The organism is Aequorivita sp. CIP111184 (assembly GCF_900489465.1).
Lineage (GTDB): Bacteria > Bacteroidota > Bacteroidia > Flavobacteriales > Flavobacteriaceae > Aequorivita.
Genome location: NZ_UEFQ01000013.1, coordinates 230,687 through 461,372, shown reverse-complemented (window position 1 = coordinate 461,372; position 230,686 = coordinate 230,687). Strand labels below are relative to the sequence as shown.

The following is a 230,686-nucleotide window of genomic DNA, read 5'->3' as shown; positions in this document are numbered from 1 at the left end:
ACATCTTTTGTTTCAAAAGCCAAGCGGGCTGTTTTGATTATTTTCTGCTCCTCTTGCAATTGTGGTTCTGAAAACTGCTCTATTTTCAAAGGATCTTCAGGAACAGATATACTTGCCATTGAAGAATCTGCTTCGTAATTTTTAGTGGAACTGCCGTTTGAACATCCCAAAACGAACAATAAAAGTAAAGCGCTAACTATTTTCATCCCCTAATTTTTTAAGCAGCTTTACCATTGCTTTTTCCAGTTCGGCGTACTGCGGTTTAACTTTTCCTAAAAAAAGAAAGAGCATCACAAATTTCTTGCCGTGAATTTCATCAAGAATTTGTTTGTTAAGCCTGTATGCTTCGCGAAGTTGTCTTTTTACACGGTTTCGGTCAACAGCCGATTTAAAATTGCGCTTTGGCACTGCAAATGCCACGAGATTGGATTCTATATTTTCCTTCGGAAGAAAGAAAATTTTAATGGGAAATTTAGAAAGGGTCTTTCCTTCCAAAAACAAATTTTCTATTGTTTTGGAGCTTTTTAATTTTTCTTTTTTTGGGAAATTTTGGTTCACATTGTAAATATATAAAAAGACCCCGCAGTATTAAGTACTTGCGAGGTCTCTTTGAAAAAAGGAAAGTAAAGATTATTTTATTCCGTAAGCATTGTTTTCAAGATTTATGTCGGCCATGCGTTGCGTGGCGTCAATCATCATATTTTTTACTTTTTTGCCATTCTTTATTTCGAAAGTATACGTGGGATAAGCCCAAGCCCAGTCTTCCAAAACGGTTCGTTTTAACTCTGTAAATGGGTTTGGTTTTTCACCCCACATCATTCGCAAAGGAATGTAAAAAAGTTCCTGTGAACCGTCTTCATAAGTAACATAAAGGTCTATAGGCATTGGCATTAAACCAATTCTTTCTAAAGTTACTTTAGTATTATTGCCTTCGTTTTCAACGGTTTTTATTCCGTAATCGATTGTATTTGTGGTCTGCGTCCAATCTGTCAAATACCAATCTAGCTCAAAACCTGAAACCTTTTCCGCAGTGCGGATAAAATCATTTGGTGTTGGATGTTTGAATTTGAAATCTGAATAATACCGTTTTAATGTTTTTGAAAGATTTTCTGGACCAACAACATACCCCAATTGCGATAAAAACACTGAACCTTTACTGTATGCGTTTACTCCGTATGCACGGTTGGTTGCATAACGGTCCGCGTGCGTGGTTTGCGGTTGCTCTTGTCCGCTGGTGGCCATCAATATATAACCGCGATAAGAACCTATATGCGGATTGGGTTTTTTCTGATCCATTATAAGATTCATCCCTTCGCTAGAAATATATGAAGTGAAACCTTCGTCCATCCATTCGTGTTTGCTTTCGTTGGTAGCTAAAACAAACTGAAACCATGAATGCGCTAGCTCGTGGGCAGTTACGCCTACAAGGCTTCCAAATTCACGTTCGCCTGTAATCATTGTACACATTGCATATTCCATTCCACCGTCTCCACCTTGGATTACAGAGTATTGTTCGTATGGATATTGTCCAACAGTTTCGTTGTAAAACTGCATCAGTTCTGCAGTTTTGGGTTGCAGGTTTTTCCAGTTTTCAGCAATTTCAGGATCGTTTTTATAGAAAAAATGAAGCATCACACCGTTAGGTCCGGGATAGGTATCGTGAACATAATTATCATCTGCCGCCCAAGCAAAATCGTGAACATCGGGCGCTAAAAAGTGCCAAGTATATTTTCCTTTTACGGAATGCATTGGTTTTTGACCAGGAACTGTATAACCGTGACCTACTTCTGCAGGGTTTTGAAGATAGCCAGTACCGCCGATTGTGTAATTCTCGTCAATTGTAATGGTAACATCAAAATCGCCCCATACACCGTGAAATTCTCGCCCAATATATGGATCGGCGTGCCAACCTTCAAAATCGTATTCAGCAAGTTTTGGGTACCATTGTGTCATTGTAAGTGCAACGCCATCGGCATTATTCCTTCCCGAACGGCGGATTTGTAACGGTACCTGTGCATCCCAATTCATATTAAAAACTGTGCTTTCACCAGGAAGGATTGGTTTGTTCAGCATTACTTCCATTACAGTGCCTTTAATTACATAGGTTGCCGCAACGTTATCTTGTGTGAAAAGAGTTGGCTTTATATAACCAATTTCAGAAGGGGAAAGTTTAGAAATTCTATCCGTAACACGACTATCGGGATCGGCGATGGTTCGTGAACGCACATCCATTTCACTTCCAGGTTGGAAGGCATTGAAATAAAGATGATAAAAAACCTTGTTTAAAGTATCGGGAGAATTATTGGTGTATTTCAATTCCTGCGTTCCTTTATACTGAAAGGTTTTCACGTCCATTTGAACGTTCATTTTATAATCAACTTCTTGTTGCCAATAGCTATTATTGTTTTGTGCAAAAGCCGAAAAAAATACTGCTGTTAAAAAGAATCCGTTTAAGAGGTGCTTCATAGTTTAGACATTTTATCAGCCATAATAAGGGCATTATACAAATTAACCATTTTTCCAGATTTTGAAATGTTTGCAAAAGATTCTGTGTTTGAAGCTTCGCCTCCTAAAACAACTTGCGTATTTGTTGTAACTCCACTATCCATAATAATTTGTTTTACTTGTTTTGCAGAAAGTGTAGGATAATACGAACGTATCATTGCCGCAACACCAGCAACTTCTGGTGATGCCATTGAGGTTCCTTGTAAGTATTCATAGGTGCTCAATGGGGTTGTTGACCAAATTTTTACACCTGGTGCAAAAACGTCAACATTTGTTTTTCCGTAGTTAGAAAAATCAGCTACTAATTCACTTCCGTATTTGTAGTTAAGTGCTCCCACGGTTAAAAAGGAATCTGATATTTCTGAGCCGTTGTCAATTTGATCATTTGGATAAATATTTACAGTATCTAGATCAAAACCATCATTTCCAGAAGCATTTACAATTAAAACATCTTTGGAGGCTGCATATTTAATGGCTTCATAAACCCAATCTGCATGTGGCGAGTAATATTTTCCGAAGCTAGTGTTTAAAACTTTTGCTCCGTTGTCCACTGCATAACGAATGGCCAATGCAATGTCTTTATCATATTCATCACCATCTGGTACTGCACGAACAACTAAAATTTTTACGTTGTTTGCTACACCGTCCATTCCAATTTTGTTGTTGCGTTGTGCTGCAATTATTCCGGAAACATGCGTACCATGTTTTACGTTTTCTCTAGTTGGATCTGGCCCCGCAACATTATTATCTCCATATATATTGTCCGTAATATCTTCAGGGTTATCGCCTAAAACGCCACGGAAATCTTTAGTCATGTTGAAGTTGTTCTCCAATCTTCCGTTAAAATATTCTATACCTCCTTCTAAATCTTCAACAACTGCTGGTACTGAATCTGCAAAATTGAGCATTTGGTTGAGCATTGCAATTTGTTGTTGCTCTTGTACTGAAGGGTTTTTTATTGCTGCAAGATCTTCTTTGGAGTAATTTGTTTTTCCAAGTTTTTTTGCCATCGCCTCATGGATTGGCTTTAATTGCGAAAGAATTTGTTCGTAACGAACCTTATTAGCAGTAATTTCTGAAGTTTCCTTTTGGTATTCTGCCTGCGCTTTTTGGTATAAAGCGTATTCTTCTCTATCTGCTGCGCTAATTGAAGATTCACTTTTTCCTTCATATTTCGACTTTAATTTTCTAATGATGCGAACATATTCCATGTTTTCGCCTTCTATGTTACCAAGAAAATTCCATCCGTGTATATCGTCTATAAATCCATTTTTATCATCATCTATTCCATTTCCAGCTATTTCGCCTGGATTGGTCCAAATAACATTTTTAAGATCTTCATGGTCAATATCTACGCCGCTATCAATAACACCCACAATTACCGTTTCACCTTTGCGGTTTTTGATAATTTCGTTGTAAGCTCTATCCACGCTCATTCCGGGAACGGTATCTTTTACCAAGTCCATGGCCGGCCAGTGCTTGAGTTGTGCATCAACAAGTGGTGCATTTTTTAAAGGGTTTGCATCGATATTCTGAATTGGGGTGGCAACAATTGCAGCACCGCTGCCGCAACTTACCAAAACAGTTGACATTGCAACTGCAAAAAGGGTGATCTTAAAAAGTTTCATCTGTATATAATATTTGTTTTATTGGAAGAAGAATGCCCAAATATTCATCTTCGTTTTGTTATGAAATGTAGGAATGGGCATTTCATTTTGGAAAAAAAGTATTAATTAAAAAATTCATTTAGTGAAAAGGTTTCGTTCAGTCGGACGCCTTTATCAGTATTTTTAACCGTTATTATTGGGTTATGTGCGTCGTGCTCTAAGAAAAGATAAAAGTTATTTTCTGCGGCTTTCTTTAGGAATTTTTCCTTTTCGGGAAGCGTTAACAATGGGCGTGTGTCATAACCCATCACAAAAGGAAGTGGCAAATGTCCCGCAGTTGGTAGTAAATCTGCCATAAAAACTAGTGTTTTTCCTTTGTAATTTATATGTGGAATCATTTGTTTATCGGTATGTCCATTCACATAAAGGATTCCGAAGTCAAGTTCTTTTGCTTCAGAAAAATCTGAATTGGTTTTTGACACAAACTTCAGTTGCCCGCTCTCCTGCATAGGCAGAATATTTTCTTTTAAAAAAGAGGCTTGTTCTCTTCGGTTGGGTTCCGTGGCCCATTGCCAGTGGTCTTTGTTGCTCCAAAAAGTTGCATTTTTGAAGGCAGGTTCATATCCTGTTCTGTCTTTATTCCACTGCACGCCTCCACCGCAATGATCAAAGTGGAGGTGTGTCATAAAAACATCAGTGATATCATCTCTGTGAAAACCATGTTTTTTTAAAGAATCATCAATATTATAATCACCCCACCGATAGTAATAGCCAAAAAATTTTTCACTTTGTTTATTACCCATTCCGGTATCTATCAGCGTAAGCCGGTTACCATTTTGAATGAGAAGACAACGCGCGGCAATGTCTATCATATTATTTTCATCGGCGGGGTTAGTTTTGGTCCAAAGAGTTTTTGGCACAACGCCAAACATAGCACCGCCATCAAGTTTAAAATTGCCAGCTTCAATAGGGAATAATTGCATATTATGAGGAATTGAGTCGCAAATTAATAAAAGCGTTGCACTCCAATGGGCGCTGAGTAAATTAATTATGCTATTTTTAACAAAATGTTAATGTTTTAGGGGAATCAAATATGTTTAATTTAGCCGAAAACCTAACCAGATGGTAGAACTTGCAGGAATTATAATTTTAGGAATCTTGGCGCAATGGGTTGCGTGGAAGTTTAAAATTCCAGCAATTCTCCCTTTAATATTGATTGGCCTTTTGGTTGGCCCACTTTCCACTTTTATGTCTGAAGACGGAACCCAATGGTTACAACCTATTTGGAATGGAGAAAAAGGACTTTTCCCGGGTCAAAATTTGTTCTATTTTGTATCGTTGGCCGTGGGAATTATTCTTTTTGAAGGTGGACTCACCTTAAAGCGCGGTGAAATTTCAAAAGTTGGCCCCGTAATTGGGAAGCTAATCAGCATCGGTGCTGCCATTACATTTATTGGTGCAGGTATTGCGGCTTATTACGTTTTCGGCCTCAGTTGGCGTATATCTTTTCTTTTTTCTGCTTTAATAATTGTAACGGGACCTACTGTAATTACACCAATCTTAAGAAATATTCCGCTTAAAAAAGACGTAGCTGCTGTGCTTCGATGGGAGGGTATTCTCATTGACCCCATAGGCGCATTGATTGCTGTACTTGTGTATGAATTTATAAGCGTTGAGGGCGATTCTGGTTATACAAAACAGGCATTATTAGATTTTGGAAAAATTGTTTTAATAGGCATGGCTTTCGGGATTTCGGCAGGATATGCCCTTTACTTTTCAATCAAAAAGAAACTTGTGCCACATTATCTGTCAAATGTAGTTTCACTTTCCCTCGTAATGGCGGTTTTTGTAATAAGTGATTTGTTTGCGCATGAATCGGGACTTTTAGCTGTAGTAGTTATGGGAATGTTTCTTGGAAATAGTGATTTGCCGAGCCTTAAAGAGCTTCTTTATTTTAAGGAATCGCTCAGCGTATTGCTGGTTTCTATACTGTTTATTCTGCTTGCGGCAAATATAAGCGTCGAAGATCTTTTGTTGGTTTATAATTGGAAAACCGCAATTTTATTGGCTATTGTTATTTTTGTACTCCGGCCATTAACGGTCTTTGCTAGTACCATTGGCTCGTCGCTTAAAACAAATGAAAAATTCTTTATTAGTTGGGTCGGACCCCGCGGAATTGTTGCAGCAGGTATTTCTTCCCTTTTTGGCACACAATTAGTTTCAAAGGGTGTTGTTGGAGCAGAATATATTACTCCCTTGGTTTTTGCCGTGGTTTTGATAACTGTAATTATAAACGCCACAACAGCACGAGTTATGGCTAGTTGGTTAGGAGTATTTTTGAAAAAATCTGAAGGAATACTTATGGTTGGTGCATCAAAAGCATCTCGATTAATTGCTACTTATTTGCACAAAAACAATCGTCATGTTGTGCTGATAGATTCCAACCAATTAAATATAAACAGGGCAAAAGAGCTAGGCTTGGAAGCGTTTACCGCAAATATTTATGCGGATGATTTAACAGATAACATAGAACTAAACGATGTGGGTTACTTGCTAGCAATGACTGGTAGTGACGAGATTAATAAACAGGCAATAAATCGCTTCGGAAAATATTTTGGGGAAAATGGAACCTTCAGGTTAATGACTTCCGAAGAAATGAGGCAACGTCAAAACCTTTCTGCAAAGGAATTGTTTTCATACACACATGACTATAGCCGTTTTACGGAAGTAGCACAGGATTTTCCATCGATACAAGAAATTCCAGTGGAAAGCCATAATCAATTTTTACGCGTTTTAAATATTATTGGTGAAAATGAAAACGCAATTCCATTATTTATGAAGCGACCCAATGGGTTTTTAGATTTAATTATCGCCCCAGCGGAACTGGAAGTAGAGGAAGGTAGTAGCCTGGTCTATCTTGGAAAACCTATGGACTTTGAAGATGTTGTAAATGCAACGAGAACAGAAAACGAAGGGAAATCTCAAAATTAATTCAGCCACATAATCGTTCTTTTAAAAAATTTTAATGAATAAAATCTCTATCCTTATAGCAATAGCTTGTATCCTTTTAATTATTTCTTGTAAAAAAGATGATGGCGTTTCTTGCACTACATGTTCATCGCCTGAAACAGTCAGTTTTCAAGTGTGTGAGGAGAGCGATGGCAATGCTTCCGTTAACGGACAAAACACAGGAACTTCCTATAAAACCTATCTCTCTGACTTGCAAGAGTCTGGAGTTGTGTGCGGCAATTAGTCTTAATATTTTGTTAATTTTTTTTACAAACGTTACGATGTTTTTTCATATTTGTTACTCAACGTAAAAAATTTAAAAAGATGAAAAAACTTTTATTTAGTGCATTAATTCTAGGATTGGTATTAACAACATCTTGAAACAAAAATGACGATGGTGGCGGCAAAAGCTGTGAAGAAAGGATTGAAGATATTAATGCTGCTGCTTCGGTTTATATTGAAAACCCAACAACCAGTAATTGTGAAGACTACCGAAGCTTAATTCAAAGCTACATTGATTCTGATTGCGGAGGAGGCAGTAGTTATGAAATTATTTTAAGTGGCTTGAATTGTTCTTAACAATTCAACTCTACAAAAAAAAGCCCCAAATTATTGGGGCTTTTTCAATATTAATCGTTCAATTTAAGCACAGCCATAAATGCTTCCTGCGGAATTTCAACATTCCCCACTTGGCGCATACGTTTCTTTCCTTTTTTCTGCTTTTCCAATAGCTTACGTTTTCTCGAAATATCACCACCGTAACATTTTGCGGTAACGTCTTTCCGAAGTGCTTTTACGGTTTCACGTGAAATGATTTTAGCACCGATGGCCGCTTGAATTGGAATATCAAACTGTTGCCTTGGTATAAGCTCACGTAGTTTTTCACAAATTCTCTTCCCAATATCATAAGCATTATCTCTGTGAAGCAGTGCCGAAAGCGCATCAACAATGTTTCCGTTGAGTAAAACATCTACTTTAACAAGATGGGACATCCGCATTCCAATAGGAGAATAATCAAAGGATGCATATCCTTTTGAAACTGTTTTTAGCCTATCATAAAAGTCAAAGACAATTTCTGCCAAAGGCATATCAAAAGTAAGTTCAACCCTTTCGGTGGTTAAATATGTTTGGTTGGTGATTTCGCCTCTTTTTTCAATACAAAGTGACATAACGGAACCAACGTAATCTGATTTTGTGATGATTGTAGCCTTAATATAAGGTTCCTCCACACGATTAATTTTTGAAGGATCTGGTAAATCTGAAGGATTGTTTACCAAAATAGGTGTTTCTGGATCTTTGTTAGAAAAGGCGTGATAAGAAACGTTTGGAACAGTAGTAATTACTGTCATATCAAACTCTCTTTCCAATCTTTCTTGAATAATTTCTAAGTGAAGCATCCCCAAAAATCCACAACGGAAACCAAAACCAAGTGCCGCAGAGCTTTCTGGAATGAAAACCAGGGAAGCATCGTTTAATTGCAATTTTTCCATCGAGCTTCGCAACTCTTCATAATCTTCGGTATCAACAGGGTAGATTCCAGCAAAAACCATTGGTTTTACGTCTTCAAAACCTGCAATCATATTTACAGTTGGGCTTTTAGAATCTGTAATAGTATCACCAACTTTTACTTCTTTGGCTTCTTTAATTCCAGTAATTAAGTAACCTACATCGCCAGTTTTAATTACATCTCTTGGAAATTGTTTCAGTCTCAAAGTTCCCACTTCATCGGCGTAATAGCTTTTTCCCGTGGCCATAAATTTAATGTGCTGTCCTTTTCGTATTTCGCCATTAAGAACTCTAAAATAAGTTTCAACACCGCGGAAAGGATTGTAAACAGAATCAAAAATAAGTGCTTGTAAAGATTCTTCAGGATTTCCTTTTGGCGGAGGAATGCGCTCAATAATAGCGCTCAATATTTCGTCAATACCAATGCCGGTTTTGGCACTTGCGGGAATTACTTCCTCAGGTTTGCAGCCTAAAAGATCTACAATATCATCGGTTACTTCCTCTATATTTGCAGACGGAAGATCAACTTTGTTCAAAACTGGAATTATTTCTAAATCGTTTTCCAAAGCCAAGTAAAGGTTTGAAATGGTCTGTGCTTGAATACTCTGCGCAGCGTCAACTATTAAAAGGGCGCCTTCGCAAGCGGCAATGGAACGGGATACTTCATATGAAAAATCAACGTGGCCGGGAGTATCGATTAAGTTAAGAATATAATTTTCGCCTTTATAAACATATTCCATCTGTATGGCGTGGCTCTTAATAGTGATTCCGCGCTCACGTTCCAAATCCATACTGTCTAGCAGTTGATTTTGTTTTTCGCGATCGGTCACTGTACCAGTGGCATCTAAAAGACGATCTGCCAAGGTACTTTTACCGTGGTCAATATGGGCAATAATGCAAAAATTTCGGATGTTCTTCATAAAAATTCCTTCTCGTGCTACAATTTGCAAATATAGATTAAAAGAGTGATTAAATGGTTTATGATTATTTGGAGCAAAATATTTACATAAAGAGTTTCTTAATTTAATATTTTTTTAACATATTTGTATAGTATTACTGTATTTCAACTATGTTAATTTGTTTTCTCCCCAGATAAAAAATATAGTAACTGGTGCCTCCCCAGATATCTACTTATGTTATGAAAAGACTTTTTACTCTATTCTGCTGCCTTTGCGGCGGTATTATGATAGCGCAGAACCTCAATATTTCTGGGAGGGTTACTGATGCGTCACAATTACCATTATCTTTTGTAAATGTTTTGGTCTATAAAGCCGATGCTGAAACTCCTTCTCAAGGAACAACTACTGATGAAGATGGTTCTTTCATATTTAAAGGTTTGGTGGCCGGGACCTATAAACTCAACTTTAGTTATATAGGTTTTGAGAACACTGAACAAACCATTGAACTTTCTTCAAATAAAAATTTGGGTAATATTGTTTTAAAGGAAAGTTCTGAGACGCTGGGTGAAACAGTAGTAACCGCAAAACTCCCAACTATCAAAAAAACTACCGGAAAACTGGTTTTCAATGTTGAAAACACTTCACTTTCCGTTGGGAGCACAATGGATCTTTTAAAAAAAACACCGGGAGTTGTTGTAATTGGAGAAAATATACAAATAAAATTTTCTTCTCCAGTAACCTATATCAATGGAAAGCGCGTTTATCTTTCTGCCGCGGAAGTTACATCCCTTTTGGAAAATACTGATGCCGCCAATATTAAATCGATTGAGGTTATTACAAACCCAACCGCCAAGTATGATGCCGACGCTGCAACCGTATTAAACATTATTACTTCTAAACCAATTTCAATAGGCTATAAAGGTTCTTTAAACACTACATACACCCAAGGAATTTATCCAAAATACAGTTTTGGGACATCGCATTTTTACAAAAACAACTGGCTGAACCTGTATGCCAGCTATAATTACAATACCAATAAACAGTATAAGGAAGACGAAAGCTATATTCGATATTTTAAACCTGATGAGGTTTCCACAAAATCAATTTGGGAAACATATTTTAATCGCACCACTAACTCAGAAAATCACACTGGAAATCTAGTTTTGGATTTTACCCTAGATGATAAAAATTCACTTAGCCTGACATCAAACATTTCTATGGCTCCTGACAATACATATCACAATAATGGGCATGCTTATATCTATAACCCCCAGAAACAATTAGACTCCATAAACACTACACTGAGCGAGGTGAATTACAAGAAAGATAATTTGGCTTTTGCCTTGGACTATCAAAGAAAATTAAACGATAATGGCGCGACTCTCTCTGCGGCCGCCAATTATATTTATTACAATCATAGACAAGACCAAAGCGTTAGTTCCGATTACTTTTTGCCAGACAACGACTTTTTGAGGAATAATAGTTTTTTCACCAACTCAGCACAGAATAGCAATATTTTTACTGGGCAAACAGATGTTTCCGCAAATTTATGGGAAGGTACATTTACCGCGGGTTTTAAATTCAGCAATATCGATACTGAAAGCAAAATTAACTTCTTTGATACCGAAAACAATATTGATACTTTCAACGATGCACTATCAGATAACTTTAATTACAAAGAAAACATTTATGCAGAGTATATAAATTATGAAAAAGAGTGGGAAAAGTGGAGCATTACCGCAGGAATTAGAGGAGAATATACAGATATTAATGGCATTTCACGCACTGTGGGCGAAGTGAATACCCAAACATATTTTGAAATTTTTCCTTCCGCATCTGTAAATTATAATATTAATGATAACAACAGTATTGGCATTGGCTACAACCGTAGCATCCACAGACCGCGATATGAAAGTTTAAATCCTTTTAAATATTTCATTACCGAAAATAACTTTATCGCTGGAAATCCACACTTAGTTCCGTCTATAAAGGATAAAATCACATTAAGTTACTCCCATAAAAACAAATGGTTCTTTGATTTATATTATGAAAATATAAAAAACGGATTGGGTAGTTTATCTTTTCAGAATAATGAGAATAGCACTTTACGAAGTGTGTATGATAATTTAGTCAATGAATATCAGTACAGTTTTGATATCGGTTTCTATAGTTCCCTTACTTCGTGGTGGTATTTTCACCTATCTACTTCTTCTTACTATTTATCAAATAAATTTAACGCTTTGGAAAGTTCTCAGGATGCTTATACCAACGATACTTTTGGGCAATACCTTCAAACCTATAATAACTTTACTCTTTCAAAAGATCGGTCATTTACCGCTGATATTACCGCCCTTTATATATCAAATTTTGTCTTCGGAAACAGATATTTTAAAAATCAGAGTTTTGTAAATATTTCCTTTAGAAAAGAATTTTGGGATAAACGGGCAAGTTTAACGGTAGGTGTGGATGATATTTTTAATACGCTCAACAATGTTGCTTCTACAACAAAATATTACAATCAAGACAATCAGTTTTTGGTAAATCAGGAGAATAGACTTTTCCGTATCGGATTCAAATACAATCTTGGAAATGCCAGACTTCGGGACAACAAAAAGAATATAAATATCGACGAAGGTGATAGATTGGGAGATGAATAATTTTTTTTTATTTCACCAAGATTTAAGTATCCATCTTAATTTTATTGATATTCACTACTTTTGCATTTCCAAAATAAAAGAATTGCCAAAAATAGGAAACATACAACTGCCCGATTTTCCATTGCTGCTTGCACCTATGGAAGACGTTAGCGACCCACCGTTTCGCGCGCTTTGCAAAGAGCAGGGTGCCGATGTGGTATTTACTGAATTTATCTCTTCCGAAGGGCTTATTCGCGATGCCGCCAAAAGTGTGATGAAGCTAGATATTTACGAAAAGGAACGTCCCGTGGGAATCCAAATTTTTGGCGCTGTTTTAGAATCTATGCTTCGCAGTGTAGAAATTGTTGAAGCCAGCGGCCCAGATATGATTGATATTAACTTTGGCTGTCCTGTAAAAAAAGTAGTTAGTAAAGGTGCGGGCGCAGGAATTTTGAAAGATATCGATTTAATGGTTAGCCTAACCGAAGCTATGGTAAAGCACACAAAATTGCCAGTAACCGTAAAAACCCGATTGGGTTGGGATCACGATTCTATTAAAATTATAGAAGTTGCCGAACGTTTGCAAGATGTAGGCTGTCAAGCACTTTCTATTCACGGCCGTACACGTGCCCAAATGTATAAAGGCGATGCAGATTGGAAGCCCATTGCAGATGTAAAAAATAATCCGCGAATGCACATTCCAATCTTTGGAAATGGCGATGTGGATACTCCCGAAAAAGCGATGGAAATGCGCGACAAATACGGTTTGGACGGTGCAATGATAGGTCGTGCCAGCATTGGTTATCCGTGGTTTTTTAAGGAAGTGAAACACTATTTTAAAACTGGTGAGCATTTACCGCCACCAACAATGCAAGAACGCGTAGAAGCCGCCAAACGCCACTTGCAAATGGCGATAGATTGGAAAGGTGAAACGCTGGGCGTTTTTGAAACCCGCCGCCATTACACCAACTATTTTAAAGGAATTCCAAACTTTAAGGAATACCGGATGAAAATGGTAACAAGCGATGATTCCGCCTCTGTTTTTGAAGCCTTTGATGAGGTTTTGGAGATTTTTGGAGATTATGAGTTTGCTCAGTAAGATTTTAAAACAGTAAAGTTAAGATTGTTTACTATTATAAAATTACGATTCTCCCCTTCGTGTTTATTCAGTTTCTGAATAATTGGGTAATAAGAGTCTTTTCCTATAGGTGGTATTATAAAAAATCCTGTCTACCTTTATACCTAAAATAAACGCGATGCAGCGGCTCAAAATTCTCAACACTTATTTCATTACTCATAACGTTAAGCGCTTTGTATTAGAAAAGCCACCGGAGTTTACTTATACTCCGGGACAATCAGCACATATATCCATCAATTTGCCGAACTGGAAGGACCAGATCCGTCCGTTTACGTTTACTTCGCTACAGCATTGGGACCACTTAGAATTTATAGTCAAAATTTATGAAGACCACAAAGGCGTTACCTCACAAATGGGCAGACTCAGTACAGGTGATGAGCTGTTACTTCACGATGTATACGGTACGATTAAATATAAAGGGCCTGGTATATTTATAGCTGGGGGTACAGGTATCACACCGTTTATTGCAATATTTAGAGCACTTTTTGAGAGTGGAAATTTGAGAAATCTCGCGTTATTGTATTCTAATAAAACCAAGGAGGACATAATTTTAGACGATGAATTGACAAATATGTTGGGACCGGCCTACAGAAATGTGTTCACCCAAGAAGGAGTAATTGGTTTTAGAGAACGCAGAATTGACCGTAAATTTCTTATAGAAACTATTGGGGATTTTAACTCGCGCTTTTATGTTTGCGGCCCTAAAAAATTTACGGAAGAGATTTGTGAAGCATTGGTGAGTTTGGGAGCAAATCCCGAATTTCTTATTGTTTAAAATAGCGCGCGGAAATTAAAATCATGCTTCTTTTTCAGTTTAAAACAACAGTTTTTCCCGGACTCTACTTGATGCAATTTTTGAGGCAATAAGTCCTAAAACACTTATTGTTACAAAAACAACCACAACGTTTATAAGTTTCAGTTTAACGGGATATGGCAGCGTGCTGGTGATAGCTACAAATTCAAATTTTAGTTGCGCCAACACTGCAAGAATTCCTAAGAATATCCCCAAAAGTCCGCCCAACACAGTCATTAGCGTTCCCTGCAAGAAAAAGATACGGCGTATTTCAGGAAGCGAAGCACCCATATTGTAAAGTGTTTTTATGTTTTTTCGCTTGTCCAAAACCATCATAATTATAGAACCGATAACGTTGAAAAGCGCAATAATTAAAACCAAAGTGAATATTAAATAAACCGCGATGTTTTCGGTATTCAGCATTTTGTAAAGGGCATCGTTTTGCTGGATACGGTTTTTAATAAGAATTCCCGTTGGAAAGATTTTTTCAATTTCGTTGCGCACATTTTCTTCGGAAGAATTTGGCAACAATTTTATTTCCACAGAGGAAATTTTTGAACTATCCAATGACAAAAGGTTTCGTGCAAATTCCAAATCGGAAAAAACGTATTTCGAATCCAAATCCTCGTTTACTTGATACACTCCCGAAACCACTACATTTTCTTTGCTGAAAGCATCGGTGGGATCTAATGCATTAAGTTGCCCCGTTCCAGGTTTTGGAACGTAAATTTCCAGCAAATTTGAATAATCATTCACGCCCATCGATAGTTTTGCAATTGTGGAAAGCCCAACAACCACTTGATGTTCGCCGGGAACGAACCATTTTCCAAAATACATTATACTGTCTAGTTGGTTCACTTTTCCATAAAGTGAATCCACGCCTTTAATATATGCAATGTGGTTTTTTCCTTTGTAATGAAGAAAAACACGCTCCTCAATTATTTCTGAAAAATTTCCTATCCCTTCAACATTTTTCAGTTGTTTTCTTTGTGCTTCTGAAAAAACAAGTGTCTTTCCGCTTTCTGGAAGTATTTTTAAATCGCTATCAAATTCGTTTGTAAACTGAAGACTGAAATCCTTCAACCCCGAAAAACCCGAAAGTACTATAAATAATGACATAGCCCCTACCACTACGCCAATTGCCGCAATACCTGTAATAATATTGATGGCATTATTGCTGCTTTTTGAAAACAAATAGCGTTTGGCGATGTAGAGCGAAAAGTTCAAGTTATGATTTTTTTCTTTTCGGAAGTAAATCTGGATTTTTTAAAGGGTTATCTTCACCTTTTACAGCCTTGTCTATTTTTTCAATGTACTCCAAAGAGTCATCGTTATAAAAGGAGAGATCTGGCATTTTACGAAGTTGATTCTTGGTAAGTTGCGCAATTTGATGTTTTATATTGGGCTTTAATTTGTTTAGCTCAATCACTATTGCATCAGCTTTGTCTGCTGGAAACACGCTCACATATACTTTCGAAATAGAAAGATCTGTAGTTACAGTTACTTTGCTTACTGATATTATAATATTTAATTGTCCCGCTTCGCGAAGCATGTTTTGAAGCACGTTGGCGAGGTCGTTTTGCAGAACACTCGCAATTTTCTTTTGTCTATTACTTTCTTCCATACTGCAAAAATAGAACATAAAACCGTACGGAATGTTAATGAAGCGGCAAGCTTATTGAAATTCAATAGAATTAAGTTTGTATTTTTGAATCATTCAAGAATTATTTATGGAAAAAATTGAACATATAGGCATTGCAGTAAAGAACATTTCGGAAGCCAATAAAATTTATGAAGCTTTATTGGGAAGCGCACCTTACAAAAGCGAGAAAGTAGAAAGTGAAGGAGTTGAAACTTCCTTTTTCCGCTGTGGTGAAAGTAAAATTGAGTTATTGGAAGCTTCCCGCCCAGACAGTCCTATTGCTAAGTTTATTGAAAAAAAGGGCGAGGGAATTCACCACATTGCTTTTGCGGTAAAGGACATTAAAAAAGAAATGGAGCGACTGAGTAATGAGGGCTTTGTATTGTTGAATGAAATTCCAAAAAAAGGGGCAGATAATAAACTTGTGGCATTTCTTCATCCCAAATCCTCAAATGGGGTTTTAGTAGAGCTTTGTCAAGAAATTGAGAATAAGTAAAAATAGTTTTGCTGTATTTGTAAAGTGTTTTACATTTGCAATCCTGTTATTTGTTCGAATACCGGTTATCTATAGAAAGATGAGGTACTCGGAAAATTTAAACAGAAACGGTCCCATAGCTCAGCTGGTTAGAGCATCTGACTCATAATCAGAGGGTCCATGGTTCGAGCCCATGTGGGACCACTTTTTTTGAATGGCTAAGAATAAGTCAACGCAAAACTAATTTAAAATACAATTTTCACGTTAAAAATGAGTTATTAATCATTCAATAACTCATTTTTTTATTTGAGGATAAAAAAAAATTATTACTTTAGGCGGACTAATACGATCCCAAATCGTTAATGAACAACCATGTCATCACTTATTTATAATGTAATTTTGCTTGTTTTTCAAGCTACCTCTGGTAGTCAAGGACCTCCCCCGCCATCTCAAAATCGGGCGCCGGGATTACCAATAGATAACGATTTGTGGATTCTGCTAGCTGCAGGTATTTTATTTGGAATCTATATAATTTATAAAAGAACTCGAGTTATAAATAAGGCTGCATAAGGTTTTTTACATACTTCCCTATAATATCAAACTCCAAGTTTACTGCGCTTCCCTTTTCAATTGTTTTAAAATTTGTGTTTTCAAAAGTGTAAGGAATAATAGCAACACTAAACTCTCCCTTTTTGGAATTAACTACCGTTAGGCTAACTCCATTTACTGTAATAGAGCCTTTTTCAACAGTGCTGAAATCCGCGCTTTTATATTCGAATGTAAAAATCCAACTACCGTTTGCATCTTGAATGTTATTGCAAATGGCAGTCCCGTCTACGTGACCCTGCACCATATGTCCGTCCAGCCTGTCGCCAAGTTTCATGGCTCTTTCTAAATTTATCAAGCAACCTTTTTTAAGCTTTTTCAGGTTAGTCTTATCCAAAGTCTCTTTAATGGCAGTAACCACATAAGACGCTTCTTTTACTTTAACAACAGTTAAACACACACCATTGTGCGATACACTTTGGTCTATTTTTAGTTCTTGAGCAAGCGGGCTGTTTATTTCTATTTGAAGATTCTCACCTTCTTGTATAAGTTGGTTTATTTCACCAACGGTTTCAATAATTCCTGTAAACATTGTAGTATTTGGTTACATTTGTATTGCAAAAGTAACAATTAAAAAAGCCAAACATAATGAGCAGAGAGGATAAAATAGTGGTCGGTATTTCCATTGGCGATATTAATGGGATTGGAAGCGAAATAATTCTGAAAACATTTGAAGATTCGCGCATGCTCGAATTCTGTACCCCCGTTATTTTTGCTTCGGTTAAGTTGATGTCTTTCTTCAAAAAACATTTTGAGGCAGATATTAATTTCCACGGAATTGATAAAATAGAAGATCTTATACCAAAAAAAATTAACGTACTTAATGTTTGGAAAGAACACGTTGATGTAACTTTTGGTGAAGAAACTCCAACTGGCGGCGAATATGCCATAAAATCTTTAAAAGCGGCTGTTGCAGCTTTAAAAGACAAAAAGATTGACGCTTTAGTTACTGCACCCATAAACAAATCCAACATCCAATCTGAAAGTTTCAATTTTCCGGGCCATACAGATTATTTGGCCCAAGAACTAGAAGGTGAAAGTTTGATGCTTTTAATTTCTGAAAATCTTCGCGTTGGTCTTTTAACGGACCACGTTGCAGTAAAAGATGTTGTAAAAAATATTACACGAGAACGTATAGACAAAAAAATAAATACAATTTATCATACTTTAATTCAAGATTTTGGAATTCAAAATCCCAAAATTGCAGTTTTGGGTATCAATCCTCACACGGGAGATAATGGTGTTATCGGCGATGAAGATGACACACTTTTGCGTCCCGCGTTAGATAATATCCGCAAAAATGGAAAAATGGTTTTTGGTCCTTATGCTGCTGACAGCTTTTTTGGATCCGGAAATTATAAAAATTTTGACGCCATTATCGCTTCTTACCACGATCAAGGTTTAGTGCCATTTAAAACCCTTGCATTTGGAAAAGGTGTAAACTTCACGGCTGGTCTAAACCGCATTCGTACCTCGCCCGATCACGGTACCGCGTTTGATTTGGCTGGAAAAAACAAAGCAAACTTTGAATCTTTCCGTGAGGCAGTTTTTAGTGCTGTTTCTATTTTTGAAACTCGAGAGGAATATGATGAAATTTCAAAAAATCCACTCCAAACTTCCCGCAAAAGAGGCTTCTCAAAAAAGAAATAAAAAAACCAATTGCTATTCAAATAATTTTTTATCTTTGCACCCGCCTTATCCGTAAGGTTAAGGTCTTAAATAGGTGTGGAAATGAAGGATTTGAAAGAGTTTACAATCCCTTTTGTAGGGTTGAAATTAGGCAAACACCAGTTTAACTTTGAATTAAAAAAAGCGTTCTTTGAGCATTTTGAGTATGACGAATTTAATGACGCTGCCATTAATCTCGATGTATTGCTGGAAAAAATGAGCACATTGCTTGAGGTTACGTTAACATTTGATGGAACCGTAAACGTTGCGTGTGATATTACAAATGAACCCTTTAATCAAGTGATTGCAGGAACGTATAAATTTGTAGTTAAATTCGGTGAGGAGTATAATGATGAAAATGAAGATTTACTCATTCTGCCCCACGGAAGTTATGAAGTGAACATTCAGCAATATATATATGAATCCATTGTATTGGCTATGCCTTCACGAAGAATTCATCCCGGAGTAAAAGACGGCACATTAAAAAGTGATATACTCGACAAACTTGAAGAGTTAAGTCCGAAGGCGATAGACGAAGAAGCGCCCGAAGACGATAAAACAGATCCCCGATGGGATTCATTAAAAAAACTATTAACGGATAAATAATAAATAGCAATGGCACATCCAAAGAGAAAAATCTCGAAAACAAGAAGAGATAAGAGAAGAACGCATTACAAAGCTACTGCCCCTACAATCGCAATAGATCCAACAACGGGTGAGTCGCATCTTTTCCACAGAGCACACTGGCACGAAGGTAAAATGTACTACCGTGGTCAAGTTGTGATTGATGCTACTGAACAAGTAGAAGCATAATCGTATATATTTTAATGCAAAACTCTCACCGCAACGTGAGGGTTTTTTTGTTTTTAACTTTGAAAAAAGTCAAAAACAACTTATTTAGTGCCGAATTTCAAGTAAAATTTAGTAATTTTCACTCTTTTTAAAAGATTTTTGGTCTTTTTTGTGAATTTTAATTCAGCTTTATGAATACTATCACGGCAGCTATTACCGCTGTAGGGAGTTACGTTCCAGATTACGTTCTCTCGAACAAAGTTCTGGAAACAATGGTAGATACCAACGATGAGTGGATTACCACAAGAACCGGAATTAAAGAAAGGAGAATACTAAAAGATAAAGACAAAGGCACCTCCTATCTTGCTATTCAAGCAGCCAAAGATCTTCTTCAAAAAAGCAACACAGACCCTGCTGAAATTGATATGGTAATTATGGCCACAGCAACGCCAGATATGCCAGTTGCAGCAACTGGAGTTTATGTTGCTACACAAATAGGAGCCGTAAATGCATTTTCATATGATTTAGTTGCAGCCTGTTCCAGTTTTCTTTTCGGAATGTCCACTGCAGCTCGGTATATTGAATCCGGAAAATATAAAAAAGTACTTCTTATTGGCGCAGATAAAATGTCGTCCATAATTGACTATACAGACAGAACTACCTGCATTATTTTTGGTGACGGGGGCGGTGCTGTTTTATTTGAACCAAATACCGAAGGCTTAGGTGTAAAAGATGAATATTTACGCACTGACGGTATTGGAAGACCTTTCTTAAAAATTGATGCAGGCGGATCTTTACTTCCCGCATCAATTGAAACAGTTACAAATAAACAACACTACGTTTTTCAGGAAGGGAAAACGGTTTTCAAATTCGCAGTTTCCAATATGGCTGATGTGTGCGAAAAAGTGATGAAGAGAAACCAATTAACAAGTGAAGATGTAAATTGGCTTGTACCGCATCAAGCAAATAAACGTATTATAGATGCGGCAGCCTCTCGAATGAAACTTCCCGAGGAAAAAGTAATGATGAACATACACAAATACGGCAATACTACTTCTGCAACATTACCGCTGTGTTTGGCTGATTATGAAAAACAACTTAAAAAAGGAGATAACTTGATATTTGCTTCCTTCGGTGGAGGCTTTACTTGGGGCGCCATTTATTTGAAATGGGCCTACGATTCAAAATAATTTTTTAACCAACTCAAAAGATTAATACGTGTAATATGGACTTAAAAGACATTCAAAACTTGATCAAGTTTGTGGCAAAAAGTGGTGCCAGTGAAGTAAAACTTGAAACAGACGACATAAAAATCACCATCAGAACAGGTTCTGAAGATGGTAGAGGAGAAACAACATACATTCAGCAAATACCTGCAATGTCACAACCGCAGATGCAAATGCAACCACAAACTGGTGCTCCTCAGCAATCCGCTCCCTCAGCTGAAGCTGCTTCTGATGCAGCAGATTCTAAATTGATAACAATAAAGTCACCAATTATCGGTACCTTTTACAGAAAACCTTCCCCAGATAAACCTATCTTTGTTGAAGTTGGAGACCATATAAATACAGGCGATGTACTTTGTGTGATTGAGGCAATGAAACTTTTCAACGAAATTGAAAGTGAAATTTCTGGAAAAATTGTTAAAGTTTTGGTTGACGACTCTTCTCCTGTAGAATTTGACCAACCGTTATTCTTAGTAGATCCATCTTAATATAAACCCCAAATAACAAATTTAAGAATCCAAAATATTTGGATTTTGAAATTTGCTTTTTGATATTTCAGAAAAGTTATGTTTAAAAAGATATTGATTGCAAATAGGGGCGAAATAGCACTGCGAATTATTCGCACCTGCAAAGAAATGGGCATTAAAACCGTAGCTGTATATTCAAAAGCCGATGAAGAAAGTCTTCACGTTCGTTTTGCAGATGAAGCCGTTTGTATTGGACCACCGCCAAGTAACTTGAGTTACCTAAAAATGTCAAACATTATTGCCGCTGCAGAAATTACTAATGCAGACGCAATTCACCCTGGCTACGGATTTCTTTCAGAAAACGCCAAATTCTCAAAAATTTGTCAAGAGCACGGCATTAAATTTATAGGCGCTTCTCCTGAAATGATTGAGCGCATGGGCGATAAAGCTTCTGCAAAAGCCACAATGAGAGCCGCTGGAGTGCCAACCGTTCCCGGAAGCGAGGGCATTATAGAATCCTTCGAAAAATGCGAGAAATTGGCTGAAGAAGTTGGCTATCCTGTAATGTTGAAAGCAACCGCAGGTGGTGGAGGAAAAGGAATGCGCGCTGTTTGGAAAAAAGATGAACTTAAAAAAGCCTGGGATAGCGCCCGTCAAGAAGCTTCTGCAGCCTTCGGAAATGATGGAATGTATATGGAAAAACTCATTGAAGAGCCACGCCATATTGAAATCCAAATTGTGGGCGATAGCACTGGAAGAGCTTGCCATTTAAGTGAACGCGATTGTTCCATTCAGCGTCGTCACCAAAAGCTTACTGAAGAAACTCCAAGCCCTTTTATGACGAAAAAACTTCGGAACGATATGGGGTTAGCTGCTGTAAAAGCTGCTGAATTTATTAAATACGAAGGTGCTGGAACAATTGAATTTTTGGTGGACAAACACCGGAATTTTTATTTTATGGAAATGAATACTCGTATTCAAGTTGAACATCCAATTACTGAACAGGTAATTGATTACGATCTTATACGTGAGCAAATTTTAGTTGCGGCTGGTGTTCCAATTTCAGGAAAGAACTACACACCACAACTACACGCAATAGAATGCAGAATAAACGCAGAAGATCCGTATAACGACTTTCGCCCTTCGCCAGGTAAAATTACCGTGCTACACGCGCCGGGAGGACATGGAGTTCGTTTGGACACCCACGTTTATGCAGGATACACTATTCCGCCGAATTATGATTCTATGATTGCGAAACTAATTACAACCGCACAAACCCGCGAAGAAGCCATTAGCAAAATGAAGCGTGCTTTGGACGAGTTCGTTATTGAAGGTATAAAAACAACAATTCCTTTTCACCGTCAGTTGATGGACGAGCCGGATTATGTAGCTGGAAATTACACCACAGCGTTTATGAACACCTTTAAAATGAACGAACCTGAGGAAGAATAGTTCATCTAAATATTAAATTAAAAGCACCAATTTCCAAAGAATAATTTTTTGGAACTTGGTGCTTTTTTGGTTTTGTAATTTATATATTGACCTATAATTTCTTTTAAAATGAATTTAAGTTTTTGGGAACATAAAACTTGGCTCTCAAACATCGATTTCGCTGTAATAGGCAGCGGAATTGTTGGTTTGAACTGTGCCCTTTCACTTCGGAAAAAACATCCAAAAAGTAAAATTGTGGTTTTTGAGCGCGGCATGCTTCCCAGTGGAGCAAGTACCAAAAATGCGGGATTTGCGTGTTTTGGAAGTATTTCTGAAATATTGGATGATCTAAAAAACCATTCCGAAGAAGAAGTTATCCAACTTGTAAAAAACAGAGTTGAAGGTTTAAAATTACTCCGAAATACTTTGGGAGATCAACAGCTTGATTACAAAGAATACGGTGGTTACGAACTTTTTACTAAAGAAGATGCAGCGCTTTTTGAAACCTGCAAGTCAAAAATCAGTTTTATAAATGAATTGTTGAAACCTATTTTCAAAGCTGAAGTATTTTCAGAAAAAGAGAATCATTTCGGGTTTAAAAACATTCAACAAAAATTAATTTATAGCAGGTTTGAAGGTCAAATTGACACTGGAAAAATGATGCTCGGTCTTATCCAAAAAACTTCGAAAGAAAACATTTTAATAATGAATTCATCAGAAATCACAAATATCTCTGATGATGGTAATTCTGTTTTGCTTCAACTAAATTCATCGGAAACACTTCGACAAGCTCAGTGTGACATATCTGTGAAAAAAGTTTTTATCGCCACAAATGGTTTTGCAAAACAATTTTTAGATGAAGACGTGAAACCAGCTAGAGCACAAGTTTTAGTAACCAAACCTATTGAAAATCTTCAAATAAGAGGAACGTTTCATCTTGACAAAGGATATTATTATTTCAGAAATATTGAAAACAGAATTCTATTTGGCGGTGGCCGCAACCTCAATTTTAAAACTGAAGAAACCACCGAAATGGAACTAACACAATTAGTTCAAAACAAGTTGGAGGAATTACTTAAAACCGTAATTTTACCAAACCAATCTTTTGAAATCGACCAACGCTGGAGCGGCATAATGGGAATGGGAAATCAAAAAAAACCAATTCTGAAAACGGTGTCAAAAAATATTTTTTGTGGCGTCAGATTAGGTGGGATGGGCGTTGCCATTGGCAGTTCAATCGGGAAACAATTAGCGGCTTTATATGATTAAAAAACTATTCAAATTTCTTTTAAAACTATTTCTTTGGTTTATTGGTCTCACAGTGCTTTGGGTGCTTATTTACAAATTTGTTCCCGTTCCTTATACGCCCTTGATGGCCATCCGTTCTATTGAGGGAGATGAAAAATACGAAACACGACACGATTGGGTGCCTATTGAAGAAATTTCTCCGTACTTACAGTTGGCGGTTATCTGTGCCGAAGATCAAACTTTTTTAAGCCATAGCGGGTTTGATCGCGAAGCCATTGAAAAGGCTTTGGAAAACAACGAAAAAGGAAAAAAACTCCGGGGTGGAAGCACCATTTCACAACAAACAGCTAAAAATGCTTTTTTATGGCCGGGAAGAACGTGGTTTCGAAAGGGAATGGAGGCGTATTTCACTCTTTTAATTGAAACACTTTGGAGCAAAGAACGTATTTTGGAAGTATATTTAAATAGTATAGAAATGGGTAATGGCGTTTTTGGTGCCGAAGCCGCTTCACAATATTGGTTTAAAAAATCTGCAAAAAATTTACGGGCAGAAAATGCTGCAGCAATAGCGGCCATTTTACCGAGTCCGCAGCGCTATAAAGCCAATCCGCCGGGATCTTATGTAGCAAGAAGAACACAATGGATAGTTCGCCAAATGCGTTATTATGGGCCCTTTACATTGGAAAAACAAGAGCCAAAAGAAGTTAAAAAGAAAAAGAAAAAATGACCGCAGTAGAACTTAAAACTGAATTGCTGCAACACTGTCAAAAACAGGTTGACAACCGTTATTCCAAAATTAAACAGACCATTACTGGTATTGAGGAATCTTTGCTTGAAGAGTCTAAAAGTAGTAGTGGTGACAAGCACGAAACTGGCCGTGCTATGCTTCAGATAGACCGCGAAAATGCTGGAAAGCAATTGCAAGAGATTGAAAAAATAGTACCTCTTCTCAAAAAAATTGATGTGAAAGCAACTTCAGATTATGCACGTTTGGGCAGTTTGGTTTATACAGATAGGTTTACTTATTTTATCAGTCTTTCCATTGGTACGGTTTCCATCGGAAAAACTGATTATCTATGCGTTGCTTTAAATTCACCAGTAGGTCTGCTTATTTCTGGAAAGAAAAAGGGTGATGAGTTCAATCTAAATGGAAATGTCTATAAAATTACGAGTGTGAAGTAATATTTATCCACTCTTTTTCTTGTTTTGTTGCATCCAGAATGTCAAGTTCCAAAACAGTTGCAATATGTTTAGCAACATTAAAGGCATCGTCAATTTCATCACTAATATAAGCTTCAATATGTCGGTTTTTTCCGTAGAACAGGTTTAATTTAAAAACTTCAAAACCTAAGTTTGCTTCAGCGGTAATTACGCGTGCCCTGCTATTTTTAATTGTCTTAAATACAGAAATGTATTCTAACTCAGGTAATTTCTTCCAGATGCCAAAGTTTATCGCGAAAATTGAATAAACGCTTCGATACTTTTTTTCTTCCAAATTAAGTTCAAAACCTTCCCGAAGTGATAATTTAAGCGCCGCTCCAAGCAAGATGACACCAAACATAGTTCCTGCAAAAAACAGATATACTGAAAATAAGGTGAGAATTATAGCAAAAACTATTTTTATAGTTGCTACAGGCTGAAGATGGCGAATGTTTTTGTGCATTGAAAAACAGTTTGGGTAAATATAATTATAAAGCGATATAAGTTTAAAAATTTGTTTCTCTTGAAATCTTCTTTATTTTTTTGCTCATCGCCAGTAACCATTTCAATTGTTCTCGTACCAAATGTGCTTCTTCAATTTTTAAATGAAAACCTTCTTCTTTAGTTTTTATTTGAATTTCATCATAGATAGCAATATTTTTTCCAAAAGTAGCTTCAAAGATATCTTCGGAATCTGCGTCATTTTGCTCAGCTTCTGAAGAAATTCCTTGCTTTAATACATTTTCAGCATCTAAAAGATTTTGAATAATTTTAGACGAAACCTTATTGAAGTTTTCTGATGCGGGAGTCGTTGGGTTATTCAAAATATAAGTGCTAAGTGACGCCAGTGAGGATAGAAAAGTGTGATTCAACATTGCAAATTCATAAAACTTATCTAAGTTTTTCTGTTTGGATTTTGGCTCTTGGGTCATTCTCTGAAAAGCTGCGCTGAGGTCAGACATTTCTAAAAATGCTTTCTTTCGTGCCACTTTATATTGAGAAGGTATGTTTCCTTTTTTGTTATAGAAACCAATAATTTCTTCCAAATAAATCCTATTTGCATGAATTGTTCCCAGCAACGTTTTTTGCATTCCTTGAATTTCCCAAGCAGGCCAAAGCAATAAATTACCCAAAGTTGCCAGTCCTGCACCAATGAGCGTATCTGTTACTCGATATTGGATGACGTTGAAGATATCGGGTCGCAAAAGCGCATAGATGAAAACCACACTCAGTGTGATGAAAGTGGCTGCAGCTTTGTAATTTCGCTGTACCATAGAAAACGCGATTACAAGCGAAACGATTGCCAAAATACCATAAACTGTAGTGTTTTGTGTAATTAAAACTATACCCACCGCCAACGCACCGCCAATTAATGTTCCAATAGTTCTTTCTTTTGAACGTGTTTTTGTGAGGCCGAAAGTTGGACGCATTATTACAATTAACGTGAGTAAAATCCAATATGGATTTTGTACAGAAAACAACATACCCACGCCATAGCCAATCATTGTCATCACTCCCAGCCGCAGCGAATGTTTGAAAATAGGGGAGCGCATGGTGAAGTTTTCAACCAGAACTTCAAAATCATAATTCTGTTTGGTTAAAAATCTTCGCGAATCTTCTTTTTTCAGCAATGAAATTTCACGCTGTGCTGGATTTTTCAAAAGCCATTCAATTTTTTCAATCTTTTTTATTTGCTCCTTTTGATATTTGAAAAGATTTCTTAACATCAGCAAATTTTCATCAAAACCTTTGTCGTTTTTAGAAGTATATTCAGTAATTTCTCGTTTAATTCTTTCCTGAAATTCTTCAATTTTAGTGCTATTTCGAAGTCTTTTGGGGGTAGAGAGATTTGCCGAAATTGCAATCAGCCGGCTGCTCATCGCAAAAAGAAGACCCTGAAAATCTTTCAGTTGTGCAGTTTGTTCTGCAAAAAGCTCGTCAGTTTTCGAATAGTTTACCGGGTTTGCCATTGCCAGTTCCAGCATATCAACCAATTGAACAAATATCAACATGCGCTTTCCTTCATATTCAGATTTTCCAGAGCCAGTTCGGCTAGAAATCAAAATATCACGTAGGGTTTCGTGCGTTGCAGTAAGTTCAGTTTGCGTATTTAGCATTTTTTTTAAAAGCTCCGTTCTGTCAGTGGTTTCGGCAACCAATTCACCTCTGGTTCTTAAATAATCTGATGTAAGCTTTAATGTTTTGGACAGGTAATATTCAGTGGGGGCTTTCGGAAAAATAAAATGCCTAAGTATGGAAAGTCCCGCATACCAAAGTCCGCCAATGCCAATAAGAAGCATTCTTTCGTAGGGCTCCATTCCACCGGAAACATTTGAAAAACTGAGTACTAATGCCAAAAGCCCAGAAAAGCTAATTAGTGACGCACGAAACCCATAAATGGCGAGATAGGAAATACTAAACATTAAAATACCCAAAATTGGAAATAATAGCCAAAGGGAAAAATGCAAATAACCACCAATCAAACTCACCATCATAGCCAATGAAGTAGCAAACAGAATACCCGTGATTTTATGCCTAATACTTCCGCTAACGTCACTTGGCGAGGCAAGCATAGCGCCAACGGTAATTGTGATGCCTATGGTAAGCATATCTAATTTAACACCAAAGATTATGGGAACTGTAAGTGCAATCCCCAAAAGAATTGCTTTTGAAAAATCAGTACTTTTAAAGTACTCCGAAAGGTCATTAAAGGTTGTAGCTACTATGTTTTTTGAAGATTTCAAAAGCATTTGTTTTCAGAAGCTGTAAAGATATAGTGCACAAAAGCTAAGTTCGTTAATCTTTTCAGAAATGTAACTCTGTTATACTTTTATTAAATAAAGATATGATTTGGGCGGTTGCGCTTTTATGTTCTAATTTTATAAATATTAAATTAATAAAAATACTTATGAACAAAGTAATTCTACTGAAAAATCGTCCCAAAGGTAAACCTTCACTCAAAGATTTTGACTTTACTGAAGAAGAAAAGCCGCAAGCTAAAGAAGGGGAAATTTTGCTGAAAACAAAATATGTTTCCGTAGATCCTTATTTGCGGGGACGTATGCGCGATGAAAAATCATATATAGCACCTTTTGAAGTTGGGAAGCCACTGGAATCTGGCATTATTGCTGAAGTAGTGGAATCTAAAAACAAGAATTTCAAAAAAGGTGATTTTGTAAATGGAATGCTTCAGTGGAAGCAGTACCAAGCATCAAACGGGACTGGATTGAATAAAGTTGATAGTGAAAAAGCACCACTTAAAGCCTATTTGGGTGTTTTGGGATTGACGGGAATTACGGCTTATTTAGGCCTAAAGAACATAGGTAAACTTGAAAAAGACGAGACACTTTTAGTTTCAGGTGCTGCTGGTGCTGTGGGAAGCGTGGTTGGACAAATAGGAAAAATTAAAGGCTGTAGAGTTGTGGGAATTGCAGGAAGTGAAGAAAAAATTGATCGTATTCAAGAAAAGTTTGGTTTTGATGCAGCCATAAACTATAAAACCACGGACAATATGAAAAAGGCCATAGCTGAAGCCTGTCCAAATGGTGTTGATGTCTATTTTGATAATGTGGGCGGTGAAATTCTTGATGCAGCGCTGGCAAATATGAATAAATATGGAAGGGTAATAAATTGTGGTGCTATTTCACTTTATAACGAAACAGAAACACCAACCGGACCACGAGTTGAAAGTACACTTATAAAAAAAAGTATTTTGATGCAGGGATTTACGGTACGTGATTTTGTTAAGGATTTTGGTCCAGCCCAAAAACAACTGGCGCAGTGGATGGAAGAAGATAAACTTACTTATTTGGAAACAGTAGTGGAGGGTTTTGAAAATATTCCCCAAGCATTTATTGACTTGTTTGATGGTAAAAATAAAGGGAAGATGATCGTTGTAATTTAATTTTTTTTTGAAATTTTAAGCCAATAAGTTTCATCCTTTTTCAACGAATGGGAATTGTTGAAAAATAAAATTTTACCATTAAAATCTGCTTCAACTAAAAAATGTGTTCCTTTAAAGTAGCATTTTTTTATGGTTACCTTAAGTTGAGTTTTTTCTTTAGAAATTTTCAGCTGATGTGGAAAAATGATGGTTTCTTCGGAAGTTTCCTCGGTGGAAATGATATTCTTCGGAAGCAGATTCGCTTCGCCAAAAAAACCAGCCTGATAGTTTGTTGAAACATTTTTATAAATGAATTCTGGGGTGCCAAACATTTCCTTAGTTCCATTTTTCAACATTAAAATTTGATCTGAAAATGCTAAAGCTTCATCGCTGTCGTGGGTTGCGGTGATACAGCTGATATTTTTTTCTTTTAGGTAATTAAAAATTCTGCGTTGTAATTTATTTTTCCGGAACGTGTCAATATTGCTGAAAGGCTCATCCAGTAGAAATATTTCGGGCTCATTTGCTAATGCTTTTGCCAGAGCTACACGCTGTTTTTGACCCCCACTAAGGGTTTTTACCAATGTGCTTTTAAAATTTTCCATTTCAACTACTTTTAGTAGTTCATCAATTCTTTTATTATCTTTTTCCTCGTCCAATCGAGATAGATGTGACCCCAAGTTTTCAGCAACTGTTGTAAAAGGCATAATGTTGAACTCCTGCGCTACCAGTTTCATAAACGGTTCGCCGGGAATTAAAGTTTTGGTCGGGCCTAGAAGTTTCTTTTCGTTATAAAAAATACTTCCGTTCTCTAAATGAAGCAATCCATAAATGAGGTGTAAAAGCGTAGATTTTCCACAGCCACTTTCGCCGAGAATGCTGAGATGTTCTCCAGGTTTCAGCGTGAAATGAATATCCTTTAAAATGGTTTTTTCAGAATAGGAAAAGGAATCGATTTCAACTTTTAACATGATAGAATTTTACTTAGCTAAAACCCCTTCACTTTCTAAAGTGGGAATTTTTACTATATTTTCTTCAGAAATACTGTTTGGATCAAAAACAAACTTTCGTTCAAGGAGTTTATTTTTGGAAAAAAAAGTAAGTAAATATTCATTGGTAAAACCTAAAACTTCAATTGGAATAAATTCAACTTTTGCAGCGGTTTTTGGTTGAATATTTCCTAAATTATGGCGAAGGGTTGAGGTTTTTTTGTCCTCACTTTTTCCGCGCGATAATACTAAAACAGTGCTAATCTCCTCTTCGCGATTATTCACCAAATAAATATTCCATTGATGGACGGAAAAATCCTCGTCCCATTCATAAACCGCAACAATATGTACGTTTTCGGCTTTAGGAATTTCAATGTCCTTCCGCATAATCAGTCTTCAATTTTCCACATAATCCAAACCGCTAAAAGTGCAATGGCTGCAACGCCAAGTAAAATTGCTCCAATTACCATTTTTATTGCCGCAATAACAAAAGTGATGTAAGCAATGGCCAAGCCTACAATCACGAGTAGGGCGATAACGAGGTATTTTTTCATAGTAAAGAGTTTAATGGTTTTTTGCTTAAAGATACAAACTTATAGCGCACTTTTAAACTGTCCTAAAAAGCGGACGTCATTTTCACTGAACATTCTAATATCTGGAATTTGGTGCAATAACATTGCGATACGATCAACGCCTACGCCAAATGCAAACCCGGAATATTCCTCGGCATCAATGCCACAGTTTTTAAGTACGTTGGGATCAACCATCCCGCAGCCACCAATTTCCAGCCAACCAGTTCCTTTAGTGATTCTGTAATCTGCTTCGGTTTCCAGTCCCCAATAAACATCAACTTCAGCACTTGGTTCGGTGAACGGAAAATAGGACGGTCGAAGCCTAATTTTTGATTTTCCGAACATTTCGGTAGTGAAATATTGAAGCGTTTGTTTTAAATCTGCAAAGCTTACGTTTTTGTCAACATACAATCCTTCCACTTGATGAAAAAAGCAGTGTGAACGTGCTGAAATAGCTTCGTTTCTGTAAACGCGACCGGGGGAAATGGTTCTGATGGGCGGTTTATTATTCTCCATATATCGAACCTGAACCGAAGATGTATGCGTACGCAATAAAACGTCTGGATTGGTTTGAATGAAAAAGGTATCCTGCATATCACGGGCTGGGTGATATTCTGGTAGGTTTAGTGCCGTAAAGTTATGCCAATCATCTTCAATTTCGGGGCCTTCGGAAACGTTGAAGCCGATGCGCAAAAAGATATCGATAATTTTATTTTTCACGATGGAAATAGGATGGCGAGAGCCTAGCGGGATCACTTCGCCCGGGCGGGAAAGATCTCCATAAACGCCTCTAGTTTCGGAGCTACTTTCAATTGCTTCCTTAAGTGAATCTACTTTTTCCTGAGCAGTATTTTTAAGTGTATTTATAACCTGTCCAAATTCTTTTTTTTGTTCGTTTGGCACGTTTTTAAACTCTGCGAAAAAGTTGTTCAATAATCCCTTTTTGCCTAAATATTTTATGCGGAAGTTTTCTATTTCTTCTTTGTTAGTTGAAGAAAAGGCTTGAACTTCGGCTATTTGTTTTTTTATTGTTTCTATCATCACTAAATTTTCTGCGGAAAAAATATTTTAGTTAATCACTTCCTTTTCTATAAAATATTGTACAATCGCCTCCTTCATCAAAACGCTCTGCTCGCCCGCTTTTAATGGAGGCAATTGTTCTAAAACGTGATAATGTGGCCAGCCTTCTTCATCAACATAATCAAACTCATAATACCCATACGGTTCCAAAAGACGGCAGATGGCAATGTGCATCAGGTTAAGCTTTTCGTCTTTTTTAAATTTCCTGTGTAATTGACCCAGCTCTTGAACGCCTATTAAATAAATAATTGCATCAAGATCTAAAATTTGGTTATCGGCAAAACGGGCGCCCAGCATTTTTACTACTGCTTCCCATCGTTCCTTTAATTGTTCGTCGCGCGCCATTTTTCAAAATTAATTAGTTTGCAAAGATACATTTTACAATTCTGAATTATGAATTCGGAATTCAGAATTTGGAAAATGGTATATTTATGAAAAATTTCAAGATATGAACACTATTGACATAGTTATAGGCATCATTTTAATCATCGCTTTTTTTGTGAGGTTTAGCAAAGGTTTGCTGCGTTCCCTCGCTTCATTGATAGGAATTGTTGTAGGCGTTTATTGCGCTATGTTTTTTTCGGGCTATGTGGGCGAATACCTTATTCGTTGGTTTGATTGGAGCACAGATACTAATACCATTATGGCCTTCGTCATAACTTTTTTATTGATAATGATTTTGTTTAGTATTTTGGGAAGGCTTTTAACGAAAGTTGCCGATTTTGCTATGCTGGGAATATTCAATAAACTTTTTGGCGGTGTTTTCAACGTACTAAAATTCGCCTTTTTGATTAGTGTGGTTTTTATGTTTGTGAACGCTTCAGAAAATTATAAAATTCTCACTGAAGAGCAACGTGATTCTTCCATACTTTATGGACCGGTAGCAAGTATTGCTCCAACGGTGCTACCCACAATAATGAAGGAAGTTGATAACTTAAATATTGATGGAACTGAAATTACTCCCGAAGGAAGCCCCGCTGAAACGGAACCCCCTACAGAGTAATATAACTTTTATACCACGTTTTTTATATTATCACGGGCATATTTCATTGCTTCTTTAAAATCACTGAAAATAAGTTCTTTGGCAACTAAATCTGGAATAATATCTATTTTTTCCATCATTACACGTGGTTGTGGCTGAAGGTCTTCAAACATAGTGATTATCCCTTTTTTTGAAATATTCATTAGCACTTCCTCCATAGCATAAAGTCCAGATTGGTCAATGTATGGAGATTTCCCCATTCGTATAATAACGTGGGTTGCTGTGTCTGGAATTTCCAGTGCCAACTTTTGAAAGTCTGAAGTATAACCAAAGAACAACGGACCTTCCAAACGTTTTATAAATACTTCTTCTTTAAGTCTTTCTGGAAAATTCAGCTCGTCGCTCCAAGACAGTGTAAGTTCGTCAGCATTTTTAAGTGGAACCACTTTGGATTGTCCTGCTGTTAAATCGCCAATTTTTTTCATAAATATAATTGAAGCCAAAACCAACCCTATTCCTACTGCATAAACCAAATTCCAGAATACTGAAAGTAGCAATACAACCATCATAATTGTAACTTCAGCTTTTTGCATTTTAGGAATTGCCTTCAAACCTCTGTAGTCCATTACACCAATACCTACAGTTATTAAAATTCCTGCAAGTACAGCAGCTGGAATTTGTGATGCCACGGGTCCCAATGCCAATAATATAACTAGCAAGAGTAATGCTGCAATCATGCCGGAAAGTTTGGTTGTACCTCCAGAATTGATATTTACAACCGTACGGATAGTTGCACCAGCTCCTGGGATTCCACCAAAAATTGCTGCTACACTGTTTCCTATTCCTTGCCCCATCAATTCTTTGTTTGGATTGTGTTTTGTCTTCGTCATATTATCTGCTACAACCGAGGTGAGTAGCGAATCAATTGCTCCTAAAAATGCCAAAGTCAATGCAGTAAAAATATAAGGTGAAATCTGTCCGAATTCAAACGCTGTAAACATGCCTAAATTTGGTATAGGGAAACCGCCAGGAATTTGATCTATGGGTCGGTAATCCAGCTTTAGAAAATAGGCGCCGCCTGAAACAACCAACAATGCCACCAAAGTACTTGGAATTTTAGTTGTAATTTTTTTGAAACCATAAATAATTAATATTGTGAGGGAAGCCAAAATAAACTCCAACCAACTTATGTTCATAATAGCTCTCGGTAAGGCTTTTATGGCACCATAAACTCCAGAAGTTTCAGCTTTAGCTAGTGTTGTTGCTTCTTTTGAAATTTCTGTTTCCGTAATATTTCCGGCTCTGTTTACGGTTTCTTTAAAGTCCTCTAATACCAAAATGCCCTCACCAGCTTCATCTTTTAGTATTTTATCTAAAAGCACTTCTTCAGCTTGTGGTGTAAAAGTGCTTATATAATCATTGTCATCCTGTGTATAATATCCCAAAACGGGTAGAATCTGTGTTACAAGAATAATTACGCCAATTGCAGTCATAAAGCCCGAAACAACTGGATAGGGAATATATTTTATATATTTTCCCACACCAGTAATACCCAGTAAAATTTGCATAAGCCCAGCTAATAAAAAAACTAGTAAAATGTAAGGCAAAGCTTCTTCAACACTACCGTTGTGTCCAGCAATAATACCTGCTATAACAACCATCGAAACTGCGGTCATTGGTGCAGTGGGTCCAGAAATTTGCGTATTGGTACCTCCAAAAAGCGAAGCGAAAAATCCAATAAAAATAGCTCCGTAGAGTCCCGCATCTGGGCCAAGTCCTGATTGCACACCAAAAGCGAGTGCCAGAGGTAAGGCAACAATCCCAGCGGTTATACCACCAAAAAGATTACCTCTAAAATTTGAAAATATATTTTTACTCATATGTTTTTGTTTAAGAAAGTTAAGTGAATTTAAATTTCAATTTAGTATTAGAAATTCAGTTGATACACTTTGTCCAGTTCATTATCATTGCTGACATTTACCCCTAAATCTTTGATGAGTCCTGACTCCAAGCCATACACCCAACCGTGCAAATACAATTCTTGATTGTTATGCCAAGCATTTTGTACAATGGAGGTTTTCGCCAGATCAAAAACTTGTTCTTTTACATTTACTTCTACAAAACGATTAAACCTTTCCTTTTCATCATTAATCCCATCAAGTTCATCTTTATGAAGCCTGTAAACATCTTTAATGTGCCTAAGCCAGTTGTCAATTAATCCAATGGATTCGTTTTGCATCGCAGCTTTTACTCCACCACAACCATAGTGGCCACAAACAATAACGTGCTTTACTTTTAAAGCATTTACAGCATAATCCAGCACGCTAAGCATATTCATATCTGTATGCACAACCATATTGGCAATATTTCGCTGTACAAATACCTCACCCGGTTGGGCGCCTATAATTTCATTTGCAGGAACACGGCTATCAGCACAGCCAATCCATAATACTGGAGGACTTTGTCCTTTTGCAAGATTTGAAAAATAATTGGGGTCCAAACTTAATTTTTGTGCGACCCAGTTTTTATTATTTTCTATAAGTTTATCGTATAGTTTCATTTAAATTTTTTTAAGGAATTAATTTGAATTGTTTCCAAAGCCAATAAAATGGACATAATTTCCAGTAGCCAATGCAATGGAAATTTAATGGAAAAGTATATAAAGTGTATTTTTGAAGAAAATGTTACGCTACGCGTGGAGGCGGCGAAACTACGTCTATAAAGACTTTAGAATAATTGTCAATTTGAAAACTATCTTTGTCTTTCTGTTTTTTCAGAAATTCTAAGCTTTCATAATTAGACTGAATTTTTTCAATGACGAAAACAAAATTAGGTTTGGGCATTTTGTTTGAATTTTCTTCCTCGTTCATCGAAAAAAAAGTAGAAACATCAGATTGGTTACCAGAAATAGTAATAATAGCAGGTGTTACAAGAAAACTTGTAAATAATAGTAATAATAAAATACTGGTTAATCTCAATCGTTTTTTTTCAGAAATTCAAAAATAAAGGATTGAACTTAATTTCCTGTTAACTAAATATTAAAACTAAAGCTGTTTTAAATCTGTTGAAGGAATCCACCCGTCTTTTCCATCTGCCAAAGTAATGCGATACCAATTTCCGTCCTGCGCCAAAATCTGCACTTTGGTGCCTTCGTGAAGGGTGAAAGCAACGTTGCTTCCCAATGACGGTTCTGTTTTTACTTCAATCTCATTTGCAAAGATAACCGCGGGTTGGTTTTTTGAATAATCGCTATAGGTAAAAAATGCCATTGTTAATGAAGCAATCAAGATTATGCCCACAAACATAGAGCTCACGAAAAGCAATCGTTTTCTTCTTTCAGTAAAAGCAAAAAAGTAAAACAGAAACAGTGCAACAAAAAAGATTGAAAGCGCAACAGCAAAAATGGCCCAGCCTTCAAAACTAAAAATACTGGAAATGCTGTGATACCATTTTGAAAAAACTGTTTTTGGCAATGGTTCTATGGAATCAATCCGCGCGTTTTCAGCAAACGCTAAATTGTTTTTAATATCAGCATCGTTTGGAGAAAGCTGAAGCGCTTTTTCATAATAATATACACTTGGACCAATATGATTCAACTTGTATTGTGCATTTCCTAAATTAAAATACAGCTCTGCAGAATGTTCGCCTTTGTCCAAAATCTGCATCCAAGAAGTAATGGCTTGTTGGTATTTTCCGTTTTTGTAAAGTTCCTTTCCTTGTTCGAAAAGACTTTCATTTTGTCCAATGCTGGAGAAAGAAATAAGTAAAATAAGTAGGTACAGTAGTTTTTTCATTTTCTTCAATTTACTGTATTTGTTTATCTATAGTTGAAATAACTTCTGCTGCTCTGCTGTAATCCTGTTGTACCGAAGTGGTTGAAGAGGAGGCATAACGCGCATATTCACAACTTTTTAGCAAAGTGATGAAATTTTCCACAACCGGTGCTTCTACATTTCTTTCCAGCAATAATTTCGAAATATGGCTCTTTTCCATTTCCGAAGTTTCAATATTCAACTTCGCTTTCAGATAATTATGAAGTGCCCGTTCCAAAGATTCGTAAAATGCAACTGGATTTTGGATATTCCGTTTAGCTTCAGAAAGGTATTTTTTAGCGAGTTTGTTTGCACGGCGAAGTTTGTTTCCTTCTAAGTCATTTAAACGTTGTTTACGTTTTTTTCCAGCAAGGATAAATAACGGAATCAATAAAAAGGGTCCACCCAAAAGTGACCAAAACAGTACCGATTTAAAGAAGGTTTCTTGTGCTATAGGCACTAAATTAGCATTTAATTTTATATACTTAAAATTATCTTTTGAAAGAACCACTTGCTTTTTTGCATCATTGGAATTGGTATTTGCAGTTACCGAACTAATAGGTCCGTTTTCAACTTCAATGGTAAACTCTTTTGAAGTAATGGTTTTATATTTTTCAGTTTTGGGGTCGAAAAACGAAAAAGTAATTGGATTTACAGGATAGGTTCCCTTAAATTGTGGTACCACGGTATAGGAATCTGTAATGGAACCCTGCATTCCAGAAACTGTTGTGTTTACACTTTCGTTGTGCTCGGGTTCGTAAACTTCAAGTGTATTTGGAAGTTTTACTGATGGTGCTGTAAACAATTTCAAGTTTCCTTTCCCAGCAATTTTTACATCCAGCTGCAATGATTCATTGGCATCAAGATTGGTTTTATTGGTAATAATATCAAAAGAAAAATCGCCAACCGCCCCGTTGAAGCCATCCGGTTTTCCTTCCAATGGAAGCGATTTAACATCAATCGTACGGTTTCCGGCAGAAATGGTTTTATTTACGCGCTCCATCAATCTTCGCCCAAAAATATCGCGACGGTTACCCTGCACATCAATAGGAATATCGAGCGTTAATGGTTCAATATCAAGTTTTCCAGTTTTCTGCGGATACAGTACGGTGGTTCTCAAAACCACATAGCGATAATCTTCACCGTTGTATTTTCCTTCATAAACCTTAAAGTTGTTTTTATTGTCAATATTCTGGCTCCAGAAATCTGCGTATTTTGGAGTGTCAATTTCACGCCATTGGCTGGTAATACTCACGTCGTGAGAAACATATAATTTATAAGTAACAGTAAGTGCTTCGTTTAAATACGGATTTGCGTTTGAAACTTCCGCTACCAAATGCACATTTTCGCTGGCCACATAATCGGCATTATTACCGTCTTTGGGAACAGCTACTGCGGTGGTAACCTCAATTTCCAATGGTAGTGTTTTATAGGTTTCCCCGTTTATTTCAATGGTTGCCTGGCCAATAGTTACTCGTCCTCGACTTTGCGGGGCTAAAAAATAGGAATATGTTTTTGAAAAACTTCGTTTTCCATTTATCCATGAATTGCTGATAGATTGATTTGGCCCGCCAACCACTTTAAAATTCTCGAAATTAGGCGGTCTAAAATTGTCGCCATCTTGGTTCATTTCAAAATCAATTCGTAAACGCTCGTTTATTCCAAGCGTTTTTTTGCTCACCTTGGCATCAAACTGAACCTGTGCCGTTGCAGCGATGCTGCACAGCACGAGGGTTAAAAGGAATAAAAAATTCTTCATCTTCATAATCTACCAATCTTTATCAGATTTCACTTTTGCGCCTTTCTGCTTTTCCGCATTTATCTTATCCTGTGTCTTTTTTTCTTCGTTATTCATTGCTTCCAAAAGACTTTTTACCTGCTGGGGAGATAATTGTCCAGGTACTTGTTGTTGTTGCTGAGGTTTATCACCTTCTTCTTTAGGCTTATCCGGCTTTCCTTGGTCTTTATCTTTATCGCCTTCTTTTTTATCTTCCTTTTGGTCGCCCTTATCTTTATTTTCTTTCTCGTCGCCTTTATCGCCCTCTTTGTTTTTATCGTCTTGGTTTTGCTGATCTTTTTTGTCTTGGTCTTTGTTATCCTTATTCTGATCTTTGTTTTTATCGTCTTTATCCTGTGGGGGCGGTGGGTTTTTCTCCAACATATCTTTTGCCAATGCTAAATTGTAGCGCGTTTCATCGTCATTAGGGTTGTTGCGCAGTGCATTTTTATAGGCTTCCACAGCTTCGGTATATTTCTTTTCGTTCATATACGTATTTCCCAAATTGTGAAATGCTTTATGTTTTTCAGTTTTTTCTGTTGCAGTTTGCGCAGCTTGTTTGAAGCGAAGCATGGCTTCAGCATTTTTTTCTTTTCCGTAGTAAGCGGTCCCCAAGTTATATTTCGCGGTTTCGCTTTTTGGATTAAGGGAAATTGCTTGACGGTAATCAGCTTCCGCGGAAGAAAATTCTTCTTTTTGAAGCGAATGTTGTGCTTCACTTAAAAAATTCTGCGAATCTCTAAGTTCATTTTTCTGTTCTTTAGATTGTGGTTGTGCAAATGAATTCAACGAAACCAGAACAGCACAAAGAACAAAAGAAATGTTGCGTGTCGATTTTTTCTGAAGAAATATTTTAGCTACCAACCTCATTTTATGCTTTTTCCTTTTCATTAAACAAATTCAACTTTTTCAACCAAGCTGTTTTTCGTTCCAAGAGGAACACATCTAACACCAGCAAAAACAATGCCCCAGCCAAAAACCATTGAAATTGATCTTTAAAATCTGTGAATTGTTTTGCTTCAAACTCTTTTTTGTCCATTCCGCCTAATATTGCTCTTACCCTGTCTACTACGGCTTTTGTATTGGAGCCGTCAATATACTCACCATTAGTAGTTTTAGCAATTTCTTTTAGGGTTTCTTCACCTAAACGGGTAATAACTTGTTCGTTGTTTTGATCGCGCTTGTAATATTGAAGCGTGCCATTTTCTTTAATAGGAATTGGCCCGCCTTCTACGGTACCTACTCCAATTGTAAAAATACGAATTCCTTTTTCTGCAGCTTCTTCGGCAATTTCTGAAAAATTGCCCTCGTGATCTTCTCCGTCAGAAATTATAAAAAGCACCCTGTTTGTCTGCTCTTCATCGTCATAAAATGTTTGTGCCATTTTAATCGCCTGGGTAATGGCTGTTCCCTGTGATGAAACCATATCGGTATTCATTCCACTCAAAAAAAGTTTTGCGGAAGAGAAATCGCTGGTTATTGGCACCTGTGGAAAGGCGCTGCCTGCATAACCTATAATTCCTATTCTATCACCTGCAAGACTGTTTATTATTTGTGTAATAAGCTGTTTTGCCTTTTCCAAACGGTTTGGTGCAATATCTTCCGCCAACATACTTTTTGATACATCTAATGCAAAAACAATATCCACACCTTCACGTTTTACGGTTTCAAGCTTTGTTCCAATCTTTGGGTTTACAAGAGCAAAGCTTAAACATGCAATGGCCAAACAGATTACTAACACTTTTAAAATAGATTTAAAAAGAGAACGGTTTGGGCTTAATTTTTTGAGCAATTCCTTATCAACAAAGCGTTTTTGAACTGTTTTTTTCCAAACTAAAACCAATAGAAATAATACCACAATCACCGGTATGGCGAAGAGAATATAGAAATATATGGGCTGTTCTAATTGGTACATTTTTATAAAAATCCTTTAAATATAGTGGTTCGCAACAAAAATTCAAAAGCAATCAAAATCAAGGCGAAAATTGCCCAAGGGCGAAACATTTCGTTATAGTTTGTGTATTTGAATTCTTCAATGTCGGTTTTTTCCAATTTGTTTATTTCTTCGTAAATCTCCTGTAATTTGGTATTACTCGTTGCACGGAAATATTGTCCGCCGGTTTTGGCTGCAATTTCTTTCAGAAGTGCTTCATCAATTTCAACTTGCACGTTTCCGTATTGAAAACCTCCATCCGGCCGAATACCAATAGGTGACATTGCCATTCCATTGCTTCCTAAGCCGATGGTGTAAACTTTTATTCCAAACTCGACTGCAAGTTCGCTCGCAATTTTTGGATCGATGAAACCTGTGTTATTCACACCATCTGTAAGTAAAATAATCACTTTGCTCTTGGCGCGACTTTCTTTTAAACGGTTTACGGCTGTTGCAAGTCCAGAACCTATTGCGGTTCCGCCTTCAATGGTGGTGTTGTATTCCATGTTTTTTAGCGATGAAAGCACAATACTTTTGTCACTCGTTAGAGGTGTACGCGTGTAGCTTTCTCCCGCATATTCTACCAAGCCGATACGATCATTCGGGCGGCTGTTTATAAATCTGGCGGCGACCGTTTTCAAAGCTTCTAAACGATTAGGCTTTAAATCGCGTGCCAACATACTTGCCGAAAGGTCCATTGCCATAACAATGTCTATTCCTCGGGTAGTTTTTGTCTTTGTAGATTCGTCAACAGTTCTTGGGCGCGCCATGGCAATAATCAATGCCGAAAGTGCCAAAAGCCGAAGTGCAAAAAGCAAAGGTTTTAATCGCGCCAACCAGTTTTTGCCAGATTTAAAACCGCTGATGCTTGAAATTTTAAGGGAAGCTGTTTGCTGTTTTCGCTTCCATATATACCATAGAACGAGCACTGGAAGTATAAGGAACAACCAGAAAAATTGCGGATTTACAAATTCGAAATTACTGCCCATCTTTCTCTGAGATTTCAAGCTCTATGGAAGCTTCAATTCGTTTTAATATTTCTTCGGCATATTTGCCATCGTTTTGATAGACTATCAATACTTCCTGCAGACCGTTTTGTTGGGCAAAAAGCAACAACTCATACGTGCTTTTTTGCTTCAAAACTTTAGTGTCTGAAACCTGTACATTGAAATCTCCATATGCTTTCAACCCTTTAATGCCCTTTTCGGTTTCAAAATCGTCCCGTTTTACGATCATATTTTTGGCGCCACTTTGTTCCAAATCGTCTAAAACTGCATCTAGTGCCGTTTCTAAAGCAATGTCCTGCTTTTGACTGAACTGTGTTGTTGAAACCATAATATAAAGTGGAGCATTCATTTCACCATAGGTGAAAAAGTCTTTAGCACTCACAGTACTTTTATTGGCATTTGTTTGGGGGGCTTCCGCTCTTACGAGCACTTCTGGAGTTTCCAAAATAACTGCTGGGTTTCCGTATTCACTCTTTATCCAACGCCCTTCAGATAGTTCGCGGAGGTCATTACCTATAACTTTATCTTTTAAATTGTCAAAACCAGAAACGCTACCGTAAATTATTCCTGCTAGGATGATTGCTGCAACCACGCCCGAAATTCCCAAAATCCATTTTCTTCGTTTGCGTCTTTTTCGCAATTTTTCAAGGTATTCTTGATTTTCCAAAAGTTCTTCTTCCGTGGGTTCTGGAACTGCTTCGTGGGTTTCATTAATAATTTCCTCGATTGTTTTTCGGTCCACTTCCGCTTGTCCGGATAGTTGATTCATTTTGGCGAATTTCACCAAATCTGCACGTTTGAAAATTTGATCCAGTTTACGGATGGTTTCTAAATCGAAATCGAAATTACCAGCATCTTTGTGCATCATTAAACGCGTTATAAGCTCGTCGCTGGTACTTTCCAAAGCCGCTTCGTCCACTTCGCGGTCTAGATATCGCTTTACAATTTCAGTAAGATTACTATAATATTCTTTGCTTTTGTTTTCTTTAATCAGTTGGCTATTATCCAGAGTTTTCAGCGCAACGATTGCTTCTTCATAAGGAGGTAATTGCTTTACGGCAGCATTTTTTCTCTTTTTTCTTCGGAATAAATAAATGGCAATACCAATAATCAAAAGGATGGGCAAGAGCCAATACAGAAGCAATAACCAATCAAATAGTAGGCTTTTAACTTCCACCGCAGGTTTTATGTCGAACATTTTCTGCTTGGTTGTATCTACAGGAACATCATTAACCTCAACTTTCAAGGAATCTGTAAAAAATGGTTTGTTGTTGATGAAAATTCGCTGGGGTGGAATAGTGAAATGACCACTGTCAAATTGCGTCAATCCGTATTTTTTAATGAGGCGATATTTTGCACCTTCATAGGTAGTATCTGTTTTATAGGATTCTATCATTTCCAAAGGAGCGAAAGTCTGCTCCTCGGGGAAAACCACAACATCTGTAGAGTCTGCCTGTACGTTTATGGTATAAAGAATTTCTTCTCCAATTTTGATTTTTGTAGAATCAATGGAGGAAGTAACTTGGGCATATGAGAAAAAAGTGAAGAGAAAAAAGAGAAGAGAAAAAAGAAAATGGAGGTTTCTTTGAAAATTCAACAGGGTTGAAATCATATTTCTTTTTATCGCTATTTGTTTAAAATCTAACATTTCACCTTTAAAATCTAACGTCTCTTAAAATAACCTAATAATTTCTTCACGTAACTTTCGTCAACCCTACAACTTAAAGCACCTGCGCCACTTTTCGTAAAAGATTCGGTAAAGTAATCCACACGTTCGCGGTGGTAACTGTAATATTCGTTTCGAACACTTTTTGAACCCGTGTTTACTAAAAGCAACTCACCAGTTTCTTGATCTTCCATTTGTATCATACCCAAATTTGGGATGTTTTCTTCGGCTTTATCATAAATTCGTATTCCTGTAACATCGTGTTTTCTGGCAGCAATCTTCAATGTATCTCTGTAATTATCTGCAATAAAATCTGAAAGCACGAAAACAATGGCTTTCTTTTTCATGACGTTGCTTAAAAATTTAAGTGCGTTCGCCAAATCTGTTTTATTGCTTTTTGGTTCGAATTCAATCAACTCTCTAATAATTCGAAGCACGTGTGATTTTCCTTTTTTTGGTGGAATGTAAAGTTCTATTTCATCTGAAAAAAGAATCAAACCCGTTTTGTCATTGTTCTGCATCGCTGAAAATGCAAGGGTTGCGGCTATTTCGGTAACGATTTCATTTTTGAATTGTTCCTGCGTTCCGAAAAATTCAGAACCGCTTATATCTGCCATCAGCATTAAAGTTAGCTCGCGCTCTTCTTCAAAAACTTTTACAAATGGCTCATTGTAACGGGCGGTAACATTCCAATCTATACTCCGTACGTCGTCACCAAATTGGTATTGACGCACTTCGCTAAAAGTCATCCCGCGACCTTTGAAAGTACTGTGATACTCGCCACCAAACACGTGATCGCTCAACCGGCGTGTTTTAATCTCGATTTTCCGTACTTTTTTAAGAAGTTCTTTAGTATCCATTTTTTAGAAATCAGTAATCAGAGGCAGTATTAAAAAATTAATTTAAAACTTCACGCCAAGCACCATTTACGGTACTTCAATTACATTTACAATCTTGTTGATGATTTCTTCGGAAGTAATGTTTTCTGCTTCCGCCTCATACGTGATGCCAATTCTGTGGCGAAGTACATCGTGTACTACGGCGCGAACATCTTCTGGCACTACATAACCACGGCGACGAATAAATGCATAACATTTTGCGGCAATGGCAAGGTTGATACTTCCACGTGGGGAAGCGCCAAAATTGATAAGCGGTTTTAAATCTGTAAGACCAAAATTCTCGGGAGCCCTTGTTGCGAAAATAATATCGAGAATATATTTCTCAATCTTTTCATCCATATAAACTTCACGAACAGCAGCCTGTGCTCTTAAAATTTGTTCAATGGTTGCCACCGGATTTATTTGTTCATATTCGCCTTTTAAGTTTTGGCGGATGATGAGTTGTTCCTCGGCCATCTTTGGATATTTTATTACCGTTTTCAGCATAAAACGGTCAACCTGTGCTTCAGGTAAAGGATACGTTCCTTCCTGTTCAATTGGGTTTTGTGTTGCCATTACTAAAAATGGCTTGTCTAATTTAAAAGTAGTTTCACCAATGGTGACTTGCCTTTCCTGCATCGCCTCCAAAAGTGCGGATTGTACTTTGGCTGGAGCACGGTTAATCTCATCTGCAAGAACGAAGTTAGCGAAGATGGGACCTTTTTTTATACTGAAATCGTTCACCTTCATATTATAGATCATCGTTCCCACAACATCTGCGGGAAGTAAATCTGGGGTAAATTGTATTCGGCTAAAAGAACCGTGTACCGCTTTTGCAAGCGTGTTGATTGCCAGTGTTTTTGCAAGTCCCGGTACACCTTCCAAAAGAATGTGTCCTTGGCCCAAAAGACCAATCATAAGCCGTTCCACCATGTGTTTTTGGCCTACAATTACTTTGTTCATTTCCATTGAAAGGACGTCCACAAAGGCACTTTCCCTTTCAATTTTTTCGTTTAATGCCCCAATGTCAAAGGTCGAATTTGTATTTTCCATACTATATTTAGATTCAATGTAGTTTGTCTTTTTAAAAAGACGGTGCAAATTGAAAATTTATTGACTAAAAGCCTGTTAACAATTGGTTAAAATAAAAAAGAGGAAAACTTAAAGTTTACCTCTTTTTAAAATTCTATTATTTTGAAATTTTAGTGTTACAAATTAAATTCGCCCATACTTGTTACTTCTCCTTGAACTACTGTAACATTATTAACAACCAATGGGGGGATTCCCAAATTTAAATCTGCTTGAATCGTTACGGTATAAACTCCGTTTGGTACTCCGCTAAGCAGGAAATTACCTTGAAGATTTGTATACGTGGAAATTTCAAGAGGTCCATTAATAGCTGTAACCATCGTCAACATACCGGCAGGAAGCACTTTTCCAGAAATTGCACCACTTTCAGCAACAGTGGTTGCTCTAATTACTGGCTTTAAGCTATACCCTCCGTTTCCTTGTGAAACAATAGATTTGTCAACATCAAAATCGAGCATGAATTCATATAAAATTCCAGCATCAAGATTTTCGTTTACCTGAATTTTTAAACCTGATTGTTGCGCACTTGGTGTTGCAAGCGGTAAGGTTTGTCCATCTACTACTATGGTGTTTTCTTCACCTAAAACTAAACGAATTTGGCTAATATTTCCAGCAGGAACTTCATCATTAAATAATAGCACATTTACACCTGCGGTTAATTCCAAAAGGTCGTAAACACCAGAATTAATACTCAGAACAACATCGTCTTGACCGTTATTATATTTTACTACCACTTCTTTAACATCAATGAAGACAGCATCATAATCGCCAGGAGCGTCTGTCAATCTTATTGCCAGTTTTGCATTACCTTCATTATTATTAGAATCATCATTACTACTGCAGGATACAAATCCTATAAATAATAATGCAATTAAACTTAATTTTAATAGAGATTTCATACTTGGGGTTTTAGAATTAGTTTTGCAAACATATTGTCTGATATTTAGAGTTTTAGAGATGTTATGAAGTATTAACTTTTGATTTAACTGAATTTAACTTTCTTAAAACCCTTATAGATGTAATTTTAGAAAAATTTTAAATATGAAAAACAAAATAGCATTTATAACAGGAGCAACCTCCGGAATAGGAATGGCAACAGCAAAACTTTTCGCTAAAAACGGAGTGAGATTAATTCTCTGCGGAAGAAGGGAAGAGCGTTTAAAAAATATTTCGGAAGAACTTTCGGAATTCACAGAAGTATGCACATTGAATTTTGACATTCGTAACAAAGAAGCAGTTTTTTCTGCTGTGAAATCGCTTCCTCATAACTTTTCAGAAATAGATATTTTAATAAACAACGCCGGTAACGCCCACGGAATGGACACTATTGACGAAGGAAATACCGATGATTGGGACGCGATGTTGGACATAAATGTGAAAGGTTTGCTCTATGTTTCAAAAGCTATTATTCCAGGAATGGTTAACAGGAAAAGCGGCCACATCATAAATATTGGTAGCACTGCTGGAAAAGAAGTTTATCCAAAAGGAAACGTTTATTGTGCAAGCAAACATGCCGTGGACGCTATAAATCAAGGTATGCGGATTGACTTGAATGGTAAGGGAATAAAAGTTGGAGCAATAAATCCCGGAATGGTTGAAACTGAATTCAGCGAAGTGCGTTTTAAAGGAGATAGCGATAGAGCCGAAAAAGTATATCAAGGATTTACACCTTTAAAACCTGAGGATATTGCAGATATTATTTGGTTTTCCGTTACACGTCCGCCGCACGTTAATATTGCAGATTTGACCGTTATGTCTTTGGATCAGGCGAGTAGTACGATTGTGAATAAAAATTGATTTTAAACTATCTCCTCGAGCGCAGTCGAGGGATTTCTTTATATTACAAATTTTACATTTTAACAGAGGTCTCGACTTTAGTTTATACTGAGCGAAGTCGAAGTACTCGACCTGACATTGAAATAAAATGATTAATAAAAGGCTTCTTATCAAAAACCTGCTCGCCCATAACGACGAGAGTAGTTTTTATGATAAAAAGCGAAAGATTGACCTAGGCACCAAAGAAGGAAAAGCAAAGTTTCTGAAACACATTTGTGCACTCAGTAATAGCAATCCAGCAAATAATTCATTTATAGTAATAGGTGTAGAGGATGAAACCAATGAAATAAGAGGAGTCGATTTTTTTGACGATAGTAAAATTCAAAATCTTGTAAATGCCTATCTAACAAACGCTCCTTTGATTATTTATGAAAATGTGGCATTCCCCAATTTGCCTTCAGACAAAGTGGTGGGTTTGGTAACTATTCGTCCCAATGGTTTGATTACATCATTGCGTAAAAATATTTGGAAATATTGGGGTGGCTCCATTTTTCTTCGGGATGGGAGTATTTCGATGCCAAAGGATTTTGACATTGAAATAAAAGACGTGAATTCCGAAATAGTAAAATCCATTGAAAACGCTGCCAAAAATAATATTGAACTTACACTGGATGGTGTTATGGATTTTACCAATAACCGCCACAAAGATCTGGAAAGTCATTACAAAGTTTTCAAAGAACAATTTGTGGTTTGTTGGGCGGGAAACCCAAAAAGGGTTCGGGAAAATTTGTACTATTCGCGTGTAGACATTGAGTTAATCAATGAGCAGGTTCGTCTTTTTTATTCGGCTTTGGATGAAATCAGCATCACATTTACGGGAGATTATTTCAAAACTGTGGAATATGTGCATTTAGGTTTGAATGAACAGTTTAAATATTATCCGTTGGAAGAGGTGACTATTCATTTTCAAGAAAACGGTTCGTACCAAATGGACTCAAAACTTATTTTTGAAGCGCCAAAATTCAATAAAAAAACACTTTTTCACATTTATAATTCAAACAATGCGGTTTTGGAAAAGTTGAAAAAGAACATTCCGTTAAACACTTCCGAAGAAAAAGATTTGCGAAATCTTCCATCCACATATCTTATTTGTTATTTGAACGATTTTGAAGATGCAAAGGAAAAATTGCAGGAAGCTAAAGAATTTTTGAGGGATTATGATGCTGAGGCGTATCAACTTTCAAAGGAATCGCTGCGCATTTTGAGGAAGGTGAGTTATAATTAATTTTTGTAATTTTAAAAGTACCAAATTTGTTAATTATGAAAATTTTTATCTTCAGTATTTTCGTATTTTTTATTGGATTTCAGTCTTATTCACAATGCAGCATAAACCCGTTTATTCAAGATAATTATGAATTGGACGCAAAAATTTTAGCGTTGCGAGAGATTTTAAATGACCCACTTGATCCGGATTACGACAACCCTTTTTTGCCAGAAGAACGCTATACGCCCTATCTTGAAAGATTGACTGCCTTATACGAGAACCCGAATAACAGTCCAATGATAGATTCTTTATTTAATGAATTTAATATTCATGTGAATTTAGAATATACATTTCCAACGCCTATATCTGGAATCATGTTTTCTGTTGATAGTAACACATCTTGGGTGGAAGACTTTAAAAATACTGGAATCTCTGGAGTAGCAATTTTGGATGATTTAATGGCCGAATATCTATTTTCAATAGATTCTTTTATAGTTCTTCCAAGCAGTGGAATTACAATTTTTACGATAATTACATCACATGATTTTTTAAATGTTACAGCTTTAATAGATGATTTTGAGGGAATTTCCGATATATTCAATTGTTATGCTGCAGGACTTGAAACAAGATTTAATTATACGGGGATTCAATATTATATTCATACGGAACCAGTTGAAGTTTGCGATATTATTATTAGTGGAAATCAATTTGAGTTTGTGCTTTATGCGGGGGATTGTCTTGCAGGCTGTTCATATTACGAAAGTAGATATACTTATGTTACAGAAGATTGTGAAGTGCTTTCAACATTGGAGAATGATTTATCAAAAATCACACTTTATCCTAACCCGGTTTCAGATAAATTATATTTTAGCGGGAATTCTTCGGAAATAGTATCGCTTCAAATTATTTCCATTCAAGGAAAATTGATTCAAAAGTTGAATAACATTTCCACAGAAATTGACGTTTCGCAATTAAAAGCTGGAATGTATTTTATTGAGATTAAAACTTCTGAAGGGATTAATAACATTCAAAAATTCATTAAAAATTAAATAACTAATAACCTTAAATAATATGGGCATTTTCGACACAATAAAAGAAAAACTAAGTAATGAATTTATTGACATCATTGAATGGCTGGATTATACGGATGATACTATCTGCCACCGTTTTGAGCGCTACCAAAACGAAATAAAAAACAACGCAAAACTCATAGTTCGCGAAGGGCAGACCGCTGTTTTGATAAACGAAGGCCAATTGGCGGACGTTTTTAAACCAGGTACTTATACTTTGAATACCCAGAACATGCCAATTCTAACCACTTTAAAAGGTTGGAAATACGGCTTCAACAGTCCGTTTAAAGCTGAGGTATATTTTGTAAACACACATCTTTTTACAGATGAAAAGTGGGGAACAAAAAACCCAATAACGTTGAGCGATGACCGTTTCGGTTTGGTTGAAATTCGCGCCTTTGGGACCTATGCTTACAGAATAAATGATGCAGGAAAATTTATTATTGATATTGTTGGGACGGACAATAATTTCACCAATTTTGAAATCAATGAACACTTAAAAAGTCTGATTGCTACACGTTTTACCGACACTGTAGGTGAAGCAAAATTACCGATAGAATTGTACGCTGCAAATACCACAGAACTTTCGGAAACCTGCAAAGAGGTTATGCAGCCAGAATTTAACAGTGTTGGAATTTCTTTGGAAAAATTCTTCATTGAAAACGTTTCCATGCCCGAAGAGCTTAAAAAGGAAATTTTCGAATATAGCCGGATCGATAAGTTGGATCTCGATAAACTCACTAAATTCAAAACCGCAAAAGCCATTGAAGCTGCTGCTGCCAACGAAGGAGGAACGGCTGGCGCCGGTATGGGAATGGGAATGGGCTTTGTACTTGCCCAACAAATGGGCGGCATGATGAATCCACAAATGGGCCAACAGCAAGGTCAGCAACAACAGCAACAGGGTGGAATGATGCCACCCCCAATGCCTTCAGCAGTACAATATTTTTATGCTGCCAATGGCACACAAGCTGGCCCTGTGAGTTTGCAACAATTACAGGGCTTGTTTGCCAATAGAACTGTAAACAAAGATACGCTCGTTTGGAAAGCTGGTTTGGCAGAGTGGACTGCGCTTCAGCAAGTAGAGGAATTAAAATCTTTCTTGGGTGGAAATACACCGCCACCACTTCCGCCGCAATAATTGATTCTGAAATATTAATTCCTTCGGAAGAAAAAGCTTCATGGTAGAAACTTCATCTAAAAAATCTGAGCTCAAAAAGTCCTGTGTCAATTGTGGCGCAGAACTTACCTATGCTCCTGGAACAACCGAGTTGAAATGTGATTACTGCGGATACACTGAAACTATTGTACCTTCCAAAGACGGTTTTGAAGAACTTGAGCTAAAACCTTATTTAGAAAAAATGGGCTCGCAAAGCCACAGTGAGGAAATTACAATATTGCATTGCAAAAACTGTGGCGCGAACCAACATATTGAGGAAAATTACAAATCTCTTTCATGTATTTATTGCGGCTCACCATTAATAATTGAAGATGCTTATAAAGAGGAATGGATTCTTCCAGGTGCGGTTCTTCCTTTTCAAATTGATCAAAAGAAAGCATTTCAGATTTTTAAAAAATGGGTTGATGAACTTTGGTTCGCACCCAATAATCTTAAGAAAGCTGCGATAGATCCCGAAAAAACAAGAGGGCTTTATGCGCCCTATTGGACTTTTGATGCCCAACTTTATGCAGACTATACGGGTAAACGCGGAGAGTATTATTACGTTTCAAAAACCGTGGGAAGTGGTAAAAATAGAAAGACAATTAGGGAGAGAAGAACGCGTTGGTATCCTGCCTCGGGAAGTGTTTCGGGATTTGTGGATGATACTTTAATTAAAGCTTCCAATCAAAAAACGGGTGTTATTCCACAGAAATTAGCACGTTGGAATCTTCAAATGCTGAAACCTTTTGACAGCGGATTTTTGTCAGGTTTCGTTACAGAAAAATATACAATTCCTCTTTTGGAAGGTCATACCGAAAGCAATAAAGTTGCGGAAAGTATCGCAGATAATTGGGCACGGCGGGATATTGGAGGCGATACACAACAGGTTTCTTCAATAAATATGAAATTGAGCGAAGAAACATTTAAGCATATTTTATTGCCGGTTTATATAAGCACCTATCAATTTAAAGGAAAGCGCTACAACTTTTTTGTTAACGGGCAGAGTGGTATAATTTCTGGACAAAGGCCGTATTCCTTTTGGAAAATATTCTTTTTTGTGCTAGCAATTCTTTGTGTAATTGGAGTAATTTATTTATTTTCTAACTAATGGGAAAAGTTGTAATTGGTGATATTCACGGAGGTTTTAAGGCTTTGAAACAATTGCTTGAAAGCGCAAATTTTCCTAAAAATACTCAGTATATTTTTGTGGGAGATTATGTAGATGGCTGGAGCCAATCTGCTGAGGTGGTTTCGTATTTGATTGAATTTTCGGAAGAAAACAATTGTATTTTCCTTCGGGGAAACCACGACGAACTTCTTTATAAATATTTAAAGTTTGGTGAAAGCAATCCAATGTGGCTAAGTCAGGGCGGGGAAAGCAGTATAAAAAGTTATGCGAAGCTTTCTGAAGAAAAAAAAGAAAAACACCTTCAGTTTTTTGAAAGTCTTGAAAATTATTACATAGATTCTGAAAACCGACTTTTTATGCATGCGGGCTTTACAAACCAATATGGGCCACAACACGAATATTATCCAAACTTGATTTATTGGGACCGAACCCTTTGGGAAATGGTCTGCGCAATGGATTCAACTATTTCCGAAGACGATGACAAATATCCAAAACGACTTAAACTCTTTAAAGAAATTTATATCGGTCACACACCCGTAACCCGTGTAGGTTTTGATAAACCCTCAAATTTCGCCAACGTTTGGAATGTGGATACAGGTGCCGCTTTTAAAGGAAAAATATCGATGTTAGATGTTGATTCCAAAGAAATTTGGCAAAGTGAAGCGGTCTATTTGCTTTATCCTGACGAAAAAGGCAGGAATTAATACTTCCTTATTACAAATTCCACCTTTCCTTACTATCTTTGTAATTCCCTCAAAAAAAATACCATGGCTCTTAAAAATATCCGACTAGAAGTAATGCAGACTGTTGAAAAAGAAATAGACAGTTATATTGACCAATATCTTATCCCAGTTGATGAAATTTGGCAACCCACTGATCTATTGCCTAATTTTCAAAAGGAAAATTATATGGATGAGGTTTTTCAACTTCGCGAAGAAGCCAAGGAATTGGGCTATGATTTTTGGATTGTTTTGGTGGGAGATATGGTTACAGAAGAAGCACTGCCAACTTATGAAAGTTGGTTAATGGATATGGAAGGCGTAGACCAGCACGGCCGCAATGGCTGGAGCAAATGGATCCGTCATTGGACCGGAGAGGAAAACCGCCACGGAGATGCGCTCAACAAATATCTCTATTTATCTGGAAGGGTAAATATGAAAGAGGTCGAAAAAACTACACAACATTTAATCAACGATGGTTTTGAAGTGGGAACTGGACGCGATCCCTATCGAAATTTTATTTATACTAGTTTTCAGGAACTAGCAACCAATGTTTCCCATAATAGAGTAGGGAAAATTGCTAAAAAGAAAGGAAGCAAATCTCTTGCAAAAATGTGCAATATTATTGCTGGCGATGAGATGCGCCATCATTTAGCATATCGCCAGTTTGTAAAAACCATTTTTGAATACGATGCAAGTGAAATGATGATTGCCTTTCAGGATATGATGCAGAAAAAAATTATTATGCCTGCACAAAATCTTCGTCAGAGCGGTGGAAAAATGGCTTCTGCCTTTGATGATTTCAGTAATGCAGCACAGCGTTTGGGTGTTTACACAACATACGATTATATTGATATTCTAGAAAAATTGAATGCCCATTGGGAAATTTCAAAAATTAGTGGCTTAACCGATGAAGCTGAAAAAGCACGTGATTATCTTTTGAAATTACCATCAAGAATGCTTCGTATTGCCGAAAGGATTAAAATTCCGCAAGATGCCAACCGTTTTAAATGGGTTGAGCCGAATGGAATTGTTTAAAACAAAAAAGCCGCTTCAATTGAAGCGGCTTTTTTATTCTTATAAATTAATTTCTACAAATCAAATTTGATTCCTTGCGCTAAAGGCAATTCATCGCTGTAATTAACGGTATTTGTTTGTCTTCTCATATACACCTTCCAAGCATCAGACCCAGACTCGCGCCCTCCGCCTGTTTCTTTTTCGCCACCAAAGGCACCACCAATTTCTGCTCCTGAAGTACCAATATTTACATTGGCAATACCACAATCTGATCCTGCAAATGATAAGAATTTTTCAGCCTCTTTTAATTCATTTGTCATTATTGCAGATGATAGACCTTGTGCAACGCCGTTTTGCATATCGATTGCATTTTCTACATCGCCACTATATTTCATTAAGTATAAAATAGGAGCAAATGTTTCGTGCTGTACTATTTTAAAACTGTTTTCAGCTTCGATTATTGCTGGTTTTACGTAGCAACCACTTTCATAGCCTTCACCTTCTAAAACGCCACCTTCAACGAGCACTTTCCCGCCTTCAGCTTTAGCTTTTTCAATTGCTTTTAAATAAGTTTCAACAGATTCTTTATCGATTAATGGACCAACGTGATTGCTTTCATCAAGTGGATTTCCAATAACTATTTGCTTATAAGCACCAACAATTGCATCTCTTACCTTATCATAAACACTTTCGTGAATTATCAATCTTCTGGTTGAAGTACAACGTTGGCCACAAGTTCCAACGGCACCAAATACTGCGCCTGGCACAACTACTTTTAAATCTGCTGTTGGTGTAATAATAATAGCGTTGTTTCCGCCTAATTCTAATAGGGATTTTCCAAAACGCTCTGCTACCTTTCCTCCAACTATACGTCCCATTCTTGTAGAACCTGTTGCAGAAATTAAAGGAATTCTTGCATCGGTAGTCATCATTTCGCCTACATTGTAATCTCCATTGATGATAGAAGAAATTCCTTCTGGCAGGTTATTTTCTTTTAGAACACCTGCAATAATATTTTGACATGCTACGGAGCACAGAGGTGCTTTTTCGCTTGCTTTCCAAACACAAACATCTCCACAAACCCAAGCTAATGCTGTATTCCAAGCCCAAACGGCAACTGGAAAGTTAAATGCTGAAATAATTCCAACAATCCCAATAGAGTGCCATTGCTCGCGCATTACATGCCCCGGACGCTCAGAAGGTATTGTTTGACCGTTTAACTGTCTGGATAAGCCAACTGCAAAATCACAGATATCAATCATCTCTTGAACTTCGCCATAGCCTTCTTGTAAGGATTTACCCATCTCATAAGAAACCAGTTTTCCCAATGGTTTTTTCATTTCGCGAAGTTTATTGCCAAATTGGCGAACAATTTCTCCACGTTGTGGCGCTGGCATCGCTCTAAAAGATAAAAAAGCTTTTTGTGCAGAAGTTATTACTTGCTCGTATTCTTCCTTTGTAGTCGCGGTAACTTTACCAATTAACGCACCATCAACTGGAGAGTAAGAAGCAATTTCTTCGCCCCCAGGAAACCATTTGTTTCCGGTAGAAGTTCCGTGATTTAAATCTTTAATTCCTAATTGTTCCAATGCTTCTTCTATACCGAAGCTAGTGGTTGTTGCTTGCATATATTTATTTTTTTATTCCCGCGAAGGCGGGAATCTTATTGATATAGTATCTCCGCCCTTCGATTAGCACTTGAGATAAGTTAGGCGGAAATATTTTGATTAATTATTTAAATTCTCTAAAGATTCCCGCCTTCGCGGGAATTCGGCAAAGGTACACAATGCGCTGAAGAAAGTAAAACGAAACAGTATCTGTTTGGAAAATACAGTGTTAATCTTGTGTAAAACGCGGATCAACTTCCATCACGGTGCCACATTCATCACAAGTACGCAGGTCTTTACTTCCGTAGAAATGTTTAAAATGTTTTAGAAAATCTGTTTCAATATCGCTCAAAGGGAAGTAAACATCGTATAACTTATGGTTGCAATTATCACAAAACCAGAGCAAACCATCCTTTCCCTCCAAATCTGTTCGCTTTCTTTCAATAACCAAACCTATGGAACCGGCGCTTCTGCCAGGAGAATGTGGTACTTTTCCGGGATGCAGATACATATCGCCAGGGCCGAGCTCCATAACTTTTTTTTCTCCGTTTTCTTGAATGGCAACCTGAATATTTCCTTCCAATTGATAGAAAAGTTCTTCTGTTTCATTATAGTGATAATCTTTTCGGGCGTTGGGACCGGCAACTATCATAACGATATAATCGTCGGATTCAACATATAAATTTTTATTACCTACTGGTGGTTTTAGCAGGTCGCGGTTTTCTTCTATCCATTTATTTAAGTTGAAAGGTTTCTTAATAGCCATTGCCGTATTTTTAACTGTTACGTAAAAATACGGCAAAATGGTCTAATAGAAAAAGGAAGTGAGGTTACTTTCTATAAAAGAGTTCGGTGTAGTAGCTGCGGCCTTTGTCGCATTTCATCACTCCAAAACCAGTATGTGTGAAATTGCCTTCAATAATAGCTTTATGTCCTGGACTTTTAAGCCAAGCGTTCATAACCTGTTCGGCGGTATCATAGCCGTAAGCTACATTTTCGCCTACTACTTGTGCGCCATCATGGTATTTTATTCCTTCTGAGCGATATCCAAAATTATCGTGGTTTATCTGCTCTTTATCTATCATATATTGTGTGTGATCAACAGCGAAAGCAGAGGCATATTGATTATCCATTTTAAGTGTGGAAAGACCAAGGGAATCACGATGGATGTTTACCAGTTCTAAAATTCGAGCGGATATATCGCTGTCATTTTTTTGAGCCAAAGCTAAATCTATTTCATATTTAGCTGCTTCATTTTCAACTGAATCCTCTTTTGAACAAGAAGTGATCACTAGGCATAACAATGCCATTACAAGTAGGTTGCTTTTTAGTAGGTACATAATGTGGGTAACATCAAATTTGGGGCATGATGTTGAGTCAAATATATGAAAAATATTGAATGAAAATGCTTTTAATCGAAATAACATTACACTTTGTCGGATAAATGATTAAAAATGATATCCCAAAAACTTTAGAAAATTTGCCCTATCTACTGTAAACATTATATTTTTCACTTATATTAGTGATGAATTAACACAGGAATCATGATTAAAACTTTAACATATTTTATTGCGATATTCTTTATTATTGGGTGTAAAAACGAAGAAAAATCTTCATCCGAAATTAATAATGCCTCCAAAAATCCACAAAAGACAGAAAAAAACTTTGGAATTGTCATTCATGGTGGTGCTGGAACTATACTGAAAGAAAATATGAGTGATTCGCTTGAGTCTGCTTATAGAGAGAAATTGAAAGAAGCCATTTCCGCAGGATATAAAATTCTGGAGAATGGGGGCACTTCTTTAGATGCTGTAACCCATACCATTAATATAATGGAAGATTCCCCACTATTCAATTCTGGGAAAGGAGCAGTCTTTACTCACGAAGGCAGAAATGAACTTGATGCTTCAATTATGGATGGAAAGACAATGAACGCAGGCGCAATTGCTGGTGTAAGACATATCAAAAACCCAATAGACTTAGCTAGGGATGTAATGCAAAATAGTGAACACGTAATGCTTTACGGAGAGGGTGCAGAAGAGTTTGCAAAAGGCTTGGGTTATAAAATGATGGACACCTCTTATTTCTACACCAAAAACAGGTACGAGTCTTTACAAAAAGTTTTAGCGAAAGAGAAAGTCCAAAATGAAAAGAAGGTTTCTTTTGAAGATCCATTTATCAAGAACTCAAAATTTGGCACAGTGGGTTGTGCTGCTTTGGATAAACACGGAAACCTCGCTGCGGGAACCTCCACAGGCGGAATGACCAACAAGCGCTGGAACAGAATTGGCGATGCGCCAATTATTGGAGCCGGAACGTATGCGAATAACGCAACTTGTGCGGTTTCTTCAACAGGTTGGGGGGAATATTTTATTCGTGCAGTGGTGGCTTATGATATTTCCGCATTGATGGAATATAAAGGAATGACTTTGCAGGAAGCCGCTTCAGAAGTCATTCAGAAAAAAGTTCCAGCACTTGGTGGCGATGGCGGCATCGTTGCAATTGATAAAGACGGAAATGTGGCGATGGAATTCAATACTTCGGGAATGTATCGTGCAACAATGAATTCAAAAGGCGAATTGACTATCGGGATTTATAAAGAAGTTGATTAACTCTATCTTATATTTGGAACGCCAATTGCAGACCCTGCATTTTTACAGTATATTTAAGTCTTCTTAACCTAAATCAATTATGAAAATTTTCCGTGGTCTATTCGTCCTTTTTATTGTATTGTTTGTCTTTTCCTGCAATGACAAAGACAAATATTCCGAAACCGACAATCTCTTTAAATTCAAGGAATACATTTCGTACAATACCTACGGCAATCTCTCAACCACAACAGATATTCGCGTTGAACTTGCAAAACCTTTGGATCAATTTGAGCTGACACAAGAACTTTCAGCCGATGAATATTTAAAAATTTCTCCTTCCACAAAAGGAAAATTGGTTGTAGAAAATGGCAAAACTCTAATCTTCCAACCTGCCGAATATTTAATACCAGATACAGAATATACTGTTACTGTAAATTTAGATAAGTTATATGAAGACATTTCAAAAGAATTTAAAACCTACACTTTCAGTTTTCACACAATTACGCCAAATTTTAAAGTAGATATTGGCAAACTTCAAAGCTACAGCAAGCAGTGGCAATATGTGGAAGCGCTTATTGAAGCCTCCGATGTTATTTCTTTGGAAAAAGCGAAGCAATTGGTTTCTGCTTCCCAAGATGGCAAAAACCTAAAATTAAAATGGCCTTCGGAAGCAACTGAAGCGCGCTACTTCAACTTTACCATTGACAGCATAAGCCGAAAAAAGGAAGATTCCGAAATTCTGATTAAATGGGATGGAAAGGAAATTGGCGCTGAAAATAAAGGCGAAAACACCTTCGCAATTCCTGGACAAAATAATTTTACAATTGTTGACATTAGTAGCACATTGGCGCCCGCGGCACTTTTGAGCATAAACTTTTCAGATCCGTTACTAGAAAATCAGGATTTTGCTGGTTTGGTGACTATCGAGAATACACAGGATTTGCGTTACGAAGTCAACGGAAATGTACTTAACGTCTATCCGCCAAACCGCGTGGTTGGCGATGTAAAAGTCACCGTTTTTACCGGCATCAAAAATACCGAAGGCTTTGGTTTGAAGAAGGAGTTTTCAGAATTAGTTTCCTTTGAACAGTTAAAACCCGCCGTACGGATGATTTCAAAAGGCGTGATTCTTCCGAATTCCGCTTTAACGCCGGTTTACTTTGAAGCTGTAAACCTTGCAAAAGTAGATGTTCGCGTCATTAAAATCTATGAAAACAACGTCCTTCAATTTCTTCAAAGTTATAATTTGAATGATAACAACACATACGATATTAAACGAGTTGGACGAAGAATTGCAAAAAAAACGATTGACCTTAAAAACGACGATTTAGGAAATAATGGAAGCTGGAAAGCTTATGCCATAAATCTTTCGGAATATTTTAAAGCAGATCCCGGCGCCATTTATCAGTTGGAACTCAGCTTTAAAAAAGAGTATATAACCTATGATTGTGCCGAAACTTCTTCTGAAGTAACAGAAGGAAGCAATGAAGAAGGCGAAGAATATTATGACGATTATTACGAAGAAGATTCCTATTATGCCAATGATTCATCCGAAGATGAAGAACTTCGTGAAGAGCGCTACTGGGACAATGAAATTTACCGCTGGAGAAATTACACCTATAATTGGGAACAGCAGGACAATCCTTGCCATCCCGCATTTTACAACGAAGAGCGCGTAGTTACAGCAAATATTTTGGGATCGGATTTGGGCTTGATTGTAAAAAAAGGCAACAACCGTTCCTATCATTTTTTCGCTACAAACTTAATTTCAGCGAAACCTGAAGGTGGTGTAAAAGTCAAACTTTTCAATTATCAGCAGCAACTTATTGAAACCGTAACCACTGAAAGTGATGGAATGACGCTTTACGATGGCACCAAAAATGCGGCTTTCGCGGTGGCTCAAAAAGGAAACAATTTCGCTTACGTAAAACTGGAAGACGGAAACGCTCTTTCAATGAGCAATTTTGACATTTCGGGGAAAGAACTTCAAAAAGGATTAAAAGGTTATACCTACACCGAACGAGGTGTTTATCGTCCTGGGGACAGTATTCACTTAACTTTTGTTTTGAATGATAACGGGAATCCACTTCCAAAAAATCATCCAATAACGCTTTCTGTAACGGATGCCCGAGGGAAACTAGTTCATCGCACTGTCCAGCAAACAAATATTTCAAAAGATGGGTTTTATTATTTCCCAATCGCAACTGACACTTCTGCGCCAACGGGCAATTGGAATACCACAATATCCTTGGGTGGCGCACAGTTCAGCCACACTTTAAAAGTTGCAACTATTAAACCAAACCGATTAAAAATCAAACTCGATTTTGAAGATGAAATTCTCGACGCTACACAACCTGTAAAAGGAATAGCGAGCGCAATGTGGCTTCACGGTTCACCAGCAAGAAGCTTAAAAATTGATATGACGGCTACACTTCGCGCCAGCAATTCTGCATTTCCGAAATTTCCAAAATACAATTTTATCGATCCAATCCGAACTTTTTCCGAAGTGGAAATCCCTGTTTTGGACACGCAACTTTCTTCTGAAGGGAGCACTGCTTTTAGCCAAAATCTAGAAGTTGGAAAGAATGCACCCGGAATGTTAAAAGCTACATTTTTGACGAAAGTGTACGAAGGCGGTGGTGATTTTTCTATGGATATTTTTTCAAAGGACTTGGCGCCGTTTTCACATTTTGTCGGTTTAAAATCTCCCGAAGCGGGTCGTTACGGTTCTTACTTCACGGATGAAAACACAACGTTTGATGTAGTTTCCGTAGATGCCCAAGGCAAAGCTGCCGCCAATCGCGAGCTGGAAGTAAAAGTTTTTCAAATTGAATGGCGCTGGTGGTGGAACCGCGGTTCGGACAATCTTTCAACCTATGAAAATTCAACCGTTCACCGTCCCGTAAAAGATTTCACCGTAAAAACTGATGGTAGCGGAAAAGGAAAATTCACGATAAATATTCCCGAAGAAGAAGGCGGACGTTATTTAATTCGCGTAATCGATAAACAATCCGGACATGCAACTGGACGTATCACTTATTTCTACAGAAATTGGTCGCAACGCCCAAGTGACGGCGATAGTGATAGCGCACGCATGTTGTTATTTTCAGCAGATAAAGAAAAATATAATGTAGGCGAAGAAGCTTTTATAACATTTCCTTCGGGAAGTGATGGTCACGCACTAATTAGTGTTGAAAACGGAACCGAAGTTTTGGCAACGCATTGGATTGAAACCAAAAAAGGCGAAACTAAAGCTGCAATAAAAATTACGAAGGAAATGGCACCGAATATTTATGTGAATATTTCGCTACTTCAACCGCATAGCCAGACCAAAAATGATTTGCCAATACGACTTTACGGTGTTATTCCGCTTTTGGTGGAAGATCCTTCAACGGTGCTTCACCCAAAAATCACGATGCCGGAAGTATTAAAACCAGAAAAACCATTCACTGTAAAAATTTCCGAAGAAAACAACAAACCGATGACATACACCATTGCGGTTGTTGATGAAGGTTTGCTGGATTTAACGCGTTTCGCAACGCCAGATATCCACGAAGCCTTTTACAGTCGCGAAGCTTTGGGAGTAAAAACTTTTGATATGTTCGATTATGTGATTGGCGCGTACTCGGGAAGTGTCGATAACATTTATGCAATCGGTGGTGGCGATGCGGCTTTGGGAGCGAAAAATAGAAAAGCCGACCGATTTAAACCCGTTGTGAAATACCTTGGACCATTTGAATTGGCTGCTGGAAAAACGGCAACTCATAATATTATGATGCCAAATTATATTGGTTCAGTGCGCACAATGGTGATTGCGGGCGATAAAACGAAAAGCGCTTACGGCAGTGTTGATAAAACTACACCTGTCCGTACGCCTTTAATGGTGCTGGCTTCACTTCCGCGGAAATTATCGCCAGGCGAAACTGTTACACTTCCCGTCACCGTTTTCGCAATGGAAAATAAAGTGAAAACCGCCACGATTACAGTGAAAACTGGTGATGCGCTGAAACCTAAATATGGTTCGTCAAAAACGGTTACTTTCGACGAACCGGGAGAACAGATTGTGAATTTCGAATTTGAAGTTTTGCCAACTAAGGAATTTCAAACTATTGAAGTAATGGCTTCGGGCAACGGCGAAAAGGCGAGTTACAAAGTGGAAATTGACGTGGAAAATCCGAACCCGATTTCTCAAAAATCTACACAGTACACCATTGCCGAAAATGGCTTGCAAACTATCAATTTTGAAACATTTGGCGTTCCTGGAAGCAATTCTGCGATGCTCGAATTTTCAACCTTGCCTCCGATGGATTTTGGAAAGCGAATGGAATATCTAATCCATTATCCCTACGGATGTGTTGAGCAAACAACTTCTTCGGCATTTCCGCAGTTGTATTTGGCAGATGTTTTCGACGTTACTTTCGACAAAAAACAGAAAATTGAGAAAAATGTAAAAGCTGCAATTGAACGTTTGGGAAGATTCCAAACCGCAAACGGCGGGCTTGCTTACTGGCCTGGCGAACGTGAAGCTGATGAATGGGCGACCAATTATGCCGGCCATTTTATGCTTGAGGCGAAGCAAAAAGGCTATGCGCTTCCAATCAGTTTTATGAGCAATTGGTTATTATATCAACAAAACACTGCGCGGCAGTGGCGAAATAGTTATAAGGTTTATAATACAAGTTTGACGCAGGCATACCGACTTTACACTTTAGCCTTAGCAGGAAAACCTGAACTTGCCGCAATGAACCGTCTTCGTGAAAGCAAGGAATTGAGCAACGATGCCAAATGGCGTTTGGCAGCTGCTTATGCTTTGGCTGGTAAAAAAGAAGTCGCACAACAAATTGCAAAAACCGCTAATATCAATTTTGTTTCTCAGAAATACGATTATTACACCTACGGTTCGCCTTTCAGAAATAGGGCGATGGCTTTGGAAACATTGGTTTTATTGACAGATTCAAAACAACGTGATTTGGCGATTTCCGTAGCTAAAGATTTGTCTTCCGGAAATTGGTACAGCACACAGGAAACTTCGTATGCCTTGATGGCGATGGCGAAAATGGTTGCCAAAAATGGTGGAAAAGCTATGGAACTGTCATTTACAAACGGCGGAAAAACGGTTGCCGTGAAAACTGACCGAGCCATTGCGCAACGTGACCTTTCATTTGTAATGGGAAGTAATTCCGTTTCGGTGACCAATAAAAAAGGGAATGTTGTTTACGTTACGCTTTCTCAACAAGGGAAACTTTTACTTGGGAAAGAACTTGCAGAGCAGCGAAATCTCTCAATAAAATCGCAATATTTGGATGGTACGGGCAAGGCAATTGATGTCACTAAATTGCGACAAGGAACGGAAATCATTGCAAAAGTGAGCGTTACAAATACTTCCGGAGATTTGGTAAACAATGTTGCTTTAGCGAAAATCTTCCCAAGCGGTTGGGAAATTGTAAATACCAGTTTTAGTGAATTAGGAGGAGGAGCAAGCGGAAATGCGCGATATACAGATATTCGCGATGATAGGGTGAATTTTTTCTTTGATTTGAATAGAAATGAAACGAAAACTTTCACCGTGAAACTAAATGCTTCTTATTTGGGAACTTATTATTTACCGGGAACTCAGGTGGAAGCGATGTATGATAATACATATTATGCGAGGAATAAGGGAATGTGGGTGACTGTTGAGTTATGATTTATTCCAAATGACAACTATAAATGATTATGTCATGCTGAGCTTGTCGAAGCACTGGATGATGAGATAATTTGGAAAGATGAGATTTTACTTTACATATATTCTTGAATGTTCAGATAAATCGTATTATACAGGAATGACCAATGATATGGAGCGAAGGCTTGTACAGCACAATGAAGGAATGAAGAAAGATTGCTACACCTTTAAAAGAAGGCCTGTTGAGTTAAAATGGTATTTACAATGCACAAATCCAACGGAAGCAATAAAGATTGAAAAACAAATTAAGGGTTGGTCTCGAAGAAAAAAGATGGCATTGATTGAAGAGAATTGGCAAGATTTGGTGAAATTTTCAAAGAATTATACTGAATATGGACGTCCCGATTTAAGTAAACCGTCTTCGACAAGTTCAGAGTGACTTTTGGAATTATTATTAATAATTAAACAATGTTTGTCACGCTGCGCTTGTCGAAGCTCAGCGTAGAGGGTCTTCGACAAGCTCAGACTGACATTCGTATTCATAATAGATTTTAGGAATTAATTGGAAATAACAAGTTTTAAAAAGCACATTCTAAAACACAAAATAAAACTCGGTATCTTGCTGATTTTATTTTTTGTTTGGCTCTTTTGCCTTCCTTCGCCACTATTTGATGTTCCCACCGCAACTGTTGCCGAAAGCAACAACGGACAAATGCTCGGCGCACGGATTGCCGATGATGGCCAATGGCGATTTCCGCAAATGGATTCTGTGCCAAAAAGGTTTGAAAAATGCATTCTTTATTTTGAGGACGAACATTTTTATTGGCATCCCGGTTTCAATCCAGTTTCAATTTCTAAAGCACTTTGGAATAATCTCACACGCGATTCCCGCCGCGGTGGAAGTACGATTACGCAACAAGTAATTCGTCTTTCCCGAAAAAACAAAGGGCGGACATATTTTGAAAAACTGATTGAAATTTTTCAGGCCACACGTTTGGAAGCGGGTTATAAAAAGAAATCAATTCTGAATTTATATGCTTCATACGCACCTTTCGGTGGAAATGTGGTTGGGCTTGAAACTGCTTCGTGGCGTTATTTCGGAATTCCTGCGAGTGAATTGAGTTGGGGACAATCGGCGGCATTGGCAGTTCTTCCGAATGCACCGTCGCTTATTTTTCCCGGGAAGAACGAGGAAATTTTAAAGAAAAAAAGAGATGCTTTATTGTTGAAACTTTTCAGAAATGAAGTGATTGATGAAACTACGTATCAATTGGCTTTGGATGAAAAATTGCCAGGAAAACCTTTACCGTTGCCGGAATACGCTTCACATTTAACTGAAAAAATACGAAAGGAACATTTGGGAAAGCGTATTGAAACAACAATTGATTTTTCACTTCAGCAAAAGGTGAACAATATTGTTAAAGAGCAAAACTATATGTTGGCTCAAAATCAGATTCACAATCTCGCCGTTTTGGTTTTGGATGTAAATACGCGCGAAGTTTTGGCGTATGTAGGTAATTCCCCCACAACTCGCGAGCACAATAATTTTGTAGATATAATAGAAAAACCTAGAAGCACGGGTAGTATTTTGAAACCATTTCTTTTTACGTCTATGTTGGATGCTGGGGAAATTCTTCCGAATACTTTGGTAGCAGATATTCCAACTTCTGTGAATGGCTACACTCCAGAAAATTTCGACAAAAAATTCAACGGTGCGGTTCCTGCAAGCGTAGCGCTTTCGCGTTCGCTAAATATTCCTGCGGTGCGGATGTTGCGTGATTTTGGGTTCCAAAGATTCTATAATATTCTTAAAAAAACGAATCAAAAAGCGATTGATAAACCTGCAGATTATTATGGACTTTCTCTGATTCTCGGAGGTGCGGAAAGCAGTCTTTGGGATATTACCAAAGCGTATGCTGGAATGGCTTCAACCTTGAATTTCTTCAACACTTCTTCCAGCGAATACCGAAAGAATGAATTTATGGAACCTGTGTATGTGAAAGAACACGAAGGAATTGATTTCGGAAAAATTCAGCAAAAACCTTCCGTTTGGAATGCGGGAGCAATTTACGAAGCTTTTGAAGCGATGGAAAAAGTGAATCGACCAAGCGGAGAGGAAAACTGGGAATTTTTCACAAGCAGCCAGCCGCTTGCTTGGAAAACAGGAACGAGTTATGGTTTTAAAGATGCGTGGGCAGTTGGCGTTACGCCAAAATATGCCATCGGGGTTTGGGTTGGAAATGCCGATGGTGAAGGTCGGCCGGGATTGACGGGTATTCAAGCTGCGGCGCCTGTTTTGTTCAATGTTTTAAATGTTTTGCCGCAAAGCGGTTGGTTCAAAATTCCGTATGATGAATTAGTGGAGGCCGAAATTTGCACGAAAAGTGGGCATCTTGCAGGACTTTTCTGTGAGGAAACTAAAATGGAATGGATTCCAAAAAATGGAATTAGGACAGAAGCTTGTCCGTACCACCAAACTGTGTTTTTATCCCGAAGTGTCGGGACTGAAAATTTTCGCGTTAATTCTTCCTGTTACCCGCTTTTAGAAATGGTTCAAAAGAACTGGTTTGCCTTACCACCTGTTATGGAATATTATTATGCACAACTTCATCCAGAATATAAAGTACTTCCACCCTTCGCCCCAAATTGTTTACAGGAAGGTGAAAAGCTGATGGCTTTTATTTATCCGAAGAAAAATGAGGCCGTTTTACTTCCGAAAAATTTTGATGAAAATGTGAATGAAGTTATTTTTAAACTCGCTCATCGATCTCCAGAAATTACAGTTTTTTGGTATTTAGATTCTAAGTATATAGGTAAAACCGAAACCTTTCACGAGTTGGCTGTTTCGCCCAAACCTGGGAAATATATTTTAACTGCAACCGATCAAGATGGTAATGAACTTCGTCAGGAGATTGAAATAAAATCTACTTCTCAAAATTAATTAAGGTTTAAAGCCACTTATTTGTCATCCTGAGCGCAGTCGGAGTATTTAATATTTATTTAACAAAAGATTAATACTGTTTGGTTCGTAATGTTCCGAACCAACCGTACATTTGCATCTTGATTTTTAATTCACCTTTATATTTTGACTAAAAAAGAAAAACTAATAGAGAAATTGGGCGTTCACATAGAGAGCAAAGAGCAGCTTGCTCCCTTGGCTGCTAGAATTATCTCTACTTTGATTTTAACCGGGAAAAGAGGCGTAACCTTTGAAACTTTGGTAAGTGAACTTAGTGCAAGCAAAAGTACAATTTCAACGCATTTAACCACATTACAGGCTGCAAACCGCATTACTTATCACACTAAATGTGGGGACCGCAAAAAATATTTTACACTTGTTCCAGACGCAATGATAAATTCAATGAGTTTAATGCTTAAAAATTGGAAGAATGAACGCGATTTGCATCTTGAAATAATGGATTATAAGAAAGAAATGAATGCAGTTCTTCCCGAGGATTGTACTGAAGAAATTTTTGATCTTGAATTTCACCATGATTATTTAGAATTTCTTTCTCAAGCAAGTGCTTCAATGGAAAAACTTCAAAAAAGACTTACCGAAAAACATAAAAACGACTAATTAAATCAACAATGAAAAAGAAAAATTTAATCTATTCTCTTGCCTTAGCTTTAGGAACTTTACTAATGCTATCATCCTGTGGCGACGATAAAAGCACACAACAGGCACAAGGCGCGCCACAAGCTCCAACATTGCCCGTGGTTACAATTCCAACAAAAACTGTTACGGCGTATACTACGTATCCCGCCAGTATTGAAGGTATTGTAAATAGCCAAGTACAGGCAAAAATTTCAGGATACATTACAGATGTTCTTGTTGATGAAGGTCAAAAGGTTAAAAAGGGAGAAACACTTTTCCGTTTGGAGACCCAAACTTTAAGTCAAGATGCCGCTGCTGCTAGAGCCAATGTGAACGCTGCCCAAGTTGAGGTTGATAAGTTAAAACCGTTAGTTGAAAAAAACATCATTAGCAATGTGCAACTTGAAACCGCTAAGGCTAAACTTCAACAAGCAAAAAGTGGGTATAACAGTATTGCCGCAAATATTGACTATGGAAATATAAAAAGTCCGGTAGATGGGTATGTTGGTTCTATTAATCTTCGGAAAGGTGCTTTAGTGAGCCCATCGTCACAAATTCCGATGACAACTGTTGCAGACATCAGTAAAGTGTATGCTTATTTTTCGATGAATGAAAAGGAATATTTAGATTTTATTCAAAACGCAGAAGGAAAAGACGTTGAAGAAAAGATTAAAAAACTTCCGAAAGTGCAATTGCTTTTGGCAAATGGAAGCCTTTATGATCAAGAGGGAACAATTGAAACTATCAATTCACAAGTAAATGCAAATACGGGCTCTATAACTTTCAGGGCTATTTTTGATAACCCTTCGCGAATACTTACAAACGGTAACAGTGGAAAAATAAAAATACCCAAAATTTATACAGATGCTGTAATTGTTCCTCAAGAAGCTACTTATGAGCAACAGGGGAGCATTTATGTATATAAGGTTGATGAAGAAGGAATGGCTACTTCTTCAAAAATTGAAACAATCGCTGAAGTTGAAAATCTTTATGTAGTAGATTCTGGTTTGCAAAAGGGCGACAGAATTGTTGCAAAAGGGGCCAATAAACTTCGCGGTAATTCCAAAATAAATCCGCAGGAAATGCCTTTTGACAGCATAGCCAAGCCTATTGAAAAAGTTTTCAGATAACCGTTGAAGAATAATAAATTATGTTAAAAACATTTATAGACCGACCCGTACTATCTACGGTTATCTCGATAATTATAGTAATTCTGGGAGTTTTGGGACTTACCAATCTGCCCATTACACAATATCCAGATATTGCACCACCTACTATTCAAGTTAATGCTACTTATCCAGGAGCGAACGCCGAAACGATTCTCGAAAGTGTTATAATCCCGTTGGAGGAGCAAATAAATGGAGTAGAAGGAATGACGTATTTAACTTCTACAGCTACCAATAATGGAACAGCTTCCATAAGCGTGTTTTTTGATCAGGACGTAGATCCTGATATTGCGGCTGTAAACGTTCAAAACCGTGTTGCGCGTGCTAATTCTTTATTGCCACAAGCGGTAATCCAGACAGGGGTTACAACTTCAAAACAACAAACCAGTGCGTTAATGTTCCTTTCGTTTTACAGCACCAATAAGGATTATGATGATACCTATCTTCAGAATTATTTAAAAATAAACGTTATTCCAGAACTGCAAAGGGTAAATGGGGTTGGAGATGTAACTGTTTTTGGAGGAAAGGATTATTCTATGCGAATTTGGCTGAATCCACAAAAACTTGCAGCGTATAGTTTGATGCCATCAGATGTGCTGGCAGCATTGAAAGAGCAGAGTCTTGAAGCTGCTGCTGGATCTTTGGGTGAAAATAATGGTGAAGCATTTTCATATACCATTAAATATCCCGGACGTTACAAGACTGAACAACAATACAGCGATATTGTTATAAAAGCTTTGGGTAATGGCGAATTTTTGAAATTGAGTGATGTAGCCCAAATTGAATTGGGAGCACAATCATATTCCGGAGGTTCTGTAACCAATGGATATCCTGCAGTGAATATGGGTATTTTTCAAACTAAAGGCTCAAATGCACAAGAAATTATTGACGCAATAAAACTAGAATTGGGTAAGGTGGAGCGTGATTTGCCTGAGGGAATTACTTATTACATTCCTTATGATACAAACAATTTCCTAAATGCTTCCATTGAAAAAGTGGTAAGTACGCTGGTGGAAGCTTTCCTTTTAGTTTTCCTTGTTGTTTTTATCTTTTTGCAGGATTTTCGTTCCACATTAATACCTGCAATTGCAGTTCCCGTTTCTATTATCGGAACATTTTTCTTCCTTAATTTATTCGGATATTCCATAAACCTATTGACCCTTTTTGCATTGGTTCTTGCAATTGGAATTGTGGTGGATGATGCAATTGTCGTCGTGGAAGCCGTCCATGCAAAGATTGATGAAGGAGAGAAAAGTTCGAAAAAGGCATCATTGAATGCCATGCACGAAATTTCCGGAGCTATTATTTCTATTACCTTGGTAATGTCTGCCGTGTTTATTCCGGTAACTTTCATTAAAGGTCCAACGGGTGTATTTTATGAACAATTTGGAGTAACCTTAATAGTAGCTATTATTATTTCGGCCGTTAATGCTTTAACTTTAACGCCAGCATTGAGTGCCTTGTTTTTAAAAGGTCATGATGAGAAACAAAACAGTAAAAAACCAGGTTTTATACAGAAATTTTTCAACGGTTTTAACAGAGGTTTTAAGGCCACTGTAGATCGTTACGGAAGATCGGTCCATTTTCTTTATAGACATAAATGGATAACTGGCTTTATATTGCTTTTGGCAGTTCTCGGAATTTGGTGGTCATCGTCAACACTTCAAACCGGTTTTGTCCCTGATGAAGACCGTGGAATTATCTTTATGAACGTTGAACTTCCTGCAGGTTCTTCAGTTGATAGAACACACGAAGTAAATCAGATACTTTATTCTAAAATTAAGGATTTACCAGGAATTCAAGGAGCTTCGGTAATTGACGGGCGAAGCTTGATAAGTGGTGCAGGAAGTAATTACGGTCTTGGATTTATTAGACTTGACGATTGGAAAGATAGAGAAGATGAATCGCTTTCCGTGCAAGCAATTACAGGCCAACTTTTTGGTATTGCGGCCCAAATTCCAGATGCCCAGATTATATTCTTCTCACCACCAAGTATTCCAGGATTTGGAAACTCTGCTGGTGCAGAAGTGAATTTATTGGACCGTTCTGGGGGAAGTTTTACCGATCTTGACCAAACAAACCAGGAGTTTATAGCAAAATTGTCACAGCGTCCAGAGATTCAATATGCGCAATCATCCTTCAATACACGCTATCCACAATATGAAATGACTCTAAATGTGCCATTGGCAAAAGAAGTGGGTGTTTCAGTTCAAACTATTTTTACAACGCTTCAAGGATATATAGGAAGTATTTTTGCGGCAGATTTTTCCCGCTTCGGAAAACAGTATCGTGTCTATATTCAGGCTTTGCCAGAAGATAGAGCCAGCGAAAGCGATTTGAACAATATTTATGTGCGAACCGCTAGTGGCGAAATGACACCTATTACTCAATTTGTTACACTGAAACGAGTTTATGGACCACAATCCGTTACACGTTTCAATTTGTTCAATTCAACAAAAGTTACCGCTGCAACGGCTCCGGGCTACAGTTCTGGAGATGTAATTGCTGCTGTTGAAGAAGTGAGCAAAACCCTGCCTAGTAATTTTGATATTGCCTACTCCGGTTTAACTTTGGAAGAAAAAAGCGCTGGCAACCAAACAACAATGATTTTCATTTTATCATTGGTGTTCGTTTACTTTTTACTTGCCGCACAATACGAAAGTTATTTATTGCCGTTTTCGGTATTGTTTTCTTTACCCGTTGGAGTTTTTGGAGCTTATATTTCAACCCAATTTATGGGATTACAAAACAATATATATTTTCAAATTGCACTAATAATGCTTATCGGGTTGCTGGCTAAAAATGCAATTCTTATTGTTGAATTTGCCCTACAGCGAAGAAAACACGGGGAATCTATTTTAGATGCTGCAATTGACGGTGCAGAGTCTAGATTAAGACCAATCTTAATGACATCTTTCGCATTTATTTTAGGATTGATGCCTCTGGTTCTTTCAAATGGTGTGGGTGCTGCAGGTAACCGCTCTATTGGTACGGGTGCCGTTGGTGGTCTGTTGATAGGTACAATTTTTGGAGTTTTCGTAATTCCGCTCTTGTTTATCTTTTTCCAATGGTTACAGGAAAAAATTACAGGTCCGCCGACAGACAAAGAAGAAATTTCCGAAGAACTTATGGTTATTGAAACAGGGAATAAACCAGTTGAAAATTCTGAAAACAATGAATAATCAAATAAATTCATCCCAAAAAATATATAAAATCAAACAGATGAAAACGAATAGAATTTATTCATTCCTGTTAATAGTAAGTGTTCCGTTTTTATTAGTTTCCTGCTTTGCCGCCAAAGATTATATACGGCCCGAAGTTGTAAACGAAGCAAATTACAGAACAGATAATCTTCCGCAGGATACTTTGACCATTGCAACGATCTCTTGGAAAGAGTTGTTTACAGATCCTTCCCTTCAAAATTACATTGAAGAAGGATTGAAAAACAATATTGATATCCGGGTTGCGCTTCAGCAAATCCGAATTGCTGAAGCTTATGTAAAACAAGGCAAGTCAAGTTATTTCCCAACCCTAAGTGGAAATGCTAAATATACCCACCAGGAATTTTCGAGCGGCAGTCAGTTTGGAAGCCAGTTTTCATCCTTAGATCAATATGAATTAAGCGGAAGCCTTTCATGGGAAGCAGATATTTGGGGTAAAATTCGCAGCAATGATCGCGCTTTTCAAGCTTCTTATTTGCAGAGTGTAGCCGCACACCAAGCCGTAAAAAGCAGATTGATTGCAAACATAGCATCAGTATATTATCAATTGTTGGCACTGGACGAACAGATTCGTGTAACCGAGGAAACTATTGAAACTCGCTCTAAAGGTTTAGAAACTACACAAGCACTAAAGGAAGCAGGAAATGTTACTGAAGTAGGCGTAAAACAGACGGAAGCCCAATTATATACAGCAAAGGGAATTTTAATCGATTTAAAAAACCAAGCACGTTTAATGGAAAATACAATGTCCATTTTATTGGGAAGTGCGCCTCAGGAAATTACTCGTGGAGAGTTAGATAATCAAGTAATCAATACTTTAAACACTGGCGTTCCTGCACAGTTATTAAGAAACCGTCCAGATGTTATTGAAGCTGAATACAGTTTAATGAACGCTTTTGAACTTACCAATGTTGCCCGAGCAAGTTTTTATCCATCTTTGACGCTTTCTGCAAGCGGAGGATTGCAAAATTTGGAATTTGATAAACTTTTTAATGCTAATTCCTTATTCGCAACTATTATTGGCGGGTTAACCCAGCCCATTTTAAACAAACGTCAAATCCGTACTCAGTATGAAGTTTCACAGGCGCAACAAGAACAGGCTTATTTAGATTTTAGGTTTACGGTTATTAACGCCAGTAAAGAAGTTTCAGATGCACTGTATACTTATGAAGCTTCAACAGAAAAAATTGAAGTAAATCAAAAGGAGTATGATGCTTATAATCTAGCAACTGGTTATTCCCAAGAGCTTTTGGATAACGGTCTTGCAAACTATTTAGAAGTTTTGACCGCGCAAGAAAATGCATTAAACTCTAGCTTGAATCTTATTAGTGCAAAAAACAACCAGCTTCAATCTATTGTTGATTTATATGAAGCCTTAGGCGGCGGTTGGAGATAATTTTTATGATTTTTTATTGTTGATTGTAGATCTGTCTTGTAATTTTTCAAGGCAGATTTTTTTTTAACGTAATAGAAATCCCTTCGCCGCCCACCACGGATGGATTTCTATTACCAATCTTCCAGATTTCACCATGGGATCCATATTGGCCAGACTGTCCGCCATTTTTTGGGTTGGAACATTGTAAATGGTGATGCCACGAATAGCGCCATCATCACCAAACGGCCCAGAAATATCTGCAAATCCTTCCTCATACATTCTGCTTAAATGCGCCAAATGCAACTTTTGAAGACTATCTGCTTCTTCTTTTGTTTGAGAACGGGTTGGCCCACTTTTCAGAAAAGCAATAAAATACTTCTGCATCAAAATAGTGTCTCCCGATTTTTCATCAATATAATCAAAGGTTTGAAAACCTTTTTCCGTCAATGCCTCCTTAAGTTTTGTCATCGAGATTTTTTCATCTTTTGGACAAGGCTCAGTGTTGTATTTTTTTTCAACCATATTTTCACAACCACAAAGTATAATTCCTAAAATTACAAGTAGTAGATTAGCTTTCATTTGTCCAGTTTTTAAAAGGATTTTTACTCAGTTGGGAATTGTAATATTTCACCTCGCCCGTAACTTCTTTTCCCAACCAATCTGGTTTTTGAAAAGGCTCAGATTCAGATTGAAGCTCAACTTCCGCCATTGTTAAACCCTGATTTTCTTCTAAAAATTCATCCACTTCAAAAGTGTGGTCGCCAAAATTTATTTCGAATCGGGTTTTTTCAATAATTCCCGGTTCACATAAATGAAGCAATTCCTCAGCTTCTGATAGGGAAATCTGCTTTTCCCATTCAAAACGGGACAGACCCGATTTGTTCGATTTTCCTTTAATGGTTAGAAATCCATCGTTTCCTTGAATGCGAATCCGCACAGTGCGTTCTGGATTTGTATTCAAAAACCCTTGTACAATACGTGTGCGTTTATGGGCTTCGTTTTTAAAGGTTTCAGAAGTGACCAAAAATTTTCGTTCTATTTCTTGCATTTTGAAAGTTGTTTGTTGTGAATTTTTGACAAGGTAAACAAAGCCGCAATTGCGCCAATAGTCGCATAAAGCATATCACTCTGTGTATCCCAAACGTAGCCTTGGGTACCCAAAAATGAATCGCCGCCTTCGCCTGTTGAAACGGAAACCGCCCATTCAATCAATTCATAAGCGGCGCTTATTGCTAATGCGATACTCACAACAATAAATGATAGCCAACTCATTTTTGTTAGTACTTTTTTTCTAATCAGCAACTCGCGTGCTATCATTGCTGGCACAAAACCTTGTGCAAAATGGCCAAGTTTGTCGTAATTATTTCGGGATTGATTAAAAACTTCGCGGAGCCAATCAAATAATGGAACTTCCGCGTAGGTATAATGTCCGCCGATTATTAAAATGGCGCAGTGAAAAAAAATGAGTAGATATAATAGGTTTGTAAACCTGAATTTTTTGAAGGTAAAAATTAAAACTAAAATTCCCAAAATGGCTGGCAAAACTTCTAAAAACCAAGTGAAATATTCTTTTGGATTTATAGCAGACCAAATAAATAGGGCGCAGAGTAGTATTAAAAGTGTGTAAACAAACTTCATATTACATGGATTGGGAAGCTATTTCTTTTAATTCTTCCGAAGTAAGAATTTTTTCAGAATCTCCTTTTTTCGCTAAAATCTGCATTGCTTCGGCAATTGTTTTGGCTTGAATCATTTTGTATTTTTTCGGAATTAAAAATCCGAAGGTTTTCATAAAAAAAGTAGCTGCTTTTTCTCCAAAACGGTTTTCATTTCTATCTCCAGCTATCAACGACGGTTGTAAAACATACGTTTTTTCAATATTTTGTTGAAGCACATCTCGCTGCATTTCACCCTTGGTTTTATTGTAAAAAATGCTACTATTTGAATCTGCTCCCATTGCTGAAATAACTATAAAAGTTTCTATTCCATTTTGTTTTGCAAGTTTTGCGGCGGAAACTGGGATGCCGTAATCTATTTTTTTATAGGTTTCCTTATCGGGAGTGTTGGCTTTTGTGGTACCAATACAGCAGAAAACCACGTCGGCTTTAAACGCTTCGGAATGTTCTTCCAATTTAAACATGTCTATTAAATGTTCTTCAATTTTCGGCGATTCCTTGTCTACAGAACTACGCGAAAAGAGTTTTATTTTTTCAAAAGATGCGTCTTTTAAAAGTTTTTCTAATAAAATTCCGCCGGTCAATCCCGTTGCGCCTAAAATAATTGCTGTTTTTTTCATTATATTATTTGGTTGAAATTAGATTTGGACTGGGCTCAACCAGACATTAAAGATATTAAATTTGTAAGATGCAGGACGAAATGCCCATTCGGAAAATAATACATGTTGATATGGACGCTTTTTACGCTTCCGTAGAGCAGCTGGATAATCCAGAGCTACGAGGAAAAGCGATTGCCGTAGGGGGGAGTTCCGCCCGTGGCGTGGTAAGTGCTGCAAGTTATGAAGCACGTAAGTTTGGAGTGCGTAGCGCAATGAGCGGCGCGGTGGCAAGAAAACTTTGCCCGCAACTTATTTTCGTAAAAACCAATTTTGATCGTTACAAAGAAGTTTCAAAACAAATTCGAACAATATTTTTTGAATATACAGATTTAGTGGAGCCACTTTCTTTGGATGAAGCTTATCTGGACGTTACTGAAAATAAAAAGGGCAATCCTAGTGCAACAATGATTGCAACTGAAATTCGTAAAAAGATTAAGGAAAAGACGGGGTTGAATGCTTCTGCAGGAATTTCGATGAACAAATTTGTAGCAAAAATTGCAAGTGACATCAACAAACCGAACGGTCAAAAAACAATTGGTCCCGAGGATGTTGTTCCGTTTTTGGAAACGCTGGATGTGAAGAAATTTTATGGTGTTGGGAAAGTCACAAAAGAGAAAATGTACCGATTGGGAATTTTCACTGGAATGGATTTGAAGGGAAAATCAATTGAATTTTTGGAAGAAAACTTTGGGAAAAGTGGGGGTTTTTATTACAATGTGGTTCGCGGAATACACAACAGTAAAGTGAAACCTTCACGAACGCAAAAATCATTGGCGGCGGAACATACCTTTTCAGAGAATATTTCTTCGGAAATTTTTATGCTGGAGCGACTTGAAGAAATTGCCGCTGAAGTTGAAAAGCGTTTGCATAAAAGTAAACTCGCAGGAAAGACGGTTACCTTAAAAATAAAATATCGAGATTTCACACTTCAAACCCGCAGTAAAACACTTCCGCTTTTCATTGCTTCCAAAGAATTGATTTTAGATGTGGTTAAAGAATTGTTATTTCAGGAAAAAATGAAGGAATCGGTACGGTTGTTGGGAATTTCAATTTCAAACCTAAACAACGAAACGCCAAAGAAAAAGCAGGTTCCAAAAGAATCAATCGACGTACAACTAAAACTTGAATTTTAATTATGAAAAAAAGACTACGTACCTTTAACTAATTTTAAACTCCAGATTTATGAAAACCGTAGCTTTTTCCATCCTTGCCCTTGCAGGTTTCACCTTTCTTTTTTCCTGTAAAAATGACGCCAAAAACAGTGAAGAAACCCAGACTGTTGTAACAGATTCCATTCCCGCAGAAACCGCTCCCGATGCAATGTATGTTTCAGCAGTAAGTGGGCTGACATTGCGTGAATTTCCGAATCTTCAAAGTGCAAAGTTGGCCGTCATGCCGTTGGGAACAAAAGTTAAACTTGTAAATTCCGAAGGGAAAACAACGATGAACGTGGGTGGAATTGATGGCGCGATGGATGAGATTGAATACAATAACAAAAAGGGGTATGCATTTAATGGTTTTATGTCGAAATTTTTTCCTCCCGGAGAAGATGCCTCTGCAAAAAACTATGCTGAAGAATTAAAGAAAGATTTTTCGAAAGTGAATTATTCCGAAGCTACGGGTGGTACTACAAGCAAACCCACCAAAACCGAAACTTTGATTTTACCGACTGATAAATGGCACGAAGCTTTTTTTACGGCGCAGCAACTTTTTGCAATTCCAAAGGCATTTGCTTTCCCAAACCCGAAAGGTTCCAACAATGAAACCCAACAAAACGGCGATAAAATGAAAACTGATTTTATTAGTGAGCTTCAGATTTCCCGAAACGAAAATGAACTTCAGAAAATAGTTTATAACTACAAAACAACTGGTTTTGGTTATACGGTAACCATTACCAAAGAAACGGATGGGATGAAGCTTGAGAAGGTTGAGGTTGCGGATTAAAGAACAAATGTTTTATAAATCTTCCAATAATTTTGAAATAGAAATATCCAATGCTTTGGCTATAACACCAATAGTAACAATGTTTGGGGTAACCTTTCCTTTTTCTATTTTGTAGATGTATTGCCTATCTTTTAGAGTAAGTGCTGCCAGTTCTGTTTGAGTGAGATTACTTCTTTTTCTTGCCATTTTTATAGCTAAGCCTAAGCTCACAGGAAGGCTTGCTTTAAGTTTTAAAATCTGTTCTTCATTTACAAATGACATGTAAGCAAATTCTTTGAATATTTAATATTTTTTGTAACCTTATAGTACTACATTAAGAATTTTGTTTTATATTTGGTTTCCTCCCGAGTTATTTAGAAAGCTAATTTTCACAATTATTGTTTAACTAAATACTGTTTTTATGAAACCAACCAACCTATTACTCAAATTACTTTTTTGTACATTTATCGTAAATGTATTTTGTATGAACGCACAACAAGACAATCCAGAATGTGCAACACTCGAACCAACAACTTCTGATCCTGCAGGAGTTTACAGCCACTCTACGGACAGTGCTTATTTTGATGCAGATTGTGAACCCATAGTTCTCAATATATATTTTTGGGGAATCAAACATCCCGATGGCGTTGATTATTTTCCAGATCAAGCTCACGATGTACTTACAGCTGTCGCCAGCCTGAACATTCTATATAATCAGTTCAATATTTTCTTTAAGTATAAGGGTTTTGAGAAGATACAAAGTCCCACGCTGCCTAATGATCCCGATGGTCATTTTGTTATGGAAAATACCTCACAGTTTTCTGGTCTTATCTCTTGGGCAAATGCCAATGGATATAAAAAAGCAGACGCATTTAATGTATATGTATTTGGCTGGGGGTCTTTTGGAGGAATCTCTCCGGGCTATAATGTTACTACATCTGGCGTAGGTGCCGCAGGATTGACAAAAGCTACCATAACTCATGAAATAGGACACAATTTAAATCTTATCCATACCCGCTCCTCTAGAGGTTTCAATGGAGAAAGAGTTACAAGAGACGTTAATGATCCTGATTATAATGCTGATGAAGCTGGAGATTTAGTAGTAGATACCGCCGCTAATCCTGGATATAGGGATGCAAACGGCAATTATCCTTATATATCTGCCAATTGCACATATGATAATGACGGAACTCAAGTGGATTATGATGGTGATGCATACATTCCAACCCATGAAGATGTTATCAATGTTCTTAGTGACGCCTATGATTGCATGGATGCCCAATCCCCTTTAACAAATGGTCAGGGAATAAGAGCTCGGGAAGCAATTGAAGATGATGTGAACGGACTTTTTGCACCCACTATCACTGATATTGCATCGTTATTTGAACTCTATGTTGGTGAATACTATTTAAATGGTACAACAGAACCAGCTCCACCACTCTTTCAACCCGGCTTTGATTATCGGTTTTTTGAGTGTAGTTGTGACTGTCCACAACCCTCGAATTATTATGACACATCATTTACGTATACAAATAATTCCTTGTTGACCATAAGTAAATATGAAACCGATTTCAGTAAAATAACGCATCCCAACCACTCCGCAATAAATTTGGGTATTACCTTATGCGGGGCAGTTCTTGTACGCAGATGTTACGATAACTATAATAAAGGACCAAAAAGCGGCAGTATTACAAGGTTCAATGATGGAGTGCTAAATGGCAATGTTACCATTACCCCCAAAGATTCGTTGGGCATAAACAATCCATATTTAGTGGATGAATTGAACCCAGGGCTTTATAAGGTTGAAAAAAATTATGATGAGGGGGCAACCCAAGAAACTGTTATTTTTAAGGAATAACAGTAATTAATAACAAACGGGCTTATCCTATAAAAGGATGAGCCCATTTTTTTTAAACTTATGAGAACTATTTACATATTAGCTTTCTTACTTATGTGTACGCCGCTTATGGCGCAATGGACAGAAAGAATTGTTACATCCAATACACAAGGAGGACCATTACAGGTTGTTGTTGGAGATATTGATAAAGATGGAAATATTGATGTATTAAACATTAATAATTACCCAGCTCAAAATTTTGTTTGGTATAAAAATATAGACGGTTTGGGTAATTTTGGTGTGGGACAGGAAATCGGAACTATTTATGAACCAAGAAATATGGCTGTTGGAGATATAGATGGAGATAACGATTTAGATGTTTTGGGTTCTTCTCCTTTTACAATTGCTCCAAATCTTGTTAGTTACAAAAATCTGGACGGATTGGGTAATTTTGGACCTAGAACTGTAATTGCCACTCCTAATACTAGCGGGGAGCGTGCCATACTCGTTAGGGATATTGATGGTGATGGACATAATGATCTTATAATTGGTTCTATTGATGATGACGCTTTAACCTGGTATAAAAATCTGGATGGAAATGGAAACTTTGACAATGGCAATATTATTATTTCAAGTTACGTAAATGGTTCGGCAATAGATGTTGGCGATATAGACGGTGACGGTGATTTGGACATTGTGGCAGGAACACTTAATTTTAATATTATGTCTTGGTTTGAAAATATGGATGGTCAAGGTGCTTTTGGACCTCCAAAAGAAATTGGATCGCCTGGAGCAGCAGTTCTATCAGTTTTTTTAGCAGATATTGATGGGGATAATGACCTAGATGTAATTGGTTCTGCTGTGGGTGCCGGTGTTTTCGCGTGGTGGGAGAATCTTGACGGACAGGGCAATTTTAGTTTGGAAAAAACCATAGATTCCTCTGTTGTTACAACTTATATTTTTCCTGTTGATCTAGATAATGATGACGATATTGATGTTCTAACCTTGGCACCTGGTTTTCTGCGTTGGTATGAAAATCTGGATGGCTTGGGCGGTTTCGGCAGTGCCAATATTATTAAGGATAATTTTGAATTTGCTATAACAGTAACAGCGGCAGACATAGATAATGATGGAGATATGGATCCCATTTCCGCATCACAATCAGAAAAGACTATATATTGGTTTGAAAATCATACCATTATAGGGATTGAGGAAAACCAATTAAATTCTTTAAAAGTTTATCCGAATCCCACAAATGGATTGATCTTTATAAACTCAAAAACTGAAAATATTGAAAGTGCTACCGTTTTTAATATATTGGGCAAAAAAGTCCTTCAATTAAATGGAAACATTCAGCAAGTAGATATTTCAACTCTTCAAAGCGGTATATATTTTTTAAGAATAACAACCGATAGTGGAGAGCTTGTAAAAAAAATTATCAAGGAATAAAATCTTTATTATTTCACCTGCGTAACCCGCAAGGTATTCACCATTCCTTTATCTACAATGGGCATAGCCGCAAGGTTTATTAAATAATCCCCTTTGTGTACGTAACCGCGTTCAAAAGCAATCCTGTTTACGTCATCTACAGTTTCATCTGTACTTACATATTTATCGTAATAAAACGCTTTTACGCCCCATAATAAATTTAAACGGGCGAGAATGCGTTTGTTGCTGGTAAACGCCAAGATAAAAGCTGAGGGCCGCCAAGCGGAAATCTGGAATGCTGTATAACCGCTATTCGTCAATGTACAAATAGCTTGCGCCTCAATTTCATTGGCCATTTGCGCAGCGTGATAACAAATGGATTTTGTAACGTAACGGTTTGTTTTTATTTGTGGTGGTTCGTGAGGTACGTGAATCAATTCAGAATTTTCTACGCTTTTTAGAATTTTAGTCATTGTTTTTATAACTGCCACTGGATAATTACCGACGGAAGTTTCACCAGAAAGCATCACCGCATCGGCACCGTCCATTACAGAGTTTGCTACGTCATTCACTTCAGCACGGGTTGGCGTTAGCGAGGTAATCATTGTTTCCATCATTTGGGTGGCAATAATTACGGGAATACGCGCACGTTTTGCTGTAAGCACCAATTCTTTTTGAATAAGCGGAACCTCCTCAGCGGGAACCTCTACACCCAAATCGCCACGGGCAACCATTAAGCCATCACAATAGGCAACAATTTTATCAATATTTGCAACTGCTTCGGGTTTTTCTATTTTTGCGATTATAGGAATTTTATATTCCGAGTGTGCTTCAATAATTGCTTGTAATTCCTTTAAATCTTCAGCGTGGCGTACAAAGGAAAGTGCAATCCAATCTACTTTTTGTTCAATAGCAAAAATGGCATCTGCCTTGTCTTTTGCGGTAAGGGCAGGAAGTGAAATATTTGTATTTGGAAGGTTAACCCCTTTTTTGGAACGCAACGGGCCGCCTTGGATTACCATTACCTTTACTTCATCTCTTCCATTGGTTTCAAGTACTTCAAAAATTAGTTTACCATCGTCTAAAAGAACACGTTCGCCAGGGTTTACATCTCGCGGAAATTTGTCATAATTCATATAGACCCTTGTCTTGGTGCCTTCAAATTCTTCGCCAGTACAAAAGGAAAGTTCATCGCCGGGCTGCACAACCACTTCTTCCTTCATCATCCCAACGCGAAGTTTGGGCCCCTGCAGATCGCCCAAAATAGCAACGTGCGTATCCAGTTCGTCGGAAAGGGTTCTGATAGTTTTAATAGTCTTTTTTACAGTAGCATAATCTGCATGTGAAAAATTCACCCTAAAAACATCTACACCCTCCAAAATCATATTTTTCAAGATTTCTTTAGTGGAAGTAGCAGGGCCAAGAGTGGCCACTATTTTGGTTCTTTTTTGATTTGACATTTAATCGAGAATTAAATTATTCTTTGATTTTATATTATCCATTTCAAGCGTATATGCTGAAATGACCTGTTTTATTTCGTTTATTTCTGAAAGAAATTTTCGCAGCGGAACGGTTTCGAAATCTGAATAAATTTTCAGAACATAATCTACTTTTTTGAATTCTGGCAGCAAATAGTGAACTGTAGATTTTTCGGAAACCATTTCAGCAAACAAACCTCCAGAACTTTGTAAACTCGCTTCAACCGACTTGCATTTGTTCGCAATTAAATAAAAGTGAGTGTATTTATGAACATCCTCAAAATTATATAGCGGAAAGGTAATCAGCAATCCTTCCGTTGAAAAATCTAGATCAGTTGGTTTTCTTTTTAACCTTAGGTTGAGGTGCTGGTTCATCAAGTATGCCATTTTATAGGCTTCCTCACTACAATGAATGGCTATGAGCGTATAAGGCTCTTCAAAATCTTCATCAAAAATTAATTTGTGATGTGCCATATATTTTTCAGCATTTTAGTGATACTTGAGATAGTTGCAAGATATCTTCTCACAAAAATAGGCAACTTTATAGGTATTAACTAAATTACTTAGTTTGGAATAGAAAATTTGATGGAAATATAACTTTTGAATCTAGGGTTTTTCGGAATCAACCTTAATCTTAAGTTTGTAAAAAGCTCTTTTTGCGGCGCGTTCCTCAGCTTTCTTTTTAGAGGTTGCACGTGCTTTAGACACTATTTCATTCTCAAGTTTTAAGCGAACTGCGAAATGCTTCAGTTCATCCTTACCATTATCTTCGTAGATTTCAAAATTGAAATGTTTCTTGTGTTTTTGACACCATTCAATAAAAAGGCTTTTATAACTTATAACCTTCCCTTCAAGTTTTTTGATGTCAACATAAGGTTTTATAACTCTTTTTTGAATGAACTTTTCACAGTATTTGAAGCCGCGGTCCAAATAAATGGCGCCGACCAATGCTTCAAAAACGTTTCCGTAAATATTACCACTAAATTGTTGTGTGGGGACAGTTGTTTTTAGAAATTTAACCAATTGGAGATCTCGGCCCAATTCGTTTAAATGTTCACGGCTCACTACTTTACTGCGCATTTTGGTTAAGTATCCTTCGTTGCCATTAGGTACTTTTTTAAAAAGATGTGCTGCAATTACAGCTCCAAGCATAGCATCACCCAAAAATTCTAGCCTTTCGTAGTTTTGTGGTCTGCCATCGAGATTTTTTTCGTTTGTGGAGCGGTGGGTAAATGCCGTTTCGTAAATGGAAATGTCTTTGGGCTTAAACCCCAATATTTTATTGAGGGAATTGGAAAATTCCCCGTTTTTATCAGAACGGGAAGAAAATATGTTTTTAATGGAAGCCATTAATTGTTTTAGGCATCAAGTTTTTTAAAGAGGACACAAGCATTGTGCCCACCAAACCCAAAAGTATTGCTCATAGCTACTTTTATGTCGCGTTTTTGAGCTTTGTTTAGAGTAAGGTTTAAAGAAGGATCAATGTTTTCGTCTACCGTAGTATGGTTAATGGTAGGTGGAACAATCCCGTATTTCATTGCCAAAATAGAGGCAATTGCTTCAATAGCACCGGCAGCGCCCAAAAGGTGTCCGGTCATAGATTTTGTTGAATTGATATTGATATCTTTAGCGTGTTCACCAAAAACCTTTACAATAGCTTTCAACTCGGCAACATCACCAAGCATTGTTGAAGTTCCGTGAGTGTTTATAGTATCCACGTCTTCAGGTTTCATATTGGCATCTTGCAAACAATTGAGCATTACACGTTCTACGCCAATTCCATCGGGATGTGGGGCTGTCATATGGTAAGCATCACTGCTCATACCGCCTCCAACAACTTCTGCGTAAATTTTTGCACCTCGTTTTTTTGCGTGCTCATATTCCTCTAGTATAAGTGCACCTGCGCCTTCACCAAGAACGAATCCATCGCGGGTAGCGTCAAACGGTCTTGAAGCAGTTTCAGGGCTATCATTACGAGTAGAGAGGGCGTGCATCGCATTAAAACCTCCCATTCCTGCTTTGGTAACAGCTGCTTCACTTCCTCCGGTAACCACAATATCACATTGACCCAAACGAATATAATTGAATGCGTCAATCATCGCATTTGCCGAAGAGGCACAAGCTGAAACCGTTGTATAATTAGGTCCCATAAAACCATGCTTTATGGAAATGTTTCCGGGGGCAATGTCCGCAATCATTTTTGGAATAAAGAAGGGGTTGAAACGTGGCGTTCCATCCCCTTCTGCAAAGTTTATGACTTCATCTTGAAAAGTTTCCAGTCCGCCAATACCAGCTCCCCAAATTACACCTACTCGAAATTTGTCAACATCAATGAAATCTATTCCCGCATCGAGAATGGCTTCATCTGAAGACACAAGGGCATATTGGGCAAAACGGTCCAGTTTTCGGGCTTCTTTCCTGTCAAAATGGTCTTCTGCGTTGAAATTCTTCAATTCGCAAGCGAATTTTGTTTTGAACTTTTCAGTATCAAAATAGGTTATTGGTGCACAACCACTTTTCCCACTAATAAGTGCATCCCAATATTCTTGAATATTGTTACCAATAGGGGTAAGGGCACCAAGGCCTGTAACTACAACTCGCTTTAATTCCATAGAAGAATTCTTATTTTGCTGCTTCTATATAGGAAATTGCTTGGCCTACTGTAGCGATGTTTTCAGCTTGGTCGTCTGGAATTTGGATATCAAATTCTTTTTCAAATTCCATGATAAGCTCTACCGTATCTAGGGAGTCTGCTCCTAAGTCGTTAGTAAAGCTAGCTTCGTTTACAACTTCGTTCTCGTCTACACCTAATTTGTCTACGATAATCGCTTTTACTCGTGATGCAATGTCTGACATAATTCTTGATTTTTAAATTTATTATAAGTGGCAAAAATAAAATATTTTAATTGAAAACACCATTTAATGTTAAAAATGTGCCTTTGATAGTTTTGAAAATTTCACATTTGAACAAAATTGGGAAAACCAATTTAAACAATTTTGGGCGAAGTAAAACCCTATTGCCTTACTTTTGTGTTTTATTTGTTAATATTTACTTCGAGAAAAACTTTTGGAAACGGGAATGAAGAAGCGGATTGTAATTTTTGCGTCGGGTAGCGGTACCAATACCGAGAACATTATTAAATACTTTCAACGAACCCAATTTGCCGAGGTCGTTCTGGTGCTTTCAAACAAGAAGGATGCCAAAGTTTTGGAACGTTCCGAAAACCTTAATATTAAAGCGATTTCCTTTACTAAGGATGAACTTTTTTCTAAAGACGGAATTTTAAAAACCTTAAAAGAAAGCAAACCAGACATAATCGTTTTAGCAGGTTTTTTGCTGAAGTTTCCAGAGGTTATACTAAAAGAATTCCCAAATAAAGTGATTAATGTTCACCCAGCGCTACTTCCAAAATATGGCGGAAAAGGAATGTACGGCAATTTTGTGCACGAAGCTGTAGTGGAAAATAATGAATCCGAAACGGGAATAACCATTCATTATGTGAATGAAAATTATGATGAAGGCGCAATTATTTCACAGAAAAAAGTAATGCTTTCAGAAAATGACACCGCAAAAATAATTGCTGAAAAAGTTCACAAATTGGAATATGAATGGTTTCCGAAAATAATTGAAGAAGTACTTCGCAATGGCTAAAAAACAGAAATTTTACGTGGTTTGGTTTGGCAATCCCGCTGGCATCTTTGGCAGCTGGAAAGAATGCAAACGATCTATAGATGGCGTAAAAGGCGCGCAATACAAAAGTTTTGAAACTTTTGACGAAGCAAAAAAAGCCTACAATAAAGAGTACGGAGATTATAAAGGAAAGACTGTAAAAAAAACAATTTCCAAAGAACAGCTTCAAAAAATAGGCGAACCAAATCTATATTCTATTGCTGTAGACGCTGCTTCTAGTGGCAATCCTGGAAAAATGGAATATCGTGGAGTAGAGACGCAAACCCAAAAACAGCTTTTTCATCAAGGGCCTTTTCAGCAGGGAACCAATAATATTGGTGAATTTTTAGCATTGGTACACGGATTGGCATTTTTACAAAAACATAGTAGCGACCGCATTCTTTATACAGATTCCCGGATTGCGATGGGGTGGATAAAAAAGAAAAAGTGCAATACCAAATTAAAGCAATCTGCAAAAAACAAAACGCTTTTTGAATTGGTTGAAAGAGCTGAAAACTGGCTCAAAACAAATAAATACGAAACTAAAATAGTGAAATGGGAGACTAAAGCCTGGGGAGAGATTCCTGCAGATTTTGGAAGAAAATAATCCTTTCCTAACTTATATTTTCAAAGCTTTTAAATCCTTCTTCTATTATCATTAATTTGATTAAATTTGCACCTCATTTCAAACCCCCTTTATGAGCAAACTTGTAATTGTTGGCACCGTTGCCTTTGACGCTATTGAAACACCTTTCGGGAAAACCGATAAAATCCTTGGCGGTGCAGCTACCTACATAGGTTTGGCAGCTTCACAGTTTAATGTTGATGCCGCCATTGTATCAATTGTTGGAGGCGATTTTCCAAAGGAAGATCTCAAAATGCTTGAGGCAAAAGGAATGGATATTTCAGGTCTTGAAGTTGTTGAAAACGGAAAAACTTTCTTTTGGAGCGGAAAATATCACAATGATATGAATACACGCGACACTTTAATAACCGATTTGAACGTGCTGGCAGATTTCAATCCACAAGTTTCTGAAAAGTATCGCGATGCTGAAGTGGTTATGTTAGGAAACCTACATCCGCTCGTCCAACTGAGTGTAATTGAGCAGATGGATTCGCCAAAATTGATTGTTCTCGATACGATGAATTTTTGGATGGACAGCGCTTTAAGTGAATTGATGAAAGTTATTGCCAAAGTAGATGTAATTACAATAAATGATGAAGAAGCAAGACAACTTTCCGGTGAATATTCACTAGTAAAAGCTGCCCATAAAATTATGGAAATGGGTCCAAAATATGTTGTTATAAAGAAAGGGGAACACGGAGCATTGCTTTTTAGTGATGACGATGTTTTCTTTGCGCCCGCGCTTCCGCTAGAAGAAGTTTTTGATCCAACCGGAGCAGGTGATACTTTTGCAGGAGGCTTTACAGGCTATTTGGCAAAAACCGGAGATTACAGTTATGAGAATATGAAGAATGCCATAATTAATGGCTCGGCGCTGGCTTCGTTTTGCGTAGAAAAATTTGGCCCCGAGAGATTACTAAAGCTTTCAAATAGTGAAGTACACCAGCGCTTGCAACAATTTAAAAGCCTAACACAGTTTGACATCAAGTTAACATAAATACTCGCCCTGATCCCGAGACTTCAGGACAGGCGTTTTTTGTACATTTATATAGTTTCAGAAAAATATGAGCGACGCGTTAAAACACGAATGTGGAATTGCACTAGTAAGACTGTTGAAGCCCTTGGAATATTACAAGGAAAAATATGGAACAGCTTTTTACGGCGTAAACAAAATGTATTTAATGATGGAAAAACAGCACAACCGCGGACAGGACGGTGCGGGTTTTGCCAGCATTAAATTAGACGTTAACCCTGGGGAGCGCTATATTAGTCGTGTTCGTTCTAATGCAGCACAACCCATACAGGATATTTTTGCACAAATTAATGAGCGCATAAATCTAGAATTTGCAAACCATCCTGAATATAAAGATGATGTTGCCGCACAAAAAAAGAATATTCCTTATTTAGGTGAATTGTTACTGGGCCATGTTCGCTATGGCACATTTGGAATAAACAGTGTTGAAAATGTTCATCCATTCCTGCGTCAAAATAATTGGATGCACCGTAATCTGATTATTGCAGGAAACTTTAACATGACCAACACCAACGAGCTTTTTGACAATCTTATAAAGCTTGGAATGCATCCAAAAGAGAAGGCGGATACCGTTACAGTGATGGAAAAAATAGGTCATTTTTTAGATGATGCAGTTCGCAAACTTTACAAAAAGGCGAAAGCCAAAGGATTGACTAAACAGGAAGCCTCTCCCTATATTGCCGAACACTTAAATGTTGCTAAAATTCTTCGTAAATCTGCTGCTGATTGGGATGGGGGTTATGCCATGGCCGGCCTTTTAGGTCACGGTGATTCCTTCGTGCTTCGCGATCCCGCCGGAATACGCCCCGCATATTATTATCAAGATGACGAAGTAATTGTAGTTGCTTCAGAAAGACCTGCAATCCAAACCGTTTTTAATGTTCCTTTTGAAGAAGTAAAAGAACTTGACCCTGGTCATGCATTAATTATAAAGAAAGATGGTAGCATGAAACTTTCTGAAATACTTGCGCCTTTGGAACGAAGATCTTGTTCCTTTGAACGTATCTATTTTTCCCGTGGAAGTGATGCCGAAATTTATCAAGAGCGAAAAATGCTTGGAAAGCTTATTATGCCAAAAATTTTGGAAGCAATAAATTTTGATACTGAAAACTCAGTCTTTTCTTTTATTCCAAACACAGCAGAAACTTCATTTTACGGAATGCTTGAAGCAGCGCAGGATGAACTGAATAAACAGAAAAACGAAGCTATTCTGAACGAAAAGGAAAAGTTAACTCCAGAAAGACTTCAGCAAATACAATCGCATAAAATACGCACGGAGAAGATTGCTATAAAAGATGTAAAGCTTAGAACTTTTATTACAGATGATAGCAGTCGTGATGATTTAGTTGCCCACGTTTATGACGTAACTTATGGTGTGGTAAGACCTGACGATAATTTGGTAATCATAGACGATAGTATTGTTCGTGGTACCACTTTAAAGAAAAGTATTTTGAAAATGCTTGATAGGCTTCACCCTAAACAGATTGTTGTAGTTTCATCTGCACCGCAAATTCGCTACCCAGATTGTTATGGGATAGATATGGCACGTCTTGAACATCTGGTAGCTTTTCAAGCTGCTTTGGAACTTCACAAAGATCGTGGCACCTATGCGATTGTTGAAGAAATCTATCACAAATGTAAAGATCAGGTTGAAATGGAGGATGTTTCAGTCATTAATCATGTTAAAAAACTTTACGCACCCTTTACTGACGAAGAGATTTCAGATAAGATAGCTGAAATAATTAGTGAGGAAAACATTCAAGCAAAAGTGAAACTTATATTTCAATCTGTGGACGATTTGCATAAAGCTTGCCCAAAAAACCTTGGTGATTGGTACTTTACAGGAAACTATCCAACTGCCGGTGGTAATAGGGTCGTGAACCGTGCCTATATAAACTTTTATGAAGGTAATTCAGAGCGTGCCTATTAAATTTATTTGAATTTTAACACAGGCTTTGCCGTTTATCGGGAACCCACTCCACTTAATCGAATTTGTTGATTAACACTACTTTAGTGTCTAAAGTTGAATTATATTTGAACTTACCATAAGGCGTAAGTAGGTTAGGTCTATGGTAAGATTTGGGGCAAAAAAGGTAGGCGAAAGCCTGCCTTTTTTCATATCCAAATTGAGGTGAAGAATATTGTGGGTTATGTTATTGAGCTATTTCTACTTTTTTAGTGTTAAAATTTCTATACAAAAGATGATTTTTTGACTGATTATAATCAAAATATGTTTTTTAACGAAAAAACAGGTAATTCATCTAAAACCATAATTTTGAATACTTTATTGACATATATTTGAACATACCATTAGCATAAGTAGGTTAAGTTCATGGTAGATTTGGGGCAAAAAAAGGCAAACACTTGTTTGCCTTTTTTTATGCGCGAAATTTAGTAGAGTGATATTTTAAATAGAGCATTGTTTTTCAGATGAAGTGACTCTAGAAATTTTTCACCAAAACTTTCTTGAACAAGCGTGCTATTTTTTTTAAAAAAAATCCGCAACCAAAATTTTGATTGCGGATTTTTCCAGATTTTATATTTATAAGAAGTATTACTTATTCTTTGCGTAGTTAACAGAAACTTCTTCCCAGTTAATTACATTCCAAAAGGCACCTACATAATCTGGGCGCTTATTTTGATATTTCAAATAATAGGCGTGTTCCCAAACATCCAATCCTAAAATTGGAGTTCCGCCGCAACCTACTTTTGGCATTAACGGATTGTCTTGATTTGGAGTTGAACATACATCCACTTTTCCGCCCTTATGAACGCAAAGCCAAGCCCAACCTGAACCAAATTGTGTTTTTGCAGCTTCTGAAAATTTCTCTTTAAAAGCATCGAAACTTCCAAAGGCATCATCAATAGCTTTTGCTAAATCGCCCGAAGGTTTTCCACCGCCATTTGGGGACATTACTTTCCAAAAAAGACTGTGATTGTAAAATCCGCCGCCATTATTACGGACGGCTTTATTTTCCATATCAAGATTTGTCAAAATATTTTCTATGGTTTTTCCTTCCATATCGGTACCCTTAATGGCATCGTTCAATTTATCTGTATAACCTTGGTGGTGTTTGTCGTGGTGTATCTCCATCGTTTTAGCGTCGATGTTAGGCTCCAATGCATCAAATGCATACGGTAATTTTGGTAATTCGAATGACATAATTATATCGTTTTTTTATTGGTTATTACTAAATTCACTCAAATTTAGACAATCTCAACTCTTTAAAGTGTTATAGATTTTATAAGATTTCTATGTGGGTATAGATTAATTTGATTCCAAAGCTATAAAAACAGTATTTTAGTGCAAAATGACAATACCTTGGAAAAACAATCCTCCTTTTCTATTTATGATGCCGCAGCAGGGAGCGGAAAAACCTTCACACTCGTAAAAGAATATTTGAAACAAATCCTTTCTTCACAAAATGAGGATTATTTTAAACATCTTTTGGCTATTACATTTACAAACAAGGCGGTGGCTGAAATGAAACAACGTATCGTTGAAACATTGGTGAATTTTAGTGATGATAAAAGCGTTACAGAACCACTGCCGATGATGCTTAAAATTGCAGATGAAACAGGGAAAAGTTTGATTGAAATACAGATTCAATCCCGAAAAATTCTAAAAAATCTATTACACAATTATGCAGCATTCAGCGTAGAGACCATTGATAGATTTAACCATCGGCTTATTCGCACCTTTGCGCGTGATTTAAAATTGGCCACCAATTTTGAAGTTACGCTTGAAACCAATGAACTTTTAACCGAGGCCGTAGATTTGTTATTGAGCAAAGCGGGGCAAAACAAGGAAATTACAAAAGTGTTGCTTGATTTTGCACTTGAAAAAACAGATGATGATAAATCTTGGGATATTTCACGAGATATTGCCAGCGCGGCCAGATTACTTTATAATGAAAATGATTCGAGTCATGTTTCTATTTTGAAACAGAAATCCTTGGAAGATTTTTTGGAATTCAAAAAACAGTTGATTCTTAAAAAGAAAAATCTTTCGAAGGAAATTGAAACTATAGCTTCGAAGACACTTCAACTTATTGAAGAAAGTGGTTTGCAGCATTCAGATTTTACGAGAGGGACCCTGCCAAATCACTTTCTAAAATTGAAAGAAGGAAATTACAATGTGTATGCAAACAAACTTCAAGAAAATCTTGAAGAAGGAAAAGGACTTTACAAAGTAAAGGAAGATGCTTTGATAGTATCAACTATTGATAATTTAATTCCAAATCTCCTTTCTAACTATATTGAAATTAAGGAAAGTGTAAATAAATACAATCTTTACGATTCTATCTTAAAAAACATTACCCCGCTTTCCGTAATAAATTTGGTAAATCGAGAGATTGAAACGATAAAGGAAGAAAAAAATATTCTGCCCATTTCAGAATTCAATTCGCTTATAAATAAAGAAATTAAAAACCAGCCAGCGCCATTTATTTATGAACGTTTAGGCGAAAAATACCGCCACTTTTATATTGATGAATTTCAGGATACCTCAAAATTACAGTGGGAAAACTTGATTCCGTTAATAGATAACGCTCTGTCACAAATATTGGAGCCAAACTCTGGAAGCCTTTTGCTCGTGGGTGATGCCAAACAATCCATCTATCGATGGCGTGGTGGTTTGCCCGAGCAGTTTATGGATTTGTATGGTAATACAAACCCTTTTTCGAGGGAAAAAGAAGTACTTTCATTAGATACAAACTACCGTAGCTGTGCCCAAATTATAGATTTCAATAATCAATTTTTCACATTCGTCTCTTCCTATTTTGCAAATGAAGACCACGGAAGGCTCTATAAAAATGGAAACAAGCAAAATCAAAATAACAAAAAAGATGGCTACATTAAATTTGAATTCATTGAAAAACAAAATAAGGCTGATAAAGAACAAGCATACTCAAACCTAGTTCTTGAATCAATTAACAGTTTAAAGAGCAAGGGCTTTTCAGAAAGCGACATTTGTATTTTAACCCGAAAAAAAGCTGATGGAATTGTGCTTGGCGCTTTTTTAATGGAACAAGGTGTTTCTGTAATATCTTCGGAAACATTGTTATTGCAATCTTCCAATTTAGTGCAAATATTGGTTTTGTCATTGCAGGTTTGCTTGTATCCAAACAATGACGAAGCCAAAATTCAGTTGCTGGATTTGTTGCATGACCACCTAAATATTTCTGAAGAAAAACATACTTTTTTTACCGAGTTTTTAAATATTTCTGAAAATACATTTACTGAAAACTTAAAAAGGCATGATGTTGATTTTACGTTTTCAGAAATGCGCTCCGTTTCACTTTACGAAGCTTTTGAATACTGTATTGAAAAATTCAAAATTGCTGGTAATGCTGATGCCTATCTTTTCGGTTTTATGGATTTGGTATTTGAATTTGAACAAAAGCCGCAGGCCGATAAAATTTCCTTCTTGGATCATTGGGAAACTAAAAAGGACAGCGCATCCATTCCCGCCAGCGAAGGTACAAATGCAGTTCAATTAATGACCATTCATAAAGCAAAAGGGCTTGAATTTCCAGTTGTTATTTTTCCGTTTGCTGACATTCAATTATATGATGGGAAATACGATAAACTTTGGTATCCCTTGGAAAATGAAGATTTCAATTTTAAAGAAGCACAAATAAATTTTAAATCTGAGATTGCAAATTATGGCGAAGTTGGTGAAAAAATGTACAATGAACACAGAAGCCAGTTGGAGTTGGACACTATTAATTTGCTATACGTAACCTTAACGCGAGCAGTTGAAAAACTCTTTGTTTTTGCAGAAATGCCTAGCGAATCAAAAGATGGAATTCCTACAACCTATAACCATCTTTTTATGGAATTTTTGAAACAAAAGGGAATATGGAATAACGACCAAATGATTTATGAATTTGGGAAAAATTCAGAAAAAATTTCCAAAAAGAAAGAAATTGTTTCCCAAATGGAACCACAATATCTTTCAAGCAACCCCAATGTGCACGGATTGAAAATAGTTTCTTCGGAAGATATTTATTTAGATACTGACACGGCTGCGGCAATTACTGCCGGAAATCTGCTTCATGATACTATGGCTCAAATTTATTCGGAAGCTGATGCCGAGCGCGTTTTGAATGAATTGGAAGAACGGGCAATTATTCCAAAGAATGAGTTTGATACTCTAAAGAAAACAGTTGATCAAATTGTTTACCATTCCAATTTAAAAAAGTTGTTTGATGGAACTGACAAGGTTTTTAATGAACGCAACATAATTACAAAAGATGGGTTGATTTTAAGGCCCGATAGAATAAATATCAGTTCAGAAAACACTTCAACTTTAATTGATTATAAAACAGGCAGTCCCAATATTTGGCATAGCGATCAATTGATTGATTATGCAAATGCATTGCAGGATATGGGTTTTATTGTTTCAGAAAAAATGCTTATCTATAGTAATGAGGGTGAAATAGTAATAAATAAAGTTTAATTTTGAAACTTTAAATAAAGCATAATTATGTACGGAAAAATAAAGGAACATCTACAGAAAGAACTCGAAGAAATAAAGGATAACGGCCTATATAAAAAGGAACGAATAATAACATCGCCACAAGATGCTGAAATTACTATTTCTACTGGGGAAACGGTTATAAATTTTTGTTCTAACAATTATTTGGGCTTGTCGTCCCATAAAGATGTGATTCAAGCAGCTAAAGATGCAATGGACACGCACGGTTTTGGAATGTCATCTGTCCGTTTTATTTGCGGTACGCAGGATATCCATAAAGAATTAGAGCAAAAAATTGCTGATTTTTATCAAACAGAAGACACCATATTATATGCCGCAGCTTTTGACGCCAATGGCGGTGTTTTTGAACCACTTCTGGGCGAAGAGGATGCAATCATTTCAGATTCTTTAAACCATGCTTCAATTATAGACGGCGTGCGTCTTTGTAAAGCCGCTCGTTATCGCTATGAAAACAGCAATATGGAAGATTTGGAAAAGCAACTTATTGCTGCAAACGAAAAGGGAGCCCGTTTCAAAATTATTGTTACAGATGGGGTATTTTCAATGGATGGTTTAGTTGCTCCCTTGGACAAAATTTGTGATTTGGCGGATAAATATGATGCAATGGTCATGATAGACGAATGCCACGCTGCTGGTTTTATAGGTGATACCGGAAGGGGGACTTTGGAAGAAAAAGGTGTAATGGGCAGAATAGATATCATTACAGGAACGCTAGGTAAGGCTCTTGGTGGCGCTATGGGCGGTTATACTACTGGTAAAAAAGAAATTATTGAAATACTTCGCCAGCGCTCTCGGCCATACTTATTTTCAAACTCTTTGGCACCCGCAATTGTTGGGGCTTCTATTAAGGTGTTTGAAATGCTTTCTAATGACACTTCCCTAAGAGACAAACTTGCAGAAAATACCGCTTATTTTAAAAAAGGAATGAAAGAAGCGGGATTCGATATTATTGATGGAGATTCTGCTATAGTACCCGTAATGCTTTATGATGCGAAGCTTTCCCAACAAATGGCAGATATGTTATTGGAGGAAGGAATTTATGTAATTGGATTCTTTTTTCCAGTAGTACCAAAAGGCAAAGCCAGAATCCGCGTACAGCTTTCAGCAGCGCATAATAGAGCGCATTTGGACAAAGCAATAAAAGCCTTTATTAAGATTGGAAAAAAATTGGAGGTAATTGGTAAGTAAAACCAGTATTTACGTATCAAACACACTGATTTTAGGAAAATTTTATTAGATTTGCTTTTGTTTATAAAATTTAACAACTTACTTTTGCTCATAATTAACACTTAAAAATTAAACAATCGAATATGAAACATCTTAACAGATTATTAGTTGCTGCCATTCTATTCATGGGAATAGGAGTAGCGAACGCGCAAGACGAAAACAATCCTTGGGCTGTTGAAGTTGGTGCAAACGCTGTTGACGTTTATCCAGCCGGACTCAATGAGAATCAAGTACGTATCCCAGCTGCTGCTAGAGGGGATATTTTTGACGAGTATTTTAACGCAAATGACCACTGGAACATTCTTCCTTCAGTTTCTAGACTTGCTATCAGTAGATATATTGGTAGTGGTTTTGTATTTACTGCCGCTGGTTCTATCAACAAAATTGATAAATTAGGCGACATTTCTGTAGATGATTTGAGTTACTACAGTGCTGATGGTGAAATTAAATATAGTTTCAGAAATCTAGTTAACGGTCCAGGTGGATGGTTTGATCCTTCTCTTGGTATTGGTGGTGGTTACACTTGGGTTGATGATATCGGTTTTGGTACTGCTAATGCAATTGCAGGTGTTAAGTTCTGGTTCAACGACAATATAGCTCTTAACTTACAATCAACTTATAAAAATGCATTTGAGGATAGCTACGGAATCACTCACTTCCAACATTCTGCTGGTATTGTATTCCAATTTGGTGGAAAAGATACTGATGGTGATGGAATCTATGATAAAGATGACGAATGTCCTGAAACTCCAGGTTTAGCTGAATTTAACGGTTGTCCTGATACTGACGGTGACGGAATTGAAGATAGAAATGATGCTTGTCCTAACACTCCAGGTTTAGCTGAATTCAATGGTTGTCCTGATACTGACGGTGACGGTGTTGCTGATCCACAGGATGAATGTCCTACTGTTGCTGGTTTAGCTGCTCTTAACGGTTGTCCAGATGCAGATGGTGATGGTATCGCTGATAAAGATGATGCTTGTCCAAACGAAGCTGGTCCAAAAGCTAACAACGGTTGTCCTTACAAAGATAGAGATGGTGATGGTGTTCTTGACAAAGATGATCAGTGTCCAGATGTTGCTGGTACTGTAGCTAACAAAGGTTGTCCAGAAGTTTCTGTTGAAATCATTAAGCAATTGAATGATTACTCTAAAACAATTTTGTTTGACTTAGGTAAATCTACTATCCGTAAAGAATCTTACGCTGTACTTCAAAACATTGCTGATATTATGAAAGAATATCCTAATGCAAGTTTCGAAATTGAAGGACATACAGACAGTCAAGGTAGTGATGCATTAAACATGAAATTATCTGACGCAAGAGCTGCATCTGTAAAAGATTACCTTACTACTATAGGTATGCAAGGAAACAGATTGACTTCAGTTGGTTACGGTGAATCAAAACCAATTGCAACTAATGCTACTAAAGCAGGAAGACAACAAAACCGTCGTGTTGAAATTTCTTTAAAGAAATAATTTCAAACGAAAGTTTTAAATAAATTATATTTAAACGCCTCCGATTTTTCGGGGGCGTTTCTTATTTTTAGGCTATGGTAACATTCCTTCAAGAAACTCTAGCCCACATAAAAAATAACCATTCAGATTTATCTGAAATTACCTTTATTCTTCCTAGTAAAAGAGCGGGAGGGTTTTTGATGCAAGAATTAAAAAAAGAAACTTCAAAAACACAATTTGCGCCACGAATATTAGATGTTGAAGAGTTCATACAAGAGCTCTCTAACATTGCAATAATTGACAATACTGAATTGCTTTTCAAAAGTTATCAAGCTTACTTAGAAACCTCTTCTATCCTTGAAAAAGATGATTTCGAAACCTACTCCTCTTGGGCAACTACCTTACTTAACGATTTTAATGAAATAGATCGATATTTGGTTGAACCAAAGCCATTTTTTAGCTATTTATCAAGTATTAAAACTTTGGAACGTTGGGGGGTAAGTGATGAAAAAACTGAACTAATCAATAATTATTTACGCTTTTGGGAAAGTCTCCCATCTTTTTATGAAAACATACAATCGCTATTGCTAAGAGAAAGTGTGGGCTACCAGGGTATGGTATATCGCGAGGCGGTTTCAAACCTCGAATACTATATTAACAATAATGAAAATAAGACACATATTTTTATTGGTTTTAACGCCCTAAACATTGCTGAACAGCATATAGTACAAGGTCTTTTAGAGACTGGAGATACCACGATTTATTGGGATACCGATTTTGCTTTCTACAACGATTCAAAACATAGTGCGTCTTACTTTGTAAGAAAATATATAAAGGAGTGGAAATATTTTCAAGACGAAACACCCAATTTTATCTCTTCTAATTTTGAAAGACCGAAACATTTTCAACTTGTAGAGGTTCAAAAAAATGTTGGACAAGCAAAATATGTTGGTGAATTGCTTTCACAACTTTCAGATGATGAAATAAATAAAACTGCAATTGTACTTGGAGATGAAAATCTACTAATTCCTTTGCTTTATTCCCTTCCGGAAAATGTTAGGAATGTGAATGTTACAATGGGCGTCTCGTTAAAAAACTTTCCCGCAGTTGTTTTTTTTGAACTACTTTTTGCCATTCATCTACGAGATACAGAAACACTATATTATAAAGATATACTTTCAATCTTAAATCATCCCTTGGGAAATAATTTAATTAAAAATGGACAAAGTATTGCCAATACCCTAACGCGTGAAAACATCACTCACATTTCTTCTGAAAAGCTTTATGAACTTACAAAAGATGTAGAAAATAATAACCTTCAACTTCTTTTTAAAGATTGGAATGATGATAGTAAAACTGCTGTAAATATTTCACTACAAATACTTTCTGAACTCCAAAAAACGCAAAAAATAAACGCAATCGATCGCGTTGTACTAGCTCAATTAACGGCAATTTTCAGTAAAATTGAAGCACTTAATGAACAGTTTCCTTTTCTTAAATCAATCAAAAGTATGCTGCTTATTTTCTCGGAAATGGCTTCTTCAACTTCGCTTGATTTTGAAGGTGACGCTTATACCGGACTTCAATTAATGGGAGTTTTGGAAACGCGCGTACTCGATTTTGAAAATGTGATAATCACTTCTGTAAACGAAGGTATCTTCCCCTCAGGAAAGTCGAACGCTTCTTTTATAACTTACGATTTGAAACAACAGTTCAATCTACCCATTTATACTGAAAAGGATGCTATTTACACTTATCACTTTTACAGATTATTGCAGCGCGCAAAAAGTGTTACTTTACTTTATAACAATCATTCAGAAGGTATAAATACAGGTGAAAAGAGCCGTTTTATAAGACAATTGGAAATTGAAAATCATAAAAACCATACTCTTGAAAAACAAATTGTTTCACCCAAAGTTCATATTAAAAAGCAGTCCTTAAAGGAAATCAAAAAAACAGAAGCTGTAATGCAACGCATTCGTGAAATTGCCGAAAAGGGATTTTCGCCTTCTGCGTTAACAAGTTATATCCGCAATCCTTTGGATTTTTATTTTCAGAAAATATTGAAGTTGAACGACTTTGAAGAGGTAGAGGAAACAGTAGCGGCAAATACTTTAGGAACCATTGTCCATGACACTTTGGAAACATTTTATCAACCTTTGGAGGGGGCTAACTTGAGTATTCAGAACTTGTTGGATATGAAGGAGCAGATTCACGAAGAAGTAACAAAACAGTTTATAAAAACGTTCAAAGGCGGCACTTTTTCCAAAGGAAAAAATCTTATCATTTTTGAAGTAGCAAAACGTTACATCTCAAATTTTATAGATCGTGAAATTTCTGATGTTAAAGCTGGAAACAGTATAAAAGTCATTAAAATTGAGACTAATCTTACTTTGGATATTCTAATTCCAGAACTAAATTTTCCAGTAAAAATACATGGAAAAGTAGATAGAGTTGATGAATATAATGGCCAACTCAGAATAATTGATTATAAAACTGGATTGGTAAATCAAGGCGATGTAGAAATAATTGATTGGGAAGTATTGAACCAAGATTATAAATTCAGCAAAGCCTTTCAAATTTTGACATATGCTTTAATGATGAACAAAGAAATTCCTATAAATAATGCTGAAGCAGGTATAATTTCATTTAAAAATTTGGGCAGTGGATTCTTGAAATTTGGAACAAAAACTTCGGCATATAGTAAGCGTGATCAACAAATTTCCGCAGATACATTAGAGAAATTTACAGTTGAATTAAAGAAATTAATTTTAGAAATTTGTGATCCAAACATTCCCTTCATTGAAAAAGAAATAGACTGATGCTAATTAGAAAAAACCAAATACTCACTTCCGAAAATAAAAAACCAATTCTGTATGATGTTTTCTATAATGAAAACAAAGAGCCTCAACCGGTAGTAATTTTTTGCCACGGTTACAAAGGTTTCAAAGATTGGGGGTCGTGGCATATAGTTGCAGAAGCTTTTGCGGAAGCAGGCTATTGCTTTGTGAAATTCAATTTTTCACATAATGGGGGTACAATAGAAGAGCCCATAGATTTTCCGGATTTAGATGCTTTTGCTGAAAATAATTTTAGTTTGGAGCTGGATGATTTGGATAGAGTTTTAAATGAAATTGAAAATGGGAATGAATTTTTTCCAGAGAAAACCTCAACCATTTCCTTAATTGGTCACAGTCGGGGTGGAGGCATTGTATTGATAAAAGGTGAAGAGGATAAGCGTATTGAAAAAGTGGTAACATGGGCAAGTGTAAGTGATTTTAAAGCACGATTTCAAGAGGGAACGGAGGAATTTGAATCTTGGAAACTAACAGGTATTACACACGTTGAAAACAGCAGAACGAAACAAATGCTCCCGCACAACTTTCAGTTTTATAAAGATTTTAAAGAAAATGAAAACCGGTTTTCAATCCATCGTGCTGTAGAAAATTTAAGAATTCCTCAACTCATCGTTCATGGAAGTGATGATCCAACGGTTTCTCTAGAAGAAGCAAAATTGATTAAATCATGGAATACTAATAGTGAATTGGTAATAATAGATGCCGCAGACCACGTTTTTAACGCAAAACATCCTTGGGAGGAAAGCAGTTTACCTGACATTTTAAAAAAAGTTGTTGAAAAAACAATAGATTTTTTAAATTGAAGCTTGTATTGAAAAATTTACTATTTTTGGCATCCTAATCAGTCAATGTTTCTGTGCTCTGCGAGCTATTAAACACTTTAAGGGGGATTAGCTCAGTTGGCTAGAGCGCTTGCATGGCATGCAAGAGGTCATCGGTTCGACTCCGATATTCTCCACAAAAAACCACCGCGAAAACGGTGGTTTTTTATTTTATTCCTGAACAGGTAAAACCAAGAGTGGTTTGCTTGTATAAAATTCCTTTTTTAGAATTTCGTTCTTTTCCCAAAGCTTTTTGAAAAAACCGCGCTTACGTCTAATGACGCAAAGCATATCTGGATTATATTGCTGAAAATATTCAATTACCCCTTGAAAAGTTGTCGCAGCTTCCACTTGTGTATAAGTAGTCTGTAATGCTTTTAAATTATCGGTTACGTTTTTCATTTCCTCTGTACTTTCGGGAGTTTCCACGTGAAGAACGTTAACTTCTGTACCAAAACTGTTTTTGAATTGACGAACGGCTTCCAAAAGTTCATCTCGTTCAAAAGTGCCGTTTTTGAAAGCCATCAACATCGTTTTTGGTGGCTGAAATTTTCCTCCTTCGGGAACAACTAGAATTGGAATGTTTGTTTGTTTTAAAAGTTTGCCGGAAGTTTTTCCCAAATAAACTTCTTCTTTTATAGAGTTGCTTCGCGGAGAAAGGACCATTAAATCTATTGGCACTTGTTTGCTTATTCGTCCTATTCCTTCCAAAACTTCACCTTTTACTGGGTGTGCAATTACTTGGACTCCCTTTTTATCCACTTGTGAAAGCACTTCATCCAAACGGTTTTCAGATTCTTCTTTTAAAATGGCATTCACTTTTGAAAGACCGCCAACTTTTGAAAGTTCCTGAAATACAGAAACCACATACACATTCGCACTTATAGATTCGGCCAAATCTATGGCATATTGTAAATTACTGATTGAGTTTGGTGAAGACCCAACGGGTACCAAAATATTTTTCATAATCTGAAACTTCTTTTTTAATTGAATGCAAAATTAAGGTTAAATATCATTAAACGTATAATTGTTTAACAATTTGAAATAATTATAAATTTTTATATCAAAACCATTCTGCTATACTTTTCACATTTCCGTAGTTTTGCTTTTCCAAAATGCTACATACAGACATTTCTTTTAAACGAATCCAACAACTCGCCATTCCAGCTATTATTTCTGGGATTGCAGAGCCGGTACTTTCTGCCACAGATGCCGCTGTTGTGGGAAATATAAAAGATTTCGGTATCGAATCTCTTGCAGCTGTAGGGATTGTTGGTTCTTTTCTTTCAGCTTTAATTTGGATTTTAGGGCAGACCCGAAGTGCTATTTCTGCCATTGTTTCACAAAATCTGGGTGCCGGAAAATTAAAGGATCTTCACAATTTTCCTGCGCAAGCAATTTATTTCAATATTGCCCTCAGCATAATAGTATTGTTTTCAACCTATTTTTTTGTTGAAGAAATTTTTAAATTACTTAATGCTGAAGGAATGATTCTTTCTTTCAGTATTGATTATTACAACATTCGCGTTTGGGGCTTTCCGCTTACGCTTTTCACTTTTGCGGTTTTTGGACTCTTCCGCGGACTTCAAAATACCTTTTGGCCAATGATTATCGCAGCCATTGGGGCTGTGCTAAATATTGGTCTGGATTTCGCATTGGTCTATGGAATTGACGGATATATTTCACCTATGGGAATTAAGGGCGCAGCTTGGGCAAGCCTTTTCTCACAAGCAGTAATGGCTATCATTGCTTTTATTTTTCTTATGAAGAAAACTGAAATCTCATTAAAACTGAAACTTCCTTTACATCCTGAAATTAAACGCTTGGTCAATATGAGTTTAAATCTTTTTTTACGCTCCGTGGCTTTAAATACTGCACTAATTCTTGCAACCCGCGAAGCTGCTGATTTGGGAAAGGAATATATTGCCGCACACACAATAGCATTCAATATTTGGATTTTCACAGCTTTTTTTATTGACGGTTACGGGGCTGCAGGAAATATTCTGAGCGGAAAACTTTTGGGCGAACGCAATTACAGCTCGCTTTGGAAACTAACCAAGAAAGTAAATCTATATAATTTTGGAGTTGCTGCCATGCTCGTCCTGGTTGGGCTTTTACTTTACGAACCTTTGGGCCTTATCTTCAATAAAGATGAAAAAGTGCTTTCTATATTTTATAGCATGTTTTTTATGGTGCTTATTTGTTTGCCATTTAACGCAATGGCATTTACGTTAGATTCCATTTTTAAGGGGTTGGGTGAAATGAGCTATCTAAGAAATGTATTGTTGGGAGCAACCATTTTCGGTTTTATTCCAGTGCTCTATTTTTCAAAGTATATGCATTGGGGTTTAATAGGAATTTGGGCAGCACTTATAGTTTGGGTAGCATATCGCGCGGTAGCGTTGATGATCAAATTCCGAAGAAAATATATTCCGCTAATTGAAAATTAAATACATTTACTAAAAATCGTAAGCAATGGATATTCTTAAATTTCTCGGTGGCCCCGGCCTTTTTTTAATATTGGCAGTTTTAGTTATTGCTGTTGTGGTATATCAAAAATTGAAGAAAAAATAGTAAAGAATGCGTTAGCGTGTTTTTAACCAACCGGTAATACTCAAACGCTCCGAAGCTTTTACCACTTTCACTTCGTGTTCTAACAATTGACTTTCAAAAATAACTAACCGTCCCGGAAGTGGTAAAATACCTAATGCCTCTTTTTCAGTATAAATAGTAAGCTCGCCACCATTTTCGGGAAGCCAATTATCCTCGTTCAAATAGCAAACAATGGAAAGTTTTCGACGATCATCGTTTTGAAAAGTGTCTAAATGCCGCTTGTAAAAAGTGCCTTTGGGATAAACGGCGTAGTGAAACTCTTTATGTAGAATTCCTAAAAAACAGGTTTTATTTAAGTAATTGACAAGCTCATTTATTTTCTTGAAGAAAAGCAGTTCGGCATCATTAGCATTCTTTTCATCCATCCAGAGAATAAAATCGCCGCGTATCGTTTTATCAATTTCTTCGTTGGTACGATTGCCAATTGCCGATTTTTTAAAACGATCTGCTTCATATTTCGCAAGTAATGAATTGCGTAAAATGGCAACTTCTTCCGAAGAAAAAAAATTATTTACAATGCTGTATTGCTGCTTAAGCAGGTTGGCAATAATATTTTCAAACAGCGGGTTTTCAATAAATTCCAGTTGTTCAAAAAGTTCTTCGGTCATTTTCGTTTCCTTTAAAAAAGTGGACAAATATATGCTAGAAATCTATAGGTTTTCAGAAAATAATTTTCCTTTCAAAAACAGTATCTTTGAAGCCTAAAGTAAAGCCATGCAAGCAATACGAATTACCAAAATTTTTTCTTTTGAAACCGGTCACGCCCTATACGGCTACGACGGTAAATGTAGAAATGTTCACGGGCACAGTTATAAGCTTTCTGTAACCGTAATTGGTGCTCCAATTGAAGATAACAAAAACGTAAAATTTGGGATGGTTATAGATTTTGGCGATCTAAAAAAAATAGTAAAGGAAGAAATTGTAGATGTTTTTGATCATTCCACCGTTTTCAATAAAAACACGCCGCACGTAGAATTGGCAAAAGAATTAAGCGATCGCGGCCACAGTGTACTACTCGTAGATTATCAGCCAACCAGCGAAATGATGGTAATTGATTTTTCTGAAAAAATAAAAAACCGTTTACCAAAAAATATTCAGCTTCACTCCCTAAAATTACAGGAAACCGACAGCAGTTATGCAGAGTGGTTTGCTGGGGATAATTAAACCGAATCTCTTTCCTATCTTTGAATATGCAAATTCCGCCAGGTAAAAAAATATACTTTTCTAGCGACAACCATCTTGGCGCGCCCACACAGGTCGAAAGCTTGCCACGCGAAAAAATTTTTGTGAAATGGCTGGACAGTATTAAACACGACGCTGAAGTAATTTTCTTGCTCGGTGATCTTTTCGATTTTTGGTTTGAATACAGAACCGTTGTGCCAAAAGGCTTTATACGTGTTTTAGGCAAGTTGGCTGAACTTCGTGATAGTGGTATTCAAATACATTTTTTTGTAGGAAATCACGATTTGTGGATGCACGACTATTTTGAAAAGGAACTGAATATTCCCGTTTACCATAACCCCAAGGAATTTGTATTTAATAACAAGCATTTTTTTATAGGCCACGGCGACGGAAAAGGTCCGGGTGATAAAGGTTACAAAAGAATGAAGAGAGTGTTTACCAATCCATTCTTTAAATGGCTTTTCCGTTGGTTACATCCAGATATTGGCGTGCGTGTGGCACAGCATCTTTCAGTAAAAAATAAATTGATTTCTGGCGACGAGGATAAGCAGTTTTTGGGTGAAGATCGGGAATGGCTGGCACAATATTCAAAACGAAAACTGGAAAGTAAGCATTTTGATTATTTCATCTTTGGCCATCGTCATTTACCAATGGAAATTAAAGTAGGTGAAAACTCAAAATATTATAACCTTGGCGATTGGATAAACCATTATACCTACGGCGTTTTTAATGGGGAAAATTTTGAGCTGAAAACATTTACTCCATAATATCTTTCAAACGAAGCTGTAAGCTCACATTTCCCTGCCATTCGTTTTCATCAATACAATAGGCAGCTTTAAAGGGTTTTCCGTTGCAAGCAATATCACTTTTTTCAGCCATACTGAAACCAATTCCTGTAAATTGATTGGAATTTCCTTGCTTCACCACAACACGTAGATGTGTTTTGTCCTCACCAACACATTTCCCCCAGCCAGTATCTTTTAAGTTTTGTGTCATAAACGTTGGCGTCATATTTCCTGGGCCGAAGGGTGCAAACTGTTTTAAAATTCTGAAAAATTTTGGAGTAATTTCATTTAAATCAATTTCGGAATCTATTCTAATTTCAGGTGTAAGTAAATGCGGATCAATAGTTTCAGAAACTACACGTTCAAATTCATTTTTAAAGTTTTCGAAATCTTTTTCGAAAAGGGTCAAACCCGCCGCATACATATGTCCGCCAAATTGTTCAATATGCTCTGAGCAGCTTTCCAAAGCATTGTAAACATCAAAACCTTTTACGGAACGGGCGGAAGCAGCAAGCTTCTCACCACTTTTTGTAAACACCAAAGTTGGACGATAATAGGTTTCGGTTAAGCGGGAAGCCACGATACCGATAACGCCTTTGTGCCAGTTTTCTTGATAAACCACCGTGGTCTTTCGTTCTTCCTCTTTATTTTGAATTATTTGCTGAAGCGCTTCTTCTGTAATTTGTTTGTCGGCTTCTCTGCGATCTGTGTTGAAGGTTTCAATTTCAGCAGCATAGGTTTCAGCTTTTTCAGAATCAGTTTCTGTAAGTAAGGTGACGGCGTGGTTTCCGTGTTTCATCCTTCCGGCGGCATTGATGCGTGGAGCGATAATGAAAACTACATCAGTAATGGTGAGCGTTTCTTTTTTTACTTGTTTTAAAATTGCCTGAATTCCCGTCCGCGGATTGCTGTTTATCACTTTCAGTCCGTAATGTGCGAGTATTCTATTTTCGCCAGTGATTGGAACAATGTCTGCCGCAATTGCGGTGGCTACCAGATCTAAATAAAGCAACAAATCTTCAATTTTCTGGTCTCTTTTTGTTGCCAACCCTTGAATCAGTTTAAACCCAACGCCGCAACCACAGAGTTCTTTGTACGGATATTCACAATCTTCGCGTTTTGGGTCGAGCACCGCAATGGCTTTTGGTATTTCCTTTCCCGGTCGGTGGTGATCGCAGATAATGAAATCGATATTTTTTTCAGAAGCATAAGCCACTTTTTCAATTGCTTTTATACCGCAATCCAAGGCAATGATTAGCGAAAAACCATTGTCCTCAGCATAATCAATTCCTTTATAGGAAACTCCGTAACCTTCGTCATATCGGTCAGGAATGTAAGTTGAAACATTTGGATAATAACTTTTTAAATATGAAGAAAGCAGCGCTACACTTGTAGTTCCATCCACATCATAATCGCCGTAGATTAAAATATTTTCTTCTTTTTCGATTGCTTTTTCAATTCGAAGAACGGCTTTGTCCATATCCTGCATTAAAAAAGGATTGTGAAGATCGTCCAGACTTGGGCGGAAAAATTTTTCGGCTTCCTCAAAAGTTTCCACACCGCGCTGTACCAAAAGGGAAGCGATTATTGGTTCCACCTTCAAAGCTTTTGAAAGCGAATTCACTTTTTCGGGATCGGGTTTTGGTTTTATGGTCCAGCGCATATACTTCGTAAATTCAAAAGATTAAAATTACAAATTCCAAAAATGGATTGGTTGTGAATATTAAATAAAGGGGAGAGTTGTAAAATTACAAATTCTATTTTGTATTTTGGAAGTTCAAAAATATTTTAAATGCCATTAGTAACCCCACTTTCCCCAAACCACGACGCCGAAACTAAACAATTGGCTGAATTTTTTAACGAAACACTTGGCTTTTGCCCAAACAGCGTGCTCACTATGCAGCATCGTCCAGCAATTAGCAAAGCATTTATAAATCTCAATAAAGCAGTAATGGCAAATGAAGGCAAGGTTACGTCAGCTTTAAAAAGAATGATTGCTTGGGTAAGCAGCAATGCCACGGGTTGCCGTTATTGCCAAGCACACGCCATTCGCGCTGCAGAACGTTACGGAGCGGAGCAGGAGCAATTGGACAATATTTGGGAATATAGAACTCATTCCGCTTTTTCGGAATCTGAGCGTGCTGCGCTCGATTTTTCTTTGGCCGCCAGCCAAGTACCAAATGTAGTTAATGAAGAAATTAAACAAAGACTTTACAAATACTGGAACGAAGGTGAAATCGTGGAAATGTTAGGCGTTATTTCACTCTTTGGATATTTAAACCGCTGGAATGATTCTATGGGGACTTCCATTGAAGATGGTGCGGTGGAAAGTGGCGAGCAGTATCTTGGGAAGCATGGATGGAATAAGGGGAAGCATGTTTAGTTCCCGTGGTGTATGGTGGTTGTTTTAAAAAATCAAGAACTTTTTTCTTCTTGATTTTTTAAAACTTTCCGTTGCGTTGTCTAAAAGATGGCGCTATAGAAAGTGGGGAGCAATATCTTGGAAAGCATGGGTGGAATAAAGGGAAACATATATAAAGAAAAAAATTAGCGAGAATTTTCTTGGATATGAAATTCATAAAAGCTAGAACCTAATGAATGATCGAACTTTATACTAACGAGAGATCCATTATAATGAGGATAATTTTCTCTAGGTCTAAAACCTTGTAAGTTACTAATTTCGATTGCCATATACCTGTCTTCTTCGAAATCATATACTTGCAGATCTGTGGTGCCATAATTATCTCCGAGGCTATATAATCTGTGTTCGTTCATAAACCTTGGTTCATTTGCAAATGAATACATTTCTCTATTAGCTGTATTAATAACAAGATAACCTTCTCCTTCATAATATTGCTTATTTATTAAAATGAAGTCTTTGTATGAGCCAACAAACTTATATGCCCCAGAACTCTTCGTATCTGGAGAAATATAATTCATTACAATAATCTCTTCCTTTTGGTTTTTTGAGTGGAATAAATAACAGCCATCATTTTTGTAGAAAATATCTGGGAACCTTTTTTGAACTGCTTTTTCTAATGAATCACTATTTTCTGTTTTATGGAATTTTATAAAGTCTTCGGCGTTTCGTTTTTCAAAATCACTTTTGTTTGTTTTTTGAAGGTATACTTTAAAACCATCTAACTGTGCAACTCCATATAATAAGCCTGGTGGGCATTCAGAATTTTCAATAATACCTTTTTCATTTAATTCTTCGGAAACGCGAATTGTTTCCTTTTTTTCAGCATCAGATTTCTTGCATCCAGAAAAAGCAATTAAAATCATTAATACTAAAAGCTCTCTCATTCGTTATTTTTTTCAATAGATTTTTCTCATTTCTTACCCGCAACAACAACCACAATCTCACCTTTTGGCGGTTTGTTTTCAAAATGCTTTAAAACTTCTTCCGCAGAACCCCGAACGGTTTCTTCATGTAGCTTCGTGATTTCTCGCGAAACGGAAATTTGTCTTTCTGCTCCAAAAAATTCAACAAATTGGGCGAGTGTTTTAAGCAGCTTATGCGGTGATTCATAAAAAATAACTGTGCGAGTTTCTTCGGCTAAAAGTTCGAGTCGGGTTTGTCTTCCTTTTTTAACGGGGAGAAAGCCTTCAAAAATAAATTTATCATTTGGAAATCCGCTGTTTACCAATGCTGGAACGAAAGCGGTGGCACCGGGAAGGCAATCTACTTCAATACCAGCTTCCACACAGGCGCGAGTCAATAAAAATCCAGGATCGCTAATGGCTGGAGTTCCGGCATCGCTAATTAGCGCAATGTTTTCACCGCTTTGAATTCTTTTTACAATGCCTTCCACCGTTTTATGCTCGTTGTGCATGTGGTGGGAGTGCATTTGAGTACCGATTTCAAAATGCTTCAGAAGTTTTCCGCTGTTTCGGGTGTCTTCGGCTAGGATGAGATTTACATCTTTCAGTACTTCTATAGCGCGAAAGGTCATATCTTTTAAATTGCCGATGGGCGTGGGCACCAAATAGAGTTTTGCCATAGTTTAAGGGCGAACTGTTTTCCCAAAGAAATAGGAAGTTAGCAATAATACAATTCCCACTAAGGGTAAGGTAATTCCAGGATCACTGATGTTATAATGCGCAAAGCACGCAAGTGTCATATCAAAAAAAAGTCCGGCGTAGGCCCATTCCATTACCCATTTCGGTTTTCGCAATAAGATAAAAACGATTGCTAAAATTTTTGCAAGGGCCATCGGAATTACTAAATAGGATGGATATTGATAATCCTGATAGTAGCCTTCAATTACCGCGGTGTCTGTTAAATACATAAATGCCGAATACAGAAACAGGGCGCTGATTAGTCCTGTGGCTATCCAATAGATGATTTTTTGGGCTGCCATAAATGCGGGTTTAGTTGAAACTTTTTTCTATAATGTGCATAAACCGCTCAGAATATTCTTCTTTGTTTAGCCAATAGTTATAATCTGGCTTCACTTTGCCCTTTATAAAACTTTGGGCTTCTTCATAATTTTCCATGGTGTTTATCTGTGAAAGCACGCGGGTATAATCTTCGGCCTGTCCTTCAAAAAGATGTTTTATGAATGCCAAGCGGTCGTTTAGCCCAATGTTCAATCCTTTGTTTATTGAATCATTCAAAGATCTGGCGCGAGATTCGGTCATTGTTTTACTGGCCTCTTTTCCTTCAATGGATTTTGGGAAAAGCTCTAGGGTTTTACGCTCAAATTCGGGCATTTGCTGATAGTTTGAAGCAAATTCTTCTAAATCGTTTTTCGTGTATTTTACAGATTGTTTTTCTTCAATCTGGGGGCGAACTGTTTCTTGATTTTTAGGAAGCATTTCGTCCAGCAATTCATCAATGCGTTCACTTTCTTCTGGCATTTGCGCCACAATATCTTTTATTTTTTCCATTAGGGGCTCAATAAGATCTTCTTTATGATCGGGCTGTGGCACGGGTTCGGGCTCCGTAAACCAATTTTCTTCCCTAAAACTTTTTGAGTCTAAAGATTCTACATTAGGTTCTCGTGAATCATCTCCAACTTGATTTTCAAGATATTCAAGAATGGCCAATTTTTCATATAATTCGCTCACCAACCTCTTTATGGAAGCGGTTTTAAAAGTTTTCTCTTCATCAATCAATTGCTGTGCCAGCACTATTACCTGCTCGCGGATTTTCTTCTTCATATCTTTTTAAATTAAACTGAATTTCTATTTTGTTTTTATAAATTTACGCATCCTTTATGTAAACGTCAACTATTTTTGTTTTCTTGTTTAAATCCATAATTTTTAATGGTTTCAAGCAATCTTCAAGTTGAATATTCTTTTGGAAATATTATTGATGCCTAATGTTTCGCGTAAAATTAAACTATGTTTCTTGAAAATACCGTAAATCAGAAAGAACAATTTGGCTGGATTGAAGTTATCTGCGGTTCTATGTTTTCAGGAAAGACCGAAGAACTTATCAGGAGGTTGAAACGTGCCCAATTTGCCCGTCAGAAAGTAGAAATTTTCACACCTTCAATAGACACGCGATATGCTGAAGATGCTGTAACCAGCCACGACAGTAATAAGATTCGTTCTACGCCTGTTCCGGCTGCAGCAAATATTCCAATCCTAGCAGATAATTGTGATGTAGTTGGTATTGATGAAGCTCAATTTTTTGATGACGAAATCGTAAAAGTGTGTAATGACCTCGCCAATCGGGGCGTACGTGTAATTGTTGCAGGGCTCGATATGGACTATAAAGGAAACCCATTTGGCCCCATGCCGGCTTTAATGGCAACTGCTGAATATGTTACCAAAGTACATGCAGTTTGTACCCGTACTGGAAATCTAGCTCATTACAGTTATCGAAAAGCAAAAAGTGAAGCCTTGGTTTTGCTCGGGGAAACCGAAGAATATGAGCCTTTGAGCCGTGCGGCTTTTTATAAAGCACAACTTCGGGATAAAGTAGTAAAACTGGAAGTGAAGGATGCCGAAGAAATTAATGAGAACAAATCTTCCGAAAAAACTGGAAAACAAGCATAATATGCCCAAAGCCAAAGAAACATTATTGGAGATAGACCTTAATGCACTTGACGATAATTACAGATACCTTACTTCAAAATTAAAACCTGAAACTAAAGTTCTTGCCGTTGTGAAAGCCTTTGCCTACGGAAGCGATTCTGTAGTTGTTGCAAAGGAGCTTGTGGAACTGGGCGTTGATTACTTTTCAGTTGCCTATGCCAACGAGGGCACAACACTAAGAAATGCAAAGATTGAAACCCCGATTTTAGTACTGCATCCTCTTCCCGTTAATTTTGAAGAGATTGTGGATCGGTGCATGGAACCAAGCATTTATTCACGGAAAATTTTGGAAGAATTTATAGCTTTTGCGGAAGAAAAAAAGCAGACCAATTATCCAATTCATCTAAAATTCAATACAGGTTTAAATCGTTTGGGTTTTGTTGAGGAAGATATTTCATGGATTGCCGAAATACTGTCCAAAAGCCAAAGTATAAAAGTAAAATCAGTTTTTTCGCATCTTGCTGCGAGTGAAGATTTAAATCTTAGAGAATTCACTCTCGGTCAGATTGAAACATTCCGAAAAATTTCCGAAAAATTAATATCCAAACTTGGCTACAAACCTTTGCTCCATTGTGCAAACACTTCTGGCATTATCAATTATCCCGAAGCACATTTTGATATGGTTAGAACAGGAATTGGTCTTTATGGCTTTGGAAACGATAAAGAAGAAAACAAACATTTAAAACCTATCGGAACTTTAAAAACGATTATTTCACAAATTCACACCGTTCAAAAAGGGGAAAGTGTGGGCTACAACCGTGGATTTATTGCTGAAAAAATAACTCGTTCGGCTACGCTTTCTATTGGGCATGCAGACGGTATTCCACGTTCCTACGGCAAAGGCAAGGGTTGGGTCACTATTAATGATGAAAAGGCCCCTATTCTTGGAAATGTATGTATGGATATGATTATGGTTGATGTAACTAATATAAATTGTGAAGAAGGAGATGAAGCAATTATTTTTGGGCCTTCCACAACTGCTGAAGAGCTATCTGCTGCCATCAATTCTATTTCCTATGAATTGATAACTGCAATTTCACAAAGAGTGAAGCGAGTAGTGCTGAGAAAGTAAATTTATCAAACAAATTTTTTTAGAAATGAATTCTTTTTAACTAAATTAGTGGCTATTAACAACTAAACCAATCAATATGTTAAAAGATTTCAGAGATTTTATTATGACCGGTAATGTGGTCGATTTGGCTGTTGCCGTAATTCTGGCTGGAGCTGTAGGGCTTGTTGTTACAGGATTTACAAATGATATAATCATGCCAATAGTGGGGCATTTTACTGGCGGAATGGATTTTGCCGACCTTAAATATGTGCTTGATCCTGCTGTAATTGGTCCAGACGGTGAAGTGGCCAAACCTGAAAACGCTATAATGTGGGGAAAATGGATCAATGCACTCATTAACCTTATAATTGTAGGTTTTGTATTGTTCTTGATTGTAAAAGCATATGCTAAAGTAAGAGCAAAGAAAGAAGCAGCACCCGCGCCAGATCCGGGACCATCAGAAGTAGATTTGTTGATGGAAATTCGCGATGAACTTCGAAAAAAATAATTTTCAGCCACCGCTGCATTACATATTTTAACCTTAAACCCTCTAAAGCTTTACGCGATGGAGGGTTCTTTTTTACGTTATATTCAGAAAAAATAACATGCTATAAACTACTTTTGCGTAAAATTCAATAACAATGAAATTAGCTTTAATCGGTGCAACAGGAATGGTTGGTGAAGTAATGTTGAAAGTTTTACAAGAACGCAACTTCCCTATTGACGAATTACTTTTGGTAGCTTCGGAAAAATCTGTTGGAAAAGAGATAACTTTTAAAGGGAAAACTTATAAAGTAATAGGATTAAAGGAAGCTGTTGCGGCAAGGCCCAATATTGCGCTTTTTTCAGCTGGCGGGAACATATCTTTAGAATGGGCTCCAAAATTCGCTGAGGTTGGAACAACGGTAATAGACAACTCTTCTGCTTGGCGTATGGAACCTGACAAAAAGCTTATAGTTCCCGAAATTAATGCGAATTTGTTAAACAAGGATGATAAAATAATAGCTAACCCAAATTGCTCAACAATACAATTGGTGATGGCTCTGGCGCCGCTTCATAAAAAATACAAAATGAAGCGCGTTGTTGTTTCCACTTATCAATCGGTTTCAGGTACTGGTTTAAAAGCTGTCCAACAAATGGAGAACGAAATGGCTGGTATAAAAGGCGAAATGGCATATCCATATCCAATCCACAAAAACGCATTACCGCATTGTGATGTTTTTGAGGATAACGGATATACTAAAGAAGAAATGAAATTAGCGCGCGAGCCTCAAAAAATATTGAATGACCGTACTTTTTCAGTTACTGCTACAGCAGTAAGAATTCCTACGGCGGGAGGCCATAGCGAGGCAGTAAATGTGCAATTTGAAAATGATTTTGAATTGAGTGATATTCGAAAAATATTGCACGAAACCCCAGGAATAATAGTGCAAGACAATCCCGATACAAACACATATCCAATGCCAATATATGCCCACGATAAAGATGATGTGTTTGTTGGAAGAATTCGTCGGGATGAAACGCAACCTAACACATTAAATATGTGGATAGTTAGTGATAATCTTCGCAAAGGCGCTGCAACCAATGCCGTTCAAATTGCAGAATACTTGGTAAACAACAAACTGGTATAGATTTTTAAGATAAAAATTACAAATACTTTTAAAATTTTGTTAAAAAAACGCACTTTTAATCAAGGTGCGTTTTTTATTTTTCAGTACCTTTAAACATTAACCCTTAAACGTAAAGCCTATGAATTCAACTTTTACTAAAATCCTGAGGATCTTTTTAGGCTTAGGATTACTCTTTTTTGGACTGAGTAAGATGATTAATTTCAACTTTATGCCAACGCATATTTATACAGGAGATGCGGCTATTTTTATTGACTCACTCAGTAACACGGGCTATATTTTAAAAGTTATTGGAACTTTTGAAATCTTTGTTGGTTTGCTGTTGCTTATTAATAAATGGGTTCCTTTTGCTTTGCTTTTATTAGCACCCATTACATTAAATGTTTTGCTATTCCATCTATTTATGGATACTCCTGGCCTTTTTGTGGCTTTAGTTGTAGTGGTTTTGAATATCGTATTAATATATAAACATTGGAAAGTATACAGACCATTATTTCACTGAAAATCAGTGTTCCAGTTAAAGAAAAAGGCTGCCAAATGGGAGCCTTTTTTTTTGCGTAATATTTTGATTAAAGAGAAAAGCATTACATTTACAATTCTTAAAAATTAAATTCCATGAAATTTTCAATCGTATCTGTAATCGTGGTGCTTTCTATGTTTATTGGGAATGCACAGTCTAAAAAAGAAGTAATTCCAGTGACCTATCCTCAAACAAAAAAAATAAATACTGTGGACACCTATTTTGGTGTTGAAGTGAAAGACCCATACCGTTGGTTGGAAGATGATCGCAGTGCAGAAACCGCAGCTTGGGTAAAAGATGAAAACGAAGTAACCTTTGGTTATTTGGAAAAAATACCTTTTCGTGAAGATTTGAGAAAACGTCTTTCCGATCTTTGGAATTATGAAAAAGTTAGCGCGCCATTTCACGAAGGAAATTTTACCTATTTCTATAAAAATGACGGACTGCAAAACCAATACGCTATTTACCGTTACAAAACTGGCGAAGACCCAAAAACAGCTGAAGTATTTTTAGATCCAAATACATTTAAAGAGGATGGAACCATTTCTTTGGGAGAAACAAGTTTTTCAAAAGATGGCAGCAAACTGGCTTATAGTATTTCAGAAGGCGGTAGCGATTGGCGTAAGGTACTCGTGATGAATACTGAAACAAAAAAGTTGGTAGGCGATACCTTGAAAGATATTAAATTCAGCGGTCTTTCTTGGAAAGCCGAAGAAGGATTTTACTATTCTAGCTATGACAAGCCCGAGGGCAGCGAACTTTCTGCAAAGACCGATCAACACAAAGTTTATTACCATAAAATGGGAACGCCGCAAAGTGACGATAAATTGATTTTTGGCGCAACACCCAACGAGAAACACCGCTATATTGGCGCTAATGTAACCGAAGACAATAATTATTTAATCATAAGGGCCAGTACTTCTACTTCCGGAAATAAACTTTTCATAAAAGATCTTACAAAGAAAGATAGCAAGTTTATAACCATTTTGGATAATACCGATACAGACACTTATATAATTGAAAACGTAGGTTCCAAACTGTACATTGTTACCAATAGGAATGCGCCAAATAAAAAAATTGTAACAGTTGATGCCAAGAACCCAACTCCAAATAATTGGAAGGAATTTCTACCTGAAACTGAAAATGTACTTTCGCCTAGCACAGGGGGTGGTTATATTTTTGCGAACTATATGGTAGATGCAGTTTCCAAGGTAATGCAATATGATTATAATGGTAAACTAATTCGTGAAATCAAGCTACCAGGAGTAGGTTCTGCAGGTGGTTTTGGAACAAAGAAGGAAGAGAAGGAACTTTACTATTCCTTTACTAATTATGTAACGCCTGGAAGTATTTATAAATTTGACATTGCAAATGGCAATTCAGAATTATTTATTAAACCTAAAATAGATTTTAATCCAGAGAATTACGAAAGCAATCAGGTTTTCTATCCTTCAAAGGATGGAACAAAAATCCCTATGATTATCACCCATAAAAAGGGGCTAAAAATGGACGGTAAAAATCCAACGATTCTTTACGGTTATGGTGGATTCAACATCAGTCTTACACCCAGTTTCAGCATTGCAAATGCTGTATGGATGGAGCAAGGCGGGATTTATGCAGTACCCAATCTTCGAGGTGGCGGTGAATATGGTAAGAAATGGCACGATGCCGGAACACAGATGAAAAAACAAAACGTATTTGACGATTTTATTGCAGCGGGAGAATATTTAATTAAAAACAATTATACTTCCCACGACTATCTCGCCATTCGCGGAGGTTCAAACGGGGGTTTGCTAGTGGGCGCAACAATGACCCAACGTCCCGATTTAATGAAAGTAGCACTTCCAGCTGTTGGGGTATTGGATATGTTGCGTTACCACACATTTACCGCTGGAGCTGGTTGGGCTTATGATTATGGAACTTCGGAAGACAGCAAGGAAATGTTTGAATATTTAAAAGGGTATTCACCATTGCATAATATTAAAGAAGGAGCTGAATATCCTGCAACTTTGGTTACCACTGGCGATCACGATGACAGGGTTGTACCCGCGCATAGTTTTAAATTTGCTGCCGAACTTCAGGCCAAGCAAACTGGAAATAACCCCGTTTTAATCCGTATTGAAACTGATGCTGGTCACGGAGCTGGAACTCCCGTGAGCAAAACCATTGAGCAATATGCCGATATTTTTGGATTTACCCTCTTCAATATGGGTTTTAAAGAATTGCCTGTAAAAATATAAAAATGGAAAAAAGCCCCGTCATAAATAACGGGGCTTTTTCTAATCTAACTTTTCAGTTAATTTTTTAAAAGTTTTTCTGGGGTCCTTATTTTCATATAGAATTTCGTAGACACTATCAATTATTGGAGTTTTAGCCTTTTTCTTTCCTTTTTGTTGATTTAGAAAATAGGCGCTTTTGGTTGCATAGTAGCCTTCCGCAACCATACTCATTTCCAGTTGAGCGCTTTTCACTGTGTAGCCTTTCCCAATCATTGTTCCAAATAATCTGTTTCGGCTAAAAACGGAATAACCCGTAACTAACAAATCACCCAAATAAGCAGAATCATTGATATCGCGCTTCATTTTGTGGACTTTTTTCACGTATTTTTTCATCTCACGGATGGCATTGCTCATCAGCACACTTTGAAAATTATCACCATAACCAAGCCCGTGCGCAATACCGGCGGCAACGGCGTAAATGTTTTTCAGCATTGCGGCATATTCGGTTCCGAGAACATCGTCGCTAATGGTGCATTTAATATAATCACTGCTTAAAACCTCTGCAATCATTTTTGCCTTTTCAGCGTCTGCGCTTGCAATGGTAAGATATGAAAGCCTTTCCAAGGCTACTTCCTCTGCGTGGCAGGGACCAGAAATAACGCCAATGTTATTAAAAGGAACTTTGTAAAAAGTATTAAAATGGTCGCCAACAATCAGGCTGGTTTCTGGAACGATTCCTTTAATTGCTGAAAAAATAATTTTGTCCTCCAAAGAAACGGTTAATTTTTCGAGCTCTTGATGAAGGAAGGCTGAAGGAATTGCAAAGATAAGACAGTCAGCGTTTGAAACGGTTTCATTTATATCGTTGCTGAGTTTTAATTGCTTTAAATTGAATTCTACAGAACTTAAATAGTTGGGATTGTGTCCGTGTTTTTTTATAAAATCCAAGGAGCTTTTACTACGCATATACCAACCCACTTCATCCAGGTTTTCGCAAAGCATTTTTACAATTGCCGTGGCCCAGCTTCCACCGCCGATGACCGCAAATTTTGGTTTTTCTGACATTGGTTTAATTGATAAATTCATCTGTAAAAAATATTTTATAAACGGAAGATGGAATGCTCAGATTCTACATCTTCAGTTGGTTTGCTTATTATTAATTAGCATTTCAAAAGTACACAATTCTAGTGTTTCCAAAACATTTAACAGTAGCTTAAGAATGGCTATACAATGTTTTCTTCTTTTATGACGTTATTGGGTTTGATTATTGAAGTAGAATTTCCAAATTTTTTTTGGAATTATTTTAATGATTTTGGTTGGTTATTTAGTTAAGGCCGCTCCCCAAGTGCTAGTTTGGTGGGGCGGTTTTTTACTTATAAAAATTCATCTCATCCAAATACTTCCAAACCTCAGCTGAAAGCATAGGCCGTATGTTTTTTCCAGATTTTATTCCTTTGCGAATAAAAGTTGAAGAAAGCTCGATAATAGGGGCTCCCACTTTTTTTATTTTTTCGTGATTGTCAAATTGTGTTTCCACATTCCCTTCGGAAATTCTTGGATAAACGTAAATTGAATATCTTTCTAAAATAACCTCATAGTTTTTCCATTTGTGAAGACTTTTCAAGTTATCCTCACCCATAATTAAGCAAAAATTCTTTTTAAGGTGCTTTTCTTCCAAATAGGTTAATGTATTTACCGTATAATTTGGCTGAGGTAAATCAAATTCTACATTGCTGGCCTGCAGTTTAGGATAGTTTTCCACTGCAATGCGAACCATCGCTAGCCGATGATGGTCTTCTAAAAGTGTTTTTTTCTTTTTATGTGGATTATGTGGCGTAACCACAAACCATACTTCATCCAAATCGCTGAACTCCACCATGTGGTTGGCAATAATCAAGTGACCAATGTGAATTGGGTTGAAGGTGCCAAAATAGAGTCCTATTTTTTTTGAAGATTTCAAATCTAGATATGATTTTTTATTCTTTTATAAAACCTTCCACTAAATCGTGGGCTTCGTTTAAAGCAGTTTCCAAATCGTGGTTTTTAATGATGTAATCAAACTGCGGTGCCGTAGCCAGCTCAACTGAAGCTTTTGCTATGCGCATATTGATACGCTCGTCGCTTTCGGTTTTACGCTTTTTCAAACGAATTTTTAGTTCGTCAATGCTCGGGGGTTTTACAAAAACAGCTAAGGTTCTTTCGGGATATTTCTTTTTAATGCGAAGTCCACCAACAACGTCAATATCAAAAATCACGTTTTTTCCGTGGCTCCAAATACGTTCCACCTCACTTTTTAGAGTTCCGTAAAAATTATCGCGATACACCTCTTCCCACTCCAAAAAATCATCGTTTTTTATGTGTTGCTTAAAATCTTTGAGTGAAATGAAATAATAATTTTCGCCGTGCTTTTCATCGCCACGGGCTTCCCGAGAAGTACAGGAAACCGAAAATTCTAAATTCAAGTCTTCTTGTTTTAACAAATGTTGTACAATGGTTGTTTTCCCACTTCCGGAAGGCGCCGAAAACACTATCAATTTTCCTCCTTCCATCTATAAAACATTTAGGGCTTGTTCCTTAATTTTTTCAAGCTCGTCCTTCATTTGTACTACCACTTGTTGCATAGGTGCATAATTTGCTTTGCTACCAATGGTATTTATTTCACGGCCTATTTCCTGTGTTATGAAACCCAGTTTTTTACCGTTGGAATCGTGTGATTTTAATGCTTCTTCAAAATATTCCAAATGGTTTTTAAGACGAACTTTTTCTTCGGTAATGTCGTATTTTTCCAGGTAATAAATCAATTCCTGCTCAAAACGGTTCTCGTCTACCTTTTCTTGTAAATCTGAAACAGCTTTTCTAAGTCTTTCCTTTACCGCATCTACACGCTCGGGATCTATAGCGATAACATCTTCTAATAATTTTGAAATGGTTTTAGCGCGTTCCCAAAAGTCGTTCTCTAATACTAAACCTTCGTCTGTTCTGTATTTGTTGATAGCTTCCAGGGCTTTTTCGATTCCTTTTAAAATTACTTCATATTCTTTTTCGTCAATTTCTTCGCGTTCGGTTTTTAAAGCATCGGGCATACGTACCGCCATTTTTAATAGCTCCACGGGATCTGCGTTTACAACATTTGCCATCTGCTTCATGTATTGTTTAACAACGCTTTCGTTTAGTTTGGTTGTAACTTCTTCACCCGTAACTTCAATATAAAGTGAAAAATCTACTTTCCCCCGTTGTAATGATTTTGCTAGCAAATCGCGGATTTCGAGTTCTTTTTCACGATAGGTAGATGGAACGCGCGTATTTAGGTCTAGCCCTTTACTGTTTAGTGATTTTATTTCAATGGTAATGGTTTTGGATGGCAATTGAACAACTTCTTTGCCGTAGCCCGTCATGGATTGAATCATATTCCTGTTTTATTGAAGGGCAAAGGTAAGAAAATTAGGCGGGAGGTAGTGGAGTGATGTAGGCGGGTTTTAAAAGGAAATTATTCTTTAAGAAATTGCACAACTCGTTCTTCACTGTAATAAAGTTTATTGGTTTGGTGATAACCCACATGGCCACCATATTTTGGTATTTCTAAATAGAGGTTTTTCATTTTTGATGCCAATGCTATTGGATAACAATCTGAAGAAAGGAAGCTGTCATTTTCGGCATTCAAAATATAGACTGGAATTTCAATATTCGGAAGAAATTGTAAACTACTGTTCTTTTCGTAATAGTCAAAAGCATCCTTAAATCCGTGCGCTGGTGCAGTATAAACATTGTCGAATTGTAATAGCGAGGTAATTTTTTTATAATCTGAAGGGTTCATTTTTTCAGGAAAATCCTTCATTTTGGATTTGTATTTTTTCCGAAGATTTATCAAAAAGGAATTTCGATATACCCAATTGGAAAATTCATTCAGGGATTCCAAAGAACCTTTTAAACTCAAGGGAGTTGAAATGGCGACGGCTCTTTTAATTTCCTTCGGAAAAGATTCGCGTTCGCCCAAATATTTCAAAAGTAAGTTTCCTCCAAGGCTGAAACCCATCAAAACAATTTCACTGTATTTATTCTTTTTAAGAATCGAATTGATAACCGCTTCCAAATCGTCCGTTTTTCCCGCGTTGTATGATTGATAGGAAATATTTGCCTCCCCGCTACAGCCCCTAAAATTTACCGCAGCAGCATCCCAGCCATTTTGGTTTAAAATCTTTGCTTGGCCTTTCATATAGGTCCGTTGGGCGTTTCCTTCCAAACCGTGGAGCAGGATTGTTACTTTTTGTGTTGGCGTTTTAGAAAAAGACCAATCGATATCCATAAAATCGCCATCGAACAATTGTATGCGTTCGCGTTCTTGGATTAAAGATGGCGAAGGACGAAGTTTGGCAGAATAAATAGTGGAGAAGTGTCCGTTTTTAAAAGGGAATGTAGGTTTGTAATTGCTTTTAATGAGCGACATTTTCTAAATAGAATTTTAACACAAACTAAACATATTTACTATGCTTGCATAACAAAAGTACTTTAAATTTGTAGAAAAATTATAAGATGTATACAAAACAATTTGAAATACGCTGGAGCGATGTAGATGCCAACCGTCATTTGCGCAATAGCGCCTATATAGACTACATGAGTCATACCCGGATGAGTTTTTTGATGGAATGTGGGATGGATCAGTTTCATTTATCAGAGTATAATTTGGGTCCGGTGGCATTTTATGAGCATATGTATTATTTCAAGGAATTTTTTCCTGGAAAACCAGTTACTGTTTCGCTTCAATTGAAGGGCTTATCGGAAGGTGGAATGTATTTTGAATTTCTTCATAATTTTTATGATGAAAACGGAAAAAACTGCGCTCGTTGTGAAATGATGGGAGGGTGGATTGATTTGAAAAAAAGAACACTTGTAGACCTTCCGAAGGAGTTTTATGATAAATTCGATTCATTGGAAAAGACGGATGACTTCAGAATTCTTACTAAAGAAAACACCCGAAAGTATAGCCAACGGCCAATAGATCTTTAATTTGAAAATTTACGGGCACGTTTTATCGTGGAAAGGTAAACACCCAAAAATATTAAAACCGCGGCGCCTATTCGTAAAGTAGTGAGGCTGTCCGCGCCAACTATTACAGCAAAAATCACCGCAATTACGGGCTGCAAATAAATAAATGCGCCAATAGTGGATGGACTTAATTGTTTCAGAGCGTAAATATTTAGAAGATAAGTCATAACTGTAGTACATAGAACCACAAAGCCTAGTTTCCAAAGATCCTCGAAGGGAAGACTGGCCCAGGCTACTTCAGTAAATTCTGAAATACCAATTGGCAGATTTATTAGGAAAGCAAACAGAAAGAGAAATTTCATTAAAGTAATGGAACTGTATTTAGGCACTAACGGTTTCACTAAAATTAAGTAAATAGAATAAGAGGTTGCGTTTATTATAAAGAGAAGGTTTCCGAGAGGAATATTTGGAGCATTAGGCTGTTCCTTCAATCCAAAGAGAATTAAAACCAACGCTCCGCCTAGTCCTAAAAATATGCCTAGTGTTTTCACCCAGGTTATCCTCTCTTTTAAAATAAAGGCAGAAAGCACTAATAATAAAACTGGTGAAACTGTGATAATAACCGAACTGTTGATAGGGGTGGAAAGGCTGAGACCTTTAAAAAAGGCAAGCATATTCAAAACCATTCCGAAAAAAGCACAGATTACAAATCGAAACCAATCACGGCGTTCCACTTTTTCTGAAGGGAAGAAAAGACTTAAAATCCAAAAAATCACTGCAGCACCAGAAACGCGAAGTAATATAAAACCAAACGGCTTGATTACATCTGGCATTAACCCTTTGGCAATTGTGTGGTTTATGCCATAAATAGTGCTGGCAGTAGTTGCTGCCAAAAGCGCAAAAATGCGTTGGTTGGTCAATTGCTATAAATAGATTTTTTAGCAGCCGCAACAGTCTTTGGGCTACTGCCGATAAAAATTTTGTCGTTGTTTACTATTATGGGGCGCTTTAAAAAAGTGTAATGCTCCAAGATGAGGCCTTTATAATCTTCATCCAAAAGGTTTTCATCTTTTAAACTTCGTTCTTGATAAAGCTTTGCTCTTCGGCTGAAAAGCTCCTCATAACTATCAGTGAGGTTGAAAAGTTCATCCAATTCTTCTTCAGTGATGCCCTGTACTTTTATATCTTGTTTTATGAATGAGGAAGGAATTTCTATTTCGTCCATCACTCGTTTACAGGTATCACAACTTGATAAATAATATACTTTTTGCATACTCCAAAATTAATCAATACTTAAGAAAGGCTCTGCTTCTTTTATGTCTATTTTTAATTCAATTGGTCCATCGGCATAACTTGCGATATCGTATTGGTTATAAACAAAAATAAGACTGTCCTGAGTGAAACCAACGCTTTCGGGAAGATAGAATTTATCATTTTCAAACCAAAAGCCGTTATCATTAATGGATTGCTCTTTCGCTATTTTTTGTTGCAATCTAAATTTCTTTTCAGCAAATGCGATGAATTCTTTATTGTTTTTAAAAAGTTTTTTTGAGGTAAGTTCTTCCCCCGTTGTGGGGTCAATGTTCAAAAATGAAGTAGTACCATAACCGTGTGCGCCTCCAGTAAAAAGATATTGACGCATTTCAAAACACAAGTGTTCTTTTGAAGAATAAATTTCATTCACAGAGATTTCAGCGAAATATTCCCCAGCCATATCGGTGAATTGGGCTTTATCTGCATTATAAGCTTCAATAAAACCAGTTGCAGCTTCTTGAATAGTTTTGGCGGTGGGGATAGTATCTTCACCCATCAAAAGGGAAGAGAAGATAAAGTTTTTTATTTTGTTGTTTATTTTTTCTGAAACTTCATCATCGCCAAAAACTTCCACATAATTGATAGTTACTTCGGGGCACTTGCTATTTTTACAAATCTTTAGTTCCTTTTCAGTAAAACTTTCAGAAGAAATTTCAATATTTTTTTCTTGGTTGCAGCCTACGCTTATAAGCGCAATCAAAGCCACGACCGTAATTTTGTTAGTCATAAGTCAAAAGGAATAGCTAGTTAGGTATCACAAATGAAACTCTTACATTTGTATTTCAAAAGTAATAACTTTAAAATCAGGTATTGTGAAAGTTATATTAAAACCTAAAATATAGTTTTAATAGTGCTCCATTATCATTTTATAATTTATAGTATTCAAATGAAATTCAACACGAAAACAATACATGGAGGCCAACATAATATAGATCCAGCTTATGGTTCTGTAATGCCGCCAATCTACCAAACTTCAACCTATTCACAAACTACCCCCGGCGGCCATAAAGGTTTTGAATATTCCAGAAGTGGAAACCCAACGCGGGCTGCTTTAGAACGCGCTTTCGCCAGTATTGAAAATGGAGAGTTTGGTCTTGCCTTCGGAAGCGGTCTTGCGGCAATTGATGCGGTTATGAAACTTTTGAAGCCCGGCGATGAAGTAATTTCAACCAATGATCTTTACGGCGGAACTTATCGTTTGTTCACAAAGATTTTTGAAGGATTCGGTATAAAGTTTCATTTCATCGGGATGGAAAGTGCCGATAAAATTGAAGATTACGTAAATGATAAAACCAAACTCATTTGGGTGGAAACTCCAACCAACCCAATGATGAACATCATAGACATTAAACAGGCGGCTTTAATTGCAAAAAAACACAAAGTTCTACTTGCGGTTGACAACACTTTTGCAACACCCTATTTGCAACAACCATTGGAAATGGGTGCAGATATAGTGATGCACAGCGCCACAAAATATCTTGGTGGACATAGTGATGTGGTGATGGGTGCGTTAGTTGTGAAAGATAAAAATCTTGCAGATAGACTTTATTTTATCCAAAACGCAAGTGGTGCAGTTTGTGGGCCACAGGACAGTTTTCTTGTTTTGAGAGGTTTGAAAACACTTCACATTCGGATGCAGCGCCATTGTGAAAATGGGAAAGTAGTTGCAGAGTATTTGGCAAAGCATCCGAAAATTGAAAAAGTATATTGGCCCGGTTTTGAAAGTCATCCAAATCATAAAATTGCGAAGGATCAAATGAAGGATTTTGGCGGAATGATTTCATTTGTAACCGAAGGGAACAATTATGAAGATGCCATAAAAATAGTGGAAAATCTAAAAATCTTCACCTTGGCGGAAAGCTTGGGCGGTGTTGAAAGTCTCGCCGGGCATCCCGCTAGTATGACGCATGCAAGCATTCCAAAAGAGGAACGTGAAAAAACCGGGATTGTGGATTCGTTGATCCGTCTTTCTGTAGGTATTGAAGATGTGGACGATTTGATTGCAGATTTGGAGCAGGCAATAGGTTAATTCAAATTTATTAATAGAAAATAAAAAGGGTCTGAATTTAAAAAATCAGACCCTTTTTTTAATGCAGTATTTTTTTAATCGATATAATAAATATAGCCAATATTCAACCAATAAATCCATTCATTGGCTTTGTTTTCAGGTACTGGTGTTGTTCCGTTGTTATCAAGGCTTGGGCTAAGTCCATCCACATAATCAGAAAAATAATACTCCCAACGGCTATCCAGCATAAGATCGCTCAAAGGCGTTAGTTTATAACGAATTCCGACACTACCAACAACAGCCCAAGTAGAACCTGGATCCTGTTGAAAGGAATTAAAATATTTATCGGGGGTAGTTATAGGACTATTTAATGGACCCAAAGATGATTCAACTTCAGGATCAAAATTTACATAGTGTACACCAAAGCTTATAAAAGGTGCAATCTTATAAGCACCTGCAGCAAAATCGCGGATGCTCAACGGAAAATATTCAAGTTGGGAACCAATTTCAAAAACGCTAACCGAACCACTCATGGCACGAAGCTGGTCTGCAAACAGTGAAGTTTGATCAGGATCTACCCAACGACCATAATGTGCTAAACTTGTTTTGTGGTAATCTATTTCATTACGCACTTTAAAGTGGTCATTGAAATATTTATCGCGGGTATAACAGTTACAGTCCGCACGATAGGAAAAGTTGAGATAATGAATAAGCCCAATACCAAAACCTGTGTTCTTGCCATTTGTTTCAAAGTTGTTACGTTGCCCAAAATCTGAATAGAAAACAACAGGACCTGTAATTAAACCCACTTCGTGAGAAAAGCCAAATTGACTGTAAGCTTCTTGTTTCGAAAATACCAACAAGAAAAATACCAATAGCAAAAATCTGGTATTCATTATAATTTGGGTTTAGATTGAGACATAGCAAATATATAAAAACATGTTTAACAGTGAAATTAATAATGCTATTTAGCTAATTTGTAAAAAATTGACGCACAGTTTTTATCATAACGCTTATATTTGTGCCTTCCTTATGTGAATAGTTTATTTAAAATAGTTTTTTTTATTAAATCCTTAAAAAGGAAATTTGATAAAATGCTATTAAACAAACAGATATCAACGGAATTCGCTAAAAGTAAAATAAAAATTTAAACAATGAAGCAAAGTATAAAAGATTTCATTTTTGAAGTTGAAAAACTCAATCCCAATGAACCTGAATTTCTGCAGGCAGTAACGGAAGTTGCTGAAACCGTTATCCCGTTTATTGAAGAGAACGAAAAGTATGCAAACAAAAAATTGTTGGAAAGAATGGTGGAACCTGAACGCACCATCCTTTTCCGTGTGCCGTGGACAGATGATAAAGGTGAAATACATGTAAACAAAGGATATAGAATTGAATTTAATTCAGCAATCGGACCCTATAAAGGAGGTTTGCGTTTTCACCCTTCCGTAAACCTTAGTATTCTTAAGTTTTTAGGATTTGAACAAACATTCAAAAACAGCTTGACCACACTCCCTATGGGTGGTGGTAAAGGGGGAGCAAACTTTGAACCAAAAGGCAAAAGCGATGCTGAAATTATGCGTTTCTGTCAAAGTTTTATGACAGAACTTTCAAGACATATTGGTCCAGACACTGACGTTCCAGCAGGAGATATTGGAGTTGGTGGCCGCGAGATTGGTTTTATGTTTGGTCAATATAAGCGTATCCGTAATGAATTTACGGGAGTGCTTACCGGTAAAGGTCGTTCATATGGCGGTTCTCTTATACGTCCAGAAGCTACTGGATATGGAAACGTTTATTTTGCAAAAAACATGCTAGCAACTAAAGGTGAAAGTTTCAAAGGAAAAACCGTAGTGGTTTCTGGTTCAGGTAACGTTGCACAATATGCTGCTGAAAAAGCAATTGAATTTGGTGGAAAAGTTGTTACTTTTTCAGATTCTGCTGGATATATTTTTGATTCGGAAGGCATCAACGAAGAGAAACTAGCGTTCGTAATGGATTTAAAAAACGAAAAGCGCGGCCGAATTTCAGAATACACTAAGAAATATCCAAACGCAAAATATGTTGACGGAAAACGCCCTTGGGAGGTAAAATGTGATATTGCATTGCCTTGTGCAACCCAAAACGAACTTAATGGCGAAGAAGCACAAATGCTTTTAAATAACGGATGTATTTGTGTAGGCGAAGGGGCTAATATGCCTTGTACGCCAGAAGCAATTGAAGCATTCCAAAAAGCAAAGATTTTATTCTCTCCTGGAAAAGCATCAAATGCCGGTGGGGTTGCAACTTCTGGTTTGGAAATGTCCCAAAACTCATTGCGTTTAAGTTGGACTGCTGCCGAAGTGGATGAAAAACTTCACGGTATTATGAATGATATTCACGCCGCCTGCGTTCAATACGGAAAAGATAGTGATGGATATGTAGATTACGTAAAAGGTGCAAATATTGCAGGTTTCGTTAAAGTAGCCGAAGCAATGTTGGCGCAAGGGGTGGTATAATTACTCCAAATCCAAAATAGAGCAAAAGCCTTTCTGAATATCTTTGTTCAAATAAAAAGATATGGAAAGGCTTTTTTGATTCATATACCGCAATAAATACTATTTTAGCGTGTTAATAAACAAAACCAGTTACTCTATGAAGCGGTGGGCCATTGCTTTCTTATTGATAGTTCCTTTTCTGACAAACGCCCAGAATTTTGAAAAAAGCTGGACGGGCCATTTCTCTTATGTTTCTGTTAAAGATATATCTCAGGGAGACAACAAAATTTTTGTGGGGGCTGAAAATGCAGTGTTTACTTACGATCTTTCAACAAACGTAACCAAAACCCTATCAACTGTTAATGGTTTGTCTGGAGATTTTATTTCCAGCATCCATTACAGTGAAGCTTTTGGACTGTTACTAATTGGCTATGAAAATGGGCTGATAGAAATTGCAAAAAATGGAGAGGAAAACATTCTGAAAGTAGTTGATATTCTTGACAAACAGACTATTCCCCCAGACAGAAAACGCATCAATAATTTCAACGAATATGACGGGAAAGTATACATTTCCACACAATATGGCATATCAGTTTATGATCTTGCAGCGTTGGAGTTTGGAGACACATATTTTATTGGTGATGGAGGCAGCCAAATAGACATTGTGCAGACCATCGTGCAAGAACCTTATATTTTTGCTGCCAGTTCTTCTAATGGAATGCGAAGGGCATTTGTGGCAGATGACAATTTAATTGATTACCAAAACTGGACAACAATTATAACGGGTGGGTTTAGAGCAGCTGAAAAATTGGGAAATGAATTATACGCTTCAAATCTATCTAACTCAATTTTACGCTTTACTCCACAAGGTATTACTAGTGTAGTAACTAATTTTAGTTCTGAAGTACTTAAATTTAGGTTAGCGGATAACCTATTGACTATTACTACAAAAAACTCTATTCAAGCTTATTCAGAAGGTTTTGTGCAGGAAGCAGTAGTAAACAATGTGCTCAATTATGATATTGATCTTCTTTCGGGTTATAGTTTCGAAAACAATTTCTATTTAGGTACAGTAGAAGACGGACTTTTAATTGTTCCTTTTGGAACTATGCAAGCTACGCAAGTTTTACCCAATGGCCCTATTAGGAACAAACCATTTGCACTTGATGCAACGCCGGGACAACTTTGGGTGACTTTTGGGGAAACAACTAGAGATTTTGACCCTAACCCTTATTCTCGTTTTGGGGTAAGCCATCTTAAGGATACCCTTTGGACAAACATTTCTTACGAAGATTTGAGCACAGCTGTAAATGGCGAACCAACAGATTTGATAAAAGCAACAATCAATCCCCAAGCTCCCAATGAAGTCTTTATGAGTTCTTTTCAAAAAGGATTGTTGAAAATTGTGGATGAAGTTCCTACAATACTTTATGATGAAACTAATAGCCCCTTAGATAGAATCAGTATTCCTGTGCCTGGTGGAGGAACGGGCGATGCCGGTATTAGACTATATGGTTCGCAATTCGATAACCAAGGAAATCTCTGGTTCCTTCAAAGTAAAACGGATGAGGGACTAATAAAATTGACGCCTAGTGGGCAGTTTCAAAAAACAGACATTTCAGCTATATTTAATCCTGTGGCTGATTTGGCTTTAACTAAATTAGCGCTCAGTCGTGAAAATTATATTTTTTTCGGAACATATGGCAACGGATTAATAGGGTATAATGCTACTACAGATACATTCAATAAAATAGGGGCTAATGAGGGCAATTTGCCGACGGATAATGTGAGGGCTCTAGCTTTTGATAGTCAAAATAGACTTTGGATAGGAACTTTAAGAGGGCTTAGAGTGTTATATAGTCCCGGCAGTTTTTTTGAACAAGGAGCATCACCACAATCACAAGCGATTATTATACTTGAGGATAATGTGCCACAAGAACTTTTATATGAACAATCAATAACCGATATTACCGTAGATGGCTCTAATAATAAATGGGTTGCAACATCAGCTTCTGGTGTTTTCTACTTATCTCCAAATGGGCAAGAAACATTGCTCAGGTTCACAAAAGATAATTCGCCATTACCTACCAACAACGTTCAGGATATTGCCATAGATCCATTTACAGGAGTAGTTTATTTTGCAACAACACAGGGGCTAGTAGCCTATAAAGGAACCGCAACTGCACCAAGCGATAATCTTGAAAATGTTCATGCGTTTCCTAATCCTGTAAGACCTGGGTTTAATGGCAATGTTACTATTGATGGGCTTACGTCTCAGGCCAATGTAAAAATAACTGATATTACTGGAAATCTTGTTTTTGAAGAAACTTCTGAAGGAGGTAGCGTACTGTGGGATACCACAGCTTTTGGAAGGTATAAAGTTCGCTCAGGGGTTTACTTAGTTCTCGTAACCACAGAAGATAATGCGGAAACCAAAGTTTCTAAAATTATGATCATCCGCTGATGGTTGTTGCTACCAAAGCCATTGTGTTTTCAGCAATAAAATATTCCGAAGCAGACCTTATTGTAAGTTGTTTTACAGAAGTTGCAGGAATTAAAAGCTATTTATTGCGCAATATTCTAAAATCAAAGAAAGGCAAACTAAAAGCCTCCTATTTTCAACCCCTCACTCAACTAGAAATAATTGCAGAACATAAAAATAAGGGCACTCTTGAATATATCAAGGAAGCTAAAGTTTTTCAACCTTACCAAACACTTCATACAGATATAATAAAATCTGGATTAGTTATGTTTTTGTCTGAAATGCTAAGAAACTGTATCCGCGAGGAAGAAGCCAATACGGAGCTTTACGGTTTTTTGGAAAACTCTTTATTGTGGCTAGATCAAAATGATGAGGTCGCCAATTTTCATATTTTTTTCTTATTGCAGTTAAGTATGTATCTGGGTTTTTATCCCGATGCCACAAATATCGAAGCCAAATATTTCAATATAATGGAGGGGAACTTTCAAGCTGTAAATACAAATAACTATTGTTTAGAAGGCCAGCAAATAGAAAATTTTAAAAATTTCTTCACAGTAGATTTTGAATTTATAAACAAAATAAAACTTTCAAAAAACGAACGCCAAAACCTGTTGGAACTGGTGTTATCTTATTACAGTTTTCACGTACAAGGTTATCAAAAACCAAAATCACTTGCGGTGCTAAACCAATTATTTTCTTAAATCAATAAGGAAGGTTAAAGATTAAGTTGCAAATGCTCGTAAACACTATTACCAAGTTGTTTTTTACCGATCGTCTCAAACCCCAACGCCGAATATAATTTTTTGGCGCTGGGGTTTTTTAAATCTACTAACAACCCCAGTTTTCGGTGACCTTCTTTTTGAGCACGCTCTTTAATGGCACCTAAAAGCTTACTGCCAATTCCTTTTCCCTGATGTTTTGGGTAAACGCTCAAGGTATCTATATAGAGTTCACCTTTTAAGGTTTCGTCTTCAATTACCAGATTCTTTACGTTGTAATTAATTGCTATATATTCTAAAAAGGGTTCACGATAAGTGGAAAGCAAAGCTCCATCATACGCTATTATTGAGCCTGCAATTTTTCCATTCTCCTCATAGACTAATGTGTTTTCAAAACTGTACTGATTGGCACGCTGCTGAAAAAAATATTCAAACAGTGGAAACGTTTTTTGAGGATCCTTTGTATTTGCAAATGTACACGCCAAGTCTTCCATCGCCTGTACAATGAGTGGAGCAACTTGCTTAAAATCTTCAGGACGGGCGGTACGAATATTTCTAATTACATCGGGTTTCATAATTATAAATTTATGAAAAGAGAAATGTTTTGGAAGCATCTCCAATTTTACTCTTTAAAAGTATAACAGTTTTTTAAGACAGACTCTTGTTGTAAAATAATATATTTCCTTTAAAAGAATAATATTATGCAAAAAGAAGAAAAAACAGAACTAGTTACAATTAATCCAACTACAGGAAAAGAGATTAAAAAATACCCAATTATGACAGATAAAGAGGCTGATGAAGCCGTGGAAAAATGTCATAAAGCTTTTATGGACTGGCGCATGGTTTCATCTAAAGAAAGAGCCAAAATAATTAAAGCAATTGGAAAGGAGCTAAAGGAAAATTCTGATGAACTTTCAAAATTGATGACCGATGAAATGGGAAAATTGCTAAAACAGAGCAAACAGGAAATTGATCTTTGTGCAGGAATCTGTGATTGGACGGCAACAAACGGACCAGAGAGTTTAAAAGACGAAGAACGCGAACTCCCCGGTGGAGGAAAGGGATTGGTCACTTATTCTCCAACAGGGGTAATTTATGGTATTCAACCATGGAATTTCCCTGTATATCAAGTAATTCGTTATTCCATTGCCAACTTAATGGCGGGAAATGGGATTCTTCTAAAACACGCTGAAAACGTTACGGGTTCAGCTTTAATGCTAAAAAAAATATATGAAAAGGCAGGACTTCCTAAAAACCTTTTTACCGTACTTAAAATATCACACAAACAGAGCGATGAAATTATAAAGCACAAATTGGTGCGCGGTGTTACCCTTACCGGAAGCCCTGGAGCAGGAAGAGATATTGCAAAAAAATCTGGAGCTGCGTTAAAGAAAACCGTTATGGAGTTGGGAAGCAATGACGCATACATTGTTTTGGAAGATGCAGATTTAAATCTAGCCGTTAAAATGTGCGTGCAAGGAAGAACTTACAACAATGGAGAAACCTGCGTTGCGGCAAAACGTTTTGTGGTGGTTGATAAAGTTTACGATGCATTTAAAGAAGCGTTTGTAGAACAGATGAAGAAAATGAAACATGGTGACCCAACGGATAAAGATTCAAAAATTGGTCCGATGGCGCGTGAAGATCTTCGCGAAACACTTCACGAGCAGGTGGAAAAAAGTGTGAAGAAAGGCGCAAAAATTCTGTGTGGTGGCGAAATGCCGAAAGGGAAAGGTTTTTTCTATCCAGCAACCGTTCTTGAAAATGTAAAACCAGGTCAGCCTGCTTATGATGATGAACTTTTTGGACCAGTTGCATCATTGATTAAAGCGAAGGATACTGAGGATGCTATGCGAATTGCCAACGATAGTAAATACGGCCTTGGTGGTGGAATTTTTTCAAAAGATGAAGAAAAAGCAATGGAACTGGCCAGCAAACATTTTGATACGGGAATGGTCTTTATAAATAGCTTTGGTCTTGCGCAACCAAACATGCCTTTTGGCGGAGTGAAAGATTCTGGTTATGGTCGTGAGCATGGTGGCTTTGGAATGAAGGAATTCGTAAATACAAAAGCTATTATGCGTCTTAAAGGCTAATCAATATTTTTCTGAAACATCTAATTATCAATAATGAAAATATATTTTCTGTTTTTAATTGCTTTTCCGCTTTCACTTTTCGCACAAGTTAAAGATTCAAAAGAATTGCCTGAGCCCTTTGAAACAAAATCGGTTTCAAATTATTCCAATGTAATTGGTTGGAAAGACGCTGAAACGCCTAAAGCTCCAGAGGGATTTACAGTAACAAAATACGCTGATGGGTTTGAAAATCCGCGTTGGATGTATGTTACGCCAAATGGCGATATTTTGGTAGCTGAAAGTAATAGCAACTACAGTATTCTTAAGCAAATTGGAGCTACTATTATTGGTGCGGGTGGCTCCAACAATTTGAAGCACAGTGCAGATGTTATTACTTTGCTCCGTGATACAAATAATGACGGAGTACCGGATTTGCGAGAAACTTTGCTCACCAAAAAAGAAGGCCTTAATCAGCCTTTCGGAATGCTTATCATTGGAGATTGGTTGTATGTTGCAAATACGGATGCTGTGTTGCGCTACCCATACAAAAATGGGCAAACAAAAATTAATGAAGTAGGAGAAAAGGTTGCCGATCTTCCCGCAGGAAAAGTAAACCGACATTGGTCCCGGAACATTATTGCAAATGCTGATAATTCCAAAATATATATTGCCGTGGGCAGCGGCGATAATATTGGTGAAAAAGGAATGGAAAACGAAGTGATGCGTGCCAATATTTTAGTGATGAATCCCGATGGTAGTGATTTAGAAGTTTATGCCTCTGGACTTAGAAATCCTGTGGGAATGGACTGGGAACCAATCACAAAAACACTTTGGACCTCTGTGAACGAGCGTGATGGTTTGGGCGATAATTTGGCGCCAGACTATTTAACTTCGGTAAAGGAAGGTGGCTATTACGGTTGGCCCTATACTTATTGGGGCAGTAATTACGATCCGCGTGTTCCTATTCCGCCTTACGTTCGATTGCGGAAGGCAATTGAGCCAGATTTTTCTTTGGGTTCGCACACTGCTTCTTTGGGATTGGTTTTTTACACGGAAAATACTTTTCCGAAGAAATACAAAAATGGAGCTTTTGTGGTACAGCACGGTTCTTGGAATCGAGATATACTTTCTGGTTACCGCGTAGTTTTTATTCCTTTTGAAAACGGAAAACCAGCTGGTAAATCCCAAGATTTTCTCACAGGTTTCATTGTTGATCCAAAAAAAGATGAAGTACGAGGAAGACCAGTAGGGGCAGTAGTAATGCCAGATGGTGCTATGTTGATAACGGATGATACAACCGGTCATATTTGGAGAGTTGCCTACACTGGAAAGTAGGTTTTCAAAACGTGCAATTTGTATCGAAAGCGTATTTTGTTCACTCTTTTTCTGAAATTAATAAACTTTATGATTTCCTTAAAAGTCCACAAGCTGATAGTTTAGTACCTTCAAAATAAAAAAACTATGAGCACAAAAAATCTTAGTAACGAAGAAGCAAGAAAAAAAATTAAGGAAATGGCAGAGTCCATTGACTTTACAATGATGGCAACAAATCTGAAGAGTCAACCTTTTCACGTAGTGCCAATGAGCACGAAAGAAGTGGATGATAGTGGAAACATTTGGTTTCTCAGTAACAAAAACAGCGAGCACAATAAAAACATTGAAAGAGAAAACAAAACGCAATTGATTTATGCCGACAAAGGAAACTTTGAATTTCTAAGCATTTATGGACATGCATCCATCAGCACAGATCGAAACAGAATTAAGGAACTTTACGGAAGCGGTGATGACGCTTGGTTTGATGGTGTTGACGACCCAAATATTACTGCTATTAAAGTTCAACCTAATGATGCACATTATTGGGATACCAAAAACGGAAAAGTGATTTCGTTATTAAAAATGGCTCAAGGCGCAATAACCGGAAACGAACCAGATTTGGGTGAGCACGGAGATTTAAAAGTATAATTGAAAAAAGAAAAATTGTTATGAAACCTCTTCTATTGGCAAAGCTGATAGGGGAGGTTTTTTTTATTAAACAGTTTCCAATTCAAGGGCTTTTGGCTCCTTTTGAAATATTGGATAATAATCCATTACATTTTTTATTCCATCAAGAGAACACAAAAATTCAACTGTGGCACACAATCCGTTGAATAGTGTTTCTTGGGAAGTAGGGTTTTTTGGCTTGGGATTTTTGTGATTCAAAGGAAGAATATAGCCACAGCCTTTTAAAAATTCAGTTTCAATTTTCAGAAGTTCCAAAGGTGTATAACCTTGAAATTTACGCCCCAAATTTTCGTGAAAAAGACCAACATAGTTCAATTGCAGCGAACCGTGATTGTCGCTGAGGTGTTTCCAGCTATCGGTATTATTACATATATTCCCCACCGCACAATGGTTGCAGCACTCAGGATTTAATGTTTTGTTATGAAAGGCAGTATATAGTTTGGTCAAAGCTGCATCCAATCTTTCTGAAGTTTTCATAATAATTTTTTTAATCACTATGAAATTAAACAAATACCGAAAATATTCAAAGCAATTATCGTTTTTTTAAGAAGCTTTTTGTTCGTCGTTCTTATTTTACTTTCCGAAACTCCAAATCTTGAAAATCATAACTAAAATCAGTCAATGGCGAAATTGGACTCATCGTGAAACTTTCCGCTTTGCCTTCTGTATTCAAATTGAAATTTACAAAAGCATCTGCTTTCAGAGAAGTGTCATTCCAACGAACCACATACGTTGTTCCTTTATAAAAAGTCATTGTTCCAGTTAAGTCGGGAGATTTTTCCGCTTTAAAATGAAGACTTCCGTTTGGGTTGCTAATGGCAACTTTGCCGAACCAAACATCTTTATAAGTTCCTAAATAATCTGCCGGATTGGGTTTTGGAGTTTTGCTTTTCAGCTGTGCCGCAATGTCTTTTTCCACTGATGAAACAATGCTGTCTTCCTCTTTTTCGCCTACCAAACGTCGGTCATTGTATTGTTTAATCCTGTCTTCGCCTTTTATGCCAAAATACCCATCCTTTATTGAATTAGTAATTGCCGTAAACGCCGCCCCACTTTGTTGATTTGTAAGCACGATAATCCCCAAATCCATTTCTGGAATAAGGGTAACTTGACTAACAATTCCGTTTAATCCTCCCGTGTGGGTAACCTGAAAATAACCGTTCACATCACTTAAAAACCAACCAAGACCATAAGCTGAAAAGTGTGTGTTGTATGGACCTTTTCCACTTCTTAAAATGGTTTGGGGCGTCCACATTTCGTTATGTACTTTACTGCTGAAAAGACTGTCCTGTAATTTTTCGCCGTATTTTCCATCATTTAATTGTGCTTGTACCCAAGTGCTCATATCGTTTATTGAAGCGAAAATTCCGCCAGCAGGTGTTGCGATTTGGGTGAAAGTATCGGCTGTTAATTCCAGTTTTCCATTTACTGGAGCATGTCCATCAATTCTGTTATCATCTGCTTTTATTTTAGTAATGGAAAGCAAGGAACGGTTCATTTCCAAAGGCTTAAAGAAGTTTTCTGAAATATAATCGTCAAAGTCTTTTCCCGAAACTCTTGCAATAACTTCACCGGCAACAATGTAAAGCAAGTTGTCATAATCAAACTTGCTTCGGAAAGAAGAAACTGGTTTTAAATAACGGAGATTGTGAATCATTTCGGCTTTGGTAGTTGTGTTTCCTGCTGGAAAAACCATCAAGTCGCCAGCTCCAAGACCAAGTCCGCTGCGATGCGTAATAAGATCGCGTACTGTAAATTCATTGGTAACGTAGGAGTCATTCAGTTTAAATTCTGGAATGATGTCTGTTACTTTTGTGTCCCAAGTAAGTTTTCCTTGGTCTATAAGTTGTCCGAGAGCAGCCGTCGTAAAAGCTTTGGTGTTTGAAGCTACGCCAAAAAGTGTGTTTTCGTTTACTTCGGCTTTAGTTTTTAGCGAACGAACGCCGTAAGTATTTTTATGATAAATCTTGCCATCTTTCAAAACTGCTACCGCCATTCCGGGAACATCAAAGGTTTTCATTGTTTTTTGAACAATACTGTCAATCTCCGAACCACTCAAAGCCTGTGCATTTACGATGGAATTGAAAAATAAAAACAGGGAGCTTAACGCAAGAATTTTCAAGGAAAGAGTTTTCATATAAAGAATTTAAATTGCTGGACATAAAGATACCAGCTTTGATAAAGAAATCAAGTTAAAAATTTTCTGTGATATGATTTCAAAAGTATTCAAAAAACCATTACATAGTCGATTTTAAAAATATGTTTGGATCACAAGTAGTTCATTTCTCCCCCAATATTGTTTCTTAAAAACTATAATATTTTAATAAATAAGAGATACAACGACCTATTTCTTCTTAATTTTGAGAATATATGATAGCAGCCATAACATTATTTTTAGTAGTAGCCCTTTCTGCGTTAATTACAAAAATTGCCACTATCGCGTTAATACATACCGGTCTATCTACCCAAAGTGCTCGATTTCAAGCGCGTTCAGCCTATACAGGTGCTGGTTTTACCACCGCAGAGTCCGAAAAAATAATGAACCATCCCGTACGTCGTAAAATTGTATTTAATCTCATGTTAATAGGTAATGCAGGTATTGTAACTGTAATGTCTTCGTTAATTTTAACTTTTGTATTACCAGATACTTTATCTTCTAAACTGTATGGTTTGGTTATTGTAGTTATTGGTTTGAGCTTAGTTTGGTGGGCGGTAAATAGTAAATGGGTTGACCGTGGCCTCTCCAAACTTATAAATAGGATGCTAAAAAAATACACAGATTTAGAAATTCAGGATTATGCGGCCGTACTACACTTGAAGGATCACTATAAAATCAGCGAAAAAAAGGTCGAAATGAATAACTGGATGGCTAACAAAACATTAAAAGAACTCGATTTACGCCACGAAGGCATTACAATTTTGGGAATAGACCGTGCCGATTGCGATTATATTGGTTCGCCCCTACTGGCAGTTTTCAGATACTTCCCGGTGATTTAATTACCATATACGGAAAGGCAGAGGTAATAAAAAATCTCTATTCCAGAAAAAAGGATTTTGTGGCTTCCTTAGCACATAAACAATTTGTTGAAAAAGAGGAAGAAAGAATCGAAAAACAAGAAACGGAACGTATCAAGTCTAAAGAGGTTTAGGTAATGCTTCCTAAATAATTCTTAGAAAGATAAACTATGAAACTGAAACTATCTTTATTACTTTAGCACTATTCATAACTCAAGCTTGCGGCGACATAAAATAATAATAGTTCAGTAGTTAAAAACCCAATCACCGAAAAATAGTGGAAGCTTAAAATTTTGGGAGATCAACACCTGAAAATGTCTGAAAACCAAGAAAGAGAAATTTATTTTACATTGAAAAACCATGAAAATCGGGTAATAGGGGTTGCGGGTTGCAACACATTTTCGAGAACCTATACGTTGGAAGAACGGAATAGAATTCATTTTTCGCAGATGGCTACCGCAAGAATAGCCTGCCCAAACCTGAATGTTAATGAATCAGAATATTTGAAAGATTTTGAATTAGCTAGTAACCATAGTATCACTGAAGATGTTTTTTCGCTGAATATTGCCCACAGCTCACCATTGGCAGTTTTTGAAGCTATTTATTTCAATTAATAAAATCATTTTTAACTTAATTTTCAAACCGTGAACTACCTCGTATTATTTTTTTACCTTCTTTTTGGAAGCCCTTCAAATGAAACTAATAACTTGACTATTAATATTACCAATATTGAAAATATACAAGGAACTCTGGAAATAGGACTTTTTAATAACAATGAACGTTTTTTGGAAGAAGGACAGGCTTTTAAAACGATCTCGGTTAAAGTTCAAGCAGACTCAGAAACGGTGGTAATTAAAAATTTACCCAAGGGTACCTATGCTATTTCAATGTATCACGACGAAAATGCTGATGGAAAATGCAATCGTAATTTTTTGGGTATTCCCACAGAACCCTATGGATTTTCAAACAACTTTCGCCCTAAGTTTTCCGCACCAACTTTTGAGGATTGTCAATTTGCTATAAAATCAAATCATTCTTTGAAGATTGTATTAAAAAATTAAAATTTAGTCTTCGCTTTATTCAGTTTTATCACTAACTTTTTTTAGCTACACACTTGGTTTTTATGAATTAACCACAAATCCATAAACTTTGGAAACGGTTTTCTATTTTTCTATTTATTGAATATATGTAGATGATATGTAAATGGCGGAATGTTTATCTTGTAGAAAATTTATTTAATCCAGAGAAAGAAGAAATGAAACAAACGTCAAGTTAATTGTTGGATAATTTAAATAGAAACACTACTAATTTTTTAGGTCTATGTTAGAGTTTTTTCAAGAGTATAAGTCGCAAATTATTAATAGCTTGATTATTATCGGGTTTGTGATTGTGCTCAGTTTGCTTACTAATGTGCTTCACAAATGGCTGCTTAAGCAAGAAATTAAAAAATATCCAGACGTAAAGCCGAAGGCTATAAATTGGGTAAGACGAATCTTGAATGCGCTGTGGCTTGTTTTAGGTTTTATAGCCTTGAGTTTTCTTTTTGTAAATGAAGAAAGATCTAGTGCGCTTAGGCACAATTTCCAAATAATACTTTATTTAGGGGTTGTGTCCGTTCTAACCATTGTGGCGGCGGCTTCTGCAAATATATGGTTCCGCGTAAGCATTCGAAGAAAAGTTGAAAATGCGGAAGACCCTACTAGCTTCAAGTTTTTGCGTTATATGGCCGTTATTGGAATTTACATAACGGGTGTTCTTTTTGCGCTTTTGGCTTTTCCTTCCTTAAAAGGTGTAGCGCAAACCGCTCTCGGAGGGGCGGGAGTCATTGCCCTTATTGCTGGGGTTGCTTCACAGGAAGCGCTTTCAAATTTAGTGGGCGGTGTGTTTATAATTTCTTTCAAACCTTTCAAGATTGGCGATGTAATTAAAGTAACTGATAATATGGTTGGAACCGTTGTAGATATCACACTTAGGCATACAGTAATCCGGAATTTTGAAAATAAAATGATTGTCATCCCCAATGCTATCATTAACAAAGAGAAACTTATTAATTATGATTTGGGTGAACTTAAAATCTGCGAACGCATAGAAATTGGAATATCTTATGACAGCGATATAGATCTTGCCAAAAAAATCATGAAAGAAGAATGCGAAAAACATCCGAATATTTTAGATAACCGTTCCGCAACGGACATATTAAATGGCAATCCGATTGTTCGTACGGCGCTCACCTCCTTAAATGATTCTTCCGTCACAATTCGTGCTTGGGCGTGGGCCCAAAATTTTTCGGATGCTTTTGACATGCGTTGTGATTTGCTGGAAAGCATCAAAAAACGTTTTGACAGTGAAGGAATCGAAATACCCTTTCCATACCGAACTGTAGTTTTCAAAAACAGTAAAGCGGAGAGTGAAAATGATAAGAGAGATTATGAAAAAGAAGAGAATAATAAAGAATGAAGGAGTGGGCAATAAGGAATGAAACGCTAGTAAAAGTACTATATATACTTTGTATGGTGTTTTGCATTTTGGGTTATGTAAGTAGCCCCGTAGCTTTGGTGGGTGGATTTTTATTTTCCTATTTTTTAGGAAATCCATTTATAACATTGAACAGCAAAGCAGTAAACTGGTTACTAAAAATAGCAGTTGTTGGATTAGGTTTTGGAATGAATTTAAAAGAAACCTTGGCCGCAGGGAAAGACGGTTTTCTGCTTACCATTTTTTCAATTTCTATCACTTTGATTCTTGGCTATTTTTTGGGAAGACTTTTAAAAATGAATCGAAAAAGTAGCCATCTTATTTCTTCCGGAACAGCCATTTGTGGCGGTAGTGCTATTGCAGCAGTCGCTCCAGTTATAAATGCTTCCGAAAAAGATATATCAATTTCCCTTGGCGTAATCTTTTTGTTGAATTCCATCGCACTGATTATTTTTCCACCCTTAGGCCATTTGTTCGGATTGAGCCAACATCAGTTTGGGCTTTGGTGTGCTATTGCAATTCACGATACAAGTTCTGTTGTTGGGGCGGCTTATACGTTTGGAGAAGAAGCCTTAAAAGTAGCAACAACTGTGAAACTTGCACGTGCGCTTTGGATCATTCCACTTTCAATTCTTTCTGTATTCTTATTTAAAGGAAAAGGTAAAAGCGTAAAAGTTCCCTATTTCATCTTTCTTTTTATATTGGCGATTATTCTGAATAGCTACATGCCAATCCCTGAATTTTTGACCCATGGAATTACAAGTATTTCGAAATCATTATTGGTACTTACCCTCTTTTTAATAGGCGCCGGACTTTCAATTGAAAAAATAAAATCTGCCGGTTGGAAACCAATGATCCTTGGTTTTTTATTGTGGATATTTATTTCAGTGAGTTCACTTTTGGTAATTATGGCATTATAATAATTATATCAATTTCAGCTGATTCACAATTTCCTGTAAAGAAGCCTTTGCATCGCCAAAAAGAATACTGCAATTGTCTAATCCAAAAAGGTCATTCTGCACTCCCGCATAGCCTTTGCCCATACTGCGTTTCATCACGATTACTTGCTTACTTTCATAAGCGCGGATGATGGGCATTCCATAAACTGGGCTATCGGGATTGTTTTCAGCTGCGGGGTTTACCACGTCATTGGCTCCAATTACTAAAACGGCATCGTATTGTTCCATGTTTTCGTTGCCTTCGTCCATTTCCTTTAAGTGGGAATATTCGACGTTGGCCTCAGCAAGCAGCACATTCATATGCCCCGGCATTCGGCCTGCGACAGGATGGATTATGTAATCTACCTCCACGTGGCGCTTTTCCAATAACTGTTGCAATTGTCCGCAAATGTGTTGCGCCTGTGCAACTGCAAGTCCATACCCAGGAACAATCGCAACTTTTTGAGCGAAAGAAAGCGATAAAGCTGTTTCTGAAATACTGATTTCCTTTATATCCTGCTCTTCTTCAACTATACCGTTTTTACTCTTTTTGAATGTTCCGGCAAGAACTTTTAATAATGAACGGTTCATCGCTTTGCACATTAAAAGTGTAAGCAAAATTCCCGCTGCACCCACAAAAATACCACCTGCAATCATTGCTTTGTTTCCGTATACGAAACCTGCGAAAGCAGTGGCAATACCTGTAATACTATTTAAAAGTGAAATAACCACGGGCATATCTGCGCCACCAATGGGCAATACAAAAAGAACGCCATAAAGCATTGCGAGAGTTGCCAAAATATACATAAGAGCATTAAAACCAATTGGAATGATCCCGATGAAATAGAGTACTGGCAATAATACCATCAATACTAAAAGTATTCTTGCTGAAAAGATTACGGTTTTACTGCGTCTATCTTTTACTTTTCCGGCAAGTTTTCGCTCTGCAATAATACTTCCCGTTAAGGCGATGGCACCTGTAATTAAACCTGCAATCAATAAAATTTTATTACCCAGAATTGCGGTTGAAAGATCTATTTGGTTGGCTTCAACCAGCCCTAAAAGCATGGCACAACCACCGCCCGTTGCATTGAATAGCGAAACTAGTTGTGGCATTCCGGTCATTTCAACTTTGTCTGAAAGACGTTTGCCAATAATAGTTCCAATGGCAATAGCCAAAAGCATGATTACTAAATTAGTATATGGAACTGTGGCTGTAATTGCTGCTAAAAACGTGAGCACCACGGCCAGGACCATGCCCATAGCAGCAATTAGGTTTCCGGTTTTTGCATTTTTTGGGGAACTCATAAACTTCAATCCTCCCAAAAAGGAAAGGGTGGCAATTAAATAACCTACTTCTATGATTGCGTACATTTTATTTTGAAATTATTTGTGAAGGACCAAGGACGAAAAGACATAAGACGTAGGACTAATTTTCTTGCCGAAACCGTCTTACGTCTTATATCATTCATTCTTACGTCTATTTTTTTGGACTGAACATTTTCAGCATTCGGCCTGTAACAAAAAATCCTCCGGAAATATTAAGAGTGCCAAGAAAAACAGCGATTCCCCCTAAAGTGAGGTTTAGGTAATCGTCTCCCGGCACTCTAAGCATTACAATGATTGCACCAACTAAAATAACGCCGCTAATGGCGTTAGCGCCACTCATAAGCGGTGTGTGCAAAATAGCGGGAACATTGGAGATTACTTCTATACCAATAAAGACACAGAAAATAACAAAATAAATCTCTTGGATGTGTTGATTTATGAAGTCCATAATTTAAACTAGTTGTAGTTGTTTGGTGAAATGTGGATGCGTCCATTCGCCTTCATTCATTATTTGGCAGGTGATTAATAATGGATCATCGCTTTGACTTTCTGCTTTTTGTTTATATTTTATAAAGGAGAAATAATTATTTGAAAGCAATTTTGAAGCTGCAGCAGGTATTTCAGCAGCAAGGCTTGAGTTTCCTAGAATAGTAACACCTTTGTAATTGATTGTTTCTTTATTTTTTGAAAGCTCACAGTTTCCACCTTGTTCAGCTGCTAAGTCAATAATTACACTACCAGATTGCATGGCTTCCACTGAGCGGGTTTCAATTAATAAAGGTGCTTTTCTTCCAGGAATATTTGCTGTACTTATTACAATGTTTGCGGTAAGAATATGATTGTGAATCAATTCTTTCTGTTTTTTTTGGTATGCTTCACTTTGCTCAACGGCATAACCTCCGGCATTTGAAGATTCGGTATAACCTTCCACTTCAATAAAGGTTGCGCCAAGACTCCGCACTTCTTCCCCAGCAGATTTGCGCACGTCAAAAGCTTCTACTATTGCGCCCAAACGTCTGGCAGTGGCTATGGCTTGTAAACCTGCAACACCTGCGCCGAGTACCAAAATTTTCACAGGAGTAAGTGTTCCGGCAGCAGTAGTAAACATGGGAAATACACCGTTATATGTTTCCGAAGCCTTTATAACCGCCCTATAACCTGCTAAGGACGCCATGGATGATAGCACATCCATGGATTGCGCTAAAGTGGTTCGGGGCAAAAGGTCTAAACTATAAACCGTAGCGCCGTGTTTTTGATAAATAGCGAGTTTGGATTCATGAAAGAGGGGGTTGAAAATACCAATGAAGCAACAACCCCCCTTCATTTCCACTTCGCTAAAAGTATGGTTAATAGATACTATGGTATCCGAATTTTTAAATATTGATTCCCGAGATTGGCACGTTGCGCCAGCTTCTTCATATTCTGTATCATCAATTTGAAGCGAGCTACCCAGCCCGGGCTCAAAAAGTAATTTGAGCTTTAACTCCCCGGTAAGACGTTTCACTTCTTTGGGCAACAAACAAACCCGCGGATCGTTTGGGGTTTTTAGAATTCCTATTGTGTTGGGCTGCGGCTGTTCGCTCATAATTTTTTTTCTGAACTAAATTTTTCAATTTATTATTTACTTAAAATATTGAAGTATTCTTCTTTTATATTTCTGTATTTTTCTAAATGAAACATATATGCTTTTCTGTATTTTTCATGCTCGTTCACATAAAACATGTCACAGTCAACATCTTCACATTCTGCAGCTTGAGGTAAACTATCCTTGTATTTTCTGAAAGCGTTCAGATTAATAATATTTTCTTCTTTTTTAATTGAAAGTTTATTTAAAACATCCTCGTTCTGCAGCGTATTGGAGAGATCTCCTTTGCTAAGGTTTAGCAGGTTGTCTATCTCTTTTTCAATATAACCGAAGTGATTTATCCAGTTATCCAATTCAATACAGTTATTCTTAAATGTGATTGTTTCTGGGGTGTCGTGATCGTAAATCTGCATAATTTAAAATATTACTGATTTTTGGATTCTCAATTCTCAATACTTATAATAGTACGTCTATATCAATTGGTCTTTCCGCCTGCTTTACGCTGGTAATTTGTAATTCTTTAGTGCCATTTGGAAAATTCCATACTACTGAATCACCTTCAGCATAACCCATAACCGCTGAGCCCATTGGAGCTAAAATGGAAATTTTATTAGCTGCAATATCTCGGGACGTAGGAATTACTAACTGAAATTCTGTTTGCCATGTTCCGGACAGAACTTTAACGACACTGTTAAAGCGAATTACATCTGCTGGCATTTCTTCGTGATCATAAATAATTGCACTAGTAAGTTCACTGCTTAATTTTTTGAGTGAAACCTTTGTGTTTTCATCTTTGTAATAGCCAGAAACATTCAAAAGGCGTTTTAAAAAAACGTATTCCTTTTTTTCTAATATCAAATTTCCATATTTCATGATTTCTATTTCATTATTATTTAAGGTGGAACATCCTTGCCATTAATGACGGTTAAGAATAGATGTTCCACCTTTATTGGTTCAGTTCGATTATGGGAAAATCCCTCTTAAAATGTATGCTTTTTCAATTCGCTCTATTGCAATTGCAAAAGCGGCAGTGCGCATATCCACTCCATTTTCTTCGGAATAGGCGGTGACTTTCTTGAAGGTAGATCGAAGTTTTTTCTCCAGTTTTTCCAAGATCTCATCCATTTGCCATAGCTCTCCATTACGGTTTTGAAGCCATTCAAAATAACTCCCTATTACGCCACCGGAGTTGCACATAATGTCTGGAATAATAGTGATGCCACGCTCAATAAGTATTTTTTCTCCTTCAACATCTGTTGGGCCATTGGCGCCTTCAGCAATTAAAGTAGCTTTTATTGAATGTGCATTCTCCTTTGTAATCTGGTTTCCTAATGCTGCAGGAATACAGATATCACAATCCAAACCAAAGAAATTTTTACCATCCATAGCAGTAGCTTCTGGGAAATCTACGATACTACCATTATTGGCTTTTCCGTAGTTAAAAAGATCTTCTACGGTAATTCCTTCTTTGTTTTGAACACTTCCGAAGGCATCTTGTACACCCACCATTTTTGCGCCTTCGTTTTCAAGGAAATGCGCGGCCCAATAGCCCACGTTTCCAAATCCCTGAACGATGAATGTTTTTCCTTTTAGGGTTTCATTGTTTTTTTCGGCCCAAAATTTAATAGTTAAAAACACACCGTAGCCTGTTGCACGGTCACGACCTTCCAAACCACCACTACCTACAGGTTTTCCCGTAACTACGTGCTGATTTTTTGAACGCTCACTTGTGCTTTTTGTACTCATATAGGTGTCAGCAATCCACGCCATGGTTTGGTCGTTAGTATTTACATCTGGCGCTGGAATATCGTGCTCAGGGCCAATATTTTCACCTAAAGCATAAGTGAATCTGCGCGTAATGCGCTCCAATTCACTTTTAGAATATTTTGATGGATCAATCTGAATACCTCCTTTCGCACCTCCGTAAGGCAAACCTGCCAAAGATGTTTTCCATGTCATCCACATTGCCAAAGCACGTGCAGCATCTATGTCTACTGTTGGATGGTAACGAAGACCGCCTTTGTAAGGACCGAGTGCGTTATTGTGCTGCACGCGGTAGCCGGTAAATATTTCTACTTCGCCATTATCCATTCTCACTGGAAAGTGAATAATGATTTCCGTATTGGTAATACTAAGAATTTTGCGAACGTTTGGGTTCAGATTTATTAAGTCTGCGGCACTGTTGAATTGTTCCAACACGTTGTCTAACATTCCTCTTTTTACAGGTTTGGGTTTTTTCACTGTTTGTGAGTTTATCATTTTAATTAATTTTTTAAACTGTTACCAGTTCTGGTTTCCTTTTTTTAATGTTTATTATTGGCATAGGGGCTTGGTACTGTAGCTCATCAAATTCGCTACACGCAAACACCACACTTTTGTTATGCGTCAACACACAATAAGGAGCATGCGCACAATTAGGGCAAAGATTTATAGGATTTGTATTCATAGTTACTTATTGTTTGCAATTCCTATTGGCAATGGGTGTGCCATCAACATAAATTATTTTACAATGAATACTTAACTAATTAATAAATAGATGTTTAAATATTTTTAGATGAAATATTTATGAAGAAGTAATTGGGGAGTATTTTCCTCGTTGGGGAGAGATTACCCTATTTAGTAGTGAGAATTGAGTACTGAGTATTGAGAAGTTGGAAAAATCTATTCTTTCGTTTTTCCGCGAAGTGTTTTCCGGTCAATTTTAAGAATTTCTGCGGCTTTAGTTTGGTTATTATTTGTTGCTGCAAGTACTTTTTCAATATACTTTTTCTCCATTTCCTTTAATGAAAGTAAGCTATCTTTGGGGAAGTCTATTTGATATTTTAAGGTGTCGGGCAAATCTTTTACACCTATGGTCCTGTCGCACATAATCACAGCGCGCTGAATCACGTTTTCAAGTTCACGAATATTGCCGGGCCAATCATAACGCTGTAAAAGTGCTAGCGCTTCAGTATCTAAAGTAATGTAGCGGTCCTTATATTCATTGCCATATTTAAAGAGGAATTTATCAGCCAGCAATGGAATATCTTCCTTTCGCTCTCGAAGCGGTGGCACCTCGATTTCAACAACTGTTAATCTATAAAAGAGATCTTCACGAAAAGTTTCTTTTGCAATCATTTCTTTCAGATTGCTATTGGTGGCGGCAATAACGCGGATGTCAATTTTTTCACTTTTACGGGCACCTACTTTTACTACTTCCTTTTCCTGTAAAACCCGCAAAAGTCTAGATTGGACTGCTAATGAGGCATTACCAATTTCATCTAGAAAAATAGTACCTCCTTCCGCCGCTTGGAAAAATCCTTCTCTATTATCGTTAGCACCGGTGAAGGCGCCTTTTATGTACCCAAAAAGTTCAGATTCCAAAAGATTTTCGGGAATTCCGCCGCAATTTACTGCAATAAAAGGCGCACGTGAAAACTTGCCGTTATAATGAATTGAACGTGCCACGAGTTCTTTTCCCGTCCCACTTTCGCCACTAATATAAATGGTAGCTTTGTTGTCTTTTACACGATCAATTATTTGGGTTACATTTTTAATGACTTCACTTTCGCCAATTATTTCGTTGTATTTTTTTGTTTCAGCAGTTTCGGTTGCGGTTTTTCGTTTCTTTTTTGTGGAAAGCGATTTCAAAACACTCTGTTTCAATTCTTCCTTTGTAAATGGCTTCACCAAATAATCTACCGCGCCAGATTTTATGGCAGAAAGTGCGTCTTGTATTGAAGGATAGCCTGTAACCACCAGTTTTGGCATATTTGGGTAATGTTCCGAAGCAAATTGAATGAGTTGGAAGCCATCCACTTCGGGCATTTTTAAATCGGTTATCAATAAATCTATTTCTGTATCGCGCAAAATGGCGACGGCTTCTTTAACGGAAATTGCTTTGTATGTGTGATAATCAAGCGAATGCAAATGCCTTTGGAGCAGTTCCAAAATATTGATGTCATCATCTACAATAAGTATATTTTCCTTTTGAAGCATTGGTTTTATTGTTTTGGAAAAGTAATAATAAAAGTGGCTCCCGTGGGAATATTTGGTTGATAATCTATTGTTCCGCGGTGACTTCTAATTATTCCGTGAACAACGCTCAAGCCCAAACCAGAACCATCGCCAACGGTTTTTGTTGTGAAAAAGGGCTGAAAAATTTTTTGAACATTTCCAGCAGAAATACCGGGACCTTCGTCAGAAATTTTTAGTATTATTTTCTTTTTCGTTTCTTCCAAAGTGATTTTTATTAAACCATCTTTGGGTGAAAAATAGATTGCATTTAAAACAAGGTTGAATATAACCTGCGTTAATTGAATAGTATCTGCTTTCAGTAAAACTTCTCCTTTTGGAAGTGTGACCTTATATTTTACCTCGTTCTTTTTAAACGTTGGATCCAGCAAATTCATGGCTTCGTTAATAACGGGAACGATGTCTGTCTGTCCTAGATTTTGCGGCATTTCGCACGCGAAGAACATTAGTTTTTTTACCACTTCACGTGAAAAAATGGCACTGTTTATAATTTTATCAATGTCTTTACTGGTTTGCGTATTATCAGTTTCTTTACTTTTCAACAGTTCCGCAAAGCCTAAAATATTGGCGAGCGGTGTGTTGAGTTCGTGTGCTATTCCTGCAGTTATTTCGCCTAAAATACCGAGTCGGTCTGCGTGCTCCATTTTCCGCTTTACGACGGCTTCGTTTTCGCGAATCGCTACCCGTTCCAATAAATCACCAACATTGATTGCCACGTTTTTTAGCAATTTTTTCTCTTCGGTTAAAAAATCTTTTTTAGTGAATTTTTTTGCAGGGTAGTGAATTTTAATGAAGCCTTTGGGTTCGTTAAAAACGTTGATAGTACTCTCAATAGAAACGGTTTTAGACGGAAGTGCAGACGATATGAGATGATAGGGTTCTGAAATGATTTCTACAGTAGCATTTTTGCTGTATTGCAATGATTTTCGAAGGCTCAGGGCAATGGAAAAAAGGGTTTTGTCCAGCTCCTTATAATCGTTATTTACAATAATGGAAGAGACTTCATACAAACATGTAAGCTCTTTAATTCGTTCTTTAAGGTTTTTCTCCAATGTCATAAAAACAACTTCAAACTTTTTTCAAAGGTATTGAATTATAACACTTGCACATTCATACAATGCTTGTTCAAAAAAAGTAAAATGATGCTGAAACAATTTTACAGATTATTTCATAAAAGTAGAAAACACGGTTTAAGATCGAACCAATTGAGCTTCAAGGCCTGGTTCTGAACCTACAATATATTGTGTTTTGGCTCCAATTACAGATTGATCGTGGTTTAAATCTGCTAATAATAATGGAACTGTAAGTCCGCTTTCATCAGTATTCAATGAGATATTTTTAAATATTGTAATTTCTGTTGAAACTCCAATTAGGTCATGATTACTGAGTTGCTCTTCGGAAAAATGAGTTTCTTTTTCAGGAAATTGAAAACCTTCTTTTTTAAAATTAGTACAGTTCTCAATTATTTCAATTTTGTTGAGCGTAAAAACGGCTTCGGAATTTTTGTAATAATCCCTATTTTCTTCGTTGTTTTCTATTGCTAAATATTCATCTTTTTTTTCTGTATCAATTAGTGCCAAATGCAGCGAAATTTCTTCGGGAATCAAAACCGCTTCTTTTTTCATTTGCGGTAAAAGATTATAGGAAATACCCACTTGCGGTTCGCGAAGCAGTGCGTGTTGCATACATTCTATTAAAAGTATGTCTGCATCAAATTCTGAAGGGACTATAAAATTTGAAGCATCACAATGATAAATAGCCTTTATATATTCAAAAACATCAAAACCTTTTATTATTCTTTTTAAGCTTTCAATGCTAATTGTGTTTACTTCCAGCAAAATAAGTTGTAATTCCGAAGGTTTGTAAAGAGATAATAATGGTAATACCAATGTTGCAAAAGGCCCTGTGCCCGCGTAGAGAATGGTAACAGGTTTTTGGGGATTTTTTTTGAGAGTTTCCTGTACTGCTTGTTGAATAGCTTTTATGAATTTATGTGTTCGGGGAATGTCTTCAAGGCACATTCCCGCCCACTTGGGGCCAATTGCTTTTCCGGAGGATAAAAATATATTTTCGGAGTTAACGGCAGCTTCCTGATTTAGCCCAGAAACTTCTACCAAAAGTAGTTTTAGCTCTTCTAATGTTTTTTTTAAAAAAGCATTCTCAATATTTTCAGAAAGTAAGTTTTGAGTGATTTCAGCTAGTTTTTTTTTAGCAATGGTAGGCATATTTTGTTTTTTTAGCACCGCTAATATACATCTAAATAGAACAATTTAATTTACGTGTTACTACGTATATAGGTTTAACCATTATCTTATAACTTGCAATATCAAATATTTATGCGTTAACTTTTTCAAAATTATTTGTTAAATTTTTAATTAGTTGATTCTTAAAATCTAACTAACCAAATTATGAAAAACACTACTTCGCGAAGACTCTTTATGCGCAATTCTGCTTTTGCCATAACGGGTTTAGCTGTATTAACCCCCACATTAACAAGTGCCTTTACTACTTCAGAAAGCCCCTTTTTGGGCTATAACCCTTATGCAGAAACCAAAAGCGACTTAAGAAAAGATTTTTTCAATGGCAATCCAGTTGTTGTGAATGGAATTATCTATGAAATAGACGGCGTTACACCTTTAAGGAATGCAACTGTTGAGGTTTGGCATCTTTCCCCAAACTCCTGTAAATATAGACATCGCGCAAAATTACAAACAGACGAAAATGGCAAATATGAGTTTATAACCGATTTTCCAAATAAAGAAGAAGGCAAGAGTGCGCGTATTTATTTTAAAGTTTCAAACTCAGAAAGCACTTATTTTACGGAATTGGCTTTAACTGAAAATGGCGCACACATAACAAGTGACCATTGGGCCAAAAACAGGAATCTGGGCGAAAAATTATTCCCGCGAAAAGAAACCTTTTTAGGTGAAGCTACTATTAATTTTAACCTTTCAGTCTAATCATATTTTACTAACTAATTCAAATTATATATTATGTCAATTTACGATCCAACCATTGCAGAAATTTCCATGTTTGGTGGAAATTTTGCGCCACGAAGCTGGGCCAATTGTGATGGTCAATTACAAGCAATTTCACAGAACACAGCCTTATTTTCTTTAATAGGTACTATTTATGGTGGTGACGGCAGAACTACTTTCGGACTCCCAGAATTAAGAGGGAGAGTTGCGGTACATACAGGCTCTGGGCCTGGACTTAGCACGCGCACGCAGGGAGAAAGATCTGGGGTAGAAACCAATATAATGACACTTGCCCAAATGCCATCTCATGGCCATGCCATAAATGCTAAGGATGAAGGAACTTCTGATGATCCATCGGGTGCTTTTATTGCTGGAGATGGAACCAATGCTTTTAGCACCTCTTCAAATGTAGTAATGTCAAGCGCTGCTGTAGCAAATAATGGGGGAGGCCAGCCAATTAATAATATGCAACCTTATTTGGTAGTACGCTATATTATTGCGTTGCAAGGTATTTTTCCATCAAGAAATTAAACCACAATAATTAATTTTAAAAAAAAATATTATGTCAATTTCAGATCCAACTATAGCAGAAATTTCCATGTTTGCTGGAAATTTTGCGCCACGAAGCTGGGCCAATTGTGACGGCCAATTATTGCCAATAAATTCATACCAAGCTCTTTTTTCTTTAATAGGTACAATATATGGAGGTGACGGGAGAACAACCTTTGCGCTTCCGGACATGAGGGGTAGAGTTGGTTTACACACAGGCACAGGCCCTGGCCTTAGCACGAGGCCACAAGGGCAAAAATCTGGTAGTGAAACGAATACAATAGCCCTTTCACAAATGCCATCTCATGGTCATGCCATAAATGCTAAGGATGAAGGAACTTCTGATGATCCATCGGGTGCTTTTATTGCTGGAGATGGTACCAATGCTTTTGGTACCTCTTCAAACGTAGTAATGTCAGGTGCTGCAGTAGCAAATAATGGAGGCGGGCAACCTATAAACAATATGCAGCCTTATATGGTAATACGATATATTATTGCATTACAAGGTGTTTTTCCTTCAAGAAACTAATGAATTAGAACCACTTTAATAATAAAATCTCCCCAGATTGAACTTACCTAAAAATTAAAAAATCATGAAAAAAATTACCCTATTAATTTTATTGCTTTTTGCAACGTTCATAAGCAATAGCCAAACAGCTTTAACCGCAGGAGATATTGCTTTTATAGGCAGTAATACAGATTATGCGTTAAGCGCTGATGATAATGTGACTTTTGTTCTTCTCAAGGATATTGACGCCGCCACTACCATTATTTTTACTGATATGGGTTGGAATGATGGCACTGGATTTTTTGCCACCAATGGTGATGGTGAGTTTACTTGGACTTCTGGTTTAGCTAGAAGCGCTGGTGATGTTGTAACAATAAATATGGCTCCGTTGGCACCAGCTTCTTATAGTTCCATTGGGGATCAAATTTTTGCTATTCAAGGGTCCACCGCTACTCCAGTATTTATTGCTGGTATGCAGTCCAACGATATAACAGCTGGAGGTGATGATGCAAATTGGGATGGTGTTGCAAATAGCAATTCTACTTCGGCCCTTCCAAATGCTTTGGTTACTGGTACTACCGCAGTAAGGTTAGTCCCTGAGGCAGATAACTGGCAGTTTAGCTGTGTATTGGCAGGTGGTGCCGTTGTAGGAACAGCAGCTGATATTAGGGCAATTGTAAATAATAGAGCAAACTGGGTAAGCGATAATACTACGGTTTATAATCCAGCAGTGGAATCAGGATGTACTTTTACAGTTACTACTGGTGGAGATACTACACCGCCTGAAATTTTTTGTGCACCTACTCCTGCGCCAATTATAGCGGGGATTGATGGAATGGCGGCTATACCGGATTTAGTGAGTGGCACAATGGCTACAGATGATGTTTCTGATCCAGTAAATATTACAATTACACAATCTCCAACAGCTGGAACTATGGCTGGTGTTGGTGTTAATTCTGTTGTTTTAACAGCTACTGACGAAGCAGGAAATACTGCAACTTGTACTATACCTGTAACAATCAACGAACCACCTTCCACAGTATTAGCAGCCGGCGATATTGCTTTTGTGGGCTTTAATTTAGATGATACTGACTCTTTTGCTTTTATAATTTTGAAAGATATAATTGCCGGAACAAATATAAAATTAACGGATTGTGGGGTTTCAAATCCAAACACAATTACCTGTGCATCTTCTGGAGGTGATGGCAGTGCAACTTGGTATGCACCATCTGCAATGAGTGCAGGAGATATAGTTACTTTGCCTGGAAGTTTTATGTCTGGAAGTGTATTGTCTTCCATTGGAGACCAATTATTTGCTTATCAAGGTACAGCTGCTTCCCCTAGTTTTATTGCCGCTATCCACAACAATGTGGACCCTGGGGGAACAACCGATGCTGATTGGGATGGAGCAAATACTTCAAACCAAACCACGGCATTGCCTGATCAATTGACAAATGGGGTAAACGCTATTAGGCTTTATGTTGCAGGAACTCCTGAAACAGAGGTTGACAACTGGCAATTTGATTGTTCTTCCGTTCCTGGAGGAGTTCCAATTACTGGGACTGCAGCTCAAATTGCAGCAATAATCAATGATATTCAATATTGGATAAATAATGATAACACTGAATTCGTGCCTACTGCAAATTCTGGTTGTGGTTATTCAGTAATACTTACCTCATTTACAGCCCCAGCAGATTTATGTATTGATGCTGGAGTGCAAACTAGTCTTGGCGGAGGAACGCCTACTGGTGGAGTATATAGTGGCCCAGGAGTTACCGATGACGGTAATGGCGCGACCTACAGTTTCGATCCTGCTACAGCGGGTGTTGGAATACACACATTAACTTATACAGAAAGTGGAAATTCTGTAACAGATGACATAGAAGTCTTTGCATTAGATGACGCTTCTTTTAGCTACAGCGCTGCTTCCTATTGTTCAAATGCGGCAGATCCTACACCAACCATTTCAGGATTAGTAGGAGGAACTTTCACTTCGGGAGCAGGCTTATCAATTAATGCTGCAACCGGAGTAATTGATGTGTCCGCCAGTACACCTGGAACATATACAGTTACTTACACTACCTCTGGAACTTGTTCAAACAGTTCTAGTGTGAATGTTACTATAAATGCTGCGGATGATGCTTCGTTTAGTTACGGTGCTGCTTCCTATTGTGCAAATGCGACAGATCCCACACCAACCATTTCAGGTTTAGCTGGGGGAACTTTTACTTCAGTAGCAGGTTTATCAATTAACGCTTCAACAGGAGCAATTGATGTTTCCGCCAGTACGCCTGGAACATACACAGTTACATACACAACAGCTGGAACATGTCCAAATAGTTCTGGTGTTAGTGTTACTATAAATGCATTGGATGACGCTTCGTTTAGCTACAGTGCTGCTTCTTATTGTGTAAGTGCTGCAGATCCAACACCAACAATTACAGGTTTAGCGGGGGGAATTTTCACTTCATCACCAGCAGGCTTATCAATTAACGCTTCAACAGGAGTAATTGATGTTTCCGCCAGTACGCCTAGCACATACACCGTTACTTACACGACGTCTGGAACTTGTCCAAATAGTTCTAGTGTTAGTGTTTCTATAAATGCTTTGGATAATGCATCGTTTAGTTACGGCGCTGCTTCCTATTGTATAGCTGCTGCAGATCCTACTCCTACAATTACAGGTTTAGCTGGGGGAACTTTTTCTTCTGGAGCAGGCTTATCAATTAATGCTGCAACAGGAACCATAGATTTATCTGCTAGCACACCTGGCTCATATACAATTACTTACACAACATCGGGGACTTGTCCAAATAGTTCTAGTGTTAGTGTTACTATAAATGCTTTGGATGATGCTTCATTTAACTACAGTGCTGCTGCATATTGTGCAGATGCTGCAGATCCTACCCCAACAATTACAGGTGTGGTTGGAGGAACTTTCACCTCAGGAGCAGGCTTATCAATTAATGCTTCAACAGGAACGATTGATGTATCTGCTAGTACACCAGGAACATACACGATTACATACACAACGACTGGAGCTTGTTCGAATAGTTCTAATGTGAGTGTTGCTATAAATGCTTTGGACGATGCTTCGTTTAGCTACAATGCTTCAGCATATTGTGTAGATGGGGCAGATCCAACACCAACAATTACAGGATTAAGTGGAGGAATTTTCACTTCAGGAGCAGGCTTATCAATTAATGCTGCAACCGGAACAATTGATGTGTCTGCCAGTATACCTGGAGCATATACAGTTACTTACACAACGTCTGGAACTTGTCCAAATAATTCAGGCGTTAGTGTTACAATAAATACATTACCAATAGTTACATTTTCAGCGCCGACGAGCCCTGTTTGTCCAAGTGCAATATTAACTGGGCAAGGAGGAGGATCTCCAGTTGGAGGTGTTTATAGTGGCCCTGGTGTTACGGATGATGGAAATGGTATGACATATGCATTTGATGCAGGTGTTGCGGGTAATGGAACACACACATTAACATATACATTTAGCGAGGCTAATGGTTGTACAAATAGCGCTTCAGATTCTGTGACTGTAGAGGATACAGAACCTCCAGTTGCAAACTGTGCTGCACCATTTACAATCCAATTGGATGTTAATGGAATGGCTAGCATCTTATTAGCCGATATTGAAAATGGCAGTACTGACAACTGCGGAGTTGCAAGTACCTCAATAGACATAACAGATTTTGACTGTAGTAATTTAGGTCCAAACACGGTAACATTAACAGTAACCGATGTAAACGGCAACAGTTCAACTTGTACAACTATTGTAACTGTTGAGGACAATGTACCACCGGTGGCAAACTGTGCCGCTCCATTCACCATCCAATTGGATGCCAATGGAATGGTAAGTATTACAGTTGCAGACATTGATAACGGAAGCACGGATGCTTGTGGCATTGCCAGCACTACGATAGATATTACAAACTTTACCTGTGCAGATGTAGGTCCTAACTCGGTGACCCTAACAGTAACTGATGTTAATGGCAATGTTTCTACCTGTACAACAATAGTAACAGTACAAGACAGCATCCCACCCACAATAGCTTGTCCTGCGGATATTTCGGTGAATACTGATGCGGGCAACTGCTCTGCTATTGTAAACTTCTCAACACCAATCGCATTTGACAATTGTGGTGTTGACACAATCTTACAGACAATGGGAGACTCAAGTGGAAGTATGTTCCCAGTAGGAACAACAACCATTGAGTTCACTGCAACCGATGTAAACGGAAACAGTAGTACTTGTAGCTTTACCATTACGGTGATCGACAATGAGGCACCAGTTGCAGTTTGTCAGAACATCACTATCCAATTGGATGCCGCTGGAAACGCAAGTATTGTTGCAGCTGATGTTGATGGAGGAAGTACCGACCAATGTGGTGTGGCGAATATTTCAATAGATATTGATACTTTCGACTGTAGCGATATTGGTGATAATAACGTAATATTGACAGTTACCGATGTAAACGGAAACACAAATACGTGTACCGCAATTGTCACTGTTGAGGATGTAACCGCCCCAGTGGTAGTATGTCAGAACATAACCGTTGAACTAGATCCTGTAACAGGAACAATAACTATTCTTGGAACGGACATAGACAATGGCAGCACAGATGCCTGTGGTATTGCAAGCTATGATCTTGATATTGATACTTTTGATTGCTCAAACATCGGCGACAACACCATTGTACTAACTGTAACCGACGTAAACGGAAACACTGAAACTTGTACTGCTATCGTAACGGTTGAGGATAATACAAACCCTATTCTGGTTTGTCAAGACTTCACCATTGAAATTGGAGCAGATGGCACCGCCACTCTTGATCCAAGCGATGTGATAACGAGCAACGATGATGCCTGTGGTATCCTTACGGTAGCCGTGGACATTACCCAATTTAGCTGTGCAGATATCGGAACCCCAGTAACCGTTCAGATCTTCAGCCAAGACAACAACGGGAACCTGGCCACTTGTACGGCTACGGTAACTGCAGTTGACCTTCTTGCGCCGGTAGTTACTTGTCCAGCAGACCAAACGGTAGATCCGGGACAGGGAAACCTGTTCTACATTGTACCGGACTACTTTGCAACGGGAGAGGCAACGGCAATAGACAACTGTACCGATCCGCTTACAGTATTCACACAGGATCCAGCGCCGGGAACAACACTTTCCGACGGAACGTATACCATTACCCTTACGGCAACGGATGCGTATGGAAATATAGGAACTTGTACATTCGAACTTACAGTTGAGAGTATATTGGGTGTTGGCGATACTGACCAAAATCTTGGAACGATAACGATGTACCCTGTTCCAACTAAGGATATTCTAAACATTGGAAATCCTCAGAGTATTGACCTGGAAAGACTTGAAATCTACGACCTAAGGGGCAGATTGGTTATGACCGCCGATCTTCGTGGAATGGGCACTTTAAAATCTATAGATGTGCACCAACTAGCCGCTTCCTCTTACTATGTTAAGTTTATTGGCAAAGAAGGTCAGATTACAAAACGACTATTAAAAGAGTAAATTATTTCATAATTGTTGATTGTTAGAATGAAATCGCCCGGATTATCCGGGCGATTTTTTTATTTGAAAGAAAGTCTTTTATATTTTTTAAAGAATTTTTTGTAAAGGAGATTTTAAAAAATAGTTATTCTTTTTAGGTTTCGTATTCTTAATATTAAAAAACCGTTTAAGCACCTAAGTGGTTAAACGGTTTAATAAAAATTTATAATATAGATTATTTAAAGCTTAAATTATTCAAAATCTTCAAAATCAAACTTCTGTCCACCTACAGATACTTCGGCCATTAATCCTTCTTTTGGCAAGGTGAATACGGCAACGCCCTCCGTGTAAGTAACATCAAATGAAGGTGCGCTTTGGTTTGCGGCAATTGCCGAAAGATTTGATCCAAATTTAAAATTATCATTCATAAAATCTTGAACTGCTTTATCTGTCTTCAAGAATATAACTTCGCTAAATGCTTTTCCACCTATCTGCGCTCCCACATCTACTTGTTTCATATTTGCCATTCCCACTAGAACGCCGCGTTCATAAACTGCTCCGTTACCAGAGGCGGCCCCAATTATTAAGGCTCCTTTTCCGACATTTGGAAATATAACATATGCCTTTGCATCATCAAAGTAACTTTGCAGTTTTGGATTTGCTTTTAGAAAAGCGACTTTCGCTGTTTCAGCATCTTTAATTACTTTTTTATCATCTGCATTTTGTGCAAAAAGCGAAATACTGAAAAATAGCATCGCCATCATTAAAAAATTCTTAGTTTTCATAATATGTGTTTTTTTGTTAGGGTTTAAAGATACCTTATATATAAAGTGACCCGGGTTAAAACACTGTTAGATAATTTATAAGAATTTGCCAATTTTTAAAAAACAACTTTTTCAGAAAGAATTTTAAGTTACCCGAAAAAATTACTTAAGGTCTTTTTTTACCAAAAGATAAAAATCATTATCCAGGAGAAGGTAACCTTGATCATATAAATAGAAATAGGTGGAGCCAGATTTGGTGGTATAAATACTTGTGAAATAATCAAAACTAAAACCCATTCGCACGAGCTTTTCTTTAGTAGTTTTTGTTTTGTCTTCAGAATTTAAAGTTTCAAGTATGCGATAGTTTTTTCGAAGCCGATTGTTAATGTTTCGAACCAAATTTTTATTATCCTTATTGAGTGAATTGTTATGTGTATTGCGGCATGCGTCGCTGCAGAATTTTTTATCAGCACGGCCTATTATTTTATCACCACATTCCGGGCAAGTTCTTTCCATATTTAAAGATAGAATTTTTTTCCGAAAAGATAAACTGTCAAAAGATGTTTGAAAAGCTCAAAAAAGTTTTTAGTATTTTTTTTCTGAAGTAGTTTTTTCCTTTATATGAAATCTATAAATAGCTTCAAATTTTAAAAAAACTCCGCCGTTTAATGAAGGATTCAATTGCGTGCGGTCATCACCAAAACTAAATGCTGAAACACCTAAATCAATTTTTTCGCCTTCGGCATACATTTCATAATTATTGCTGGAATAACCAAATTTTGCTCGTAGCAAAACACTTTCTTCTAATGTATTGAACTGTAAATAGCCAGCAAATTCCAATGAGCTGAGGTCTGCATATAACTTAGGCAGATTTTCATAATGAACATTAAAACTGCGGCCAATGCCAAAATAATCGACACCAACAGTTGTAACTCCCAATTTGTAGCTAACGTCTGCTGAAATAGGTAAGCTCATATCCATTTCAAACCGCTTGTTTGGGCTTAAATAGTACCAACCCAATATTGGAGTTGTAAAAAAACCAAAAGCTTCTTGTGTGGCATAAATACCAAAGCGGTATTTTAGATTTTCGTTTTTCTTCAATTTTAAAAGTGCGAAACCACCTAAATAAAAATCATCGCTGGAAATATTTTTATAATCGGAAGCAATCTTCGGAAGTAAGACAATTGTTGTGCTCCATTTTTCAGACCAAGTTGATGCCAAGCCTAATTTAAGATTTGTACTGTAAAGGCTAGTGTATTCAGCTTCCGGGAAAAGTTGGAGATTATTACTGCTGAAATCTGCACCCGTAATTAACGCCTGATTTTCGTTTATAACAATTGGAAATGTTAATCCAGCTTCAAACGATTTTACATTAGTGCTACTGTCAACAGCTTCAAAATTATTGTTTAAAGTTTGTCCGTAGCCAATTCGAAAAATATCTACATATTCCTGTGCAGAAATAAAAAAAGGAATAAGTAGAATTAGAAGTAGAAGTTTTTTCAAGTTACTTAAAGATGTTTAGTGAGAGATCGTTATTCAAATGTAAACCAAGCTTCCATTTTATTATCTGCTATTTCGTTTTGATGAAAAAATTCATTGCTATGGGAGTTGTATTTGTAATCTTTGCTCCATTCTGAAAAATTTTCTGCCAGTTGTTTTATGGAATCACATACATATTTTATTTCCTCATTTGTAGTTGTTGGGTGTATGGACATTCGTATCCAGCCTGGTTTGTGGGTAAGATTTCCTTGGTCAATCTCACAAGTAACACGGTTTGAAGTTTCCTGATCTACGTGAAGTAAATAATGTCCATAGGTTCCGGCGCAAGAACATCCGCCACGAGTTTGGATTCCAAAACGATCGTTGAGCAATTTCACCCCCAGATTGAAATGCAGATCGTCAATATAAAAACTGATTACCGCTAATCTATTTTGCGTTTTTGGAGCTAAAATTTTAAGATTCGGAATGCCACTTAGTTTTTCAAAAACAATATCCAAAAGCTCGTGTTCACGTTTCAAAATATTTTTAATACCCATTTTTTCCTTTAAACGAATGGAAAGAGCCGTGCGGATAGTTTGAAGAAAACCAGGTGTCCCACCGTCCTCTCGGGTTTCAATATCATCTATATATTTATGGTTTCCCCATGGGTTTGTCCAGGAAACGGTTCCCCCTCCAGGATTGTCTGGAATGGTATTTTTATATAAATTATTGTTGAAAATAAGCACGCCACTAGAACCCGGCCCGCCCAAAAATTTATGGGGCGAAAAGAAAATTGCGTCCAAATGAGCCTCTTCGTCTTCGGGGTGCATATTTATAGAAATATAGGGTGCCGAGCAAGCAAAATCTACAAAGCAAAGGCCGCCGTTTTGGTGCATCAATTTTGCAATTTCGTGATAAGGAGTTTGGATTCCCGTTACGTTTGAACAACCTGTAACTGCTGCAATTTTTATGGGATGGTCTTTATATTTTTCAACAGTTTCGGCAAATGTTTTCATGCAGACCAAAACTTCATCATTTGGTGGAATTACAATAACTTCTGCAATGGTTTCCAACCACGAGGTTTGGTTGCTATGATGCTCCATGTGGGTAACAAAAACCACTGGTCTTATTTCATCAGGAATATTAGTGTATGGTTTTATGTTTTCGGGGATTTTAAGTCCTAAAATACGTTGAAACTTGTTTATCACGCCCGTCATTCCACTTTCACAGGTAATGAGCACGTCGTGATCGTTCGCATTTACGTGTTTTTTGATGATTTTTCGGGCTTCGTGATACGCTTTGGTCATCGCAGTTCCTGTTACTGAAGTTTCAGTATGAGTGTTTGCTACAAATGGCCCAAAATCCTTGAGCATTTTTTCTTCAATAGGCGCATACAAGCGGCCACTTGCCGTCCAATCGGTATAAATTATTTTTTTTCGTCCGAAAGGTGAATCAAATTCTTGGTTTATACCCACGATATTATTTCGGAAAGGTTCGAAATACTTTTCCAAAACGGTGGGCTTTACTTTTTCTTCCGAAGAGATCATCATTTATGTTTTAAAATCATTTAAAATTAATCAATAGTGCTTAAAGCAAGTAATTTATATCCTTATTTTTTAAAAGCGCCAACTCCTTTTTGAAGCCATCCATAATATTCCTCGACATCTGGTGTATAACCAACTGGATCAATTAGATTTTCTTCATTGTGGCCCATCAAAACATAAAAGGGTTGCGAATTGGTTTTATACTTGATGGTTTGTAACTCGCTCCATTTTTGACCGATATATTTAAGTTTTTTACCAGGTTTTAATTGTGATTCAACAATTTCGTCATCTTCAAGTTTACGTTTGTCGTCAACATATAGTGATATAAGTACTACTTCGTTTTTCAATATATTCAATACCTTGTCATCTACCCAAACGTTCTGCTCCATTTTTCGGCAATTAACACAGGCCCAACCCGTAAAATCAATCATTACTGGTTTACCTACTGTTTTTGCATATGCAAGACCCTTGTCATAATCGTTAAATGCTAAAATTTGATGGGGTGCTAATAGATGTGCACCTTCGGGTACCTCTTGGTGTTCATTCGCAACAATCCCTCCTCCAACTTTGGAATTACCAACACCATAAGGCGATTCTGCGTAATCTAAAGGCGGCGGGAAAGCACTAATTAGGTTTAAGGGCGCACCCCAAAGTCCAGGAATCATATAAACAGTAAATGCTAGTACCAGTAGCCCAAGGCTAAGTCGTCCAACCGAAATATGTGTTAATGGCGAATCATGTGGCAACTTGATTTTTCCGAAGAGATAGAGCGCCAGAGCCCCAAAAATGGCAATCCAAATAGCGAGGAAAACCTCACGTTCCAACAAGTGCATCTGCAGCACAAGATCTGCATTTGAAAGAAATTTAAATGCCAAGGCTAGTTCTAAAAAGCCCAATACTACTTTTACAGTGTTTAACCAACCTCCAGATTTTGGCAACGAATTCATCCATCCTGGAAAGGCTGCAAATAATGCGAAAGGTAATGCTATAGCTAAAGAAAATCCAAACATCCCAACAATAGGTCCTACTTGACTTCCACCAGCCGCTGCTTGAACCAATAGCGTTCCAACAATAGGCCCAGTACACGAAAACGATACAATAGCCAAAGCAAGAGCCATAAAAAAGATACCTATTAAACCGCCTCTGTCAGCTTGCGAGTCCACTTTGTTAGCCCATGAATTAGGAAGCATAATTTCGAAAGCTCCTAAAAAGGAAACTGCAAATACAATTAACAAAACAAAGAAGATAAGATTAAACCAAACATTGGTTGACAGGGCATTTAGTGCTTGCGGCCCAAATATTAAACTTACTAGAATACCTAATAATACATAAATAATGATTATTGAAGCACCATAAATAATAGCGTTTTTAATACCCTTTGCTTTTGTTTTACTTTGCTTCGTAAAAAAACTTACGGTCATAGGTATCATTGGGAATACGCAAGGTGTAAGCAATGCCGCAAATCCTGAAAGAAAGGCAAAGAAAAAGATGGTCCAAAGTCCTTTTTCATCTTGTTTTTGGTTTTGTTCAACAGCTGAAAGTGTTTTTTCTGAGGAAGCTTGAAGGGTGTCTTTTACAACTTCAGTTTTTACAGTATCAACCGTTGCATTGTTTTCAACCTTTTCAGTAGTAGGTTCGACGGTTTCAGAATTATCTGTGTTTTCAGAAGTTACTGCCGCTTCTTTACTTTTTTCGGGAGTGGGAATTTTAAAAATCAGATCAATATAACTTGGAGGTAAACATCGGGTATCGTCACAAACCATAAATTCTACTTCACCTTTTACCGTGGTGCCTTTATCTCCAGTTAATTTAATACGTTGGGTAAAAGTTGCACTGTTTTCAAAAAAGGTAATTACCATATCGAATACAGGATCGTGAACGGTATGGCCTTTGCTTTCTTTTGCTTTTCCAATTAATTTGTATGCACTGTTTTCTTCAAAAGTAAGATTTGTTGGTAATGGTCCATTGTCCGGAACTACCTGCGAATACAAGTGCCATTTATCTTCAATAGATGCTTTTGAAATTAAATCGTATTCAGTCTCCGATATTTTTTTTATGCTCGTGGACCACTTTACGGGATCAAGAATCTGAGATTGAACGGAAGCAAGAGAAACTGTGGCGAGGAGGAGGAAAAGATATATTTTTTTCATCTTAATTTAATATTTGATAAATAGGAAGATGTAATGCCCTATCTATTTATCATTAATTAGGTTGTTATTAGTTAATGGGCATTTCATTAGGGAATAATATTATATAAAATCTTTTAATGACATCAAATTTGAGGGAAAAAATGCAGTATTCAAAATAATGATGACGTTTTGGGAAAAAACCTTCAAAATAATTAAAAATTACGATGAAGATTGATTGTGTATTGGAGATATAAAGTTGTATAAATTAATATAATTTTTATACTAAAAACGCAAATTTAACCGCATTAGAGTAGACCAAATTATAATAAAAGTATGGTTTTAGTGTTACTATCTGAAATGGTGCTATATTCGCCGAAAATTTAAAAAATTATTAATTATGAAATTAACTAAATTAATTTTTCTATTTGTCCTTTCAATTGCAGCTATTAGCTGTAGCAAAGATGATGATAACCCTACCCCACCTTATACTTTATCTAGTTCTAATTTCGTGGGTACTTACAACCTAAATTTTTTCGAAGAGAAAGTTATTGAAACTGTTACATTCGCCAATGGAACTACTTCTACTTCTACTAGTGTGAATTTGGGAAGTATATTTACACAAACCAAATATGTATTTAGTGCTGATGGAAGTTTTACGTCGTCCGGAAATTATGTAACCACATTAACTACAGTACAAGCAGACGGAACTACAGTGCAAAATGATCCTATAAGTCTTTCCTTAAACAATTCTGGAAATTACAGTTTAAATGTAGCAAGTGGTATAGTTATATTAAATTACACGGGTGGTTCAAATAATGGTTCTACGGATATTTTCGCAATTTCGAATTATACTGAAAGTTCGATGAGTTTACTTTCTGAAATCGAAGTTACCTCTGGTAATAGTAGAACCGTTACTACCAAAGAATTAAAATTTACGAGATAATTTCTAAATATTTCATGTTTTACTAACGCCACCAATTTTTTGGTGGCGTTTTTTAATTTAAAACTTAAAGACTCCAAAGTTAATGCCTTCTTTTTTTTCTTCAAAAAACCTTACTTTTGCAACCTTTATTACAACACCCACATTATGAGCAAAAAATTTAAAGAATACAAAGGGCTAGACCTCCCTAAATTGGCGGGAGAAGTACTCGATTTCTGGAAAGAAGAAAACATCTTTGAACAGAGTATTTCCATTCGCGAAGGAGCACAGCCGTTCGTTTTTTTTGAAGGACCACCGTCAGCAAACGGTCTTCCCGGAATCCATCACGTAATGGCGCGTGCCATAAAGGATATTTTTTGTCGCTATAAAACCCAAAAAGGATTTAAGGTAGATAGAAAAGCAGGATGGGATACGCACGGTTTGCCTATAGAACTAGGTGTGGAAAAAGAGCTCGGTATAACGAAAGAGGATATTGGCAAAAAGATTTCAGTAGAAGACTATAACGCCGCCTGTAAAAAGGCTGTAATGCGCTACACCGATGTATGGAATAAAGTAACTGAAAGTTATGGATATTGGGTGGATATGAGCGATCCTTACATTACCTATGAGCCCAAATATATGGAGACAGTTTGGTGGTTGCTGAAGGAAATCTACAACAAGAATTTATTATATAAAGGCTACACAATTCAGCCGTATTCACCAAAAGCAGGAACAGGATTAAGCTCGCACGAATTAAATCAACCCGGAACATATCAAGATATTACAGATACTACCGTTGTTGCTCAATTTAAGGCAATGGCTGAAACCTTGCCAGATTTTCTTGGGGAAGAATCAAACAATATTTGGTTCCTTGCTTGGACCACAACTCCTTGGACGCTTCCGAGCAATACTGCTTTAACGGTAGGCGCTAAGATTGATTATGTATTGGTAAAAACATTCAACCAATACACTTTTCAACCCATAAATGTGGTGCTAGCAAAGAAGCTGGTTGCGAGTCAATTTGCAAAAAATTATGAGGAAAAGCCAAATGAAGACGTATTAGAGGCTTATAAACAGGGCGACAAAGTGATTCCATATTACATTGTGAAGGAATTTAAAGGCGCAGATTTGTTAGGAATTCGTTATGAGCAGTTGTTGGATTACGTACATCCTTTTGAAAATCCAGAAAATGCTTTTAGAATAATTGCGGGCGATTTTGTGACTACGGAAGATGGAACTGGAATAGTTCACACAGCGCCAACTTTTGGGGCAGATGATGCCAAAGTTGCAAAAGAAGCGGTGCCGGAAATTCCGCCTATGCTTGTAAAAGATGAAAACGGCAATTTGGTTCCACTTGTGGATCTGCAAGGAAAGTTTCGTACAGAAATGAAAGAGCTTGCCGGCAAGTATGTCAAGAATGAGTATTATGAAGATTCTGAAGTCCCCGAAAAATCGGTAGATGTAGAAATTGCTATAAAACTGAAGACCGAAAATAAAGCTTTTAAAGTTGAAAAATATTTGCACAGCTACCCCAATTGCTGGCGTACCGACAAACCAATTTTATACTATCCGTTGGATTCGTGGTTTATAAAAGTTACGAATTTTCGAGATAGAATGTTCGAATTGAACAAAGAAATAAACTGGAAACCTAAATCAACTGGTGAAGGCCGTTTTGGTAATTGGCTTGCAAATGCTAACGACTGGAACCTTTCGCGTTCTCGCTATTGGGGAATTCCGTTGCCAATTTGGAGAACGGAGGATGGAAAAGAAGAAATCATAATTGGTTCTGTGGAAGAACTGAAAGCCGAAATGCAAAAAGCCGTTTCTGCAGGATTGATGCAGAAAGACATTTTTGAAGATTTCAAAATAGGAGATCTTTCGGAAGAAAACTATGCTAAAATCGATCTTCATAAAAACATTGTTGACGAAATAATCCTTATTTCCGCAAGCGGAAAACCAATGAAGCGCGAAGCAGATTTGATAGACGTTTGGTTCGACAGCGGAAGCATGCCGTATGCGCAGTGGCACTATCCTTTTGAAAACAAAGAAAAGGTTGAAGATACTTGGCGCAAAGCAGATTTTATTGCAGAAGGTGTAGATCAAACTCGTGGGTGGTTTTACACATTGCATGCAATTGCAACCATGATTTTTGACGATGTAGCCTATAAAAACGTAGTTTCAAACGGACTTGTTTTAGACAAAAACGGTCAGAAAATGAGCAAGCGTCTGGGCAATGCCGTGGATCCTTTTGAAACCTTGGACGTTTTTGGCCCCGATGCTACACGTTGGTACATGATAAGTAATGCCAACCCGTGGGACAACCTTAAATTTGATCAAGACGGAATATCGGAAGTGCGCAATAAATTCTTTGGAACACTTTACAATACCTATAGTTTCTTTAGCCTTTACGCCAATCTAGATAATTTTCAGTATCTTGAAAAAGACCTGCCACTGGAAAAGCGTCCAGAAATTGACCGTTGGATTCTTTCAGAATTGCATACGCTTATCCAAAAAGTGGATGATTATTACGCAGATTATGAACCAACGAAAGCAACGCGCGCTATTTCAGAATTTGTTCAGGAAAATTTAAGCAACTGGTTTGTGCGCTTAAGCAGAAGAAGATTCTGGAAGGGAAGCTATAAAGAAGATAAAATCTCGGCTTACCAAACGCTGTATACCTGTTTGGAAACCGTTGCAAAATTAGGAGCTCCCGTAGCGCCATTCTTTATGGACAGGCTTTACATAGATTTAACGCAGGGCACAGCTAAAGATAAAAAAGCATCAGTACATTTGACCGATTTTCCAAAAGCGGATGTTTCCTTCATTGATAAAAAGTTAGAGCACAAGATGCAGAAGGCGCAGACAATATCGTCATTGGTGCTTTCGTTAAGACAAAGAGAGAAGATAAAAGTGCGCCAACCACTTCAAAAAATAATGATTCCGGTTTTGGAAGATTCCGAAAAAGAAGAAATTCTTGCGGTTTCAGATCTAATTAAAAGCGAAGTGAACGTAAAGGAAATTGAACTGATTGACGAAGGTTCTGGAATGTTGGTAAAACAGATAAAACCAGATTTTAAAGCTCTCGGGCCTCGTTTCGGAAAAGACATGAAAGCAGTGGCAGCAGTCATTTCAGACTTCGACCAAAAACAAATAGCAGCGCTTGAAAAAGATGGGGAAATAACTGTTTTTATTAATGAAAAAAATACTACTTTGGCGCTCGATGACGTAATCATAAGTTCACAGGATATTGAGGGATGGTTGGTTGCAAATGCAGATGGAGTTACTGTTGCACTTGATGTTACGATAACCCCCGATTTGAAAAATGAAGGTATCTCTCGAGAACTGGTTAACAGAATTCAAAATTTACGAAAAGATAATGGGTTTGAAGTAACAGACCGAATTGAGGTAATACTTCAGGATAACGAGAAGCTAAAGGAAGCGGTAGACCAAAACCTACAGTATATCAAAGAAGAAACATTAACAGAGGTTTTACAATTTCAACCCCAAATTGTTAATGGAACAGATATTGCGTTTGACGAAATTGAAACACGTATAAGCATTAAAAAACACTAGACATGACAGATACAGAAAAAACCAGATATTCAGATGCTGAGCTGGAAGAATTCAGAACACTTCTGAATGATAAAATAAAGAAAGCAACGGAACAGTTGGAGTTGATCCAGAGTTCATATAAAAATGACAGTAATAACGGTACGGATGATACTTCACCCACGTTCAAAGCCTTTGATGAAGGAAGTGAAGTAATGAGTAAAGAAGCAAATTCGCAACTTGCCATTCGTCAAGAGAAGTTTATTCGCGACCTTAAAAATGCTTTAGTGCGCATTGAAAACAAAACGTACGGTGTTTGTCGAGTAACTGGAAAACTTATCAATAAAGAGCGCTTAAAACTTGTGCCACACGCTACTTTGAGTATTGAAGCAAAGAATTTGCAGAAATAGCATTTCATTTACTTACCCAAAAGAAGTATTAAAAATTTAGCCCCTTTCTTTTGATGGGGCTTTTTTTATGTTGAAAACAGCATTTATATTTTTATTTTTTGGAATCACATTTTGTAACGCACAAAAAGTGATTCAAAAAGAATTTTCTGCGGAAGGGATTCACACGTTGTCTATTAATGATGATGCTATTTATAAAATTACAATTCAATCTTCTGAAGAATCCACTATTAAAGTTTCGACACATATTTCGGGCGAACATGCGGAAAGCATAATTGTTGAAGAAAAAATTACGAATGGAAAACTTTCATTGAAAACAGGATTTGTGCCTTTTTTCTCTTTGGAAAACGACAAACTGGCCGCACATAAAGTAATGGCTGTGGAAGTGAAATTAATTATCCCTAAAGAAGTTTCTGTTGAAATAAAATCAAAATTAGCTTCAGTTTATGCAATTGGGCCTTATAAAAATCTTGCTATTTCTATAGAAAATGCAAATTGTGATTTGCGTAATTTTTCTGGAAACGCACATCTTAAAACTGTGAATGGCAATATAACAGTTTATGCTAATAATACTGTTTCGGGAAAGGCTATTTCAAAGTATGGAATGGTTGAAAATGAACTTTCTTCAGGAGGAAAATTCCTTATAGAGGCAGAAACTATCAATGGCAGTATTTCGCTGCTACAAACCAAATAATATTGCTATTTTTGCATCGCTCTCGGAAGCCTTTGCGATGGAGAGCCTTCGCTAAACAATGCGTTAGCGAAAGTAAGCCTATAAACTTATGAGCCTAAAAAAAGCTACTCTAATTATTATTCTGGTCTTATTGATTGACCAAATTTCAAAATTTTATATTAAAACACATTTCTTTTTAGGTGAAGAAATCCGCGTTTTAGATTGGTTCCGAATCCTTTTTGTTGAAAATGAAGGGATGGCCTGGGGCGCAAAAATTCCTGGTCAATACGGAAAACTTATTTTAACCCTTTTCAGAATTGTTGCCATAGGTGGAATTGGCTATTGGTTGTGGGATTCCGTTCGCAAGAATTTACCGGGTATTTTAATTTTTTGTGTCGCATTAATTTTTGCGGGCGCGTTGGGTAATATTATTGATTCTGTATTTTATGGAATTATTTTTAACGACAGTCACCATCAAGTAGCTACATTTTTTCCTGAGGCTGGAGGTTATGGAACGCTTTTTCATGGAAAAGTTGTAGATATGCTTTATTTTCCATTGTATGGCGGTACTTTACCAGAATGGTTTCCTTTTTGGGGTGGTGAATATTTCACCTTCTTTGATCCCGTTTTCAATATTGCAGATTCTTCTATTAGTGTTGGGGTGATTTTATTATTGATTTTCAATAAAAAGGCATTTCCAAAGAAAGAGATTTCAGAATAATAGGTTCAACTTATTGGCGCAAGTAAATCAAAAGGATAAAAGGGTAAATTTCTCAAGACCCAATAAAGGATTGCCAATCCGAAATACCCAAAAATAAATAGGTTGCTATAGAAAAGCATAAACCGATAACGGGTGCCAAAAATCCAGTTGGTGACCGTAATTCCCAAACCGTAAACCAAAATGGGCAAGGTCAAAACCATTAATGGATTGAACCTAAAAGCTCCCACAATATTCCCGTGCAATAAGAGATGGATTGCACGCTGGGAGCCACAGCCGGGACAATAAAGACCCGTGGCATAATGAAAAGGGCAAGGAATGAAATAAGAATTATGGGAAGGGTTGAAAGAATAGTATATAATGAAAAAGCCCCCAAGCAGACAAGTTATGAGGGCTATTTTTAAAAGTTTAGTAGTTTCCAAAGGCTAAAGCACCAGCAAATACAACAAAATACAAAATCCAAAAAAGGATATATAAAACAGGGCCAATAATTGCTCCCCAAATCGCCCATTTTTTGGCATCATCGGCAGCTTTTTGAGCGCCAATGGTATCGCCTTGGTCCCAAAGCTCTTTTACTCTTGTTGCTTTAATTATTGATACAATGCCCAAAGGTAGGCAACATAAAACGGTACATAGAATTGCCCATATAAGATTGTTATCTGGAGGCACTCCCATTGGTTGATTGGTTGTTTCCATTTTTTAATTAATTGGTTAGTAATTATTTAAACTATATAAAGATAATAGGTTATTTTGGAAAGTGAATATTTTTTTGTGGAGTAACACAAAAATCCAGAGGCACATCTGTGGTTTCAAAAAATATTTCTGGCTCTGGTTCAAAAATGGAAAGTCCTATGAATACTGCTTTAGGATTACATTTTGCTAAAAATCTATCATAAAAACCTTTTCCATAACCAATGCGATGTCCTTTTTGGTCATAAGCCAAAAGCGGAACAAAAATTACATCAAGCATTTCTGGCGCAATTTCAATCCCAGAAATGGGTTCTGGAATTCCAAATTCCGAAGTTTTAAAAACCGTATTTTCTTGCAATAAAAAATGCTTCATTTCGCCCGAAATGAAATCTGTTTTTGAAACCACGATGCTCTTGTCTTTTCCTTGTAAAATGTGCATCAAATATTCGGTATTCACTTCTTTTTTTGCTGAAATTGGAAGAAAAATATGATAATATGTTTCCCCCCAAATAGGTAGTTTTAGAGCTCGATTTGCAATATGGAGGCTCATTTCCTCAATGGAATCTATCGAAAGATTTTTGCGGAGGTTTTTGTATTTTGATCGAAGCACTTCTTTTTCCATCGCTTTAATCTTCCATTTCTTCTGCTTCGTTATTTGCAGTATTTGACGTTGAAATATGAAATATGGCATCACCTTGATTCACTATGGGCGATTGGTTCACATTAATTATATATCCTGTATTTGGTGAAGTAACCTTGAATCGCATTTTTCCGTACGGGTCTGTAATCGTTGCTAAAAATTCACCTTTTTCAACATGTTTATTGCAGTCAATTTTTACGTGAAGTAAGCCACTCCGGTGGGCTCGAATCCATTTACTTTTTTCAATAATAACGGTTTTTGTAAGAGGGTCTGGCGCAACATGTCTGTTGCTTAACATATTTAAGTGGTCAAGAACACGTAATATGCCATCAACGCCTTCTTTTGCAATATGTTTATTGCTTTCGCGGCTTTTTCCCCCCTCAAAAAGCAAAACGGGAATACCCATTTTCTGACAGGTATTTCTATATGACTTTTCTATCGTATTTGAATAGACTGTAAATGGAGCATTAAAAACTTTTGCAAGCTCCAGCAGTTTTTCATCGCCTGCCTTTATGCGAATTTGCGCGGCGTTAAAACGGCTGGCTCCACCTGTATGAAAATCGAGGCAATAATCAGCGTGAGGTAAAACTTTTTTGGTGAAATGATACGCAACTCGGCTAGCCAATGAACCTGACTTGGTTCCTGGAAAAACCCTGTTTAGATCGCGTCCATCCGGAAAAGAGCGGTCTCCATTTAAAAATCCAAAAACGTTAAGTATGGGAATGCAAATAATTGTTCCCCGTTTTGGTTTGTTTAATTTTCGAGCTATAAGCTGCCGAACTATTTCAACACCGTTAATTTCATCGCCGTGAATGGCAGCAGTAATTAAAACCGTTGGACCCGGTATTTTGGAGCGTTCAATAATTATAGGAATTTCAACTTTGGTAGAAGTGTAAAGTTTTGCAATGCTGAAATCGATCGTGCGGCTTTCTCCTAAACCGATTCGTTCGTTTAAAATTACAATATCACGTTCCTCTTTTTTGGCCATAGTTAAACGTTACGTTCAATGTATTTTATGATAGAATTTGCGATGTCTTTTCCAGTAGCTTGTTCAATTCCTTCCAAACCTGGGGAGGAGTTTACCTCTAAAATTAACGGCCCGCGGGCAGATTGGAGCATATCTACACCAGCTATTCCCAGTCCCATTGCTTTAGCTGCTTTTAATGCTGCGGTTTCTTCTTCATCTGTAAGTTTAATTACGGAAGCCGTTCCGCCGCGGTGCAAATTACTTCTGAATTCGCCATCTTTCCCTTGTCTTTTCATTGCGCCAACAATCTGTCCGTCCACAATAAATGCGCGAATGTCTGCTCCGCCAGCTTCTTTTATAAATTCCTGAACAATAACTCGCGCTTGCAAATTATTGAAAGCTTCAATCACTGATTCTGCAGCTTTTCGAGTTTCAACCAAAATAACGCCGATACCCTGTGTACCTTCCAACAATTTAATGATTACGGGCGCGCCACCTGCTTGATCCACGATTTCCTTTACGTTTTTTGAATAGTTGGTAAAAACGGTTTTCGGCAATCCCAATCCTGCGCGGGAAAGGATTTGTAAGCTTCTCAATTTATCACGCGAGCGCACCAAAGCTTGCGATTCCGTAGTTGTAAAAACGCGCATCATTTCAAACTGGCGTACAACCGCCGTTCCATAAAAAGTTACAGAAGCACCAATCCTCGGGATAATAGCATCGGTATGATCCAATTTATGCCCTTTGTAATAAATTACCGGATTTTTCTTTTCAATTACAATATCACACTTTGCGTGATTTATAATTTCTACGTCATGGTTTCTGGCTTTTGCAGCTTCCACAAGACGCTGGGTGGAATATAAATTTGCGTTTGCTGATAATATTTTGATATTCATTTTTTTTGCTTTAGCTTAAAGGAAAGGTTAGTTTTATTTATATCCACCATATATTTTTTGCTTAGAAAACTCCTGCCCAAAAGTACGGGAAAACGCATTTCTTCGCGATCGCTCAAAGTTAAATAAATTGGCTCCGTCTTTCCGAATAGAACTACTTCTGTTTTAATTCTGTATCGGGCTTCAGACTGGCCGTTGCTGCTTTTCACCACTTTTACATCATATTCGTCAAACACAATTTCTTTTTCGTGGTAGCTAGGGTGTTCTTCGTCTAAAAAATTACATTTCAAATAACAATCTTCCACCTTCATATTTTTGCAGTGAATGGAAGAAGTATAGGCTCCTGTGTCAATTTTCACTTCAATGTCAAACAGATTTAGTAATGGAAAATCTGCTTTATCTATTCTTCCGATGTTTATTTTCAAGGTTTTTTGGGATTTTGTAAATGCAATTTAAATAATAAAAATTCCATTGCGATATTTATGGGAATAAAATTCCAATGGACAACTGAACGGTCACCTCAAAAAGGCATGCTGTTACTTCTTATTCCTTTCAATATAGCCAATTACGCTTTTCGAAACATTTTTACCCGAAGTGTTCTCAATGCCTTCCAGGCCTGGCGTGCTGTTTATTTCTAAAACCAAAGGACCGTTTTTAGATTGCAAAATATCAACTCCGCAAACGCCAAGACCCAAAGCTTTGGCAGCTTTTATCGCAGTTTTTTCTTCAGCGGTAGAAAGGGAAATAATTTCTGAACTGCCACCACGATGCAGATTGCTGCGAAAATCTCCAATTTTACATTTCCGTTTCATCGCTGCAACTACAACTCCGTCTACAACAATGGCGCGGATGTCTGTACCCTTAGCTTCTTCAATATATTCTTGAAGTATAAATTTTACGCCTGCGGCATTTAAGGTTTCAATAGTAGCCAAAGCGTTCTGCGGGCTTTCGGAAAGAATCACTCCTTCACCATGCGTGCCTTCTAAAAGTTTTATGATTATTGGGTGGCCATTAAAGGTTTTTAATTGTTCTTCAAATTCGAAAAAGGATGCGTAAACAGTTCTAGGAAGAGGAATATGATTTTTCGCCAATATTTGAAAACACGTCCATTTATCACGGCTTTTTAGAATTCCTTCAGAAGAAACTATGCTAAAAACACCCATCGCCTCAAAATGACGTACTACATTGGTTCCAAAATATGTGTTTGAGGCCCCAATTCTAGGAATGATTGCATCAATGTCTTCTACTTTTTCATTTTGAAAATAGAGTGTTGCCTTTCCGTTTTCCACGGCTAGATTGCAATAGGAAGGATCTAAAACCTCCATAGTATGATTTCGCGCTTCACCTGCATTTAAAAGACTTTTGGTGGAATAGAGCGTTTCCCCACGCGATAAAATGGCAATATTCATAGTTAATTATTCTGCGTGCAATTTAACCAAAAAGAACATTGCCAATAAAATCATTAGTTAAAAATTAACGGTTACTTTTCCTCTTAAGAAAAAAGGGGTTCCGGGTGTAAAATGAATTTCTTCCACAGATTCCGGTTCGTCAAACAATCTACTCTCAGTTGCAAATTGGGTTTCATTCCATTCCGTATCGAAAAGATTTTCAATAGCAATTCCAAAAACGAAGTTTCTGAACGTATAATTTATATTGAAATCGGTCACCAAATACCCTTCAGCGATAATACTATTATCTTCGTTTGCGGCTCTATCTTTAATATAACGATAGTTCAATCCTCCAGAAAAATTTGAAATATTTTCAAAAGCAATTCCTCCCGTTGAGGTCAAATCTGGAGCAAGTGGTATATAATCTTTTCCTTTAGGTTGTTCGGTACTTCGGGCGTATGTATAGTTTACATCGCCATAAAAATATAGCCAATCCAAAGCTTCGTAGCGCAACCCAAAGTCAATACCCAATCTACGTGTTTTTCCACTTGGCTCTACAATTCCAGCATCGCCAATGTATACAAATTCCTGTTCCAAAAACAAAGCCCAAAAGGCTGTATTAAAAATAAGATTGTCGGTTAGTTTATAAATTCCACCCAAATCTGCGCCATAGGCTGCGGGTAAAATATCTTTACCACTGTTAGCAACAACTACTCGCGTATCGTTGGAGTGAAAGCCGATTCCTGTTTTAAGAAACAATTGGAAATCGCGGTTCGGGCTATAAATAAAATTTAATTTTGGGCTCGCGAATACTTTGCTTTCACTGCGATTGTCGTATGTTGGAGATAATTTATTTTCATAATCAAACTTGAAATAATCAAGCCGAACTGCTGGATTTATTTTGAAATCACCCAATCTAAATTCGGTATTTAAAAATGCAAAACTGTTTATTTGGTCCACATTGCCATAAGCTAATCTGTTCAGGAGTTCATACCTATTTTTGGTGTGTGAAAGTTCTATATTGTTCACATCGTCATAACGCATGCCAAGTCCGGCGGTGTATTTAAAATCGAGATTTCCTGAATTTATTTTATCTGAAAATTCGGTTTGGAAACCCAGAATATTTCGGTCTTCGCGCTGTGCAATTTGGTCGCCATTTACAGGGTCTTCCAAGAAAAAAGTGAAGTTTGAAAATAGTTCAAAATCATAATGCGAATAATACGCTTTGGTTTCCAATTTTTTATTTTCTGAAAGTAATTTTGAATGATTTATCAGCAAATTTGTTCGGCTGGTGTTTCCACCTTCCGTATCGTCAATGGCGCCAAAACGCCCAATTGAACCATTATCAATTGCACGTTGAGGTATTTGCCCCGAAGCATCCCATTTACTTTGAAAATGCGAAGCGGTAAGCTTTAGTTTTTGATTGTCGGGTAAGCTTAGATTATACTTCGCCATCATATTAAAGCGATTAAAATTCTGAGGTGATTCAAAAGGGCCATTAAAAGTATTCAGCGAAGCGGCAACATAGGCATTGCTGTTTTTTGTATCCAAAAGATTGAATAGACCAACTGTTCTAAAAGCATCATACTGACCATATTCAACGGAAACAGAACTTTTATCTAGCCTATCCAAAGTTTTAAAAGCTACATAGCCCGCGGTAGCAAAATCGCCGTATTCTGCATTATAGGGCCCTTTCCCAAAGGAAATTTTATCGATTGTTTCGGGGATCACAAAATGCAAATCGCTGTAACCTTGTCCGTGTGCGTGCGATACCATATTTACAGGCATTCCATCCACGGAAAGGTTTATGTCCGTTCCATGATCAATGTCAAAACCTCGTAAAAATATCTGCTCTGCTTTTCCACCGCCGGCGTGTTGGCCAATGAAAAGTCCCGGAACTTTTCGGAGTATTTCTTGTGATGATTTTACTGGTGCTATTTTTAAATCTACGGCTACAATTTGGCTGAGTGTATTTACTTCAGGGGTTATGGTTACTTGTTCCAAAGAAACCGCAGCTTCATCTAAAGTTATATTTAATGGTTCTGCAAAACTTTCGGACGTAACGGAGTATTCATAGGTTGCAAAGCCTAAAATTGAAAAGCTAATGTGGTCATTTTCCTTCACGGTTTCAAGTGAAAATTTTCCAAAAGAATCTGTGTGCGTGTGGTTGCCGGAGTTGCGGTCAAAAATCGCCACGTTTTCCAGCGGTTTGTTATTTGGGTCTACAACTTTTCCTTTCAGCGATTGTGATTGCGCAATTCCAAAGCATAGCAGTAGTCCCCATAAGATTGTTCTTTTCATGGGTGATTGGTTTAAATTCGAATAATTAAATGGGTTGAAAGAAGGTTTTTCTTTCAGCAAAAACTATGAAAAGAATGTTTCTGGAGGTGTACTGGGAACGGTTTTAACGGTTTTCGGAATATGAAAAGTAAAGTAGTATATGTGTTCAACAATTGACTTAAACTTAAAATGTATTGCTGGATATTCTTGCGCAAAATGTTTATCCATAGTATAGTTGAAAAACACGCCATCGTGATTCTTTGTGTTTTCTTCCGAAGAAAATATTTTGGAGAAAAAAGTAATTATCTTGTGTTTATGTGTATGCTCAAGGCCTAACAAATGATCTTCTTCGTGGTGCGAATAATCTGTATGCGTCATCACGTGCGAAAAGGTGTGCATTCCCTCTGCAATTTGTTTCTGCATCGGGTTGAGCAAATACAAGGCCGAAAGGAAAAGCACGAAATGCTTTTTAAAAGAAATATGAAATTTGCTTTTAGGCATTTTTATTCAGTTGGTTATAATAGATACGCAATGTTTGCACTCTTGGATTTTCAAAATCTTCCTTTTAACCGTTTCTTAACTATTTTTGATAGTGGAAAAATTCCTTAAAAAACAAAACATAAAGTATCTTTGAACCTATGGCCAATGCTTCGGTAACTCTTCAAATTTCAACACTTCCCGATTCGCCCGGCGTTTATCAGTACTACGATAAAGATGGGAAATTGCTGTATGTGGGCAAGGCAAAAAACCTTAAAAAAAGAGTTTCATCCTATTTTACAAAAAACTTCGACAACAACCGTACGCGGCTTTTGGTGAAGAAAATTGAGACTATAAAGCACATAGTTGTTAAAACCGAAACTGATGCGCTTTTGTTGGAAAACAATCTAATAAAAAATTATCAGCCACGATACAACGTGTTGCTGAAAGACGATAAAAGCTATCCGTGGATCTGTATTAAAAACGAGCGTTTTCCGAGAGTTTTCTCAACTCGGAGAATGATAAAAGATGGTTCAGAATATTATGGTCCGTACACCAGTATGAAAACCGTCCATACTTTATTAGATTTAATAAAAGGTTTATATCCGCTACGTACTTGTAATTATGATCTTTCTGAAGAAAAAATAAGGGCAGACAAATATAAAGTCTGTTTGGAATATCATTTGGGAAACTGTGCCGGTCCTTGTGAAGGTTTCTATTCGGAAAAAGAATATCACGAAAATATTGAAGCGATCCGAAATATTGTAAAGGGAAATTTTAAAGATTCGCTACATAAATTTAAAAGCCAAATGAAGGAGTTGGCGGCAGACTTAAAGTTTGAGCAGGCGCAACGTATAAAGGAAAAGGTTGATGTTTTGGAAAATTATCAATCAAAATCCACGGTCGTAAATCCGAAGATTAATAATGTAGATGTGTTTTCAATTATTTCTGATGAAAGTTATGGTTATATAAACTTTCTTCAACTTTCACATGGGGCAATTATCCGGTCGCACACTTTGGAAATAAAGAAGAAACTAGATGAAACTGACGAAGAATTACTTCAACTTGCAATTGTTGAAATCCGGCAGCGTTTCAATTCACTTACCAATGAAATATATCTGCCTTTTGAAGTAGAATTGGGTGAGGATATAAAAGTACATGTGCCAAAGCTCGGCGACAAAAAGGCAATTCTGGACCTTTCAGAAAGGAACGCTAAATATTACAGAATGGAGCGTTTTAAGCAAGCCAAAATAGTAGATCCGGACCGCCACGAAAAACGGATCATGGCACAGATGAAAAAAGATTTAAGGTTGAGCGAGGAACCGCGACATATTGAATGTTTTGACAATAGTAATATTCAAGGTACAAATCCAGTGGCGGCTTGTGTAGTTTTTAAAGATGGAAAACCCAGTAAAAAGGATTATCGTAAATTTAATATAAAAACCGTTGAAGGTCCGGATGATTTCGCTTCGATGGAAGAAGTTGTGTATCGACGTTACAAAAGATTGTTGGACGAAGAGCAACCATTACCACAACTTATCATCATAGATGGGGGGAAGGGCCAACTTTCCTCAGCTTTGAAAAGTTTGGACAAGTTAGAGTTACGCGGAAAAATAGCGATCGTAGGAATTGCGAAACGTTTGGAAGAATTGTTTTATCCCAATGATCCAATTCCATTGTATTTGGATAAGAAAAGTGAGACCCTAAAAATAATCCAGCAATTAAGGAATGAAGCACACCGTTTTGGCATTACCTTTCACCGAAGTAAGCGGAGTAAACAGGCTTTAAACACAGAGTTGGAAACAATTCCTGGAATTGGAGAAAAAACGGTTGTTGAATTATTAAAGCATTTTAAGAGTACCAAACGGATTGCTTCCGCCAATTTTGAAGAGCTCTCAAAAGTTGTTGGCGCAAGCCGCGCGAACAAGTTGATAGAACATTTTAAAAATGAAAAATAATTTTTTCCAACATTCCAACAATCCCATATTGAAGAAATTACCCTTTATATTATTCCTGATAATATCAACCCTTTCCTTTTCACAAGAAAAAAACGAACAGGATATAAAAGTAGGTCTCGTATTGAGTGGCGGTGGCGCAAAAGGACTTGCGCATATTGGAGCTTTAAAAGTAATTGAAGAAGCGGGTGTTCGTATTGATTATATTGGAGGCACCAGTATGGGGGCTATTATTGGGGCGCTATATGCTTCGGGATATTCTGCAAACCAGCTTGACAGTATTTTTAGCCAAACAAATTTTAGTGTCTTAATACAAGATGATATACCGCGCAGCGCAAAAACTTTTTACGAAAAGCAGGAGGCTGAAAAATATGCGTTGGTTTTGCCCTTTGATAGATTTAAAGTTGGGTTACCTACGGGACTTTCAAAGGGGCAGAATATTTACAACTTGCTTTCAAAATTGACCAGTCACGTTAGTACTATTTCAGATTTTAGTGAACTTCCAATTCCATTTTTTTGCGTTGCAACAAATGTGGAATCGGGCAAAGAAGTTATTTTAGATCACGGGTATCTTCCACGGGCAGTTACAGCTAGCGGAGCATTACCGTCACTTTTTAGTCCTGTTATAATTAATGATAAGGTTTTAATTGATGGAGGCGTTGTAAACAATTATCCCATTAACGAAGTGCGCGCTAAAGGAATGGATATTATTATAGGAATTGATGTGCAGGACAGCCTTAAAACCCGTAATAATTTAAAATCTGCTTTTGATGTTTTGGTACAGATAAACAATTACCGAACTATTAAAGATATGATTGAAAAGCGCAAACAAACCGATATTTATATACACCCAAATATTGAGGATTTTTCTGTTGTATCTTTTGATGATGGGAAAAATATTATAGCCTCCGGTGTTGATGCAGCAGATTCTTTTAAGGAGGAACTTGCAAAACTGGCTTCCCAACAAAAACATGCTGAAAAGGAGAAAATTAACTTTGAAAGCCAAGACACTATTTTTATAAAGGAAGTAAAAATTGAGGGAATCGAAAAGTACACTCGTAGTTATGTATTGGGAAAACTCAAATTGAGAACTCCAGACAAAATTTCGTATAAAGATTTTAGCGAAGGCATCAACAATCTATCGGCAACGGGAAATTTTCAAGATATTAACTATAAACTTTTTGAAGATGATAACAATGAAAATACGTTGCTCTTACAATTGCGAGAAAGCAATTCTTCTATGATGCTTCGTTTTGCAGCACATTATGATGATCTTTTTAAAACGGCCGCTTTAGTGAATATAACAAAAAAACGGCTTTTTACTAATAATGATATTGCGTCTTTAGATTTGATTGCGGGGGATAATCTTCGCTATAATTTTGAATATTATATAGACAAAGGTTTTTACTGGAGTGTAGGCTTCAATTCAAAATATCACTTTTTTGAAACTGATGTGCCGTTGAGTTTTGTTGGGGCCGATCTAAATGCAGAGCTTTCGTTGCCTATTAATAAACTATCAGTAAAGTATAGCGATTTCACCAATCAGCTTTATATTGAAACACTTTTCCGTAGAACCTTTATTCTTGGTTTGGGAGGAGAACATAAATACCTGCGATATCTATCTGAAACTATTGGTACTGATGAAAACAACTTGCCGCGCACCGTTTTTGAGAGTACTAATTATTATAGTGCTTTTGGGTTTTTGAAATACGACAGCTATGACAATAGCTTTTTCCCAAAAAGTGGCATTTATTTTTCTGGCGACTTTCACTGGTATCTTTTGGCTCACGGGCGTAATAAAGATTTTGAACCATTTTCACTTGCAAAGGCAAAAATGGGTTATGCGCATACATTTTTTAGAAATTTTTCTGCACACATGACTGCTGAAGGGGGGTTTAAATGGGGTGGGCCTGAAACCACTACACTTGATTTTGCGCTAGGAGGATATGGTTTTAAGGAGATGAACAATATTATTCCATTTATGGGATATGAAACAATTTCACTTCGCGGAAATACTTATCTTAAATCTACACTTACATTTGATTATGAAATATTCAGAAAGAACCATATAAATATTTCGGCAAACATAGCCAATATTGGTAACGATCTATTTGAGACAGGGCAGTGGATAGATGGAGTAGATTACTCGGGAATTTCCGCGGGCTATGGCTTGGAAACAGTTTTGGGCCCCATGGAAATTAAATATTCCTATTCTCCCGAACTAGACAAAAGTGAATGGTATGTGGCTTTAGGCTATCGGTTTTAGCATAAACTTAAACGTTTAGCTCCAATATTTTTCCGATATTTGTGTACAAAATTTCAAATTATGCCTTTCTATCATAAACTGGGCAAAATACCGCCCAAACGCCACACCCAATTCCGAAAACCGGATGGAAGTCTCTATTCAGAGCAACTTTTTGGCACCATAGGTTTCGATGGGATGTACAGTAATATTTACCATGAATACAGACCCACACAGGTAAAGGAAATTAAAAAGCAGTACAGTGTTGCACCAAAGATTGCGCGCGCTAATAATATGGAATCTTTGCGATTGAAGGGTTTTGATATAAAACCTGAAAAAGATTATCTCAGCAGCCGAAAAACAGTACTTACAAATAGCGATTGCAGCATTATACTTGCCGCTCCCCAAGAATCTCTAAAAGATTATTTTTATAAAAATACGGATGCTGATGAACTGATATTCATTCACAAAGGGAGCGGAAAACTGCGAACTTTTTTAGGGAATATCGATTTTAAATACGGGGATTATCTTTTAGTGCCACGCGGAATTATTTATCAAATAGATTTTGAAACAGAAGACAACCGTCTTTTTATTGTTGAATCGCGAAGGCCAATTTATACACCTAAAAGATATAGAAATTGGTTTGGGCAATTGCTTGAACATTCACCCTATTGTGAACGCGATATTCGCAAACCCCAAGAACTTGAAACCCATGATGAAAAAGGCGAGTTTTTGGTAAAAGTGAAAAAGCACGATGATATTTTTGAAATGGTTTACGCCTCACATCCTTTTGATGTAGTGGGGTATGACGGTTACAATTTTCCATACGCTTTTTCTATCCACGATTTTGAGCCTATTACAGGCCGAATTCACCAACCGCCACCAGTGCATCAAACATTTGAAACGGATGCGTTTGTAGTTTGTAGTTTTGTACCTCGCCTTTATGATTATCATCCGGATAGCATTCCAGCGCCATACAATCATAGCAATATTGATAGCGATGAGGTGTTGTATTATGTAGACGGTGATTTTATGAGTCGAAACGATATTGAAGCAGGACAAATCACCCTTCACCCAGCGGGAATTCCTCATGGGCCACACCCTGGCGCAGTAGAACGAAGTATAGGAAAAACTAAAACAGAAGAACTAGCAGTGATGGTAGATACTTTCAAACCCTTGCAAGTTACAGAGGATGGATTGAAACTTTCTGATGGAACGTACTATCAAAGTTGGCTAGAATAGTCAATTTGCGAATTAGTTGATTAGCGAATGGGGTGTTTAACTAATAGTGATATTTAAATTTATTATGCAATTTACATTCAGTGAAAAGTATAAGGATAATGTTATATTAAAGGAAACATTTGAGTTTGCTGTTGCAATAGTTTTATATGCTGAGAAATTAGAAGAAAAACGAAAATTTGTACTGGCCAACCAAATATTAAAATCGGCCACTTCAATTGGAGCAAATGCCAAAGAAGCTCAAAATGCTGAAAGTAGTGCTGATTTCATTCATAAAATGAAAATAGCATTAAAAGAAGCAGACGAAACAGAATACTGGTTATTTGTTTGTCAGCAATAGAGGGCTATCCCAACTGTAGTGAGGAACTACTTAAGTTTAACGGAATTTTAAAAATTTTAAATAAAATTATAAGTTCCAGCAAAAAGAAATAGAAAATAATATTGGGGATTAATTAGGTATTTATTATCACTAATTCGCTAATTGACACATAAACTAATTGAATATTTAATTATGAGCAAAGAAGTAAAATCAGTCGATTACGGACTGGAAAAAATATTTGAAGGCGCTGAAGATTTTCTGCCTTTATTAGGAACTGATTACGTAGAATTTTACGTGGGTAACGCAAAACAAAGTGCCCATTTTTATAAAACGGCCTTCGGTTTTCAATCATACGCCTATAAAGGTTTGGAAACAGGTTCACGTGATTCTGTGAGTTATGTTTTAAAACAGGATAAAATTAGGCTGGTGCTTACCACACCTTTAAATAGCAATTCTCCAATAAATGACCATTTAGTTAAACACGGCGATGGTGTTAAAGTTATTGCTCTATGGGTTGAAGATGCGCGCAGCGCTTTTGAAGAAACAACCAAGCGTGGTGCCAAACCTTTTATGGAACCTACTGTAGAAAAAGATGAACACGGTGAAGTAGTACGCAGCGGAATTTATACGTATGGCGAAACTGTGCATATTTTTGTAGAACGTAAAAACTATAACGGACAATTTTTGCCAGGTTTCCGTGAATGGAAAAGTGATTACAACCCAACTCCAACGGGTCTTAAGTATATAGATCATATGGTTGGAAACGTAGGCTGGGGTCAAATGAACAAATGGGTAAAATGGTATGAGGACGTAATGGGCTTTGTAAACTTCCTTTCATTTGATGACAAGCAAATACACACCGAATATTCAGCGCTGATGAGCAAAGTGATGAGTAATGGTAACGGACGTATTAAATTTCCGATTAACGAACCCGCTAAAGGAATAAAAAAGTCGCAGATTGAAGAATATCTTGATTTCTATGAAGATTCAGGAGTGCAGCATTTAGCCGTTGCAACGGATGATATTATTAAAACGGTAAGCCAACTCAAAAAACGTGGCATAGAATTTTTGCCGCCACCACCGCAAGCTTATTATGATGATATACCACGCCGATTGGGCGATCACATGAAAATGATGAAGGAAGACATCAACGAGCTAAAAAATCTCTCTATTATGATTGATGCAGATGAAGAAGGTTATCTGCTTCAAATATTCACAAAACCTTTAGAAGATCGACCAACACTGTTTTTTGAAATCATTCAGCGTATGGGTGCAAAAGGTTTTGGAGCTGGAAACTTTAAAGCACTTTTTGAGTCCATTGAACGCGAACAGGAACAAAGAGGAACTTTATAATATGTAACAATTTTAAAACCCCATCGTCTTAAGAAGGTGGGGTTTTATTTTTTTGGAATGGTAGTTGTATTTTTAAAGCCATAAACACCCAAAGTATCTATTTATGAAAAAGCTGCTAACGCTTTTAATTCTTTTTTGTAATATATTTTTTCTTTCCGCACAGGAAAGAGCTTACGGCAATGGCGAATATTTCAAATTTCGTGTACATTATGGTTTTGTTACAGCTGGTTATGCAACTCTCAATGTAAAAAATGCCACAGTAAACGGAAAAGATGTTTTCCACGTGCGCGGCTTTGGCGAAACCGTAGGTGTCTCAAAATGGTTTTTTAAAGTTGAAGACGATTATCAATCCTATATTGACAAGGAAAAGGACATTCCGTACAGATTTATAAGAAAAATTGACGAAGGCGGTTACACCAAAGACATTCAGATTGATTTCAATCACTCCACAAATAGAGCATCTGTAAACGATAAGAAAAAGAATGAAACCACAGTGTTTTCTTTCCCAAAGGAAACGCAGGATATGATCTCGGCGTTTTATTTCCTCCGGAATAAATTGGAAACCGAAAACATCAAAGAAGGTGATGTAGTTGAAATGAACATGTTTTTTGACAAAGAAAATTATAAATTCAGGCTCAAATTCCTTGGAAAAGAGATTTTAGATACTAATTTTGGGCGCGTCCGAACTTTGATTTTTAGACCATACGTACAATCAGGAAGGGTTTTTAAAGAAAAGGAAAGTCTAACAGTTTGGATTAGTGATGATAACAATAAAATACCGCTGCTCATAAAAGCAGATTTGGCTGTAGGTTCCCTAAAAGCAACCTTGACCGAATTTAAAGGATTGCAACATTCCTTTAAAATATTAGCAGATCAATAAATATAATACCGAAAATTCCCCCAGCATTGAAGAATTTAATTTTAGCCGCATTAACACTTATCCTGCTTAGTACCGCTTGTGAAAACAAAAAAGACAAAATAGCCGAGACAAACAAGGTTGTAGCAGATCCTATTATAAAACAATATGGTTATACTCTCAATGACTTTGATGTAGTAAGAGATACCATTAGAAAGGGCGATACTTTTGGTGATATTCTGTTTGCAAATGGTGTTTCCCAGGAAAAAATAATGCAAGTAGCCACTAAATTCCGTGATAGTTTTGATGTGCGCAAAATAGTAGTAGGTAAACCTTATGTGCTCCTAAATTCCAAAGATTCCCTTAAAAAAACCCAGGTTTTTATTTATGAAACCAATAACGTGGACTATGCCGTAGTAGATTTTAGAGACACACTTTCTATTTTTAATAGTCAAAAACCAGTTCGTTATGAAGAACGGGAAGCGTCTGGTGTAATAACCAGTTCGCTATCCGCAACTATGGAGGAGCAGAACTTAAGTCCTTATATGACGGATCAACTGGCAAATATTTACGCGTGGACCATTAACTTTTTTAAATTGCAACCCGGAGATCGGTTTAAAGTAATTTATACCGAGAAATTTATAGAAGACACTATTCCTGGTGGACTTCAAGAAATAAAAGCTGCCTATTTTGAACATGGAGGGAAACATTTGTATGCCTTTAAATTTTCTTCAGATTCTTTGGGAAAAATCTCAGGTTATTATGATGAAAATGCAAATAATTTAAAGCGAGCTTTTTTGAAAGCTCCAGTAGCATTTAGCCGTATATCTTCTCGCTACAACCTTAACAGACGCATAAAATATTATGGTTTCAAACTACGTCCGCACCGAGGAACCGACTTTGCGGCGCCAGTAGGCACCCCAATTATGGCAACCGCTGACGGCGTGGTAACAAAGTCTGAACGAAGAGGAGGTAATGGAAATTACGTTAAAATACAGCATAATGGCACCTACGAAACCCAATACCTTCATATGAAAGCCAGAAACGTAAAAGCGGGACAACATGTAAGCCAAGGCGATGTAATTGGCTGGATAGGAATGACAGGGAACACCAGTGGTCCACACGTTTGTTATCGTTTCTGGAAAAACGGAAAAGAAGTAGATCCTTTTAAAGAAGATACGCCATTTTCCCAACCACTTCCTAAAGAACTTCACGAGCAATATTTTGCAAATCTGCTTCCAATGAAGGATAATTTGGACTGCATTTCTTTTTAAACTTATCTTAGATTTAACATGTTGATAATATGTTATTAAATAACTGTTGGGTATTCAGTGGTTTAGGCTTAAATTTTTATCTTTATTAGCAATTATTTTTCTTAAAGATTTCTTAATAAGAATAGTTGGTTGTAATCTATTTAAGATTGTATTTTTGCCGAAATTTTAAACCAAAACTCAAACTCATGAGAAAATTATTATTTCTTATTTTACTATTAGGCGGGTTTTCTGCCTTTGCACAAGGAACAGTTACTGGAACAGTAATTGATTCGGAATCCCAAATGACTTTGGCAGGAGCCAATGTTTTAGAAGTTGGCACTTCAAATGGTGCAATCACCGATTTTGATGGAAATTTCACCTTGAAGGTTCTTAAAAATTCAGGTAATGTTTCAATTTCATTCGTTGGTTATGAGACTAAAACAATTTCTTACACTTTACAAAACAATGCCCTTAATTTAGGGAAAATTGTATTGTTGCCTGATGCAAATGCATTGCAAGAAGTTGTTATTACTGCCTCTGGAGTAGTTGATATAGCGAAGGATCGTCAAACTCCGGTTGCCGTTTCAACCATTCGTGCTGTAGAAATTCAAGAAAAACTTGGATCACAGGAATTCCCTGAAATTTTAAATAATACTCCTTCTATTTATGCTACCAAGCAAGGAGGTGGATTTGGAGATGCACGTATAAACATTCGTGGTTTCGACACTCAAAACTCTGCTATACTTATTAATGGTATTCCAGTTAATGATATGGAAAATGGTCAGGTGTATTGGAGTAACTGGGCTGGTCTTTCAGATGTTGCCTCTGCTATTCAAGTACAACGAGGTTTAGGTTCATCAAAACTTACGGTTTCTTCTGTTGGTGGAACCATAAATGTTGTAACGCGCAGTGCTGATAGAAAGCAAGGCGGATTTTTTTCAGGAAGTGTTGGAAATGATAATTATTTAAAAAATGTAATCTCTTATTCAACAGGTCTTTCAGAAAACGGCTGGTCTGGCTCTTTCTTGGTAAGTAGAACTGAAGGGAATGGATATGTAGATGGTACTGAGTTTGAAGGCTACAACTATTATATTGGAGTTGGCTTTAAACCAAATGACAAACACCAATTTGAATTTACGCTTACTGGAGCACCACAGCAACACAATCAACGTGGTTTTGCACCATCATTGAATGACTACATAAAATATGGTAAAGACGGAGAGCCACGTATTAAATACAATAGTGATTGGGGTATACGCAATGGTAAGGAATTTACATTTGGCGGAAACTTTTATCACAAACCATTAGCATCCTTAAACTGGGATTGGACTATTAGTGAAAAATCAAAACTTAGCACTTCTGCATACGCTTCCTTTGGTCGTGGTGGATCAGTTGGTTCAATAGGTAGAATTAACGGACAACAATCTTTTTCTGGTGTTTTCAAAAATGAGAACGGTATCATCCGAGTTGATGATATTGTCGCATGGAACAACGGAGCCAACATTCCAGATTTTGGTGGCCCAAGACAAGGATATACAGGAGGCGGTGGAGCCTTTCAAGGTGCTTTTGTAAATGGAAACAGCAGCAGCTCTTCATTTGTGGATGACAATGGTTATGTAAGAGGCCCACAAAATGGTATCTCCCAAAGATCTTCTGTAAACTCCCACAACTGGTTTGGTTTAATATCTAGCTTCGAAACAAAATTAAGCGAATCATTAACGATGGATCTAGGAGTTGATTTACGTTCTTACACAGGATATCACTATAGAAGACTAGTAGATCTTTTAGGTGGTGATACTTATGTAGACAGCGATAACATAAATAGCCCTTACAGGTTTTTAAATGAAACCTATAAACCTACCGTTGGTAATACACTTAACGTTTTCAAAAGTATTGATGACGAAGAAAAAATTGATTATTACAATGATGGTAAAGTAAGTTGGCTTGGAGCTTTTGGACAATTGGAATATTCACAAGATGCAATTTCTGCGTTTATCCAAGGTGCGGTTTCAAATCAAGGATTCCAGAGAATCGATTATTTCAACTATTTGGATTCAGATCCAGAACAAGAGTCAGATGTTGAAAATATCTTAGGAGGAAATGTAAAAGGAGGAGTTAACTTTAACATTGATGAAAAAAACAACATCTTTGCGAATGCTGGTTACTATTCAAAACAACCTTTATTTGATGCAGTTTTTCCAAGCTTTGTTTCCAATGATGTGAATACTGATCTTAAAAACGAAAAAATTATTGGAACTGAAATTGGATACGGATTTAGAACAAGAGGTTTTCGTGCAAACATTAATTTGTATCGCACAAGTTGGGCTGATAGATTTTCAACCATTTCACAGAATATTGATGTAAACAACACTCCAGATGATTCAGGAGATGATGTTCGTGGAACTGCTAACCTTCAAGGTATAAAGCAAGTGCATATGGGTGCAGAATTTGATTTTACTGCTCGTGTAAATAGCGTACTTGAATTTATGGGTATGGTTTCATACGGAGACTGGCGTTATAAAGGCAACGTTTCGGCATCCTTTTTTGATGAAAGCAACCAACCTATTATTGTGAACGGACAGGAGAGTGTAGGTACATTGTATTTGGATGACATTAAAGTAGGTGATGCCGCACAATTTACGGCTAGCTTGGGTACAGCTGTTCATATTTTGGAAAATCTAAAAATTGATGCCAACTATCGTTTTGCAGACAAACTTTACGCTTCCATAAATGCTACAGATTTTGCAACTGCCGATAATGACGGATCTTTGGAACTTCCAAGTTATGGATTGTTAGATGCAGGCTTATCTTGGAGCGTACCTTTTATCAATAATCAGGATTTGGTTTTCCGTTTAAACGTTAATAACGTTTTAAATGAAACATATATTTCAGAATCTGAAACCAATATATTTGCTGGCGAAGGAGATACTACGTATGATGGTATTTCAACTCAAAACCGTGTTTTCTTTGGTTTTGGAACTACTTGGAATACCAGCGTTCGTTTTAATTTCTAAGCATTAAATTTAGAATTAACTAAGAAGTCCTGGAAGAATATTCCAGGACTTCTTTTTGTATAAATAACCTATCTTTGAAGGACATTTAAAAAATACACGTATGTACACAACTATTCAATTTATACATTCCTACTGGGCTTATTTAGTGCTTCTTATTGTAGTACTGGCAACATTGAATGCCCTTGCGGGTTTTTTCTCAAAAAGAGAATACGGGGCAAAAGATTTTAGAATTTCACTTTTCGCTCTTATTGTTACACACATTCAATTATTGATAGGTTTAATTTTATATTTTGTTTCCCCCTTGGGATTGCAGAATATTACCAATTCTGGAATGGGTGCAGTAATGAAAGATTCTAACGCCCGTCTTTACGCTGTGGAACACCCGATGGTTATGATTTTGACGGTAATTTTTATTACAATCGGTTATTCAAAACACAAAAAGAAATTGCTTTCGAGCGGAAAATTTAAAATCCTCGCAATATTTTATACCATTGCACTGGTTTTAATGCTAAGCAGAATTCCGTGGAGCCAATGGTTCTAAAAATTACATATTTTATATAAAAAAAATCCTGCTGTTAATTTTCAGCAGGATTTCTTATTTAAAATAAAAAAGCTATTCTGCTTTAGTTTTTAGACGCCTGTGAGATACAAAAATCAATATGCCAATAAGTATTATCGAAACAATAGAAGCATTGAGCGTGCCAAGATCCAAGCCACCTTTTGTAGTTGGTTTGGTTAAAAAATCTCCAAAAGTTGCTCCAAACGGACGGGTAAAAATAAAGGCAATCCAAAACAGGACAATTTGGTTTATTTTGGTAAAGTAATGTAGCAATACTACAATTAATATAATGCTCGCAGTAACCAGTGCACCGTTCAAATAGCTCATTCCAATCACGTCGCTAAGGTAATCTCCAAAGGCAGTTCCCAAACTATTTGAAAATAAAATTGCAACCCAATAAAAAATTTCTTTATCCCTTTCATAAATAGGAAATACACTCAAGCCTTTAAATCTTTTATGCCATAATAATAATGTTGCCAACAAACAACCAAGCAAAATAATACTACCGAGGGTATAGCCCAAATTCAAACTACGATCCATAAAATCTGAAATCTCAGTTCCCAAAGTTGTAGTTGCTATAATGACCAGCCAATAAAAAGCTGGAATGTATTTTTTTGAAAACAATTGTATTAAGAGAACAGTCAAAAAGAAAACTGCCGTTATAACTATACCTATTGCATATCCCAAGTTAAGAGTCATTGATAAAAAATCACCCAGAGTTTCACCAAGCGTCGTAGCAATAATTTTCATTAACCAGAAGATTAATGTAATCTCTGCTACTTTATTTAAAGTTTTCATGTTTTTTTTTTAATTAATGTTAAGTAAAATTCCTGCCCCTAGCTGTTTTCCGTTGTAAAAAGGCGCAACCATCGCTGTAGTTTTGTTTTCTTTTGTCTTAAAGATGTGTTTGTCTATAAGTGGAAAAACCCAATACGCGATTTTTGTGGATATAATGCCTATACCAGCACCCATTGCCACATCTGTAAGCCAGTGTTTATTATTGTATATTCTGAAAAATCCCGTTCCCGTAGCAACCAAATATCCTGATATTCCATACCATAATGACACATCTTTATATTCTTGCCACAAAAATTCTGCACTTGCAAAAGCGGTTGCTGTATGGCCCGAGGGAAAAGAATTGAACCCACTTTTGTCCGGCCTTTGTATATGGGTTGTTTTCTTCATTACAGAAACCCAAGTTCCCATAAGAAAGTAGGAAGTTCCCAAAATAATACTTCGGTCTTTGAAATTATTTTTGCCTTCAATGCCAAAAAGATTAAGGCTATAAACCGCCAATGCAGGAGCGTATTGTGAGAAATCATCAATAGTAAATTTATCGTCAATATCTTCCGTAACTTCTTCCTGAATATTTGCGTTGAGCCCTTTTAAACCATCACTTTCAATACCAATAATTCCATAAGCCATCAAGGCGGAAGGAATAATTAATGCTTTATAATCAAATTTTAGATATTCCTTTTTTATAGTTACAATACTATCTGTTTTTATAATTTCCTGAGAAAAAACAGTATTGATTGTTAGGAATAATAAAAGAATTATGGGTTTAGCTTTCATAAATTCTGTAGGTTTTAAAAAAGGCAACACGTTTTTACGTGTTGCCTTTTGGGTTAAATCAATCCTCTGAATCCCCATCCTGAAATTCTTTTCCGTTAATATCATAAAACAATTCTTTAGTGCCGAAAAGTTGTTTTATCTCTATTTCATAATTCGTGGACCCTATTGAAGTTTCTATTTTTGCAACCCCTTTTACTTTGGTATCCTTATGGGTGGCTATAAAGTTTTGCTTTACTGCTTGGGGTAGTTCATTATAAGTAATTACATGCTCAGTTTCCAGCCATTTTCCAGCATCAGAAAAGTTTGCAGAATATTTTGCGCCGCATATTTGGAACTCGGCTTCATATTCGTGATCATTTTCTTTATCCCAAGAAATATTTGTGGCGTTGGAGAATTTTATTTTGAAAGCGGAATCTACTTCGATTGGCACTTTTTTTTGTGCACAACCTGCTGCACTGGCCAATATAACGGCCAAGGCAAAGAAAAATATATTTTTCATTTTTGCTTGTTTAAATTAATACTGATTGCTCCGCTTGAAATTAAAACGAAGTTATAAAAATATAAATCAAGCAGTTATAGGAGGGTGAAAAACCTTTGAAGTGTAATTTGAGACCAAAAAATCCTCGGAAGTATAAATGATTTCTTTTGGTTCAATATTTTTAAAAATAGCTGCTTTAAAGGTGAGCGGACTTATAAACTGAAATAAGGTTATTTGTGAATGGTTTTGCGTTTGGAGTGGAGTGTGTGGTTTTTGTTCGTCGCCGTTATCGTGTTTGTCAAATATTCCGTCAAAATTCAAGAGATGATCCGTTACAAAATCGAATGGGGTCATGTCTTTATCTTCGTGTGTTTTGCAGTGGCTATACATTTCCGGAAGGTCTGGTAATATTGAGAAATTTCCCATCGGCAAACAAAATGTTCCCAATGTGTAAAATGATAGAAAGAGAATTTTTAGCACTTTTAACACAAATGTTTAACGAATAAAAAACAAATTTATTGAGCAGGTTCGGGGTTAATTGGGTTTATGTTTTTTTTAGTTCGAAACCTTTTTCTTTATTAAATAAATATAAACAGGAAAATGATCACTATAGCCACCCGTGAACCCATTAACAAAGCTGCGGAAAGGATAACCTTTGTATTGCCCGCGCGGTGTTGTTAAATAATTTTTATTGAAAATTCCAGCTTTGTAAAAACGATAGGAAGAATAATCTTTTTTAGTCAACTCTGTTGATATTATTATTTGATCAAAGAGGTTCCAAGCATCACGATAAGCTAGTGTGCCCATTCCTCTTTTATACATATTCTCCATTGGGTTGTAAAGTTCTTTTAGCTTTAAGTCGTCCTTTTCGCTTTTTGTTTTCAATACATCCTTAATACTGGGACTTATTGGGTCGTCATTTAAATCGCCCATGGTTATTATTTTTGCATACGGATTTTCGCTGAACAATGAATCCATTATATGTTTATTGAGTTGTGCTGCCTTCAATCTTTTGGGCCGGCTCAATGCTTCGCCTCCACTTCGCGATGGCCAGTGGTTGACAATTATATTTATTTTTTCACCATCTAGCATTCCACTTACCAAAAGTTGATCTCTGGTATAAACTCGCTTTGTTCGGTCGTTGTCGTTATACAATAATAATTCATAAGCTTTGGAAGCTATGGGGATAAATATTTTTTTCTGATAAAGTAATGCCACATCAATGCCACGTCTGTCTGGGCTATCAAAATGAACAATACCATAGTCTTTGCTCACCAATGGGTTTTGGTTTAGCAAATCTTCAAGCACACGGCGGTTTTCAATTTCGCTTACTCCAATAATTGCAGGCGAATTTCCAGTAATATCCTCGCCAATTTCTGAAATAACTTTTGCCATATTAGCCAACTTCGCCTCGTAAATTTCCTGCGTCCAATGATCTTTTCCTTCAGGTGTGCGGTCATCATCAAAAGTAAGTGGGTCATTTTCGTAATCGAAAAGATTTTCAACGTTATAAAAAGCAATCGTGTTTATTTTATACTCTTTTTCTGTTTGGGAAAATGAAAAGGTAGCATAGCATAAGAACAGAAAAATGTGATATTTAAAAAGCTTTGATTTCATCGATTAAAATATTTAATTTAAAAAGTTAACAATTTTATTGTATATATAATTATTTTTTTATTAAATTTATGTTCTTCCCAGAAAATTATCCCCATAATTAAAACTCACATTTAAAGATGAAACGCTTCATTTTTATCGGTTATGTGGTTTTTTTGGGCGGAATATCTTCATTTGCCCAAGAGGCCATTGTGAAAGGGCGGGCACTAGAAACTAATTCTTATGAGCCCATTCCTGATGTTGAAATAAGCATTCAGGCCAGCATCTTCAGTACTGAAACGAGTGCTAAAGGTGAGTTTTATTTTATTCAGAAAAATCTTCCGCAGGGACAGCAAATACTTATAGTTTCAAAGACAGGCTATATAACTTTAAAGCTTCCGATAATTATAAGGAACGATGCTCCAATTAATCTGGATCCTATTTTGATGGAAATAGATCTCCGACAGATGGAGAAACAAATTGGCATCATCAGCCTTTCAGATAATGAGTTGAATGATGATGATGACGGAACATCCTATAATGTTTCGGGACTGTTGCAAGCATCCGATGATGTTTTTTTGAGAGCAGCGGCCTATGATTTCAGTACTACTTTTTTCAATCCGCGCGGTTTTGACAATGCTTATGGAAAAGTGCTGATCAATGGTCTAGAAATGAATAAACAATACGACGGACGTCCACAATGGGCAGATTGGGGCGGCTTGAACGATGTGCAGCGCAATCAAATATTCTCTATGGGTTTGCAGGCCAATGATTATACTTTTGGAGATGTTGCGGGAACTACAAATATTATAATGCGCGCTTCACAGTATCGAAAGGGAGGTAGGGTTTCATATGCAACTTCAAACAGAAGTTATCGTGGACGTGTAATAGGTTCCTATAATAGTGGTCAAGGTAAAAAAGGGTGGGCTTATTCTGTTTTACTTTCGCGTCGCTTTGGTAGCGGCGGTTTTCAGGAAGGAACCATTTATGATGCTAACTCTTTTTTTGCTTCGGTGGAGAAAAGTTTCGGCGAAAACAGCAGTCTTAATTTTACCACATTTTATACACCTAACCACCGTGGAAAATCTGCTCCCGTTACAGCTGAGGTTGAAAATTTGAAAGGAATTGATTACAATCCAAATTGGGGTTATCAAAATGGAGATATTCGGAATTCAAAATTGAAAACCGTGGAAGAACCGGTGATTATGCTTAACCATTTTTGGAATATAAGCGATAAAACTTCTTTGAATACAAACCTTGGGTATCAATTTGGTAAAATTGGAAATACCAGAATTGATTATGGAGGAACCCGTTTAATTGAAGTTAACGGACAGCAGGCATATATTGGCGGCGCTCGTAATCCGTACCCTAATTATTACCAACGTTTACCAAGTTATTTTCTTCGTTTTGAAAGTTCAACGGCTTACAATTATGAGTTGGCATATTTGGCGGAACAGGAACTTATAAATGATGGACAATTGGATTGGAGCTCGCTTTACGAAGCCAATAGGATTGAAAAAGACAGTGGCGGAAATTCAATTTATGCCATTCAAGAAGATAGACAGGACGACACGCAATTAATGGCAAATATGATTTTGAACAGTCAAATTAATGAGAATATTAGTCTGAATGCAAACCTAAACTATCGTAATTTAAAAAGTGAAAATTTTGCAGAACTGAATGATCTTTTAGGCGGAACGGGATATTTAGATATAGATTATTTTGCCGAAGGCATAAACAATACAATTATTGGCAATGTAGCCCAAAGCGATTTGCAAAATAGAAACCGAATTGTAACCGAAGACGATCGCTACAAATATAATTATGAGTTAAATGCCAACGTTATTTCAGGTTTTGCGCAAGGGCAGTTTAAATATAGTACCATGGATTTTTATTTGGCTGCGACTGCTTCGCAAACCAATTACCAACGTATTGGTCTTTTTGAAAATGGAAACTTTCCCGGAAATCTTTCGCTTGGGGAAAGTGAAAAATTAAGTTTTACAAATTTTGGAGGTAAAGCTGGACTTCTTTATAAAATTACCGGAAGGCATTTGGTTGATTTTAATGCTGGCTATTTCACCAAAGCGCCTATACTTCGTAATGCTTTCAGCAATTCAAGGCAGAGCAATGCAGCAGTGATTGGGTTGGATTCTGAAAAGATACAAAACGTGGATTTAAGTTATATTTTCCGTTCGCCAATTTTAAAAGCACGTCTTACTGGATATTACAACACAATTCAAAATCAAACGGATATTAATTTCTTTTTTACTGAATCGGCCCAAGGTTATAAGGACGGTTATGCCTTTGTACAAGAAGTAATTACAGGAATAGGCACCCGAAAAATGGGAGCTGAACTAGGGGTTGAAGCGCAATTAATCCCGACATTCAAATTGAAAGCTGCCGCTGCTTTCGGAGAAAATGTTTATACGAACAATCCGAATCAATATTTAACCAGCGATGATTTCGACATTCTTACATTCGGTGATAATACCACAAAGCTGAAAAACTATCATGTAGCCAGTGGTCCTGAGAGAGCATACCAATTTGGTGTTGAGTATCGCGATCCAGCCTATTGGTGGGTTGGGATTACGGGCAACTATTTTTCAAACGCATATATCGATGTAAGCACGTTGCGAAGATCTGATGCTTTTACATTTGATGGCGACGGCCAAACGTATAGTGATTACGATCCCGAAATGGCCAAAACTCTTTTGAAGCAAGAAGATTTTGGGGAATATATTCTCATAAATGTGGTTGGCGGAAAATCTTGGAGAATCAAAGGATATTACGTTGGGTTTTTTGTAGCCATGGGCAATGTGTTGGACCAAAACTACAAAACGGGAGGTTTTGAAGACTCGCGATTGGCAGATTATAAAAAAGTACAGGAAGACCAAAATAGAAATACACCAATTTTTGGCAACAAATATTTCTTTGGTTATGGAGCTACTTATTACGTAAATGTTTACGTAAGATTTTAACAAATAAATACTTGAGTGATGAAAACAGGAAGATTTTACAAATTATTTACGCTATTCTTCGCTTTAATAACAATACTTTCTTGTGTAAAAAGCGATGATTATAATGTGCCAAATACAGAAGTAATTGCACCAGATATAAACCCAAATGATGTAATTGAAATTTCATCATTAAGAAGTTTATTGTTACAGGAACAAACCAATACCGAAAACCCGGACGCAATATTAACTTTGGGACAAACCGATAAATATATCACTGGATACGTTATATCAAGTGATGAAGGCGGAAATTTTTTTGAAGAACTAATTATTCAGAACAGTGCATCAAACCCGAATACCGGTGTGAAAATATTACTTGATGTAAACCCTCTTTTCACCACCTTTGAATTTGGAAGAAAAGTGTACGTAAAACTTGACGGTTTGACTGTAGGTTTAAATAGTGGAGTTTTAACTCTTGGAATTCGAGATGGAACAGCGATAAATAAAATCGCAGAGTCTGCTATCTTCGATTTTCTAATCCGAGATGTGGAGGTGGCAAAAATAGAGGCACTTCCCATTACTATTCTAGATTTTTCTGATGATAAAACCAACCTTTTTGTGCGCTTAACGGATGTTCAATTTGATCGCCACGATGCCTTTGGCGACAATCGTAAAACTTTTGCCGCTGAACCTGGTGATCAATTTGATGGAGAACGTAAACTTGAAAGTTGCGTCACAGGTTATTCTGCAATCTTCAGCACAAGTACCTATGCCGATTTTAAAGCGGTACTTCTGCCTAATGGAAGCGGGTATATGGATGCAATTTTAACCTATAATTTTTACGGTGAAGAATTTAACCTTACTGTCAGCGACCCTTCTACAATTTATTTTGAAAATGAAGAGCGCTGTGATCCAGTCGAGATTGATTGCGGTTTAGCGGCTTCAACTGGAACACATGTGCTCTTCAGTGATTTTTTCGAAACACAATCACCGGGCAATCCAATTTCAGGAAATGGTTGGACAAATTATATAGAAGCTGGTTCTGAACAATGGGAATCTTTCACCTCAACAGGCAGTAGTCCTTCGCTCGGTATTTCTGCTAGAATGCAGGCTTTCAATTCTGGCGATTCCAGCAATATTGCTTGGTTGATTACTCCTCAAATAAATTTTGATGCCCAAGAAGGCGAAACTTTAAACTTCAAAACATCAAACAGTTTTGCAGACGGAAGTACGCTGGAATTATTTATATCAACAGATTGGGATGGAAATCCAGATAATATTATTTCCGCTACTTGGGATATACTTTCAGCGGCATACATAACACAGGACAGTGATGCTTTTGGAAGTTGGTTTCCTTCTGGAAATGTTGATTTGGGTTGTATAGAAGGAAGCGGTTACATCGGTTTAAAATATGTGGGCAGTGGTGATGAAGCCTTTGATGGAAACTATGAATTTGATGAAATTGTAATAAACTCTAATTGATTTAATTTAAATTAAAGACACTTTACGCATTAAACATTATTAATAGAAAATCAAAAACCCCTGCAAAACCTATAAAGTGGTGAGCAAGGGTTTTTCTTCTGGTTGGTTACCAGTTAATAATAATTAGTTCCTTATTTTTTCACGATAATAAATTCGGAACGTCTGTTTTTGTGATATTGTTCATCGGTGCAGTTATTACCACAGTCTATTGCAGGTTTAGATTCACCAAAACCTTCTCCGCTTATTCTATCCTTAGCAATTCCTTTTGAAATTACATACTGTACAGTGCTTCGAGCACGTCTTTCAGATAGATCTAAATTGTAGGCATCAGTACCGCGGTTATCCGTATGGCCTTCAACTCTAATAGCCATTTCTGAATTTTTCTTCATCAGTTCTACTAACTTATCCAGTTCAAATGCCGCCTGTGGTTTGATGTTGTGCTTATCAAAGTCAAATAGTATTGGGTTTAGTTTTACCATATCACCTTCCACAATTTCGTCTATTGGACGAAGCGCTATGCGGATGCTCTTTTCACCTTCCTTAGAAGAAGCAACTGTTTCTGCATTGCTTTCATAGCCCATTTTGAAAGCTTGCACAACGTGATCTTGGTTACAGGCTGCGGTTATTTTTCCTGTTCCATTGGTACTGGTAGTTTGGCTTTTCAATTTGTTTTCAAGATTGTCGAATAGATCCAATTGAGCACCTGCTATTGGCTCGTCGTTACTTGCATCAACTACAATAATGTTTAGAATGACATCGCAAATGTCAAGTTTTTTGATTTTATAAATATCATCACTTCCCTTTCCGTCTTTTCTGTTGGAAGAAACATAGCCTTCCTCTGTAGCGGAATCATAAGAGTATGCAAAATCGTCTTCACTACTATTTACGCCAAGACCAAGGTTTTTGGCTTCGCCGAATCCACTGCCGTTTGCTTCTGCAGCAAAAATATCTAAACCGCCCATTCCCAAATGTGCATCGCTACAGAAATAAAGTGTTCCGTTTGCATCTACAAAAGGAAAACCTTCTTTTCCTTCGGTGTTTATGTTGCTTCCTAAATTTTCAGGTGCTCCAAAAGAACCGTCTTTAGAAATTGAAACTTTGTAGATATCTGCCTTCCCTTTTCCGCCCAGACGATCGCTAGTAAAATACAGCGTATTTCCGTCTGGGCTCAAGGCAGGATGGCTAGTAGAGAAGTCGTGACTATTGAATGGAACAGCCTGAACATCCTTCCACTGACCATCAATGTTTTCTGCATAATAGATATTTAATTGATTAATGCCTTCTTCACTTTTTTTGTATTTTCCGTTGTAATAATCATTTCGATCAAAATACATGCGTTTTCCATCTGCGGTAATTGCCACGGTACTTTCGTGAAATTTTGTGTTTACGTCTCCTTTCAATGAAACTTCATTCTTTTCAACGCCACCAACTATTGAGGCCTTGTAAATGTCTAAAAACGGTTCCTCGTTCCAGCCGTATTTTTTGCCTGTAGTATTTCTGGCAGAAGTAAAATAGAAATCGTTCCCTACAACCATTCCGCCAAAATCTGAGTATTTTGAATTTAACGCATCAAGATTGGTGGCAGCGTATTTCTGTGAATTTGCGTCAATAATTGCTGGAAGATAGTCTGGATTTTTCATAAATTCCACCGAACGGGAATCGCTAGGTTTCATTTCAGCGAATTGTTTCATAAACGTATTGTAATCGCTAAACTTACCATTCGCCTTTAAAGATTGGGCGTAGTTATATACCGTTTCTGGATCGACGTCCTTCTTTTTTATAACTCTTTTATAATAGGTTTCAGCTTTTTTGGTATCGTTAATGAAAAAATAGCTATTGCCCAGGCGTTCAAAAACGTAGGTGCTGCCTTCACCTTTTTTCAGTAGTTTCTGGTATGCTTCGGCAGCGTCTGTATATTGAAGTCTATCATAATATTGATCGGCCTTTTTTGTTTTACTATTTTGGGCGGTAACCATTGTGGTGCTTACCGCGATAAGTAGAAGTATGGTGTATATTTTTTTCATCTTAAATGAAATTAGTTTGGTTATTAGAAGAATCTTGGTGAACGTAAAACACGTGGCTTAAAGAATAGGTCGAAAGTCAGCACCACTTCGTGTGAGGCTGGACCCACTGTTTTAATGTCAGATGTTACGTGGTCATAGGCATACCCAACGCGGATGTTGGGGGTAATTTGAAACCCAACCAAACCGCTAAAGGAATCGTCCAATCTATAGGATGCTCCAAGTTCAAACTTATCATAGAATAGTGCATTCAGGTTTCCGTCATAAGAAACGGGCGCATCAAAAGCAGATTTAACCATTACGGAAGGTTTCAATTTGAAGTTTTCCGAAACCTGGAAAACATATCCAGCTGTTGCGAAGTAATGATTGGTTTCAGAACCATACTTGATTCCGTTTTCATCCAAGTGAACTGATTTCAACATATTTGGAACTGATAATCCCAAATAAAACTTTTCACCATACAGAAAAGCACCAGCACCAATATTTGGATAGGTGTTATTTATGTCTTCTGAAAAGAATGGATCGTTGGGATCCTGTAATTCCAAAGTTGAAAGCCCCACATCGTGAAAAGTCGCACCAGCTTTAAGACCCAAAGCAAGTTTTACATTGCTCCCCACTTGAAGGGTATATGAGAAATCTACAAACACATTGGTTTCCTTTACTGGACCCAATTCGTCTTTTATTGCGGAAAGTCCGAGCCCAATTTTATCACTTATTGGCGAATGTGCCGCAAAAGTGAAGGTAACCGGACTGCCTTCCAAGCCGCCCCACTGGTTTCTGTAAAGTGCGGTAAGGGAAAGACTTTCCTTGGACCCTGCATAAGCTGGGTTTACCACGTTCATATTGTACATGTATTGGGTGTATTGAGGATCTTGCTGTGCCTGTGCTTCCTGAAAGAGCAACGCTGCCATCAATACAATTAGAATATATATATGTTTTTTCATCTTTATAAAATATTTGATAAAGTTAAAGATGGAATGCTCTTATAATTCATTTTCTGTATTTTGATAAGTGATAAAGCGCATTTCATTTTTATCTATTTGGTAGTTAAAAAGTATTTAATGGTTTAGTTAGCTTTCTGGTTAAGATAAATCCAACCTGTGGCCTGTGAGCCATAAACAGCATCATTACCTGCAAGGTCAATTACATAGATATAAGTTCCCGTTGGAAGGTCATTGCCATCATTTGTTTGGCCATACCATTCGTTTATGTAATTGTTCTTTTCAAAAACCAGAGTTCCCAATCTGTTGAAGATTTGAAGTTTAGTAATTCCTGTTCTGTCGTTCAAGAAGGTAAGGTCCAGCGAATCGTTGTAACCATCCCCATTAGGTGAAATTCCTTCAGAAATTACACAGTTTCCAACGGCATATAAACCAACATCTACCGAATCTGTACCGGAACATCCGCCAACTGAAATTGTTACAGAATAGGTTTGAGTACCCATTGTTCCTAGTTCTAACATAAAATTCAGCGTACTGTTAGTTTCTCCTGTTAATAATGTTCCATTAAGATACCACTGATAAGTTGCGTCTTCTTCAGGAGTAGTTGCAGTGAGTGTTTGTGGTTCGTTTGGACAGCTTAAAAAATCTGAACCAAGAGAAACTTCAAGATCGTCTCTAAACGAAACAATTACATTATCTGATGCCGAACAACTGCCAATAGTAACCGTTACAGTATAAGTCCCAATTTCAGTGATTATTAATGTGGAAGTGGTTTCATCTGCTATAATGGTTCCGTCAAAGCTCCATTGGTAAGTTGCGTCTGGGTTTTGACTAGAAAGTACAGCTTCCAAAACTACTTGAGAATCAAAACAAGTTTGGAAGTCATCATTTACGGTTACTTCTATATTTGTTAAGCTTACCACAATACTGTCTGTTGTTGTACACGAACCCACAGTTGCAGTAACTAAGTAGGTTCCAATCTGTATAATGTCTAGGGTTTGGTTGGTTTCACCTGCAAGGATGTTTCCATTTAAACTCCATTGATAGGTAGCCAATGTTGGGTCATAGTCAATCGCTTCAGCGGTGAGTGTTTCGGGTACTTCAAAGCAGGAAGAAAAATCATCTCCCAATGAAACCTGAATGTTTTGTTGTGAAATAGTCACTTCATCCATAGATGAACAATCGGCTACTGAAACCAGTACACTATAAGTACCATATTGGGTCGCATTTAAAGTTGGATTGGTTTCACCCGCTAGAACAATTCCATTTAAACTCCATTCATAAGTAGCATCTGCTGGGTTATAGTTGGAGGGAGTTGCATCTAAAACTACGGGATCAAAGAAACAAGTTTCTATAGGGTCCCCAAGTTCTATTAAAGGAAGTTCGTTAAAGTTTATAATTACGGAAGTTGTAATTGTACAAGTGCCAATAGTAACTTCTACGGTATAAGTTCCCGAAGTGGTAACAGTTATGGTTTGTGTTATTTCCCCCGTATTCCATAAGAAAGTAGCATCTGCAGGGTTTCCGCCAGTTATTTCGGCAGTGATGTCATAGCTTTGAGCTTCGCAAAGTTCTTGGTTACCGCCAAGATCTACTGTAAAAGATCCTATTCTAGTTATAGTAACATCATCAGTTTCAGTAACCACATCGCCATTACAATTAGTGTAAACTGCTTGGGCCGTGTAAATGGTTGATGGGGCTGTTGGACAAACATCTATTGTTGGATCAGTTCCGATAACTGTTCCTGTTGAATCCAGCCAAGAGAAAGCAACATTTGAAGTGCCATTGGGCGTAAAGCGCCATGCTTCGTTAAAAGCAGCCCAATCTCCAGTATTTCTTCCTGGAGCAGTATAGCCCAAGGTGCCGTTTTGGTTTTGGATTCCCAGTGCAGCATTTCCACTATTCCAAGTACAGCCGTTTGGTCTATCTTGAACATAAACTTCTACCACATTGGTAGTTTCATAAATAACTATTTGTGAGGTTAAGGAAAGGTCTGGGCAAGCTGATCCAAAGTAAGGAATATCAGGGAAGTTAACTACCATGGTTCGGCAAGGGGATTCTCCAAAAACAGTCCAATTTATAGTTCCAGAGCCACTAACCGATGGATCCACATCCATATAAGGTCCAAAGATAGTCGTAAAAAACAGGTTGGGATCAGGAATTGATTCATCATACAACCAACTGCAATAACCACCTGGAGGATTGTTTACTAAATCAAATGAAACGACTGCGTTTGACCCAATAACCATTTGAGAATAACTTTCACCAAAAAAGCAGAAATCAAAAGGCAATTGAATAGCATCGGACCAAATGTCGTCTGTATTTACAGATACAGGTGTTCCTCCTGTAAATGGGAAAGGAGGGGCATAAGTAATAGAAGAAACATCATAACTGGTGGTTTCTCCAGTGTCAAGAAAACTTGCTGTAAGGTCTGTACAAGGCTCGCCACAATCCAGCTCCACATCATCTCCCGCATAAACGTTGGGACATCCTGGCCCTTGTGCAAATGCCGAAATAGATATTGTAAGGAAACTAAAAAGTAAAAGAACGTTTCGATTAAAGTTATCTTTAAAATAATACTGACAACTTTGTAAATAGAGAGGTAGTTTTATATTCATAAAGTTTTTGTTGGTTGTTATTGAAATTTATTGTGTATTAACTTTTTTTTAACGGCGAAATATAAGGTTTTTTGAAGCTTTTCCAATTAGTTTTTGGTTGAAAAAATTTAAAAAAACCGTAAAAATGATCGATTACACTCTTTAAATAATATTATAAAGTAAAGATTATGAATGGATTGTATATAAAATATTTCTAATTTTCTTCAGTTCTTAAATATTATTGGTGTAATTATTTTTTCATGAATTAATTCAAAAAATCTTTTCTTAAAAGTAATACTGTATTATTACTACGACCATCTGCCAAATGGAAATACATCTAATAATAATATTTTGTTTTAGAAATTTTGAATTGACGAATCCTTCCAGCATCGTTTCATTTTACCACATTGACGACGCCCAGATATATGGCCGGTTGTGTGGTTGTATTATAGACAATCTTCGAAATGATACGGCCTATTTTTTCAGTGTTGAGGTGTAGCGCGTTTCATTCCTGTCCATTTCTGTATTTAATCATTTACTGTTTCAATTTTTTTTCAAAATTCTAGAATCCAATATTGAAAACGTTTTTCATTTCTAGGGAGGAATAGATTATAATTGTTAATTGCTTGTAAAGTACAAAAAACTCTAGCCAAGTGTTTTGTACATTTGTGTTATAAATTACTTTATGATAGAGCAAGCAGACATTTCTTACGAAAAAACTATACTCATCGGTTTGATAACACAATATCAAGACGAAGAAAAATCAAATGAATATCTAGACGAGCTTGAATTTTTGGCTTACACTGCTGGTGGTGAGGTGCTTAAACGATTTAGCCAAAAAATGGATGTTCCCAATCCAAAAACTTTTATTGGTAAAGGAAAGCTGGAAGATGTAAAAAACTTTGTGGAAGAACACGGGGTTGGCGTGGTAATATTTGATGATGAACTTTCACCGAGCCAACAAAAGAACATCCAGAAAGAATTAGATTGTAAGGTATTAGACCGTACCAATTTGATTCTAGATATTTTTGCCCAAAGAGCTCAAACTAGTTATGCCCGCACCCAAGTTGAACTTGCACAATATCAATATTTGTTACCACGACTTGCGGGAATGTGGACTCACTTGGAGCGCCAGCGTGGAGGTATCGGTATGCGTGGCCCGGGGGAAACGGAAATTGAAACTGACAGGCGTATTGTTCGCGACCGTATTGCTTTGCTAAAGGATAAGTTAAAAAAAATTGACAGACAAATGGACGTGCAGCGCGGCAATCGTGGTGCATTGGTTCGTGTGGCCTTAGTGGGTTATACAAACGTGGGAAAATCTACATTAATGAACGTAATTAGCAAAAGCGATGTTTTTGCTGAAAATAAATTGTTCGCAACACTTGATACTACGGTTCGGAAAGTTGTTATTGGCAATCTTCCATTTTTACTTACGGACACTGTTGGGTTTATTAGAAAATTGCCCACGCAACTTGTGGAATCATTCAAGAGTACGCTGGATGAGGTTCGGGAGGCAGATTTATTGCTTCATGTGGTAGATATAAGCCACCCTTCCTTTGAACACCATATAGATTCGGTTAACAAAATTCTAGAAGAAATAGGAAGCGCAGATAAACCTACAATTATGGTTTTCAATAAGATTGACGCCTACCATCCAGAAGAAATAGAGGAGGACGATTTAATGACTGAGAAAACCAAAGCGCATTACACTTTGGAAGAGTGGAAGCAAACTTGGATGGCAAAACTGAACGGAGATGCAATTTTTATTTCAGCATTGAATAAAGAAAATTTTAGTGAATTCAGAAAACTAGTTTACGAAAAAGTAAAAGAAATTCACACTACACGTTTTCCGTATAATACTTTTTTATATGATGAATATACTGAAGAAGAATAAAAACAAATAAGTGAAACATTAAAAAAGCTCCCAAGTTTTAAAACCTGGGAGCTTTTTTATTTTTTTCTAACGTTTAACGTCTAAAACCCGTAAGTTACACCCACTCCCAAAGCTTCGCGAATCTGAAAGCCTTGTACAGCATTATCATCATAAATAGCTTGAAAAGTAACATTTGAAGAAATGTATTTGTTCACTTTCATTACAAGATTGAAAGTATAGTCAACATCAATATTTTGTGGATCTTCAATGTAATTTGAATAAAGATTCAAAATATTTTCTGCAGAAATATTCGCCATAATATTAAACTTTGCATACGCAGAAACTGAAGCGCCAAATTCTAAACGGCTACTTTCATTGGCATTAACACCAAAGTATTTGTTTTCATTATAAGCATCTAATGCAGCAGGAACAGATTCATTTACAGCTGTAAAATCTTTATCTACAAGTATAAGTTTAGCAGTAGCTGGAGAAATATTTACATATAGATTATCACTTTTTTTCCAAAGCATACCAGGGCCAAATTGAAGATAGGCCGGCGATAAAATATGTGTGGTTTCTGTACGATAGCCTTCATCTTCTGGGTTAAGATCTGTGTTGAATGTGTAACCCTTGGCAAATTGGGTTTTAAAGTTTAAAAATAATGAATAGTACCAATTACTTTCTTTTATCTGCTGACCTAAAATTGAGTTGAACTCCAATCGGTCATTAGTCTTTCGGGAGTATTTATCATCCTTATTTTTGGTGATTCCGTATTCACCGGTCAATCTGTTGTTCCAAGAAATTTTGTCGTGCTTATAATTGAAATCATAAGTAAGCGAAAGGTTTCCTGAATAATTGGAAGTTCCACCACCGGTCCATTCAGCATTAAAGGCAGCTTGATTGAACAATAACGAAATATTTCCGGCTCGCGTCCATCCATTGGGAACAGTGTCTTTCGGAGTTTCTTCCTGAGAGAAGATTGTTAATGGAGCAGTAAAGAGAACTGCCAGAAGTAAAAGTTTTTTCATCTAAATAAAGTTTTATTCGACAAAAATACTGACTCTTTTGAATAGTTCACAAAAAAATGATTCATTTCATTCTTTTTTTTGTGAATTCTTACAGTAGAAGGTTGATTTTTCTACTTTCTTTTAAAAAGTGGAACAGAAGAGCAAGCTTCCCCATACATAATACTTTTTGCAATGGGCTGAAGTTTTTGGGCCAAAAGCACATAGGCATTCTGTGGAATTGGTTTGTGGGCGCACCCTTTTATAATTACAGCTTTGTCTGTAAATTCTGAAACATCTAAATCCTGAAGTAATTCTGCGAAAAGAATGCTTTCTAATTCTTCTAAACTTCCAACGGCAATTTTCTTCGCATACGGCGCCAAATGAAGTGATAAAAGTATGTATGCCCAACCAGGTATAATTGCATCTGAACTGCAAAAAAGCGCAACATATTTATCTTGGTATTGGCTCCAATCGTGTTCTTTAGCTTTTTCACGAAATTCACTTTCACGCAGCACAATACCTTCCATTAACCACTGGGAGATATCAAAAGAAACCCGCTCACCTTTAGGATAAATTTCCTCAAAATCAAAGGTTACAAGCTTGCTATTCGCTACGCGATTTATTATTTCTCCGGACACAATTCAATTTGTTATTTCACCTATAGCCTTATTAAAGCATTCCCAATTCCAGCTTAGCTTCTTCGCTCATTAGCTCTTGAGTCCACGGCGGGTCGAAGGTTATTTCTACTTCGGCATCTTTTATCATTTTCATTGACTTTACTTTGTCTTCCACCTCCATTGGTAAACTTTCTGCTACTGGGCAGTTGGGTGTGGTAAGCGTCATCAATATTTTTACTTCACGATCCTCGTTTATAAAAACGTCATAAATAAGCCCAAGTTCATATATATCTACAGGTATTTCGGGGTCGTAAATGGTTTTTAGGACGGTTACTATTTTTTCGCCCAATTCGGCCATATCTATTTCTGCTGCCATCTTATTAATTTTTTAATTGTGTTTGATATGCCAATGCATACATTTTCATTTGTTTTATCATTGAAACCAAGCCGTTTGCACGTGTAGGCGAAAGGTGCTCTTTTAGCCCAATTTCATCAATAAAATGAGTATTCGCATCGAGTATTGCCTGTGGTTTTTGGTTTGAAAAAACCCGTACCAAAATTGCGATAATTCCTTTTGTAATTATGGCGTCACTATCTGCAGTGAAAGTAATTTTTCCATCATGAATTTCAGAATTAAGCCATACTTTACTTTGACAACCTTTTATAAGCTTGTCATCGGTCTTCAAATTTTCGTCAATAAGTGGAAGTGATTTACCCAGATCTATCATATATTCATAGCGCTGCATCCAGTCTTCAAACATTGAAAACTCATCTATCAGTTCTTCCTGTATTGCTTCAATCGTCATAGGTATTTTTTAATTATTTGTGTCTTTGGCAGCAGTGAGGATAACACTTCGGTCTGTTTTAGAATAAAATGTAAGTACTCCATTTTGTAAACCGTAAGTTCCAGTATTATTCAATGCATTCAAAAAGTCTCTTTCTGTTTTCATAATATTTTTATCTGTACACATTTTTTCGCTAACCGCTAAATCGCCAAAACTGATGCTGTAAAGATCAATGGTATAAGTACCAAAAACCGAATTGCAACCCGTTGTTCCACGAAAGGAGTTATCTAAAGCGGACATTGTAAAAGTTGGGTTTGTAGTATTAATAAGTTTTTTTCCATTTATAGCAGAAACAGTATAACTGCCTGTTAACTGAACGCTTCCAGCAACATCAATTACTTTTTTGGTTTCATCGCAGCCTGTAAAAAATAGTGTAAAAATAAGAATAGATAATGTGGTAAGTGTTTTCATCTGTATAATATGTTAGATTGTTAGAAGGATGGAATGCCCAAATTTGCACCTTCAATTATTTTAAAATCTTTATTGAGCATTTCATAATTTTGTTTTAAAGGTTGAATAAATCAAAATTCAACCTTTAACGTTTATTGGTATATTAACTTAGCATCATTTTAGCTTTTTTCACAGCTTTTACCAACGCGTCTACTTCTTCCAAAGTATTGTAAAAAGCAAAGGATGCGCGTATCGTTCCGGGAATATTGAAAAAATCCATAATCGGTTGGGCACAATGGTGGCCGGTACGCACGGCAATGCCCAATTTGTCAACAATTGTTCCGATATCATACGGATGAATTCCTTCAATGTTGAAGGAAACGACCGAAGTTTTTTCTGGGCCTGTGCCGTAAATTTTCAAGCTTTCTATTTCCAGTAATTTTTCTGTGGCATATTTCAACAGTTCGTTTTCATGCTTTTCAATAGCTTCGAAACCGATTTTATTTAAATAGTCAATCGCAGCTCCGAATGCAATTCCGCCACAAATATTGGGCGTTCCTGCTTCAAATTTATGTGGAAGCACGGCGTAGGTAGTTTTTTCAAAAGTAACTTCAGCAATCATCTCACCACCACCTTGATAGGGCGGAAGTTTGTTTCCCCATTTTTCTTTCATATAAAGAATACCAACACCCGTTGGTCCACACATTTTGTGGGCAGAGGTCACATAAAAATCTGCATCTAGTTTTTGAAGGTCGGGTTTTATGTGCGAACAGGATTGCGCACCGTCAATAAGCACGGCGGCTCCTACTTTGTGCGCTTTTTGAATAATTTTTTCAATTGGGTTTATGGTTCCCAATGCGTTTGAAATATGGTTAACGAAAACTAGCTTCGTTTTTTCGGAAAGCAATTTTTCATATTCATCTATAATCAAAACACCTTCTTCATTCATCGGAATCACTTTCAAAATGGCGCCAGTGCGTTCACAAAGCATTTGCCACGGCACAATATTACTGTGGTGCTCCATTGCCGAAACGATTATTTCATCTCCTTTTTTTAGAATATCCGAAAAACCATTTGCCACCAAATTTATTCCGTGGGTTGTACCTGCGGTGAAAATGATTTCATAAGTTTCTTTCGCATTAAAATGCGTCTGAATTTTTTTTCGTGCAGCTTCATAGGCATCCGTAGCTTCCTGAGACAAGGTGTGCACGCCACGATGGATATTTGCGTTGTAGTTACTGTAATAATCCACAATAGAATCAATAACCTGCTGTGGTTTTTGAGAAGTGGCGGCATTGTCCAAATACACCAACGGATAGCCATTTACCTTTCGGGAAAGGATTGGGAAATCATTGCGTATTTTTTGAATATTGAAAGACATTTGAATTTTTTATGAATATGCAAATACTGCTAGTGGCTTACTGTAAATACACAAATGTTATAAGAATATTATTTATGTATTTACGGCCTATATATTAAAGCTGAAACCCTAAACTAACCCCAATTTTATTGGCGATAAGCTTGTTGATTCGCACTTTTAATTCGGGAATTTTAACGCTTTCTAAAACGGTGTTTGCAAAAGCGTACATTAGTAAAGCGCGTGCTTCCTTCAATCCAATTCCACGGCTTCGTAAATAAAACAACGCATCTTCATCAAACTGACCTATAGTACAACCGTGTGAACATTTTACATCGTCTGCGAAAATCTCCAACTGTGGTTTAGCGTTAATAGTTGCTTTATCGTCAATTAAAATATTATTATTCTGTTGAAAAGCATCCGTTTTTTGGGCATCTTTTTCAACAATGATCTTTCCATTAAAAACACCTACGGAAGATTCTGCAAAAAGACCTTTATAATCTTGGTGACTTTCGCAATTAGGTGCAATGTGGTGTACCAAAGTATTGTGATCTACATGTTGTTTGCCTTCAAGAATTGTAATTCCCTTCAAGGTAGAATCGCAATGTTCACCTTTTTGATAAAAATTGAGATTGTTTCTCACCAATTTTCCGCCAAAAGCGAAAGTATGTACGCGACATACTGTATCACGCTCCTGTGATATGTATGTATTGTCAATTAACGAAGCTGTTTCCGCATCGTTTTGGATTTTATAGTAATCTACATAAGCGCGTTTTTCAGCAAAAATTTCTGTAACTGAATTAGTTAAAACTTCATTACTGGAAAGGCTTTGGTGACGTTCAATAATTTGAACATGCGCATTTTCTCCAACCACAATCAAGTTTCTTGGTTGCAGGAACATTGCGGCTTCATTACCAGTTGAAAAATTAATTATTTCAATAGGCTTTTCAACTTCTTTGTGGGCTGGAATATGAATATATGCGCCTTCTTTTGTAAATGCCGTATTTAAGGCTGTCAAGCTATCGCTTTTGGCAACTTTATTAAAATAGGCTTCAATTACAGGCTTGTATTTACTTTTGTTCAAAGCCGAAGACATCAAACAAACATCCAATGTATCGTGGGTAGTTTCCGAAAGGAAAGAGTTGTAAACCCCGTCCACAAAAACAAGTTTGTAAGTATCTATTTCATGAAGGAAATACTTGCGTACATTTTGTAATTCAACATTGCGTTCCTTATTTGAATAAATGCTATAATTTGGTTTCAATAATGAATTTAGCGATGTATATTTCCAAGCTTCATCCTTTTTAGTTGGAAATCCCTCTTCTTCAAATATTTTAATGGCATTGTTTCGAACATCATGTAATGGCGAATCGAACTCCAAATAGTCTTCGAGAGCGATGTATGATGATAATAATTTGTCTTTAAAACTCATTTCTTTTTTATTCAAAGTTCAAGGTTTAAAATTCAAGGTTCAAAGTTGATAACCTTGAATTTTAACCTTGAATTTTTTAAACCAATTCTTCTTTAATCCAGTCGTATCCTTTTTCTTCTAGCTCATACGCTAGCTCTTTGGTGCCGGATTTTACTATTTTTCCATTCATTAATACGTGAACAAAATCTGGAACTATATAGTCTAAAAGGCGCTGATAATGTGTTATTACTACTACAGCATTATCTTTATTCTTTAATTTGTTTACACCGTTTGCAACAATTTTTAAAGCATCAATATCCAGTCCTGAATCTGTTTCATCAAGAATGGCTAGTTTGGGTTCTAACATCGCCATTTGGAAAATTTCATTTCGTTTCTTTTCACCACCAGAAAAACCTTCGTTTAGGGAACGTGAAAGAAATTTTCGGTCAATTTCCAGCATATCTGCTTTTTCCTTTATCATTTTCAGCATTTCAGAAGCTGGCATATCTGCTTGTCCTTTTGCTTTCCGGGTTTCGTTGATGGCCGTTTTTATAAAGTTTGTCACTGAAACTCCGGGAATTTCAATGGGATATTGAAACGAAAGAAAGATGCCTTTATGTGCTCTTTCCTCAGGGTCCAATTCTGATATATCTTCATTTTCAAAGGTGATATAACCTCTAGTAACATCAAACTCTTCTTTTCCAGCAACTACTGATGCCAACGTACTTTTTCCTGAACCGTTGGGTCCCATTATTGCGTGAACTTCGCCTGCTTTTACTTCAAGGTTGATGCCTTGCAGTATATCTTTTCCTTCTAGTCCGGCGTATAAATCTTTAATTTTTAACATTTTACTTTTTCTTAGCTGTTTCGTCTAATTTAATATCTACTTCTGAAGGCGTATTGTTAACCCTCATAATTTCTTTAATTGTAATAACTTCTTCCCATTCACTGTCACTATCAGTGTTTTTGGAAACCACACCGCGAACGATGACACCAACCATATCAAAATCTTCCTTTTTTACGGCTGCTACTTGTTTTGAAAGCTGTTCGGAAAGTGCGTCACGTTTAACGCCATAAATAAAATTACTTCCCATCAAAACCAAGGCACCGTTTGAATCTATAAAATCTCCTTTATAAGCTTTTAAATTTTCTGCATTTTCAGTAGTGATTTCTTCGTTATCCTTATTTTTTTCTTCAGAATTTTTACAAGAAAAAACTACTGCTGAAAGCATTAACAACAAAATGATTTTTTTCATAATTAATAGTTGATTTAGTTTTAAAAATATTGAGATTTTAAAAGGAATTGTTATCCAACAGATCCTTCAAGACTTATTTCCAATAATTTTTGCGCTTCCACGGCAAACTCCATAGGAAGTTTGTTTAGTACTTCTTTACTGAAACCATTTACAATCAATGCAATTGCCTTTTCGGTGTCAATACCGCGTTGGTTACAATAGAAGATTTGGTCTTCTCCAATTTTGCTGGTGGTTGCCTCGTGCTCAATTTGGGCGGTTTTGTTTTTTACCTCAATATAAGGGAAGGTGTGTGCGCCACAACTATTACCCATCAACAAAGAATCACACTGTGAAAAATTCCGGGCGTTGTCTGCATTTGGCATAATTTTTACCAAACCGCGATAGCTGTTCTGTGATTTTCCAGCTGAAATACCTTTAGAAATAATGGTGCTTCGTGTGTTTTTGCCAATGTGAATCATTTTAGTTCCCGTATCCGCTTGCTGAAAATTATTGGTAACGGCAATGGAATAGAACTCGCCAATTGAATTATCGCCTTTTAAAATACAACTTGGGTATTTCCACGTTACAGCGCTTCCCGTTTCAACTTGCGTCCAAGAAATTTTCGCTCTCTTTTCACAAAGACCTCTTTTGGTCACAAAATTAAAAACCCCACCTTTTCCGTTTTTATTACCTGGATACCAGTTTTGTACGGTTGAATATTTTATTTCGGCATCGTCCAACGCAATTAGTTCAACCACTGCTGCGTGCAATTGGTTTTCATCGCGGCTTGGAGCGGTACAGCCTTCTAAATAACTTACATAACTTCCTTCATCGGCAATTACTAGGGTTCTTTCAAATTGTCCCGTTCCTGCTTGGTTTATCCTGAAATAGGTGGAAAGCTCCATTGGGCAACGAACGCCTTTTGGAATATAGCAAAATGAACCATCGCTGAAAACGGCGCTGTTTAAAGCTGCATAAAAATTGTCGCGCTGCGGCACTACGGTTCCCAAATATTTTTTCACCAATTCCGGATGTTCCTTTATAGCTTCAGAAATGGAACAGAAAATAATTCCTTTTTCCGCCAAAGTCTTTTTAAAAGTGGTTGCAACAGATACTGAGTCCATTACAATATCCACAGCAACTCCGGCGAGTTTCTTTTGCTCGTCTAGAGAAATTCCCAGCCTTTTGAAAGTGTCTAAAAGTTCAGGATCAACTTCATCAAGGCTATCATATTTTGGTTTCTTATTGGGAGCTGAATAATAGGAAATATTTTGAAAATTTGGCTTTTCATAATGCACATTTGCCCAATCTGGTTCCACCATTTCCTGCCAATATCTGAAAGCTTCCAAGCGCCATTCGGTCATCCACTCTGGTTCTTCTTTTTTTAGGGAAATAGCTTTCACAATTTCTTCATTCAATCCAATGGGAAAAGTGTCAGATTCTATATCTGTATAGAAACCATATTCGTATTCCTTGGTTTCCAGTTCTTTTTTTAAATCATCTTCTGTATACTTGCTCATCCTCATTTAATATTTTAAAGTGAAAAAGATTCTCCGCAACCACATGTACGGTTTGCGTTGGGGTTGTTGAATACAAAGCCTTTTCCGTTAAGTCCGCCACTGTATTCCAGCGTTGTGCCTACGAGGTACAAAAAGCTTTTTTTGTCCACGGCAATTTTCACATTTTCTTCTTCAAAAAGTTTATCATTTTCGCCCAAGCTGTGGTCAAATTTCAGCTCGTAGCTCAAACCGGAACACCCACCACTTTTTACACCTACGCGGACAAAATCCACGGCAATGTTAAAGCCGTCTTCGGCCATCAGTTGCGCTATCTTGGTTTTTGCATTTTCACTTACCTTAATCATATATAGATTAATTCTAAATTAGATGGCAAATATACATCAAATAGTACTTTTAACCATAAAGAAGCTGGATTTTAAAACTATGATACAATAGTTTTAAACAATAATTAACAGTACGTTTTAAATCGAGTAGAAGTGCTTGAAAAAGAGGTGCAAATTAATTTGGATTCTGAAAATCGGGGTTGTTTATAAAAGAAGGATCTGAAAGTGAAAGCAGGAAGGCTTTTAAGTCTGCTTTGTCTGGTTCAGTCAAATGCACGCCTCCTGTTGATACAGCTTTCATTAAGGGGTCAATAGTTCTAGAATAAACCAAACCTTCACTATAATGATTTATTACGTTGTCTAAAGTTGCAAAGCGGCCATCGTGCATATAGGGTGCAGTGTAGGCAAGGTTCCGTAAAGAGGGCGACTTAAATTTCCCGTCATCGTTTGGATCTCCGGTTACATTGCCCAATCCTTTATCAGTAATTATGGCGTCCAGCCCATTGTTGTGGAAAATATTGTCGGTCCACAATGGATTGAATTCATTTCCATGACAATGAAAACAGTCCCCGCGAGCTTCATCCATAAAAATGGCAAAACCGTTAATTTCTTGAGGTGTCAAGGAGTTTTCTCCCAACAAATACCTATCAAAAGGTGAATTGGCTGAAATAAGGGTGCGTTCAAATTGCGCAATCGCTTTGGCGGTCAACTCTTTTGTAATGGTCGGTGTTCCAAAAGCTTTATTAAAAAGTTCGGGATATTCCCCGTGGCTTTGCAAACTTCCAACTGCATTTTCCCAAGTATTGTGCATTTCAACCGGATTGGTAACAGGTTCCAGAGCCTGTTTTTCTATGCTATTGGCGCGGCCATCCCAGAATAATTTTGAATTGAAATTCCAAGCCATATTGTAAATTGGCATAGAATTACGCGTTCCTTCAATTCCGTCAATACCTATACTAAATTGCGCATCATCTGTAAAGGAATTACTCGGTTTGTGGCAAGATGCACAGGCTTGTGTTCCGTCTCCGGAAAGAATGGGGTCGAAAAAAAGTTTTCTTCCCAAGGCAACTCCTTCCACAGTTTGGGGGTTGTCAGCTGGAATTGAAGGAATAGGAAGAAATTGATCAAAAATGGCAGGAACGGTCAAAGGCTGGGGCGTTGCCACATACCCATCGTCTGTTTCCGTTTCTTCTGGTTTTGGATCGTCAGAAGAACAGGAAACAAATAAGGTGAGGGTAAAAATCCCAATCAAAAAACAATATATTTTCCTGGACCGTTCCTTCATTTTTTTAAAAATTATTGGGTTATTTCCCCAATGCTGAACACGGTTTGCCCGTTTCGGTTCATATCTTTTTGTGCCAAATAATTCATCATAAGCCCAGTGCTTCTGTCGTTCAGATCCCAAATCAGCGGATTTTTGTACCATTCGGAAATGTCCATTTTTATCTCAATTGTTGCATCATTCGAAATGGTAAAATTCATATCAAAATTGAACTCAATGTGGTTTGCCTCAAAAACTCCATTATTTGCTGCCGTGCCGTTGTGGAAGTTATATGGCTGTGTTTCGCCATTTTCATCTATAAAGGTTCCGTCCATTTGCATAAAATGGTATCCGCCACCAATCATTTCGGGCCAGCCCCAATCCGCAATGTTCAAATCCTCGTAAGCACCACTTATGTTGTCTTCTTCATTGAAACCATATATGAATGATATTCCCGTGTAATCACCAGTGGTTGCAGTTAAAGCAGGGTTTAACGTTAATGTAGTTGCATCGGCAAGATCCACCAATTGATATTCATCAAAAGCCACGGTGGTGCCATCACTTTTGTGAAGCTCAATGCGGGAAATTAAATAGCGAAGTCGGGTAATATGCGCAAGATTTCTAGCATCATTTATATAAAGGTTTGTGTTGAAATTTAAAGGTGTTACATCAGTCGAATCTGCCCAAGTTTGGGTAAACTTAAAGGATACATCGGCATTGGTAGGCGTATTATTGCCACCATCATCATCATTGTTGCAACCAAACGCAACAAATGCCAGAATTAGTAAAAAAGCTATTTTTTTCATAGGTTAAATAAATGGGTGTTATTTTTTGGGTTATTTTAATTTAATTACTAAAAAGTCTTTAGAGCCTTGGTTCAAAGGAATATCTACATCGTTACTTTCAGTATCGCCTACAGCAATTATTTTACTATCTGATGATTCAATAGCTTCAGAAGCAAAATCGAGACTAGAGCCACCAATACTTTTTTCAAATTTAAGGCCTCCGTTACTATCAACCACAAATATCCAAGCATCGTTTACACCATTATTGGTTTGCAAATCTCCATCTGAACTCCTGCTGTGCCCAGAAAGTATATAATCACCATTTGTGCGTTGCACAATACTGTGTGCGGTGTCAAACTGTGAACCTCCAAACGATTTCTGCCAAATTTTATTACCGTTATCGTCAAATTTGACCATCCAAGCATCAGCATTGCCACGAGGAGAAGTTACATCTTGATCGCTACTTCGTGAATCACCGACCATAATATAATTGCCATCATTTGTTTTTAATGACGCATAGGAATTGTCTATCTCTGCCCCTCCATAAGATTTGGTCCAAACCAAATCTCCCGAGGAAGTTAAACGGACCGCCCAATAATCATAACTTCCTTTGGGATCTGTTTTGTCAAAATCAACACTTTCGGAAGTTCCTGTCATTAAAAAACCGCCATCATCAGTTTCCAAAGCATCATAGCTTCGGTCGTTGTTGGTTCCGCCAAAATAGCGTCTCCATTGTGTGGAGCCATTTGCAGCTAATTTTATGCCCCAAAATTCACCTACACCGTGAAGAATTCCCTTTTGTATGTCATTTCCAGCGCCACCACTTGCAGATACATCAAAAAAACCTGTAATGAAATATCCTCCATCTGAGGTTTGAAAAGTTTTAAAAGCTTGATCACTCCCAGAAAACCCAAAGTTTTTGTCCCATATTTTATTGCCTGTAGCATCTACTTTAACAATCCAATAGTCCTGAAAGCCTTCGTTTCCCGAAACATCGCCATCGCTACTTGAGGTATAACCACTTAAAAGGTATCCGCCATCATTCGTTTTGGTAATGCGGGCCGCGTTTTCGTCATTACTTCCCCCATAGGTTTTACTCCAAACTTTTTCTCCAGATTTTGAAATTTTTAGCAACCAATAATCGCTATCGTTTCCAGTTCTGCCAGTTAGATCTCCATCGGAGCTTCTCGTGTTTCCTAAAATAACAAAGCCCCCATCTGCGGCTTCCACTACTGAAATAGCTTCGTCACTTTCGCTTCCGCCAAAGGTCTTTACAAATTCTATTTCTCCGGTTATTTCTTGGGCTGGGCCATCATCACCTCCTTCGTCTTTTCCGCAGGAAATACTTAATAATGTGAGGGAAAGCAAAAGTGGAAGCGCTTTTAAATTATTTTTTTTATGAAATAGCATAAGGGGATAGGTAATTTATTTTTAGTCTATTAACAATCTTTTTGTTGTGGCTGAATTTATTTTCATAACATACATTCCAGCTTGTAGATTTGAAATGTTTATGTTTTCTGAAAGGCTTTCTGTAAAATTTTGATCCATTACTTTTTGACCCAAAACGTTGAATATTTCAACTTGATTAATTGGATCTGCCTTTGAGCTAATTGTCACAAAATCCTTTGCAGGGTTAGGCGCTACAGAAAAATCCAAAGCGGTATTATCGTTCAATCCTAAAAGGGGATCTCTAACTATAAATAAACCTCTATCTATATCGCTAATTACTATATTTCCACTAGCAAAGTATGGGTAAACACTCCAAGCACCATCAAAATTGGCAGAATTGTTATTAGGGTAGGTGTCGAAAAATTTGGTTTCAACCATGTTTTCATTTTCAATATCGCTAATGTCTATTATTCGTAGACCAGCTCTATAGCTTGAAAGATAAAAATCAGTACCTAAAACATAGCCGTTATGGTCAATTGCTTGAGTATCTGCTTCATACTCAAAGTGTACTACTGGATTGTCTAAGTCACTTACATCAAAAATGATTGTTCTTGTATTAAAACCAAAACTAGACTCATCTAATTCATCACCAATAATAAAGTAACGTTTGTCTTCGGTAAGCCAGCCTTGGTGGGTATATTCAACACTACCATACAGACCAATTGAAATACCCTGAGGATTATTTTTATCGGTTACATCAACAATAGAAACTCTGTCTTCATTGCTTCCAAAAAATATTTCACGTCCAGCATAATCTGAATCTGGACCATCATACATAACTACTTGCGCATCGTGACAATAATTGTCATCACTAAAGCCACCTGCAGCTACAGGGTTTAATGGATCTTGGATATTTACAAAATGTGGACCTCCGCCGAAAGTGCTAGTTCCAACTGCATAGGCATAACCAGTTTCTTCATTGATAACTATGTTATGGCAATGCCCAAAACCACCGTAATAGGCATCTTCAGAAAAAGTGGCGGGTGGATTTTGTACATTTCTTAGTCTTGTTAAATCGAAAACCTGCATTCCATGTCCGTTTGCTTCGCTTACAACAAACGCATAATTGTTATATACTTTTATATCTCTCCAAGTACTAGAATCTGTATGGGTTGGTAACTTTCCTAAATATATAGGATTTACTGGATCTGAAATATCAACAAAAGCAGCACCATTGTTCAAGCCCATTATCGCGTATTCTTTTCCGTCTTGCGGATCTGTCCATCCCCAAGAATCATTTCCTGAGTTAGCGTTCAAATCGCTAAGACTTAAGCGTGACATAAAATCTATGCCGTTGCAAGGATAAGCGCCTGCCATTCCATTTACGCATGGGGTTTGGGCAAATGAAAATGCACTGATAAATAAAGCTAGAAGTGGTAAAATTTTTCTCATGTTTTATAGAATAAGGATTAAAAAGTGCTAAATGTAACTATAATATAATCTTATCTACAAACGCAAAAGGTTAAATGTTAGTATAGTAATTGGCTTTGCTTAAATATGTCAGGCTAAAAACGAAATTTCGCATTATTTTCAAGACGTTTCGTTTATTGTTTTCGATGATGTATTTTTGCCACAATCTGTATTAAACCCAGTATCATGTTTGAAAATAAAGACAATTCCAGCACCAGTATTGAGAACTTAGGTGAGTTTGGACTTATTGACCATCTCACAAAAAATTTTAAAATAAAACAAAAATCAACCGTTAAAGGCATCGGTGATGATGCTGCTGTGATTTCTTGTGATTCAAAAAAAGAAATGATTGTTTCTACAGATTTGCTTTTGGAAGGGGTTCATTTCGATTTAAGTTATATGCCCTTAAAACATCTGGGCTATAAAGCAGTAGTTGTAAACCTATCAGACATTTACGCTATGAATGCTGAACCAACACAGATAACGGTTTCCATAGCGGTTTCAAATAGATTTCCTATAGAAGCTTTAGATGAGTTATATGCAGGTATTAAAGCAGCTGCAAAAGTCTATAATGTAGATGTGGTTGGTGGGGACACTACGTCATCAACTACAGGATTATTGATAAGTATAACTGCCATAGGAACTGTAAATAAAGGCGAAGCAGCATACAGAAGTGGCGCCCGCGAAAATGATTTGTTGGTAATAACCGGTGATCTTGGCGCGGCTTATATGGGTCTTCAGGTTTTGGAGCGCGAAAAGGAGGTTTTTAAGGTTAACCCAAATTCGCAGCCAGATTTGGAGCCTTATTCCTATTTAGTGGAACGTCAATTGAAACCCGAAGCCCGAAAGGATGTTTCGAAATTACTGGAAGAACTACAAGTGAAACCAACCGCTATGATTGACATTAGTGATGGATTATCTTCAGAAATATTACATATTTGTAAAAATTCAAACGTTGGATGTAATCTCTTTGAAGAAAAGATCCCGCTGGATCCACAAGTAATTTCAACGTGTGAGGAATTTAATCTTGATAGTACAACAATTGCATTAAGTGGCGGGGAAGATTATGAATTGCTCTTTACAATTAAAACAGAAGATTATCCAAAAATAAAGGCAAATCCTCACTTAACTGTAATTGGGCATATGACCAATGAAAAAGAAGGAATGCATTTAATAAGCCGTGCTGGAACAAAAATACCTTTAGTTGCACGAGGCTGGAATGCCTTAAAAAATAATGGATAGATTTTTTATAAAGACATAAGAATTTTTACCCCTCATTTTAAAGGAAAATATTTTTAAAGAAAATACAGTTTTCTAATGGATTGAAATTCTTTTCTTTTTTCTAAAGAATGAAGACAAGCACTCATTAACTTCGCGTTGTTTATAGGTAAGTGCTTCAAATTTACCAGAATAGCTGTTTGAAACCTCCCTGCCACAACAAGTACATTTATACTCGCTAATATGGTCAGTAATTTTTCGGGTTACAATGTAATCATGGCCAAATGCAGTGCATACAAGGCTCAAGATTGGAGTTTGGCTTTGGGGCGTAACTTTATCCATCTATGTTAATTTAATTGGGGTTAGTGAATCAATATTAACATATTTTTAGATAAAGTGCAAACTTTACAGGATAAAATGTAAATAATTCGCAATAAAATCACGATTTTCTATTGTACTGATATGACCTCCTTCAATTATTTTTAGTGAAACATTACATTTCTCAGCGACCTCAATTGTTTCCGAAAGCAATAAAATAGGATCCTCTTCTGCCAAGATCATATATTTCTCTTTGTTGAAATTCTTCAGTATTTCAGTGCGGTCTTTTCGGTCGCGCATTCCTTTTATTGCAGCTTTTATACCTTCCACGGGAAATGAATAGGCTTCTTTTTTTAAAGCTTCTATTTCTGAGGAATATTTTTGACGCGAAGTTTTAGCAAAAAGATTCCCGATAGCCATACTAATATAAGCTTGCGGGTTTTGATCAATAACTTTTAAAGCTCTATTTCGGTTTTCTTTTTTTTCTTCAGAATCTGCTATGGGAGTAGAATTGAGAAGTATTAGTTTTTCAATCTTTTCAGTAAACATTTCGGCGTAAGCCAAAGCCACGTAGCCGCCCATGGAATGACCTATTAAAGTTGCTGATGAAATCTGCAAATGTTGAAGTAATTCATTTACAACCTCAGCCATTAACTCCATAGAATGAATTTCTGAAATTACACCGCTTTTTCCATGACCGGGAAAATTAATTGTAACTATAGTATTGTTTTTTGAAAACTGTGGAATCAAAGAATTCCACATTGTAGAACTTTCCAAAAAACCGTGAAGCAAGACAAGTGATGGGCCGTTTCCTGAAATTTCATAATGAATTGGAATATTTTTATAGTGAAAAGTCATGTTCTGAAAAGGTGTGTAAAACCTATTTTTTAAAGGCTTTAGAATTAGATTTAACGAGAAGGTAAATAACACTTCCAATAACAATTGGAAAAAACAGATAGTTGGCTATTTGAGGATTTTCCATATTCGAATTGGCAAAACCCAACAAAATCATTGAAAGCCCTATAATAACTAATACGTTTCTTAATAGAACAGCCACTTTTTCAATCTTCACTTTTTCTTTTTCGACTTTACTCATAGTGTTGTAGCCGGCGATGAGAAAATAGAGTTTGAAATGCTTTATGAGAATTCCAAGTAGGATGAGAAAAATGCCAACATAGATATATGATGTTTCCATTAATGTTGTTTTATAAAAAAGACTTAAAAAGAAATTCTCTTTAAGTCTTTTTGCTTTAATCTTTATTCAATTTTCTACTTATTCATAATCTCTTCAATCTCTTCCGCTTCAATGGGAATATTGCGCATTAAGTTGAAAGGTTCTCCTTTTTTCTGAATAACAACATCATCCTCCAAACGGATTCCGAAACCCTCTTGTGGAATATAGATTCCAGGTTCAACGGTAAAGACCATGTCTTCGGTCATCTTTTCCCAAAGCACTCCGTAATCATGCGTGTCAAGTCCCATATGGTGACTGGTGCCGTGCATAAAATATTTTTTATAGGCTGGCCAGTTTGGGTCTTCGTTTTTTACATCTGCTTTGTCCAAAAGTTTTAGGCCCAGAAGTTCTTTGGTCATCAATTTGCCCACTTCTTCGTGGTATTCTTTCCAGTAATTTCCAGGAACCAACATTTTTGTAGCATCGTCTTTTACGCGTTTTACAGCGTTGTAAACTTCGCGTTGGCGTTTGCTGAATTTTCCGCTAACAGGAATGGTTCTGGTCATATCGCTTGAATAGTTGGCGTATTCCGCGCCTACATCCAATAGAATAAGATCGCCTTTTTTACACTGTTGGTTATTTTCAATATAATGAAGCACATTTGCATTGTTGCCACTTGCCACAATTGGTGTGTAAGCGAAGCCACGAGAACGATTTCTTAAAAACTCGTGCATAAATTCGGCTTCAATTTCGTATTCCCATACACCGGGTTTAACGAAATTTAATATTCTTCTAAATCCTTTTTCGGTGATGTTACACGCCTGTTGAAGCAGGTCAATTTCAATTTTATCTTTTACGGAACGCAATCCCTGTAATATTGGATTGCTGCGCTCCCAACTGTGTGCAGGGAATTTTTCTTTTGTGGTTTTGATGAAACGATCCTCGCGAGTTTCCGTTTCTACGCTTTGGCGGTAATGTTCGTTTGTGTTGAAATAGATGCGCTCAGCTTGCGTCATTACTTCAAAGAAAATCTTGTCAAATTCCTTTAGCCAATAAACAGATTTTATCCCACTTACCTCAGTGCCTTTTTCTTTGGTAAGTTTTTCGCCTTCCCAAACTGCAATGTGGTCATTGGTTTCGCGAACAAAAAGCATTTCGCGGTGTTCTTTGTTTGGAGCATCTGGAAAAAGAACTAAGATTGTCTCCTCTTGATCTGCACCAGTTAGATAAAAAATATCTCGCGCTTGTTGAAAAGGCATGGTGCTATCAGCGCCAATTGGATATATATCGTTACTATTGAAAACCGCTACACTTTTTGGCTTCATTTGCGCCATAAAGTTTTTTCGGTTTTTGATGTAGAGTTTGTTGTCTATCTGATCGTACTTCATCGTATTGTTTTATGAATTTCCTCAAAATTAATTATTTCAAAGTGATTCAAGCGGTAGAAAGGGTTAAAAGTGTATTAATTATGTTGGTTATGTTTGGGTCATTATTTTTAAAATATATCGGGATACAGTTAAGTGTCTCGCTAAAAACCATCAAGTTTTAAGCAAGATATTTCCAGAACAACTTGTTCTAGCTTTTAATTATTTTCTTTGTTTGAATACCGCTATCACAAATTATTTTAAGCAAATAAACTCCAGCTGAAAGAGTTGATACATTTACTTCGTTAAAATTGGCTTGCTGTATATTTTTCTTCCTGCCCAATAAATCATAAACTTCAATTCGATTTATTTTTGAAGATGTTGTTTTTATGTAAACCTTATCTTTGGTGGGAACTGGATAAACACTGACCGCATCCTTTTTAAAATCTTCTGTCCCTAAGAAATAGCCTTCAAAATTGTCAATTTCAAAATTTCCATTTTCGTATTCGCCATTAAAAGCAATTTCTTCATTGTGAATTATCCACATTTCAGCTGGCTCTGATAATACTTCATTTATTGTATTTGGCCCTTCAATTAATGTATAATATCCTTGCCATACAGAAAAGTATACGGATTGCCAATTTCCCGGAGATGAGGTTACAATAACTGGGGTTGTTTGAACAATCTTTGTTCCCGAATTATCTGTAAATCCAGAACGTATATAGAGATCAAACGCATTATCATTTTTTACACGAAACGCAATTGTACCACTGCCATCAGAATAATCAGCATTGAAATAAGTAGGGTTTTTAAGAGCCATTTCACCATTTACTGTATTAGTTCCGTCACAATTCTTCCTTAAATAATAGGTTCCATAATTTGGGGCTCCCGGTTGTTCTATAGACAAATTGGTTACAGAGCCATCAGAGTTCATCCAATCTTCAAAAGTTTGGGTTTCAAAGCCGGTTTCAAATGGAAATTGACCATAACAAAGGGAAACCGAAAAAAGCATAAAAGAGATGAAGAGTAATTTCATGGGTCTAGTTTTTAAAGTAGTCCAACTCAAATATACCAAAAATTCCCCTTCACCGCCATCGCTAATTCCTCATCGCTAAATTAAATCATTGCAAAACCGGCCCCATTTAATTACCTTCAACTTTTCAAAATCAAATACATGAACAAACTTTTTCTTTCGGCATTCTGCCTAGCTACTGCGATCGCTTTTTCACAAAAAACAGATACACCCGCAACAATCGTATCAAGCAGTATTCAACAAAAAACTCAATTGGCGCAGGCATCTTCTGTAAAAGACCTTCCTTTCAAAAGTATTGGACCCAGTATTATGAGCGGCCGCGTGGTAGATTTTGCCGTAAATCCAAACAATCCAACAGAATTTTATGTGGGCTACGCCAGCGGCGGACTTTGGCACACCAACAATAATGGCACATCTTTCACGCCTGTAATGGACAGCAGCCCAACGCAGAACGTAGGTTGCGTGGCGGTTGATTGGAAAAGCGGAACTATTTGGGTAGGAACTGGTGAAGTAAATGCCTCCCGTTCTTCGTATGCAGGAATTGGTTTGCTGAAAAGCGATGACAAAGGAAAAACCTGGCAAAATGTTGGGCTTACCGATAGTCATCATATTAGCAGTATTCTTATAAATCCAGCAAATCCAAACGAAGTTATTGTTGGGGCGGTTGGACATTTGTATTCCACAAATGAGGAAAGAGGTGTTTTTAAAACCACCGATGGCGGAAAAACATGGAGCAAAACACTTTTTATAAATAACAAAACTGGGATTATTGAGATTTCAACCAATCCTAAAAATTTCAATACAATGTATGCCGCCGCGTGGGACAAAGACCGCAAAGCGTGGAATTTTGAAGGCAGCGGCGAAGGCAGCGGAATTTATAAAAGCACAGATGCGGGAAGTACTTGGGTAAAAATTTCAACCGAAAATAGTGGTCTGCCAATAGGAAAAGGGATGGGGAGAATGGGCACTGCTGTGGTAGATGACAATACAGTTTATTTAATTGTTGACAATCAATTCCACAGAAAAGAAGAAGCTAAAAAAGAAGATAATGAGATTCTCTCCAAAGATGATTTCAAAAAAATGGACGTGGCTGCCTTTCTTGCTTTAGATGATAAAAAATTGAATCAATTTTTAAAAATGAATGGTTTTCAGGAAAAATACCGTTCGGAAAACGTAAAACAAATGGTGCGTATAGGCACCGTAAAACCTGAAGATTTAGCGAAATATTTGGAAGACGCAAACAGCGCCCTTTTTGACACGCCGGTTATAGGTGCTGAGGTTTACAAAAGTACAGATGGAGGCAAAACTTGGAAGAAAACCCACGAAGGTTTTTTGGATGATCTGTATTATTCCTATGGTTATTACTTCGGAAAAATTCATGTGGATCCCAGCGATGCCAACAAAATATATGTTTACGGAGTACCAATCCTAAAATCTTCCGACGGCGGAAAAACTTTTGAAACCATAGATGCAGATAACGTCCACGGCGATCATCACGCATTGTGGATAGACCCAAAAATGCCCGGCCATTTAATTGATGGCAATGATGGCGGCGTAAATATAAGTTACGATGACGGCAAAACTTGGATAAAGAATAATAGCCCAGCAGTTGGACAATTTTATTCTGTGAATGTAGATCACGAAAAAAATTACAGCGTTTACGGTGGCTTGCAGGATAATGGCGTTTGGGTTGGCCCGCACGATTATGAGGCAAGCTCTGGCTGGTTGCAGGAAGGGAAATATCCGTATGAATTTATTTTTGGAGGTGATGGGATGCAGGTGCAAATTGATAGCCGAAACAGTAATGTTGTTTATACAGGTTTTCAGTTTGGAAATTATTACAGATTGAACCGAAACGGTGCTGAGCCGGTTTACATTCAGCCAAAACATGAATTGGGCGATAGTCCGTATCGCTTTAACTGGCAAACACCAATTTTGTTGAGTGTGCACAATCAGGATATTCTTTATTTGGGTGGAAATAAATTGATGCGAAGTATGAACCAAGGTGATGACTGGACGGCAATTTCCGAAGATTTAACGCAAGGCGGAAAACCCGGTAATGTAGCCTACGGAACTTTAACCAGTATTAGTGAATCAATTTTCCAGTTTGGACTGTTGTATACGGGTAGTGACGATGGGTTGGTTTATGTTTCAAAAGATGCCGGCGGAAATTGGACAGCTATTTCAGGCAGTTTCCCCAAAGATCTTTGGGTGAGCCGCGTGATTGCTTCTTCCCATAAAAAAGAGCGTGTTTTCGTTACACTGAATGGCTATCGTTGGGATGATTTTAAACCGTATGTTTTTGTGAGTGAAAACTATGGTGCTACTTGGAAAGACATTAGCGGAAATTTACCCGCTTCATCAGTAAACGTAATTAGAGAAGATCCGGTAAATGAAAACTTGCTGTACTTAGGAACTGATAACGGGGCTTATGTTTCCTTCAATCGCGGTGAAAGTTGGGAAGTGTTTTCAGAAAATTTGCCCAATGTTGCAATCCACGATTTGGTAATTCAACCAGAAGCAAAAGATTTGGTTTTGGGAACCCACGGAAGATCGCTTTATGTGGCAGATATTGCGCTGCTTCAAAAACTGAACGAAGGCAATAAAGATGAAGTGGTTATCGCTGAAATGGACACAATAAATTTTTCACCCCGTTGGGGCAGTAAATATAGTACTTGGGGCGAAGTTAATGAACCAAAAATTAAAATTCAGTTTTACAGCCCACAAAGCGGAAAGGCAGAAATAACTATTAAAGCCGAAGACGGAAAGGAGCTGCAAAGTCTTTCTGTTAATGCAGTGAAAGGTGTGAATGGTGTAGATTATGACCTTTCCATTTCTGAAAAAGGAAGTAAGTTTTTTGATAAAACCGATACAAAAATAAAAAAAGCTGAAAACGGGAAGTTCTATCTACAAAAAGGGATTTATACTTTAAGTGTAAATTTATTGTCTAAAGTTCAATCAATTTCAATTAAAATTAAATAATTTACTACATTTGATGTATAACTTTAAAAACTTAACATGATGAAAAAATTACTTACACTTTCAATTATGCTTGCTTTAGGAACTAGTGTTTCTAACTATGCACAAAATGCGGAAGTTGCACCTATCGTTCAAGGTACCCCGAGTACTGAGAATACAAATGCACTTTTTGACCTTCTTTTTAACTACGACATTGGCGCCAATATTGGTGCTCAAGGAAATGCCGGAGTATGCTTCGTTAATGGAAATTTTTGGGTTTCAGCATGGGCTTCAGATTTTATCCATGTATTAGATATTAATGGAAACCTAATGGAAACATTCTCTATTCCTGGTGTTACTGGAACCCGTTCTATGAGTTGGGATGGCACTAACGTTTACATAGGAACTGCGGGAACACAAGTTTATTTAATTGATCCTGTTAGCAGAACTATTGATAATACTATTACCATTACACCTTCTACTAATGCTACTGCAAGAATGGTTGCTTACGATCCTACACTTGATGGTGGAAACGGTGGATTTTGGACTGGTAACTTTAGTTCAGATATAGCTTCTTTTGATTTGAATGGTAGTGAACTATCTGTAATTCCTTTAGCAACTCACGGAACAGCTATTTATGGTGGTGCGGTTGATTTAGTAACTCCTGGTGGACCATACTTATGGATTCACGACCAAACTACTGCTGGTGGTGGAGATTTAGTTGTACAACTACAACTTCCTGGTGGAACTCCAACTGGTGTTGTTTATGACTATAATTTATCTGGACAGCCAGGTGGTAACACTGGTATAGCTGGTGGTTTATTTATTTCTGATGAAGTAGTACCGGGAAAAGTAACTATCGTTGGTGTGAGCCAAGGTACTCCATCTGATCAATTATTTGGAGTTGAGTTAGCAGAAACTGCTGGTGTTAATGATAACACTCTTTCAAACTTCAGTCTATCTCCAAATCCTGCAAGCGGAAAAGTTAACATCAACACTTCTGTTGCTGGAGAAAAGCATGTAGTGATTTATGATGTTTTAGGTAAACAAGTTGCCAATACTACAGTTACTGGTACAGAGTTGAATATTTCTTCACTAAAAGCTGGTGTTTATCTAGTAAGTGTTACACAAAATAAATCAACAGCTACTAAAAAATTAGTAGTTCAATAAATAGAATTTTCAAGCTATTAAGAAAACCATTCGCGAAAGTGAATGGTTTTTTTGTTATAACAAATCTAAATAAGATACTATTAAGATATTTCTTTGGCATTCAATTTTGTGTAACGTATTTTTGCACAACTATTCTTGAAATAAAACCATAATGGCAATACTATCCTCTTCAATTGCACGAAAAGTTGCTATGGCACTTTCGGGCTTATTTCTTGTGTTTTTCTTAGCACAACATTTTACCATCAACATAACTTCGGTAATAGATCCCGAAACATTCAACAGTTGGTCCCATTTTATGGGGCATAACATTTTGGTGCAGTTTATCCTGCAACCGGTCCTGATCTTTGGGGTTGTTTTCCACTTTATAATGGGAATTGTACTAGAGATTAGAAACAATAATGCAAGACAGATTAGCTATAAATCTTTCAAAGGAAATAGAAATTCTACGTGGGCTTCACGAAATATGATTATTAGTGGCGCTGTTATTTTAGCTTTTTTGGGACTTCACTTTTACGATTTTTGGTTCCCTGAAATAATCCACAAATACATTGAAAGCAATCCACTGGATGCCACTCGTTATTACCCAGAGTTGGTCCATAAATTTGAAAGCCCTGTGCGAACAGGTTTATACTGCTTGGCATTTGTACTTTTGGCCCTTCACCTTTGGCACGGCTTTTCTTCATCTTTTCAAAGTATGGGCTGGAACAATAAGTATTCAAAAGGCTTAAGAGGGTTTACGCAGTTTTATGCAATATTTATTCCTTTAGGATTTATATTTATTGCGCTATACCTTCACTTTAATCAATAATCACCACGAAACGCAACGCTATGTCAACATTAGATTCAAAAATCCCAAAAGGACCCTTAGCAGATAAGTGGACAAATTATAAAAACGATATTAACCTAGTTAACCCGGCTAACAAACGTAACATCGACGTAATTGTAGTAGGAACTGGTCTTGCCGGCGGAAGTGCCGCAGCAACTCTTGCTGAATTAGGCTATAACGTAAAAACATTTTGCTATCAAGATTCTCCGCGACGTGCTCACTCTATTGCTGCACAAGGAGGTATCAATGCCGCAAAAAATTACCAAGGCGATGGTGATTCAAACTATCGATTATTTTATGATACCGTAAAAGGTGGCGATTACCGTTCTCGCGAAGGAAATGTGTACCGTCTTGCTGAGGTTTCTGCAAATATTATTGACCAATGCGTGGCACAGGGTGTTCCCTTTGCACGTGAATATGGCGGATATTTGGATAACCGTTCTTTTGGTGGCGTTTTGGTTTCGCGTACATTTTATGCAAAAGGACAAACCGGCCAGCAATTATTATTGGGAGCTTACTCTGCAATGAACCGCCAAATAAACCGGGGAAAAATTACACCGTATAACCGTCACGAAATGCTAGATCTAGTAATCGTTGATGGAAAGGCAAGAGGTATTATTGCTCGCGATTTGGTTTCTGGTAAAATAGAAAGACATTCCGCTCACGCTGTTGTAATTGCTTCGGGTGGTTATGGAAACGTATTCTTCCTTTCAACAAATGCTATGGGAAGCAACGTTACTGCTTCTTGGAAAATTCATAAAAGAGGGGCTTATTTTGCAAACCCCTGTTATACACAAATTCACCCAACATGTATTCCTGTTTCGGGAGATCATCAAAGTAAGCTGACTTTGATGTCTGAATCTTTACGTAACGATGGTAGAATTTGGGTTCCGAAGAAAATGGAAGATGCTGAAGCAATTCGTCAAGGAAAGAAAAAACCGAACGATCTTTCAGCAGAAGAAAGAGATTATTACTTGGAAAGAAGATATCCATCTTTTGGAAACTTGGTGCCACGTGATGTTGCTTCGCGAGCTGCAAAAGAAAGATGTGATGCTGGATATGGTGTAAACAAAACCGGACAAGCTGTTTTCTTAGACTTTGCTACGGCAATTGAACGCTACGGAAAAGAGCAAGCTGGAATCCACGGAAACCACAATCCATCTTCAGAAGAAGTTATCAAACTTGGAAAAAAAGTAATTGAAGATAAATACGGTAACCTTTTTCAGATGTATGAGAAAATCGTAGATGAAAATCCATACGAAACCCCAATGATGATTTACCCTGCGGTACATTACACTATGGGTGGCGTTTGGGTAGACTATGACTTACAGTCTACAATTCCCGGATGCTACGTAACCGGAGAAGCTAACTTTAGCGATCATGGCGCAAACCGTTTGGGAGCTTCAGCACTTATGCAAGGTTTAGCAGATGGTTATTTTGTGCTTCCTTATACTATTGGCGATTATCTAGCGCAAGATATTAAAACAGGAAAGATACCAACAGATTCGAAAGAATTCGACGAAGCCGAAAACAAAGTTCGTGAATTATTAGAGAAGTTGATAAATAATAAAGGAACACATTCTGTAGATCATTTTCATAAAAAATTGGGCCATATTATGTGGAACAAATGTGGAATGGCTCGTAATGCAGCAGACTTAAAATCGGCAATGACTGAAATTAGAGCTTTGCGCGAAGAATTCTGGAGAGATGTCAAGATTCCTGGAGATATGAACGAAATGAATGCCGAGCTTGAAAAAGCTACACGGGTTGCAGATTTTTTAGAATTAGGTGAATTATTCGCAAAAGATGCATTGCATAGAAATGAATCTTGTGGTGGTCACTTCCGTGAAGAATACCAAACAGAAGAAGGAGAGGCGCTACGAGACGATGAAAACTTTATGTACGTTGCCGCTTGGGAATATACTGGAGATCCTGGCACTGAAATTCTCCATAAAGAAGAATTGGAATACGAGAATATTGAAGTTAAATCGAGATCCTATAAATAGACTATGAAATGCCCGCTAACAATTTTCTAATAAAACGAAGATGAATAATTTGGGCATTCCATCTTCCGCTTTATCAAATATATTATAAAGATGAAACTTACTTTAAAAATTTGGCGTCAAAAAAACGCAACAACAAAGGGAGAATTAAAAACATATCCTATTGACGGAGTAGAGGGGGACATGTCTTTTTTAGAAATGCTTGACGTTCTTAACGAAGGCCTTATAAATAAAGGCGAAGAGCCAGTTGTTTTTGATCACGATTGCCGAGAGGGAATCTGTGGAAGTTGTTCATTGCAGATCAATGGAGAGCCTCACGGACCTGATAGATTGGTTACAACGTGCCAATTGCATATGCGTATGTTTAAAGATGGCGATACTATTGTTATAGAACCTTTCCGCGCTAAGGCATTTCCGGTAATAAAAGATTTGGTGGTAGACAGGAGCGCTTTTGATAGAATTCAGCAAGCTGGAGGTTATATTTCGGTTAATACTTCCGGAAATACTATTGATGCAAACACTATTCCCGTTAACAAACACGATGCAGATGAATCCTTTAATGCAGCAACATGTATTGGCTGTGGAGCTTGTGTGGCGGCGTGTAAAAATGCTAGTGCTATGTTGTTTACTTCAGCTAAAGTGAGCCAGTTTGCTTTGCTTCCACAGGGAAGAATTGAAGCAACGGAGCGTGTTTTAAATATGGTTGCACAAATGGACAAGGAAGGCTTCGGAAACTGTAGCAATACCGGTGCTTGCGAAATTGAATGCCCTAAAGGAATTTCTTTGGAAAACATTGCACGTATGAACCGTGAATATTTAGGAGCTAGTTTGAAGGGATAAAAAAATCTATATAAAAATGAAAAATCCTAAGTAGCTAATACTTAGGATTTTTTTATTGCCTAATTGAAAATTTTTCAGTGCTGAGTTGTAATGATTCTTCTTCTTTTATTAAATTTCGAAGTATAATTGTCAAAAATTTATCGGTATCATAGGGTTTCACAATAATATCATTCATCCCCGAAGCTTCAATTTTATTTCTCATTTCTTCAACTTCAATAGCAGTCAGTGCTAAAATTGGAATTACTTGGTTGAATTTTCTAA

At 37.1% G+C, this 230,686-nt stretch carries 209 protein-coding genes and 2 tRNA genes (2 of these 211 cut by a window edge); 98 read left to right on the top strand and 113 right to left on the bottom strand.

All coding sequences use genetic code 11. From position 1 onward, the window contains the following. The 5 genes from AEQU1_RS02220 to AEQU1_RS02200 form a co-directional block, all read right to left on the bottom strand. Positions 1-206, bottom strand: the 5' portion of a protein-coding gene (locus AEQU1_RS02220) for a DUF4349 domain-containing protein (RefSeq protein WP_111878435.1). 607 nt of this gene lie to the left of the window's left edge; only the first 206 of its 813 coding nucleotides appear in the window; its start codon is at positions 204-206; the stop codon falls past the left edge of the window. Further along, positions 193-558, bottom strand: coding sequence for a ribonuclease P protein component (gene rnpA / locus AEQU1_RS02215; protein ID WP_258455098.1), 366 nt, complete (start codon positions 556-558; stop codon positions 193-195). The genes AEQU1_RS02220 and rnpA overlap by 14 nt, the downstream gene beginning before the upstream one ends. Positions 559-630: 72 nt before the next feature. Next, positions 631-2,466, bottom strand: coding sequence for a M1 family metallopeptidase (locus AEQU1_RS02210; RefSeq protein WP_111878432.1), 1,836 nt, complete (start codon positions 2,464-2,466; stop codon positions 631-633). Further along, entirely contained in the window at positions 2,463-4,133 is a 1,671-nt protein-coding gene (locus tag AEQU1_RS02205) for a S8 family peptidase (protein WP_111878430.1), read from the bottom strand. Before AEQU1_RS02205 ends, AEQU1_RS02210 begins: the two co-directional genes overlap by 4 nt. A gap of 101 nt (positions 4,134-4,234) precedes the next feature. Then, positions 4,235-5,095 carry an MBL fold metallo-hydrolase gene (locus tag AEQU1_RS02200; protein ID WP_111878429.1) on the bottom strand — a complete coding sequence of 287 codons (861 nt, stop codon included), beginning with the start codon at positions 5,093-5,095 and terminating at the stop codon, positions 4,235-4,237. Positions 5,096-5,234: 139 nt separating this feature from the next. On the opposite strand from AEQU1_RS02200, the gene AEQU1_RS02195 reads away from it, so the two are divergent. Continuing rightward, on the top strand, positions 5,235-7,103 hold the full coding sequence (locus AEQU1_RS02195) for a sodium:proton antiporter (RefSeq protein WP_111878427.1): 1,869 nt from the start codon (positions 5,235-5,237) through the stop codon (positions 7,101-7,103). Positions 7,104-7,137: 34 nt separating this feature from the next. Beyond that, positions 7,138-7,365: a hypothetical protein gene (locus tag AEQU1_RS02190; protein WP_111878426.1), complete on the top strand. Its 228-nt coding sequence runs from the start codon at positions 7,138-7,140 to the stop codon at positions 7,363-7,365. A gap of 385 nt (positions 7,366-7,750) precedes the next feature. Here AEQU1_RS02190 and lepA read toward each other — a convergent pair whose 3' ends face one another. After that, positions 7,751-9,547 carry a translation elongation factor 4 gene (gene lepA, locus AEQU1_RS02185; protein ID WP_111878424.1) on the bottom strand — a complete coding sequence of 599 codons (1,797 nt, stop codon included), beginning with the start codon at positions 9,545-9,547 and terminating at the stop codon, positions 7,751-7,753. Between the two features lie 218 nt (positions 9,548-9,765). On the opposite strand from lepA, the gene AEQU1_RS02180 reads away from it, so the two are divergent. The 3 genes from AEQU1_RS02180 (at position 9,766) to AEQU1_RS02170 (ending at position 14,075) form a co-directional block, all read left to right on the top strand. After that, a complete protein-coding gene (locus tag AEQU1_RS02180) occupies positions 9,766-12,183 on the top strand; it encodes a TonB-dependent receptor domain-containing protein (protein WP_111878422.1) in 2,418 nt (805 codons plus the stop codon). An 82-nt stretch (positions 12,184-12,265) separates the two neighbouring features. Continuing rightward, entirely contained in the window at positions 12,266-13,261 is a 996-nt protein-coding gene (dusB, locus tag AEQU1_RS02175) for a tRNA dihydrouridine synthase DusB (protein WP_111879029.1), read from the top strand. A 157-nt stretch (positions 13,262-13,418) separates the two neighbouring features. Then, positions 13,419-14,075: an FAD-binding oxidoreductase gene (locus AEQU1_RS02170; protein WP_258455097.1), complete on the top strand. Its 657-nt coding sequence runs from the start codon at positions 13,419-13,421 to the stop codon at positions 14,073-14,075. 39 nt (positions 14,076-14,114) lie between these two features. On the opposite strand, the gene AEQU1_RS02165 is transcribed toward AEQU1_RS02170, so the two are convergent. Both AEQU1_RS02165 and rbfA read right to left on the bottom strand, forming a co-directional pair. Beyond that, positions 14,115-15,320 (bottom strand): FtsX-like permease family protein, encoded by a 1,206-nt coding sequence (locus tag AEQU1_RS02165; protein WP_111878419.1) that lies wholly within the window; start codon positions 15,318-15,320, stop codon positions 14,115-14,117. A gap of 1 nt (position 15,321) precedes the next feature. Beyond that, the gene (gene rbfA, locus AEQU1_RS02160) at positions 15,322-15,735 is read right to left on the bottom strand and encodes a 30S ribosome-binding factor RbfA (protein WP_111878417.1); all 414 of its coding nucleotides are present in this window, start codon (positions 15,733-15,735) and stop codon (positions 15,322-15,324) included. A gap of 88 nt (positions 15,736-15,823) precedes the next feature. Between rbfA and mce the strand changes: the two genes are divergently transcribed. The 3 genes from mce (at position 15,824) to AEQU1_RS16410 (ending at position 16,780) form a co-directional block, all read left to right on the top strand. Next, positions 15,824-16,231, top strand: a complete 408-nt coding sequence (mce, locus tag AEQU1_RS02155) for a methylmalonyl-CoA epimerase (protein WP_111878415.1) — start codon at positions 15,824-15,826, stop codon at positions 16,229-16,231. Positions 16,232-16,340: 109 nt separating this feature from the next. Next, positions 16,341-16,414, top strand: a tRNA-Ile gene (locus AEQU1_RS02150). Between the two features lie 168 nt (positions 16,415-16,582). Continuing rightward, entirely contained in the window at positions 16,583-16,780 is a 198-nt protein-coding gene (locus AEQU1_RS16410) for a PID-CTERM protein-sorting domain-containing protein (RefSeq protein ID WP_111878414.1), read from the top strand. Here the strand turns inward: AEQU1_RS16410 and AEQU1_RS02145 are convergent. Further along, positions 16,761-17,348 carry a riboflavin synthase gene (locus tag AEQU1_RS02145; protein WP_111878412.1) on the bottom strand — a complete coding sequence of 196 codons (588 nt, stop codon included), beginning with the start codon at positions 17,346-17,348 and terminating at the stop codon, positions 16,761-16,763. The two genes, AEQU1_RS16410 and AEQU1_RS02145, sit on opposite strands and share 20 nt — an antisense overlap. 56 nt (positions 17,349-17,404) lie before the next feature. Here AEQU1_RS02145 and pdxA point away from each other — a divergent pair, with 56 nt between their 5' ends. From pdxA to AEQU1_RS02100, 9 genes are all read left to right on the top strand, one after another. Beyond that, positions 17,405-18,466 carry a 4-hydroxythreonine-4-phosphate dehydrogenase PdxA gene (gene pdxA / locus AEQU1_RS02140; RefSeq protein ID WP_111878411.1) on the top strand — a complete coding sequence of 354 codons (1,062 nt, stop codon included), beginning with the start codon at positions 17,405-17,407 and terminating at the stop codon, positions 18,464-18,466. Between the two features lie 81 nt (positions 18,467-18,547). Beyond that, positions 18,548-19,090: a DUF177 domain-containing protein gene (locus AEQU1_RS02135; protein WP_111878409.1), complete on the top strand. Its 543-nt coding sequence runs from the start codon at positions 18,548-18,550 to the stop codon at positions 19,088-19,090. 9 nt (positions 19,091-19,099) lie between these two features. Then, complete coding sequence (gene rpmF / locus AEQU1_RS02130; protein ID WP_111815263.1) at positions 19,100-19,297, top strand: 50S ribosomal protein L32; 198 nt, start codon at positions 19,100-19,102, stop codon at positions 19,295-19,297. Between the two features lie 170 nt (positions 19,298-19,467). Then, the gene (locus tag AEQU1_RS02125; protein ID WP_111878407.1) at positions 19,468-20,466 is read left to right on the top strand and encodes a beta-ketoacyl-ACP synthase III; all 999 of its coding nucleotides are present in this window, start codon (positions 19,468-19,470) and stop codon (positions 20,464-20,466) included. Between the two features lie 35 nt (positions 20,467-20,501). After that, positions 20,502-20,990, top strand: coding sequence for an acetyl-CoA carboxylase biotin carboxyl carrier protein (gene accB, locus AEQU1_RS02120; protein WP_111878406.1), 489 nt, complete (start codon positions 20,502-20,504; stop codon positions 20,988-20,990). Positions 20,991-21,068: 78 nt separating this feature from the next. Then, entirely contained in the window at positions 21,069-22,421 is a 1,353-nt protein-coding gene (gene accC / locus AEQU1_RS02115; protein WP_111878404.1) for an acetyl-CoA carboxylase biotin carboxylase subunit, read from the top strand. A 108-nt stretch (positions 22,422-22,529) separates the two neighbouring features. Then, entirely contained in the window at positions 22,530-23,669 is a 1,140-nt protein-coding gene (locus tag AEQU1_RS02110; protein ID WP_111878403.1) for an FAD-binding oxidoreductase, read from the top strand. After that, positions 23,662-24,375 (top strand): monofunctional biosynthetic peptidoglycan transglycosylase, encoded by a 714-nt coding sequence (gene mtgA, locus AEQU1_RS02105; protein WP_111878402.1) that lies wholly within the window; start codon positions 23,662-23,664, stop codon positions 24,373-24,375. Before AEQU1_RS02110 ends, mtgA begins: the two co-directional genes overlap by 8 nt. Continuing rightward, positions 24,372-24,830, top strand: coding sequence for a 3-oxoacyl-ACP synthase (locus AEQU1_RS02100; RefSeq protein WP_111878400.1), 459 nt, complete (start codon positions 24,372-24,374; stop codon positions 24,828-24,830). The genes mtgA and AEQU1_RS02100 overlap by 4 nt, the downstream gene beginning before the upstream one ends. On the opposite strand, the gene AEQU1_RS02095 is transcribed toward AEQU1_RS02100, so the two are convergent. Next, positions 24,814-25,311 carry a hypothetical protein gene (locus AEQU1_RS02095; protein ID WP_111878399.1) on the bottom strand — a complete coding sequence of 166 codons (498 nt, stop codon included), beginning with the start codon at positions 25,309-25,311 and terminating at the stop codon, positions 24,814-24,816. The genes AEQU1_RS02100 and AEQU1_RS02095 overlap by 17 nt on opposite strands. 43 nt (positions 25,312-25,354) lie before the next feature. Then, positions 25,355-27,598 (bottom strand): FUSC family membrane protein, encoded by a 2,244-nt coding sequence (locus AEQU1_RS02090; protein ID WP_258455096.1) that lies wholly within the window; start codon positions 27,596-27,598, stop codon positions 25,355-25,357. A 158-nt stretch (positions 27,599-27,756) separates the two neighbouring features. On the opposite strand from AEQU1_RS02090, the gene AEQU1_RS02085 reads away from it, so the two are divergent. Continuing rightward, positions 27,757-28,752, top strand: coding sequence for an NADP-dependent oxidoreductase (locus AEQU1_RS02085; RefSeq protein WP_111879027.1), 996 nt, complete (start codon positions 27,757-27,759; stop codon positions 28,750-28,752). On the opposite strand, the gene AEQU1_RS02080 is transcribed toward AEQU1_RS02085, so the two are convergent. The 5 genes from AEQU1_RS02080 to AEQU1_RS02060 are packed head-to-tail and all read right to left on the bottom strand — an operon-like array spanning position 28,749 to position 31,717. Further along, complete coding sequence (locus AEQU1_RS02080) at positions 28,749-29,702, bottom strand: ABC transporter ATP-binding protein (RefSeq protein WP_111878397.1); 954 nt, start codon at positions 29,700-29,702, stop codon at positions 28,749-28,751. The two genes, AEQU1_RS02085 and AEQU1_RS02080, sit on opposite strands and share 4 nt — an antisense overlap. Before the next feature lie 9 nt (positions 29,703-29,711). Beyond that, the gene (locus AEQU1_RS02075) at positions 29,712-30,107 is read right to left on the bottom strand and encodes a hypothetical protein (protein WP_111878395.1); all 396 of its coding nucleotides are present in this window, start codon (positions 30,105-30,107) and stop codon (positions 29,712-29,714) included. 2 nt (positions 30,108-30,109) lie between these two features. Beyond that, positions 30,110-30,274 carry a hypothetical protein gene (locus AEQU1_RS02070; protein ID WP_181566686.1) on the bottom strand — a complete coding sequence of 55 codons (165 nt, stop codon included), beginning with the start codon at positions 30,272-30,274 and terminating at the stop codon, positions 30,110-30,112. A 39-nt stretch (positions 30,275-30,313) separates the two neighbouring features. Beyond that, positions 30,314-31,333 (bottom strand): phenylalanine--tRNA ligase subunit alpha, encoded by a 1,020-nt coding sequence (gene pheS / locus AEQU1_RS02065; RefSeq protein WP_111878394.1) that lies wholly within the window; start codon positions 31,331-31,333, stop codon positions 30,314-30,316. Positions 31,334-31,360: 27 nt separating this feature from the next. Next, on the bottom strand, positions 31,361-31,717 hold the full coding sequence (locus AEQU1_RS02060; protein ID WP_111878392.1) for a hypothetical protein: 357 nt from the start codon (positions 31,715-31,717) through the stop codon (positions 31,361-31,363). 103 nt (positions 31,718-31,820) lie between these two features. Between AEQU1_RS02060 and AEQU1_RS02055 the strand changes: the two genes are divergently transcribed. Further along, positions 31,821-32,375 (top strand): CvpA family protein, encoded by a 555-nt coding sequence (locus AEQU1_RS02055; RefSeq protein ID WP_111878390.1) that lies wholly within the window; start codon positions 31,821-31,823, stop codon positions 32,373-32,375. Positions 32,376-32,383: 8 nt separating this feature from the next. Here the strand turns inward: AEQU1_RS02055 and AEQU1_RS02050 are convergent, their stop codons facing one another. The 12 genes from AEQU1_RS02050 to AEQU1_RS01995 all read right to left on the bottom strand — a co-directional run bounded on the left by AEQU1_RS02050 (position 32,384) and on the right by AEQU1_RS01995 (position 45,415). Further along, on the bottom strand, positions 32,384-34,234 hold the full coding sequence (locus AEQU1_RS02050) for a SulP family inorganic anion transporter (protein ID WP_111878389.1): 1,851 nt from the start codon (positions 34,232-34,234) through the stop codon (positions 32,384-32,386). Positions 34,235-34,281: 47 nt separating this feature from the next. Further along, entirely contained in the window at positions 34,282-34,914 is a 633-nt protein-coding gene (gene can / locus AEQU1_RS02045) for a carbonate dehydratase (protein WP_111878387.1), read from the bottom strand. 124 nt (positions 34,915-35,038) lie between these two features. Continuing rightward, positions 35,039-35,332, bottom strand: coding sequence for a hypothetical protein (locus tag AEQU1_RS02040; RefSeq protein ID WP_111878385.1), 294 nt, complete (start codon positions 35,330-35,332; stop codon positions 35,039-35,041). Between the two features lie 66 nt (positions 35,333-35,398). Next, the gene (locus AEQU1_RS02035; RefSeq protein WP_111878384.1) at positions 35,399-36,148 is read right to left on the bottom strand and encodes an SH3 domain-containing protein; all 750 of its coding nucleotides are present in this window, start codon (positions 36,146-36,148) and stop codon (positions 35,399-35,401) included. A gap of 10 nt (positions 36,149-36,158) precedes the next feature. Further along, positions 36,159-37,931 (bottom strand): BatD family protein, encoded by a 1,773-nt coding sequence (locus tag AEQU1_RS02030; protein WP_111878382.1) that lies wholly within the window; start codon positions 37,929-37,931, stop codon positions 36,159-36,161. Between the two features lie 3 nt (positions 37,932-37,934). Beyond that, on the bottom strand, positions 37,935-38,834 hold the full coding sequence (locus AEQU1_RS02025; protein WP_258455093.1) for a tetratricopeptide repeat protein: 900 nt from the start codon (positions 38,832-38,834) through the stop codon (positions 37,935-37,937). Next, positions 38,815-39,858, bottom strand: a complete 1,044-nt coding sequence (locus AEQU1_RS02020; protein ID WP_111878381.1) for a VWA domain-containing protein — start codon at positions 39,856-39,858, stop codon at positions 38,815-38,817. The genes AEQU1_RS02025 and AEQU1_RS02020 overlap by 20 nt, the downstream gene beginning before the upstream one ends. Before the next feature lie 2 nt (positions 39,859-39,860). Next, on the bottom strand, positions 39,861-40,865 hold the full coding sequence (locus AEQU1_RS02015; RefSeq protein ID WP_111878379.1) for a VWA domain-containing protein: 1,005 nt from the start codon (positions 40,863-40,865) through the stop codon (positions 39,861-39,863). After that, the gene (locus tag AEQU1_RS02010; RefSeq protein ID WP_146743703.1) at positions 40,855-42,495 is read right to left on the bottom strand and encodes a DUF4381 domain-containing protein; all 1,641 of its coding nucleotides are present in this window, start codon (positions 42,493-42,495) and stop codon (positions 40,855-40,857) included. The genes AEQU1_RS02015 and AEQU1_RS02010 overlap by 11 nt, the downstream gene beginning before the upstream one ends. Positions 42,496-42,545: 50 nt before the next feature. Continuing rightward, on the bottom strand, positions 42,546-43,409 hold the full coding sequence (locus AEQU1_RS02005; protein WP_111878376.1) for a DUF58 domain-containing protein: 864 nt from the start codon (positions 43,407-43,409) through the stop codon (positions 42,546-42,548). A gap of 66 nt (positions 43,410-43,475) precedes the next feature. Next, positions 43,476-44,480 (bottom strand): MoxR family ATPase, encoded by a 1,005-nt coding sequence (locus AEQU1_RS02000; protein ID WP_111878374.1) that lies wholly within the window; start codon positions 44,478-44,480, stop codon positions 43,476-43,478. Positions 44,481-44,635: 155 nt separating this feature from the next. Beyond that, entirely contained in the window at positions 44,636-45,415 is a 780-nt protein-coding gene (locus AEQU1_RS01995) for a DUF4382 domain-containing protein (RefSeq protein WP_111878373.1), read from the bottom strand. Between the two features lie 142 nt (positions 45,416-45,557). Here AEQU1_RS01995 and AEQU1_RS01990 point away from each other — a divergent pair, with 142 nt between their 5' ends. The 7 genes from AEQU1_RS01990 (at position 45,558) to AEQU1_RS01960 (ending at position 52,674) form a co-directional block, all read left to right on the top strand. Beyond that, complete coding sequence (locus AEQU1_RS01990; RefSeq protein ID WP_111878371.1) at positions 45,558-46,313, top strand: SDR family NAD(P)-dependent oxidoreductase; 756 nt, start codon at positions 45,558-45,560, stop codon at positions 46,311-46,313. A 127-nt stretch (positions 46,314-46,440) separates the two neighbouring features. Next, positions 46,441-47,577, top strand: coding sequence for an ATP-binding protein (locus AEQU1_RS01985; RefSeq protein ID WP_111878369.1), 1,137 nt, complete (start codon positions 46,441-46,443; stop codon positions 47,575-47,577). Between the two features lie 35 nt (positions 47,578-47,612). Then, complete coding sequence (locus AEQU1_RS01980; RefSeq protein WP_111878368.1) at positions 47,613-48,605, top strand: T9SS type A sorting domain-containing protein; 993 nt, start codon at positions 47,613-47,615, stop codon at positions 48,603-48,605. Between the two features lie 22 nt (positions 48,606-48,627). Beyond that, a complete protein-coding gene (locus AEQU1_RS01975; protein WP_111878366.1) occupies positions 48,628-49,767 on the top strand; it encodes an SPFH domain-containing protein in 1,140 nt (379 codons plus the stop codon). A 40-nt stretch (positions 49,768-49,807) separates the two neighbouring features. Next, positions 49,808-50,896 carry a DNA helicase PriA gene (locus AEQU1_RS01970; protein ID WP_111878364.1) on the top strand — a complete coding sequence of 363 codons (1,089 nt, stop codon included), beginning with the start codon at positions 49,808-49,810 and terminating at the stop codon, positions 50,894-50,896. After that, on the top strand, positions 50,896-51,621 hold the full coding sequence (locus AEQU1_RS01965) for a metallophosphoesterase family protein (RefSeq protein ID WP_111878363.1): 726 nt from the start codon (positions 50,896-50,898) through the stop codon (positions 51,619-51,621). The genes AEQU1_RS01970 and AEQU1_RS01965 overlap by 1 nt, the downstream gene beginning before the upstream one ends. Before the next feature lie 63 nt (positions 51,622-51,684). Continuing rightward, positions 51,685-52,674, top strand: coding sequence for an acyl-ACP desaturase (locus AEQU1_RS01960; RefSeq protein WP_111878361.1), 990 nt, complete (start codon positions 51,685-51,687; stop codon positions 52,672-52,674). 53 nt (positions 52,675-52,727) lie between these two features. Here AEQU1_RS01960 and AEQU1_RS01955 read toward each other — a convergent pair whose 3' ends face one another. The 3 genes from AEQU1_RS01955 to AEQU1_RS01945 all read right to left on the bottom strand — a co-directional run bounded on the left by AEQU1_RS01955 (position 52,728) and on the right by AEQU1_RS01945 (position 55,600). After that, positions 52,728-54,281 carry an aldehyde dehydrogenase family protein gene (locus AEQU1_RS01955; protein ID WP_111878360.1) on the bottom strand — a complete coding sequence of 518 codons (1,554 nt, stop codon included), beginning with the start codon at positions 54,279-54,281 and terminating at the stop codon, positions 52,728-52,730. A 208-nt stretch (positions 54,282-54,489) separates the two neighbouring features. Further along, positions 54,490-55,026, bottom strand: coding sequence for a 3-hydroxyanthranilate 3,4-dioxygenase (locus AEQU1_RS01950; protein WP_111878358.1), 537 nt, complete (start codon positions 55,024-55,026; stop codon positions 54,490-54,492). Between the two features lie 64 nt (positions 55,027-55,090). After that, positions 55,091-55,600 carry a CAP domain-containing protein gene (locus AEQU1_RS01945; protein ID WP_181566685.1) on the bottom strand — a complete coding sequence of 170 codons (510 nt, stop codon included), beginning with the start codon at positions 55,598-55,600 and terminating at the stop codon, positions 55,091-55,093. Between the two features lie 204 nt (positions 55,601-55,804). Here AEQU1_RS01945 and AEQU1_RS01940 point away from each other — a divergent pair, with 204 nt between their 5' ends. The 8 genes from AEQU1_RS01940 to AEQU1_RS01905 all read left to right on the top strand — a co-directional run bounded on the left by AEQU1_RS01940 (position 55,805) and on the right by AEQU1_RS01905 (position 71,891). After that, a complete protein-coding gene (locus AEQU1_RS01940) occupies positions 55,805-56,872 on the top strand; it encodes an isoaspartyl peptidase/L-asparaginase family protein (RefSeq protein ID WP_111878355.1) in 1,068 nt (355 codons plus the stop codon). A 79-nt stretch (positions 56,873-56,951) separates the two neighbouring features. Continuing rightward, complete coding sequence (locus AEQU1_RS01935; RefSeq protein ID WP_111878353.1) at positions 56,952-62,537, top strand: alpha-2-macroglobulin; 5,586 nt, start codon at positions 56,952-56,954, stop codon at positions 62,535-62,537. A 79-nt stretch (positions 62,538-62,616) separates the two neighbouring features. After that, a complete protein-coding gene (locus AEQU1_RS01930; protein ID WP_111878352.1) occupies positions 62,617-62,952 on the top strand; it encodes a GIY-YIG nuclease family protein in 336 nt (111 codons plus the stop codon). A gap of 180 nt (positions 62,953-63,132) precedes the next feature. After that, positions 63,133-65,454, top strand: a complete 2,322-nt coding sequence (pbpC, locus tag AEQU1_RS01925) for a penicillin-binding protein 1C (protein WP_111879025.1) — start codon at positions 63,133-63,135, stop codon at positions 65,452-65,454. Positions 65,455-65,598: 144 nt separating this feature from the next. Further along, on the top strand, positions 65,599-66,090 hold the full coding sequence (locus AEQU1_RS01920) for a GbsR/MarR family transcriptional regulator (protein ID WP_111878350.1): 492 nt from the start codon (positions 65,599-65,601) through the stop codon (positions 66,088-66,090). An 11-nt stretch (positions 66,091-66,101) separates the two neighbouring features. After that, positions 66,102-67,238, top strand: a complete 1,137-nt coding sequence (locus AEQU1_RS01915) for an efflux RND transporter periplasmic adaptor subunit (RefSeq protein ID WP_111878348.1) — start codon at positions 66,102-66,104, stop codon at positions 67,236-67,238. Between the two features lie 20 nt (positions 67,239-67,258). Beyond that, a complete protein-coding gene (locus AEQU1_RS01910; protein ID WP_111878347.1) occupies positions 67,259-70,456 on the top strand; it encodes an efflux RND transporter permease subunit in 3,198 nt (1,065 codons plus the stop codon). Positions 70,457-70,496: 40 nt separating this feature from the next. Continuing rightward, entirely contained in the window at positions 70,497-71,891 is a 1,395-nt protein-coding gene (locus AEQU1_RS01905) for an efflux transporter outer membrane subunit (RefSeq protein WP_181566684.1), read from the top strand. 63 nt (positions 71,892-71,954) lie between these two features. Here AEQU1_RS01905 and AEQU1_RS01900 read toward each other — a convergent pair whose 3' ends face one another. Genes AEQU1_RS01900 through AEQU1_RS01885 form a run of 4 tightly spaced genes read right to left on the bottom strand, consistent with a single transcriptional unit; the run spans position 71,955 to position 74,166 of the window. Continuing rightward, positions 71,955-72,449, bottom strand: coding sequence for a YciI family protein (locus tag AEQU1_RS01900; RefSeq protein ID WP_111878345.1), 495 nt, complete (start codon positions 72,447-72,449; stop codon positions 71,955-71,957). Further along, positions 72,439-72,918 carry a CYTH domain-containing protein gene (locus AEQU1_RS01895; RefSeq protein ID WP_111878343.1) on the bottom strand — a complete coding sequence of 160 codons (480 nt, stop codon included), beginning with the start codon at positions 72,916-72,918 and terminating at the stop codon, positions 72,439-72,441. The genes AEQU1_RS01900 and AEQU1_RS01895 overlap by 11 nt, the downstream gene beginning before the upstream one ends. After that, on the bottom strand, positions 72,906-73,508 hold the full coding sequence (locus AEQU1_RS01890) for a DUF2238 domain-containing protein (protein WP_111878341.1): 603 nt from the start codon (positions 73,506-73,508) through the stop codon (positions 72,906-72,908). Before AEQU1_RS01890 ends, AEQU1_RS01895 begins: the two co-directional genes overlap by 13 nt. A 1-nt stretch (position 73,509) precedes the next feature. Beyond that, positions 73,510-74,166 carry an NAD(P)H-binding protein gene (locus AEQU1_RS01885; RefSeq protein WP_111878340.1) on the bottom strand — a complete coding sequence of 219 codons (657 nt, stop codon included), beginning with the start codon at positions 74,164-74,166 and terminating at the stop codon, positions 73,510-73,512. 68 nt (positions 74,167-74,234) lie between these two features. On the opposite strand from AEQU1_RS01885, the gene dinB reads away from it, so the two are divergent. Beyond that, positions 74,235-75,338 (top strand): DNA polymerase IV, encoded by a 1,104-nt coding sequence (dinB, locus tag AEQU1_RS01880; protein WP_111878338.1) that lies wholly within the window; start codon positions 74,235-74,237, stop codon positions 75,336-75,338. A gap of 49 nt (positions 75,339-75,387) precedes the next feature. After that, positions 75,388-76,149: an SH3 domain-containing protein gene (locus AEQU1_RS01875; protein WP_111878337.1), complete on the top strand. Its 762-nt coding sequence runs from the start codon at positions 75,388-75,390 to the stop codon at positions 76,147-76,149. A gap of 12 nt (positions 76,150-76,161) precedes the next feature. Here the strand turns inward: AEQU1_RS01875 and AEQU1_RS01870 are convergent, their stop codons facing one another. Continuing rightward, on the bottom strand, positions 76,162-76,410 hold the full coding sequence (locus tag AEQU1_RS01870) for a helix-turn-helix domain-containing protein (RefSeq protein ID WP_111878335.1): 249 nt from the start codon (positions 76,408-76,410) through the stop codon (positions 76,162-76,164). Positions 76,411-76,612: 202 nt separating this feature from the next. Here AEQU1_RS01870 and AEQU1_RS01865 point away from each other — a divergent pair, with 202 nt between their 5' ends. Both AEQU1_RS01865 and AEQU1_RS01860 read left to right on the top strand, forming a co-directional pair. Beyond that, positions 76,613-77,986 (top strand): hypothetical protein, encoded by a 1,374-nt coding sequence (locus AEQU1_RS01865; RefSeq protein ID WP_111878334.1) that lies wholly within the window; start codon positions 76,613-76,615, stop codon positions 77,984-77,986. Between the two features lie 60 nt (positions 77,987-78,046). After that, positions 78,047-79,414, top strand: coding sequence for a T9SS type A sorting domain-containing protein (locus tag AEQU1_RS01860; protein ID WP_111878332.1), 1,368 nt, complete (start codon positions 78,047-78,049; stop codon positions 79,412-79,414). Between the two features lie 8 nt (positions 79,415-79,422). On the opposite strand, the gene pyk is transcribed toward AEQU1_RS01860, so the two are convergent. The 5 genes from pyk to AEQU1_RS01835 form a co-directional block, all read right to left on the bottom strand. Beyond that, on the bottom strand, positions 79,423-80,853 hold the full coding sequence (gene pyk / locus AEQU1_RS01855; protein WP_111878330.1) for a pyruvate kinase: 1,431 nt from the start codon (positions 80,851-80,853) through the stop codon (positions 79,423-79,425). After that, positions 80,854-81,345 (bottom strand): IPExxxVDY family protein, encoded by a 492-nt coding sequence (locus AEQU1_RS01850; RefSeq protein WP_111878329.1) that lies wholly within the window; start codon positions 81,343-81,345, stop codon positions 80,854-80,856. A 132-nt stretch (positions 81,346-81,477) separates the two neighbouring features. After that, on the bottom strand, positions 81,478-82,221 hold the full coding sequence (gene rnc, locus AEQU1_RS01845) for a ribonuclease III (protein ID WP_111878326.1): 744 nt from the start codon (positions 82,219-82,221) through the stop codon (positions 81,478-81,480). A gap of 8 nt (positions 82,222-82,229) precedes the next feature. Continuing rightward, positions 82,230-83,483, bottom strand: coding sequence for a beta-ketoacyl-ACP synthase II (fabF, locus tag AEQU1_RS01840; RefSeq protein WP_111878324.1), 1,254 nt, complete (start codon positions 83,481-83,483; stop codon positions 82,230-82,232). Positions 83,484-83,493: 10 nt separating this feature from the next. Beyond that, on the bottom strand, positions 83,494-83,727 hold the full coding sequence (locus tag AEQU1_RS01835; protein ID WP_014781833.1) for an acyl carrier protein: 234 nt from the start codon (positions 83,725-83,727) through the stop codon (positions 83,494-83,496). A 223-nt stretch (positions 83,728-83,950) separates the two neighbouring features. Here AEQU1_RS01835 and AEQU1_RS01830 point away from each other — a divergent pair, with 223 nt between their 5' ends. The 4 genes from AEQU1_RS01830 to AEQU1_RS01815 all read left to right on the top strand — a co-directional run bounded on the left by AEQU1_RS01830 (position 83,951) and on the right by AEQU1_RS01815 (position 88,129). Then, positions 83,951-84,523 carry a phosphoribosylglycinamide formyltransferase gene (locus AEQU1_RS01830; RefSeq protein ID WP_111878323.1) on the top strand — a complete coding sequence of 191 codons (573 nt, stop codon included), beginning with the start codon at positions 83,951-83,953 and terminating at the stop codon, positions 84,521-84,523. Further along, positions 84,516-85,148 carry a viroplasmin family protein gene (locus AEQU1_RS01825; RefSeq protein WP_111878321.1) on the top strand — a complete coding sequence of 211 codons (633 nt, stop codon included), beginning with the start codon at positions 84,516-84,518 and terminating at the stop codon, positions 85,146-85,148. The genes AEQU1_RS01830 and AEQU1_RS01825 overlap by 8 nt, the downstream gene beginning before the upstream one ends. Before the next feature lie 91 nt (positions 85,149-85,239). Next, positions 85,240-86,163: a PfkB family carbohydrate kinase gene (locus AEQU1_RS01820; RefSeq protein WP_111878319.1), complete on the top strand. Its 924-nt coding sequence runs from the start codon at positions 85,240-85,242 to the stop codon at positions 86,161-86,163. A gap of 67 nt (positions 86,164-86,230) precedes the next feature. Further along, positions 86,231-88,129, top strand: coding sequence for an amidophosphoribosyltransferase (locus AEQU1_RS01815; RefSeq protein ID WP_111878318.1), 1,899 nt, complete (start codon positions 86,231-86,233; stop codon positions 88,127-88,129). 624 nt (positions 88,130-88,753) lie between these two features. Here the strand turns inward: AEQU1_RS01815 and AEQU1_RS01810 are convergent. After that, the gene (locus tag AEQU1_RS01810) at positions 88,754-89,362 is read right to left on the bottom strand and encodes a superoxide dismutase (RefSeq protein ID WP_111878316.1); all 609 of its coding nucleotides are present in this window, start codon (positions 89,360-89,362) and stop codon (positions 88,754-88,756) included. Positions 89,363-89,521: 159 nt separating this feature from the next. Between AEQU1_RS01810 and AEQU1_RS01805 the strand changes: the two genes are divergently transcribed. From AEQU1_RS01805 to AEQU1_RS01780, 6 genes are all read left to right on the top strand, one after another. Next, positions 89,522-92,662 (top strand): exodeoxyribonuclease V subunit beta, encoded by a 3,141-nt coding sequence (locus tag AEQU1_RS01805; RefSeq protein ID WP_220092302.1) that lies wholly within the window; start codon positions 89,522-89,524, stop codon positions 92,660-92,662. Positions 92,663-92,689: 27 nt separating this feature from the next. Continuing rightward, positions 92,690-93,889 (top strand): glycine C-acetyltransferase, encoded by a 1,200-nt coding sequence (kbl, locus tag AEQU1_RS01800; protein WP_111878313.1) that lies wholly within the window; start codon positions 92,690-92,692, stop codon positions 93,887-93,889. Positions 93,890-94,011: 122 nt separating this feature from the next. Continuing rightward, positions 94,012-95,403 (top strand): OmpA family protein, encoded by a 1,392-nt coding sequence (locus AEQU1_RS01795; protein WP_111878311.1) that lies wholly within the window; start codon positions 94,012-94,014, stop codon positions 95,401-95,403. A gap of 74 nt (positions 95,404-95,477) precedes the next feature. After that, on the top strand, positions 95,478-98,204 hold the full coding sequence (locus AEQU1_RS01790) for a PD-(D/E)XK nuclease family protein (protein ID WP_111878310.1): 2,727 nt from the start codon (positions 95,478-95,480) through the stop codon (positions 98,202-98,204). Then, the gene (locus tag AEQU1_RS01785; RefSeq protein WP_111878308.1) at positions 98,204-99,043 is read left to right on the top strand and encodes a S9 family peptidase; all 840 of its coding nucleotides are present in this window, start codon (positions 98,204-98,206) and stop codon (positions 99,041-99,043) included. Before AEQU1_RS01790 ends, AEQU1_RS01785 begins: the two co-directional genes overlap by 1 nt. A gap of 81 nt (positions 99,044-99,124) precedes the next feature. Further along, positions 99,125-99,198, top strand: a tRNA-Ala gene (locus tag AEQU1_RS01780). 34 nt (positions 99,199-99,232) lie between these two features. Here the strand turns inward: AEQU1_RS01780 and AEQU1_RS01775 are convergent. Then, positions 99,233-100,027: a universal stress protein gene (locus AEQU1_RS01775; RefSeq protein ID WP_111878307.1), complete on the bottom strand. Its 795-nt coding sequence runs from the start codon at positions 100,025-100,027 to the stop codon at positions 99,233-99,235. Positions 100,028-100,176: 149 nt separating this feature from the next. Here AEQU1_RS01775 and AEQU1_RS01770 point away from each other — a divergent pair, with 149 nt between their 5' ends. Continuing rightward, positions 100,177-101,511: an MATE family efflux transporter gene (locus AEQU1_RS01770; RefSeq protein WP_111878305.1), complete on the top strand. Its 1,335-nt coding sequence runs from the start codon at positions 100,177-100,179 to the stop codon at positions 101,509-101,511. 135 nt (positions 101,512-101,646) lie between these two features. Here the strand turns inward: AEQU1_RS01770 and AEQU1_RS01765 are convergent, their stop codons facing one another. Beyond that, entirely contained in the window at positions 101,647-102,282 is a 636-nt protein-coding gene (locus AEQU1_RS01765; protein ID WP_111878303.1) for a 2OG-Fe(II) oxygenase, read from the bottom strand. A gap of 106 nt (positions 102,283-102,388) precedes the next feature. On the opposite strand from AEQU1_RS01765, the gene AEQU1_RS01760 reads away from it, so the two are divergent. Continuing rightward, complete coding sequence (locus AEQU1_RS01760; RefSeq protein ID WP_111878302.1) at positions 102,389-102,838, top strand: 6-carboxytetrahydropterin synthase; 450 nt, start codon at positions 102,389-102,391, stop codon at positions 102,836-102,838. A 26-nt stretch (positions 102,839-102,864) separates the two neighbouring features. Continuing rightward, the gene (locus tag AEQU1_RS01755) at positions 102,865-103,623 is read left to right on the top strand and encodes a UDP-2,3-diacylglucosamine diphosphatase (RefSeq protein WP_111878300.1); all 759 of its coding nucleotides are present in this window, start codon (positions 102,865-102,867) and stop codon (positions 103,621-103,623) included. Here the strand turns inward: AEQU1_RS01755 and recJ are convergent. Next, a complete protein-coding gene (gene recJ / locus AEQU1_RS01750; protein WP_111878299.1) occupies positions 103,613-105,304 on the bottom strand; it encodes a single-stranded-DNA-specific exonuclease RecJ in 1,692 nt (563 codons plus the stop codon). The genes AEQU1_RS01755 and recJ overlap by 11 nt on opposite strands. Positions 105,305-105,433: 129 nt before the next feature. On the opposite strand from recJ, the gene AEQU1_RS01745 reads away from it, so the two are divergent. After that, on the top strand, positions 105,434-106,024 hold the full coding sequence (locus tag AEQU1_RS01745) for a carboxymuconolactone decarboxylase family protein (protein ID WP_111878297.1): 591 nt from the start codon (positions 105,434-105,436) through the stop codon (positions 106,022-106,024). A gap of 164 nt (positions 106,025-106,188) precedes the next feature. Here AEQU1_RS01745 and AEQU1_RS01740 read toward each other — a convergent pair whose 3' ends face one another. From AEQU1_RS01740 to AEQU1_RS01725, 4 genes are read right to left on the bottom strand one after another with little or no spacing between them, the layout of a single operon-like run. After that, on the bottom strand, positions 106,189-106,947 hold the full coding sequence (locus AEQU1_RS01740) for a hypothetical protein (protein WP_146743702.1): 759 nt from the start codon (positions 106,945-106,947) through the stop codon (positions 106,189-106,191). Positions 106,948-106,973: 26 nt separating this feature from the next. Continuing rightward, on the bottom strand, positions 106,974-107,645 hold the full coding sequence (gene rsmI, locus AEQU1_RS01735; RefSeq protein WP_111878294.1) for a 16S rRNA (cytidine(1402)-2'-O)-methyltransferase: 672 nt from the start codon (positions 107,643-107,645) through the stop codon (positions 106,974-106,976). 3 nt (positions 107,646-107,648) lie between these two features. Further along, positions 107,649-108,005 (bottom strand): DoxX family protein, encoded by a 357-nt coding sequence (locus AEQU1_RS01730; RefSeq protein ID WP_111878292.1) that lies wholly within the window; start codon positions 108,003-108,005, stop codon positions 107,649-107,651. Positions 108,006-108,015: 10 nt separating this feature from the next. Then, positions 108,016-108,807, bottom strand: a complete 792-nt coding sequence (locus AEQU1_RS01725) for a hypothetical protein (protein ID WP_111878291.1) — start codon at positions 108,805-108,807, stop codon at positions 108,016-108,018. Between the two features lie 183 nt (positions 108,808-108,990). Between AEQU1_RS01725 and AEQU1_RS01720 the strand changes: the two genes are divergently transcribed. The 6 genes from AEQU1_RS01720 to AEQU1_RS01695 all read left to right on the top strand — a co-directional run bounded on the left by AEQU1_RS01720 (position 108,991) and on the right by AEQU1_RS01695 (position 115,128). Continuing rightward, complete coding sequence (locus AEQU1_RS01720; protein ID WP_111878289.1) at positions 108,991-109,650, top strand: thymidine kinase; 660 nt, start codon at positions 108,991-108,993, stop codon at positions 109,648-109,650. A gap of 1 nt (position 109,651) precedes the next feature. Next, positions 109,652-110,761 carry an alanine racemase gene (alr, locus tag AEQU1_RS01715; RefSeq protein ID WP_111879023.1) on the top strand — a complete coding sequence of 370 codons (1,110 nt, stop codon included), beginning with the start codon at positions 109,652-109,654 and terminating at the stop codon, positions 110,759-110,761. Positions 110,762-110,837: 76 nt separating this feature from the next. Then, entirely contained in the window at positions 110,838-111,248 is a 411-nt protein-coding gene (mscL, locus tag AEQU1_RS01710) for a large conductance mechanosensitive channel protein MscL (protein ID WP_111878288.1), read from the top strand. 133 nt (positions 111,249-111,381) lie between these two features. Then, positions 111,382-112,371, top strand: a complete 990-nt coding sequence (locus AEQU1_RS01705) for an aspartate-semialdehyde dehydrogenase (RefSeq protein WP_111878286.1) — start codon at positions 111,382-111,384, stop codon at positions 112,369-112,371. A 118-nt stretch (positions 112,372-112,489) separates the two neighbouring features. Continuing rightward, a complete protein-coding gene (locus AEQU1_RS01700; RefSeq protein ID WP_111878284.1) occupies positions 112,490-112,870 on the top strand; it encodes a DoxX family membrane protein in 381 nt (126 codons plus the stop codon). A 152-nt stretch (positions 112,871-113,022) separates the two neighbouring features. Further along, positions 113,023-115,128, top strand: coding sequence for a prolyl oligopeptidase family serine peptidase (locus AEQU1_RS01695; RefSeq protein ID WP_408730892.1), 2,106 nt, complete (start codon positions 113,023-113,025; stop codon positions 115,126-115,128). Positions 115,129-115,167: 39 nt separating this feature from the next. On the opposite strand, the gene AEQU1_RS01690 is transcribed toward AEQU1_RS01695, so the two are convergent. The 5 genes from AEQU1_RS01690 to AEQU1_RS01670 form a co-directional block, all read right to left on the bottom strand. Further along, entirely contained in the window at positions 115,168-116,172 is a 1,005-nt protein-coding gene (locus AEQU1_RS01690) for an NAD(P)H-dependent glycerol-3-phosphate dehydrogenase (protein WP_111878282.1), read from the bottom strand. A gap of 304 nt (positions 116,173-116,476) precedes the next feature. After that, positions 116,477-117,067, bottom strand: a complete 591-nt coding sequence (gene nadD, locus AEQU1_RS01685; protein WP_111878280.1) for a nicotinate (nicotinamide) nucleotide adenylyltransferase — start codon at positions 117,065-117,067, stop codon at positions 116,477-116,479. A 16-nt stretch (positions 117,068-117,083) separates the two neighbouring features. After that, a complete protein-coding gene (gene gmk, locus AEQU1_RS01680; protein WP_111878278.1) occupies positions 117,084-117,656 on the bottom strand; it encodes a guanylate kinase in 573 nt (190 codons plus the stop codon). Further along, a complete protein-coding gene (locus AEQU1_RS01675; protein WP_111878277.1) occupies positions 117,657-118,514 on the bottom strand; it encodes a YicC/YloC family endoribonuclease in 858 nt (285 codons plus the stop codon). It lies immediately after the preceding gene. Positions 118,515-118,594: 80 nt separating this feature from the next. Next, on the bottom strand, positions 118,595-119,551 hold the full coding sequence (locus AEQU1_RS01670) for a YheT family hydrolase (RefSeq protein ID WP_111878275.1): 957 nt from the start codon (positions 119,549-119,551) through the stop codon (positions 118,595-118,597). Positions 119,552-119,637: 86 nt separating this feature from the next. Here AEQU1_RS01670 and AEQU1_RS01665 point away from each other — a divergent pair, with 86 nt between their 5' ends. Continuing rightward, positions 119,638-120,111 carry a thioesterase family protein gene (locus tag AEQU1_RS01665; protein WP_111878273.1) on the top strand — a complete coding sequence of 158 codons (474 nt, stop codon included), beginning with the start codon at positions 119,638-119,640 and terminating at the stop codon, positions 120,109-120,111. On the opposite strand, the gene AEQU1_RS01660 is transcribed toward AEQU1_RS01665, so the two are convergent. Genes AEQU1_RS01660 through AEQU1_RS01650 form a run of 3 tightly spaced genes read right to left on the bottom strand, consistent with a single transcriptional unit; the run spans position 120,108 to position 122,131 of the window. After that, positions 120,108-121,010, bottom strand: a complete 903-nt coding sequence (locus AEQU1_RS01660; protein WP_111878272.1) for a DMT family transporter — start codon at positions 121,008-121,010, stop codon at positions 120,108-120,110. The two genes, AEQU1_RS01665 and AEQU1_RS01660, sit on opposite strands and share 4 nt — an antisense overlap. Further along, entirely contained in the window at positions 121,007-121,363 is a 357-nt protein-coding gene (locus AEQU1_RS01655; RefSeq protein WP_111878270.1) for an arsenate reductase family protein, read from the bottom strand. The genes AEQU1_RS01660 and AEQU1_RS01655 overlap by 4 nt, the downstream gene beginning before the upstream one ends. 9 nt (positions 121,364-121,372) lie before the next feature. Continuing rightward, complete coding sequence (locus AEQU1_RS01650; protein ID WP_111878269.1) at positions 121,373-122,131, bottom strand: DUF3298 and DUF4163 domain-containing protein; 759 nt, start codon at positions 122,129-122,131, stop codon at positions 121,373-121,375. A gap of 159 nt (positions 122,132-122,290) precedes the next feature. Between AEQU1_RS01650 and AEQU1_RS01645 the strand changes: the two genes are divergently transcribed. Continuing rightward, the gene (locus AEQU1_RS01645) at positions 122,291-123,433 is read left to right on the top strand and encodes a cystathionine gamma-synthase (protein ID WP_111878267.1); all 1,143 of its coding nucleotides are present in this window, start codon (positions 122,291-122,293) and stop codon (positions 123,431-123,433) included. 74 nt (positions 123,434-123,507) lie between these two features. On the opposite strand, the gene AEQU1_RS01640 is transcribed toward AEQU1_RS01645, so the two are convergent. Further along, the gene (locus AEQU1_RS01640; protein WP_111878265.1) at positions 123,508-124,308 is read right to left on the bottom strand and encodes a THC0290_0291 family protein; all 801 of its coding nucleotides are present in this window, start codon (positions 124,306-124,308) and stop codon (positions 123,508-123,510) included. Positions 124,309-124,566: 258 nt separating this feature from the next. On the opposite strand from AEQU1_RS01640, the gene gdhA reads away from it, so the two are divergent. The 3 genes from gdhA to recO all read left to right on the top strand — a co-directional run bounded on the left by gdhA (position 124,567) and on the right by recO (position 129,072). Then, entirely contained in the window at positions 124,567-125,910 is a 1,344-nt protein-coding gene (gdhA, locus tag AEQU1_RS01635) for an NADP-specific glutamate dehydrogenase (protein ID WP_111878264.1), read from the top strand. 136 nt (positions 125,911-126,046) lie between these two features. Further along, positions 126,047-128,353: a two-component regulator propeller domain-containing protein gene (locus tag AEQU1_RS01630; protein WP_111878262.1), complete on the top strand. Its 2,307-nt coding sequence runs from the start codon at positions 126,047-126,049 to the stop codon at positions 128,351-128,353. Next, positions 128,353-129,072 (top strand): DNA repair protein RecO, encoded by a 720-nt coding sequence (gene recO / locus AEQU1_RS01625; protein ID WP_111878260.1) that lies wholly within the window; start codon positions 128,353-128,355, stop codon positions 129,070-129,072. The genes AEQU1_RS01630 and recO overlap by 1 nt, the downstream gene beginning before the upstream one ends. A gap of 14 nt (positions 129,073-129,086) precedes the next feature. Here recO and AEQU1_RS01620 read toward each other — a convergent pair whose 3' ends face one another. Beyond that, positions 129,087-129,665: a GNAT family N-acetyltransferase gene (locus AEQU1_RS01620; RefSeq protein ID WP_181566683.1), complete on the bottom strand. Its 579-nt coding sequence runs from the start codon at positions 129,663-129,665 to the stop codon at positions 129,087-129,089. A 126-nt stretch (positions 129,666-129,791) separates the two neighbouring features. On the opposite strand from AEQU1_RS01620, the gene AEQU1_RS01615 reads away from it, so the two are divergent. From AEQU1_RS01615 to AEQU1_RS01605, 3 genes are all read left to right on the top strand, one after another. Then, positions 129,792-131,186: an NAD-dependent succinate-semialdehyde dehydrogenase gene (locus AEQU1_RS01615; RefSeq protein WP_111878257.1), complete on the top strand. Its 1,395-nt coding sequence runs from the start codon at positions 129,792-129,794 to the stop codon at positions 131,184-131,186. A gap of 33 nt (positions 131,187-131,219) precedes the next feature. Continuing rightward, positions 131,220-132,500 (top strand): sorbosone dehydrogenase family protein, encoded by a 1,281-nt coding sequence (locus tag AEQU1_RS01610; protein WP_111878256.1) that lies wholly within the window; start codon positions 131,220-131,222, stop codon positions 132,498-132,500. A gap of 126 nt (positions 132,501-132,626) precedes the next feature. Further along, on the top strand, positions 132,627-133,127 hold the full coding sequence (locus tag AEQU1_RS01605; RefSeq protein WP_111878254.1) for a pyridoxamine 5'-phosphate oxidase family protein: 501 nt from the start codon (positions 132,627-132,629) through the stop codon (positions 133,125-133,127). Positions 133,128-133,193: 66 nt separating this feature from the next. Here AEQU1_RS01605 and AEQU1_RS01600 read toward each other — a convergent pair whose 3' ends face one another. Together AEQU1_RS01600 and AEQU1_RS01595 are read right to left on the bottom strand one after the other, a co-directional pair. Then, on the bottom strand, positions 133,194-133,643 hold the full coding sequence (locus AEQU1_RS01600; RefSeq protein WP_111879022.1) for a Na(+)-translocating NADH-quinone reductase subunit F: 450 nt from the start codon (positions 133,641-133,643) through the stop codon (positions 133,194-133,196). 91 nt (positions 133,644-133,734) lie between these two features. Then, positions 133,735-135,303, bottom strand: a complete 1,569-nt coding sequence (locus AEQU1_RS01595) for a serine hydrolase (protein ID WP_111878253.1) — start codon at positions 135,301-135,303, stop codon at positions 133,735-133,737. Positions 135,304-135,536: 233 nt separating this feature from the next. Here AEQU1_RS01595 and AEQU1_RS01590 point away from each other — a divergent pair, with 233 nt between their 5' ends. The 5 genes from AEQU1_RS01590 to AEQU1_RS01570 all read left to right on the top strand — a co-directional run bounded on the left by AEQU1_RS01590 (position 135,537) and on the right by AEQU1_RS01570 (position 139,576). Then, complete coding sequence (locus tag AEQU1_RS01590) at positions 135,537-136,163, top strand: potassium transporter TrkA (protein ID WP_258455081.1); 627 nt, start codon at positions 135,537-135,539, stop codon at positions 136,161-136,163. Positions 136,164-136,471: 308 nt separating this feature from the next. Then, positions 136,472-136,795, top strand: coding sequence for an META domain-containing protein (locus AEQU1_RS01585; protein ID WP_309300245.1), 324 nt, complete (start codon positions 136,472-136,474; stop codon positions 136,793-136,795). Between the two features lie 30 nt (positions 136,796-136,825). Beyond that, positions 136,826-137,242, top strand: a complete 417-nt coding sequence (locus AEQU1_RS01580) for a DUF2141 domain-containing protein (protein ID WP_111878250.1) — start codon at positions 136,826-136,828, stop codon at positions 137,240-137,242. Between the two features lie 259 nt (positions 137,243-137,501). Continuing rightward, positions 137,502-138,638: a mechanosensitive ion channel family protein gene (locus AEQU1_RS01575; RefSeq protein ID WP_111878248.1), complete on the top strand. Its 1,137-nt coding sequence runs from the start codon at positions 137,502-137,504 to the stop codon at positions 138,636-138,638. Continuing rightward, positions 138,635-139,576 carry a YeiH family protein gene (locus AEQU1_RS01570; RefSeq protein ID WP_111878247.1) on the top strand — a complete coding sequence of 314 codons (942 nt, stop codon included), beginning with the start codon at positions 138,635-138,637 and terminating at the stop codon, positions 139,574-139,576. The genes AEQU1_RS01575 and AEQU1_RS01570 overlap by 4 nt, the downstream gene beginning before the upstream one ends. Positions 139,577-139,579: 3 nt before the next feature. On the opposite strand, the gene AEQU1_RS01565 is transcribed toward AEQU1_RS01570, so the two are convergent. The 9 genes from AEQU1_RS01565 to AEQU1_RS01525 all read right to left on the bottom strand — a co-directional run bounded on the left by AEQU1_RS01565 (position 139,580) and on the right by AEQU1_RS01525 (position 148,747). Continuing rightward, entirely contained in the window at positions 139,580-140,968 is a 1,389-nt protein-coding gene (locus tag AEQU1_RS01565) for an NAD(P)(+) transhydrogenase (Re/Si-specific) subunit beta (RefSeq protein WP_111878245.1), read from the bottom strand. 106 nt (positions 140,969-141,074) lie between these two features. Next, positions 141,075-141,371 carry an NAD(P) transhydrogenase subunit alpha gene (locus AEQU1_RS01560; RefSeq protein ID WP_111878244.1) on the bottom strand — a complete coding sequence of 99 codons (297 nt, stop codon included), beginning with the start codon at positions 141,369-141,371 and terminating at the stop codon, positions 141,075-141,077. A gap of 3 nt (positions 141,372-141,374) precedes the next feature. Next, a complete protein-coding gene (locus tag AEQU1_RS01555; RefSeq protein ID WP_111878242.1) occupies positions 141,375-142,508 on the bottom strand; it encodes an NAD(P) transhydrogenase subunit alpha in 1,134 nt (377 codons plus the stop codon). Between the two features lie 32 nt (positions 142,509-142,540). Further along, the gene (locus AEQU1_RS01550) at positions 142,541-142,921 is read right to left on the bottom strand and encodes a hypothetical protein (protein ID WP_111878240.1); all 381 of its coding nucleotides are present in this window, start codon (positions 142,919-142,921) and stop codon (positions 142,541-142,543) included. A 43-nt stretch (positions 142,922-142,964) separates the two neighbouring features. After that, the gene (locus AEQU1_RS01545) at positions 142,965-143,381 is read right to left on the bottom strand and encodes a GreA/GreB family elongation factor (RefSeq protein ID WP_111878239.1); all 417 of its coding nucleotides are present in this window, start codon (positions 143,379-143,381) and stop codon (positions 142,965-142,967) included. 90 nt (positions 143,382-143,471) lie between these two features. Next, positions 143,472-144,767 carry a Glu/Leu/Phe/Val dehydrogenase gene (locus AEQU1_RS01540; protein WP_111878237.1) on the bottom strand — a complete coding sequence of 432 codons (1,296 nt, stop codon included), beginning with the start codon at positions 144,765-144,767 and terminating at the stop codon, positions 143,472-143,474. 402 nt (positions 144,768-145,169) lie between these two features. Beyond that, the gene (locus tag AEQU1_RS01535; protein WP_111878236.1) at positions 145,170-146,486 is read right to left on the bottom strand and encodes a sigma-54 dependent transcriptional regulator; all 1,317 of its coding nucleotides are present in this window, start codon (positions 146,484-146,486) and stop codon (positions 145,170-145,172) included. A gap of 5 nt (positions 146,487-146,491) precedes the next feature. After that, positions 146,492-147,580 carry a sensor histidine kinase gene (locus tag AEQU1_RS01530; RefSeq protein ID WP_111878234.1) on the bottom strand — a complete coding sequence of 363 codons (1,089 nt, stop codon included), beginning with the start codon at positions 147,578-147,580 and terminating at the stop codon, positions 146,492-146,494. 132 nt (positions 147,581-147,712) lie between these two features. Further along, the gene (locus AEQU1_RS01525; RefSeq protein WP_111878232.1) at positions 147,713-148,747 is read right to left on the bottom strand and encodes a hypothetical protein; all 1,035 of its coding nucleotides are present in this window, start codon (positions 148,745-148,747) and stop codon (positions 147,713-147,715) included. Between the two features lie 183 nt (positions 148,748-148,930). Here AEQU1_RS01525 and AEQU1_RS01520 point away from each other — a divergent pair, with 183 nt between their 5' ends. The 4 genes from AEQU1_RS01520 to AEQU1_RS01505 all read left to right on the top strand — a co-directional run bounded on the left by AEQU1_RS01520 (position 148,931) and on the right by AEQU1_RS01505 (position 156,111). After that, positions 148,931-149,482, top strand: coding sequence for a hypothetical protein (locus AEQU1_RS01520; protein ID WP_111878231.1), 552 nt, complete (start codon positions 148,931-148,933; stop codon positions 149,480-149,482). 33 nt (positions 149,483-149,515) lie between these two features. Beyond that, a complete protein-coding gene (locus AEQU1_RS01515) occupies positions 149,516-150,031 on the top strand; it encodes a phage tail protein (RefSeq protein ID WP_258455079.1) in 516 nt (171 codons plus the stop codon). A gap of 31 nt (positions 150,032-150,062) precedes the next feature. Next, positions 150,063-150,578, top strand: coding sequence for a phage tail protein (locus AEQU1_RS01510; protein ID WP_111878229.1), 516 nt, complete (start codon positions 150,063-150,065; stop codon positions 150,576-150,578). A gap of 64 nt (positions 150,579-150,642) precedes the next feature. Continuing rightward, positions 150,643-156,111 (top strand): HYR domain-containing protein, encoded by a 5,469-nt coding sequence (locus AEQU1_RS01505; protein WP_111878227.1) that lies wholly within the window; start codon positions 150,643-150,645, stop codon positions 156,109-156,111. Positions 156,112-156,341: 230 nt separating this feature from the next. Here the strand turns inward: AEQU1_RS01505 and AEQU1_RS01500 are convergent, their stop codons facing one another. The 5 genes from AEQU1_RS01500 to AEQU1_RS01480 all read right to left on the bottom strand — a co-directional run bounded on the left by AEQU1_RS01500 (position 156,342) and on the right by AEQU1_RS01480 (position 162,027). Continuing rightward, positions 156,342-156,875, bottom strand: coding sequence for a YSC84-related protein (locus AEQU1_RS01500; RefSeq protein WP_111878226.1), 534 nt, complete (start codon positions 156,873-156,875; stop codon positions 156,342-156,344). Between the two features lie 141 nt (positions 156,876-157,016). Then, complete coding sequence (locus tag AEQU1_RS01495) at positions 157,017-157,370, bottom strand: hypothetical protein (protein ID WP_111878224.1); 354 nt, start codon at positions 157,368-157,370, stop codon at positions 157,017-157,019. A 69-nt stretch (positions 157,371-157,439) separates the two neighbouring features. Further along, positions 157,440-158,357, bottom strand: a complete 918-nt coding sequence (locus tag AEQU1_RS01490; RefSeq protein WP_111878223.1) for a DUF6268 family outer membrane beta-barrel protein — start codon at positions 158,355-158,357, stop codon at positions 157,440-157,442. 29 nt (positions 158,358-158,386) lie between these two features. Continuing rightward, a complete protein-coding gene (locus AEQU1_RS01485) occupies positions 158,387-159,880 on the bottom strand; it encodes an aminotransferase class V-fold PLP-dependent enzyme (protein ID WP_111878221.1) in 1,494 nt (497 codons plus the stop codon). A gap of 62 nt (positions 159,881-159,942) precedes the next feature. Then, the gene (locus tag AEQU1_RS01480) at positions 159,943-162,027 is read right to left on the bottom strand and encodes a cytochrome c biogenesis protein CcdA (RefSeq protein ID WP_111878219.1); all 2,085 of its coding nucleotides are present in this window, start codon (positions 162,025-162,027) and stop codon (positions 159,943-159,945) included. 376 nt (positions 162,028-162,403) lie between these two features. Between AEQU1_RS01480 and AEQU1_RS01475 the strand changes: the two genes are divergently transcribed. From AEQU1_RS01475 to AEQU1_RS01455, 5 genes are all read left to right on the top strand, one after another. Then, positions 162,404-162,949 (top strand): hypothetical protein, encoded by a 546-nt coding sequence (locus AEQU1_RS01475; RefSeq protein ID WP_111878218.1) that lies wholly within the window; start codon positions 162,404-162,406, stop codon positions 162,947-162,949. 144 nt (positions 162,950-163,093) lie between these two features. Beyond that, the gene (ileS, locus tag AEQU1_RS01470) at positions 163,094-166,498 is read left to right on the top strand and encodes an isoleucine--tRNA ligase (RefSeq protein WP_111878216.1); all 3,405 of its coding nucleotides are present in this window, start codon (positions 163,094-163,096) and stop codon (positions 166,496-166,498) included. Between the two features lie 2 nt (positions 166,499-166,500). Then, on the top strand, positions 166,501-166,884 hold the full coding sequence (locus AEQU1_RS01465) for a TraR/DksA C4-type zinc finger protein (protein WP_111878215.1): 384 nt from the start codon (positions 166,501-166,503) through the stop codon (positions 166,882-166,884). 127 nt (positions 166,885-167,011) lie between these two features. After that, positions 167,012-167,575, top strand: coding sequence for a hypothetical protein (locus AEQU1_RS01460; protein WP_146743700.1), 564 nt, complete (start codon positions 167,012-167,014; stop codon positions 167,573-167,575). A gap of 88 nt (positions 167,576-167,663) precedes the next feature. Next, a complete protein-coding gene (locus tag AEQU1_RS01455) occupies positions 167,664-168,275 on the top strand; it encodes a lipoprotein signal peptidase (RefSeq protein ID WP_111878211.1) in 612 nt (203 codons plus the stop codon). A 5-nt stretch (positions 168,276-168,280) separates the two neighbouring features. Here AEQU1_RS01455 and AEQU1_RS01450 read toward each other — a convergent pair whose 3' ends face one another. The 9 genes from AEQU1_RS01450 to AEQU1_RS01410 form a co-directional block, all read right to left on the bottom strand. Next, positions 168,281-168,694 carry a DUF2752 domain-containing protein gene (locus AEQU1_RS01450; protein ID WP_111878210.1) on the bottom strand — a complete coding sequence of 138 codons (414 nt, stop codon included), beginning with the start codon at positions 168,692-168,694 and terminating at the stop codon, positions 168,281-168,283. Continuing rightward, positions 168,681-168,968: a CD225/dispanin family protein gene (locus tag AEQU1_RS01445; protein WP_111878208.1), complete on the bottom strand. Its 288-nt coding sequence runs from the start codon at positions 168,966-168,968 to the stop codon at positions 168,681-168,683. Before AEQU1_RS01445 ends, AEQU1_RS01450 begins: the two co-directional genes overlap by 14 nt. 49 nt (positions 168,969-169,017) lie before the next feature. Continuing rightward, entirely contained in the window at positions 169,018-169,584 is a 567-nt protein-coding gene (locus AEQU1_RS01440) for a 5-formyltetrahydrofolate cyclo-ligase (protein WP_111878207.1), read from the bottom strand. Between the two features lie 4 nt (positions 169,585-169,588). Further along, positions 169,589-170,590: a succinylglutamate desuccinylase/aspartoacylase family protein gene (locus AEQU1_RS01435; RefSeq protein WP_111878205.1), complete on the bottom strand. Its 1,002-nt coding sequence runs from the start codon at positions 170,588-170,590 to the stop codon at positions 169,589-169,591. 2 nt (positions 170,591-170,592) lie between these two features. Further along, entirely contained in the window at positions 170,593-171,465 is an 873-nt protein-coding gene (gene rimK / locus AEQU1_RS01430; protein WP_111878204.1) for a 30S ribosomal protein S6--L-glutamate ligase, read from the bottom strand. Next, positions 171,462-171,887, bottom strand: a complete 426-nt coding sequence (locus AEQU1_RS01425) for a RimK/LysX family protein (RefSeq protein ID WP_111878202.1) — start codon at positions 171,885-171,887, stop codon at positions 171,462-171,464. Before AEQU1_RS01425 ends, rimK begins: the two co-directional genes overlap by 4 nt. A 111-nt stretch (positions 171,888-171,998) precedes the next feature. After that, positions 171,999-172,871 carry a RimK family alpha-L-glutamate ligase gene (locus tag AEQU1_RS01420; protein WP_111878200.1) on the bottom strand — a complete coding sequence of 291 codons (873 nt, stop codon included), beginning with the start codon at positions 172,869-172,871 and terminating at the stop codon, positions 171,999-172,001. 57 nt (positions 172,872-172,928) lie between these two features. After that, complete coding sequence (locus tag AEQU1_RS01415) at positions 172,929-175,151, bottom strand: TonB-dependent receptor (protein ID WP_111879018.1); 2,223 nt, start codon at positions 175,149-175,151, stop codon at positions 172,929-172,931. 63 nt (positions 175,152-175,214) lie between these two features. Next, on the bottom strand, positions 175,215-175,631 hold the full coding sequence (locus AEQU1_RS01410) for a hypothetical protein (RefSeq protein ID WP_146743699.1): 417 nt from the start codon (positions 175,629-175,631) through the stop codon (positions 175,215-175,217). Between the two features lie 137 nt (positions 175,632-175,768). Here AEQU1_RS01410 and uvrC point away from each other — a divergent pair, with 137 nt between their 5' ends. The 9 genes from uvrC to AEQU1_RS01365 all read left to right on the top strand — a co-directional run bounded on the left by uvrC (position 175,769) and on the right by AEQU1_RS01365 (position 188,379). Continuing rightward, entirely contained in the window at positions 175,769-177,565 is a 1,797-nt protein-coding gene (uvrC, locus tag AEQU1_RS01405) for an excinuclease ABC subunit UvrC (protein WP_111878195.1), read from the top strand. Continuing rightward, the gene (locus AEQU1_RS01400; protein WP_111878193.1) at positions 177,555-179,828 is read left to right on the top strand and encodes a patatin-like phospholipase family protein; all 2,274 of its coding nucleotides are present in this window, start codon (positions 177,555-177,557) and stop codon (positions 179,826-179,828) included. Before uvrC ends, AEQU1_RS01400 begins: the two co-directional genes overlap by 11 nt. Before the next feature lie 60 nt (positions 179,829-179,888). Next, the gene (locus AEQU1_RS01395) at positions 179,889-181,046 is read left to right on the top strand and encodes a homogentisate 1,2-dioxygenase (protein WP_111878192.1); all 1,158 of its coding nucleotides are present in this window, start codon (positions 179,889-179,891) and stop codon (positions 181,044-181,046) included. A 64-nt stretch (positions 181,047-181,110) separates the two neighbouring features. Continuing rightward, positions 181,111-181,383 (top strand): four helix bundle protein, encoded by a 273-nt coding sequence (locus AEQU1_RS01390; protein WP_258455077.1) that lies wholly within the window; start codon positions 181,111-181,113, stop codon positions 181,381-181,383. A gap of 171 nt (positions 181,384-181,554) precedes the next feature. Beyond that, the gene (gene hppD / locus AEQU1_RS01385) at positions 181,555-182,715 is read left to right on the top strand and encodes a 4-hydroxyphenylpyruvate dioxygenase (protein WP_111878190.1); all 1,161 of its coding nucleotides are present in this window, start codon (positions 181,555-181,557) and stop codon (positions 182,713-182,715) included. Positions 182,716-182,818: 103 nt separating this feature from the next. Continuing rightward, complete coding sequence (locus AEQU1_RS01380) at positions 182,819-183,595, top strand: DUF3108 domain-containing protein (RefSeq protein ID WP_111878188.1); 777 nt, start codon at positions 182,819-182,821, stop codon at positions 183,593-183,595. Positions 183,596-183,621: 26 nt separating this feature from the next. Beyond that, positions 183,622-184,845, top strand: a complete 1,224-nt coding sequence (locus tag AEQU1_RS01375) for a peptidoglycan DD-metalloendopeptidase family protein (RefSeq protein ID WP_111878187.1) — start codon at positions 183,622-183,624, stop codon at positions 184,843-184,845. Positions 184,846-185,030: 185 nt separating this feature from the next. Continuing rightward, a complete protein-coding gene (locus tag AEQU1_RS01370; protein ID WP_111878185.1) occupies positions 185,031-187,838 on the top strand; it encodes a TonB-dependent receptor domain-containing protein in 2,808 nt (935 codons plus the stop codon). Between the two features lie 100 nt (positions 187,839-187,938). Beyond that, on the top strand, positions 187,939-188,379 hold the full coding sequence (locus tag AEQU1_RS01365; protein WP_111878184.1) for a hypothetical protein: 441 nt from the start codon (positions 187,939-187,941) through the stop codon (positions 188,377-188,379). Positions 188,380-188,451: 72 nt separating this feature from the next. Here the strand turns inward: AEQU1_RS01365 and AEQU1_RS01360 are convergent, their stop codons facing one another. The 5 genes from AEQU1_RS01360 to AEQU1_RS01340 form a co-directional block, all read right to left on the bottom strand. Beyond that, on the bottom strand, positions 188,452-189,195 hold the full coding sequence (locus AEQU1_RS01360) for a hypothetical protein (protein WP_111878182.1): 744 nt from the start codon (positions 189,193-189,195) through the stop codon (positions 188,452-188,454). Positions 189,196-189,204: 9 nt separating this feature from the next. Beyond that, positions 189,205-189,969: a phosphatase PAP2 family protein gene (locus tag AEQU1_RS01355; protein WP_111879017.1), complete on the bottom strand. Its 765-nt coding sequence runs from the start codon at positions 189,967-189,969 to the stop codon at positions 189,205-189,207. Between the two features lie 58 nt (positions 189,970-190,027). After that, positions 190,028-190,468: a PepSY-like domain-containing protein gene (locus tag AEQU1_RS01350; protein ID WP_111878181.1), complete on the bottom strand. Its 441-nt coding sequence runs from the start codon at positions 190,466-190,468 to the stop codon at positions 190,028-190,030. Positions 190,469-190,534: 66 nt separating this feature from the next. Further along, positions 190,535-190,927, bottom strand: coding sequence for a hypothetical protein (locus AEQU1_RS01345; protein ID WP_146743698.1), 393 nt, complete (start codon positions 190,925-190,927; stop codon positions 190,535-190,537). A gap of 75 nt (positions 190,928-191,002) precedes the next feature. Continuing rightward, the gene (locus AEQU1_RS01340) at positions 191,003-192,064 is read right to left on the bottom strand and encodes an endonuclease/exonuclease/phosphatase family protein (RefSeq protein ID WP_111878178.1); all 1,062 of its coding nucleotides are present in this window, start codon (positions 192,062-192,064) and stop codon (positions 191,003-191,005) included. A gap of 116 nt (positions 192,065-192,180) precedes the next feature. Here AEQU1_RS01340 and AEQU1_RS01335 point away from each other — a divergent pair, with 116 nt between their 5' ends. Together AEQU1_RS01335 and AEQU1_RS01330 are read left to right on the top strand one after the other, a co-directional pair. Further along, complete coding sequence (locus tag AEQU1_RS01335; protein WP_111878176.1) at positions 192,181-195,018, top strand: TonB-dependent receptor domain-containing protein; 2,838 nt, start codon at positions 192,181-192,183, stop codon at positions 195,016-195,018. A gap of 18 nt (positions 195,019-195,036) precedes the next feature. Further along, entirely contained in the window at positions 195,037-196,476 is a 1,440-nt protein-coding gene (locus tag AEQU1_RS01330; protein WP_111878175.1) for a DUF5689 domain-containing protein, read from the top strand. Positions 196,477-196,607: 131 nt separating this feature from the next. Here the strand turns inward: AEQU1_RS01330 and AEQU1_RS01325 are convergent, their stop codons facing one another. The 3 genes from AEQU1_RS01325 to AEQU1_RS01315 form a co-directional block, all read right to left on the bottom strand. Beyond that, complete coding sequence (locus AEQU1_RS01325) at positions 196,608-198,500, bottom strand: OmpA family protein (RefSeq protein WP_111878173.1); 1,893 nt, start codon at positions 198,498-198,500, stop codon at positions 196,608-196,610. 23 nt (positions 198,501-198,523) lie between these two features. Continuing rightward, positions 198,524-199,441, bottom strand: coding sequence for a type IX secretion system membrane protein PorP/SprF (locus AEQU1_RS01320; protein WP_111878171.1), 918 nt, complete (start codon positions 199,439-199,441; stop codon positions 198,524-198,526). Between the two features lie 122 nt (positions 199,442-199,563). Beyond that, a complete protein-coding gene (locus tag AEQU1_RS01315) occupies positions 199,564-202,056 on the bottom strand; it encodes a gliding motility-associated C-terminal domain-containing protein (RefSeq protein ID WP_111878170.1) in 2,493 nt (830 codons plus the stop codon). A gap of 664 nt (positions 202,057-202,720) precedes the next feature. On the opposite strand from AEQU1_RS01315, the gene hflX reads away from it, so the two are divergent. Beyond that, the gene (gene hflX, locus AEQU1_RS01310; RefSeq protein WP_111878168.1) at positions 202,721-203,932 is read left to right on the top strand and encodes a GTPase HflX; all 1,212 of its coding nucleotides are present in this window, start codon (positions 202,721-202,723) and stop codon (positions 203,930-203,932) included. A gap of 80 nt (positions 203,933-204,012) precedes the next feature. Here the strand turns inward: hflX and AEQU1_RS01305 are convergent, their stop codons facing one another. The 15 genes from AEQU1_RS01305 to AEQU1_RS01235 all read right to left on the bottom strand — a co-directional run bounded on the left by AEQU1_RS01305 (position 204,013) and on the right by AEQU1_RS01235 (position 217,503). Continuing rightward, positions 204,013-204,939, bottom strand: a complete 927-nt coding sequence (locus tag AEQU1_RS01305; protein WP_111878167.1) for a DUF3078 domain-containing protein — start codon at positions 204,937-204,939, stop codon at positions 204,013-204,015. Between the two features lie 110 nt (positions 204,940-205,049). Continuing rightward, entirely contained in the window at positions 205,050-205,556 is a 507-nt protein-coding gene (locus tag AEQU1_RS01300) for a DUF2480 family protein (RefSeq protein WP_111878165.1), read from the bottom strand. 31 nt (positions 205,557-205,587) lie between these two features. Continuing rightward, entirely contained in the window at positions 205,588-205,911 is a 324-nt protein-coding gene (locus AEQU1_RS01295) for an SUF system Fe-S cluster assembly protein (RefSeq protein WP_111878164.1), read from the bottom strand. A gap of 4 nt (positions 205,912-205,915) precedes the next feature. Further along, positions 205,916-206,341 (bottom strand): SufE family protein, encoded by a 426-nt coding sequence (locus AEQU1_RS01290; protein ID WP_111878162.1) that lies wholly within the window; start codon positions 206,339-206,341, stop codon positions 205,916-205,918. Positions 206,342-206,350: 9 nt separating this feature from the next. Further along, positions 206,351-206,791: an META domain-containing protein gene (locus AEQU1_RS01285; RefSeq protein ID WP_111878161.1), complete on the bottom strand. Its 441-nt coding sequence runs from the start codon at positions 206,789-206,791 to the stop codon at positions 206,351-206,353. Positions 206,792-206,933: 142 nt separating this feature from the next. Next, complete coding sequence (locus tag AEQU1_RS01280; RefSeq protein WP_111878159.1) at positions 206,934-208,151, bottom strand: aminotransferase class V-fold PLP-dependent enzyme; 1,218 nt, start codon at positions 208,149-208,151, stop codon at positions 206,934-206,936. A 94-nt stretch (positions 208,152-208,245) separates the two neighbouring features. Beyond that, a complete protein-coding gene (gene sufD / locus AEQU1_RS01275; protein ID WP_111879016.1) occupies positions 208,246-209,559 on the bottom strand; it encodes a Fe-S cluster assembly protein SufD in 1,314 nt (437 codons plus the stop codon). Positions 209,560-209,635: 76 nt separating this feature from the next. Beyond that, a complete protein-coding gene (gene sufC / locus AEQU1_RS01270) occupies positions 209,636-210,385 on the bottom strand; it encodes a Fe-S cluster assembly ATPase SufC (RefSeq protein WP_111878158.1) in 750 nt (249 codons plus the stop codon). Between the two features lies 1 nt (position 210,386). Further along, positions 210,387-210,794: a hypothetical protein gene (locus tag AEQU1_RS01265; protein ID WP_111878156.1), complete on the bottom strand. Its 408-nt coding sequence runs from the start codon at positions 210,792-210,794 to the stop codon at positions 210,387-210,389. 50 nt (positions 210,795-210,844) lie between these two features. Then, positions 210,845-212,293 (bottom strand): Fe-S cluster assembly protein SufB, encoded by a 1,449-nt coding sequence (gene sufB / locus AEQU1_RS01260; protein WP_111878155.1) that lies wholly within the window; start codon positions 212,291-212,293, stop codon positions 210,845-210,847. A gap of 14 nt (positions 212,294-212,307) precedes the next feature. After that, positions 212,308-212,637, bottom strand: a complete 330-nt coding sequence (locus tag AEQU1_RS01255) for an iron-sulfur cluster assembly accessory protein (protein ID WP_111878153.1) — start codon at positions 212,635-212,637, stop codon at positions 212,308-212,310. 154 nt (positions 212,638-212,791) lie between these two features. After that, positions 212,792-213,868 carry a cytochrome-c peroxidase gene (locus tag AEQU1_RS01250; protein ID WP_258455074.1) on the bottom strand — a complete coding sequence of 359 codons (1,077 nt, stop codon included), beginning with the start codon at positions 213,866-213,868 and terminating at the stop codon, positions 212,792-212,794. 44 nt (positions 213,869-213,912) lie between these two features. Continuing rightward, the gene (locus AEQU1_RS01245; RefSeq protein ID WP_111878150.1) at positions 213,913-214,683 is read right to left on the bottom strand and encodes an MbnP family protein; all 771 of its coding nucleotides are present in this window, start codon (positions 214,681-214,683) and stop codon (positions 213,913-213,915) included. 30 nt (positions 214,684-214,713) lie between these two features. Next, the gene (locus AEQU1_RS01240; protein ID WP_111878149.1) at positions 214,714-216,072 is read right to left on the bottom strand and encodes a hypothetical protein; all 1,359 of its coding nucleotides are present in this window, start codon (positions 216,070-216,072) and stop codon (positions 214,714-214,716) included. A gap of 21 nt (positions 216,073-216,093) precedes the next feature. Continuing rightward, positions 216,094-217,503 carry a choice-of-anchor B family protein gene (locus tag AEQU1_RS01235; RefSeq protein ID WP_111878147.1) on the bottom strand — a complete coding sequence of 470 codons (1,410 nt, stop codon included), beginning with the start codon at positions 217,501-217,503 and terminating at the stop codon, positions 216,094-216,096. A gap of 204 nt (positions 217,504-217,707) precedes the next feature. Here AEQU1_RS01235 and thiL point away from each other — a divergent pair, with 204 nt between their 5' ends. Continuing rightward, a complete protein-coding gene (thiL, locus tag AEQU1_RS01230; RefSeq protein WP_111878145.1) occupies positions 217,708-218,763 on the top strand; it encodes a thiamine-phosphate kinase in 1,056 nt (351 codons plus the stop codon). 72 nt (positions 218,764-218,835) lie between these two features. Here thiL and AEQU1_RS01225 read toward each other — a convergent pair whose 3' ends face one another. The 5 genes from AEQU1_RS01225 to AEQU1_RS01205 all read right to left on the bottom strand — a co-directional run bounded on the left by AEQU1_RS01225 (position 218,836) and on the right by AEQU1_RS01205 (position 222,631). Continuing rightward, complete coding sequence (locus tag AEQU1_RS01225) at positions 218,836-219,081, bottom strand: hypothetical protein (protein WP_146743697.1); 246 nt, start codon at positions 219,079-219,081, stop codon at positions 218,836-218,838. A gap of 63 nt (positions 219,082-219,144) precedes the next feature. Next, entirely contained in the window at positions 219,145-219,915 is a 771-nt protein-coding gene (locus AEQU1_RS01220; protein ID WP_111878144.1) for an alpha/beta fold hydrolase, read from the bottom strand. Between the two features lie 22 nt (positions 219,916-219,937). Further along, the gene (locus AEQU1_RS01215; protein ID WP_111878142.1) at positions 219,938-220,252 is read right to left on the bottom strand and encodes a DUF3784 domain-containing protein; all 315 of its coding nucleotides are present in this window, start codon (positions 220,250-220,252) and stop codon (positions 219,938-219,940) included. A gap of 74 nt (positions 220,253-220,326) precedes the next feature. Beyond that, on the bottom strand, positions 220,327-221,619 hold the full coding sequence (locus AEQU1_RS01210; RefSeq protein ID WP_111878140.1) for an aminopeptidase P family protein: 1,293 nt from the start codon (positions 221,617-221,619) through the stop codon (positions 220,327-220,329). Between the two features lie 187 nt (positions 221,620-221,806). Continuing rightward, entirely contained in the window at positions 221,807-222,631 is an 825-nt protein-coding gene (locus AEQU1_RS01205) for a T9SS type A sorting domain-containing protein (protein WP_111878139.1), read from the bottom strand. Between the two features lie 138 nt (positions 222,632-222,769). Here AEQU1_RS01205 and AEQU1_RS01200 point away from each other — a divergent pair, with 138 nt between their 5' ends. From AEQU1_RS01200 to AEQU1_RS01180, 5 genes are all read left to right on the top strand, one after another. After that, positions 222,770-225,610 carry a VPS10 domain-containing protein gene (locus tag AEQU1_RS01200; protein WP_111878137.1) on the top strand — a complete coding sequence of 947 codons (2,841 nt, stop codon included), beginning with the start codon at positions 222,770-222,772 and terminating at the stop codon, positions 225,608-225,610. Positions 225,611-225,646: 36 nt separating this feature from the next. Next, positions 225,647-226,756 carry a T9SS type A sorting domain-containing protein gene (locus tag AEQU1_RS01195; RefSeq protein ID WP_111878135.1) on the top strand — a complete coding sequence of 370 codons (1,110 nt, stop codon included), beginning with the start codon at positions 225,647-225,649 and terminating at the stop codon, positions 226,754-226,756. Positions 226,757-226,907: 151 nt separating this feature from the next. After that, positions 226,908-227,564: a succinate dehydrogenase cytochrome b subunit gene (locus tag AEQU1_RS01190; protein ID WP_111878134.1), complete on the top strand. Its 657-nt coding sequence runs from the start codon at positions 226,908-226,910 to the stop codon at positions 227,562-227,564. 20 nt (positions 227,565-227,584) lie between these two features. Then, positions 227,585-229,588: a fumarate reductase/succinate dehydrogenase flavoprotein subunit gene (locus AEQU1_RS01185; protein ID WP_111878132.1), complete on the top strand. Its 2,004-nt coding sequence runs from the start codon at positions 227,585-227,587 to the stop codon at positions 229,586-229,588. Between the two features lie 90 nt (positions 229,589-229,678). Then, the gene (locus tag AEQU1_RS01180) at positions 229,679-230,425 is read left to right on the top strand and encodes a succinate dehydrogenase/fumarate reductase iron-sulfur subunit (protein ID WP_111878130.1); all 747 of its coding nucleotides are present in this window, start codon (positions 229,679-229,681) and stop codon (positions 230,423-230,425) included. Between the two features lie 52 nt (positions 230,426-230,477). On the opposite strand, the gene AEQU1_RS01175 is transcribed toward AEQU1_RS01180, so the two are convergent. Then, a protein-coding gene (locus AEQU1_RS01175; RefSeq protein ID WP_111878129.1) for an ATP-binding protein crosses the window boundary here: on the bottom strand, positions 230,478-230,686 show its 3' end. It continues 2,044 nt past the right edge of the window; 209 of the gene's 2,253 nt are visible here — the last part of the coding sequence; its start codon lies beyond the right edge, outside the window — the gene reads right to left on this strand; its stop codon occupies positions 230,478-230,480.

Bases quoted from the DNA above. Each gene is read 5' to 3' on its own strand.
- AEQU1_RS01575 (WP_111878248.1), top strand. From the start codon at position 137,502: ATGTTAGAGTTTTTTCAAGAGTATAAGTCGCAAATTATTAATAGCTTG.
- AEQU1_RS02020 (WP_111878381.1), bottom strand. From the start codon at position 39,858: ATGTACCAATTAGAACAGCCCATATATTTCTATATTCTCTTCGCCATA.
- AEQU1_RS01245 (WP_111878150.1), bottom strand. From the start codon at position 214,683: ATGAAAAAAATAGCTTTTTTACTAATTCTGGCATTTGTTGCGTTTGGT.
- accC (WP_111878404.1), top strand. From the start codon at position 21,069: ATGTTTAAAAAGATATTGATTGCAAATAGGGGCGAAATAGCACTGCGA.
- thiL (WP_111878145.1), top strand. From the start codon at position 217,708: ATGTTTGAAAATAAAGACAATTCCAGCACCAGTATTGAGAACTTAGGT.
- AEQU1_RS01365 (WP_111878184.1), top strand. From the start codon at position 187,939: ATGTACACAACTATTCAATTTATACATTCCTACTGGGCTTATTTAGTG.
- AEQU1_RS01665 (WP_111878273.1), top strand. From the start codon at position 119,638: ATGTATACAAAACAATTTGAAATACGCTGGAGCGATGTAGATGCCAAC.
- AEQU1_RS01865 (WP_111878334.1), top strand. From the start codon at position 76,613: ATGAACGCACAACAAGACAATCCAGAATGTGCAACACTCGAACCAACA.
- AEQU1_RS01690 (WP_111878282.1), bottom strand. From the start codon at position 116,172: ATGTCAGAAAAACCAAAATTTGCGGTCATCGGCGGTGGAAGCTGGGCC.
- AEQU1_RS01910 (WP_111878347.1), top strand. From the start codon at position 67,259: ATGTTAAAAACATTTATAGACCGACCCGTACTATCTACGGTTATCTCG.
- rbfA (WP_111878417.1), bottom strand. From the start codon at position 15,735: ATGTTCTATTTTTGCAGTATGGAAGAAAGTAATAGACAAAAGAAAATT.
- AEQU1_RS01720 (WP_111878289.1), top strand. From the start codon at position 108,991: ATGTTTCTTGAAAATACCGTAAATCAGAAAGAACAATTTGGCTGGATT.
- mtgA (WP_111878402.1), top strand. From the start codon at position 23,662: ATGATTAAAAAACTATTCAAATTTCTTTTAAAACTATTTCTTTGGTTT.
- kbl (WP_111878313.1), top strand. From the start codon at position 92,690: ATGTACGGAAAAATAAAGGAACATCTACAGAAAGAACTCGAAGAAATA.
- AEQU1_RS01975 (WP_111878366.1), top strand. From the start codon at position 48,628: ATGGGCATTTTCGACACAATAAAAGAAAAACTAAGTAATGAATTTATT.
- AEQU1_RS01675 (WP_111878277.1), bottom strand. From the start codon at position 118,514: ATGATTCAATCCATGACGGGCTACGGCAAAGAAGTTGTTCAATTGCCA.
- AEQU1_RS01390 (WP_258455077.1), top strand. From the start codon at position 181,111: ATGCAATTTACATTCAGTGAAAAGTATAAGGATAATGTTATATTAAAG.
- AEQU1_RS01495 (WP_111878224.1), bottom strand. From the start codon at position 157,370: ATGGAAAGAACTTGCCCGGAATGTGGTGATAAAATAATAGGCCGTGCT.
- AEQU1_RS02180 (WP_111878422.1), top strand. From the start codon at position 9,766: ATGAAAAGACTTTTTACTCTATTCTGCTGCCTTTGCGGCGGTATTATG.
- AEQU1_RS01180 (WP_111878130.1), top strand. From the start codon at position 229,679: ATGAAACTTACTTTAAAAATTTGGCGTCAAAAAAACGCAACAACAAAG.
- AEQU1_RS01950 (WP_111878358.1), bottom strand. From the start codon at position 55,026: ATGGCTATTAAGAAACCTTTCAACTTAAATAAATGGATAGAAGAAAAC.
- AEQU1_RS01370 (WP_111878185.1), top strand. From the start codon at position 185,031: ATGAGAAAATTATTATTTCTTATTTTACTATTAGGCGGGTTTTCTGCC.
- AEQU1_RS01205 (WP_111878139.1), bottom strand. From the start codon at position 222,631: ATGAAATTACTCTTCATCTCTTTTATGCTTTTTTCGGTTTCCCTTTGT.
- AEQU1_RS02135 (WP_111878409.1), top strand. From the start codon at position 18,548: ATGAAGGATTTGAAAGAGTTTACAATCCCTTTTGTAGGGTTGAAATTA.
- AEQU1_RS01610 (WP_111878256.1), top strand. From the start codon at position 131,220: ATGAAAATATATTTTCTGTTTTTAATTGCTTTTCCGCTTTCACTTTTC.
- AEQU1_RS02210 (WP_111878432.1), bottom strand. From the start codon at position 2,466: ATGAAGCACCTCTTAAACGGATTCTTTTTAACAGCAGTATTTTTTTCG.
- dinB (WP_111878338.1), top strand. From the start codon at position 74,235: ATGCAGGACGAAATGCCCATTCGGAAAATAATACATGTTGATATGGAC.
- AEQU1_RS01240 (WP_111878149.1), bottom strand. From the start codon at position 216,072: ATGCTATTTCATAAAAAAAATAATTTAAAAGCGCTTCCACTTTTGCTT.
- AEQU1_RS01515 (WP_258455079.1), top strand. From the start codon at position 149,516: ATGTCAATTTACGATCCAACCATTGCAGAAATTTCCATGTTTGGTGGA.
- AEQU1_RS16410 (WP_111878414.1), top strand. From the start codon at position 16,583: ATGTCATCACTTATTTATAATGTAATTTTGCTTGTTTTTCAAGCTACC.
- AEQU1_RS01755 (WP_111878300.1), top strand. From the start codon at position 102,865: ATGCAAATTCCGCCAGGTAAAAAAATATACTTTTCTAGCGACAACCAT.
- sufC (WP_111878158.1), bottom strand. From the start codon at position 210,385: ATGTTAAAAATTAAAGATTTATACGCCGGACTAGAAGGAAAAGATATA.
- AEQU1_RS01210 (WP_111878140.1), bottom strand. From the start codon at position 221,619: ATGAAGTACGATCAGATAGACAACAAACTCTACATCAAAAACCGAAAA.
- AEQU1_RS01320 (WP_111878171.1), bottom strand. From the start codon at position 199,441: ATGAAAAAACATATATATATTCTAATTGTATTGATGGCAGCGTTGCTC.
- AEQU1_RS02100 (WP_111878400.1), top strand. From the start codon at position 24,372: ATGACCGCAGTAGAACTTAAAACTGAATTGCTGCAACACTGTCAAAAA.
- AEQU1_RS02110 (WP_111878403.1), top strand. From the start codon at position 22,530: ATGAATTTAAGTTTTTGGGAACATAAAACTTGGCTCTCAAACATCGAT.
- AEQU1_RS01435 (WP_111878205.1), bottom strand. From the start codon at position 170,590: ATGGCCAAAAAAGAGGAACGTGATATTGTAATTTTAAACGAACGAATC.
- AEQU1_RS01730 (WP_111878292.1), bottom strand. From the start codon at position 108,005: ATGGCAGCCCAAAAAATCATCTATTGGATAGCCACAGGACTAATCAGC.
- AEQU1_RS01330 (WP_111878175.1), top strand. From the start codon at position 195,037: ATGAAAACAGGAAGATTTTACAAATTATTTACGCTATTCTTCGCTTTA.
- AEQU1_RS02075 (WP_111878395.1), bottom strand. From the start codon at position 30,107: ATGCGGAAGGACATTGAAATTCCTAAAGCCGAAAACGTACATATTGTT.
- AEQU1_RS01595 (WP_111878253.1), bottom strand. From the start codon at position 135,303: ATGAAAACTCTTTCCTTGAAAATTCTTGCGTTAAGCTCCCTGTTTTTA.
- AEQU1_RS01355 (WP_111879017.1), bottom strand. From the start codon at position 189,969: ATGAAAGCTAAACCCATAATTCTTTTATTATTCCTAACAATCAATACT.
- AEQU1_RS01830 (WP_111878323.1), top strand. From the start codon at position 83,951: ATGAAGAAGCGGATTGTAATTTTTGCGTCGGGTAGCGGTACCAATACC.
- AEQU1_RS01700 (WP_111878284.1), top strand. From the start codon at position 112,490: ATGAATTCAACTTTTACTAAAATCCTGAGGATCTTTTTAGGCTTAGGA.
- rpmF (WP_111815263.1), top strand. From the start codon at position 19,100: ATGGCACATCCAAAGAGAAAAATCTCGAAAACAAGAAGAGATAAGAGA.
- AEQU1_RS01380 (WP_111878188.1), top strand. From the start codon at position 182,819: ATGAAAAAGCTGCTAACGCTTTTAATTCTTTTTTGTAATATATTTTTT.
- recO (WP_111878260.1), top strand. From the start codon at position 128,353: ATGGTTGTTGCTACCAAAGCCATTGTGTTTTCAGCAATAAAATATTCC.
- AEQU1_RS01590 (WP_258455081.1), top strand. From the start codon at position 135,537: ATGATAGCAGCCATAACATTATTTTTAGTAGTAGCCCTTTCTGCGTTA.
- recJ (WP_111878299.1), bottom strand. From the start codon at position 105,304: ATGCGCTGGACCATAAAACCAAAACCCGATCCCGAAAAAGTGAATTCG.
- AEQU1_RS01525 (WP_111878232.1), bottom strand. From the start codon at position 148,747: ATGCCTACCATTGCTAAAAAAAAACTAGCTGAAATCACTCAAAACTTA.
- AEQU1_RS01790 (WP_111878310.1), top strand. From the start codon at position 95,478: ATGGTAACATTCCTTCAAGAAACTCTAGCCCACATAAAAAATAACCAT.
- AEQU1_RS01970 (WP_111878364.1), top strand. From the start codon at position 49,808: ATGGTAGAAACTTCATCTAAAAAATCTGAGCTCAAAAAGTCCTGTGTC.
- AEQU1_RS01895 (WP_111878343.1), bottom strand. From the start codon at position 72,918: ATGCAAGAAATAGAACGAAAATTTTTGGTCACTTCTGAAACCTTTAAA.
- AEQU1_RS02000 (WP_111878374.1), bottom strand. From the start codon at position 44,480: ATGGAAAATACAAATTCGACCTTTGACATTGGGGCATTAAACGAAAAA.
- alr (WP_111879023.1), top strand. From the start codon at position 109,652: ATGCCCAAAGCCAAAGAAACATTATTGGAGATAGACCTTAATGCACTT.
- AEQU1_RS01760 (WP_111878302.1), top strand. From the start codon at position 102,389: ATGCAAGCAATACGAATTACCAAAATTTTTTCTTTTGAAACCGGTCAC.
- AEQU1_RS01510 (WP_111878229.1), top strand. From the start codon at position 150,063: ATGTCAATTTCAGATCCAACTATAGCAGAAATTTCCATGTTTGCTGGA.
- AEQU1_RS01825 (WP_111878321.1), top strand. From the start codon at position 84,516: ATGGCTAAAAAACAGAAATTTTACGTGGTTTGGTTTGGCAATCCCGCT.
- AEQU1_RS01465 (WP_111878215.1), top strand. From the start codon at position 166,501: ATGACAGATACAGAAAAAACCAGATATTCAGATGCTGAGCTGGAAGAA.
- AEQU1_RS01340 (WP_111878178.1), bottom strand. From the start codon at position 192,064: ATGAAATCAAAGCTTTTTAAATATCACATTTTTCTGTTCTTATGCTAT.
- gdhA (WP_111878264.1), top strand. From the start codon at position 124,567: ATGAAGCAAAGTATAAAAGATTTCATTTTTGAAGTTGAAAAACTCAAT.
- AEQU1_RS01285 (WP_111878161.1), bottom strand. From the start codon at position 206,791: ATGAAAACACTTACCACATTATCTATTCTTATTTTTACACTATTTTTT.
- accB (WP_111878406.1), top strand. From the start codon at position 20,502: ATGGACTTAAAAGACATTCAAAACTTGATCAAGTTTGTGGCAAAAAGT.
- AEQU1_RS01565 (WP_111878245.1), bottom strand. From the start codon at position 140,968: ATGTACGCAATCATAGAAGTAGGTTATTTAATTGCCACCCTTTCCTTT.
- ileS (WP_111878216.1), top strand. From the start codon at position 163,094: ATGAGCAAAAAATTTAAAGAATACAAAGGGCTAGACCTCCCTAAATTG.
- AEQU1_RS02060 (WP_111878392.1), bottom strand. From the start codon at position 31,717: ATGGCGCGCGACGAACAATTAAAGGAACGATGGGAAGCAGTAGTAAAA.
- AEQU1_RS01960 (WP_111878361.1), top strand. From the start codon at position 51,685: ATGGCTCTTAAAAATATCCGACTAGAAGTAATGCAGACTGTTGAAAAA.
- rnc (WP_111878326.1), bottom strand. From the start codon at position 82,221: ATGGCTTCCATTAAAAACATATTTTCTTCCCGTTCTGATAAAAACGGG.
- AEQU1_RS02095 (WP_111878399.1), bottom strand. From the start codon at position 25,311: ATGCACAAAAACATTCGCCATCTTCAGCCTGTAGCAACTATAAAAATA.
- AEQU1_RS01885 (WP_111878340.1), bottom strand. From the start codon at position 74,166: ATGAAAAAAACAGCAATTATTTTAGGCGCAACGGGATTGACCGGCGGA.
- AEQU1_RS01290 (WP_111878162.1), bottom strand. From the start codon at position 206,341: ATGACGATTGAAGCAATACAGGAAGAACTGATAGATGAGTTTTCAATG.
- AEQU1_RS01965 (WP_111878363.1), top strand. From the start codon at position 50,896: ATGGGAAAAGTTGTAATTGGTGATATTCACGGAGGTTTTAAGGCTTTG.
- AEQU1_RS01640 (WP_111878265.1), bottom strand. From the start codon at position 124,308: ATGAATACCAGATTTTTGCTATTGGTATTTTTCTTGTTGGTATTTTCG.
- AEQU1_RS01600 (WP_111879022.1), bottom strand. From the start codon at position 133,643: ATGAAAACTTCAGAAAGATTGGATGCAGCTTTGACCAAACTATATACT.
- AEQU1_RS01455 (WP_111878211.1), top strand. From the start codon at position 167,664: ATGAGCCTAAAAAAAGCTACTCTAATTATTATTCTGGTCTTATTGATT.
- AEQU1_RS01795 (WP_111878311.1), top strand. From the start codon at position 94,012: ATGAAACATCTTAACAGATTATTAGTTGCTGCCATTCTATTCATGGGA.
- AEQU1_RS01745 (WP_111878297.1), top strand. From the start codon at position 105,434: ATGCCATTAGTAACCCCACTTTCCCCAAACCACGACGCCGAAACTAAA.
- AEQU1_RS01325 (WP_111878173.1), bottom strand. From the start codon at position 198,500: ATGAAAAAAATATACACCATACTTCTACTTATCGCGGTAAGCACCACA.
- AEQU1_RS01860 (WP_111878332.1), top strand. From the start codon at position 78,047: ATGAGAACTATTTACATATTAGCTTTCTTACTTATGTGTACGCCGCTT.
- AEQU1_RS01570 (WP_111878247.1), top strand. From the start codon at position 138,635: ATGAAGGAGTGGGCAATAAGGAATGAAACGCTAGTAAAAGTACTATAT.
- AEQU1_RS01190 (WP_111878134.1), top strand. From the start codon at position 226,908: ATGGCAATACTATCCTCTTCAATTGCACGAAAAGTTGCTATGGCACTT.
- AEQU1_RS02205 (WP_111878430.1), bottom strand. From the start codon at position 4,133: ATGAAACTTTTTAAGATCACCCTTTTTGCAGTTGCAATGTCAACTGTT.
- lepA (WP_111878424.1), bottom strand. From the start codon at position 9,547: ATGAAGAACATCCGAAATTTTTGCATTATTGCCCATATTGACCACGGT.
- AEQU1_RS01410 (WP_146743699.1), bottom strand. From the start codon at position 175,631: ATGCCTAAAAGCAAATTTCATATTTCTTTTAAAAAGCATTTCGTGCTT.
- AEQU1_RS01265 (WP_111878156.1), bottom strand. From the start codon at position 210,794: ATGAAAAAAATCATTTTGTTGTTAATGCTTTCAGCAGTAGTTTTTTCT.
- AEQU1_RS02145 (WP_111878412.1), bottom strand. From the start codon at position 17,348: ATGTTTACAGGAATTATTGAAACCGTTGGTGAAATAAACCAACTTATA.
- AEQU1_RS01810 (WP_111878316.1), bottom strand. From the start codon at position 89,362: ATGTCATTCGAATTACCAAAATTACCGTATGCATTTGATGCATTGGAG.
- AEQU1_RS02005 (WP_111878376.1), bottom strand. From the start codon at position 43,409: ATGGATACTAAAGAACTTCTTAAAAAAGTACGGAAAATCGAGATTAAA.
- AEQU1_RS01350 (WP_111878181.1), bottom strand. From the start codon at position 190,468: ATGAAAAATATATTTTTCTTTGCCTTGGCCGTTATATTGGCCAGTGCA.
- can (WP_111878387.1), bottom strand. From the start codon at position 34,914: ATGAAACTATACGATAAACTTATAGAAAATAATAAAAACTGGGTCGCA.
- rsmI (WP_111878294.1), bottom strand. From the start codon at position 107,645: ATGGCAAAACTCTATTTGGTGCCCACGCCCATCGGCAATTTAAAAGAT.
- AEQU1_RS01315 (WP_111878170.1), bottom strand. From the start codon at position 202,056: ATGAATATAAAACTACCTCTCTATTTACAAAGTTGTCAGTATTATTTT.
- AEQU1_RS01550 (WP_111878240.1), bottom strand. From the start codon at position 142,921: ATGCAGATTTACGATCACGACACCCCAGAAACAATCACATTTAAGAAT.
- AEQU1_RS01705 (WP_111878286.1), top strand. From the start codon at position 111,382: ATGAAATTAGCTTTAATCGGTGCAACAGGAATGGTTGGTGAAGTAATG.
- pyk (WP_111878330.1), bottom strand. From the start codon at position 80,853: ATGTCAAATCAAAAAAGAACCAAAATAGTGGCCACTCTTGGCCCTGCT.
- AEQU1_RS02030 (WP_111878382.1), bottom strand. From the start codon at position 37,931: ATGAAGATGAAGAATTTTTTATTCCTTTTAACCCTCGTGCTGTGCAGC.
- hppD (WP_111878190.1), top strand. From the start codon at position 181,555: ATGAGCAAAGAAGTAAAATCAGTCGATTACGGACTGGAAAAAATATTT.
- AEQU1_RS02190 (WP_111878426.1), top strand. From the start codon at position 7,138: ATGAATAAAATCTCTATCCTTATAGCAATAGCTTGTATCCTTTTAATT.
- AEQU1_RS01915 (WP_111878348.1), top strand. From the start codon at position 66,102: ATGAAAAAGAAAAATTTAATCTATTCTCTTGCCTTAGCTTTAGGAACT.
- AEQU1_RS01725 (WP_111878291.1), bottom strand. From the start codon at position 108,807: ATGAAGAAGAAAATCCGCGAGCAGGTAATAGTGCTGGCACAGCAATTG.
- mce (WP_111878415.1), top strand. From the start codon at position 15,824: ATGGAAAAAATTGAACATATAGGCATTGCAGTAAAGAACATTTCGGAA.
- fabF (WP_111878324.1), bottom strand. From the start codon at position 83,483: ATGGAATTAAAGCGAGTTGTAGTTACAGGCCTTGGTGCCCTTACCCCT.
- AEQU1_RS01415 (WP_111879018.1), bottom strand. From the start codon at position 175,151: ATGAAAAGAACAATCTTATGGGGACTACTGCTATGCTTTGGAATTGCG.
- AEQU1_RS01875 (WP_111878337.1), top strand. From the start codon at position 75,388: ATGAAAACCGTAGCTTTTTCCATCCTTGCCCTTGCAGGTTTCACCTTT.
- AEQU1_RS01335 (WP_111878176.1), top strand. From the start codon at position 192,181: ATGAAACGCTTCATTTTTATCGGTTATGTGGTTTTTTTGGGCGGAATA.
- AEQU1_RS01480 (WP_111878219.1), bottom strand. From the start codon at position 162,027: ATGAAAAAAATATATCTTTTCCTCCTCCTCGCCACAGTTTCTCTTGCT.
- AEQU1_RS01280 (WP_111878159.1), bottom strand. From the start codon at position 208,151: ATGTCTTTCAATATTCAAAAAATACGCAATGATTTCCCAATCCTTTCC.
- AEQU1_RS01820 (WP_111878319.1), top strand. From the start codon at position 85,240: ATGAGCAAACTTGTAATTGTTGGCACCGTTGCCTTTGACGCTATTGAA.
- uvrC (WP_111878195.1), top strand. From the start codon at position 175,769: ATGGCCAATGCTTCGGTAACTCTTCAAATTTCAACACTTCCCGATTCG.
- AEQU1_RS01650 (WP_111878269.1), bottom strand. From the start codon at position 122,131: ATGACTAACAAAATTACGGTCGTGGCTTTGATTGCGCTTATAAGCGTA.
- AEQU1_RS01945 (WP_181566685.1), bottom strand. From the start codon at position 55,600: ATGTACCTACTAAAAAGCAACCTACTTGTAATGGCATTGTTATGCCTA.
- AEQU1_RS01195 (WP_111878135.1), top strand. From the start codon at position 225,647: ATGATGAAAAAATTACTTACACTTTCAATTATGCTTGCTTTAGGAACT.
- AEQU1_RS01445 (WP_111878208.1), bottom strand. From the start codon at position 168,968: ATGGAAACAACCAATCAACCAATGGGAGTGCCTCCAGATAACAATCTT.
- AEQU1_RS02050 (WP_111878389.1), bottom strand. From the start codon at position 34,234: ATGAGTAAAAATATATTTTCAAATTTTAGAGGTAATCTTTTTGGTGGT.
- AEQU1_RS01235 (WP_111878147.1), bottom strand. From the start codon at position 217,503: ATGAGAAAAATTTTACCACTTCTAGCTTTATTTATCAGTGCATTTTCA.
- sufD (WP_111879016.1), bottom strand. From the start codon at position 209,559: ATGAGTTTTAAAGACAAATTATTATCATCATACATCGCTCTCGAAGAC.
- AEQU1_RS01545 (WP_111878239.1), bottom strand. From the start codon at position 143,381: ATGAAATATGGAAATTTGATATTAGAAAAAAAGGAATACGTTTTTTTA.
- AEQU1_RS01955 (WP_111878360.1), bottom strand. From the start codon at position 54,281: ATGCAAGCAACAACCACTAGCTTCGGTATAGAAGAAGCATTGGAACAA.
- AEQU1_RS01630 (WP_111878262.1), top strand. From the start codon at position 126,047: ATGAAGCGGTGGGCCATTGCTTTCTTATTGATAGTTCCTTTTCTGACA.
- AEQU1_RS01360 (WP_111878182.1), bottom strand. From the start codon at position 189,195: ATGAAAACTTTAAATAAAGTAGCAGAGATTACATTAATCTTCTGGTTA.
- AEQU1_RS01530 (WP_111878234.1), bottom strand. From the start codon at position 147,580: ATGACATTGGAGAAAAACCTTAAAGAACGAATTAAAGAGCTTACATGT.
- AEQU1_RS01420 (WP_111878200.1), bottom strand. From the start codon at position 172,871: ATGAATATTGCCATTTTATCGCGTGGGGAAACGCTCTATTCCACCAAA.
- AEQU1_RS02200 (WP_111878429.1), bottom strand. From the start codon at position 5,095: ATGCAATTATTCCCTATTGAAGCTGGCAATTTTAAACTTGATGGCGGT.
- AEQU1_RS01980 (WP_111878368.1), top strand. From the start codon at position 47,613: ATGAAAATTTTTATCTTCAGTATTTTCGTATTTTTTATTGGATTTCAG.
- sufB (WP_111878155.1), bottom strand. From the start codon at position 212,293: ATGAGCAAGTATACAGAAGATGATTTAAAAAAAGAACTGGAAACCAAG.
- AEQU1_RS01500 (WP_111878226.1), bottom strand. From the start codon at position 156,875: ATGAAAACTAAGAATTTTTTAATGATGGCGATGCTATTTTTCAGTATT.
- AEQU1_RS01615 (WP_111878257.1), top strand. From the start codon at position 129,792: ATGCAAAAAGAAGAAAAAACAGAACTAGTTACAATTAATCCAACTACA.
- pheS (WP_111878394.1), bottom strand. From the start codon at position 31,333: ATGATAGAAACAATAAAAAAACAAATAGCCGAAGTTCAAGCCTTTTCT.
- AEQU1_RS01940 (WP_111878355.1), top strand. From the start codon at position 55,805: ATGATTAAAACTTTAACATATTTTATTGCGATATTCTTTATTATTGGG.
- AEQU1_RS01505 (WP_111878227.1), top strand. From the start codon at position 150,643: ATGAAAAAAATTACCCTATTAATTTTATTGCTTTTTGCAACGTTCATA.
- AEQU1_RS01905 (WP_181566684.1), top strand. From the start codon at position 70,497: ATGAAAACGAATAGAATTTATTCATTCCTGTTAATAGTAAGTGTTCCG.
- gmk (WP_111878278.1), bottom strand. From the start codon at position 117,656: ATGGAAGGAGGAAAATTGATAGTGTTTTCGGCGCCTTCCGGAAGTGGG.
- AEQU1_RS01930 (WP_111878352.1), top strand. From the start codon at position 62,617: ATGAGATTTTACTTTACATATATTCTTGAATGTTCAGATAAATCGTAT.
- mscL (WP_111878288.1), top strand. From the start codon at position 110,838: ATGTTAAAAGATTTCAGAGATTTTATTATGACCGGTAATGTGGTCGAT.
- AEQU1_RS01220 (WP_111878144.1), bottom strand. From the start codon at position 219,915: ATGACTTTTCACTATAAAAATATTCCAATTCATTATGAAATTTCAGGA.
- AEQU1_RS01995 (WP_111878373.1), bottom strand. From the start codon at position 45,415: ATGAAATCTCTATTAAAATTAAGTTTAATTGCATTATTATTTATAGGA.
- AEQU1_RS01485 (WP_111878221.1), bottom strand. From the start codon at position 159,880: ATGATCTCTTCGGAAGAAAAAGTAAAGCCCACCGTTTTGGAAAAGTAT.
- AEQU1_RS01870 (WP_111878335.1), bottom strand. From the start codon at position 76,410: ATGTCATTTGTAAATGAAGAACAGATTTTAAAACTTAAAGCAAGCCTT.
- AEQU1_RS02070 (WP_181566686.1), bottom strand. From the start codon at position 30,274: ATGAAAAAATACCTCGTTATCGCCCTACTCGTGATTGTAGGCTTGGCC.
- AEQU1_RS01740 (WP_146743702.1), bottom strand. From the start codon at position 106,947: ATGAGAGAGCTTTTAGTATTAATGATTTTAATTGCTTTTTCTGGATGC.
- AEQU1_RS01305 (WP_111878167.1), bottom strand. From the start codon at position 204,939: ATGAAAAAACTTTTACTTCTGGCAGTTCTCTTTACTGCTCCATTAACA.
- AEQU1_RS01990 (WP_111878371.1), top strand. From the start codon at position 45,558: ATGAAAAACAAAATAGCATTTATAACAGGAGCAACCTCCGGAATAGGA.
- AEQU1_RS01935 (WP_111878353.1), top strand. From the start codon at position 56,952: ATGAAAATTTTCCGTGGTCTATTCGTCCTTTTTATTGTATTGTTTGTC.
- AEQU1_RS02195 (WP_111878427.1), top strand. From the start codon at position 5,235: ATGGTAGAACTTGCAGGAATTATAATTTTAGGAATCTTGGCGCAATGG.
- AEQU1_RS01815 (WP_111878318.1), top strand. From the start codon at position 86,231: ATGAGCGACGCGTTAAAACACGAATGTGGAATTGCACTAGTAAGACTG.
- AEQU1_RS01395 (WP_111878192.1), top strand. From the start codon at position 179,889: ATGCCTTTCTATCATAAACTGGGCAAAATACCGCCCAAACGCCACACC.
- AEQU1_RS01890 (WP_111878341.1), bottom strand. From the start codon at position 73,508: ATGAAGTTTGTTTACACACTTTTAATACTACTCTGCGCCCTATTTATT.
- AEQU1_RS02125 (WP_111878407.1), top strand. From the start codon at position 19,468: ATGAATACTATCACGGCAGCTATTACCGCTGTAGGGAGTTACGTTCCA.
- AEQU1_RS01555 (WP_111878242.1), bottom strand. From the start codon at position 142,508: ATGAGCGAACAGCCGCAGCCCAACACAATAGGAATTCTAAAAACCCCA.
- AEQU1_RS02010 (WP_146743703.1), bottom strand. From the start codon at position 42,495: ATGATTTCAACCCTGTTGAATTTTCAAAGAAACCTCCATTTTCTTTTT.
- AEQU1_RS01770 (WP_111878305.1), top strand. From the start codon at position 100,177: ATGCTACATACAGACATTTCTTTTAAACGAATCCAACAACTCGCCATT.
- AEQU1_RS01835 (WP_014781833.1), bottom strand. From the start codon at position 83,727: ATGTCAGACATTGCATCACGAGTAAAAGCGATTATCGTAGACAAATTA.
- hflX (WP_111878168.1), top strand. From the start codon at position 202,721: ATGATAGAGCAAGCAGACATTTCTTACGAAAAAACTATACTCATCGGT.
- rimK (WP_111878204.1), bottom strand. From the start codon at position 171,465: ATGAATATCAAAATATTATCAGCAAACGCAAATTTATATTCCACCCAG.
- AEQU1_RS02055 (WP_111878390.1), top strand. From the start codon at position 31,821: ATGAACACTATTGACATAGTTATAGGCATCATTTTAATCATCGCTTTT.
- AEQU1_RS01765 (WP_111878303.1), bottom strand. From the start codon at position 102,282: ATGACCGAAGAACTTTTTGAACAACTGGAATTTATTGAAAACCCGCTG.
- AEQU1_RS01900 (WP_111878345.1), bottom strand. From the start codon at position 72,449: ATGAAAGCTAATCTACTACTTGTAATTTTAGGAATTATACTTTGTGGT.
- AEQU1_RS02035 (WP_111878384.1), bottom strand. From the start codon at position 36,148: ATGAAAAAACTACTGTACCTACTTATTTTACTTATTTCTTTCTCCAGC.
- AEQU1_RS01785 (WP_111878308.1), top strand. From the start codon at position 98,204: ATGCTAATTAGAAAAAACCAAATACTCACTTCCGAAAATAAAAAACCA.
- AEQU1_RS02085 (WP_111879027.1), top strand. From the start codon at position 27,757: ATGAACAAAGTAATTCTACTGAAAAATCGTCCCAAAGGTAAACCTTCA.
- AEQU1_RS01295 (WP_111878164.1), bottom strand. From the start codon at position 205,911: ATGGCAGCAGAAATAGATATGGCCGAATTGGGCGAAAAAATAGTAACC.
- AEQU1_RS02080 (WP_111878397.1), bottom strand. From the start codon at position 29,702: ATGTTAAAAGTTGAAATCGATTCCTTTTCCTATTCTGAAAAAACCATT.
- AEQU1_RS01185 (WP_111878132.1), top strand. From the start codon at position 227,585: ATGTCAACATTAGATTCAAAAATCCCAAAAGGACCCTTAGCAGATAAG.
- AEQU1_RS02090 (WP_258455096.1), bottom strand. From the start codon at position 27,598: ATGCTTTTGAAATCTTCAAAAAACATAGTAGCTACAACCTTTAATGAC.
- AEQU1_RS01655 (WP_111878270.1), bottom strand. From the start codon at position 121,363: ATGCAAAAAGTATATTATTTATCAAGTTGTGATACCTGTAAACGAGTG.
- AEQU1_RS01645 (WP_111878267.1), top strand. From the start codon at position 122,291: ATGAAATTCAACACGAAAACAATACATGGAGGCCAACATAATATAGAT.
- AEQU1_RS01560 (WP_111878244.1), bottom strand. From the start codon at position 141,371: ATGGACTTCATAAATCAACACATCCAAGAGATTTATTTTGTTATTTTC.
- AEQU1_RS01695 (WP_408730892.1), top strand. From the start codon at position 113,023: ATGTTTATTGGGAATGCACAGTCTAAAAAAGAAGTAATTCCAGTGACC.
- AEQU1_RS01535 (WP_111878236.1), bottom strand. From the start codon at position 146,486: ATGCTTCAAAAGGAAAATATACTTATTGTAGATGATGACATCAATATT.
- AEQU1_RS01215 (WP_111878142.1), bottom strand. From the start codon at position 220,252: ATGGAAACATCATATATCTATGTTGGCATTTTTCTCATCCTACTTGGA.
- AEQU1_RS02025 (WP_258455093.1), bottom strand. From the start codon at position 38,834: ATGAAAAGGAAAAAGCATAAAATGAGGTTGGTAGCTAAAATATTTCTT.
- AEQU1_RS01775 (WP_111878307.1), bottom strand. From the start codon at position 100,027: ATGAAAAATATTTTGGTACCCGTTGGGTCTTCACCAAACTCAATCAGT.
- AEQU1_RS01255 (WP_111878153.1), bottom strand. From the start codon at position 212,637: ATGATTAAGGTAAGTGAAAATGCAAAAACCAAGATAGCGCAACTGATG.
- AEQU1_RS01475 (WP_111878218.1), top strand. From the start codon at position 162,404: ATGAAATTAACTAAATTAATTTTTCTATTTGTCCTTTCAATTGCAGCT.
- AEQU1_RS01400 (WP_111878193.1), top strand. From the start codon at position 177,555: ATGAAAAATAATTTTTTCCAACATTCCAACAATCCCATATTGAAGAAA.
- AEQU1_RS01520 (WP_111878231.1), top strand. From the start codon at position 148,931: ATGAAAAACACTACTTCGCGAAGACTCTTTATGCGCAATTCTGCTTTT.
- AEQU1_RS01620 (WP_181566683.1), bottom strand. From the start codon at position 129,665: ATGAAACCCGATGTAATTAGAAATATTCGTACCGCCCGTCCTGAAGAT.
- AEQU1_RS01225 (WP_146743697.1), bottom strand. From the start codon at position 219,081: ATGGATAAAGTTACGCCCCAAAGCCAAACTCCAATCTTGAGCCTTGTA.
- AEQU1_RS02170 (WP_258455097.1), top strand. From the start codon at position 13,419: ATGCAGCGGCTCAAAATTCTCAACACTTATTTCATTACTCATAACGTT.
- AEQU1_RS01605 (WP_111878254.1), top strand. From the start codon at position 132,627: ATGAGCACAAAAAATCTTAGTAACGAAGAAGCAAGAAAAAAAATTAAG.
- AEQU1_RS01850 (WP_111878329.1), bottom strand. From the start codon at position 81,345: ATGGCACATCACAAATTAATTTTTGATGAAGATTTTGAAGAGCCTTAT.
- AEQU1_RS02015 (WP_111878379.1), bottom strand. From the start codon at position 40,865: ATGGGCAGTAATTTCGAATTTGTAAATCCGCAATTTTTCTGGTTGTTC.
- AEQU1_RS01200 (WP_111878137.1), top strand. From the start codon at position 222,770: ATGAACAAACTTTTTCTTTCGGCATTCTGCCTAGCTACTGCGATCGCT.
- AEQU1_RS01440 (WP_111878207.1), bottom strand. From the start codon at position 169,584: ATGGAAAAAGAAGTGCTTCGATCAAAATACAAAAACCTCCGCAAAAAT.
- pdxA (WP_111878411.1), top strand. From the start codon at position 17,405: ATGAGCAGAGAGGATAAAATAGTGGTCGGTATTTCCATTGGCGATATT.
- AEQU1_RS01985 (WP_111878369.1), top strand. From the start codon at position 46,441: ATGATTAATAAAAGGCTTCTTATCAAAAACCTGCTCGCCCATAACGAC.
- AEQU1_RS01670 (WP_111878275.1), bottom strand. From the start codon at position 119,551: ATGTCGCTCATTAAAAGCAATTACAAACCTACATTCCCTTTTAAAAAC.
- AEQU1_RS01540 (WP_111878237.1), bottom strand. From the start codon at position 144,767: ATGATAAACTCACAAACAGTGAAAAAACCCAAACCTGTAAAAAGAGGA.